This is a genomic window from Streptomyces sp. CB02414, from assembly GCF_001905385.1.
Classification (GTDB): Bacteria; Actinomycetota; Actinomycetes; order Streptomycetales; family Streptomycetaceae; genus Streptomyces.
The window spans coordinates 676137-901580 of sequence record NZ_LIPF01000002.1; the positions used below are offsets into that span (position 1 = coordinate 676137).

The window sequence follows — 225444 nt, forward strand, 5'->3', positions numbered from 1 at the left end:
GGATGATGACGTGCCCGGACTGCTCGCCGCCGAGGGCGTAGCCGTGCTCCTTCATCTCCTCCAGGACGTACCGGTCGCCGACGCCGGTCTGCGCGAACCGGATGCCCTCGCGCTCCATGGCCAGCTTGAAGCCCAGGTTGGACATGACGGTCGCGACGACAGTGTCGGACCGCAGCGCGTCCCGCTCCCGCATCGCCAGCGCGAGCACGGCGAGGATCTGGTCGCCGTCCACCTCCGCGCCGGTGTGGTCCACGGCCAGGCAGCGGTCGGCGTCGCCGTCGTGGGCGATGCCCAGGTCGGCGCCGTGCTCGACGACGGCGGCCTTGAGCAGGTCGAGGTGGGTGGAGCCGCAGCCGTCGTTGATGTTGAGGCCGTCCGGCACGGCACCGATGGTGACGACCTCGGCGCCGGCCCGTGCGAACGCCTCGGGCGAGACCCGGTGGGCGGCGCCGTGCGCCTCGTCGAGGACGATCTTCAGCCCGTCGAGGCGGTTGGGCAGGACGCCGACGAGGTGGGCGACGTACTGGTCGAGCCCCTGGTCGTAGTCCCGCACCCGGCCGACACCGGCGCCGGTCGGACGGTCCCAGGGGGCGCCGGTGCGGTGGTCGGCGTAGACGGACTCGATGCGGTCCTCCAGCTCGTCGGCGAGCTTGTGGCCGCCGCGGGCGAAGAACTTGATGCCGTTGTCGGGCATGGCGTTGTGGCTCGCGGACAGCATCACGCCGAGGTCGGCGCCGAGCGCACCGGTGAGGTGGGCGACCGCCGGCGTCGGCAGCACGCCGACGCGCAGCACGTCCACGCCGGCGCTGGCCAGGCCGGCGACCACGGCGGCCTCCAGGAACTCCCCGGAGGCGCGCGGATCCCGCCCGACCACGGCGGTCGGCCGGTGTCCGGCGAAGGTGCCCGCCTCGGCCAGTACGTGCGCCGCGGCGACGGAGAGACCGAGCGCCAGCTCTGCCGTCAGATCCGCGTTGGCGACGCCGCGCACGCCGTCCGTGCCGAAGAGTCGTCCCACTTGTCCTCCTGAGGAAACGTCACGGACGGGAGCGCTGCCGGTGCGGCCCACGCAGCGGGCTCCCGCCGTCCCGGGCGCACACCGCCCGGCATCCGATCACATGAACCTAAGAACGTCTTGTGCCGTTATACGCCCAACGGCCGGGATAAACGAACGCCCCGGCAGCACAGTGGCGTGCCGCCGGGGCGTTCGGAGTACAGCCGGTACCAGCCGGTACGACTTAGCGCTTGCTGTACTGCGGGGCCTTGCGGGCCTTCTTCAGACCGGCCTTCTTGCGCTCGACCGCACGGTCGTCACGCTTGAGGAAGCCGGCCTTCTTCAGCGGGCCGCGGTTGTTGTCGACGTCGGCCTCGTTCAGGGCGCGGGCGACACCGAGACGGAGCGCACCGGCCTGGCCGGAGACACCGCCACCGGCGATGCGGGCGACGACGTCGTAACGGTCGTCCAGCTCGAGCACCTTGAAGGGCTCGTTGACCTCCTGCTGGTGCACCTTGTTGGGGAAGTAGTCCTCAAGGGTGCGGCCGTTGATCTTCCACTTGCCGGTGCCCGGGACGATCCGGACACGGGCGATGGCGTTCTTGCGACGGCCCAGGCCGGCGGCCGGCTGGGGCTCGCCGAAGGCGGAGGCCATGGACTCCGAGGTGTACTCGCCCTCGACGGGGACCTCGGACTCGGTGGTGTAGCTGTCGATGTCGATCTCTTCGAGCGGCTGCTCGGCAGTGGTCTCGGCCACGATGCTCCTCAGATTCTCTTCAGTCTTAGGGGGTGGCCGGACTTACTGCGCGACCTGGGTGATCTCGAACGGCTGCGGCTGCTGCGCGCCGTGCGGGTGCTGGTCACCCTTGTAGACCTTCAGCTTCGAGAGCATCTGACGGCCCAGGGAGTTCTTGGGGAGCATGCCCTTGATGGCCTTCTCGACGGCCTTCTCCGGGTTCTTGTCCAGCAGCTCGTCGTAGCGCACCGAGCGGAGACCGCCCGGGTAGCCGGAGTGGCGGTACGCCATCTTCTGGGTCCGCTTGTTGCCGGAGAGGTGCACCTTGTCGGCGTTGATGATGATGACGAAGTCACCAGCGTCGACGTGCGGCGCGTAGATCGGCTTGTGCTTGCCGCGCAGGAGGGTGGCGGCAGTGGTGGCGAGACGGCCCAGGACGACGTCCTGAGCGTCGATGACGTGCCACTGGCGCGTCACATCGCCGGGCTTGGGGCTGTACGTACGCACGGTTCGTAGCCTTCGCTTCTTCAGTGAGTGGTCCTGACATGGTCACCGAAGACGATCACGACAGCCCTGACCGCACCGCGGTGACGCAAACCGCGTGCTGGTCGCTGGTCATCGGTCCCGGTGGACCGGTGTAAGGGCCCCTCACGTGAGAATGAGCAAGCCAATACACATACGATTGTGCAGAGTACCCGGGGTGGCACAGCCTGGTCAAAACGGAGCCGCGGCGGCCCGCGCGCTCGTCGGCCCGGTCCCGGCGCGCACCTCATCGACTCCGTCTGCGGACGCCCGCCCCGCGCTCGACTGCCGGGCTACCGTCACCGCCAGCACACACAGTGTGAACGCGTCCCGGAAGGCCCGCCGCTTCTCCGACTCCAGCCAGGGCCAGGTCACCCCCGGCACCTGCGGCACCAGGGAGATCCAGAACCAGACCACGCGGGCCGCCGAACCGGCGTACGGCAGTCCGGCGAGCAGCAGCGGCAGGACGACCAGGAGGTAGTGGTCGTAGGAGGGCCGGGAGACGAGGAACGCCGCCAGCATCAGGCCCGCGCCGGTCTCCGCGAGCCGCAGCGGCCCGGGGTCGGCGCGGCGCCAGCGGACGTACGCGCACAGCACCCCGGCTCCGGCCGCCGCCACCGCCAGCGCCTGGGCGAGCGCCTCCGGCACCCCGAGCCGGGGCAGCACGGCCGCCGGGGACGCCTCGTACAGCCGGACGAAGCCGTCGTCGCCGTGCAGGAGGAAGGGCAGGGTGCGGGTGAAGAAGCCGGCCGGGTCGGGCATCAGCAGCGCCGCGGCGCCGGAGGCGAGCGCGGGCAGCGCCACGGCCGTCGCCAGCGCCCGCCACCGCCCGGCGAACACGAGGAGCAGGACGACGGGCGCGAGCAGCGGCTTGAGCGCCACCGCCGCGCCGATCACCACTCCGGCCGCCGTCCACCGCCCCCGGCTCGCGAGCAGCAGGGCGAGCGGCAGGGCCACGGCCGCCGTAACCGTCCAGTTGCCGAGCCGCACCAGGTGCCCGAACGGCGCGAAGCCCGCCGCGAGCCCGGTGAGCCCCAGCACCGCGAGCCTGCTGCCGAGCGGCACCCGGTGCAGCCGCAGCGCGCACGCCCAGCCCGCCGCCAGCAGGGCGGTCACCGCGCACGGCACCAGCCACCGCAGTACCGCACCGGGCAGCATCGCCTGCGGTGCGGCGGCCAGGACCGCGCTCGGGAGGTAGAGGAAGTGCGGATCGTCGTACGGGGAGCCGCCGGCCAGCCAGGTGCGGGCGGCCCGCACGACGATCGCGTTGTCCATCCCCCCGTCCGAGGTCACCCGCGCCGCGTGCCCCGCGCACGCCGCCAGCACCGCCAGGAGCACCGCCCACAGCGGCCCGCCCGCCGGCCGCACCAACCACCCGGAGATGTCGCTTTTGCCCGTCCGCATGGACGGAACGCTAGGTCCTGCGGGGCCTCCACAGCCGCACCAGCACGCCGCACGGCCCGTCTAAGATGCCGCCCATGAGCTTTGGGCAGGGGGGACCTCAGTCGCAGTGGGATCCCTGGAAACCGCAATCGCAGCAGCCGTCCCAGCAGCCCTGGAACAGCGGCCAGGGCGACAACACCCCTGACTGGGCCGCCCTCGCCGAGGCCTCCGAGGCCCGCGCCAAGCGTCGCCGGCTGCTCTTCATCGGCGGCGGCGCCCTGGCCACCGTGGCGATCGCCAGTGCCGTCGCCGTGGCCGTCGTCTCGGCGAACGGCTCCGGGCAGGCGTCGGACGGCCCCTCCTCGCAGCTGCCCGCGACGGCGGACATACCCAGCGCCTCGGCCACCGACCCGTCGTTCGCGCCGACCAGCGCCCCGCCGCCGCTGGACCCCAAGGACTTCATCTCCAGCGTCAAGAAGGACAAGGCCCCCCTCAGCCCCGACGCGCTCTTCCCCGGCACCCAGCTCACCATGAGCGGGACGGTCTACAAGAAGGGCCCGACGGCGGACACCCGCACCTGCGGCTCCGCGGCCCAGAAGACGCTGCCGAAGGTCCTCACCGACAACGACTGCACCCGCATGATGCGGGTCACCTACACCCAGGGCGACGTGGCGGTCACGGTCGGCGTAGCCGTCTTCGACACCGAGGCGCAGGCCGTCAAGGCCAAGCAGCAGGCCGACAAGAAGAGCATCATCCGCTCCCTGTCCGGCGGCGGCGTGAAGTCCTTCTGCACCGGCGCCGTCTGCCGCTCCACCACCAACTCCTACGGCCGCTACGCCTACTTCACCGTCGCCGGCTTCACCGACGGCAAGGACGTGACGGAGAAGACCACCGAGGTGTTCAAGGCCGGCGACGACCTGGCCGAGTTCGCCTTCCGCCAGATCCGCCGCCGCGGCGAGGCCCAGGCGTCGGAGGCGGCCCAGGCGGGCTGACCTCCGCCCGGTCAGTCACTCCCCGCGAGCGTGTTCACGTGACTCGTGCCCGCGGCGGCGTAGTCGGCGGCGGCCTTCGCCGCGTCGTCAGGGGCGACGGCCTGGCCGGACATGACGTAGACCCAGTCGACCTTCATCTCCCAGGAACGCTCCCCCTTGAAGGGAAGGTCGATGAACCAGTTGCTGAAGTTGATGCTCATCGGCTCGCGCGGGAGGTACTTCTTCCCACTGGTGAACAGCGTTTCGCCGTCCACCGAGTACGTGACCTTGCCGTCGGCCGCGGTCATGGCCAGGGTGTGCCAGCCGCCGAGCTTCCGCTGGTGGGGCTCGGTGACCCGGTCGCCCAGGTCGCTGCTGCGCCAGCTGGTGGTGTCGAGGATCGGGCCGTAGCGGCCCCAGCCGCCGTTCGCCATGTACTCGAAGTCGAGTTCGCTGTACTTCTTCGACCTGTGGTCCGGCGAGATGGCGAAGACGGACTGGGAAGCATGATCACCGTCCTCACCGGTCACCGGCTCGTCGGTGAAGTACACGCGGGCGACGAATGTGCCTTCGCGGAACACCGGGCGCGCGGTGTGGAATTCGGACTGCACCGTGCCCTTCTCGGTGCCGTCGGTACGGGCCTCCAGCCGCAGCGCCTGGCCGCCCTCACCCTTCTCGCCGGCGGGAAACGTGACCCCCTTCGCCGACCACGAGTCCTCGACGCCCGGGCCGCCCGCGCCGTCGCGCACCTCCCAGCCGTTGGCGGCGAGTGCCGGGTCCTCGGGGCCCGTGTAGGCGAAGTCGTCGAAGAGGAGGCCGTCGGGCGGCCGCACCGCTTCGGCGGGGGCTCCCGCGTTCGCGCGCTTCCCCGACCCCGTGGTCTCCCCCTGCGGTCCCTCGCCCCACACCTGGGCCCCGGCCAGGTAGGCGGTGACCCGCTCGGACTCCTGGTACGACGTCTTCTCCGCGTCGAACGAGTAGTCGTCCGCCTGGTCCAGCTTCTTGTCGTCGACGCGGTACAGCTGGAGCCCTATCGCCTGGGTCGTCCCACCGGGCTTCAGGGTGCCGGCCTCTCCCGTGAAGCCGATCTCCAGATAGCGGTCGGCCTTCGGACCGGCCTTCTGCGCGGGGGCCGTGTGCAGGGTGACCTTGGAGCAGTCGAGGGACGTCTGCACGCAGTTGGCCGCGAACTGGGCGCCGTCGTCGGCGGTGTAGTGGTACCGGACGGTGACGTCGGCGAGGTCGACCGCCTTGTCCGACGTATTGACGACTTCCAGCCACGGCCTGGCGGCGTCCGTCACCGTCGAACCTTCGGTGCGATAACGGACGGTCAGGGCGGTGGACTCCTCGTCCGACGGCCACCATCGATAGGCGGCCGCACCGGCGGCGGCCAGAAGGACCACCACAAACATAATGATAAGGGCGCTTCGCCCTTTACCAGATGATTTACTGCGATGGGACACGGAATACCCCAGATTCGACGGCCGACTGTCGTGCGAATCTTAGGCACACGCTCACCTCACCCTCACAACCAACCCCATCCGGTCACTGGAGTGACCTTCATCACGCCGAAATAGCACAACCCCTGCCGTGATTGCCTGAATTGCTTGGGTTCACAAACCGATGAGGGATAACGGGGGACTAACGCCGTGTCCAATTTGCGTCGGATACCCCCACAAGTAGTGACCTGCTCAAGCACTCAGCAGTCGGACATGCTTGCGGTATCTTCACAAGCGCCTTCGCACTGCCCACACGGAGTGGGTGTGTCATCTCAAAAGAAAACAGGGTGGGGGGATCGCCTTGTCCGTCATCGACACGGGCCACGACCGGGCTGAGTCGCAGCCGGCGGCCCGGAGCCGTCACCGAAGAGGCCGCGGTGGGGACGTCCGCGCAGCCCCCACCACGACCACGATGGTCTACGAGACCGTCGTCCTCGTTCCCGCGAGGAACGAGGAGGTCGGCGTCTTCACCTCTCTCGAGTCCCTGTCCCAGCAGACCCGCCGGCCCGACCTGATCGTCGTGGTGGTCAACAACTCCACCGACCGCACCGAGGACTACGCGCTCCAGTTCGCCGAGGACGAGAGCACGCCGCCGACCGTCGTGCTGAACTTCCCGGACAACCCCCACAAGAAGGCGGGCGCCCTCAACTACGGTCTGAGCTGGCTCAGGCAGGCCGTCGGCGGCCGTCTCAACGGCCGCGTGGGCCACATCCTCGTCATGGACGCCGACACCGAACTGCACTCCCGGTTCATCGAGCGCGCCCGCAACGTCATCTCGTCCGATCCCGAGATCGGCGGTGTCAGCGCGGCCTGCTTCGGCCGTACCGACCTGTGGCGCAGCCCCTGGCAGCGGTTCCTGCTCGGCATGCAGATCATCGAGTACGGCCGGGCGGCCAACTCGCGCTTCCGCAAGGACGTCCACACCATGTCGGGCGCCGGCTCCTTCTACCGTGCCGAGGCACTGCAGGGCCTCATCGACTGGCGCGGCGAGGTGTTCTGGGAGGACCACCGCAACCTCGTCGAGGACTACGAGACCACGCTGGCCCTCAAGGAGTCCGGCTGGAAGGTCACGGCCAATCAGCTGTGCATCGCGTACACCGACCTCATGCCCACCCTGCGCGAGCTGATCCAGCAGCGCGAGCGGTGGAGCCGGGGCACCGTGGACGCACTGCGCCGCCGTGGCTGGACCAAGTTCACCTGGCACTCCATCATCACGATGGTCCTGGGCCTGTTCGGCTTCTCGTACATCTTCATCTGGGGCGCCCGGCAGCTCGTCGCCGCGGCCCAGTACAGCCTGAGCACCCACCCGCTGCTGTGGGCCCTGCTCGCCTTCTGGATCATCTATCCCGCGCTGCGGGTACGGACCCTGGGCTGGAAGGCGATGCTCGTCGAGGCCCTGCTCATCCCCGAGCTGGTCTACACCGTCGTACGGGCCTACTGGCTCGTGTCGTCCATCCTCAAGTCCTACGTGACGCGTGTGTCCGCCTGGAAGTAGAAGAATGAACACCCTCAGAGGCCTCGGAGCCTGCGCGGTCCTCGCCGGCATCGCCTACACCGTCACGAAGGTCACCCAGGTCGAGATCGTCGTCCTCGGCTTCACGTGCCTGGCCGTCACCCTCACCCTGCTGGGCTGGATACTCTCCGTCAAGCGGAGCCGGCACGACCGCCGGGCGGCCGGCGGCGGCAGGCGGGCACGCCGCTCCTGACCGCACGCCGCACACGTACGAACGCCGGGGGCGCCGCACAGATCCTGTGCGGCGCCCCCGGCGTCGTCGTGCGGACGGCCCCAAGGCCGCTCAGGTGTAGTGCGCCATCGCCTCCTGCACCGTCAGCACCTCGATGCCCCGCTTGTCGATCTCGCGCATCAGGCGTTCGAGGCCCTCGGTGCTCAGCTCCGTGTTCTGCGTGGGAACACCCTGGACGATCCGGTGCAGGCACAGGATGAGCCAGTCGCCGCCGCTCGCACAGCGGTCCAGCGCGCCACCCTTCTCGATCACGTCGGCGAGCGTCTCGCCGCCGATCTCCTTCCCGTCGTTGATCCCGGTCAGCGCCTTGAGCCGGTACGGCATCGCCGGGGCGAAGCTCTCGGTCGTCTCGGAGATGATGGAACGCGCGGTGGTGAAGTGCCGGGCGGCCAGCAGGTCGACGGGCACACCGTCGCGGGTCTTGCCGAACGCCCCGTGCGGATAGGCGAAGTGCTCACTGGTGAAACCCCGGCCGACCAGCCACTCGCGCAGCTTGCGGAAGTCGTCGTCGACCTCCTCCGCGGAGAGTTTCGGGTAGCTCGCCTCATGGGCCTTGAGCGAGTAGGCGTGTCCGGCCATCTCCCAGCCGGACGAGTCCTGCAGGGAACGCATCTGTCCGATGCTCATGAAGGGCTCGGTGTCGATCGCGTCGGCGATGTTGTAGAGCGTGCCGGGCATCTGGTACCGGTCCATGACCGGGCGGGCGAAATCGTGCACCGACCCGTGCGAGTCGTCGAAGGTGATCGAGACGACGCCCTTGGGGAAGACGTCCGTGGTGTCCGGCACCACCTCGACGGCCTGGAGGCGGTAGGTGACCGGCCCCTTCGCGTCGTCGTACACAGCGAACGACATGTCGGTGAAGCCGGACCGGTCCGACGGCTCACCGCGCGACGACAGCTCGTAGTCGCCGGCCGCCCCGGTGACGTCCGCCCACTGCAGGTGGACGGTGACCCACTCCCCCGACTGCACGTAGTTGGTGCCCTTGGCCGCGTGGTAGTGGAAGACCCAGCTGAAGTTGTCCGCCAGCTTCCCGCTGCCCAGGTAGAACTCCATCCGCTCCAGGTGGGCCACGTCCTCCACCTGGAAGACGAGACGGAGCATCTTCCCCTTGAGGCTCATCGGTTCCATGCCGGTACGGCGTACGAAGGACTGGACACCGTCGCCGCGCGTGGTGACCCGGCAGGACCGGTCACCTCGGGTGAAGACCTCGGCGTCGGAGTCGGAGGAGGCGGTGCCCTCACCGCCGGCCGACCACTCGTGCCCCTCCTGGAACTGCTCGCTCCAGGTCGCCCGCCGGTACTGCGGGCGGCGCCCGGTCGGGGCGTACGTCGGCGGGGTCAGGTTCTTGGCGCTCCCGCCCACACCGAGGTCGACGGCCCTGGTGCCGCTCTCCGCCGACGCGGGCAGGATCAGGTCCCTGCCCGCCACGCCCGCGGCCACGCCGCCGGCCGTCAGCAGACCTCCGAGCCCCAGCAGGCCGAGGGCCGAACGGCGGCCCACTTTCGCCCTGGAATCTCTGTCGGCGGTCGCCGAATGCTTTCTCGCTCTGCTCATAGTGCCCCCAGCTCGGATCGGACCCGGCCGCGCGCGACACACCGGACGGCCGCCCCCCAAGGGCGCGTCCGGTGTCCAGTAAAGAAGTCGTGGCGGCCCGACGGCCTCGCCGTCCCGTCGGCGGGATTCCGGCGGACGGCACGGACGAGACGACGTCGAACGGGAGTCTAGCGGGGCCCCTTGTGCATCATGCGTTCAGCAGCAGCCGTTCCCCGGCAGCGTCCGCCTGTTCCGCGCCTCGCGGTTGCGCGCCGCCAGCAGCTCGTCCGCCGGGTAGCCGACCTCCTCCAGGGTCAGCCCGTGGGGCCGCACCACGTGCACGGCGGAATCCCTCACGCCGGCCGCCAGCACCTTGGCCGGCCAGTCGGGCGTGCGGTGGCCGTCCCCGACGAAGAGCAGGGCGCCGATGAGCGAGCGCACCATGTTGTGGCAGAAGGCGTCGGCACGGACGGCGGCGGTGATGATCCCGTCGTCGCCCCGGACCAGGCTCAGCTCCTGGAGGGTCCGGATGGTCGTGGCCCCCTCCCGCTTCTTGCAGTAGGCGGCGAAGTCGTGCTCCCCCAGCAGCCCGCGGGCGGCCTCGTTCATGGCGTCCACGTCGAGCGGCCAGTCGTGCCACAGGACGTGCCCGCGCAGCAACGGGTCGACACCGCCGGGGTTGTCGGTGACGCGGTAGGCGTAGCGCCGCCAGACGGCGGAGAACCGGGCGTTGAAGCCGCTCGGCGCCTCCCGGAGCGCCCAGACCCGCACGTCCCTGGGCAGCCGCCCCGCGAGCCGCTTGAGCAGCTTCACGTGGTGCTCGGCCCACACCTCGTGCGGCAGATCGACGTGTGCGACCTGCCCCCGCGCGTGCACGCCCGCGTCGGTCCGCCCGGCCACGGTCAGGTCGTACGTCCGCCCGGACCGCGTGACCGTCCGCAGCGCCTCCTCGATCTCCCCCTGCACGGTCCGCCGCCCGCCGGCCTGCTTGGCCCACCCGGAGAACTCGGACCCGTCGTAGGAAAGATCCAGCCGCACCCGCACGAACCCGGGCTCTACTTCGTCACTCACCCAGAAATCCTCTCACCAACGAAAAAGCGGGCCCGCCCCTCGAAAGGAACGGACCCGCAACGCCCTGAAGGGGCGCGGGACTGTGCTCGACTAGCGGCTCCGCCGCGCGGGCGCGAGCAACCACGACGAAAGCCGCAGCCGCGACCACACAGCCCCCGGCAGAACGCTTACGCGTCCTTGGACTCCTCGGCGGGAGCCTCGTCGGCCTTGGTCGTGTCGACCTTGGCCACGGACCCCTCGGCGGAGCCCTCGGCGTCCTTGGCGGCGCGCTTGGTGGCTGCCTCGGCCTCGCCGGTCGCCTCCTGCGCCACGGTCAGCGCCTCGACCAGCTCGATGACGGCCATGGGCGCGTTGTCGCCACGGCGGTTACCGATCTTGGTGATCCGGGTGTAGCCACCGGGACGGTTCTCGTAGCGCGGGCCGATCTCGGTGAAGAGCGTGTGGACGACGCTCTTGTCCGTGATCACCTGGAGCACCTGACGGCGGTTGTGAAGGTCGCCCTTCTTCGCCTTGGTGACCAGACGCTCGGCGTACGGACGCAGCTTGCGCGCCTTCGCCTCGGTGGTGGTGATCCGGCCGTGCTCGAAGAGGCTCTTCGCGAGGTTCGCGAGGAGCAGCTTCTCGTGCGCGGCGCTGCCGCCCAGACGGGCACCCTTGGTGGGCTTCGGCATGGTGTTTCTCCTAGGTGTCTGCCCCGGCCGTATCAGGTACCGGAGTCAGTATCCGAGCAGGCGGTCGCCTGTCGGAGATCCGGGGCACCTTTTCAAGCGCCCCGGAGGATCCGCGGGAACTGCGCGACCAGCCACGACGGGCCGGCAGCCGAATCAGTACTGCTCGGTCTCCACGAAACCGGCGTCAGCATCGTCGTCGGCACCGAACGCGTCGGCCGCAGCGGTCGGGTCGAATCCGGGCGGGCTGTCCTTCAGGGCCAGGCCCATGCCGGCCAGCTTCGCCTTGACCTCGTCGATGGACTTCGCACCGAAGTTGCGGATGTCCAGCAGGTCGGCCTCGGAGCGAGCGACCAGCTCACCCACGGAGTGGATGCCCTCGCGCTTGAGGCAGTTGTACGACCGAACGGTGAGCTCCAGCTCCTCGATCGGCAGCGCCAGGTCGGCGGCGAGCGCGGCGTCCGTCGGGGACGGGCCCATGTCGATGCCCTCGGCGTCGATGTTCAGCTCGCGGGCGAGACCGAACAGCTCGACCAGCGTCTTACCGGCGGAGGCCATGGCGTCGCGCGGACGCATCGCCTGCTTGGTCTCGACGTCGACGATCAGCTTGTCGAAGTCGGTGCGCTGCTCGACACGCGTGGCCTCGACCTTGTACGTGACCTTGAGAACCGGCGAGTAGATCGAGTCGACCGGGATACGCCCGATCTCCTGACCGACCTGCTTGTTCTGCACGGCGGAGACGTAGCCGCGACCGCGCTCGACGGTCAGCTCCATCTCCAGCTTGCCCTTGCCGTTGAGCGTGGCGAGGACGAGGTCGGGGTTGTGCACCTCGACACCGGCCGGGGGCGCGATGTCGGCGGCGGTGACCAGACCCGGGCCCTGCTTGCGCAGGTACATCACGACCGGCTCGTCGTGCTCCGAGGAGACGACCAGCTGCTTGATGTTGAGGATCAGGTCGGTGACGTCCTCCTTGACGCCCGGCACGGTGGTGAACTCGTGCAGGACGCCGTCGATGCGGATGCTGGTGACAGCAGCGCCGGGGATCGACGACAGGAGGGTGCGGCGGAGGGAGTTGCCGAGGGTGTAGCCGAAGCCCGGCTCCAGCGGCTCGATGACGAACCGGGAGCGGAACTCGTCGACGACCTCTTCGGTCAACGAGGGACGCTGAGCGATCAGCATGTGGTGATCCTTCAGTCAGGGGCGCCCGCTATTTGACGCCCGACTAGTACTGCAAGGGTACGGGCGATACGACCCGAAAGAGCCGTACCGCCCGAAAACCCTGGTGAAGCAGGTGAAGCGAGATCAGACGCGACGACGCTTCGGCGGACGGCAGCCGTTGTGCGGGGTGGGCGTGACGTCCTGGATGGAACCGACCTCGAGGCCGGTCGCCTGCAGGGAGCGGATGGCGGTCTCACGACCGGAACCCGGGCCCTTGACGAAGACGTCGACCTTGCGCATGCCGTGCTCCTGCGCGCGGCGGGCAGCCGACTCGGCGGCCATCTGCGCGGCGAACGGCGTGGACTTCCGGGAGCCCTTGAAGCCGACGTGGCCGGCGGAGGCCCAGGAGATCACGTTGCCGGTCGGGTCCGTGATGGACACGATCGTGTTGTTGAACGTGCTCTTGATGTGCGCGTGGCCGTGAGCGACGTTCTTCTTTTCCTTGCGGCGCACCTTCTTGGTCGCGCCCTGACGTCCCTTGGGGGGCATGTCGTTCTCCTACGGGAGGTGGTCGGTCCTACAGCGAAGACCGCTGGACGGCGAGTCCGCTGCGGACTACTTCTTGCCCGGCTTCTTCTTGCCGGCGATGGCGCGACGCGGGCCCTTGCGGGTACGAGCGTTCGTGCTGGTGCGCTGACCGCGGACGGGCAGACCGCGACGGTGACGGAGACCCTGGTAGGTACCGATCTCGACCTTGCGGCGGATGTCGGCCTGGATCTCGCGACGGAGGTCACCCTCGGTCTTGATGTTGTTGTCGACGTACTCGCGGATCGCGACGAGCTGCTCCTCGGAGAGGTCCCGAACACGGGTGTTCGGGTCCACGCCGGTCGCGGCGAGCGTCTGCTGCGAGAGGGTCCGGCCGATGCCGAACACGTAGGTGAGGGCGATCTCCACGCGCTTTTCGCGCGGGATGTCAACACCGGAAACGCGTGCCATTCAATGGCTCCAGTTGATTGTCGGAGGTCTTCCACAGAACCGGATCCCGGCCGCCGGCACCTTCTCTGCGAAGGCTTGGTACGGCACGGGTCCCCGGCCTCCGAACCGGGGGTGTCAGGCGGTCTTCCGCCCGGGTCCTGCGTATGAACATGTTCAGCTCGCGTCGCGCGAAGTCATGCGAATCGCGGAGGGAACGGTCAGGCGTCAGCCCTGGCGCTGCTTGTGGCGCGGGTTGTCGCAGATGACCATGACCCGACCGTGACGGCGGATCACCCTGCACTTGTCGCAGATCTTCTTGACGCTCGGCTTGACCTTCATGGGTGTGAGGTTCTCCGGGTCAGTTGCCGGCGGACCCGCGCGCGGGGCGCACGGGACGTGGGCAAGATCTACTTGTACCGGTAGACGATCCGGCCACGCGTCAGGTCGTACGGAGACAGCTCCACCACGACCCGGTCGTCAGGGAGGATGCGGATGTAGTGCATGCGCATCTTGCCGCTGATGTGTGCCAGGACCTGGTGGCCGTTCTGGAGCTCCACCTTGAACATGGCGTTCGGAAGAGACTCGACGACAGTGCCTTCGATCTCGATGGCACCTTGCTTCTTGGCCACGCTTCGCCCTTCGAATCGACTACCTTGATCGACTCCCGTGCGTTGTAGCGTTCGCATGCGGACATGCGGGTGCACCAGAGCCGACGAGTCAGTCTACGTCAGCGAACCCGGAAAGGCGAAACGGGGAAGTCTGCCCCGGATACCTGATCGTTATGCGAGGGGGTCCGGAGCAGCGGCGACGCCCAGCTCCGCCAGCTTCGCCCGGCCCCCGTCGACCGCCGTCAGGACCAGCGGGCCCTGCTCCGTCAGGGCCACCGAGTGCTCCCAGTGGGAGGACCAGGTGCCGTCCGTAGTGATGACGGTCCAGTCGTCTTCGAGGACCTCGGTGCGCGGGGTGCCGAGGGAGATCATCGGCTCGATGGCCAGGCAGAAGCCGGGGACCAGCTTGGGGCCCTTGCCGCGCTTGCGGTCGACGTAGTTCAGCAGGTGCGGGTCCATGTGCATCTCGGTGCCGATGCCGTGGCCGCCGTAGTCCTCGATGATCCCGTACTTGCCGCCGCCGGGCTTCGGCTGGCGGCGGATGTACGTCTCGATGGCCCGGGAGACGTCGACCAGGCGGTTGCCCTGCTTCATCGCCGCGATGCCCGCCCACATCGACTCCTCCGTCACCCTGGAGAGCTCGACCAGCTCCGGGGAGTGGCCGGAGCCGACGAAGGCCGTGTAGGCGGCGTCGCCGTGCCAGCCGTCGATGATCGCGCCGCAGTCGATGGAGATGACGTCGCCGTCCTTGAGGACCACGTCGTCGGACGGGATGCCGTGGACGACGACCTCGTTCACGGAGGTGCAGATGGTCGCGGGGAAACCGCCGTAGCCCAGGAAGTTCGGCTTGGCGCCGTGGTCCGCGAGGACCTTGCGGGCGACCTGGTCCAGGTCCTTGGTCGTGGCGCCGGGCACGGCGGCCTCGCGCGTGGCCGCGTGGATGGCGGCGACGACCAGCCCCGCCTCACGCATCTTGGCGATCTGCTCGGGGCTCTTGATCTGCACCATGGGAACTGCGGCCTTTCTGGACCGGTGAGGGCGGGTACACGTCCCGGAGACGGGGTTCCCGGGGACGCTTCCAACGATACGGGGCGGGCGCCACCCACCCCACACAGCGCAGCCGCGGCCCCCGGGTGAGGGACCGCGGCTGCAGCCAGGCTGAGAAGACTACTGGTCGCGCTTGAGCGCCTCCAGCGCGCGGCCCGTGACCTCGTCCACCGGTCCCGTCGCCGCGATGGTGACGACCAGGCCCTGCGCCTTGTAGTAGTCGATGATCGGCTCGGTCTGCGTGTGGTAGACCTCCAGCCGCTTGCGGACCGTCTCCTCGGAGTCGTCGTCCCGCTGGTACAGCTCGCCGCCGCAGACGTCGCAGACGCCTTCCTGCTTCGGCGGCGTGTACGTCACGTGGAAGACGTGCGCCGAGTCGTTGCGGCAGACGCGCCGGCCGGCGATCCGCTTGACGACCTCGTCCTCGGGAGCCTCCAGGTCCAGCACCGCGTCGAGCTTCATGTCCTCGGTCTCGAGCAGCTCGTCCAGCGCCTCGGCCTGCGACACGTTGCGCGGGAAACCGTCCAGCAGGAAGCCGCCCTCGGCGTCGGGCTGCTCCATGCGGTCCTTCGCCATGGCGATGGTGACCTCGTCGGGTACGAGGTTGCCGGCGTCCATGTAGGACTTCGCGAGCTTGCCCAGCTCGGTCTGCCGACTGATGTTGGCGCGGAACAGGTCGCCCGTGGAGATGTGCGGGATGTGCAGCGTCTCGGCAAGGCGGGTGGCCTGCGTACCCTTCCCAGCACCCGGAGGCCCGACGAGGACGATTCGCATCAGCGGAGGAACCCTTCGTAATTGCGCTGCTGGAGCTGGCTCTCGATCTGCTTCACCGTCTCGAGGCCGACACCCACGATGATCAGGATGCTGGTCCCGCCGAACGGGAAGTTCTGGTTTGCCCCGAAACCGGCCAACGCCATTGTCGGTACGAGAGAGATCAGGCCCAGATACAGCGAACCCGGCCAGGTGATCCGGTTGAGTACGTAGCTCAGATACTCAGCGGTCGGTCGGCCAGCCCGGATGCCCGGGATGAACCCACCATACTTCTTCATGTTGTCCGCGACTTCCTCGGGGTTGAACGAGATGGCCACGTAGAAGAAGGCGAAGAAGACGATCAGGAGGAAGTACAGGACGATGTGCGGCGCGGCCTCGGGGTCGGCGAGGTTCTTCTGGATCCAGGTGGCCCAGCCCGCGGTCGAGCCGGAGAACTGGACGATCAACGCCGGGATGTAGAGCAGCGACGAGGCGAAGATGACGGGGATGATGCCCGCCTGGTTCACCTTGAGCGGGATGTACGTCGACGTACCGCCGTAGGAACGGCGGCCGATCATGCGCTTCGCGTACTGCACCGGGATGCGGCGCTGGGCCTGCTCGACGAAGACCACCAGGCCGACCATGACGAAGCCGACCAGCATGACGATGCCGAACTCGATCCAGCCGCCCGCCAGGTCGCCCTCCTGCTTGATGGCCCACAGGGCGGAGGGGAAGGTCGCGGCGATCGAGATGAACATCAGGATCGACATGCCGTTGCCGATGCCGCGGTCGGTGATCAGCTCACCGAGCCACATGACGACGGCCGTACCGGCGGTCATGGTGACGACCATGACGACGGTGGTGAAGATGGCCTGGTCGGGAACGATCTGGCCGGCGACGGTGCAGCCGGAGAACAGGGCGCCGCTGCGGGCGGTGGCGACGAGGCCGGTGCCCTGGAGGATGGCGAGGGCGATGGTCAGGTAGCGGGTGTACTGCGTGATCTTCGCCGTACCCGCCTGGCCCTCCTTCTTCAGGGCTTCCAGACGCGGGATCACCACGGTCAGCAGCTGCAGAATGATGCTCGCCGTGATGTACGGCATGATGCCGAGCGCGAAGACCGTGATCTGCAGCAGGGCGCCACCGCTGAACATGTTGACCAGGCCGAAGAGACCCTGGTTGCCGGACGCCTGGTCCACGCACTCCTGGACGTTCTTGTAGTCGACGCCTGGAATGGGGATGTGGGTACCGAGCCGGTACACCACGATGATGCCGAGCGTGAAGAGCAGCTTCTTGCGCAGGTCGGGCGTCTTGAACGCCCGGGCGAACGCGGTGAGCACGGTGCCTCCTGCGACCCCCGCGCTACTGCGTCAAGGGTGACGGTCTTGAGGTTCGACTGACGACAAAGTAAGTAACGGTCAACTGCCGCTCAGGGTGCCTCATGTGACGCACCCGTGAAAGAGGGCAGCGCAGGCCACCTTACCGGCGGGAGTACTTCCCTTGGAACGACCAACCGGGGATACCCCTTTTGTGGGGCATCCCCGGTTGGGATCGCTCATGTCATCGACACGCCTGAGTAGTTCAGACGAGCTCGGTGACGGTACCGCCGGCGGCGGTGATCTTCTCCTTGGCGGAGCCGGAGACGGCGTCGACCGTCACCTGCAGCGCCACGGAGATCTCGCCCTGGCCGAGGACCTTGACGAGGCTGTTCTTGCGAACGGCACCCTTGGCCACCAGGCCCTCGACGGTGACCTCGCCACCCTCGGGGTACAGCGCGGCCAGCTTGTCGAGGTTCACGACCTGGAACTCGGTCTTGAACGGGTTCTTGAAGCCCTTCAGCTTCGGAAGACGCATGTGGAGGGGCATCTGGCCACCCTCGAAGCGCTCCGGAACCTGGTAACGGGCCTTCGTACCCTTCGTACCACGACCGGCCGTCTTACCCTTCGACGCCTCACCACGACCGACACGGGTCTTGGCGGTCTTGGCGCCGGGGGCCGGACGGAGGTTGTGGATCTTGAGCGGGTTCTGCTCCGCCATGATCAGTCGACCTCCTCGACCGTCACGAGGTGGCGGACGGTGTGCACCATGCCGCGGAACTCGGGGCGGTCCTCCTTGACGACCTGCGTGTTGATCCCCTTGAGACCAAGGGAACGCAGGGTGTCACGGTGGTTCTGCTTGCTGCCGATGTAGGACTTGACCTGCGTAATCTTGAGCTGCGCCATGATTACGCACCCGCCCCGGCACGCGCACGGAGAAGAGCCGCGGGGGCGACGTCCTCGAGCGGCAGACCACGGCGGGCCGCGACCTCCTCGGGACGCTGCAGGCCCTTCAGGGCCTCCACGGTCGCGTGCACGATGTTGATCTGGTTGTCGGAGCCGAGCGACTTCGACAGGATGTCGTGGATGCCGGCGCACTCGAGCACGGCGCGCACCGGACCACCGGCGATAACACCGGTACCCGGGGACGCGGGCTTGAGCAGCACGACGCCGGCAGCCTTCTCACCCTGGATGGGGTGCGGGATGGTGCCCTGGATGCGGGGGACCTTGAAGAAGTGCTTCTTGGCCTCCTCAACGCCCTTGGCGATGGCGGCCGGCACCTCCTTGGCCTTGCCGTATCCGACACCCACGGTGCCGTCACCGTCGCCCACCACGACCAGCGCGGTGAAGCTGAAGCGACGACCACCCTTCACAACCTTGGCGACACGGTTGATCGCGACGACGCGCTCAACGTAAGCGGTCTTCTCGGCGGCAGCTGCGCCGCCGTCACGGCCCTTCCGGTCCCGCCGCTCGCCGCCACCGGCACCGCCACCGCGGCGCTGGGGTCCAGCCATTGGAATTACCTCTCTCTGTTTCCGCTAGCTACGGAACCGGCTCAGAACTTCAGACCGGCTTCGCGGGCGGCGTCCGCCAGAGCGGCGATGCGCCCGGCGTACTGGTTGCCACCGCGGTCGAACACGACGGCCTCGACACCCGCGGCCTTGGCGCGCTCGGCGACCAGGGCGCCGACCTGCTTGGCCTGCGCGGACTTGTCGGCCTCGCCGCCACGGATCGAGCTGTCCAGGGTGGACGCCGACGCAAGGGTGTGACCCTTGAGGTCGTCGATCACCTGGGCCACGATGTGGCGGTTCGAGCGAGTAACGACCAGACGGGGACGCTCCGCCGTACCCGAGAGATTCTTGCGAATCCGGATGTGACGGCGCTTGATCGCGGCGCGCTTGTAGGCGTCGCCCTTGAGGATCTTCTGCCCGTATGCCATGGCTTACTTACCCGCCTTTCCGACCTTGCGGCGGATGACTTCGCCCTCGTACTTGACGCCCTTGGCCTTGTACGGGTCGGGCTTGCGCAGCTTGCGGATGTTGGCCGCAACCTCGCCGACCTTCTGCTTGTCGATGCCCTCGACCGAGAAGCGGGTCGGGGACTCCACCTTGAAGGTGATGCCCTCGGGGGCCTCGACGGTGATCGGGTGGCTGTAGCCCAGGGAGAACTCCAGGTTCGAACCCTTGGCGACAACGCGGTAACCGACACCGCTGATCTCGAGCTTCTTCACGTAACCCTGGGTCACGCCGGTGATCATGTTCGCCACCAGCGTGCGGGACAGGCCGTGCAGGGCCTTGCTCTGACGCTCGTCGTTGGGGCGGGTGACGCTCAGCACGCCGTCCTCACCCTTGGCGATGTCGATCGGCGCCACGACGGTGTGGGTCAGCGTGCCCTTGGGGCCCTTGACCGCGACCGTACGGCCGTCGATGGTGACGTCCACGCCGGCGGGAACCGCGATGGGGAGCTTGCCGATGCGCGACATAGCTGTTTCCTCCGTTCCCTTCCGCTACCAGACGTAGGCGAGGACTTCCCCACCCACGCCCTTCTTGCCGGCCTGCTTGTCGGTGAGGAGCCCGTGCGACGTGGAGATGATCGCCACGCCGAGGCCGCCCAGCACCTTGGGCAGGTTGGTGGACTTCGCGTACACCCGGAGACCGGGCTTGGAGATCCGCTTGATGCCCGCGATGGAGCGCTCACGGTTCGGGCCGAACTTCAGCTCGAGGACGAGGTTCTTGCCAACCTCGGCGTCCTCGGTCTTCCAGCCCGTGATGAAGCCCTCCTGCTGGAGGATCTCCGCGATGTGAGACTTGATCTTGGACGCCGGCATCGTCACGGAGTCGTGGTACGCCGAGTTCGCGTTCCGCAGACGCGTAAGCATGTCTGCGATCGGATCAGTCATGGTCATGAATTGGCCTTCGGCCTCTCTCGCCGGGGTTTCCTGGTGCGCCATCCCTCTCCCCGATCCGAGACGGGACGGGTGCGGCGCGGTGGACCTACGGCGTAGTAAGTCGTACGGGCGCGGCAGACGCCCAACCCCACAAGCCTAAGGCATGGGGGCTGGGCCTTCTGCCGACCCAGATGCTTACCGAGAGTCTGAATAACCCGGGATTACCGGATTACCAGGAGCTCTTGGTCACGCCCGGCAGCTCGCCACGGTGAGCCATCTCACGAAGGCACACGCGGCACAGGCCGAACTTGCGGTAGACGGAGTGCGGGCGGCCGCAGCGCTGGCAGCGGGTGTAGCCACGCACACCGAACTTGGGCTTGCGAGCAGCCTTAGCGATCAGAGCCTTCTTCGCCATCTCGCTCACGCCTCCTTGAACGGGAAGCCGAGGTGACGAAGGAGCGCGCGGCCCTCAGCGTCGTTGGTCGCCGTGGTGACCACGGTGATGTCCATACCCCGGACGCGGTCGATCTTGTCCTGGTCGATCTCGTGGAACATGACCTGCTCCGTGAGACCGAAGGTGTAGTTGCCACGGCCGTCGAACTGCTTGGGGGACAGGCCGCGGAAGTCGCGGATGCGCGGCAGCGCGAGCGACAGGGTGCGGTCCAGGAACTCCCACATGCGGTCGCCACGGAGCGTGACGTGGGCACCGATCGGCTGACCCTCACGCAGCTTGAACTGCGCGATGGACTTGCGGGCCTTGGTGACGGCCGGCTTCTGACCGGTGATCGTGGTGAGGTCCTTGATGGCACCCTCGATCAGCTTGGAGTCGCGGGCGGCGTCGCCCACACCCATGTTGACCACGATCTTGACGAGGCCCGGAACCTGCATGACGTTCTCGTACGAGAACTCCTCACGCAGCTTGCCGGCGATCTCCTCGCGGTACTTCGTCTTCAGACGCGGAGTGGTGGTGGTCGTCATCAGATGTCCTCACCCGTCCGCTTGGCAACGCGGATCTTGTTGCCTTCGTCGTCGAAGCGGTAACCGACGCGGGTCACGACCTTGTTGCCGTCCTTCTCCACGACCAGCTGGACGTTGGAGACGTGGATCGGGGCCTCGGTGGTCACGATGCCGCCGGCCTGCGAACCGCGAGCGGTCGGCCCGGCCTTGGTGTGCTTCTTGACCCGGTTGACACCCTCGACCAGGACGCGGTCCTCGCGGGGGAAGGCCGCGATGACCTTGCCCTGCTTGCCCTTGTCCTTACCGGTGATGACCTGGACCAGGTCGCCCTTCTTGATCTTCATGCTCACAGCACCTCCGGCGCGAGGGAGATGATCTTCATGAACTTCTTCTCGCGCAGCTCACGGCCGACGGGGCCGAAGATACGGGTGCCGCGGGGGTCGCCGTCGTTCTTCAGAATGACGGCGGCGTTCTCGTCGAAGCGGATGTACGAGCCATCCGGACGGCGACGCTCCTTGACGGTGCGAACGATGACCGCCTTGATGACGTCACCCTTCTTCACGTTGCCACCGGGGATCGCGTCCTTGACGGTGGCGACGATGACGTCACCGATGCCCGCGTAGCGGCGACCGGAGCCACCGAGCACACGGATGCAAAGAATTTCCTTCGCACCAGTGTTGTCGGCGACGCGCAGTCGCGACTCCTGCTGGATCACGTCTATCTCCTGTTTGTCTGCCGGTTCCCGGCAGGGGCCTCAGTACGAGGACCCCTGCCGAGCCTGGCGGAACTGACCTGCGTGGGTTTGCCCCGCAGGAATACCTTGCTCAATGAATTCCCTTACGGGAATTACTTGGCCTTCTCGAGGATCTCGACGACGCGCCAGCGCTTCGTCGCGGACAGCGGCCGGGTCTCCATGAGGAGGACGCGGTCGCCGACACCGGCGGCGTTCTGCTCGTCGTGCGCCTTGAGCTTCTCCGTACGGCGGATGACCTTGCCGTACAGCGCGTGCTTGACGCGGTCCTCGACGGCGACGACGACGGTCTTGTCCATCTTGTCGCTGACGACCAGACCCTCGCGGGTCTTGCGGAAGCCGCGGGCGGCCTTCGTCTCTTCAGTCACGTTGCTCTCGCTCATCAGGCGTTCTCCACCGTCTCGATGCCGAGCTCACGCTCACGCATGAGGGTGTAGATCCGGGCGATGTCCTTGCGGACCGCCTTGAGACGGCCGTGGTTCTCGAGCTGACCCGTGGCCGCCTGGAAGCGGAGGTTGAACAGCTCTTCCTTGGCCTCGCGGAGCTTCGCGAGAAGCTCCTCGTTGCCCAGCTCGCGCAGCTCGGACGCCTTGGTACCGGCCGACATCACGCTTCACCTGCCTCGCGCTTGACGATCCGGCACTTCATCGGCAGCTTGTGGGCCGCACGAGTCAGCGCCTCACGGGCGATCTTCTCGTTGGGGTAGGACAGCTCGAACATGACCCGACCCGGGTGCACGTTCGCGATCCACCACTCCGGAGAACCCTTACCGGAACCCATGCGGGTCTCGGCCGGCTTCTTCGTGAGGGGGCGGTCCGGGTAGATGTTGATCCAGACCTTGCCGCCACGCTTGATGTGGCGGGTCATCGCGATACGGGCCGCCTCGATCTGGCGGTTGGTCACGTACGCCGGCGTGAGGGCCTGGATGCCGTACTCGCCGAACGCAACCTGCGTACCGCCCTTGGCCAGACCACGGCGCTTCGGGTGGTGCTGCTTGCGGTGCTTGACCCTACGGGGGATCAGCATGACGGTCAGGCCTCCGTTCCGGTGCTCTCAGCCGGAGCGGCAGCGGCGGGCGCCTCGGCCTTGGGGGCCTCGGCGGCCGGAGCCGACTGCTGCTGCGGCTTGCGCCCGCGACGCTCGCCACCGCGGCCACCACGGGCCGGGCGGTCGTTGCCACCACGGGCCGGGCGGTTGCCCGCACGGGCGGCGGCGTTCTCGGCGCGGACCTCGGCGATGTTCTTGACGTCGCCCTTGTAGATCCAGACCTTCACACCGATGCGGCCGAAGGTCGTCTTGGCCTCGAAGAAGCCGTAGTCCACGTTCGCGCGGAGCGTGTGCAGGGGCACACGGCCCTCGCGGTAGAACTCCGAGCGGGACATCTCGGCGCCACCGAGGCGGCCACCGCACTGGATCTTGATGCCCTTGGCGCCGGCCTTCATCGCCGACTGCATGCTCTTGCGCATGGCACGGCGGAAGGAGACGCGGGAGGAGAGCTGCTCGGCAACGGCCTGGGCAACCAGCTGAGCGTCCGTCTCGGGGTTCTTGACCTCGAGGATGTTCAGCTGGACCTGCTTGCCGGTGAGCTTCTCGAGGTCACCGCGGATGCGGTCGGCCTCGGCGCCGCGGCGGCCGATGACGATGCCCGGACGAGCGGTGTGGATGTCCACCCGCACGCGGTCACGGGTGCGCTCGATCTCGACCTTGGAGATGCCGGCGCGCTCCATGCCGGACGTCATCATCCGACGGATGGCGACGTCTTCCTTGACGTAGTCCTTGTACAGCTTGTCGGCGTACCAACGCGACTTGAAGTCGGTCGTGACACCGAGCCGGAACCCGTGCGGGTTTACCTTCTGGCCCATTACCGGGTTCCTTCCTTGCTGCTGACGACCACGGTGATGTGGCTGGTCCGCTTGCGGATCCGGTAGGCGCGGCCCTGGGCGCGCGGACGGAACCGCTTCAGGGTCGGGCCCTCGTCGACGTAGGCCTCGGAAATGAAGAGGCTGTCGGCGTCGGTGTGGTCGTAGTTGTGCGCGGCGTTGGCGATGGCGCTGTCCAGCACCTTGCCGACCGGCACGCTCGCGGCCTGCGGGGCGAAACGCAGGACCGCCTGAGCCTCCGTGGCATCCATGCCACGGATGAGGTCCACCACGCGGCGGGCCTTCATGGGCGTGACGCGGATGTACCGCGCCTGGGCCCTGGCTTCCATGGTTGTCCCTTCAGTGTTTGTCATGGTCATTCCACCCCGCTGTTAGCGGCGCTTCGACTTCCGGTCGTCCTTGACGTGACCCCGGAAGGTGCGCGTCGGCGAGAACTCGCCGAGCTTGTGGCCGACCATGGACTCGGTGACAAACACCGGGATGTGGGTCTTGCCGTTGTGCACCGCGATCGTGTGGCCGAGCATGGCCGGGACGATCATCGAGCGACGGGACCAGGTCTTGATGACGTTCTTGGTGCCCGCTTCGTTCTGGACGTCCACCTTCTTGATCAGGTGGTCGTCGACGAAGGGCCCCTTCTTCAAGCTACGAGGCATCTCAACCCGTCCTTAGCGCTTCTTGTTCGTCTTGCGGCGGCGGACGATGTACTTGTTCGACGCCTTCTTGGGCGAACGAGTACGGCCTTCCTTCTTGCCCCACGGGGACACGGGGTGACGACCACCGGAGGTCCGGCCCTCACCACCACCGTGCGGGTGGTCCACCGGGTTCATGACCACACCACGGACGGTCGGGCGAACGCCCAGCCACCGCTTGCGGCCCGCCTTGCCCCAGTTGATGTTCGACTGCTCGGCGTTGCCGACCTCGCCGACGGTGGCGCGGCAGCGCACGTCGACCAGGCGGATCTCTCCGGACGGCATGCGCAGGTGGGCCATCTGGCCCTCCTTCGCGAGCAGCTGCACGGAGGCACCGGCGGAGCGGGCGAACTTGGCACCGCCACCGGGACGGAGCTCGATCGCGTGGATCGTGGTACCGACCGGGATGTTGCGGAGGGCCAGGTTGTTGCCCGGCTTGATGTCGGCCCCGGGACCGTTCTCGACGCGGTCACCCTGCTGCAGGTTGCGCGGGGCGAGGATGTAGCGCTTCTCGCCGTCGGCGTAGTGCAGCAGCGCGATGCGCGCGGTGCGGTTGGGGTCGTACTCGATGTGCGCGACCTTCGCCGGCACGCCGTCCTTGTCGTGACGACGGAAGTCGATCACGCGGTAGGCGCGCTTGTGTCCGCCACCCTGGTGGCGAACGGTCACACGACCGGCGTTGTTACGGCCGCCCTTGCTGTGCAGCGGGCGGACCAGCGACTTCTCCGGCGTGGACCGCGTGACCTCGACGAAGTCGGCGACGGAGGAGCCACGGCGGCCCGGCGTCGTCGGCTTGTACTTGCGGATTCCCATTTCTCAGTCCTCGTCCGATATTCGGACGATCCGGACCTCCGTCAGGAGGTCGGACCGCCGAAGATGTCGATACGGTCGCCCTCGGCAAGGGTCACGATCGCGCGCTTGCTGTCGGCACGCTTGCCGAAGCCCGTGCGGGTCCGCTTGCGCTTGCCCTGGCGGTTGATCGTGTTGACCCCGGTGACCTTGACCGAGAAGACCGCCTGGACGGCCTCCTTGATCTCGGTCTTGTTGGAGCCCGGCGCGACGATGAACGTGTACTTGTTCTCGTCGAGGAGCGCGTAGCTCTTCTCGGACACGACCGGCTTCAGCAGCACGTCACGGGGGTCCGTGAACGACTTGCTGACCGGGGTGACGACGGTGTTCTTGCCTTCGGCGGCGTGCCGACGCGCCTTCTTGACGCGCGCTTCCTTGGCCTTCTTCGCGGCCTTGGAGGCGATGGCGGGGTGACGGATGGCCATCAGGCCTCGCTCCCTTCGGTGTCATTGGCCTTCGGGCCGGACACGAAGGACTCGAAGGCGGCCTGGGTGAAGACCACGTCGTCCGAGACGAGAACGTCGTACGTGTTCAGCTGGCCCGGCTCCAGGATGTGGATCTGGGGCAGGTTGCGGGCGGACAGCCACGCGGCCTCGTCGGCGCGGTCGACGACCAGGAGCAGGTTCTTGCGCTCCGAGATCTTGCCGAACAGCGTTCGGGCGGCCTTCGTCGACGGGCTCTCGCCCTCGACGACGCCGGAGACGACGTGGATGCGGTTGTGACGGGCCCGGTCGGTGAGGGCGTGACGCAGGGCGGCAGCCTTCATCTTCTTCGGGGTGCGCTGCGAGTAGTCGCGCGGCACGGGACCGTGCACGACGCCACCACCGGCGAACTGCGGCGCACGGGTCGAGCCCTGACGGGCGCGGCCGGTGCCCTTCTGGCGGTACGGCTTCTTGCCACCGCCGCGGACCTCGCCACGGGTCTTGGTCTTGTGCGTGCCCTGGCGGGCAGCGGCCAGCTGCGCGACGACGACCTGGTGGATCAGCGGGATGCTGACCTTCTCAACGTCGAAGATCTCCGCGGGGAGCTCGACGGTGCCGGCCTTGTCGCCCGCCGGCGAAAGGATGTCAACAGTGCTCATCGGTTACCTCAGGCCCCCTTGGCCGCGGTGCGGACCAGGACGAGGCCGCCGTTCGGACCGGGAACCGCGCCCTTGATGAGCAGCAGACCCTTCTCCGCGTCAACGGCGTGGACGGTCAGGTTCTGGGTGGTGACCCGCTCGTTGCCCATACGGCCGGCCATGCGGAGGCCCTTGAACACGCGGCCCGGGGTGGCGCAGCCACCGATGGAACCGGGCGAGCGGTGCTTGCGCTGGGTGCCGTGTCCGGCGCCGAGGCCCTTGAAGTTGTGACGCTTCATGACACCGGCGAAGCCCTTGCCCTTGCTCTTGCCGGTCACGTCGACCTTGATGCCGGCCTCGAAGACCTCGGCGGTGACTTCCTGGCCGAGCGTGTACTCGGCGGCGTCGGCCGTGCGGATCTCGACGAGGTGGCGGCGGGGGGTGACGTCGGCCTTGGCGAAGTGGCCCTTGAGGGGCTTGTTCACCTTGCGCGGGTCGATCTCGCCGAACGCGATCTGGACGGACTCGTAGCCGTCGACGTCGTTCGTGCGGACCTGGGTGACGACGTTGGGGCCGGCCTTGACGACGGTGACCGGAACAACACGGTTGTTCTCGTCCCACACCTGCGTCATGCCGAGCTTCTCGCCCAGGATGCCCTTGATCTGCTTGTTCATCTTCAGATCACCGGCCTCAGAGCTTGATCTCGATGTCGACACCGGCCGGGAGGTCGAGTCGCATCAGAGAGTCAACGGTCTTGGGGGTCGGGTCGAGGATGTCGATCAGGCGCTTGTGCGTGCGCATCTCGAAGTGCTCGCGCGAGTCCTTGTACTTGTGCGGCGACTTGATGACGCAGTACACGTTCTTCTCAGTGGGCAGCGGCACCGGGCCCGCGACCGACGCACCAGTGCGGGTCACCGTCTCGACGATCTTCTTCGCCGAGCTGTCGATGACCTCGTGGTCGTAGGCCTTGAGCCGGATGCGGATCTTCTGTCCCGCCATGGCTACTTCGTAGTCCTGTCTCTCGTAACGCTCTGGTACCCGGCGGTTCCTTGCAGTCCCGCTCCCCCTCCGACCCACGCGGTCGGGCGTGTCGCACTCCCGCTGACACAGATGTCCCTTGTTCGAACATCCCTGCTCTGGGAGGTGCGGGCCCTTCCGGTACCGCGGACCGGGGGCGAGAGGCCCACCGGGCGCCTGGCCGGTACCCCGCTGACACTTCCCGGAAGATTCCCGTACGTCCGCCCCTGATCAGGGACGACGAGTACTGTGGGACTCGCTTCCGGTCCTCCCGGCGGGAGGCGCGCAGCATCGGCACTCGACCGAGCAACCCCGTTAGTCTGCCATACGGGGCGGGATGCTGGCCAATCGGGCCGGAGAGAATACCCCGGGGGTGGCGGAGATCAAACCCGGGGCCTGCGGACGCGTCCTCCTCCTTCGGGCGACCTCACCGGGTTGCGGCACGCGGTGCGGTGGGAGCAGGGCAGACTGCCCCCACGATCACAGCACAGAAGGGCCCGGTCATGGTCAGGGTGCGGTTGGAGACCAGTCGTGAGCATGTCGCCGAGCTTGCTCGCCTGCGGGATCCGGTCGGCGCGGTCGAAGAGCTGGTGTGGAACGCCCTTGACGCAGACTGCGCACGCGTCGTCGTCACCCTGGAACGCAACGACCTCGGTGGTGTGGACCGCGTCCGGATCCAGGACGACGGCTACGGGATGTCCGCCAAGGACTGCGAGGAGTACTTCCGGCCCATCGGCTCGTCCTGGAAGAGGCGGGCGGAGGGCACGCCGGTCAGGAACCGCGCGCTGCACGGCAAGAACGGACGGGGTCGGGTACGCGCTTTCGCCCTGGGTGCCTACGTCCGCTGGACCAGCGTGAGCGAGACGGCGCTGGGGAGACGACAACTCGTCATCGAGGCCGACAGGCGTTCCATGGACGAGTTCGACATCGGTGAGGCCGAGCCGACGACCGAACCCCGGGGCACGCTGTGCGAGGCATTCGGCGGCGAGGAACTGGACGTGCTCGCTGACGAGCGCGCCAGGTCCTCACTCACCGCGGCTTTCGCCACCTACCTGGAGAAGTACCCGGACGTGCGTATCGATTACGACGGCCGTGATCTCGACCCGGCGGCAGAGCAGCTGCACGCCGGCGACTACGTCCTCGATGCGTCCTCCGGCGGAGGCGGCGAGCCCGCGAGGCTCAGGGTCGTCGAGTGGCGCAGACCGGTCCCCCGCGCACTCTTTCTGTGCGACGCCGAAGGCATGTCCCGTGCCCAGCTCAAGCCGGGGATCCAGGCTCCTGGCTTCGAGTTCACAGCTCACCTGAGCTGGGGCGGCTTCGAGGACGTCGACTCCGAGCAGCTCGCCTTCACCGACTGGGCGCCTGATGGCCCTCTGACCGAGATGCTCGCGGCAGCCCGTGAACAGTTGCGCACGCACTTCCGGGCCCGTGTCGACGAACGGCGACGCGAGCAGGTCGCCGAGTGGCGACGTGATGGCATCTACCCGTACGCCACCGACCCAGCCGACGAGAGGCAGCGGGCGGAGCGCGAGACCTTCGACGCCGTGGCCACCACTGTCTTCCGGCACCTGCCGAAATCCAAGGGCACGCGCAGAACAACCTTCGCACTCCTGCGATCCGTGCTCTCGCACGAACCCTCGGACGTGCTGCGGATCGCGGACGAGCTCTTCGCGCTCTCGAAGCAGGAGAGAGACGAGCTGATCCGGCTCCTGGAAAGGACCACCCTCTCGGCACTGATCAAGGCCTCGACCGCAGTGGCCGACCGCATCGACTTCCTCACTGCTCTGGAGCACCTCGTCTTCGCTCCCGAGACGAAGCCGCGGGTCAAGGAACGGGACGAACTCCACCGCATCCTGGAGGACCGCTGCTGGGTGTTCGGCGAGGAGTACGCACTGCACGTCAGTGATCGCAGCCTCCACGAGGTACTCGTCCAGCACTGCCGGCTGCTCGGCCGCGACGCTCCCGCACCAGGGCCCGTACTGCGCGAGGACGGGCGGCCCGGCCGGGTCGATCTCATGCTGTCCCGCGCCGCACGGCACCGGAAGGGAGAACGCCATCATCTGGTCGTCGAACTGAAACGCCCCGCCGTCGTTCTCGGCATGGCGGAGTTCAGCCAGATCAGCAGCTACGCGGAAGCGGTGATGTCCGACGACCGGTTCCGTGATCCGGCAGTGACCTGGGACTTCTGGCTCGTCGGCAACGCCATGGACAACGCCCTGCGGCAGCTGGCCCACCAGACGGACCGCGTCCCTGGATGCGCAGTCTCCGCCCCCCGCTTCCGGATCATGGTGAAGACGTGGGGAGAGATCATCGAGGACTGTCAGGAGCGCCTGCGCTTCCACAGCGAGCAGTTGGAATACCAGTCCTCCACGGAGCACGCCATGGACTACCTGGTCCGCAACCATGGCGACGCGGTGGCGGAGCTGGTGGGTGACGGGACGATTCCCGCTCCTCGGGACACCGGCGCCCACATCTCTCGAGTCGAGGCTCGAACGGACAATGGGATCACGCCACCATGACTGCCTGCGGAGCAGGCAACGTCACCCCCGAGGCGGAGAAGATGTCGGCGGCGAGCATGGCGTCACCGCGCGCCGCCATCCTGATTCGCAGCGCCTCGGCCGCCAGCCGGTACAGCCCAGGGTCGGCGTCAAAGCCGCCCTCCGCTCCGGGGGCGGACTCGGCCAGCCCCGCCTCGTCGTCCTGGTAGAGGATCCTCTCGTCCACGGTGCCGTCGGGCCGACGGTAGGTGACCTGCGCCGCCGTCAGCCCGTACATCCGCACCGCGACGATCGTGACGTCGCCGTCGGTAACGATGCCCGACACGGTCCGCCCCGCCGTCAGATCACCGAGGCGGAGCCGACCCCGCAAAGGCATCCCCGTTTTCCCCCGCATCCCTTGATCCCGTCCGTGAAGGTGCGGTGAAGGCACCTTCTCCCGATGCCCATGATGCCGTAAGGGAAGAACGGGGTCACGGAGAGCACGGAACCCGCATCGTCTCGATCAGTCGCGCATACCCACCGAGCCGAACGGCGCGACGAACGCGGCCCACGCTTCCGGCGTGAGCGCGAGCCGCGGGCCGGACGCTTTCTTGGAGTCGCGGACGTGGACCGTGGCGGGGGCGGGGGCGACTTCGATGCAGTCGCCGGGCTCGCCGCTGCTGCTGTAGCTGCTCTTGAACCAGTGGAGTTCAGCGGTGCTCATAGTCTCCCCAGTGCTTGCTCGACGAAGGCCTGCGACTCCCGCGGCGTGAGAGCCTGCGCCCGGATCATGCCATAGCGCAGTTCGAGGATCCGGAGGTCCTTGGGGCTTGAGACCGGACGGCCGCTGAACGCCCCGTCGGAACGTCCCATCGCCGTGCCGTCGGCGAACTTCAGCACCTCGATCATGCCTTGCGATCCGGCATGCTCCTGCCTGTCGGTCGGCATGACCTGAAGCGTTACGTTCCTCAACTGCGCCACTTCCAGGATGTGTTCCAGCTGTCGACGCAGCACCATTTTCCCACCGTAGGGGCGTCCGAGCGTCACCTGTTCCTGGACGAAGCTGAGCGTGGGTGGGGGCTCCCTCCTGAGAACGGCCTGCCGCGCTACGCGGGCAGCAGTCTCCCGCTCCACAACGTCGTCGGCGAGCGCCGGCTGCGTCATCTCGAACAGCGTGCGCGCGTACTCCTCCGTCTGCAACAGCCCGTGGATGTTGTGGTTGCTGTACAGCAGCATCTCCACCGACCGTTCCTCCAGTTCGGCCAGCTGCCGCACCTTCTTCGGATACCGCGCCTTGCGCATGTCCTCCATGAAGGCCCTCAGATGCCCCTGTGCCTTCAGTAACTGGTCCGCCCGGTCCAGGTACTCTGGCCGGGGAATCCGGGCCCCGCGTTCGATCTTGCGGACCATGTCCTCGCCGTACCCGAGGGACTCCGCCAGCTCGGACACGCTCACCCCGGCCGCCTCCCGGCAGACCCTGAGCAGGCGGCCCACCGCCTGGACCACTGGCTCGACCTCATCGCCCGGCTCGACGTCCCAGCCCGCCTCGTCGACACCCTTGTCCACGGCTCCTCCTCCGGCGCGTACGCGTACTCGTACTCGTACAACGCCCGGGACAGCCGAGACAGCCGAGACAAAAGCCGGGTCAGTGACGGTACGTGCAGGCGTTGTCACCCATCCACCGAAGCAGGCTCCGCCACGCTGAGTGACGTGAACCAAGAGATCAGTGAGCCTCCGCGCCGCCTCACCGGTCTCATCTGCAACTTCGGCCTCCAATTGTCACCGACACCTTGCGACGCCCGTCTCGCCCGGCTGCTGGCCACCGAGCAATTGCGCCTGTGGGGGCTGCCCACGCAACCCCGCGGAGCTCATCGTCGGGGAGCTCGCGGCCAACGCAGCCACCCATGGCCGCGTATCCGGCCGGGACTTCCGGCTGCTGATGTACGTCGTCGGCGACACGCTCCGCATCGAGGGTGACCGACACGCGTGGTGACCTGCTCCCGTGCCCGCAGCAGACCGCGGCCGACGCCGAGTCCGGCCGCGGCCTGCTGTTGGTGGACGCCCCGCCGACCGCTGGGGAGTCGTCCCCGGCCCGCCTCCGCGCAAAACCGTCTGGGCCGAGGTGGGGACCGGACCCGCCGGGAGACGACGCGCCAACCGGCGCCGTCTCACCTACGACCGGCGCCCCCGTAGAGCCCGCCAGGCGCTCTCAATGGCATCTTCGGTCCGTAGCCACCAGCCTTCCAGTTTGTTCCGCACCGTCATGTACACCCACCGCCGCTTGAACCATGGCGGCAAATCATGGAACGGCACGAATGCCAACGTGTCCCTGATCGGGTGCTCGGCGATACCGCCGGGGCCCTCGGCGCGCAGGGCCGCGAACAGCTCGGGGGTCAACTCACCGTTGCGCCTGGCCGCAGTGCCCGCGGCGGTGTAGGCGAACCCTCGCTGAGCGGGGTCGGACAAGCGCATCGCCCTGATGATGCGGGGAGACGCCTGTTGCAACGAGCAGTGGAAGGCCAGTCCGATCACGGCCGTGCCAAGGTGATCCGCTCCGCGTTCGAAGGCGGCGTCCACTTCGGCGGGCTCGTTGATGCCCAACAGGCCCTCGCCGCTCTCCCAGTCCCACTCGGAGGCCATTACCGCCCCTTCTTTCCGTCTTTCACTTGTCACACTTGGGCGGCGGAAGCACCCGTTGCTTCTTGATGTTGTCGATCATTTTTGCCTTCTTGAGCTTGGTGAGATCACCCTGCGTGACGCTCTTCGACGGATAAGAAGACTGAACGTGCCCGTGGTAGAGCTCCTTGACAATATTGCCTTCCTTGTCGGTGATCGCCCGGTGCCGGTCCAGCACAACGATCTCGTTGTTCACATGGTCCACGCCGAGGCGCCGGGTGACGTCAGGGTTGTTCGGGTCCATGTCGATGGACCGGTCCAGCGCGGCTTGGCCGTTGCTGGGTGCACGGCTGACCTCGCCCTTGGCCGATGAGCTGGAGCCTGCGCCGTGCTTGCTGTACTCCGAGTCGTCGTAGACCCGTTCCGGGCCGGCGTCGTCCTCCAGGCCGAGCGGGTCGCTCCAGCGAAGCGGGTTGTCGACGTACGCTTGGTGGTTCGGAGCGGGAGCCAGGCCGAGCGGGTCGGGTGACAGGTAGCTCGCGCTGTCCGGGTCGTAGTAGCGCGACAGGTTGTAGTGCAGGCCGGTTTCCGCGTCGCGGTATTGCCCGGGGAAGGACAGCGGACACAGGCCGCCGTCGTCGGTCAGAGGCCTCCCCCACAGGCTGGTGGCGGACCGCCAGGCGATTGCGCCGTCCTCACAGACCAGCTCGCTGGGGGTACCGGCCAGGTCGGTGACGATCGCGTAGAACTGCCTGTCGACGTCCCCCTGGCCGTCGGTGCGCCACCGCCTCCGCAATTGGGCAGCCACCCGGTGGGTGCCCGGTTCCCAGTCCCAGGTGTCGGTCTCCACCAGCCCGTTCCGGAGCGTCTGCTGTTCCGCGAGGTTGGTGGAATCCCAGGTGAAGAGAATTTCGTCGGCGACCGCCCCGTTCTCGTCCAGCCGCGCCTTGGCGGTGCGTCGCCCGAGGACGTCGTAACGATAGCGCCATACACCACTGTCCGGCGTCTCGGCCTCAATGAGCCGGTCCTCGGCGTCCCAGGTGTACGTCCAGATCCTGCGCAGCCCGGACAGCGTTCGCCGGATCACTCGGGCCACGCGCCCCTGGGCGTCGTGCTCGTATGTGCTACGGCCCGCCGCCGTGGCCTTCGTGCCGGAGTGCCGCAGTGTGCCCTGCGCGTCCTGTCCACCAGGAGCGGGGTGAGTGGCGGCAGTGAGGTTGCCCAGCTCGTCGTAGGCGTACGTCTCGGTCCAGGTACTGGCCGACACGTGGGTGACACGGCCGACGCGGTCGAGGCCGAACCTGCGGGTGCCTCCCAGCCGGTCGGTGATCGCGGTGACGTGGCCGTCCCCGCGGTAGGCGTACGAGCGGACCTGGCGCACGTCGGCACCCCCCTGCGTGCCGGCACTGATGGCCTGTTCGACGAGGCGGTGCCCGGCGTCCCAGGACTGTGTCAGCATCGCTGCCCCGGCCAGGCCGCGGGCGGTTTCCCGGCCGGCCGCGTCGTGGGTGAAGGTCAGCTCTCCGCCGTCGGTGACGAGCGACGTGGGCAGGCCCGCCGAGTCGTACGACCAGCGCGAAGTGGCGCCGGACGGCGTAGTGCGCCGTGTCCGTCGGCCCAGCAGGTCGTACTGGCTGGTGACCGTCCGACCGTCAACGGTCTCGGTGACGATCCTGCCCAGGGTGTCGTAGGTGTAGGCGACCCTACTGTTGGAATTCACGGCTTCGGTCAGGCGGCCGACGACGTCGTAGCTCAGGGAGGTGACGGCACCGTCGTCCGTCCGCGCCGTCAACACCCGCCCGGCGGTGTCGCGGGCGAGGTGAACCCTCTGCCCGGCGCCGTTGGTCCGTTCGATCTGGCGGCCGGTGGGATCGAGGACATAGCCGAGTGTGCGACCGTTGAAGTCCGTTTCGCCGATCAGACGGCCTGCCGTGTCGTACTGGTAACTCCATTCCTCGCCGAGCGGGTTGGTCACACCGACAATTCGCAGCTCCGCGTCATGTGTGAAGCGGTAACAGGTGCCGTCCGGGTCGGTCCGGGCACTCGGCAGGTCGAAAGCGCCGTACTCGAAGGCGGTGACGAAGCCACCAGCGTCGCGGTGCGAGGTGAGATTGCCCTCGGCGTCGTACGACCATGTCTCCCGACCGCCGTCGGCGCGCTCCCGCCACAGCAGCCGACCTTCCGGATCCCACCCCTGCCTCACGCTTCCGCCGACCGGGTCGTCGATCCGCACGACACGACCGAACGCGTTCCGGTGTGCGGTGACGAAGCTCCCGCGCGGGTCAACGGCGCGCACCTGGAGCCCGGCGTCATCCGTTTCGAAGCGGAACGTGTTGCCCAGCGCGTCGGTCTGCGCGACCCGGTGGCCACGGTCGTCGTAGGTATACGAACTCACCGCACCCAGCGGATCAGTGCTGGTGACGAGGTTGCCTCGATCGTCGTAGGCGCATTCCCAGCGCGCACCGTCCGCTTCCGTGATGGCGACGGGCAGCGCATCGTCGTACTCCAACTGAACGCTAGTCCCGTCCGGTCGGTCCATCCGGAGCGGCTGGCCGTGCGCGTCCAGCGTGAAACGGGTGGTGTTGCCCAACTCGTCGGTACGGGAGAGCAACCGTCCGAACCGGTCCCACTCCGTGTGTGTGTTGTGACCGAGGGGATCGCACACAGTGACCAGTTGGTACAGCTCGTTGTACCTGTACGTCGTCGTGGCGCCGAGCGCGTCCGTGTAGTGCGTCTCGCGGTTGTCGGTGTCGTACTCAATCGTGCAGGAAAGGCTCCCGTCAGCGCCTTCACCACGAACACAGCGGTCCAGGGAGTCGTAGGTGAAGCGGTACCAATAGCCATTTCGATCGGTCCACGACGTGATGCGAGCACGGTCGTCGTACGAGAGCCTCAGTGGCCGCCCGCTCGAGTCGTGGATTTCGGTGAGGTTTCCTTCAGGGCTGTAGCCGAAGTCCCGTAGAAGCGTGCCCTCGGGGCCGTCCTCCGTGTTGCGCAGCCGGAGGCGGGTGACACGTCCGTCGGATGTGTCAACGTGCACGTGTCGACCACCGGAGTCGCGCACCGCCACTGGGGTGCCGTCGGGGTCGCGAACGAAGTCGACGCGGTAGCCGTTGCGGTCGGTGATCGCGGCCAGGGGCAGTGTGAACACCTCGTCCTTCGCAGCCGACCGTGACTGAGGCGCGAAGTGACGAGTGATTCCCGTGATGGGATCGGCGATGCGAAGAGGGGCACCCGGTGTGCCGTCCCAGTCCAGTGACCAGCGCGGGCCCTCCATCGGCATGACGGAGGTGCCCGGTCGAGGCACCGGGTAGAAGAGCAGCATGCCGTCCTCGGTGGCGAAGACGGCGCCTTCGTCGTCCAGCTCCAGGCGTTCGTCCAGGGTGGAGGCCCAAGACGGACCGAAGCAGCGCCCCCACTGGTACGTGGACAGGTAAGTGCGGCGCAAGGCCAGAGGGAGCAGGCCGGGAAGTTCGACATCGGTGTGCTCCATGAGCATTTCACCGGAGACCATGTCGATCGGGTCGCCGTTCTTGCAACGGCCCTTGGATGGCTTCGCCTTGGCCGCGGCATCATCGGCTTCCCTGCGCAGCCCCTTACCAAGCCCCTTTGCCATGGCCTTAAGGCCACCCGCGCCCAGCGCCTTCGCCCCCCTTGCGAGACCACCTAGAGAGGTGAGCCCCTTCATACCGGGTATGCAGTCCAGCGCGGCGAACCCGACATCCCATAGTGACGCTTGGCCCTTGCTGTATTTGTTGAGCGTGTCGGCGAGGACGACGAGGGCCGCGACCAGGACGATCGCGCCCAGGATCGGGCCGCCGATGATCATCGCGACGATGCCGACGACCGCGACGACGACCTTGCAGACGGCGACGATCTCGTCCCAGTTGTCGGTGAACCAGTCGCCGACCTCCTCCCACCAGGACCGGTTCTGGATGCCGGCGTCCGACGCCTCGTCGATCTTCGTCTTGGCCTCGCGGGCCGCGTCCTCGCGCATCTTGCGCGCGTCCTCGGCCATCTTCTTCGCCGCGTCCAGCGCGCTCTGCGCGTCGTCCACGGCCGACTGGGCGTTGGTCTGGGCAGTCCTGGCGTGCTGGACGTCGCGGGTGGCGGCGCGGACCTTCGCCTCGTCGGGCTTGTCGGCGTCCGACTTGCTGCCGGTCGGGTCGTCCTTGTACTTGTCGGCCTCCTTCGACGCCCGCGTCACCCAGGACTCGGCCGAGGACAGCCTCGACTGGGCGGAGGTGAGGTCGTCCCGGGCCTCCCGCGCCTTGCGCAGCGCCTTGTCGGCGAGGGTCTGCGCCCGCTCCAGCTTCGGCCAGAAGTCGGCGAGGGCGTCGCCGCACATGCCGTAGGACTTCTCGAGTTTCTTCAGGTTCTTCGGTACGCCCGAGAACTCCTCCTTGAAGACGGCGGCCGACTTGCCCGCCCACTCCTCGAGCGCGCCCTCCCCCGCCATCCCCTTCACCAGACGCAACGCCTCGGACACGTCGTCGGCGAAGTCGTGCAGCGTCTTCGCGAGCGTGCGCACCCGCTGCGGATCACCGGGGGTCGGGTCCTTGTCCAGGTCCAGGACATGCCAGTCACTCGGCCTGTGGCCCGCCATCCCCGTTACCCCCGTCAGCTCACATGTCGCATCAGCAACCACCCGTACGCACATGTGAACTTACAAGGGGCGGCGGTTCGATGAAAGGCGCTCCCGTTCCTAGTTCGACTCACGGAGCACCGGTCTCAGCAGGCTCAGTCGTGCAGACCCGGGAGCGGCACCACACCGGGGAATGCCGTCACTGTGGCGCGGACGTCCATGTTTCCTCCCTGATCAGGTGCACGGGTGTTCATGTCCTCTCGGGCGGGCTCGGAGCCGGTCAGTGCCATACCTCGGGGATCAGGGCCGCCGCGACGTGATCGACTCCTACCATCCTCTAGGGATCGAAGTGTCGGATCTCGAAGTGGAAGTGCTCGGAGAGGGTGGGGCGGTCCGAGGGGAAGCCATCGAGGTCCGTCGACGCATAGGCACGGTCCGCGTCGTGGATGACGTCCACGATCCGGGCTCCGCCCGTGACCGCTCCGCACAGGTCACTCAAGCAGTCCGAGACACCGTGCAGTGCGGGTGTGGAGGACGCGGGTTCATCGGCTGCTCACCGTCTTCCAGGCGTCGATCACCGCGTAGGTCGAGCTCAGTCGCCACGCGTCCAGCTTGTTCCGCACCGTTGAGACGACGCTCCAGCACTTCAGCCACGTCGGCAGTCGTCGGAACGGTACGAAGGTCAGGGTGTCGTCGATGGCGTTGATCGCGGCGCTCCTGCGACCCAGGCCTTCCGCCCGCAGTGCGGCGTACAGCTCCGGCGTCAGTGAGCCGTTGAGGCGAGCCGCCGTCCCTGCCGCGGTGAAGGCGAACCCTCGCTGGGCGACATCCGGGAGTCGCGTCGCCCTGACGATCCGGGGCGACGCCTCCTCCAGCGAGCAGTTGAAGGCGAGCCCGATGGCAGCCGTGCCGAGGCTTATCTCTCCGCGCTCGAACGCGGCGTCCCATTCCTTCGGATCGTTCAGGGCCAGCAGGCGTTCTCCGGTCTGCCAATTCCAGTCGGGCGTCAAGGTCAACTCCCTGCTTCCAGCGCGTTCACTGCTTCATCTGCTCCAGGCAGTACGGACCGGGGCCCGATACCAGTCTTCTCCGTCGCTCGACAGGGCGCTGCGAACACAGGATTCGAGGGCTGGCGACACCAAGTACCGCTCGTCCGTCTCGTGGTCCCATACGAACACCCCTGCGCGATGAGGCCGGCAGGCGAAGGCGAACTGGTCTCCGCCGCCGCTGTCGCCGAAGAACAGGAGGGAATCGAAGGGCAGGTACAGCGACCGGAACTGATCGTCACCGCGGAAGGCGAGATTGTCGCTGAGGATCCGTTCCGCGGGCCAGACCACCTCGGTGCCGTACGTGTCCAGCAGCCCGTCGCTCTCCAGGAGGAACGCGGTGAGTTCGCCCGGGAGAGCGAGTCCCAGCAGTTGCTCGAGCCGTTGCAGGGCCTGGAGCTCCACAGGCTCGCGGGAGAGCGCCGACGGGAACTCCTCGATGATGTCGCGCCAGGTCGGTGTCATTCCGGCAGCGTCCAGAACGGTGAGTCCTTCGCCGGGGCCGGGTGGACCGGCGGGCGGGACTGGTGGTGGTGCTCGTCCGGGCCGTAATAGGCGGGCAGGGCCCAGAACTCCGGGTGCTCGTGGCACATGAGGTCCGGGTACGGATCGATTCGCGAGTTCGCGTACTGCCTGTTGATCCTGGCGACGGCCTCCGGGCGGGAGATGCCGCAGCTTTCGACGAGTACGTCCGCCATGTCCCGGAAGTACTCCAGCATGCCCTCGTCGAGGTCGAGTACGAACTCCTCGGTCATCGGAAAGCGCCCTGTTCCCCTCAGTTCAGCCCACGAACCGGAACGTGGACGTGATCGCGTCGAATATGTCGAAGAAGGAGTCGGCGAGGTCGAGGACCTGGCTGCTGCCCGCGACCAGGGCGACCTTGCCCTCCTGGCCGGGGACCGGGATGTACGTCTGCATCAGGACCGCGCGGACGGTGCGGTTCAGGGCGTCGCCGGGGACGGGGATGTCCTCGACGCCCTGGGTGCGGGCCGCCGGGCCCACGCCGGGGATGTCGACCGTCGTCACCTTGCGCCAGGAGTCGCCGGGCTTCCTCGCCTCCTTGACTGCGAGTTGGGCGGCGATGGCAGCCGGGTCGTTGGGGAGGGGGTCGCCGGAGGACGTGCGGCCGCCGACCAGGGAGACCGTGACCGAGCCCGTGATCGGGGTGTCGCCGCCGAAGCTCTCCGCCATGCAACCGCAGTACAGCGCGCCCGACTTCCACGCGTCGGACGCCGCCTTCTGAAGGAAGGTGACGTACGCGGAGCGGGAGGGAGCCAGTTCCGGGTACTGGCGGACGCGGTCGTCGACCATGCGGCGGATCGAGTCGTCCCGGGACTCCGGGCGTACGTCGAACTCCCACCAGGATTCCGGCACCTTGATGCGGAAGCCGCCGCGCTCGACGGTCAGCGCCTCCGTGTAGCGAGCCATGGTGTACCCGGCCTCCCCGTTCGTCAGTTCGTCAGTAGCTCGTCAGTCGATCCGATGTTTCGACATCGTCCCACCGATCGCCTCACCGGGTCGCCGGGCTACCCCCGCTTCGCCACCGTCAGCAGCACCGCCGCGTCCTCCAGCGCCTCCAGGCTGTGGCGGGCCGGCGGGATCAGGAGGAGGTCGCCGGTCCGGCCCTCCCAGGACGTGTCGCCGCTGGTGAGGCGGACACGGCCACGAAGGACCTGGACGGTGGCCTCGCCGGGGTTCTCGTGCTCGGCCAGCGACGTGCCCGCGATCAGGGCCAGCAGGGTCTGGCGCAGGACGTGCTCGTGGCCGCCGTGGACCGTGGTGGCGCTGCGGCCGTTGGACGCGAACGCGGCCTGTTCGAGGTGTTCGCGGGCGAGTGCGTCGAGGGAGAGTTTGCGCATGGCGCAAGTTTCGCCGGGCGCCCCGGACGGCCGACAGGGCCGTCCGGGGCAATACCGGTGACGTCCCTCAGATGACGCCCTGCGCCAGCATCGCGTCCGCCACGCGCTCGAAGCCCGCGATGTTCGCGCCGGTGACGTAGTCGCCGGGGGCGTCGTAGCGCTCGGCGGTCTCGTGGCAGGTGGTGTGGATGTCGTTCATGATGTGCGTCAGCTCCTCCTCGACGCGCGCCGCCGTCCAGGACGTACGGGCGTGGTTCTGCGCCATCTCCAGGGCGCTGACCGCGACGCCGCCCGCGTTGGCCGCCTTGCCGGGGCCGAAGGCGACGCCGGCCTTCTGGAGGAGGTGGACGGCCTCGGGGGTCGCCGGCATGTTGGCGCCCTCGGAGACCGCCTTGACGCCGTTGCGGATCAGGGTCTCGGCATCGGCCTCGTTCAGTTCGTTCTGCGTGGCCGACGGGAGGGCGATGTCCGCCGGGACGTCCCAGACGCGGCCGCCGGGCACGAAGCGGGCCGAGGCGCCCCGGCGCTCCGCGTACGCGTCGACGCGGCCGCGCTCGACCTCCTTGATCTGCTTCAGCAGGTCGAGGTCGATGCCCTTCTCGTCCACGACGTAGCCGGAGGAGTCCGAGCAGGTGACGGCGTTGGCGCCGAGGGCGGCCAGCTTCTCGATGGTGTAGATCGCCACGTTGCCGGAGCCCGAGACGACCGCGGTCTGGCCCTCCAGGTCCTCGCCGCGCTCCCGCATCATCGCCGCCGCGAAGAGCACGTTGCCGTAGCCCGTCGCCTCCGGGCGGATCAGCGAGCCGCCCCAGCCCTGGCCCTTGCCGGTGAGGACGCCGGCCTCCCAGCGGTTGGTGATGCGGCGGTACTGGCCGAAGAGGTAGCCGATCTCGCGGCCGCCGACGCCGATGTCACCGGCCGGAACGTCCGTGTGCTCGCCGATGTGCCGGTACAGCTCCGTCATGAACGACTGGCAGAACCGCATGACCTCCGCGTCGCTGCGGCCGTGCGGGTCGAAGTCGCTGCCGCCCTTGCCGCCGCCGATACCGAGGCCGGTCAGCGCGTTCTTGAAGATCTGCTCGAAGCCCAGGAACTTGATGACGCCCAGGTTCACGGAGGAGTGGAAGCGCAGGCCGCCCTTGTACGGGCCCAGCGCGCTGTTGAACTCGACGCGGAAGCCCCGGTTGACGTGAACGCGGCCCTGGTCGTCCTGCCACGGCACCCGGAAGATCACCTGGCGCTCCGGCTCGACGAGCCGCTCGATGAGGCCCGGCTCCGCGTACTCGGGGCGGGCCGCGATCACCGGCGCGAGCGTTTCCAGGACCTCGTGGGCGGCCTGGTGGAACTCGGGCTGGGCCGGGTTGCGGTGCTCGATCTCGGTGAGCAGGTGGTCGAGCGCGGTCCTGGTCTCGCTTCGCGTCGTCACAGGGGCCCTTTCTGGCACGGCTGACACCGGAGACCGGGCGAGCCCCGGGGGGAGTGGGGCCCTGGTTCGGTCGGTCCGGTGGTGGGCGCTCGGCGCCGTTGCCGCGCGCGGGACACTTCAGTGTTACGCCCATGTAAACGTCATGGCCAGCAGTCGGTGCCCCGCGCGACCACTATGTGAGACCGCGCTTTCGCATATCGGGGGTTTTCGTGATGTATGAGACGAAGGTCACCTCCAAGATCACCCGGGTGGTTGGGGGTGCTCCTCACGCGTCGCCGTTCAGCATCGCGGCCGTCAGGACGTTTCCGGCGACGCCCCATCCTCCGTCCGGGACCTCGTCGACGAGGACGACGGTGGTGGGGCGGGCGCGCTCCCCGTAGATCTCCGCGTAGAGGTCGGTGGTGCGTTCGACGATCTTCCGCTTGTCCTCCGGGGTGAGGGTGCCCTCGGGGACCTTGAAGTGGGCGAAGGGCATCTCAGATCATCCCCCCGTTGGCACGCAGGATCTGGCCGTTCACCCAGTGACCGGCGGGGCTGGAGAGGAACGCGACCACCTCGGCGATGTCCTCCGGGGTGCCCAGCCGCTCCAGGGGCGGCGTCCTCGCGAGCTGGTCGATCTGTTCCTCCGTCTTGCCGGTGAGGAACAGGTCCGTGGCCGTGGGGCCGGGGGCGACCGTGTTAACGGTGATGTCCCGTCCGCGCAGCTCACGGGCGAGGATCAGGGTCATCGCCTCCACCGCGCCCTTGCTCGCCGCGTACGCCCCGTAGGCCGGGAACTGCGTGCCGACGACGGACGTCGAGAACCCCACGAACGCGCCGCCCGCCCGCAGGCGCCGGGCCGCCTCCCGGGCGACCACGAAGGTGCCGCGGATGTTGGTGCGGTGCATGGCGTCCAGAGCGTCCAGGTCCAGGTCGGCGATGGGCGACAGGGTCATCCGGCCGGCCGAGTTCACGACGACGTCCACGCCGCCGTACTCCGCCTCCGCCCGGTCGAACAGCGCGGCGATCTCCTTCTCCTCCGCCACGTCCGCCGCCACGGCGATCGCCCGTCCGCCGGACCCGGTGATCGCCGCCACCGTCTCCTCGGCGGAGGCGGCGTCGCTGGCGTAGTTCACGACGACGGCCAGGCCGTCCTCGGCGAGCTTGCGCGAGACCGCCCGGCCGATGCCGCGCGATCCGCCGGTGACGATCGCTACGCGGGTGTCCGCCGCTGGGTTCTGATTCGTGTTCGTGGTCATGGGTTCACGATGCGCCCGCCCCGCTCGCGCAGCCAGGGGATGTCATCCCATGGGTCACCGTCCCCGCCCGGCGCAGAATGGAGCGCATGAGCGCTGTGAAGTACGCCGAGCTGGGAGCGTTCCTGCGGTCGCGGCGGGAGCGCATTCGGCCTTCCGACGTCGGGCTTCCGGCCGGGCCGCGGCGCCGGGTGCCGGGGCTGCGGCGCGAGGAGGTCGCCCACCTCGCCGGGGCGTCCGTGGACTACTACAACGAGCTGGAGCGCGGGGCCGGGTCGCAGCCGTCGGAGCAGATGATCGCCGCGCTGGCGCGTGCGCTGCGGCTCTCCGCAGACGAGCGGGACTATCTGTACCGGCTCGCGGACCGGCCGGTGCCCGTGCAGGGCGGCGCTGCCTCGCACGTGCACCCCGGCATGCTCGACCTGCTCGGGCGGATGCCCGCCACTCCGGCGCAGGTGATCACCGACCTGCACGTTACGCTCGTACAGAATCCGCTGGCGGTGGCGCTGCTCGGGGACCACTCCGGATTCCGGGGGCCCAGGGCCAGTTTCGTCCACCGGTGGTTCACCGAACCCGACGCCCGGCGCCTGTATCCGGAGGCCGACCACGAGGGCCAGTCCCGCTCCTTCGTCGCCGACCTGCGGGCCGCGGCGGCACGGAGGGACGCGAAGGACCCCGAGGTCGCATCGATGATCCGTACGCTGCTCGCCGTCTCCCCCGAGTTCGCCACGCTGTGGGCCGACCACGACGTGGCCTTCCGGCGGGAGGACCGCAAACGCCTCGTCCATCCCGCGCTCGGCGTGATCGAGGTCAACTGCCTCCATCTCTTCAGCGAGGACGGACGGCAACGACTGCTCTGGTTCACGCCGGCCGTGGGGACGGAGAGCGCGGGGTTGCTGGAGCTGTTGGCGGTGGTGGGGACGCAGGAGGTGGTCAGCCCTCCGAGGCGTACGGGAGGAAGTTCGCCCACGCGGTCGGGGTGAGGGCCAGGCGGGGGCCACCGCCTGGTACGTGCTTGGAGTCTCGGACGTGGATCGTGCCGGGGGTGGTCGCGATCTCGACGCAGGACTCGCCGTTGGTGCCGCCGCTGTAGGTGCTCTTGAACCAGACCAGTTCGGCCTCGCGGATCATGTTTCTCCCAGCAGTTTCTCGATGAAGGTCAGCGACTCCCTAGGGGGGAGTGCCTGCGCCCGGATGGTTCCGTACTGCAACTCCAGGACGCGGAGTTGCCTCGGTTCAGAGACGGGACGTCCGTTGAACAAGCCGTCGGCGCGCCCCACCGCTGTACCGTCCTGGAACTTCAACAACTCGATCCTGCCGTCGAGCCCTGGATGAGCGTCAACGTTGGTCGGCATGACTTGGAGCGTGACACTGGCCAACCTGCCAACCTCCAACAGACGTTCGAGCTGCCGTCGCCATCCCATTGTGCCCCCGATCTGCCGACGCAGGGGCGCCTCTTCCAACACGAAATGAATCGATGGAGCCGGATCGCGCTCGTACACCGATTGCCTGGCCAACCGGGCTGCCACCATGCGTTCGACATCGTCGGGTGAGTAGGGTGGCTGCGCAGCCTCGATCAGCACCCGTGCATGCTCCGGCGTCTGCAACAGCCCCGCGACGATGTTGCACTCGTACACCCCGATCTCGACGGCCTTCGCCTCCAGCTTCCCCAGCTCCCGCACCTTCTTCGGGTACCGGACCTTCTTCACGTCCTCCCAGGCCGCCGAGATCAGCCCGCCCGCGTCCAGCACCTCGTCGGCCCGGTCCAGGTACTCCTGCCGGGGAATCCGCTTCCCGCCCTCGATCTTGTAGACCATGTCCTCGCCGTACCCGACCGCCGCCCCGAACTCGGCGGCCCGCATCCCCGCCGCCTCGCGGCGCAGCTTCAGCTGCCGACCGACGGTCGTGATGACGGCGATTCCCCACTCGTCGTCCGGGTCGACCTCCCAACCTGGCTCGTCCGCCTCGCTCTTGAGCCGCCCCGTGTCCGTCTCGACCGTCATGCCGTGCCTCTCCGTCGTACCCGTATCGGATGCACCAGCGCCCTACCCGTACCGACCGCCGCGACAGCCCCGGACACACCGGACAACAACCGGACAGTCACCGTACGTACCCGCTGAGTCACTTCTCACCGTACGCACGCACCGCCACGCTGAGTGACGTGAACCAGAAATCCGCCGAACTCTCGACGTTCGTCCGCAACTTCAGCGTGCAGCTCTCCCCCACGCCGCGCGGCGCCCGCCTCGCCCGTCTGCTGGCGACGGAACAGCTCCGCGCCTGGGGCCTCCCGCTCGACCCGGCCCGCCAGCTCGTCGCCGAACTGGCGAGCAACGCGGCGGCCCACGGACGCGTCCCCGGCCGCGACTTCCGGCTCACGCTCTACGTCGTCGGCGCGACCCTCCGCATCGAGGTCACCGACACCCGGGGCGAAGAACTCCCCCGCCCGCAGACACCCGCCCTCGACGCCGAAACCGGCCGTGGCCTGCTGCTCGTCGAGGCGCTGGCGCACCGCTGGGGAGTGACCGAGGAGCGCTTCCCGCGCAAGACCGTGTGGGCGGAACTGCCCTGCACACCACCGGAACCCGCGTTCTGAGGTTTCGGTGCCGCCGGTGCCCTACCAAGGAAAGAACCCGGGGAGAAAGCACCCCACCAAGCCCCGCCTTTCCACCCGAGGCGCGTAATCACCCGGGCGGGTGAACATCACCGCCTGGGCTGGATTTCCGAACCCCCAACTCCCCTACGCTCAGCGCAAACGACCGCAGACATACAACGGCCCCCGCCGGGACTGCCATCCCAATACGAGGGCCTACCACCAAGGAAGCAAGGAAAAGGAAACCTTCCCGATGGGTACCCAGAACCCTAACGCGCCCTCCCACGCCCAGTCAGCCCCTGCCGACAACCCGACCCGTACGCGTCACCACGGCGGCGGCATCACCCACGACAACACCCGCCACACCACCCGCTTCGTGGTGATCGGCAACCACCTGGCCCAGCACAAGGAGCTGTCGCTGCTGGCGATCGGCCTGAGCTGCCACCTCCAGTCGCTGCCCACGGGTGCGGGCGCCGACATCAAGTCCCTCACCGCGCGCTTCCCCGAGGGCGCCACCCGCATCGCCGCCGCCCTGCGCGAGCTGGAGGCCCACGGCTACCTGCGCCGCGAGCGCGTACGCACGTCCACCGGCCGGATCGTCACCCGTACCGTCTCCTGCAACCAGCCGAGGGCCGCCCGCCGGACGGAGTCCTCCACGACCTGCCCGGACCGCCCCTCCCGCCCCCGCGAACCCCGCCCCCGCAAGGCGCTCCCCGCCGTACCGCAGCCCGACTGCAAGGTCCCCGCGCTCTTCCGGGCGGCCACCGATCTCCTCGCCGACCTGCGCCGACACGACTCCCGCCTGGTGCTCTCCGCCGCCGAGACCGCGCACCTGGCGCCCGGCGTCGCCGCCTGGCTGGAAAGGGACGTCCTCCCCGGCGCCGTACGCCGCGCCCTGACCGCCGACCTCCCGGACGAGCCCCTGCGCCGCCCGGCCGCCCTCCTGGCCCACCGCCTCACCGACCGGCTCCCGCCACCGGCGCCGTTCCGCGCGCCCTCTGCGACCGCGTCGCCGCCACCCCGCCACGAGCTGCGGAACTGCGACGGCTGCGACCGCGGCTTCCGCGCCACCGGAACAGAGGACCGCTGCCGCGACTGCCGGACGCCGGCTGCCCGAACCCACATCTGATCCCGACCCGCTCACCGAGTGAGCCGGGCCCGATCATGGCCGTATGACACACACCTCACGGCGCAACGTACTGGCAGCCCTCGCGGCCTCGGCCGCCACGATCCCGCTCGGCGGCACGGCCGCCGCCTCCCCCTCGCGCTCCACCCCGCCGACGGCCTCGCCGGTCGCTCCGCTCGCCGCGCAGGCCACGTCGGCCGCGGCCCGCTCCTCGGTGACGCTCCCGCCGCTGAACCCCGCGTACTTCAGCGGCCTCACGCTGGCGTCCTCGCTGACCGCCACCGTGCTGCCCGGCACCCCGGCCCGTACCGAGGTCACCTCCGGCGGCAGACGCGTCGCGCTGCTGACCCACGGGGCCCGCACCGTGCTGTTGCCGGGCCCGGAGCGGACGTTCACCGAGAACAAGAAGCCGTTCGTGGACGACTTCACGCGGACGCTGCCGGACACGTCGCTGCCCGCCGGCGACCGCGCGTACTGGGGCACCTCGCCGGGCGGGGGGAGCTGGTCCACCCTCGGGCCGGTGGACACCGACTACTCGGTGGTGCCGGGCACCGGGATCATCTCCCTCACCACCGACTACGCCAGCCGCCACGCCAGCCTCCGGGACGGCGAGATCACCGACGTGGACGTACGGTCCGTCGCGCGGTTCGACAAGGTGCCGGCCGGCGACGCCTGCTCTTACGCCCTCTCGTTCGGCTACCAGAACACGCACAACAACTACCGGGCCCGGCTGTCCTTCACCACCTCCGGCGCGGTGCAGCTCCGGGTGGAGAAGGAGGTCGACGACGCGGTCACCCAGCTCGCCCCCGCGGTGGCCCTCGCCTCCGGTGTCCCGGCGGGCACGGACTGGACGATACGGGTCCGCCGCGAGGGCACCCGGATCCGGGCCAAGGCGTGGCCCTCCGCGGGCACCGAGCCGTCCGCGTGGTCCTTCGACGTCACCGACGCCACCTTCGGCAAGGGCCGCGTCGGCCTGCGCGTGCTGGCCAACCGAGGTTGTACGAACCTGCCGGTCACCCTGAGCGTCAGCCGGTTCCAGGTGGACGCCGCGAACTGGGACCAGCCGCCGACCGTCACCCACTCCGACTGGGTGCGGGTGCTGCCCGAGCCCTTCGACGGCGTCTGGACACCGGAGCTGGAGGGTGTGGTCCGCGGCTGGTCCGGCTCCACGGTCCCGGACGTCCTGGCCCACGCCGCCATGTTCCTCGCCGGAGCGGCCCCCGTGACGGCCGGTGCCGGACCGGCCGAGGGCAAGCAGGTCATGGGGGAGGCGGGGTACGGCTACCTGGACCCGCACGGCTACCGCTACGAGGGCGCCGACTTCCACGAGTACATGAACACCGGCTGGACCTTCCCGGACGGCGCCCACACCGGCCCGTCCAGCAAGCAGAGCGGCAACCTCGACTGCTCCGGCTACACCCGCATGGTCTACGGCTACCACATGGGCGTACCGATGGCCGCGGGCCAGGACACCTCCGGCACCCGCCTTCCCCGCAGGTCCCGGGACATGGCCGACCACTCCCCCGGCGTGCGCGTCGCCCGCACCGACGGCACGAAGCCGCCCGCGGCCGAGCAGCTCCAGCCCGGTGACCTCGTCCTGTTCAACGCCGACTCGGGCGACGACAACGAGGTGGCCACCACCGACCACGTCGGCATCTACCTCGGCGCGGACACCGCCGGCGGGCGCCGCTTCCTGTCCAGCCGCAAGACGGTGAACGGGCCGACCATGTCCGACCTGGGCGGCAACTCGCTCCTCGACGGCTCCGGGACGTACGCGAGGACGCTGCACACGGTGCACCGGATCTGACGCGGCCCGCGCGCCCGGGGAAAACCGACCCGCACTGGTCTGTACCAGCCTCTTGCCCTCGGTGACGAGGCGTCGCAAGCTCCCCATATGGAGCTGGAGTTGCGGCATCTCAAGACGGTCCGGGCCATCGCCGACGCCGGCAGCCTCACCAGGGCGGCGACGGTGCTCGGGCTCGCGCAGCCCGCGTTGAGCGCACAACTGAAGCGGATCGAACGGGCCTTGGGCGGGGCGCTGTTCGAGCGGGGCCGGCACGGAGTGCGGGCGACCGCGCTGGGAGAACTGGTGCTGGAGCGGAGCCGGATCGTGCTGCCCGCGGTGACCGAGTTGCAGCAGGAGGCGGCGCGGTTCGCGCGGGCGCCGCGGACGGCACGGCACCTGCGGCTGGGCGGGACGCACGGGCCCTTGCTGGGGGCGCTGGTGGACCGGCTGGCGGACGTGGCGCCGGACGCCCGGATGACGACCTGCACGTCGTGGTCGGAGCGGGAGCTGGCCGAGCAACTGGCGGAGGGGCGACTGGACTTCGCGCTCGCGGGGACGTGCGGTTCCGCCGAGCCGCCCGGCGCGGCGGGGCTGGTGTGGCGGGAGGTAGCCGTCGACCCGGTGTTCGTGATGGTGCCCGAGAGGCATCCGCTCGCCTCGCGCGCCGAGGTGGACCTGACCGAGCTGGCAGGCGAGGAGTGGGCCTGCGTGCCCGGCGACGGCTGCTTCGGCGACTGCTTCACCGCGTCGTGCGCCCGCGCCGGGTTCACGCCGCGCCGCATGTACGAGACGGACACCGCCTCGCTGGTGCACCTGGTGAAGGTGGGGCGGGCGGTCGGCCTGTGCCGGGCGACCTTCCCGACGACACCCGGCATCGTCACCCGGCCGCTCACCGGGACGCCGCTGGCCTGGCGGCACCTGCTGGGCTGGCACGCGGTGACCGGACGGCAGGACACCGCCGCGACCGTGCTGGCGCAGGCCCGCATGGCGCACGCGGGGGTGGCGGCGAGCAGCGACAGCTACACCGAGTGGATGGCGGCGCACCGGGTGCCCTGAGGCCCCCGCCAGACCTTCCATAACGCCGGGGAGAGGGCCGACCGACGTCTTACGGCGGACGGTCGGCCCTCCCTACGGTTTCGGCACCTCCCCACCGAAACCGAGGAGATCCCCCATGCCCCACCGTCACCGACACACCAGAGCCGTGGGTGCCGCCGCCGTGGCAGCGGCCGCCCTGCTCGTGGCCGGGCTCAGCGGCTCCGCGAGCGCCGGGACGGCACCCGCCGACTCCGCCCCCACCGCGGCCGAGACCCTGCGCACCGACGCGGCGCCGCCCGCCCTGCTCCGGGCCATGGAGCGCGACCTCGGTCTCGACCGGCAGCAGGCCGAGCGCCGTCTCGCCAACGAGGCCGACGCGGGCGCCACCGTGGGCCGGCTCCGTGCCGCGCTCGGCGCCGACTTCGCGGGCGCGTGGGTGCGGGGCGCCGAGTCCGGCACGCTGACCGTGGCGACGACCGACGCGGCCGACGTCGCCGCGATCGAGGCGAAGGGCGCCGTGGCGAAGGTCGTGCGGCACTCGCTCGCCGACCTCGACGCGGCCAAGTCCCGCATCGACCGGGCCGCCGCCGAGCGGGGCGGCGACGCCCGCGACGCGGCCGTCCGGTACGTCGACGTACGGACGAACACGGTCACCGTGCAGGCCACGCGGCCGTCCGCCGCCCGTGCCCTCGTCGACGCGGCCGGGGTCGGCGCCGGCGCCGTACGCGTCGAGAAGGCGGCCGAGAAGCCGCGTCCGCTGTACGACCTGCGGGGCGGCGAGGCGTACTACATCAACAACAGCGGGCGCTGCTCGATCGGCTTCCCCGTGACCAAGGGCGGCCAGGAGGGCTTCGCCACGGCCGGTCACTGCGGACGGACCGGGGCGAGCACCACCGGGTACAACCGGGTGGCGCAGGGCACCTTCCAGGGTTCGATCTTCCCGGGCCGGGACATGGCGTGGGTGGCGGTCAACTCCAACTGGCGGGCGACCCCGTACGTCAGCGGCGCCGGCGGCCAGAACGTCCAGGTGACCGGGTCCACCCAGGCGCCGGTCGGGGCGTCGGTGTGCCGTTCCGGTTCCACCACCGGCTGGCACTGCGGCACCGTCCAGCAGCACAACACGAGCGTGACCTACCCCGAGGGCACCATCTCCGGCGTCACCCGCACGACGGTGTGCGCCGAGCCCGGCGACTCCGGCGGCTCGTACATCTCCGGCAGCCAGGCGCAGGGCGTCACCTCGGGCGGCTCCGGCGACTGCCGCACCGGCGGCACGACGTTCTTCCAGCCGATCAACCCGCTGCTCCAGAACTACGGGCTCACCCTGAAGACGACCGGTGACGACGGCGGCGAGGAGCCGCCGCCCGGTGAGGGCGGCACCTGGGCGGCCGGCAGCGTCTACCAGCCGGGCGACACGGTGACGTACGGCGGTGCCACCTACCGCTGCATCCAGGGGCACCAGGCCCACGCGGGCTGGGAGCCGCCGAACGTTCCGGCGCTGTGGCAGCGCGTGTGAACGGCTGGATGTACGGCTGAATGACCCACGGGGGACGGCCCCTGGGACGGCCCGCGGGGGGTACGGCCCACGGGGTGACGGGGACGGGCCCGGGCGCGCGAAGGGAGAGCGCCCGGGCCCGGTCGCGTCGGCGTACGGCCGACGGGGGTGGGTCAGGTGCGGGTGACCGTGCCGCACTCCTCCCCCTGCGTCTCTCTCATCTCCCCGCTGCGGTCGTACGGGTCGACGGACGGACCCGTCGCCCGCGTCCGGTCCTCGGGGAAGACGGGGTGCAGGTAGCCGTCGAACACCTCGCACGCGGTGTTGAACGTGTTGACCTTGTACTCCTCGATCGCGAGCTTGCCCGGCGTGGCGTACCAGCGGTCCGGGTCCAGCAGCAGCGTCGTGATCTCGCGGCGCACGATGGTGCGCTCGACGTGGTCGCCCCCGTCCGACCTCACCAGCGGGTACACGAAGGTGTAGTCGGCGTGCACCTTTATCTCGCCCGGCTTTCCCCCGGCCAGCGTCATGCGGCCGCGCACCTTGACCACGTCGCCCGCGAGCCGCACCTCGTCCGGATCGAACCGGCTGAACAGCCCCACGGGGTCGTACTCGCGCGACGGCTCGCGCAGCCCCCGCCGCTGGTCCGGCAGCAGGTCCTTCTGCGCCTCGGGGTCGAGCAGGTCCAGCGCCTTGTCGGGCCGTCCGCCCGCGATCACGTCCGGGTCGAGGTTGGCGGCGACCAGGAACTCCTTGGTGCGCCGCAGGGCCAGCTCCGCGTCGGCCTTGCTCATTCCGGCCACCGCCCTGGCCTCCGGCAGTTCGATGGCGTCGGCGCCGTCGGCCCAGCGCAGGGCGGGCGAGCCGCGGAACGGGTGCTCGCGCGTGGCCTGTTGCGACCCGGCGGGGTCCCCGGGCGCGCCGGTGGGCCGCGCCGTCTCGGCGGGCAGCGGCGCCGGAGAGGCGGCGGCCTCCGCCTCTCCGCCGGGGAGATGGTCCGTGACCAGCGAGGGCCTCAGGGCGATCACCGCGACCGCCGACAACGCCACCACGCCGACGACCGCGCCCCACCGGCGCCGACGGCCGCCGCCCTTCGGGCCGCCTTGCGGGGCACGCCAGGGCGCCGGCTCGTCCTGCTCACGCAGCCGCGCCGCCACCATCCGCGCCCGCGCCGACGGCTCCTTTGGCGCTGCGGCGCCACCGCCTTCGGCGGCGTCCCGCAGGAACGACTCCACCTGCTCGTCTGACAGGAAGGGCGGCTCGTCGGACGGGCCGGGACGTTCGGAGGACGGGACATCAGCCATGTACTACCTCACATCGAAACGTGTGCCGATGCCGATCGGACGAGAGTCGACGAGAGTCTCAGAGCGGGTACGGGGTGTAGAACGGCGGCGTGCGACCGGTCGCCCCGAATCCTGCGAAGCCCTCGAACGACTCGTCCGCCAGCAGCCGGTGGACGAACTCACTCATGGACATGTCGTAGCCGCGCGCGTGCTGGGCGTCGTCACGGGCCAGCACCGTCCAGGCGTCCGGCGACAGGGAGTCGTCCGCGAGCCAGAAGAACTCGTCGCCCCGTGCACTCGCCCCCCACTGGAGCAGCCCGGAACCCGCCCCCGGCTGGTACAGCCCCTGCGGCAGGTAGTACTCGGCCCCCGCCTCGTCCTCTGCGGCGATCTGCCGGTTCTCCTCGTGGATGTCGGCCACCTGCGAGTCCGTGCCGCCCCCGGAGGAGTAGACGGTGAGGTACTCCTGGAATTCTCCCCGGCCGAACGTCTCGCAGAACGCTTTGTAGTCGGCGGGCAGCTCGGTGCCGACGCGCCTCTCGATCACGGGCCAGTCGACGCTCACGCCGCGGTGATCGCGGCCGACCGCATCCGCCAGCCGGTTGACCCAATCCATTCGGCTGCTCCCCACTGTTGTCACGGCACGTTGTCGATCCGGGCGCTGCCGGCGCCCTTGAGATTACCGGCCCACTTCAGCGTCAGATAATCAGGCGCCTTGTTGTCCCCCGAATAGTGCGCGGTCACCTGGTAGAAGATGGTCTCCCCGGTCTGGACCCGCTTCTCGAGCGCGCTCTCGTACTTGCTCATCCTGGGTGTGTTGGCCCTGGCGTGGAGCGGGACCAGGTTGCGCAGGTCGTTGCCGTCGCCGCCCAGCTGCCGTGCCAGCAGGTGGCCGCGGTGCAGGCCGGCACTTCCCCGGTAGCCCTGGGGGATGTGGTTGTAGTCCACCGGGTACTGGGTCGGCGAGCCGATGATCCGTGTGTCCTTGCTGTCGAGGACCCACTCGGACTCCACACCGAGGTGGCCGTCCACCTTCTCGGTGGACACATAGTTGTAGTCGCCCTTGTTCAGACAGGCGACGACCCCCTGGGCGCGCCCCAGGCTGTCCAGCGGCAGGTAGTGCACCGCCGTGTTGCCCTTGCGGCAGTTCTCCCGCCGGACCGGGGAATCCGTCGCGGTGTCGAACTCGTAGTCGCTGCTCGGCGTGAGCCAGCGCGACTTGTCGTACTCGGCGGCGAAGCCGGGGGTGGTCGCCTCGTAGGGCGTGGGCGGAACGAGGTCCTTGACCGACGTGGTGAACGAGTCGTCGACGAACTTCTCGTGCTCCGGGTCCACCTCGGCCTTGCTCGGCGGCTTGGGCGCCTCCTTTCTCAGCGCATCGGCGATCATGTCCGCCCACGGGGGCGGGGGCGGGGGCGGCGGTGGCCCGGCGTCCACGCAGCCGTAGACACACGGACCGAGCCCGCCGCCGGGGCCGTATCCACCGCCGCCACCACCGCCGGAGCCGAGGTAACCGATGCGGTAGCCGCCGCCCGGACTGACCTGGGAGCCGCGGTACGGGCCCGTGGAGTAATTGTTGTACGGCCGGATCGGGGCGAAGTGGGTCCTGGGCTTGTTCGTCAGGCTCCGGTACAGGTCGTACGCGTCCCAGGCCCAGCCGATCGGTCCGAGGGCCCGCTTGCCGGCGAACCTGAGTACCTTGCCGGGGTGCCGAGCGATCCAGCGGACGCCGGACTTGGCTGCCCGGCCCGCGGAGTTGGCGTAGCGCTCGGCCTCGTCGATGCCCTTGCTGATCCAGTCCGTGTCGACGCACACGCCCAGGAAGCAGGTGTCGTGCCCGCTGGGATCGGTGTTCAGCAGCGGACTGCCGCCGGCGTAGGTGTACCGGTTGGCGTTGACGGACGGGGCGGGGCTCAGCGTCCAGGAGTCCCGGGAGGAGAAGCCGCCGGCCGCCGGGTCGTACCAGCGGGCGTGCATGTTGACCTGCCCGGTGCCCGGGTCGGTGTACTCGCCCTGGTAGCCCAGCGGGCCCGTGCTGCCCGCGGAACCCGTCACCTCGCCGAAGGGCGAGTAGCCCTTCGACCCGGCCACCGTGCCGGTCGCGGCGGTGAAGGCACCGACGATGTCGCCGTGCAGGTTGGACAGCAGGGCCGCCGCGTTCGTGCCGTCCGGGTGCGCCGTGGACAGGGCCTCGCCGGACGGGTCGCGGAAGACCGGTCCTGCGGCCGTGGCCACGGGGTCGTTGGACTGGTCGGCGTACGTCAGCGACGCGTCGCCCTGTCGTACCAGGCGGCCCAGCGCGTCGTACCGGTACGCCGTGCCGTCCGCCGACACCATCCGGCCCAGCGCGTCGAACTGCGCCGAGTGAGTGCCACTCGCGTCGCTGCTGCCGGTGCGGGAGCCGCGCGCCGCATACGTGTACGTGACATCTCCGGCCGCCAGCAGGCGGTTGCGCGCGTCGTACGTCGCCGTCACGCCGCCCGCGCCGGTGCGGTTGCCCGCCGCGTCCCACGTGTACGCCGTCTCGGTGCCGTCGGCGGCGGTCCAGCCGGTCAGGCGGCCCGCCCAGTCGTAGCCGTAGGACTGGGAGCCCGCGCCCACCGTGCCGGTGGTGGTCTCACCGGTGAGGCGCGAGGCCGCGTCGTAGTCGTAGGCGGCGGACGCCGTCGTCGTACCGCCCGGCGCCTTCAGGGTGTCGGAGGTGACGCGGTCCAACGGGTCGTAGGTGTACACACGCGTCGCGCCCGTGCCGCCGTAGGCCACCGACGTCAGGCGCGAGGCCGTGTCGTAGTTGTACGTCCGGGTCGTCTTCGTCAGCGGGTCGGAGACCGTCCCCAGGCGGCCTGCCGCGTCGTAGCCGAAGGTGCCGTCGCCCGCCGCGTCCGTGCGGCCGGTCAGGCGGCTCTCCTCGTCGTAGGTGAAGGTGGCCGTGCCGGACGGGCCGTCGGCGGAGAGCAGGTTGCCGCGGTCGTCGTAGGTGTAGGTGTTCGTGCCGCCGGGCGCGCTCGCCGAGATGAGGTTGCCCGTGGCGTCGTAGCCGTAGGTGTCCGGGCTCGTCGCCGCCTCGGCGCCCGAACCGGTGGACCGGGTGACGCGGCCCAGCGCGTCGAAGGTCCGCTCGACCGTCACACCGCCCGGCTGGAGCTCCTTCACCGGCAGCCCGACCGCGTCGTACACGGTCGTCCAGGTGCGGTCCGCCGCGTCCGGGTGGGCCTCGGTGGCGGGTTCCAGCACCGACTCCAGTCTGTTCCGGCTGGTGAAGCCGTACCAGGTGGTGTTGTTCCTGCCGTCCGTGAGGCGGGTGCGGTTGCCCGCCGCGTCGTAGCCGTACGTCGTGGTGATCGACGTGTCGGCGTCGACCGGCTCGACCAGCTCGGTCAGGCGGCCCGCGGCGTCGAACGTCTGGTGGACCGTGTGGCCGAGGGCGTCGGTGACGGCGACGGGGTTGCCGGCCGCGTCGTAGGCGGAGGTCGTGGTGCGCAGGACCGTGCCCGCGCCGTCCTCGTCGCGGACCTGCGTCACGCGGCCCGCCGGGTCGTACGTGGTGCTCGTGGTGCGTCCCTGCGGGGTCGTCGCGGAGGTGGGCAGGCCGGTGGGGCCGTAGCCGTACGCCGTGACGCCGCCCGCGGTGTCCGTGATGGTGAGCGGGTCGCCCGCCGCGTTGTAGGTGCCGGTGGTGGTCAGGCCGGTCGGGCTCTTCGTCGAGCGCAGGTTGCCCGCGTCGTCGTAGGTGTACGTCGTGGTGAACGCGCCTGGCGCCGGGCGGCGTTCGAGCACCGTCGAGGTGATCTGCCGGCCGAGGTCGTCGTAGGTGGCCTCGGTGCGGACGCCGGTCGGGCCGGTGGCGGACAGCTGCTCGCCCAGCAGGTCGTAGGTGAACGTCGACACCGGGGCGGGGGCGCCCTCCTCGGGGGCGGGCAGCGTCACCCGGGCGAGGTTGCCGAGCTGGTCGTAGGCATAGGACGTGACCCGGCCCAGGGGGTCGGTCTCGCTCACCAGGTTGCCCGCCGCGTCGTACGCGCGGGTCGCCGTGCCGGGCAGCGCGGACGTGGCCCGGGCCGGGGTGTAGTCGGGCAGGGTCGTGCTCGTGGCGCGGCCCGCGCGGTCGTACGCGGTGTGGGTGACGTGGCCGTTCGGGTCGCGGACGTCGGTGGTCTCGCCGAAGGCGTTGTAGCCGACGGTGGTGGCCGGGCGGACCGTCACCGCCTCGGTCTGCCGGGTCTCGGCGGTGACCGGGGCCTCGCGGGTGAGGACCGGGCGGCCGAGCACGTCGTAGGCGTGCTCGGTGGTGAACGCGGCGGGGTCGGCGCCGGTGGCGTTGCCGCGCGGGCCGGTGGTGGCGACCACCAGGCCGCGGTCGTCGACCTCGTAGGTGGTGACCAGGTCGGCGGTGCCGTTCTCCACGGTCTGCCGGGTCAGGTCGCCCGTGGTGTCGCGGTCGTAGGTGACCTTCTCGGTGCGGGCGCCGCCCGCGCCCGTGCGGGTGACGGTCCGGACGGCGCCGCCGGCGTCGTAGGTGTAGGCGGTGCGCCGCGCCAGGCCGCCCGGGTCGAGGACCTCGGCGGTGACGCGTCCGGCGGCGTCCACCTCGTAGGCGGTGGTGACCGCGCCGTCGCCGGTGGTCTCGCGGACCAGGTGGCCGGCGGCGTCGTAGGAGCGGTCGCTGAGGACCAGGTCGCGGGTGGTGCCGTCCGGGTCGTGGAAACCGGTGAGGATCTCCTGGGCGGGCAGGCCGTCGTCGTAGTAGGTGTGGCGGGTGGTGCGGCCCATCGCGTCGGTGTGCTCGGCCAGACGGCCGGCCTGGTCGTACGCGTAGGAGTCGAGCACCACGTCGCGGGGATCGGAGGGATCGCCGGGGTCGCCGGTGAAGTCGGTCAGCGTGACCGTGGCGAGGGAGCCCAGCGCCGTGTAGGTGTACCGGAAGGTCCGGTCGCCCGGCAGGGTGCGGCTGGTCTGCCGCCCCTGGATGTCGTAGGTGTAGGTCTCCTCCGCCCCCTCGGGGCCCGTGAGGACGGCGAGTCTGCCGTGCGTGTCGTAGGCGCGCTTCGTGGTGCGGGCGGTGTCGCCGCCGAGGAGGTCGGCGACGGACTCCGTCAGGACGCGGCCGTCGTCGTCGTAGGTGTAGGTGGTGCGGGCGCGGTGCTCGGTGCCGGTGACCCGGTTCGTGGTGACCGGGCCGGTGACCGTCAGCGGGCGGGACTCGCCGTCGTACGTGGTGGTCGTGGTGACGCCGTCCGGGTGCGCGTCGGAGACCGCCTTGGCGCCGGTCTCGCGGCCGAGGGCGTCGTAGGTGTACTCGGTGACGGCGCCGCGGGGGTCGGTAACCTTCGCCAGGTCGCCGGCCGCCGTGTACTGGCGCCGGGTGACCGCGCCCCGGGCGTCGGTGCTGGTGGCGAGCAGACCCGCCGGGACGGTGCCGCCGCCGACGGCGGTCTCGGTGCCATCGGTGAAGGTGAACGACTCAGTGCCGGCCGGGGTGGTGGTGGAGGTCCGGTCGCCGTGGGCGTCGTAGGCGTGGGTCGTCTTGTAGGTGTCGTCCGTCGCGCTCGCCGAGCGGGCGTCGCGGACGGCGGTGAGCTGGTCGTTGCGGGGGTCGAGCGGGTCGTCGGCGTTCAGGAAGTAGCTGTTGTACGAGGTGTGGCAGGTGCCGTCGTCACCGGTCTCGCGGCAGGTCGTCTGCGAGATCCGGTTGCCGCGTTCGTCGTTGCCGAACCGGGTTACCGAGCCGTCGGGGCCGGTGGTGGCCGCGAGGAAGCCGCCGGTGTCGTAGGCGAAGCGCGCGGTGTGGCCGAGCGCGTCCGTCTGGGCGATCAGGCGGTTGCCCTGCAGCGGGTCGTAGGTGTAGCCGGACTTCCCTTCGCCGGGGCCGGTGACGGTGACGGTGAGGGTGGTGGTCCCGGCGACGGCCGGCTGGTCGTCGGTGGCGGGGGCGCCCTCGGTGCCGGTGACGGCGAGGTCGGAGAGCCGGTAGGTGCCGCCGTGGGCGTCCGTGTACGAGGACACCCGGTCGTGGACCGTGTCGTAGGCGACTTCGGCGTGCACCCGGCCGTCGGGCCGGGTGACCTTGGTGAGCTGCTGGGCGACGTCGGCGGCGGCGTGGTGCTCGGCGACGGTGCGGGCGCCCAGGGGGCGGGAGTAGACCGCGGCCTCGTCGATGTCGCCCGTGAAGTGGCCGACGGTGCCGGTGGTGGCGGGCCAGTTCTTCCAGTAGCCGGCGCCGAGGTAGACGAAGCGCTGGTCGTACTGGGTGATCTCGCCGCTGAGGCTGGCGGTCTTCTTGCCGTCGAGGTAGAGGGTCTGGGTGTTGCCGGCCGCGGTGAGCGCCGCGTGGTGCCAGGCGCCGTCGTTGACGGGGGCGGCGGAGGTCAGGGGCGCGGAGGTGCCGTTCCAGAACTCGCCGCGCAGCTTGCCGTCCGTGCCGACGTAAAGCGCAGGGGTGTACTTGCCGGTGGTGGCTTCTTCCAGGGTGTGGTCCTGGTAGCTGAGGAGGACACCGCTGCCGGTGGTGCGGAACCACAACTCGGCGGTCAGGTACGGGGTGTCGGAGACCACCTGGTCCGGCAGTTGCACGTAGGACGTGCTGCCGTTGAAGGCGGCCGACGTGTCGGGGCTGCCCGCGAGCGCGCCGGCGCCGCCGAGCGTGACGTCGCGGTAGGTGGCGGCGTGCTCGTCGCGGTCGAGCGGCAGGTCGCTGGCCGCGTCGGTGGCGCCGTCCTTCTCGTCGAGGCGCCAGTAGGAGAACGGCCCGGCGTCGTGGACGACGGTGCGGTGGTGGGAACCGTCGCCGTAGCCGTAGGTGGTGCAGGCGCCGAGGGTGTCCTCGGGGCCGCAGACCAGCGTGAGCCGGTCGCCGTCGTACGTGTACTCCCAGGTCAGCGGGTCGGCGCCGGGGGTGGGCGGGTCGGTGCTGACGGTGGCGACGTGGCCGCCGGCCCAGGTCAGGTGCAGGGCTCGGCCGCCCGTGGCGGTGACGGTGGTGAGGTCGTCATTCGCGTCGTAGGTGAGGGACTGGGCGCGGCCCCGGTAGTCGGTGACCCCGGTGAGCCGGCCGCCGGCGTCGAAGACGTAGTCGGTCTGCTCCTTATCGGTGAGCCGCCAGCCGCCGCCGGTGGTGGCGGTGAGGGTGGAGAAGCTGCCGTACGGGGGCGCGTAGGTGCCGTCGGGATTCTTGCCGAAGCGGACCTGCCGGCCGGTGGGCAAGGTGGCGACCACGTTGCCGGTGCCGTCGTCGTCCGGCTCGATCCGCATGTCGTAGCGGGTGGACCAGCCGGCACCGAAGGCGTTGTCGGCGCGCGGGTCACGGCTGTTGTAGGTGCGGGTGACGGTCAGGCCGGGGCCGACCGTGGCGACGGTGGCGTCGGTGTCGGTCGTGGTGTAGTTGCCGATGCCGGGGTCGATCTCCCGGCCCGAGCCGCCGGGTCCCTGGCCGCCCAGGTGCGAGGTGACGGCGGGCTGCTCGACGGCGGTGGTGAAGGTGTAGAAGGGGCTGAGCGGGGTCGACAGGCCGTTCTCCCGTGCCTTGACCCGCCACAGGTACTGCTTGCCCCAGGTCAGCTTCCCGGCCGGGACGTTCCAGGTGCGCTTCCCGGTCCAGCCGGAGTTGACGCAGTCGGTGGGGGCCTTCTCAGTGCCGGCGCAGACCTCGAACCAGTGCTCGATGCCGGCCCCGGATGGGTAGTGGTCGACGCTCTCCGAGCCGGTGAACAGCGCGGGGGTGAGGCTGCCGACCTGACCGCCCGGGGTCGGGTACACGTTCGTGATGCGCGGGCCGACGTCCTGGGAGGTGACGGTCACCGTGGTCACGGGCACGCTCTCGCTGGAGAACCACTTCTGGTCCCGCAGCCGCTGCATATCGAAGTTGACCTTGTACTTGCCCGGCGGCAGCGGGGGTATCCGCGCGCTCAGCGTGGTGTCGTCGCCCGGAGTGAGGCGCTCGTTGAGGCGGGTGAACGCCGCCTGTCCCATCAGCGCGCCGGTGCTGTAGTTGCGCACGCGGGTGCCGAGGCGGACCTCGTTCCAGCCGAGCGGCTCCCAGGTGAAGTCGCCGAGATTTTTGACCTTGACGCTGACCTCGCCGCTCTGGCCGCCGGTCAGCGGGGCGGTCTGGGAGCCGACGGTGTACTGCGCTCCCCACGGGCTGTGGGTCACGGACAGGTACGGCTTGTTGGAGGAGTTGGCGCTGCCGAACCGCTTCCAGGGGCCGCTGGTGTCGAAGTCGGCCCACAGGGCGAGGCCCTGGTTGGCAATCGAGCCGTTGACCCAGCCCTCGATGAGGTCGGTGCCCTTCTTGCCGAGGTCGAGGACGCGCCACTTGGAGCCGCCGCAGTTCTCGCCGTAGGCGAAGGAGTCGGAGGCGATCAGGTGATTGAAGCTGGGCGGGCGGTTGTCCCAGGTGACCGTGGTGGAGCTCCACGAGCCGGTCACCCGGTGGACGGTCATCTTCTGGGCGCTGCAGCTGGAGGACCAGACGTTGTACAGGCCGAGGTCGGCGTCGAGGATGTACCGGTTCTTGAGCCTGCTGGTGACGTTGTCGAACTTGAGGTAGCTGATGGCGCGGCTGGTGCCGGCGTCGTAGCTGCCGACCTTGAGCTCGTCGTCGCCGGCGAAGTTGCTGTCCGGCCAGGAGTTCTGGACGAAGGAGTCGCCGTTGTCGTCGATGTCTTCGACGCTGGGGTCGACCTGGACGGGGTAGACGCGGTCCGGGGAATCCAGCCAGGCCTCGTCCAGCAGAACCTTCAGCGACCAGTGCCCGTCGCTCTCCACGAGCCGGTAGTCGACGTCGCCGGACAGGGCCGGGCCGCCGGTCTGCGCGTCGTGGCCCGAGTCCTCCATCCATCCCTTGGGGACGACGGCCTGGACCTGGCCGGCCGTGTCCTTCAGCAGCACGGCTCCATGGGCGTCGAGCGACGGGGTGAGGCCGTCGAGGTGCAGCGGGAACGTCCACTCGGCGGGCGCGTCGGGCGAGTTGAGGACGATCGTCTCCTTGACCGCACCGTGCTCGGCCTCCAGGACGAGGTCGGAGTCCGGGCGGACGTCCGCGTAGTGCGCGCTGTCGTCGCGTACGTCGGCCTCGGCACCGGACGCGCCCGACAGGCCGAAGCCGACCTCGTGCCGTCCCTCGTCCACGCGCAGCGTGGCCAGTTGGGGGTCGTCGCCCCGTCGCGCCAGGGTGAGCCCGGTGTCGTCGGCGGCGGCGGCGAGTCGGTCGCTGCCGGCCTTCGCCCTCTCCGGGGCGCCCTTGGCGTCGGCCGCCGGGACGAGGGAGGTGTCGATCGGCTGCCAGGTGCCGTCCGCGTCCTGGAAGTGCACCTGCTCGGTGTAGACGCGGGTGGTGCGGGTGCCGTCGGTGTTGCGGAACTCCTTGGAGTTGACGGTGCGTTCGCCGGGCAGCTCGACGCCGGCGGCGGGGTCGTAACCGGTGGGTGCCTGCGGGTCCGCGTCCGTGGTGCGGGGGGCCAGGGCGGGCGTGCTGATCTTCGGCTCGACGGGGGTGAACGCGGCGCCCGGGTCGTGCAGGGCCAGCGCGTCCTCGTCCACCGCCAGGTCGGCGAGGTCGGCCTCGCCTCGCCCGTTGGCGTCGGTGCGTCCCGCGTTTACCTCGTGCTTCCGACCGGCCGCGGTGCCGGTGCGCTGCTCGGGCGGCGCGCTGTCGGCCCAGGGCGCGGCCTGGGCGGAGTGCACGAACGGCGTCAGCCCGGGCGGCGGCAGCAGGGTGGCGCCCAGCGCCAGCAGCAGGCTGCCGGACGTCAGGACGACGGCACGCGTGGCGCGCCCGGAGCGGTGGCGGGGGCGGCTGGGCACGGAACTCCTTGGAACCACAAGGCCGATCGCCCGCACGTGGGGCGATCGGCCGGAAGCAGGGGGCCGGGTGCGCTCGTACCGGAAGAGGCGGGAGGCACCCGGGCGGCGTACACGCTAGATGATCAGGCGGCCACTGAACCATGACCATGACAACGGATTTATAACGACATCCCCCGACATGACCACCCTCCACAGGCCGGTCACAGGATCTCCAGAGGGGCCGCTACCCTCCCTGACCTGCGATAAACAAATTCAGCCAGGGCTCAGCAAGCCACCGGATCCGCCCTCCGACCGTGATCAAGTCGAGACGATCACCTGGATAACCTGCGGCGTCATCGTGTGGAGCGGGCATTCCCCCACAGCGGTCCACACCTCCGTCACGAGGCCCGGGCGGCACTTTTGCGCCAATCGGAACCTCCGTACGGCCGCAGTGAAGTGAAGGGCAGTCAGGCAGTCATGGCCGAAGAGAAAGCGTCCAAGCGCCGTCCCCGGGTCTGGTACGCGGCCGTCGCACTGCTGGTCTGCGCGGCCGGTGCGGGCGCGGCCGTCCTCACCGCCGGGTCGGGCGGCGCCGCGGCACCGTACGACCTCAACGGCGACGGCAAGCCCGACCTGGTCGTCGGTCTGCCCGGCAACTCGGTCGGCGGCCACCCACGGGCCGGTTCGGTCGTGATCGCGAACGGCACCTCCACCGGGCCCGCGAGCACCTCGGTCCGCATCGACCAGGACTCCCCCGGCGTGGGCGGCGCCTCCGAGGCCGACGACGGCTTCGGCCAGTCCGTCGCCAGTTGCGACTTCGACGCGGACGGCTACGCGGACCTGGCGGTGTCCTCACCCCTGGAGATGATGGGCACCACCGAGGGCGCCGGCATGCTCAGCGTGCACTACGGCGGCTCCGGGGGCATTTACAACGGGACCACCGAGACCTTCTCCGAGGACACCGCCGCCTACCCCGGAACGGTCGGCTGGGACGAGGTCTTCACCTACTCGCTCGCCGCCGGCGACGTGAACGGTGACGGCTACTGCGACCTGGCCGTCGGCCAGCCCCTCGACCTCGCTGGCGGCAAGTCCAACGCCGGCACCATCAAGCTCATGCACGGCACCGCCTCCGGCCTCAACGCCGCCGACACCGTCCAGCTCGACCAGAACACGGCCAACGTGCCCGGCGCCCCCGAGGCCGAGGACCGCTTCGGGGAACGGATGGCGGTGGGCGACGTCAACGGCGACGGCATCGGTGACCTCGTGGTGGCGACCATCGGCGAGCAGATCTCCGGAAGTTCGGACCGCGGCTCGCTGCACGTGCTGTCCGGCCCCATCGACGACGCCCCGGCCGACAGCGACTACGTCGACTCGGGCAACGTCACCGGCATCGGCGAGTTCGCGGGCAGCGCCCTGGCGGTGGGCCACTTCGACGACGACGCGTACGCGGACGTGGCCGTCGGCGTGTCCGACGAGCAGGCCGGCGACAAGGGCGCCGCAGGCCGCCTCGCCGTCCTCTACGGCGACGCGCACGGACTGTCCGCCAACAGCCGCGTGAAGCTCTTCGACCAGGACACCCCCGGGATCGCGGGCGCCCCCGAGACCGAGGACTACTTCGCCGGCTCCCTCGCCGCGGGCGACTTCGACGGGGACGGCGTGGACGACCTGGTGGTCGGCATGCGAAGTGAGGCCATCGGCTCGGCCAAGGGCTCGGGGGCGGCCCTGGTCCTCTTCGGCAACGCCACCGGGGGCATCACCACGAAGGGCGCGGTGTGGGTCGACCAGGACACGGCGGGTGTGCCCGGAGTCGTGTCCGAGGGCGACCATTTCGGCTGGACGGTCGGAGCCCTGGACACCGACGGCAACGGCCGGGTCGAGCCCCTGGTCGGCGCTCCCGGCAACAGCGCCGGCACGGTCACCGTGCTCAAGGTGAGGCCCGGCACGCTGGAGTCGGCCAAGGCCCTCGCCGAGGTCGACCTGGGGTGGGCGGCGGGCAGCGACGGTGACGCGTTCGGTGTCGCCCTGCCGCACTGACCTGCCTGCGGCGCGGCGTCACGCCCGCAGATACGCCAGCACCGCCAGCACCCTGCGATGCGTGTCGTCCGCCGGGGGCAGGTCGAGCTTGGTGAGGATGCTGCCGATGTGCTTGCCCACGGCCGCATCGGAGACGACGAGCCGGCGGGCGATCGCGCCGTTCGATTTGCCCTCGGCGATCAGTGCCAGGACCTCCCGCTCGCGCGGGCTGAGCCGCTCCAGGGGGTCCCGGCGGCGGCGGAGCAACTGGCGTACCACTTCCGGGTCGACGACCGTGCCGCCGTCCGCCACGCCGACCAGCGCGTCGACGAACTCCTCGACCTGGCCGACACGGTCCTTGAGCAGGTAGCCGACACCCGTGCCGTCGCCGGAGTCCAGCAACTCGGCGGCGTAGGACCGCTGTACGTACTGGCTGAGTACGAGCACGGGCAGACCGGGACGCCGCTCCCGCAGCTCCACCGCCGCGCGCAGGCCCTCGTCCTGGAAGCCGGGCGGCATGCGGACGTCCGTCACGACGGCGTCCGGAGCGTGTTCGCCGACGGCCGCGACCAGCGCCTCCGCGTCGCCCACGGACGCCACGACCTCGTGGCCGAAGCGGGCGAGCAGACCGGCCAGACCGTCCCGCAGCAGGACGCTGTCCTCGGCCAGTACTACGCGAAGCGTTCGGTCCACTCGCAAGGAATCTCCACGCGCAACAGGGTCGGTCCGCCCGGCGGGCTGGACAGCGAGATTCTGCCATCCAGGACCGACACCCGGTCGGCGAGCCCGGTCAGGCCGCTGCCCCCACGAGTCCGCGCACCGGTACCGGCCTCCGTACCTGCCTCGGCACCGCCCCGGCCGTCGTCGTGGATCTCCAGGTGCAGTCGGCCGTCGCGGTGCCCGCCGGTCACCCGGGCCCGGTCGGCGCCACTGTGCCTGGCCACGTTGGCGAGGGCCTCGCAAACCACGAAGTAGGCGGCGGCCTCGACGGCCTGGGGCAGCCGGCCGGGCAGTTCCAGGCGCACGTCCACGGGGACGGCGGAGCGGTCGGCGGCGTCGTCGACGGCCGCCGTCAGGCCGTGGTCGGCGAGGACCTTGGGGTGGATGCCGTGGATCAGCTCGCGCAGTTCCTCCAGGGCCCTGCCCGCCTCCCCGTGGGCCTTGGCCAGCTGGTCGGCGAGCGGGCCGGGCGGCGCGTCGAGGCGGGCCAGGCCCAGTGTCATCGTCAGGGCGACCAGGCGCTGTTGGGCGCCGTCGTGCAGGTCGCGTTCGATCCGGCGGCGTTCGGCCTCGAAGGCGTCCACCAACCGGACGCGGGAGCGGGTGAGTTCGACGACGCGTGCGTCCAGGTCCGCCTCGCGCGGGCCGCCCAGGAGTACGCGGGTGAGGGCGGCGCGTGCGCCCGCCGCCAGGGCCAGCGCGTACGCGCCCAGGATGAGCAGCAGCAGCCCGAGGACCGCCGCGCCGCACGCCGTCGGCCAGGTGGTGACCGTCCACAGCTTGAGCACCTTCGCCTCCTCGCCGTCGCCGACGGTGGCCATCAGGAGAGGGGTGGCGGCGGTGGCCAGCGGGAAGGTGAGGGCGGCGGTGACGAGGAGGGCGTCCAGCGGCCAGAGGACGGTGGCGAGCAGCAGGGCGTGGCCCAGGTCCCGCCAGGTCGCGGGCTCGCGCAGGCGGGTGGTGAGCCAGGGCCAGGGGCCGGTGGCGGCGGGCTGCCGCCGGGGCGGGCCGGGGGCGGGGGCGTCGTCGGCCAGGCGCAGCCGGAGCCTTTCCAGGCGGGCCACGGGCAGGCCCGCGAGGGCGGTGAGCACCAGCAGCGGGAGACCCACGACGACGACGGAGAGGACTCCCCCGACGGTCACCAGGACCACCAGCCCCACCAGGGTCACGGCGCCGGTCACCGCACCGGTCAGCAGGTGGGCGACGGCGCGCCAGGGCCAAGCCGACAACAGGAAGCCGGGGGCGGACATGGCCTGCCACACGTTTCGAGGGCGCATGCGGATCACCGTAGGACCGCGGTGCGCGGCGGGGCCATCGGCCCAGGAGGAGTGATCGGGGTATGGCCTGCCATACCCCCGCTCTCGCCCCTGCCGCACTGCGCCGGTGACGCCCCGCGCGGTTGGCTGGAGGCACCGAGAAACCGAACGACGGGTGGGGTACGAGTGACCGACGACGCGATCCAGTTGCGCTCCGTGAGCAGGCGGTACGGGTCCGGCGACAGCGCCGTGACGGCCCTCGACGAGGTCTCCCTCGACTTCCCGAGCGGCACCTTCACCGCCGTCATGGGCCCCTCCGGCTCGGGCAAGTCGACGCTGCTCCAGTGCGCCGCCGGCCTGGACCGGCCCACGTCGGGGTCGGTGGTCGTCGGCGGCACGGAGCTGACGGGGCTGAGCGAGCGGCGGCTGACACTGCTGCGCCGCGAGCGCATCGGCTTCGTCTTCCAGGCGTTCAACCTGCTGCCGTCCCTGACCGCCGCGCAGAACGTGGCGCTCCCCCTGCGCCTGGCCGGCCGCCGCCCCTCCCGGTCCCGGGTGCGCGAGGCGCTGGACCGGGTCGGCCTGGCCGACCGCGCCCGGCACCGGCCCACGGAGCTGTCGGGCGGCCAGCAGCAGCGGGTCGCACTGGCCCGCGCCCTGATCACCCGCCCCGAGGTGCTGTTCGCCGACGAGCCGACCGGCGCCCTGGACTCGCGGACCGGCCGCCAGGTACTGGCCCTGCTGCGCGGCATGGTCGACCGCGAGGGCCAGACGGTCGTCTTGGTCACGCACGATCCGGTGGCAGCGGCCTACGCCGATCGTGTGGTCTTCCTCGTGGACGGCCGGCCGGACGGCGAGCTGACCGGGGCGGGCGCCGACGCCATCGCCACCCGCATGACCCGGCTGGAGGCCGCCCCGTGCTGACCGTCGCCCTCCACACCCTGCGCTCCCGCTGGACCACCTTCACCGGCAGCTTCGTCGCCCTGAGTCTGGGCGTCGCGCTGCTCACGGTGACGGGACTGGCACTCGCCTCCTCGTCGGCCGCGCCGGACCGGGCGCCGGAACGGTTCGCCGCCGCGCCCGTCGTGGTCCAAGGGCAGGACACGCTGCGGGTGCCGACGCCGGTCGGCGACCGTACGGAGAAGCTCGCCCGGCCGCGTGCCGTGCCCGCCGGGACGGTCGCCGTGCTGCGGCGGCTCGGGCGGGTCGTCGAGGACCGGTCCTTCCCGGTGCGTGTCGCGGGCGGGCCCGGAGAACGGACCGAGGACTGGCCTGGTGACCTGGTGGGGCACCCGTGGTCCGTCGCCGCGTTCGCCCCGTACGAGATCGCCGCGGGCCGCGCGCCGCGCGCCGCCGGGGAGGTCGTCGTCAGCGGCGGCTGGGCCGCGCCCGGTGAACGGCTCCGTACGGACCGGGGCGTGGTCGAGGTCGTGGGCACCGTGCCCGACCGCGGCTTCGAGAACGCCGTCTTCTACACCGACGCCCAGGCCGCCCGGCTCTCCCCGGTCAGCCTCCAACTCGTGGTCGAGGCGGACCCGTCAGCGGTGCGGGAGGCGGTGCGCGGCGACGCGGGCGTGCGGGTGCTGACCGGGGACGACCGCCGGGACGCCGACGCCCGTCCCGAGCGGGACCGCGAGGCGCTGACCGCGATGAACGCCCTGTTCGGCACGGCCGGTGGCGTCACCGCGTTCGTGTCGGTGTTCGTCGTGGCGTCCACCTTCGCCTTCGCGGTGGCGCAGCGGCGGCGGGAGTTCGGGCTGCTGCGCACCGCCGGGGCCACGCCCGGGCAGGTGCGCCGGACGGTGCTGGCCGAGGGGCTGGCGGTGGGCGTCCTCGCGTCGGCGGCCGGCTGCGCGCTCGGGTCGTACGGCGCCCCGCACCTGGCCGCATGGGTGGTCGACGAGGGCCTGGCACCGGCCTGGTTCACCATCGGCGACCACACGTGGCCGTACCACGCGGCCTTCTGGACGGGGCTGCTCGTCGCGCTGGGCGGCGTGGTCGCGGCGTCCTGGCGGGCCGGCCGGACCGCCCCCGCGCAAGCACTGCGCGAGGCGTCCATGGAAGCCCGGGGCATGACCCGGGGGCGGTGGCTGTGCGGCGTGGCCCTGCTGCTGACCGCGCTGGTGACGCTCACCGTCGCCCTCGTCGACAATCCCGGAGAGCTCCTGCACCGCAAGACGTACGTGAGCCGCCCGATGCTGCTGATCAGCGCGGCGGCGCTGCTCGCCCCCGTCGTGGTGCGGCCTCTGACCCGGCTGCTGACCTGGCTGCCGGCCCGGCTCCCGGGGGCGGCGGGGATGCTGGTGCGGGAGAACGCCTCCGCCGGGGCGCGCCGTACGGCCGCCGTGGCGGCACCGGTACTGGTGACGGTCGCCCTCGCGGGTTCGCTCCTCGGCGCCACCGCGACACTGAACGAGGCCGGCGCCACCCAGGTGCGCGCCCGGACCGCCGCCGACTTCGTGGTCACGGCACCGGACGACACCGGCTTCGACGCGGCTACGGTGAACCGGCTGCGCGCGGTGCCGGGAGCGGCCGCCGTCTCCCCGGCCTCCCCGACCGCCGTGTACATCCTGGAGGAGGACGTGGCCCTCATCGGCTCCGAAGCGCGTGCCGTCGCCGACCCCGCCGCGCTGGCGGCCACCACCCGGCTGCCGCTGGCGGCGGGGAAGGTGACCGACCTGGACGACGGCTCGATCATCGTCAACGAGGAGTGGGAGCGGCATTCGGTCGGCGAGCGCGTACGGGTGTGGCTCGGCGACGGCACGGAGAGGACGCTGCGCATCGCCGCCGTGATGCCCACCGGTACCGGCGACAACGGGGTCTACGTCACCTCCGCCAACGCGCCGGGCGCGCCGGTCGACCGGGTGGACGTCACCGTGGCGGCCGGCTCGGACGCCGATGCGGTGGCCGAGGCGCTGCGCGGGGCGGTGGGACCGGCCGGCGGTCAGGTGTCGGACCGGGTCGCATGGCTGGCGTCCGCGCACCCCGAGACCGGCACCACGACCCGGGCGGGCCTCCTCCTGGTCCTCGGCATCGCCCTGCTCTACACCGGGATCTCGCTGGTCAACACCATGGTGATGGCCACCTCCGACCGGACGCGCGACCTGGCCGCACTGCGGCTGGCGGGTGCCACCAGGTGGCAGGTACTGCGGCTGACCGGCGCGGAGTCGCTGACGGTGGTGGCGGTCGGCGCGGTACTGGGACTGGTCGTGGCCGTCCTCAACCTCGCCGGGATGTGGGGCGCGCTGCGCCTGCTGTCCGTACACAGCACTCCCGACCTGCCGTGGACGGCGCTCGCTGGGGTGATCGGTACCTGCGCGGTACTGGCGGTGATCGCGTCGGTGCTGCCGGCGGCCCTGGCCCTGCGGCGCCGGGCGGTGCGACTGGCGGGAGCACGGGAGTGACCTCGCACTCCCGCACGACGGCTCACTCCCCTTCGGCTCCGAACACCTCCGACGCCGACGAGGCCGTGATCGCCCGGGTGAACCAGACGTCCAGCACACCCATGTCGGTACACCCGGCGATCCTCGCCCGCTCTCCCTCGGACACCACAACACCCCGCCGCTCCAACAACAGCAGAATGGCATCGGCCCGCCCCTCGGCCCGCCCCTCGGCCCTGAGATTCTGCGCGGTCTCCGACTGGAAGAAGGAAAGGTCGGCGGCCATGATCTGCCTCCAGAGTTCCGCGGCCGGCGTCTTGCCGAGGCCTTGTTCCGTGAGCTCGATGAAGATGCTTGCCGTGTTCTCGTCGTCGGCCGACAGGCCCTTCAGGGCCGACGCCAGCGCTTTCAGTATGGCATCGGCGTCCGGGTCCCGGCGGTGCAGCGCCGCGGACAGCACGGTCAGCGGGATGTCCCGCGCCGCCTCGTCGGGGCTGTCGATCACGGGCAGCTGGTCCGGCCCGAGGACCAGTGGCCGCACGGTGAGCGAGGGCCACTGCGGTGGGCCGATGTCGACCTCCCTGGACGCCCAGGCAGCCGTACGCCGGTCGGCGCAGACGACCAGCAGGACCGGGGGCAGCCGGTACTTGGCGTGCAGGTGCGACAAGTAGTACGCCCAGCTCGCGGGCTTGTCGCGGTCCTGCTTTCCCTGCGACTCGACGGCGAGCAGGAAGCTGCCGTTGTCGCCGGTCTCCATGCGCAGCAGCGTGTCGACGCGCCGTTCCACCGGGCGGTTCTCGGTGAGGTCGGTGGTGAGCGGTACCGCGGAGACCGGTTCGGCGAAGGAGACGCCGAGCGCCTTGACGGCACGGGCGAAGAGCGCCGGATCCTCCTGGAAGATCCGGTGCAGCGCCTCGTGGGATGAACTGACCATGCGGCGAATGTAGAAGAGCACCGGACATTGCCAGGTACATATGCCGATCGTTACCGCGGACGAGTGACAACTGGGCCGCCACCATTGACGCGCGCAGGCCTCCGGCAACGACGAAGGGGCCCGCACGACCGAAGTCGTGCGGGCCCCTCCTCAGGCATCAGCCCATGTCAGGTCAGTTGACCGACAAGCAAGCGGAGCTTACTTGTTGATCTTGGTGACCTGGCCGGCGCCGACCGTCCGGCCACCCTCGCGGATGGCGAACTTCAGGCCCTCTTCCATGGCGACGGGCTGGATGAGCTCCACCTTCATCTCGGTGTTGTCACCCGGCATGACCATCTCGGTGCCCTCGGGGAGGGTCACGACGCCGGTCACGTCCGTCGTACGGAAGTAGAACTGCGGACGGTAGTTGTTGAAGAACGGCGTGTGGCGGCCACCCTCGTCCTTGGACAGGATGTAGGCCTGGGCCTCGAACTCGGTGTGCGGGGTGACCGAGCCCGGCTTGATGATGACCTGGCCGCGCTCGACGTCCTCGCGCTTGATGCCGCGGAGCAGCAGACCGACGTTCTCACCGGCCTGGCCCTCGTCGAGCAGCTTGCGGAACATCTCGATGCCGGTGACCGTGGTGGTGGTCTTCTCGGTCTTGATGCCGATGATGTCGACGGTCTCGTTGACCTTGAGGACACCACGCTCGATGCGGCCGGTGACGACCGTACCGCGACCGGTGATGGTGAAGACGTCCTCGATCGGCATCAGGAACGGCTTGTCGACGTCGCGCTCGGGCTCCGGGATGGCCTCGTCCACGGCCTTCATGAGCTCGAGGACCGAGTTGCCCCACTCCTTGTCGCCCTCGAGGGCCTTCAGAGCGGAGACCTTGACGACGGGAACGTCGTCGCCCGGGAACTCGTACTCGGAGAGGAGCTCACGGACCTCGAGCTCGACGAGCTCCAGGATCTCCTCGTCGTCCACCATGTCGGCCTTGTTCAGGGCGACGACGATGTACGGAACGCCGACCTGGCGGGCCAGGAGCACGTGCTCCTTGGTCTGCGGCATCGGGCCGTCGGTGGCGGCGACCACGAGGATGGCGCCGTCCATCTGCGCGGCACCCGTGATCATGTTCTTGATGTAGTCCGCGTGACCGGGGCAGTCGACGTGGGCGTAGTGACGCGTCTCGGTCTGGTACTCGACGTGCGCGATGGAGATGGTGATACCGCGCTGGCGCTCCTCGGGCGCCTTGTCGATCATGTCGAAGGCCGAGGCCTCGTTCAGGTCCGGGTACGCGTCGTGCAGCACCTTGGTAATGGCGGCCGTGAGGGTCGTCTTACCGTGGTCGATGTGACCGATGGTGCCGATGTTGACGTGCGGCTTAGTCCGCTCGAACTTCGCCTTCGCCACTGGGGTCCTCCTGTGGAGTGGTTCTGTACGCCTTACTCATCGGCGCCAGGTGATCTTTGCTGGAAAGCCCGGGTGCCGGGGGCATTCCGCCGGTTCACGGCGGAATGCCCCATGCAGGCTCCGGGGTCAAGCCTAAAGCGTGTTTACGGGGTCCGTTAAACGGAGTAGTCCGTTACTCGCCCTTGGCCTTCGCGATGATCTCCTCGGCGACGTTCCGGGGAACCTCGGCGTAGGAGTCGAACTGCATCGAGTAGCTTGCGCGACCCGACGTCTTGCTGCGGAGGTCGCCGACGTAGCCGAACATCTCCGACAGGGGCACGAGGCCCTTGACGACGCGGGCGCCCGCACGCTCCTCCATGGCCTGGATCTGGCCACGGCGGGAGTTGATGTCGCCGATGACCTCACCCATGTAGTCCTCGGGCGTGGTGACCTCGACGGCCATCATCGGCTCCAGGAGCACGGGCGAAGCCTTGCGCGCGGCCTCCTTGAAGGCCTGCGAACCGGCGATCTTGAAGGCGAGCTCGGAGGAGTCGACCTCGTGGTAGCCACCGTCGATGAGCGTGACGCGGACGCCCGTCATCTCGTAGCCGGCCAGGATGCCGAACTGCATGGCCTCCTGCGCACCGGCGTCCACCGAAGGGATGTACTCCTTCGGGATGCGGCCACCGGTGACCTTGTTCACGAACTCGTACGAGGCGTCGCCGCCCTCGATCGGCTCGATCGCGATCTGCACCTTGGCGAACTGACCGGTACCACCGGTCTGCTTCTTGTGGGTGTAGTCCACGCGCTCGACGGTCTTGCGGATCGTCTCACGGTACGCGACCTGCGGCTTGCCGACGTTGGCCTCGACCTTGAACTCGCGCTTCATCCGGTCGACCAGCACCTCGAGGTGAAGCTCGCCCATACCGCCGATGACGGTCTGGCCGGTCTCCTCGTTGGTGTGCACCTGGAAGGAGGGGTCCTCCTCCGCGAGACGCTGGATGGCGACACCCAGCTTCTCCTGGTCGCCCTTGGACTTGGGCTCGATCGCGACCTCGATGACCGGCGCCGGGAAGTCCATGGACTCCAGGATGACCGGGTTCTTGTCGTCGGACAGCGTCTCACCGGTGGTGGTCTGCTTCAGGCCCATGACGGCGACGATGTCGCCGGCGCCCACCGACTCGATCTCCTCACGCTTGTTCGCGTGCATGCGGTAGATCTTGCCGATGCGCTCCTTCTTGCCCTTGACGGAGTTCAGCACGGCGGTGCCGGACACCAGGCGGCCCGAGTAGACCCGGACGAAGGTGAGCTTGCCGAGGTGCGGGTCGCTCATGATCTTGAACGCGAGCGCGGCCAGCGGCTCGTCCTCGGACGGCTTGCGCTTGACGACGACCTCGGGGTCCTTGACGTCCTGGCCCTCGATGGCCTCGACGTCGAGCGGGGTCGGCAGGTAGCGCACGACCGCGTCGAGCAGGGGCTGGACGCCCTTGTTCTTGAACGCGGTGCCGCAGAACACCGGGGTGACGGTGGTCTCGTCGGACTTGCCGGACGCGATGGTGATACGACGGATCGCGGCGTACAGCTGCTCCTCGGTGGGTTCCTGGCCCTCCAGGAACAGCTCCATGATCTCTTCGTCGTTCTCCGCGACGGCCTCGACCAGCTTGCCGCGCCACTCCTCGGCGGCCTCGGTGTGCGTGGCCGGGATGTCGACGGTCTCGTACATCTCGCCCTTGGCCGCGTCGGCGGACCACACGAGCGCCTTCATGCGGACGAGGTCCACGACGCCCTGGAAGTCGGCCTCGGCACCGATCGGGAGCTGCATGACGAGCGGCTGGGCGCCCAGGCGGTCCGAGATCATCTCCACGCAGCGGTGGAACTCGGCGCCGGTACGGTCCAGCTTGTTGACGAAGCAGATGCGCGGCACGCCGTAACGGTCGGCCTGACGCCACACCGTCTCGGACTGCGGCTCGACACCGGCGACACCGTCGAACACGGTCACGGCACCGTCGAGCACACGCAGGGAACGCTCCACCTCGACGGTGAAGTCGACGTGCCCCGGGGTGTCGATGATGTTGATCGTGTAGTCGTTGTCCTCGAGCGGCCAGTGGCAGGTGGTCGCAGCAGACGTGATCGTGATGCCACGCTCCTGCTCCTGCTCCATCCAGTCCATCGTGGCGGCGCCGTCGTGGACCTCACCGATCTTGTACGACACACCCGTGTAGAACAGGATCCGCTCGGTGGTGGTCGTCTTGCCCGCGTCGATGTGGGCCATGATCCCGATGTTGCGGACCTTGGCCAGGTCAAGTGAAGTGGTAGCCATAAGGCTTCAGTCTTCTCTCGGTCTCGATGTGGGTAGCGACTACCAGCGGTAGTGCGCGAAGGCCTTGTTGGACTCGGCCATCTTGTGCGTGTCCTCGCGCTTCTTCACAGCGGCACCGAGGCCGTTGGAGGCGTCGAGGAGCTCGTTGAGCAGACGCTCGGTCATGGTCTTCTCGCGACGGGCGCGGGAGTAACCGACCAGCCAGCGCAGCGCGAGGGTGTTGGCGCGACCGGGCTTGACCTCGATCGGCACCTGGTACGTCGCACCACCGACACGGCGGGACTTGACCTCGAGGGTCGGCTTGATGTTCTCGAGAGCGCGCTTGAGCGTGATGACCGGGTCGTTGCCGGTCTTCTCGCGCAGGCCCTCCATGGCGCCGTAGACGATGCGCTCGGCGGTGGAGCGCTTGCCGTTCAGCAGCACCTTGTTGATCAGGGAGGTCACCAGAGGAGAACCGTAGACCGGGTCGATGATGACCGGGCGCTTCGGGGCGGGGCCCTTACGAGGCATTCTTACTTCTCCTTCTTGGCGCCGTAGCGGCTGCGGGCCTGCTTGCGGTTCTTGACACCCTGGGTGTCGAGCGAACCGCGGATGATCTTGTAGCGAACACCAGGCAGGTCCTTCACACGGCCGCCGCGCACGAGCACGATGGAGTGCTCCTGCAGGTTGTGCCCCTCACCCGGAATGTAAGCGGTGACCTCGATCCCGCTGGTCAGACGCACACGCGCGACCTTACGCAGGGCCGAGTTCGGCTTCTTCGGGGTGGTCGTGAACACACGCGTGCAGACGCCGCGACGCTGAGGGGAACCCTCGAGTGCGGGCGTCTTGTTCTTCTCGACCTTGTCCTGCCGGCCCTTACGGACCAGCTGCTGGATCGTAGGCACTACTTCTCCGGTTTCTGTGTGCCGAATGGTAAAGCTAACCTGGAACATCGCCGACCCACGCGGTCGGGTGTGTCGAAGCCGCGAGCTCCGGCCGCAGGGCGGAAGAAGACGCGATTTACGGTGGCCACGCACGCCCCGGTGCGGTCGTAGGCACGCACGAGGGCCAGGGCACACCCCAGGCACAAGGTCTGAGCGTACCTATCGCATTTGCTGCGGTCAAAACAAATGCCTCAGGGGCGCGAGTGGACGGGCCGGAACCAGACCCTTCCCGGGTCGGCGCGGACGGCTCATCCGTATGATCATCCGGCCCCGGCGGTACTGACCATCGAGAGGACGTGCGGAGCATGCGCAGGACGATGTCCGTGGTGAGCACCACACTGGCGGCGCTGGTACTGGCCGGCTGCGGCGGAGGCGGCTCCCCGGACGCGACGGACGCGAACAAGGGTTCCGCCTCGCCGTCCCGCGGAACGTCCCCCGACCCGGAGGGTCCCTCGGAGCTGCTGACCGTCCCCTCCGCCTACGACCCGAAGCGGGGTTGGCAGCACACTCTGGACTGGATGCCGGAGGACTACGCCGCGCAGCCCCTGACAGCCGTCGGCACCCGCACCGACACGGTCGCCTATGTGGACACCACCGAGGACGGGTACGTCGTTCAGGTGCGGGACGCCTCCACAGGTGCGGTCCGCTTCACGAGTCGGCCCTGGGATCCCCCCGCCCCCACGGAGGCCGACGGCCTGATGAGTGGCCCGGTGCTGCTGCCCTCCGTGGCCACGGCTGTCCAGGACGGTCGTGAGTACGTCGTGCTGTGGGCCCACGGCGAGACCGGCGGGGACGCCCTCAACAAGGGCAAGCAGTCCGTCCGCCTCCAGGTGTTTCCGGCCGACGCCTCGGGCAGCGCGGTGGCTCCGGCCCGCGAGATCGACATCCCGGTCGAACTGTCGGCATTCGGCGAAGACCGCCTCCGGGTGGCCGACTTCGGCACAGGTCTGGAGGTCCACTGGGAGTCGGAGAACACCGACAGGAACGCCGTCGCGGTGGACGTCACCAGCGGTACGCTCGACCGCTGCGCGGACGCCTGCGCCGAGGGCATCGGCCGTATCGGGACCGACGAGGGCTGGGTCGTCTCCGACCGCTCCCAGGGCGCCGTGTCGATGCCCGGCGTCTGGGACATCCGTGACGCGGCCCCGCCCGGCGCCACGTACCCGGACGACACGGCGAGCAACGAGTTCGTGGGCGTCGCCGGCGGTCGTCTCCTCACCCGGTGGCAGGCCGAGTCCGGCAGTGTCGTGCAGCCCCTGACCGCCCTGCACGACGCGACCACGGGCAAGCTGGAGACCAGCGTCGTCTGCGACCGCCCGGACGGCGAGAAGGCCGTCGCCTCCCCCGACGGCCGCTTCGTCGCCGCCGGCACCGTCGCCTTCGACCTCCAGCGGCGCAGCGGCCACTGCCTCGACGCGGGTGCGGAACGCAAGGCCAGCGTGTACATCTGGTCGATCGCCGACGGCGGCACCGCCTACGGCACGCTCGACGACACGCGCACGGACAACGAGCAGACCGCCGAGGTCGACCTTTCCACCGGCACCCCCCGGCTCCTCCCCGAAGGCACCCTCGTTCCCGACCTGACCCTGAAGACCACCGGCGTCTTCCTGACCCCGAGCCCCACCTACGGCCTGCTGATCTCGGTGCTCCACACCCGGTGACACCGCTCACGCCGAAGGGCGGCCACCCCGTGGGGTGACCGCCCTTCATGCGATCAAGCGACTGCTCGCTTACTGGTTGTACGGACCGTAGTCGTAGTCCTCCAGCGGAACGGCCTGGCCGGAGCCCGTGCCGAACGGCGAGTAGTCGATGTCGTCGTAGCCGACGGCCGAGTACATCGCGGCCTTGGCCTCCTCGGTCGGCTCGACCCGGATGTTGCGGTAGCGGGACAGGCCCGTACCGGCCGGGATGAGCTTACCGATGATGACGTTCTCCTTGAGGCCGATGAGGCTGTCGGACTTGGCGTTGATCGCCGCGTCCGTCAGGACTCGGGTCGTCTCCTGGAAGGAGGCGGCCGACAGCCAGGATTCCGTCGCCAGCGAGGCCTTGGTGATACCCATCAGCTGCGGACGACCGGAGGCCGGGTGACCGCCCTCCTGGACCACACGACGGTTCTCGGTCTCGAACTTCGAGCGCTCCACCAGCTCGCCGGGCAGCAGCTCGGCGTCGCCGGACTCGATGATCGTCACGCGGCGCAGCATCTGCCGGATGATGATCTCGATGTGCTTGTCGTGGATCGACACGCCCTGCGAGTTGTAGACCTTCTGGACCTCGCCGACCAGGTGGACCTGGACGGCACGCTGACCCAGGATGCGCAGCACGTCGTGCGGGTTGGTGGCACCCACGGTGAGCTTCTGGCCCACCTCGACGTGGTCGCCCTCGCCCACCAGCAGACGGGCACGCTTCGAGATCGGGAACGCCGTCTCGTCGCTGCCGTCGTCCGGGGTGACGACGATCTTCTTGGTCTTCTCGGTCTCCTCGATCCGGACACGGCCGGAGGCCTCGGAGATCGGGGCGACACCCTTCGGGGTACGGGCCTCGAAGAGCTCGACGACACGCGGCAGACCCTGGGTGATGTCGTCACCGGCCACACCACCGGTGTGGAAGGTACGCATCGTCAGCTGGGTACCGGGCTCACCGATGGACTGGGCGGCGATGATGCCGACCGCCTCACCGATGTCGACCAGCTTGCCGGTGGCCAGCGAGCGGCCGTAGCACATGGCGCAGGTGCCGACCTGGGACTCGCAGGTCAGGATCGAGCGGGTCTTGACCTCCTCGACACCGTGGCGCACGAGCTGGTCGATGAGCACGTCACCGAGGTCGACGTTGGCCGGCGCGATCACCTTGCCGTCGATGACGACGTCCTCGGCGAGCATGCGGGCGTAGACGCTGGTCTCGACGTCCTCGGTCTTGCGCAGCGTGCCGTCCGCGTCGCGCGAGGCGATCGGCAGCTTGAGGCCGCGCTCGGTGCCGCAGTCCTCCTCGCGAATGATGACGTCCTGGGAGACGTCGACCAGACGACGCGTGAGGTAACCCGAGTCGGCGGTACGCAGAGCGGTGTCCGCCAGACCCTTACGGGCACCGTGCGTGGAGATGAAGTACTCCAGCACGGACAGGCCCTCACGGAAGGAGGCCTTGATCGGACGCGGGATCGTCTCGTTCTTCGCGTTCGACACCAGACCACGCATACCGGCGATCTGACGCATCTGCATCATGTTGCCTCGTGCGCCCGAGTTCACCATCATGAAGATCGGGTTGGTCTTCGGGAAGTTGTCGTTCATCGCCTCGGCGACCTCGTTGGTCGCCTTGGTCCAGATCGCGATGAGCTCCTGCGTGCGCTCGTCCTTGGTGATCAGACCGCGCTCGTACTGCTTCTGGACCTTCTCGTCCTGCGCCTCGTAGCCGCGGACGATCTCCTTCTTCGCCTCGGGAACGACGACGTCGGAGATGGCCACGGTCACGCCGGAACGGGTGGCCCAGAAGAAGCCGGCCGCCTTCAGGTTGTCGAGCGTCGCCGCCACGATGACCTTCGGGTAGCGCTCGGCGAGGTCGTTGACGATCTCGGAGAGCTGCTTCTTGCCCACCTCGTAGTCGACGAAGGGGTAGTCCTCGGGCAGCAGCTCGTTGAAGAGCGCGCGGCCCAGCGTGGTCTTCAGGGTGAAGGTGTCACCCTGCTGCCACTCCGGCTCACCCTCCTCGCGGGCCGGGGGCTCCCAGCCGCGGGGCGGGATGGTGCCCACCGGGAAGCGGATGTCGACCTTCGACTGGAGCGACAGGTCGCCCGCGTCGAACGCCATGATCGCCTCGGCGGCGGACCCGAAGGCACGGCCCTCGCCCTTGAGGTCGCGGCCCTCGCCGTCGGTGGTGAGGAAGAACAGACCGAGGACCATGTCCTGGGTCGGCATCGTCACCGGACGGCCGTCGGCCGGCTTGAGGATGTTGTTCGAGGACAGCATCAGGATGCGGGCCTCGGCCTGCGCCTCCGCGGAGAGCGGCAGGTGGACGGCCATCTGGTCACCGTCGAAGTCCGCGTTGAACGCGGTGCAGACGAGCGGGTGGATCTGGATGGCCTTGCCCTCGACCAGCTGCGGCTCGAAGGCCTGGATGCCGAGGCGGTGCAGCGTGGGCGCGCGGTTCAGCAGAACCGGGTGCTCCGCGATGACCTCTTCGAGCACGTCGTACACGACCGTGCGGCCGCGCTCGACCATGCGCTTGGCGCTCTTGATGTTCTGCGCGTGGTTCAGGTCGACCAGGCGCTTCATCACGAACGGCTTGAAGAGCTCCAGCGCCATGGCCTTGGGCAGACCGCACTGGTGCAGCTTCAGCTGCGGGCCGACGACGATGACGGAACGCGCCGAGTAGTCGACTCGCTTGCCGAGCAGGTTCTGACGGAAGCGGCCCTGCTTGCCCTTGAGCATGTCGCTCAGGGACTTCAGCGGGCGGTTGCCCGGACCGGTCACCGGGCGACCACGACGACCGTTGTCGAAGAGGGCGTCCACGGCCTCCTGGAGCATGCGCTTCTCGTTGTTCACGATGATCTCGGGCGCGCCGAGGTCGAGAAGCCGCTTCAGGCGGTTGTTGCGGTTGATGACACGGCGGTACAGGTCGTTCAGGTCGGAGGTCGCGAAGCGGCCACCGTCCAGCTGCACCATCGGACGCAGGTCCGGCGGGATGACCGGCACGCAGTCCAGCACCATGCCCTTGGGGCTGTTGCTGGTCTGCAGGAACGCGGAGACGACCTTGAGGCGCTTGAGCGCACGGGTCTTCTTCTGGCCCTTGCCGGTGCGGATGATCTCGCGGAGGCGCTCGGCCTCCTCGTCGAGGTCGAAGGACTCCAGGCGCTTCTGCAGGGCAGCCGCACCCATGGAGCCGTCGAAGTAGGTGCCGAAGCGGTCGCGCAGCTCGCGGTAGAGCAGCTCGTCGCCCTCCAGGTCCTGGACCTTGAGGTTCTTGAACCGGTTCCACACCTCGTCGAGGCGGTCGATCTCGCGCTGCGCACGGTCGCGCAGCTGCTTCATCTCACGCTCGGCACCCTCGCGCACCTTGCGGCGCACGTCGGCCTTGGCGCCCTCGGCCTCCAGCTCGGCCAGGTCGGTCTCGAGCTTCTTGGCGCGGGCCTCCAGGTCGGAGTCGCGGCGCTGCTCGATCTGCTGGCGCTCGACGGAGACGTGGGCCTCCAGCGAGGGCAGATCGCGCGTGCGGCGCTCCTCGTCCACGAAGGTGATCATGTACGCGGCGAAGTAGATGACCTTCTCGAGGTCCTTCGGCGCCAGGTCCAGCAGGTAGCCCAGGCGCGACGGGACGCCCTTGAAGTACCAGATGTGGGTGACGGGGGCGGCCAGCTCGATGTGGCCCATCCGCTCACGGCGCACCTTGGCGCGCGTGACCTCGACGCCGCAGCGCTCACAGATGATGCCCTTGAAGCGGACGCGCTTGTACTTGCCGCAGTAGCACTCCCAGTCCCGGGTCGGACCGAAGATCTTCTCGCAGAAGAGTCCGTCCTTCTCGGGCTTGAGGGTGCGGTAGTTGATGGTCTCGGGCTTCTTGACCTCGCCGTGGCTCCACTGACGGATGTCGTCAGCGGTGGCCAGACCGATCCGGAGCTCGTCGAAGAAGTTGACGTCGAGCACTATGCGTCAATCCCTCTCAGGGTTGTAAGTCTGTGGTCTGAAACGGGGGTCGCGGGATCGGCGGGGCCTCCGGGTGGGAGGCCCCGCCTGACTCCCGTCAGACCTCTTCGACGCTGCTCGGCTCGCGCCGCGACAGGTCGATGCCGAGCTCCTCCGCAGCGCGGAAGACGTCCTCGTCGGTGTCACGCATCTCGATGGACATGCCGTCCGAGGACAGCACCTCCACGTTGAGGCACAGGGACTGCATCTCCTTGATGAGCACCTTGAAGGACTCGGGGATGCCGGGCTCAGGGATGTTCTCGCCCTTGACGATGGCCTCGTAGACCTTCACGCGGCCGGTCACGTCGTCGGACTTGATGGTCAGCAGCTCCTGGAGGGCGTACGCGGCGCCGTAAGCCTCCAGCGCCCACACCTCCATCTCACCGAAGCGCTGGCCACCGAACTGGGCCTTACCACCCAGCGGCTGCTGGGTGATCATCGAGTACGGGCCGGTCGACCGGGCGTGCAGCTTGTCGTCGACCAGGTGGTGGAGCTTGAGGATGTACATGTACCCGACCGAGATCGGGTCCGGGAACGGCTCACCGCTGCGGCCGTCGAACAGCCGCGCCTTGCCGGACGGGAGCACCATGCGCTCGCCGTCGCGGTTCGGGATGGTGTGCTGGAGCAGGCCGGCCAGCTCGTCCTCGCGCGCACCGTCGAAGACCGGGGTGGCGACGTTGGTGCCGGGCTCGACCTTGTCGGCGCCGATCGCCTGGAGGCGCTGCGCCCACTCCTCCGCGAGGCCGGAGACGTCCCAGCCGCGGCTGGCGAGCCAGCCGAGGTGGATCTCCAGGACCTGTCCCGGGTTCATTCGGGACGGGACACCCAGCGGGTTCAGGATGATGTCGACGGGCGTGCCGTCCTCCAGGAACGGCATGTCCTCGATCGGGTTGATCTTGGAGATGACGCCCTTGTTGCCATGGCGGCCGGCGAGCTTGTCACCGTCGGTGATCTTGCGCTTCTGCGCGACGTAGACGCGGACCAGCTGGTTCACGCCGGGCGGCAGCTCGTCGCCCTCCTCGCGGTCGAAGACGCGGACGCCGATGACCTTGCCGATCTCACCGTGCGGCACCTTCAGGGAGGTGTCACGGACCTCGCGCGCCTTCTCACCGAAGATCGCGCGGAGCAGGCGCTCCTCCGGGGTCAGCTCGGTCTCACCCTTGGGCGTGACCTTGCCGACGAGGATGTCGCCGGCGACGACCTCGGCACCGATGCGGATGATGCCGCGCTCGTCGAGGTCGGCGAGGACCTCCTCGGAGACGTTCGGGATGTCCCGGGTGATCTCCTCGGGGCCGAGCTTGGTGTCACGGGCGTCGACCTCGTGCTCCTCGATGTGGATCGAGGAGAGGACGTCGTCCTGCACGAGGCGCTGCGACAGGATGATCGCGTCCTCGTAGTTGTGACCCTCCCACGGCATGAACGCGACCAGCAGGTTCTTGCCGAGCGCCATCTCGCCGTTCTCGGTGGCCGGACCGTCGGCCAGGACCTGGCCCTCGATGACCCGGTCGCCCTCGGCGACGATGACCTTCTGGTTGACCGAGGTGCCCTGGTTGGACCGGGAGAACTTGGCCAGGCGGTACGTGATGTACGTGCCGTCGTCGTTGGTGGTGGTGATGTAGTCCGCGGAGACCTCCTGGACCACACCCGCCTTCTCGGCCTTGACCACGTCGCCGGCGTCGGCGGCGGAGCGGTACTCCATGCCGGTGCCGACCAGCGGGGACTCGCTCTTGATGAGCGGCACCGCCTGACGCATCATGTTCGCGCCCATGAGGGCACGGTTGGCGTCGTCGTGCTCGAGGAACGGGATCATGGCGGTCGCGACCGACACCATCTGGCGCGGCGAGACGTCCATGTAGTCGACGTCGTCGCCGGGGACGTAGTCGACCTCGCCGCCACGGCGGCGGACCAGGACGCGGGCCTCGGAGAAGCGCATGTCGTCGTTGAGCGTGGCGTTGGCCTGCGCGATGACGAAGCGGTCCTCCTCGTCGGCGGTCAGGTAGTCCACGTCGTCCGTGACCTGGCCGTCGACGACCTTGCGGTAAGGCGTCTCGATGAAGCCGAAGGGGTTGATCCGGCCGTACGAGGCGAGCGAGCCGATCAGACCGATGTTCGGGCCTTCGGGCGTCTCGATCGGGCACATACGGCCGTAGTGCGACGGGTGCACGTCGCGGACCTCGAAGCCCGCCCGCTCACGGGAGAGACCACCCGGGCCGAGGGCGTTCAGACGACGCTTGTGCGTCAGCCCCGACAGCGGGTTGTTCTGGTCCATGAACTGGGACAGCTGGCTGGTGCCGAAGAACTCCTTGATGGAGGCGACGACCGGCCGGATGTTGATCAGGGTCTGCGGCGTGATCGCCTCGACGTCCTGGGTGGTCATGCGCTCGCGCACGACGCGCTCCATACGGGCGAGACCCGTACGGACCTGGTTCTGGATCAGCTCGCCGACGTTACGGATACGGCGGTTGCCGAAGTGGTCGATGTCGTCGGTCTCGACGACGATCTCCCGGCCCGACTCGCCGATCGTCTCGGTCTCACCGGCGTGCAGCTTCACCAGGTACTTGATGGTGGCGATGACGTCGTCGGTGGTGAGCACGCCGGCGTCCAGCGGCTCGTCCGCGCCGAGCTTCTTGTTGACCTTGTAGCGGCCGACCTTGGCGAGGTCGTAGCGCTTCGGGTTGAAGTACAGGTTCTCCAGAAGCGTCTGCGCGGCCTCACGCGTGGGGGGCTCGCCCGGACGCAGCTTGCGGTAGATGTCGAGCAGCGCGTCGTCCTGGCCCTGGGTGTGGTCCTTCTCCAGGGTGGCGCGCATGGACTCGTACTCGCCGAACTCCTCGAGGATCTGCTCGGTGGTCCAGCCGAGGGCCTTGAGGAGGACGGTCACGGACTGCTTGCGCTTGCGGTCGATGCGCACACCGACCATGTCGCGCTTGTCGATCTCCATCTCCAGCCAGGCACCCCGGGACGGGATGATCTTGGCGGAGAAGATGTCCTTGTCGGACGTCTTGTCGATGGAGGAGTCGAAGTAGACACCCGGCGAACGGACCAGCTGCGACACGACGACACGCTCGGTGCCGTTGATGACGAAGGTGCCCTTGTTGGTCATGAGCGGGAAGTCGCCCATGAAGACCGTCTGGGACTTGATCTCGCCGGTCTCGTTGTTGGTGAACTCGGCGGTGACGAAGAGCGGGGCCGCGTACGTGAAGTCACGGTCCTTGCACTCGTCGATGCTGTTCTTGGGGGGCTCGAAGCGGTGGTCGCGGAACGTCAGCGACATCGACCCGGAGAAGTCCTCGATCGGCGAGATCTCCTCGAAGATCTCCTCCAGACCGGACTTGGTGGGGACGTCCTGACCGGACTCCAGAGCCGACTCGACGCGAGCCTTCCAGGCGTCGTTGCCGAGGAGCCAGTCGAAGCTCTCGGTTTGCAGCGCGAGAAGGTTCGGAACCTCGAGGGGCTCCTTGATCTTTGCAAAGGAGATGCGCAGCGGGGCGGTGCTGGCAGCGTTGTTCGTATTCGCGGTCGAGGCATTGCGCGAGGCGGCCAAGAGGGGGTCCTTCCGAGGGCTCGGACTCACTACGCGCGTACCGGCCCCTCTTCCGTGCACGGAGACAGGGGGTGCCTGATGTGGCTAAAGAGCCAGGTCGGGCATGCTCTGATCGTCAGTGCTCGGGCGAGGGCAGACCCCTGGTGACGGGCAGGGGGCAGCTAACAGGCAGCGCAAAGGGTCAGTGTAGCCACTTGGCACACTGATGTCCAGTGCGGTCCTCGGGAACCGTGTTCACTCCTCGTTGTTCTCACCACCTGTGCGGCAAGGCCTCGCCCTCAACGCACCCAGATACTGCCCTCTTCGCCGTCGATCCATGCCTCGGATTCGGATCCTTTGACGACGCCCTGAGAATTGCGCGCTGCGTGCGGTTCGTCAAGGCCCCCCTTGGCCCGAACCGGTTGCCTCCAGCGGCTCTCAGGGCCCCGGAGACGGCACGACGAAGATCACCATACTCTTCGCCGTCACACGTGCAAGGCAGCCGCCGCCCAACCCCCGGTACGCCGAAGAGCGACCACCCGGATGGATGATCGCTCTTCGGTGCTACGGCGTTACAGACCCTGACGGATCCGTGGTGCCGGTGCGGTCTTACTTGACCTCGACGGAGGCGCCGGCGCCCTTGAGGGACTCGGCGGCCTTGTCAGCGGCCTCCTTGTTGACCTTCTCGAGGACCGGCTTCGGGGTGCCGTCGACGAGGTCCTTGGCCTCCTTCAGACCCAGGGAGGTCAGCTCGCGCACGACCTTGATGACCTGGATCTTCTTGTCGCCGGCGCCGGTGAGGATGACGTCGAACTCGTCCTTCTCCTCCGGGGCGTCGGCAGCGGCACCGGCACCGGCACCACCGGCGACGACGACCGGCGCGGCAGCGGCGGCGGTGACGTCGAACTTCTCCTCGAAGGCCTTCACGAACTCGGAGAGCTCGATGAGGGTCATCTCCTCGAACTGGGCGAGCAGGTCGTCCTGGCTGAGCTTCGCCATGATGGCGGTCCTTCCACTAATTCGGCAGGTGCCGGATGTACGGGGTGAGGCGGGCGTACGTCGGGCCCGCTGCGACCCGTGCCGCTAGGCGGCGTGGGTCAGAAAGCGAGCCGAATTACTCGGCACCGCCCTGCTCGTCCTGCTTGGCACGGAGCGCGTCCACGGTGCGGACGAGCTTCGACGGCAGCGCCTGGAAGACAGAGGCAGCCTGGGACTGCTTGCCCTTCATGGCACCGGCCAGCTTGGAGAGCAGAACCTCGCGGGACTCGAGGTCCGCAAGCTTCTTGATCTCGTCGGCGGACAGCGCCTTGCCGTCAAGGACACCGCCCTTGATGACGAGGTTCGGGTTGTCCTTGGCGAAGTCGCGCAGACCCTTCGCCGACTCCACCGGGTCACCGGTGACGAAGGCGACGGCCGTCGGACCAGCGAAGAGCTGGTCGTCGAGCGTGATCCCGGCCTCGTTGGCCGCAATCTTGGTCAGCGTGTTCTTCACCACGGCGTACTGGGCGTTCTCACCGAGCGACCGGCGCAGCGTCTTGAGCTGCGCCACGGTGAGACCGCGGTACTCGGTCAGCACGGCGGCGTTGGAGCTGCGGAACTTGTCCGTCAGCTCGGCAACCGCGGCAGCCTTTTCGGGCGTCGCCATAGAGCCTCGGCCTCCTTCCGGGTGATTCGGACCGCGCGGACCCGAAGGAGGACTGGGGAAAACGAAACGCCCCGGCGCAGGCGCACGGGGCGTGACTCGACCGGTCGGCACACGCGCGGGGCGCGTACTCCGGGAGTTCATCCACAGTCACCTGCGCGGGTCGTCCGCAGTTCAGCGGATCCTTCGGCCACCGTGACTCTCGCGAGCACACGGCAACGACCAGCGGTCTTTGGCTTCGTGGAAGAGCGTACGTGAACGGGGCAGTGTCAAGCAAATCCACCCGTACGGCGACTCAGCCCTGCCGGGTCTCAGCCCTGCTGGGCCTCCTTCATCATCTCCGCCAGGTCGACCGTGTCCTTGGCCGGCGGGGCGGTGACCTTCACGGGCTCGTTGATGCCGAGGAAGGTGATGGTCATGTCCAGCGGGCCCTTGTCGGCGTCGCCGCGCATCCGGAACTGCTTGGTCTGGTCGTCGCCGTCGACCCACATGTCCATCGTGAGCTTGTCGATGCCCATCTTCTCGTACTGCTCGATGCTCTTCTGCCGCTTCTCCTGGGTGGCCTTGTCCTCGTCCGCGAGGGACTTCTCCAGGTCGGCGAGGGTGACGGTGCCCTTGTAGTGGGTGGTCTCGACGCCGTCCACGGTCTCGGTGCCGACCTTCTCCACGTCCTTGGCGCCGGTGAGGAAGGTGGACTCGGTCGCCGGGTTCTTGTCGGCCTGGGAGGCTCCGCCCATCTGGTTCAGCTCGTCGCCGGCCCCCATCGCGGCCAGGTCGAACTTCATCCAGCTCTTGCCGTCCATCTCCTTGGCCGCCGCGGCTCCGCCGCCGATGTACATGGCCTTGTCGACGATCCGGATCTCCGCCTTGGCGTCGGCGCCCTGGTCGAGCGCCGTCATCTTCATGCTCATCGCGAGCGTGGGCTCGATCTGCATCTGGGCCTCGGCCTCGACCCGGCCCTCCTCGGGGGCCTTTCCGGTCATGCGGTAGCTGAAGGAGTCGATCTCCTCCGTCTTCTTCGCCGCCTCGGCCACGGCCGCCGCCGGCGTCATCTCCGGGGACTCACCGGCCTCGTCCTCCTTGGAGCAGCCCACCGCACCGGCGGCGAGCAGCAGCGCGGCCAGTCCGGCACCGACGGGCATGCGTACGGAAGTCTTCATGCTTTCCCCCCACGGGAATCAGTGAGCACGGGGGACAGACGGCTTCTCCACAGCACGGAGATCGCTTCCCCACAGCCGCCTCTCAGACAGCTGCCGCTCAACAGCGAGGACGTGAGCTTATCCGGAATGGTTCGAACGATCTTGTGATTTGCGACCGGTCCTGTGCCATCTGTGGCTCAACCGTTGTCCTGTGCCGACCGCAGCAGCTCCGTGAAGTCCGCGGTGTCGGAGGCCGGCGGGCGCTCGGCGGCCACCTCGACGCCGTAGTCGCTGTAGTACGCGGTCTGGGTCAGCTCCCCCGTCTCCGTCCGTCCCCGCTCGACCTTCTTGACCAGCAGGTCCCGGTCGTCCACCCAGATGTCGACGGTCTGACCGGCCTGCCCGGCCGTGCCGCCCACGGTGCCGGTCCAGTGCGTGGTGCGCCGGCCGCGGGTCGTCTCCTGACCCACCCTGCGTACGTCGTCGGAGGCCAGGAGCCGCTTCACCGTCCGGTCGGGCGTGGTGCGGCGCATCCCGTCCGCGACACCGGCCGCGCCGCCCGAGAGGTCCTCCAGGTCGGCGTAGCCGTACTTGATCCAGTGCCGGCCGCCCACCCGGTCGGCGAACTCGTCGCCCATCCGGGCGTAGTAGGCGTCGGGCAGGTACCGGGCCTCCATGGCGGTGGTGCCCAGCCGGCGCATGGTCTCGGCGGTCGTACCGCCCGTGTAGGTGATCTTCAGGGTGCCGGTGAGACCGCCGTCCCAGCCGAGGGCGCCCGTGGCCTCCAGGGAGAGCTCACCGCCCATGACGGTCGTGGACTCGACCCGCGCGGAGCCCGCCCGCGCGGTGGCCCGCTCCACCGACCGCAGGGGCGCGGTCGACGGGTCGGCGGACGCCGTGGAGCCGGCGGGCCCGTCGGAGGAGGTGCAGGCCGTGACGCACCCCAGCGCCACCGTCACCGCGACCGACGCGACCGCACGGCGTGGCCTGGTGCTGCTCGTGCCCCTCATCCGCCCCACCCCCTGCCCCGCACGTTAACGCAGGGCTGCGACACCCGTACGGAAAACGGAACGGGCCCCGCACCTCGGAAGGTGCGGGGCCCGTGAACCGGTGGGGCGAGCCGTGGGCTCAGACCGCGGCCGGGTCCTCCTCGACGAGGAGGTTGCGGGTGCGGTTGGAGTCCAGCGGAATGCCGGGGCCCATCGTGGTGCTGAGGGCGGCCTTCTTGATGTACCGGCCCTTGGCGGCCGACGGCTTCAGACGGAGGACTTCCTCCAGCGCCGCGGCGTAGTTCTCCACCAGCTTGGTGTCGTCGAACGACGTCTTGCCGATGATGAAGTGCAGGTTCGAGTGCTTGTCGACGCGGAACTCGATCTTGCCGCCCTTGATGTCGTTGACAGCCTTGGCGACGTCCGGGGTCACGGTGCCGGTCTTCGGGTTCGGCATGAGACCACGGGGACCGAGCACGCGGCCGAGGCGGCCGACCTTGCCCATGAGGTCCGGGGTGGCGACGACGGCGTCGAAGTCCAGACGGCCCTTCGACACCTCGTCGATCAGCTCGTCGGCGCCGACGATGTCGGCGCCCGCGGCACGCGCGGCCTCGGCACGGTCACCGGTCGCGAAGACCAGGACCCGGGCGGTCTTACCGGTGCCGTGCGGGAGGTTCACGGTGCCACGGACCATCTGGTCGGCCTTGCGCGGGTCGACACCCAGGCGGAAGGCGACCTCGACGGTGCCGTCGAACTTGGTCGTGGAGGTCTCCTTGGCGAGACGGACGGCCTCGAGCGGGGCGTAGAGCTTCTCCCGGTCGATCTTGGCGTCCGCAGCGCGGAGAGACTTGCTGCGCTTGCTCACTACTGCTCCTGTTGGCTTCTTAGGAGTCGTGGTACGGGCCGAGCAGGCCCCGCCACTTCTGCTTGCTTACGGGGGTGGAGGTCAGCCCTCGACCGTGACGCCCATGGAACGCGCGGTACCGGCGATGATCTTCTCCGCCTGGTCCAGGTCGTTGGCGTTGAGGTCGGGCATCTTCGTGGTGGCGATCTCACGGACCTGCTCGCGCGTGATCTTCGCGACCTTGGTCTTGTGCGGCTCGCCGGAGCCCTTCTCCACGCCCGCGGCCTTGAGGATCATCTTGGCGGCCGGCGGCGTCTTGGTGATGAAGGTGAAGGAGCGGTCCTCGTAGACCGTGATCTCCACCGGGATGACCCAGCCACGCTGCGACTCGGTCGCGGCGTTGTAGGCCTTGCAGAACTCCATGATGTTCACGCCGTGCTGACCCAGCGCGGGGCCGACCGGCGGAGCCGGGTTGGCGGCACCGGCCTGGATCTGGAGCTTGATGAGCCCCGTGACCTTCTTCTTCTTGGGAGGCATAGCTCTCCGGGTCCTTTCGATTCGGGTCCTGCCCGCGTCTCGGGGACCACCCGGACGCAGGCATACCGCACAACGATAACGGGTATGGATGTGCGGCTGAAAACCGAGCAGGTCAGACGGGCAGCGAGGGCCCGTCCGACCTGTTCGGAAGCTGTACGTCCAGAAGAAGCTAGTTCTTCTGGATCTGGTCGAAGCTCAGCTCGACCGGGGTCTCGCGGCCGAAGATCTCGACGAGGCCCTTGACCTTCTTCGAGTCGGCGTTGATCTCGTTGATCGTGGCCTGCAGCGTGGCGAACGGGCCGTCGGTGACGGTGACCGAGTCGCCGACCTCGAAGTCCAGGACCTGGACCTCGACCTTGCGCTGCGGGGCCGGCTTGCCCTCGGCCTCGGCGGCCTCGCGGGCGGCCTTCTCCTCGGCCTCCGGGGCGAGCATCTTGACGATCTCGTCCAGCGTCAGCGGGTACGGGTCGTAGGCGTTGCCGACGAAGCCGGTGACGCCGGGGGTGTTGCGGACGACACCCCAGGACTCGTTGGTCAGGTCCATGCGGACGAGGACGTAGCCGGGCAGCTTGTTCTGCCGGATCGTCTTGCGGTCGCCGTTCTTGATCTGGACGACCTCTTCCTGCGGCACCTCGGCCTGGAAGATGTAGTCCTCGACGTTGAGGGAGACGGCGCGCTGCTCGAGGTTGGTCTTCACGCGGTTCTCGTAACCGGCGTAGGTGTGGATGACGTACCACTCGCCGGGGAGGACGCGCAGCTCACGGCGGAGCGCCTCGATCGGGTCGAGCTCCGGCTCCTCGGGCGCGGCCTCGGCCTCGGCGGTCTCGTCCGCGTCCGTCTCGGCTTCGCCGTCGTCCGCGGTGCCCGCCTCGACGGCCTCGTCCTGGGCCTCGGCGGTCTCGTCCGCGTCCGCGGCGGCGTCGTCGGCAGCCTCGGTCTCGGCGGAGACCTGGGTGTCCTCGTTGTCGGCGCCCTCGACGGTGCCGAGCTCGTCCTCGACGGACTCGACCGGCTCGATGGCGTCGTTCACGTTCGGGTCAGACACTGTGGCTGCTTCTTCCTGGATACATAGGGGTGGAACACGCGAAAGGGGCGCCGGGTACCTCGGCGCCCTTCGCTCTCGACTCAGCCGAAGACGTACTTGGCGGCGTGAGAGAAGCCATAGTCAATCAGAGTCACCAGGCCGATCATGATGACCACGAAGATGATCACCACGGTGGTGTACGTCGACAGCTGACTGCGAGTCGGCCAGACAACCTTGCGCAGCTCCGCGACAATCTGGCGGTAGAAGAGCGCCAGCCGCTTCAGCGGGCCCTTCTTGGCGCGTTTGCCGCCCTTGCGGGACTTCTTCTTGGAGTCCGGAGCCTCGTCTTCGGCATCAGGCATGTCGATGGAGCCCACGGCGTCCGTCACTCGTCCTCACCTGATTCCGGGTCGTGGCCGTGCCGCGCCCGGTCTGAGCCGCACGGCGGTGCATTGCTGTACGTACATGCGCACACATCCTGGCGAAGGTGTGTGTAGCAGGGCCGGAGGGACTTGAACCCCCAACCGCTGGTTTTGGAGACCAGTGCTCTACCAATTGAGCTACGACCCTTTGTGTGTCCCCAACGTACCGCATCCGCCCGGATGCTCGGTGTGCACCGGATGAGTGCGGGCCGCTGAAGGCCAACGAGGTGAGAGTGTACGTGCTCAACGCCCGGGCGTCGAACAGAAAGGACGTCCGGACTGATGTTCAGGGCTCCGCCCGGTCCGGTATCAGGTCCCGGTCCGGTTCTGCTCAGTCCGTGAAACCCCTGTGCCCGGGAAGTTTCCGGTCTGGAACGATGGGGCCATGAGCGCTGCAACTCCTCCCACCGAGCGCCGGGTCTCCGCCCGAGTCGGCGCGATCTCCGAGTCCGCCACCCTCGCCGTGGACGCCAAGGCCAAGGCCCTCAAGGCCGCCGGGCGACCGGTGATCGGCTTCGGCGCCGGTGAGCCCGACTTCCCGACGCCGGACTACATCGTCGAGGCCGCGATCGAGGCCTGCAAGAACCCGAAGTTCCACCGCTACACGCCGGCCGGCGGCCTGCCCGAGCTGAAGGCCGCGATCGCCGCGAAGACGCTGCGCGACTCCGGCTACGAGGTCGACCCGTCGCAGATCCTGGTCACCAACGGCGGCAAGCAGGCCATCTACGAGGCGTTCGCCGCGATCCTCGACCCGGGCGACGAGGTCATCGTCCCGGCGCCGTACTGGACGACGTACCCCGAGTCGATCCGGCTGGCCGGCGGTGTCCCGGTCGAGGTCGTCGCCGACGAGACGACCGGCTACCGGGTGAGCGTGGAGCAGCTGGAGGCCGCGCGCACCGAGAAGACGAAGGTCGTCCTGTTCGTGTCGCCGTCGAACCCGACGGGCGCGGTGTACAGCGAGGCGGAGACCGAGGCGATCGGCAAGTGGGCCGTCGAGCACGGGCTGTGGGTGCTGACGGACGAGATCTACGAGCACCTCGTCTACGGCGACGCCTCCTCGGTGTCCATGCCGGCGGTCCTGCCCGAGCTGCGCGACAAGTGCATCGTGGTCAACGGTGTCGCCAAGACGTACGCGATGACCGGCTGGCGCGTCGGGTGGGTCATCGGCCCGAAGGACGTGGTCAAGGCCGCGACGAACCTCCAGTCGCACGCCACGTCCAACGTGTCCAACGTCGCCCAGGCGGCGGCGCTGGCCGCGGTCTCCGGCGACCTGAACGCCGTGGCGAAGATGCGGGAGGCCTTCGACCGGCGCCGCCGGACCATCGTGCGGATGCTGAACGAGATCGACGGCGTGCTGTGCCCGGAGCCGGAGGGGGCGTTCTACGCCTACCCGTCGGTGAAGGGGCTGCTCGGCAAGGAGATCCGCGGCAAGCGTCCGCAGGACACGGTGGAGCTGGCCGCGCTGATCCTGGAGGAGGCCGAGGTCGCCGTGGTGCCGGGTGAGGCGTTCGGTACGCCCGGGTACCTGCGGCTGTCGTACGCGCTCGGGGACGAGGACCTCGTGGAGGGCGTGAGCCGGATCCAGAAGCTGCTGGCGGAGGCGCGGGACTGATCCCCGCCCACCGCGAGAGGGCACCCCGTGACGTCACGGGGTGCCCTGTTTGTTTGTGCGAGCAAGACCACGTACGGGGAAAGTGCTGTCGGGCCGGGCGTGTCGTGCGGCAGGATCACGGAATGGAGCGTGTACGTGATCTCTCTGAACTGCCGAAGGCCCATCTGCACCTGCACTTCACCGGGTCGATGCGGCCCACGACCCTGCTGGAACTGGCCGACAAGCACGGTGTGCGGCTGCCCGAGACGCTCACCGAGGCGCTGGGCCGCGGCGAGTCGCCGAAGCTGCGGGCGACGGACGAGCGGGGGTGGTTCCGCTTCCAGCGGCTGTACGACGCGGCGCGGTCGTGTCTGCAGGAACCGGAGGACATCCAGCGGCTGGTGCGGGAGGCCGCGGAGGAGGATCTGCGGGACGGGTCGCGGTGGCTGGAGATCCAGGTGGACCCGACGTCGTACGCGCCGCGGCTGGGTGGGCTGATCCCGGCGCTGGAGATCATCCTGGACGCGGTCGAGACGACCGTGCGGGACACCGGGATCGGGATGCGGGTGCTGGTGGCGGCCAATCGGATGAAGCATCCGCTGGACGCGCGGACGCTGGCGCGGCTGGCGGTGCGGTACGCGGACCGGGGGATCGTCGGGTTCGGGCTGTCGAATGACGAGCGGCGGGGGATGGCGCGGGACTTCGACCGGGCGTTCGCGATCGCGCGGGACGGGGGGCTGCTGAGCGCGCCGCACGGGGGTGAACTGACCGGGCCGGCGTCGGTGCGGGACTGTCTGGACGACCTGGAGGCGGACCGGGTCGGGCACGGGGTGCGGGCGGCGGAGGATCCGCGGCTGCTGAAGCGGCTCGCCGACCGGCAGGTGACGTGCGAGGTGTGTCCGGCGTCGAACGTCGCGCTGGGCGTGTACGAGAAGCCCGAGGACGTGCCGCTGCGGACGCTGTTCGAGGCGGGGGTGCCGATGGCGCTGGGCGCGGACGATCCGCTGCTGTTCGGGGCGCGACTGGCGGCGCAGTACGAGATCGCGCGCGAGCACCACGGGTTCACGGACGCGGAACTGGCGGAACTGGCGCGGCAGTCGGTGCGGGGGTCGGCTGCGCCGGAGGAGGTGAAGGGGCAGCTGCTGGCTGGGGTGGACGAGTGGCTTGCGGGGTAGGGGCGGCGGGGGTGCCTGCGGCGCCGCTGCGGGTTCGGTGGGGGTGCGGGTAGCGCGGTGCGTGGTGTGGGTCGGGGCCGCGCCGGGGGGTGTCCGTCCTCGGAACGGCGCGGAATCGGTCGGCTACGGGGCTGAACGGCGCGGCCGCGCCAACCGCTGCGGGCGGACACCCCCCGACACGTCCCCTTCCCGCCGTACGCGGCCAACCGTCCACGCGGGCGCGCCGCCTCCGCGTGGGGCCTCGTCATCGCGCCCGGCTGCGGGCGCCGGGCCGCCACGCCGCCGAGCTGCGGGCAGTCGTGCCTCCCCCAGTGCCTGAACGGCCTGGGAGGTACCCCCAGGGCGGCACGGGTGGGTGCAGCGGCACCCCGGCAGCGCCGGGCCGCGCGACCCACCCCCGACGCCCACACCCACGCCGGGTGACCAGGAACGCCGGGTGCCCTCACCCACCCGCCCCGCCGATCCCCGCCAACACCGTCCGCACCAGCCGCCGCGCAAACGCGTCAGCCGCCGGCATCCCGCCCTCCCCCACCGCGTCGTACGCGAACGCCCGCTGCGCACAAGCGCCCAGCAACAGCGACGCCGCCGCGAACGTGTCCGCGTCCCCCCGGACCCGCCCCGCGGCCTGCTCGGCGCGCAGGTAGGCGTCCAGGCCCTCGATGGGCAGGTGCGGGCCGGTGCCCAGCTCCCGCATCGCCTCGTCGTGCCGTCGCTTCAGTTCCGTCTGGGCGTACAGCGACGCGGCGATCGGGAAGCTCTGTTCGTAGAAGAGCGCCGCGCGGTGGGCGATCTCCGTGAGGTTCTCCTCGAGCGAGCCCCGCTCCGGCTCGGCGGCCAGGCTGTGCAGCAGGGGCGCGAGCCGGGGCAGCCGCTCGGAGAGGACGCGGATGAACAGCTCCTCCTTGCTGGCGAAGTGCTTGTACAGCGCCGCCTCCGAGCAGTCCGCCCCCTTGGCGATCTCCTTGGTGGTGGTACGGGCGAGCCCGACGGTGAGCATCAGTTCGTGTGCGGCGTCCAGGAGGCGTTCCCGGGCCGGCTTGGTGGGCGGCATGGCTGCTCCAGTCGGGGCTTGACCGTGGGTGAGTACTTACTCACCATAGGAGAGACCTGGGTGAGTGAGTACTCACCCACCGGATCGTCGGATGGGGCACGCCATGAAACTCACCGTCTTCGGCGCCACCGGAGGCATCGGCCAGGAGGTCGTACGCCAGGCGCTCGGCGCGGGGCACCACGTCACCGCCGTCGTCCGGGACCCCGCGCGGCTGTCCGTGAGCGGGGAGCGCCTGGAGGTGTTCCGCGCTGATCTGAGCGACCCGGCCTCGGTGCGTCCGGCGGTGGCCGGGCGGGACGCCGTGCTGTCCGGGCTCGGCGCCCGCAGCCGGAAGGACGCGGGCGTCGCGACCCGGCTGACCCGTACGGTGCTCGGCGCGATGCGGGCGGAGGACGTGCACCGGGTGCTGGTGGTCAGCGCCGCCCCGGTGGGTCCGCCGCCGCAGGGCGACGGCCCCCTGGACCGGACGGTGCGCGGCATCGTCTCCGCCGTGCTGAAGGACGTGTACGCCGACCTGCGCGCCATGGAGGAGGAGCTGGCGGGCAGCGGCACGGACTGGACGGTCGTCCGGCCGCCGCGGCTGCAGGACAAGCCGCTCACCGGCCGGTACCGGACGGTGGTCGGCGGTTTCCCGGCCAAGGGGCGTTTCGTCGGCCGGGCCGACGTCGCCCACGCGATGCTGGCGTTGACCGAGGACGCGGCGACCGTGAAGCAGGGTGTGGGTGTGGCCTACTGAGCCCTAAAGGCTGACGCCGACCGTCACCGGTTCGTTGACCAGCGTGACGCCGAAGGCCTCCCGGACGCCGGCGACGACCTCGCGGGCCAGGGCGAGCAGGTCCTCCGTGGTCGCCTCGCCGCGGTTGGTGAGGGCCAGGGTGTGCTTGGTGGAGATGCGGGCGGGGCCGGCGCCGTAGCCCTTGGTGAAGCCCGCCTTGTCGATCAGCCAGGCGGCGGAGGTCTTGATCCGGCCCTCGCCCGCGGGGAAGGCGGGGGGTTCCACGGTGTCACCGAGGCGTTCGGCCACGCGGGAGCGGAAGGCGGTGAACTCGTCGTCCGTGAGGATCGGGTTGGTGAAGAACGAGCCGGCCGACCAGGTGTCGTGGTCCTCGGGGTCGAGAACCATGCCCTTGCCCGCGCGGAGCTTCAGCACGGTGTCGCGGGCGGCGGTCAGCGGTACCCGGTCGCCGGCCTCGACGCCCAGGGCGCGGGCGGTCTCGGCGTAGCGGAGGGGCGCGGAGAGCCCGTCGGCGTCCTCCAGCTCGAAACGGACGCGCAGGACGACGTACCGCTCGGGCTCCGCCTTGAAGCGGCTGTGGCGGTAGGAGAAGGCGCAGTCGGCGTTGGTGAGGGTGACCGTCTCGCGGTTCCTGCGGTCGTAGGCGGTGACCTCGGTGATCGTCGAGGAGACCTCCTGGCCGTACGCGCCGACGTTCTGGATGGGGGTGGCGCCCGCCGAGCCGGGGATGCCGGCCAGGCACTCGACGCCGGCGAGTCCGGCCTCGACGGTGCGGGCCACGGCGTCGGTCCAGATCTCGCCGGCCGCCACGGTGAGCGTCGTGCCGTCGAGGGTGAGGCCGCGCGTGGCGATGTGCAGGGCGGTGCCGTCGAAGCCCTTGTCGCCGATGACCAGGTTGGACCCGCCGCCGATGAGCAGCAGGGGCGTGCCGGTGTCGTCGGCCTCGCGGACGGCGGCGATGACGTCGGCGTCGGTGGCGGCCGTGATCAGGCGGGTCGCGGGGCCGCCCAGCCGGAAGGTGGTCAGCGGGGCGAGGGGGGCGTCGTGGAGTTCCTGCACGCGGTCAAGAGTACGAGACGGCGGTGACAGGGCCGGGCAGCGGGAAACGCCCCTGCCGGTCGGCCGGGGCGTTCCTCGGTTCGGGTCGGGCGCTCCAGTGCTCCGCCGGTCAGCGGGTGGCGGCTTCGGTGGGCGGGAGGGGTGCCGGGTCGGTGAGCGACTGGGCCTGGCGGCGGTCCGTGGGTGCCGCGCCGTTCCCGCGGCGGGCCGGGATCAGCAGGGCCGCGACGCCCGCGAGGGCGACGACCGCGGCGCCCACCGCGATCGCGGGTCGCAGCCCGTCGACGAAGGACTGCGCGGACCCGTAGCCGCCCTGGGCCGCGAAGATCGAGGACATCACCGCGATACCGAGCGCGCCGCCCACCTCGCGCAGGGCGTTGTTGGCGCCCGAGGCGATGCCCTGTTCCCTCGGGACGACGCTGGACATCACCAGGGCGGAGGCCGGGGCGAAGAAGAGGGCCATGCCGATGCCGCTGAGGATCAGGCCGGGCAGCTGGGCGGCGTACGTGACGTCGGCGGTGACCACGGAGGCGAGGTAGCCGAGTCCGGCCGCCTGGAGGAAGAGGCCGGCCGCGACGACCGGGCGGCCGCCGATCCGGTCAGAGAGGATTCCCGCGAGCGGCGCGACCAGCATCGGCATGCCGGTCCAGGGCAGCATGCGCAGGCCCGCCTCGGTGGGCGTGTAGCCGAGCACGTTCTGCATGTACTGGCTGAGCAGGAAGATCGAGCCGAACATCCCCAGGAACATCAGCAGACTCGCCGCGTTGACGCCGGCGAAGGCGCGGGAGCGGAACAGCCGCATCGGGAGCATGGGGTTCCTCGCCCGGGTGCTGTAGAGGACGAAGGCGACGAGGAGTGCGGCGCCCGCGAACAGGCTGGTCAGCACCACCGGGCCGGTCCAGCCGTCGACGGGCCCGCGGACCAGGCCGTAGACGATGCCGAAGAGTCCGCCGCTGGCGAGCAGCGTGCCGGGGAGGTCGAGCGGGGCGCCGGTGCCGTAGGACTCGGCGAGGCGGAGGCGGGCGAGCGGCAGGAGCGCCAGGCCCAGCGGGACGTTCAGCCAGAAGATCCACTGCCAGGAGATGTGCTCGGTCAGGCTGCCGCCGACCAGCGGACCCGAGGCGACGGCGAGGCCGTTGACGGCGCCCCAGATGCCGTACGCCATCCCGCGTCGTTCGGCGGGCACGGCGGCCGTCAGCAGGGTCAGGGTGAGCGGCATCATGATGGCCGCGCCGACGCCCTGCACCGCGCGGGCGGCGATCAGCGAGTCGATGCCGGGGGCCATGGCCGCGGCGGCGGAGGCCGCGGTGAAGACGGTGATGCCGACGAGGAAGAGCCTGCGGCGGCCGAAGCGGTCGCCGAGGGCCGCGCCGAACATCAGGAGGACGGCGAAGGTGAGCGTGTAGGCGCTCACGGTCCATTCGAGGTCGTGCAGCGCGCCGCCCAGGTCCTCGCGGATGGCGGGCAGGGCGGTGGTGACGACGAGGTTGTCCAGGGCCGCCATGAAACCGGCGACGCTGGTGATGACGAGGGCCCAGGCCGTTCCCCCGCGGCGGGCGCTCCCTTGTGTGCCGTGCTGTGACATCTCTCCCCCAGAGGGTGTGCACTGCTTGCGTCGGACGCATGTTGATTAGTAATTGATGACTAACTTTTGTGGTCATGCGGAAGGGCAAGTGAAGGTCCGGCCACGCGGGCGCCGTGAAGCTACGCCTCGCCCTGACCGGACTTGGCCCTCGCCGAGATGTAGAAGCCCTCCCAGATCCGGTGCTCCGGCGGGAAGCCCATGCCGACCAGGGCGTTGACGAGCATGCCGTACGCCATGAAGGTCGTCGTCTCGTCCACGTCGCCACCGAGCGGCACGTGGACGGCGTCGAAGAGGTCCATCCAGTACTTGCGGACGATCTCGCCGAACTCGAGGTCCCCGGTGGCCTCGGCCGCTGCCACCGCCACGTACGTCTGCAACTGCATCTGGAGCTTTTCGGGCTGCTCGGCGATCAGCTGCGTGTAGGCGTTCGCCATGGCGTGCAGCGCCTCCTCGCCGTGGAGACCCTCGGAGGCGCCCATGAAGACACTGCGCGCGTCCTGGAAACACCGCTCGACCGCCGCCAGGAAGATCGCCTTCTTGCCCGGAAAGAGCCGGAAGAGGTACGGCTGGGAGACCCCCACCCGCTTGGCGATGGCCTCGGTGGACGTGCCGTAGTAGCCGCCCCGGGCGAACTCGCTCATCGCCGCGCGGATGACGCTCTCGCGCCTCTCTTCTGCGCTCATCCTGACCATGACGAGTAAGTTAGTACTCAATCACTAACTAGTCAACCGCTGACGGGACTGCGGGCACACGTAAGGGGCGCACCTCCATTGAGGACGCCCCTTACGTGTGCCGGACATGCCTGCCGGCGTCAGGCCAGTCGTACGACCGCGCGCGACATGCCCAGCACCTTCTGACCGGCGCTGGTCGCCGTCAGGTCGACGCGGACGGTGTGGTCGTCGAGCTTGGCGGCAACCTTGCCGCTGACCTCGATGACGGCCCCCTTGTCGTCGTTCGGTACGACGACGGGCTTGGTGAAGCGGACGCCGTACTCGACGACCGAGCCCGGGTCACCGGTCCAGTCGGTGACCACGCGGATCGCCTCGGCCATGGTGAACATGCCGTGCGCGATGACGTCCGGGAGGCCGACCTCCTTGGCGAACTTCTCGTTCCAGTGGATGGGGTTGAAGTCGCCGGAGGCGCCCGCGTACCGGACGAGCGTGGCGCGGTCCACCGGGAAGCTCTGAGCGGGCAGCTCGGTGCCGACCTCGACGTCGGAGTAGGAGATCTTCGCCGTCATCGAATGCTCACGCCCCCTCGGCCGCGCGGGCCACCAGCTTGATCCACGTGGTCACGACGTGCTCGCCGGCCTCGTCGTGGACCTCGCCGCGGATGTCCAGGATGTCGTTGCCCGCCATCGACTTGATCGCCTCGATGGACGAGGTGACGCTCAGCCGGTCACCGGCGCGGACCGGGCGGGAGTAGGCGAACTTCTGGTCGCCGTGCACCACCCGGCTGTAGTCCAGACCGAGCCGCGGGTCCTCGATGACCTGCGCGGCCGCACGGAACGTGACGGAGAACACGAAGGTCGGCGGCGCGATCACGTCCGGATGGCCGAGCGCCTTCGCCGCCTCGGCGTCCGTGTACGCCGGGTTCGCGTCCCCCACCGCCTCCGCGAACTCACGGATCTTCTCCCGGCCCACCTCGTAGGGCTCGGTGGGCGGATAGGTCCGCCCCAAGAAGGACTGGTCGAGCGCCATGGGCTCGGTACCTCCTGCTGGTCTCTGTCTGCCTGCTGCTGTCTGCCTGCGGATGCCGAAACGACGTGAGGCCGCCCCCGAGCTTCGGGGACGGCCTCACGTACGAGCCTGATTTATCGCGTTTCGCGGTGCGCGGTGTGCGCGTTGCAACGCGGGCAGTGCTTCTTCATCTCCAGTCGGTCCGGGTTGTTACGCCGGTTCTTCTTGGTGATGTAGTTCCGCTCCTTGCACTCCACGCAGGCCAGCGTGATCTTCGGGCGGACGTCGGTGGCAGCCACGTGAGTGCACTCCTTGACGAACGGATTGATGGTATTAACGCAAGAAAGAGTAGCCGATTGAAGGACCGACCCCGCAATCGGCTACTAGGAGTAGCGGTGACCGGACTTGAACCGGTGACACAGCGATTATGAGCCGCTTGCTCTACCGACTGAGCTACACCGCTGTGATGCGATCGGGCCCCGCCTCGCGGCGGGAACCTCTCACACCAGAGCCCCAAAACGGAATCGAACCGTTGACCTTCTCCTTACCATGGAGACGCTCTGCCGACTGAGCTATTGGGGCGAGCGATGAAGACATTACACGGTCGCCCGCCGTTCGCCCAAATCCGTTTCGCCGCCCCTGCCCCGGCCCGTCCCGACCAACGCGAAGCGGCGGACCGCGCCGGTACGACTATTGCGCTCCTCCGCGCCACGAGCTGATCACCGTCCTAGGCTCGACTCACTCTGCGTGATCTTGCGTCCCCCACTGCGCAGCCCCGAGCCCAGAGGAGCGCGATGCCCGACAGCCAGCCGCAGCCGTCCCCCTCGCCCTCCCCCTCCGGTGCCGCCGGTCCCGGTTCGCTCCTGCTGGCCGGGGCACGCCTGACCGACGGCCGGACCGTGGACGTACGGCTGCACGGCGGTCGCATCGAGGCGGTCGGCACGGCCGGCAGCCTGTCCCCGGCCCGCGCCTGCGGCCCCGGCCTCCGCGTGGACCTCGGCGGTTACCTGCTCCTGCCCGCCCCCGCCGACCCCCACGTGCACGGCGACACCGCGCTGACGGCCGAGGCTCCGGGTCCCGTCTCCTGCGACCCCCTGGACGTCCAGCGGCGGGCCACCGAGGCCGCCCTGCTCCAGCTGGGGCACGGGGCGACCGCGCTGCGGGCGCACGTACGCGTGGGCGACGTTCCGGGACTCGGCGCGCTGACCGGCGTACTGCGGGCCCGGCGCTCGCTGCGCGGGCTGACCGACCTGACCGCGGTGGCGATGCCGAGGGTGCTGACTGGGGCGGCCGGCGCCGACGGGCTGGCGCTGCTGCGGGACGCGGTCAAGATGGGCGCGGACGCGGTGGGCGGCTGCCCGGACCTGGACCCCGATCCGACGGGGTACGTGGAGGCGGTCCTCGAGGTCGCCGCCGAGCACGGCTGCCCGGTCGACCTGCACACGGACGCCGCCGACCCCGCACGGCTGGCCCGGCTGGCGGCGATGGCGGGCGGACTGCGCCCCGGGGTGACCCTGGGCCCCTGCGAGGGCCTCGCCCGGCTCCCCTCCGACGTGGCCGCCCGGGCGGCGGACCGCCTCGCCGCGGCCGGGGTGACCGTGGTGTGCCTGCCGCAGGGCGCCTGCGGTGCCGTGGAGGGCCGCGACGGCACGGCACCGGTACGGCTGCTGCGGGCGGCCGGGGTGCGGGTCACCGCCGGGAGCGGCGCCCTGCGGGACGTGTCGAACCCGGTCGGGCGCGGCGACCCCCTGGAGGCGGCCTACCTGCTGGCCTCGCGCCACGGGATGCGCCCCGAGGACGCCTACGACGCGGTGAGCGCGGCCGCGCGGACGGCCCTGGGCCTGCCCGAGGTACGGGTGGAGGCGGGCTTCCCGGCCGAACTCCTCGCGGTGCGAGGGGACCGGCTGGCCGGGGCGCTGTCCCTGGCGTACAGCCGGATCGTGGTACACCGGGGGCGCGTGGTGGCGCGGACGAGCGCGGTCCGCGAGTACGGCGACTCGGCGACCGCGACCGACCTGGGGCTGCCGCGGCAGGGGCGCGGGGGGACCGGGAGGGGCTGATGAGCTGAGGAGTTGAGGTGTTGAGGGGGGAGGCGGCGCTGCACGAGCGCGCCGGGTGTCCCGGGAACAGCTGTCGGCGGTGTGCCGGGCGGCCGGTGGGACATGGTGCAAGTCGTACGGCGCGGGCGGCCGTCGCGGCGTACGGTCGAAGACATGCGCATTGTCATCGCTGGTGGTCATGGTCAGATCGCGCTGCGGCTGGAGCGGTTGCTCGCCGCGCGCGGCGACGAGGTGGCGGGCATCATCCGCAAGGCCGAACAGGCCGACGATCTGCGTGCGGTCGGCGCCGAACCGGTCGTCCTGGACCTGGAGTCGGCCTCGGCCGAGGAGGTCACGGAGCGGCTGCGGGGCGCGGACGCCGCGGTCTTCGCCGCCGGCGCGGGCCCCGGGAGCGGGGCGACCCGCAAGGACACGGTGGACAAGGCGGCGGCGGTCCTCTTCGCAGACGCGGCGGTCCGAGCGGGAGTACGGCGCTTCGTGGTCGTGTCCTCCATGGGCGCCGACCCGGAGCACCAGGGCGACGAGATCTTCGACGTCTACCTGCGTGCCAAGGGTGAGGCCGACGCGCATGTGCGTTCCCTGGACGCGCTGGACTGGACGATCCTGCGGCCCGGCATGCTGACGGACGACGCCGGCACCGGTCTGGTGCGCCTGGAAGCACACACCGGCCGAGGTCCCGTGCCGCGCGACGACGTGGCCGCCGTGCTGGCGGAGCTGGTCGACACGCCGGCCACGGCGGGCCTGACCCTGGAGCTGATCGCGGGTTCGGCGCCGGTGTCGGTGGCGGTCAAAGCGGTGGCCGGGAACTGAGGAAGCGGAGCCGGCGTGGACGGGTGACGCGGGGTCCGCGCGCATCGGTCAGAACAGGGGCAGTTGCCCGGGGAAGTCGGGGACGGCGTACCCGTCCAAGGACGGCTGTACCGCTCCCAGTTGCGCCGGCCGGCGCGACCCGGGGCAGGAGACGAGCTCGCCGCTCTCCCTCGCGCCGGGCGGGTCGTGACGCGCGTACCGCCCCGCGACCACGGCGATCTCGCGACGGCACTCGGGGCAGATTCTGCGGCGGGAGGACGGGACCATGACCCCAGTCTGCCCCCAACGCGCGAGCGGGCGTTGCGCGCGCGGACGGCCGCCATGCCGGTGGTGCGGCGAGATCGCGCACCGGCTTCCTGCCCATCGGTCCTGGCGCTGGCTCAGCCCTTCTTCACGAGCCTCAACCGACCGCCCGGGGGGGGCATCCCGCCGTCGGCTTCGTGCGCAGCAGTTGCGGCCCGGCGGAGAGGGACCGCGACGCCGGTTCGGCCGCGCCGCCGCCTTCTCGTGCCCGCTCAGGGCCCGTCGCCGCCGCCGGAGCGTCCGTATGATCTTCGCCACGCCGCCGTGTCCGCCTGGTTCGGCTTCGGAGCGCAACCGCAGAAGGCAGCCGCGCGCGCCGGCCACAGGCGTGGCCGTGCGGCGGCCGGCAACCCGAAAGCTGTCCACGCCTGTCCCTCACTGCCCCACACCTGCCCCACACGCGCCCCATACGCGTCATAACGGTCAGGTCGGGCCCGTGAACGCCGAAAGGGTCTGTGATCAGCATTGCTGCTGTTCACAGACCCTTTCGGTCTTGTGGCGGCGCCAGGATTCGAACCTGGGAAGGCTGAGCCGGCAGATTTACAGTCTGCTCCCTTTGGCCGCTCGGGCACACCGCCGGGGTTCGCTGCCCGTCGAACCGCCTTTCGGCGGCGCTCCGTGGCAACGACGTAAACGATACCTGATGTGGAGGGGTGCTTCGCCACCCGATTGATCGCCGCCCGGGGGACGGCGGGTGGCTAGGCTTGTCCGGATGCGGCCGGGGGACCTCTGCGGAGCTCGGCGGCCGTAGCCGCATGCCGGTACGGAGCCGATACGCGGCCCGACACGCACCCAGATACAAGGAGCCACAGGACATGGCCGACTCCAGTTTCGACATCGTCTCGAAGGTCGAGCGGCAGGAGGTCGACAACGCCCTCAACCAGGCCGCCAAGGAAATCTCGCAGCGCTACGACTTCAAGGGCGTGGGCGCCTCGATCTCGTGGTCCGGGGAGAAGATCCTCATGGAGGCCAACTCGGAGGACCGGGTGAAGGCCATCCTCGACGTCTTCCAGTCCAAGCTGATCAAGCGGGGCATCTCGCTGAAGGCTCTGGACGCGGGCGAGCCCCAGCTCTCCGGCAAGGAGTACAAGATCTTCGCGTCGATCGAGGAGGGCATCTCCCAGGACAACGCGAAGAAGGTGGCCAAGCTCATCCGGGACGAGGGCCCCAAGGGCGTGAAGGCCCAGGTGCAGGGTGAAGAGCTGCGGGTCTCCTCCAAGAGCCGGGACGATCTGCAGACCGTGATCGCCCTGCTGAAGAACCAGGACTTCGACTTCGCGCTGCAGTTCGTCAACTACCGGTGATCCGCTGAACGGTCGTATCGGAAGGGGCGGGTGCCGACGGCGTGCCCGCCCTTTCGTCTGCCCGCCCGCTCGGCAGGCGTCAGTCGCGTGAGTTGCCGAACAGGAGCCGGTAGGCGATCAGCAGCACCAGGGAACCGCCGATCGCGGCCGCCCACGTGGCTCCGTCGTAGAAGTCCTTGCTGACCGGGTGATCCAGCCAGCGGGCGGATATCCAGCCGCCGGTGAACGCGCCCGCGATGCCGATGAGGGTGGTGCCGACGAGCCCTCCCGGGTCGCGGCCCGGCAGCAGGAACTTGGCGATGGCCCCGGCCAGCAGTCCCAGGATGATCCAGCTGATGACGGTCATGCCCAGACCCTGCCCTTTCTCTCCGCGGCCAAGCGGTTTCGGTGATCGTCGGTCATGGGTTCATCATGCGGGCCGCGGCCGGCAGGCGTGCAGGCCTGTGGACAACTCCGCGCCTGTGGAGCACCGCGGGCTCCTACCAGCCGGTCCGCTGAGTGCCGGCGGTGGCCGTGAACGGCTGGTCCGTGCGGACGATCTCGCGACCCATGGGGAGCAGCGAGACCGGGATCAGCTTGAAGTTGGCGATGCCGAGCGGGATGCCGATGATCGTGACGCACAGCGCGATGCCGGTGACGATGTGGCCGATGGCGAGCCACCAGCCGGCGAGGATCAGCCACAGGACGTTGCCGATGCAGGAGGGGGCTCCGGCGTCCCGTCGCTCGACCGCCGCGTACCCGAAGGGCCACAGGGCGTAGACGCCGATGCGGAACGCGGCTATGCCGAACGGGATGCCGATGATCGTGATGCAGAGCAGCGCGCCCGCGACGACGTAGCCGAGGAACAGCCAGAAGCCGCTGAGCACGAGCCAAATGACGTTGAGGATGGTCTTCACTGCTGACGACCTGCCATCTTTTCGAGTCGGGCGATTCGCTCCGCCATCGGCGGATGGGTGGAGAACATCTTCGAGAGGCCCTGTCCCGGACGGAAGGGGTTCGCGATCATCATGTGGCTCGCCGTCTCGATCCGGGGCTCCGGGGGCAGTGGGAGCTGCTTGGTGCCGTGCTCCAGCTTGCGCAGGGCTCCGGCGAGGGCGATCGGGTCTCCGGTGAGCTGGGCGCCGGACGCGTCCGCCTCGTACTCCCGGGAACGGCTGATCGCCAGCTGGATGACGGTGGCGGCGAGCGGACCGAGCAGCATGATGAGGAGCATGCCCAGCAAACCGGGCCCGTCATCGTCGTTGGACCGGCCGATCGGGATGAGCCAGGCGAAGTTGACCAGGAACATGATCACCGAGGCGAGGGCTCCGGCGACGGACGAGATCAGGATGTCGCGGTTGTAGACGTGGCTGAGCTCGTGGCCGATGACGCCGCGCAGCTCGCGCTCGTCGAGCAGGCGCAGGATGCCCTCGGTGCAGCACACGGCCGCGTTGCGGGGGTTGCGGCCGGTCGCGAAGGCGTTCGGCGCCTCCGTCGGTGAGATGTACAGGCGGGGCATGGGCTGGCGGGCCTGGGTGGAGAGCTCCCGCACCATGCGGTACAGCGCCGGGGCCTCGAACTCGCTGACCGGGCGGGCACGCATCGCACGCAGGGCGAGCTTGTCGCTGTTCCAGTACGCGTACGCGTTCGTGCCGAGCGCGACGAGGACGGCGACGACGAGCCCCGCTCGGCCGAAGAAGCTGCCGATGACGATGATGAGCGCGGACAGTCCCCCGAGGAGTACTGCGGTCCTGAGCCCGTTGTGCCGGCGGTGCACGGTACGCCCTCCAAGTGGTGCAGCAGGGGAACCCTTTGCTTGCTGGTGTCGCTCGCTGTGGTTGCTTCCTGGTCTCCGAAGCCACCGGTGCCGTGGCATCACGTCCAGTGGACCCTTCCGTACTGGTCAACGCCAGGCGAGGGCGACCAGTTCCCCGGCGCCCGCGGGGGCGCGCGTGGTCCGTACGGGTGACGGCGTGGTGCGCGGCACGCGCGCGTGGAGGCCGGGTGCCCGTACGCGCGGGTGGCAGGCGTGGTGCCGCTCGCGTGCGCTACGGCGCCTCCCGCCGGGTCGGGGCGGGAGGCGGTCGTTGTTCAGAAGAGGCCGGTGTCGGCGAAGCGCAGGATCAGCTGGGGGGCACCTGAGAGGGCGACGGCGAGGACCGCGGTCACGGTGATCGCGGCCGTGAGGGGTGCCGGAACGCGGTGCCCGGCAGTCACCGCCTCGGGAGCCCGGAACAGCAGGGCCGTCCATTGGAGGTAGTAGAACAGCGCGATGGCGACGTTGACCGCCATGACGACGGCCAGCCAGCCGAGCCCGGCGTCCACGGCCGCGGAGAACACCGTGACCTTGGCGAAGAGGCCGATGACGCCGGGCGGCAGTCCGGCCAGGCAGAGCAGGAAGAAGGCCAGGAGCAGGGCGGTGAGCGGGTTGGAGGCGTACAGGCCGCGGTAGTCGGCGACGCGGTTCAGGGACCTCGTACGGCCCACGAGGGCGGCCACCGCGAAGGCGCCGAGGTTCACCGCGGCGTACATGAGGGCGTAGGCGACGGTGGAGCCGATCGAGCGTTCCGGGTCGTCGGAGTACGCGGCGGCGGCGATCGGCACGAGGAGGTAGCCGGCCTGCCCGACGGACGACCAGGCGAGCAGACGTACCGCGCTGTACGCGCGCGTGGACTGCTGGCGCAGGGCGCCGACGTTGCCGACGGTCATGGTGAGCGCGGCCAGGACCGCGAGGGCGGGGCCCCAGACGTCGGCGTAGGACGGGAGGGCGATGACCGTGACGAGGATCAGGCCGGAGAAGCCGACCGCCTTGCCGATCACGGACAGGTAGGCGGCGATCGGCAGAGGCGCGCCCACATAGGTGTCGGGCACCCAGAAGTGGAAGGGCACGGCGGCCGTCTTGAAGGCGAAGCCGACGAGGGTGAGGACGACGCCGGTCTGGGCGAGCGTGGTGAGCTGTCCGTCCACGTCCTGGACGCGTTCGGCCACCTGGGTGAGGTAGAGGGTGCCGGTGGAGGCGTACACGAAGCTGATGCCCATGAGGCTGACCGCGGTCGCGGTGACCGAGGACAGGAAGAACTTCAGGGCCGCCTCGGAGGACCGGCGGTCCCCCTGGCGCAGGCCCACGAGGGCGAAGGCGGGCAGGGAGGCGACCTCCAGGGCGACGATCAGCGTGGCGAGGTCGCGGGAGGCGGGCAGGAGCGCGGCGCCGGCCGCGGAGGAGAGCAGCAGGAACCAGTACTCGCCCTCGGGGAGTCCGCGGTCGGCGTCCTTCACGGCGGTGACCGAGAGCAGGGCGGTCACCAGGGCGCCGCCGAGGACCAGGAACTGGATGGCGAGGGTGAAGGTGTCCGCGGTGTAGCTGCACACGTCGGCGTCGCCGGTCAGGCAGAACGTCGAGCGGTCGTCGTTCACCAGGGGCAGCAGCATGAGCGCGGCGGCGGCGAGTCCGGCGACCGAGATCCAGCCGAGGAGGGACTTGCGGGCGTCCTTGACGAACAGGTCGGTGACGAGGACGGCGAGTCCGACGACCGCCGTGATGGTGGGCGGCGCGATGGCGAGCCAGTCGACGGACTGGACGAGGTTCTGGGCCAGTGGCTGCGACAGGGCCTCGGTGAGCGGCTGGGCCGGGGAGCTCATCGGGTGCCTCCTGAGAGGAGCTGCTGCACGGCCGGGTCGGTCAGCCCGAGGAGGGTCCTGGGCCACAGTCCGGCGACGACGGTGAGGGCGACGAGCGGCGTCCAGGCGGCGAACTCGTAGGTGCGTACGTCGGTGAGCTTCGGGGCCTCGCGCGGTACGGCGCCCATGCAGACGCGGCGGACCACGATCAGCATGTACGCGGCGGTCAGCAGCGTGCCGAACGCGGCGATCGCCATGAAGGTCAGGAAGGCGGGGCGGCTGAGGTCCTCGTGGGGGTCGAAGGCGCCGAACAGGGCCAGCATCTCGCCCCAGAAGCCGGCCAGGCCCGGCAGGCCGAGCGAGGCGACGGCGGCGAAGGCGAGGAGGCCGCCGAGGCGGGGCGCCTTGCCGTACAGGGCGGCTCCGGTCTCCTCGGCCAGGGTGTCGAGGTCGGTGGTGCCGGTGCGGTCCTTGAAGGCGCCGACGACGAAGAAGAGCAGGCCGGTGATGAGGCCGTGGGCGATGTTGGCGAACAGGGCGCCGTTGACGCCGGTCGGGGTCATGGTGGCGATGCCGAGCAGGACGAAGCCCATGTGGCCGACGGAGGAGTAGGCGATGAGGCGCTTGAGGTCGCCCTTCGCGCCCCGCTTGGCGAGGGCCAGGCAGGCGAGGGAGCCGTAGATGATGCCGACGACGGCGAAGGCGGCGAGGTAGGGCGCGAAGGTGTGGAAGCCCTCCGGCGCGACGGGGAGGAGGATGCGCACGAACCCGTACGTGCCCATCTTCAGCAGGACGCCGGCCAGCAGGACCGATCCGACGGTCGGGGCGGCGGTGTGGGCGTCGGGCAGCCAGCTGTGCAGGGGCCACATCGGGGTCTTGACCGCGAGGCCGATCCCGATCGCCAGAACGGCGATGACCTGCACGGACGTGGTCAGCGACCGGCCGTTGTCAGTGGCGAGTGCCACCATGTCGAATGTGCCCGCGCCGAGTCCGACCAGGAGCAGGCCGAGCAGCATGACGACGGAGCCGAGGAGGGTGTAGAGGATGAACTTCCAGGCCGCCCCGGCCCGTCCCTCGCCGCCCCAGCGGGCGATGAGGAAGTACATCGGGATCAGGACCATCTCGAAGGCGAGGAAGAACAGGATCAGGTCGAGTACGGCGAAGGTCGCGAGGGTGCCGGACTCGAGGACGAGCAGCAGCGCGACGAACGCCTTCGGGGACGGGCCCGACGGCATGTTGAAGTACGAGTAGAGCGCGCAGAGGAAGGTCAGCAGCGCGGTCAGGACCAGCAGGGGGAGGGAGATGCCGTCGATGCCGAGGTGGATGCGCACGTCGAGTGCGGGGATCCAGCTGATGTCGGTGCTGGCCTGCATCTTCGACGGGTGGTCGTGGTCGAAGCCGAGCACGAGGACGATCGCGGCGACGAGGACGGCACCGGTGACGGTGACGCCGTGCCGCAGGACGGCCTGGTCGGGTGACTTCCCCTTCAGCCCGGGAGGGGCGGGCAGGAGAGCGGCGGCGGCACCGATGAGCGGGCCGACGACGATCAATGCGAGAAGGAACTGCATCACGGACTCGTTGATATCGATCACGCCTGCTCACGCTCCCGTGGCGACGAGGACGGCGGCGACCGCGAGGACGACGGTGCCGGCGAGCAGCGCGCTCACATAGGTCTGCACATTGCCGGTCTGGGCCCGGCGTACGGCGGTTCCCAGGACACGTGGCAGGGCGCCCGCCCCGCGTACGTAGGTGTCGACGACCTCCCGGTCGAGGAACCGCACGAGACTCGCGCCGGCCTGGACGGGGCGGACGAAGAGGGTCGTGTACACCGCGTCCAGGTGGAAGCCGACGGCTGCGTGCCGGTGCAGCGGGCCCAGCAGGAGCCGTCCGGGGTCGGACGGGTCGGGGGCGTAGGCGATGTCTCCGTAGGCCGGCTTGTGGCTGGCGATGGCCTCGGCTTCCACGAGCGCGGCGTCGCCCTCCGGGTGGGCCGCGACCGCGCCGAGCGGAGGGCGGGCCGCAAGAGCCGTGGTGTGGCGCCAGGCCGCGTAGGTGACGATGCCGCCGACCAGGGCCACGCCCGTGCCGAGCACGGAGGTGGTGAGGGTCGGGGTGAGGTCGTGGCCGTCGAACCAGTTGGGCAGGAGACGGAAGGCGAGCCCGCCGAGGGCGAGTGACGGGATCGCGAGGACCCAGAGCACGGCGTTCATGGCCACGGGCTGCCGGCCGTGGTCGGGGGCTTCGGCGCCCTGTCCGCGGAAGGCCAGGAGCCACAGGCGCATCGCGTACGCGGCGGTGAGCAGGGCCGTGACCAGGCCGGCGAGGAGGACGGTCCAGCCCGCGGCGCCGGGCGCGTGCTCGGTGTGGCCGGTGGCGGTGTGCTCGGCGACGACGAGGACGGCCTCCTTGGAGAAGAAGCCGCTGAAGGGCGGGATCGCGGCCAGGGCGAGCAGCGCCACGGTCATCGTCCAGTAGGCGTCCGGGACGCGGTCGCGCAGGCCCCGCATGCGGGACATGGCGGCCAGTGAGTTGGTGCCGGCGGCGTGGATGATCACGCCGGCGGCGAGGAACAGCAGCGCCTTGAAGGCGCCGTGGGTGAGGAGGTGGAAGACGGCGGCACCGCGGTCGCCGACGGCGAGGGCGCCGGTCATGTAGCCGAGCTGTCCGATGGTCGAGTAGGCGAGGACGCGCTTGATGTCGTCCTGGGCGAGCGCGGCGAGCGCCGAGCCGACCATCGTGACGGCGGCCATGACGGCGAGGACGACCATCGCGGCGTGCGAGGCCTGGAAGAGCGGAAGGAGCCGGGCGACGAAGTAGACACCGGCGGCGACCATCGTCGCGGCGTGGATGAGCGCGGAGACGGGCGTCGGGCCCGCCATCGCGTCCGGAAGCCAGGTGTGCAGCGGGAACTGCGCCGACTTGCCCGCCACACCGGCCAGGAGCAGCAGCGCGATCAGCGTCGGGTGGTCGAGCGAGCCGCTCGCGACCGCGCCGAGGATCTTGGTGATGCGGAAGGAGCCGGCCTCGGTGGCCAGCGCCAGCAGGCCGATCAGGAAGGGGACGTCGCCGAGCTTGGTCACCAGGAAGGCCTTGAGGGAGGCGGCGCGGGCCTCCGGGGTCTCCCAGTAGTGGCCGACCAGGAAGTACGAGCAGATGCCCATGATCTCCCAGCCGACCAGCAGCACCATCAGGTCGCCGGAGTAGACGACGAGGAACATGGCGGAGGTGAAAAGGGAGACGAGAGCGGCGTACGAGGGGTAGCGCGGGTCGTCGCGCAGGTAGCCCGTCGAGTAGATCTGCACGCAGGTGGCGACGCAGCCGACCAGGACGGCGACGAGGGCGGCGAAGCCGTCGATGTGCAGGGCGAGTTCGACGGGGACGGAACCGGTGGGGGTCAGCTCCGTGACGGCGTCGACGGCACGGCCGCCGCCTTGGCGGGCCGCGACGACCACGGCGAGGACGAGGGCCGCCAGCGTCGGCAGGACGGCGAGCGGACGGACGAAGCCCGGCGCCGAGCGGCCCAGGAGGAGACCGGCGGCTGCCCCGAGGAAGGGGAGGGCGGGGACGAGTGCGGCGAGGGTGGTCGTGGTCACGCGGTGGCCTCAGCCTTCTCGGTGCCCGGCCCGGTCGCGGCTCCACCGGTGCCGGGGCCCGCGCTGTCGGAGTCCTTGCCATCGGGGCCGTCGCCGTCGGGACCGTAGCCGTCGGGTCCTTCGGCGGTGTCGCGGAGCTTGTCGATGTCCGACGTGCCGCGGTTGCGGTGGACGGCGAGCACGATCGCCAGGCCGATGCCGATCTCGGCGGCCGCGATGGCGATGGTGAACAGGGTCAGGGCCTGGCCGGAGTGCAGGGTCTCCTCGGCTGCCTTGCTGAGCCAGACGTCGAAGGCGACCAGGTTGAGGTTGACGGCGTTGAGCATCAGCTCGACCGACATCAGGACCAGGATCGCGTTGCGACGGGCGAGGACGCCGTACAGGCCCGTGCAGAAGAGGAGGACGGAGAGGACGGCGGGATAGGCGAGGTGCATCAGCGGTCACCGCCCTTGTCGGCGCTGTTCGGGGCGGCCGGGCGGCCTGCTTCGGTCGCACGGTCCGTCTTCGCCCTGCGGGACAGGACGATGGCGCCGACGAGGGCGGCGAGGAGGAGGACCGAGAGGGCTTCGAAGGGGAGGACCCAGTTCTGGAACAGACTCGCCCCGGTGACGGCCGTGGAGCCGGCCGCCGGGCCGTCCAGGTCGATCCAGGTGGTGCGGAAGGCGTCGACGACGACCCAGACCAGGGCAGCGGCGGCGGCCACGGCCACCGTGAGGGCGGCCCAGCGGTTGCCGGAGTCGGCGTCCGGGGAACGGCCGATGGGGGCCCTGGTGAGCATCAGGCCGAACAGGATGAGGACGACGACGGCACCGACGTAGATGAGGACCTGCACCCAGGCGATGAACTCGGCGGTGAGGAGCAGGTACTCGACGGCGAGACCCCCGAGGGCCACCACCAGCCACAGGGCGGCGTGGACCAGCTGCCGGGTGGTGACGGTGACGACGGCGGCGCCGAAGGTGACCAGGCCGACGAGGAGGAAGGCGATCTCGACACCGGTCGGGGAGAGGAAGCCTTGCGATTCGGCGGCCACGCTCGTGGAGTCCGCGGCGAGGTGACCGACGGCTGCTGCGAAGGTCATTCCCGGCCCTCCTGTTCCGGGCCGGTTGCCTCCGGGCCGGTTGCCTCCTGCTGGGCGGCCAGCTTGTCGGCGGTCTTGCGGGCGGCGGCGAGTTCCTTCGGTTCCTCCGCGCCGGGGTCGAGGGCGGGCGGGGCCGGCACCGTCCACATCCACTCGCGGAGCTTGTCGCGCTCGTGGGTGAGGTCGCGGATGTCGGTCTCGGAGTACTCGAACTCCGGGGACCAGAACAGGGCGTCGAAAGGACAGACCTCGATGCAGATACCGCAGTACATGCACAGCGAGAAGTCGATGGCGAAGCGGTCGAGGACGTTGCGGCTGCGGTCGCGCCCGCCGGGGGTCGGCGCCGGGACCGTCTCCTTGTGGGAGTCGATGTAGATGCACCAGTCCGGGCACTCGCGGGCGCACAGCATGCAGACCGTGCAGTTCTCCTCGAACAGGCCGATCACGCCGCGCGTGCGGGGCGGGAGGTCGGGCTGGACGTCCGGGTACTGCTCGGTGACGGTCTTCTTCGTCATCGTGCGGAGGGTGACGGCCAGGCCCTTGGCCAGACCCGAGCCGGGGATGGGGGGCATGGTTACTGGATCACCACCTTGACGATGCCGGTGAGGGCGATCTGGGCGAGGGACAGAGGGACGAGGAGAGTCCAGGAGAGCTTCTGGAGCTGGTCCTCACGCAGGCGCGGGTAGGTCACGCGCAGCCAGATCACCACGAAGGCGAGGACGGCGGTCTTCAGCAGCGTCCACACCCAGCCGAGACCGTCGGCGCCCCAGGGTCCGTGCCAGCCGCCCAGGAACAGGACGGTCGTCAGGCCGCACAGGACGACGATCCCGGCGTACTCGGCGAGGAGGAACAGCGCGAAGCGCAGGCCGGTGTACTCGGTGTAGGCACCGAAGATGATCTCCGAGTCGGCGACCGGCATGTCGAACGGGGGGCGCTGCAGCTCGGCCAGCCCGGCGACGAAGAAGACGATCCCGCCCACGATCTGCCAGGGCAGCCACCACCACTCGAAGGCGTCGACGATGCCGACGAGCGAGACGGTGCCCGCCGCCATGGCCACCGAGGCCGCGGTCAGCAGCATCGGGAGCTCGTAGGCGAGGAGTTGGGCGGCGGTGCGCAGACCGCCGAGGAGGGAGAACTTGTTGGCGGAGGCCCAGCCCGCCATGAGGGAGCCGAGGACGCCCACGCCCATGACGGCGAGGACGAAGAAAATGCCCGCGTCGACGACCTGACCGACCGCGCCCTCTCCCGGGCCGACCGGGATGGCCAGGAGGACCAGGAGGTACGGCAGGAGGGCCACGGCGGGGGCGAGTTGGAAGATGCGGCGGTCCGCGTCGGCCGGGACCACGTCCTCCTTCTGCGCGAACTTCACGCCGTCGGCGACGAGCTGCGCCCAGCCGTGGAATCCGCCGGCGTACATCGGGCCGAGACGGCCCTGCATGTGGGCCATGACCTTGTGCTCGGTCTGGCCGACGATCAGGGGGAGGGCGAGGAAGACGACGAAGACGATCAGGAGGCGCAGGGTGACGTCGAGCGCGTCGTTCACTGCGGGCCTCCTGGGGGGTTCGGGCGGTTCGGGTCCAAGGACTTTTTCCGGGCCGGGTTCTCGTTCTCCTCCGAGGTGCTCGGCTCGTCCGAGGTGCTCGGCTCGTCCGAGGTGCTCGGCTCGTCCGGGGTCGCGTCCGGCTGCCGTTCCGTGCCGGCGTCCGGCTCGGACCGGGGCCCGGGTTCGGGCTCGGCGTCGTCGAAGGCGGGGCGGGCGTGGTGCCACGGGGCGTCCGCGCTGCGCGGCGTGGCGGGGGCCGGCGGCTCCGGGGCCGTTGCCTCGGGCACCGGGGACGTGCCCGCGTCATCGCCGGCGGCAGGGCCGGGCGCCTGCGTGACCGGGTCCGTCCGCGACGGACGGGTGTCGGAGGCGGGGCGCTGCGACACGGAGCCCTCACCGGCGGTGCGCGCGCGTCGTGGCCGGGCGGTCGGCCCGGAAGCCGCTTGCCCGGTCCCCGCGCTCGTGTCCGTCTCCGTGGCGGGCCCGGCTTCCGGCGCGCCCGTCCGCTGGGACGCGGAACCCCCGCTCGCGCTGCGCGCACGCCGGGGCGCGGGGGCACCCTGACTGGCGGAGCCCTCCGCCGCCGTACGGGACCGGCGGACCGGACGGTCCCCCTCAGCGCGGGCCGGGCGTTCCCCCGCCGCGCGTCCCGCTCCCCGTGCCGGGCGGGCCGGAGCGGGAGGCAGCTGGCCCTTGAGCGGGCCCCACTCGTTGGGGTCGGGGACGCCGGGCGGCAGCATCTGCCGGCGACGCGGACCGCCGTGGTCGGACTCGCCGGGCTCCTTGGCCCCCGGCCAGGCCTTGGCGACGCGGGCGGCGAGGACGAAGTCCTTCCGCAACGGGTGGCCCTCGAAGCCCTCCGGCAGGAGCAGGTGGTCCAGCGCGGGGTGGTCCTCGAAGGCGACGCCGAACATCTCGTGGGTCTCGCGTTCGTGCCAGGCCGCGCCCGCGTAGACCGCGACGGCGCTGGGCAGCACCGGGGTCTCGTGCGGGACCGTCGTGCGCAGCAGCAGCCGGCGCACGGGTCCCAGCGCCACGACGTGCGCCGCGACGCGGAAGCCCGTGCCCGGCTCGTCGACCGCGCTCAGCCAGTCGAAGTAGGTGCAGCCCAGCCGGTCCCGCGCGGTCTCGAGGGCGGAGATCCAGGACGCCGGCGGCACGTCCACGGTCAGGACGTCGTACGACTCGTCGGCCTCGGCCTGCGGACCGAAGAGTTCCGCGGTATCGGCGGGGAGCCAGCCGACGGCGGTCATCGGCCCTCCCCCGGGTCCGCGGCCGGGTCCACAGCCGTGCCCGCGTCGCGGTCCGCGGTGGCGTCCGGCGCCGGCGGCCGTACCAGGCCGCTCCGCAGCGCCGCCGTCGACGGCCGGTGCGATGTGGCGTACCGCTCCCCCAGCGACTCCCGCGCGATCTTCTCCTGCAGTTTGAGGATGCCCTGGAGGAGGGCCTCGGGGCGGGGCGGGCACCCGGGGACGTAGACGTCGACGGGGATGATCTGGTCGACGCCCTTCGTCACGGAGTAGGAGTCCCAGTAGGGGCCGCCGCAGTTGGAACAGGCGCCGAAGGAGATGACGTACTTCGGCTCGGGCATCTGCTCGTACAGACGCTTGACGGCCGGCGCCATCTTGTCGGTCACCGTGCCGGACACCACCATCAGGTCGGCCTGGCGGGGGCCCGGCGCGAAGGGGATGACGCCGAGCCGGATGAAGTCGTGGCGGGCCATCGACGCGGCGATGAACTCGATGGCGCAGCAGGCGAGGCCGAAGTTGAAGACCCACAGGGAGTACCGGCGGCCCCAGTTCAGGACGACCTTCATCGGCTCGGGGGCGAGGCGGGCGAGCGCGCCGAGCCGCTTGGGCTCGGGGAGCAGCACGGGTTCGGCGGGGTTCCCGACAGGATTCTCGGCAGGGTTCACGTCCATGACAGGACGCCCTTCTTGTATGCGTAGAGCAGGCCCACGGCGAGGAAGCCGAGGAAGATGAACATCTCCACGAGGGTCGTCGCTCCGTAATCAGGATCGGCGAAGACCGTCGCCCAGGGGAAGAGGAAGATCGAGTCGACCGCGAAGATGACGTAGAGGAACGCGTAGACGTAGTAGCGGACCTGGGTGTGGGCCCAGCCCTCGCCGACAGGGTCGACGCCGCACTCGTACGTCAGCAGCTTCTCGGGCGTCGGGACCACGGGCCGCAGCAGGCGCCCGGCTCCGAAGGCGACGGCGACGAAGAGCACGCCGACGACGGCGAGCAGTCCGACGACCGAGTAGGACTGGAAGTAATCGGCCGCAAGGCCGACGGTCGGTTCCGGCACGTCCGTCCCTCGCTCCCCGCGCTCCCTGTCCCGAACGCTGCTGATCGACGATCTGTACGCACGGGAGTCTAGGGCCTGATAAAGAGACGGTAAGCAGCCCGTCACACCTTGGGACAGGGAGGCGGGCTCCGGAAGGTGGGGCCCGTGGGGGGTGGGCTGCGGAAGGTGGGCCCACGGGGGGTGGGGTTTTCCTCAGTGCGCCCTGGCGGTACACCTCATGGCGCGGCGTCGCGCGGCACGGCACGCTGACTCGTATGACCGAACGCCTCTCGACACCGACGCCTCGCGGGAACACCGGCGCCGCGCCCGGCGACCGCCCGCCGCCGGCCCGATTCGCCTACGACCGGCACACCTGGATGGAGATCGCCCACCTGCTGGCGAACTTCCCGGCGTCGCTGCTCGGATTCGTGTACGTGGTGACGATGCTGTTCACCGGCGTCGGGCTGACGGTCACGGTGATCGGGTTCCCGTTGCTGGCCGCCGGGCTGATGGGTGCGCGGCAGTTGGGCAAACTGGAGCGGGCCAGGGCCCGGGCACTGCTCGGGGTGCGGGTGGACGAGCCGAGCCGGCTTCCGTTGCGCGGCGGGGGCGGGTTCTTCCCCCAGCTGTGGATGGCGCTGAAGGACCCGGTGGGCTGGCGCACCGTCCTGTACGACTTCATACGGCTCCCCTGGGGCATCCTGACCTTCGTCGTCACGCTGACGTCGCTGTTCGTGCTGTGGCCGGTGCTGCCGTTCATCGCGCGGGGCCTGGCCAACGCGGACCGGGCGATGGTGCGGGCGCTGCTCTCCCCCTCCGACGAGCTGGAGCGGCGGATCGCCGAGCTGGAGTCGGACCGGGGCATCGTGGTCGACACGGCCGCGGCCGACCTGCGGCGCATCGAGCGCGACCTGCACGACGGGGCCCAGGCCCGCCTGGTCAACCTGGCCATGGGGCTGGGTCTGGCGAAGGAGAAGCTGCTGGAGGACCCCGACGCGGCGGCGGCCATGGTCGACGAGGCGCACGGCGAGGTGAAGCTGGCCCTGCAGGAGCTGCGGGACCTGGCCCGCGGCATCCACCCCGCGGTCCTGACCGACCGCGGCCTGGACGCGGCACTCTCCTCGGTCGCCTCCCGCTGCACCGTGCCGGTCAAGGTGACCGTCGACCTCGTGGAGCGCCCGGCCGCGGCCATCGAGGGCATCGCCTACTTCACCGTCTCGGAGCTGCTGCAGAACGTCAGCAAGCACAGCCGGGCGAAGACCGCCGCCGTGGAGGTGTGGCGGTCCTCCGACCGGCTGCTCATACAGGTGAGCGACGACGGCCGCGGGGGTGCCCGGCTCGACGGCGGTACGGGGATGAAGGGGCTGGCCGACCGGCTGAGCGCCGTCGACGGTCTCTTCGTCGTCGATTCGCCGGAGGGCGGCCCGACGACGGTGACCGCCGAGCTGCCGTGGCGCGACCGCACCGGCGACGACGCCACCGCGCGCGCTTCCGGCGCTTCCCGCGCTTCCGGCGCTTCCCGCGGGCACTGAGGGAGCGCGCCACACGGGCCGGCTCACGCCGAGGGGTGGGGAAAACCCCCCTCTCGAGACGCCGACGGGCTCCATGGCCCGTGGGCGGGCGGTCGATCAGGGTGGAGTTACGACAGCACAGCCATAGGACGAGGAGAAGGACGGCACCGATGGCCACGGATTACGGACACAGTTACGGGTTCGGGAGCGGGTCCGGCCTTCCCGAGGACACCGCCGCGCGACGCCACCGGTTGCCGGCGGGGCTGCGCGCGCCGTTCGAGGCGCGCAGCTGGCGCGAGTTCGGTTATGTGCTGCTGAGCCTGCCGATCGGCATCCTGCTCTTCACCTACGCCGTCACGATGATGTCCCTGGGGGCGGGGCTGCTGGTGACGTTCCTGGGCGTGCCGGTGCTGGCGGCGGCGCTGGCCGGCTGCCGGGGCTTCGGTGCGATGGAGCGGGCACGGGCCCGGGTCCTGCTGGGTCTGCGGGTGTCCGACCCGGAGCCGCTGCGGATGAAGAAGCAGGGCGCGATGGGCTGGATGGGTGCCGTCCTGAAGAGCGGCGTGTCCTGGCGGAGCCTGCTCTACGCGGTGCTGCAGTTCCCGTGGTCGGTGTTCTCCTTCGTCGTCGCCGTGAACGTCTGGGCGTTCGGGTGGGCGATGCTCACGTACCCGCTGTGGTTCTGGGTGTTCCCGATGTACGCCGGCCAGGACGGGCTCCAGCTCTACGGTGACGAGACGCACCGGGTCTACCTGGACAACCCGTTCGAGATCACCATGACCGCGCTGGTCGGTCTGCTGTTCACGCTGGCGACGCCGTGGATCGTCCGGGCGCTGACGACGGTGGACCGGGTGATGGTGCACGGGCTGCTCGGGCCGTCGCGGCTGGCCACCCGGGTGGTGGAGCTGGAGTCGGACCGCGGGGCCGTGGTCGACACCGCCGCGGCCGACCTGCGGCGCATCGAGCGCGACCTGCACGACGGGGCCCAGGCCCGCCTGGTCAACCTGGCCATGGATCTCGGACTGGCCAAGGAGAAGCTGAGGGAGGACCCGCGGGCGGCGGCGGTCATGGTGGACGAGGCCCACGGCGAGGTGAAGACGGCGCTCCAGGAGCTGCGGGACCTGGCCCGCGGCATCCACCCCGCGGTCCTGACCGACCGCGGCCTGGACGCGGCACTCTCCTCGGTCGCCTCCCGCTGCACCGTCCCGGTGCAGGTGGAGGTCGACCTGACCGAGCGGCCGGCGTCGGCGATCGAGGGCATCGCCTACTTCACCGTCTCGGAGCTGCTGCAGAACGTGAGCAAGCACGCGCGGGCCACGGCGGCCTTCGTGGAGGTCTGGCGCGTGGAGAACCGGCTGATGCTCCAGGTCGTGGACAACGGTGCGGGCGGAGCCGAGGTGTCGGCCGGTTCGGGGCTGGCAGGCCTGGCGGAACGGCTCGACGCCGTGGACGGAATCCTCGTGGTGGACTCGCCGGAGGGCGGCCCGACGCGGGTGACCGCGGAACTGCCGTGGCGGAGCGAGCCGGCGGCCGGCCGCTGAGCCGCCCGGTTCCCGCCTCCTCCGCCCGGCACCGCGCGTGCTGGACGGAGGAGGCGGGGCGTGCAGGTACCGGACCCGTCCCGGCGTAGCCGGCCCCTGCCGGGCCAGACCATGCCGTGCCATGCCGGACCGGGCCGAAGCCCGATCGGCGTGGCAGCCGCACCCCGGCCGGCGTGCCCGATCAGGACCCCGACCGGCGTCACCGAGCCGGACCCGGCCAAGGTGGCCGATAGTCGGTCGCCGAGCAGCCGGACCCGGCCGGAACCCCCCTGCTTCGCGTCCTCTTCCCGTTGCCCGAGCGCATTCGGTCTCCGTTGCTGGAATGCTGGTCCTGTCACACGGACGGGTTCGTGGACGCGGCGTGGGCCGCGCGGGCCGTGCGGTGGACGGGCTGTGGGGGGCCGAGGATCGTGGAGGACAGGGTGCGGGTGGTCATCGCCGAGGATTCAGTGCTGCTCCGAGAGGGGCTGACCCGGTTGCTGACCGACCGGGGGCACGAGGTCGTGGCCGGTGTCGGCGACGGTGACGCATTGATCAAGACCATCACCGAGCTGGACGCGCAGGGCGAGCTGCCGGACGTCGTGGTGGCGGACGTACGGATGCCGCCGACGCACACCGACGAGGGCGTGCGCGCCTCGGTGCAGCTGCGCAAGGCGCATCCCGGTCTCGGCGTACTGGTGCTGTCCCAGTACGTGGAGGAGCAGTACGCGACGGAGCTGCTGGCCGGTTCCAGCCGGGGCGTCGGGTACCTCCTCAAGGACCGGGTGGCCGAGGTGCGGGAGTTCGTGGACGCGGTGGTGCGGGTGGCCGGGGGCGGTACGGCCCTGGACCCCGAGGTGGTCGCCCAGTTGCTCGGGCGCAGCCGCAAGCAGGACGTGCTCGCGGGGCTCACCCCGCGGGAGCGGGAGGTCCTGGGCCTCATGGCCGAGGGCCGGACGAACTCGGCGATCGCCAGACAGCTGGTGGTGAGCGACGGGGCCGTGGAGAAGCACGTCAGCAACATCTTCCAGAAGCTGGGGCTGTCCCCCAGCGACGGTGATCACCGTCGGGTGCTCGCCGTCCTCACCTATCTCAATTCCTGACACGGCAGCCCACACCCCGGAATGACCGGCCGCTCATCCGAACGAATGAGAAACCGGAGCACGAGCCGGGGGCGTCTTCACGGGCGCCGGGGGGCGCGGAAACCGTGGGACTGCGAGGCGGCCGACCATCTCGAGGTCGTGTCCATCATGCGAATGTCCACCGGAAGCCAACCCCTGCGGACGTAGTGTTGATCCTGGGATGGTCGGTGGGAGACCACTCCCCGGACAGCCGCCTCGAGGGAGGTCCAGTCAGTGACCAGCCAGGTCAGCAGCCCAGCGGAGCAGGCCGACGGAACCGTCGTGGGAGAGCAGCGCAAACCGGCCGGAGCGAAAGACGTCCGCCGGCTGAACCGGGTGATCATCCGGTTCGCGGGGGACTCGGGCGACGGGATGCAGCTCACCGGCGACCGTTTCACCTCGGAGACCGCGTCGTTCGGCAACGACCTGTCGACGCTGCCGAACTTCCCGGCCGAGATCCGGGCACCCGCCGGCACCCTGCCGGGTGTCTCGTCCTTCCAGTTGCACTTCGCCGACCACGACATCCTCACCCCCGGCGACGCCCCGAACGTGCTGGTGGCAATGAACCCGGCGGCGCTGAAGGCGAACATCGGCGACATGCCGCGCGGTGCGGAGATCATCGTCAACACCGACGAGTTCACCAAGCGGGCGATGCAGAAGGTCGGCTACGACGACTCCCCCTTGGAAGACGGTTCCCTCGACGGCTACCACCTGCATCCGGTGCCGCTGACGACGCTGACGGTGGAGGCGCTCAAGGAGTTCGACCTCTCCCGCAAGGAGGCCGAGCGGAGCAAGAACATGTTCGCGCTCGGGCTGCTGAGCTGGATGTACCACCGGCCCACGGAGGGCACGGAGAAGTTCCTGAAGACGAAGTTCGCGAAGAAGCCGGACATCGCCGCCGCGAACATCGCCGCGTACCGGGCGGGCTGGAACTTCGGTGAGACCACGGAGGACTTCGCGGTCTCCTACGAGGTGGCTCCGGCGTCGAAGGCGTTCCCGCCCGGCACCTACCGCAACATCTCCGGGAACCTGGCCCTGGCCTACGGTCTGGTCGCCGCCTCCCGCCAGGCGGACCTGCCGCTGTTCCTGGGCTCGTACCCGATCACCCCGGCCTCCGACATCCTGCACGAACTCTCGAAGCACAAGAACTTCGGTGTGCGCACCTTCCAGGCCGAGGACGAGATCGCCGGGATCGGCGCGGCGCTGGGCGCGGCGTTCGGCGGGTCGCTGGCGGTGACGACGACGTCGGGGCCTGGGGTGGCGCTCAAGAGCGAGACGATCGGGCTCGCGGTGTCGCTGGAGCTGCCGCTGCTGGTCGTGGACATCCAGCGCGGCGGGCCGTCGACGGGTCTGCCGACCAAGACCGAGCAGGCGGACCTGTTGCAGGCGATGTACGGCCGCAACGGCGAGGCACCGGTCCCGGTCGTCGCGCCGCGCACTCCGGCGGACTGTTTCGACGCGGCTCTGGAGGCGGCGCGGATCGCCCTGGCCTACCGCACGCCGGTGTTCCTGCTCTCCGACGGCTACCTGGCCAACGGCAGTGAACCCTGGCGCATCCCGGAGACCGGTGAACTGCCGGACCTGACGGTGCAGTTCGCGCAGGGCCCCAACCACACCCTGGACGACGGTACCGAGGTGTTCTGGCCGTACAAGCGTGACCCGCACACCCTGGCCCGCCCCTGGGCGGTGCCGGGCACCCCCGGGCTGGAGCACCGGATCGGCGGGATCGAGAAGCAGGACGGCACCGGCAACATCTCCTACGACCCGGCCAACCACGACTTCATGGTCCGCACCCGCCAGGCCAAGATCGACGGCATCGACGTCGACGACCTGGAGGTCGACGACCCGGACGGGGCACGGACCCTGGTGCTCGGCTGGGGCTCGACGTACGGACCGATCACCGCCGCCGTGCGCCGGCTGCGGACGGCCGGAGAAGCGGTCGCCCAGGCCCACCTGCGCCACCTCAACCCCTTCCCGCACAACCTCGGCGACGTACTCAAGAGGTACGACAAGGTGGTGGTCCCCGAGATGAACCTCGGGCAGCTCGCCACCCTGGTCCGGGCGAAGTACCTGGTCGACGTGGAGTCGTACAACCAGGTCAACGGCATGCCGTTCAAGGCGGAACAGCTCGCCACCGTCCTGAAGGAGGCCATCGATGGCTGACGCCAACGCACTGCTCCAGCTCGTCCCCAGGGCCGAGGGCAAGCAGTCCATGAAGGACTTCAAGTCCGATCAGGAAGTGCGCTGGTGCCCCGGCTGCGGTGACTACGCGATCCTGGCCGCCGTGCAGGGCTTCATGCCGCAGCTGGGCCTGGCGAAGGAGAACATCGTCTTCGTCTCCGGCATCGGCTGCTCCTCCCGCTTCCCGTACTACATGAACACCTACGGGATGCACTCCATCCACGGCCGCGCCCCCGCCATCGCCACCGGCCTCGCCGCCTCCCGCCGCGACCTGTCCGTCTGGGTCGTCACCGGCGACGGCGACGCCCTCTCCATCGGCGGCAACCACCTCATCCACGCCCTACGCCGCAACGTCAACCTCAAGATCCTCCTGTTCAACAACCGGATCTACGGCCTGACCAAGGGCCAGTACTCCCCCACCTCCGAGGTCGGCAAGATCACCAAGTCGACGCCGATGGGCTCCCTGGACGCCCCCTTCAACCCCGTCTCCCTCGCTCTGGGCGCCGAAGCCTCCTTCGTCGCCCGCACCGTCGACTCCGACCGCAAGCACCTCACCGAGGTCCTGCGCCAGGCCGCCGACCACCCCGGCACCGCCCTCATCGAGATCTACCAGAACTGCAACATCTTCAACGACGGCGCCTTCGACGCCCTCAAGGACAAACAGCAGGCCGAGGAAGCCGTCATCCGCCTCGAACACGGACAGCCCATCCGCTTCGGCACCGACAACGCCAAGGGCGTCGTCCGGGACCCGGCCACCGGCGACCTCCAGGTCGTCGCCGTCACGCCGGACAACGAAGCGGACGTCCTGGTCCACGACGCCCATGCCACGTCACCGACCACCGCCTTCGCCCTGTCCCGGCTCGCCGACCCCGACACCCTCCACCACACCCCGATCGGGGTTCTGCGCTCGGTCGAACGGCCCGTCTACGACACCCTCATGTCCGACCAGCTCGACACCGCCATCGAGCAGAACGGCAAGGGCGACCTCACCGCACTGCTCGCCGGCGGCGACACCTGGACCGTCGTCGGCTGACAGACCGCCGCGCACAGCACACGAGGGCCCGGACGAACAGCGTCCGGGCCCTTCGCTTACCCAGAGGTAGGTACCTTACTTCAAAGTGGGCACTATCTTTTAGATAGCGCACCTCCTAGGGTTAGTGGCAACACACCCCCACCAGGAGCACTGAAGCCATGAGCATCGTCGTCACCGGAGCCACTGGACACCTCGGCCGCCACGTCGTGCGGCAACTGCTGGAGAAGGTCCCGGCCGACCAGGTCACCGCCGTCGTCCGGGACCGCGACAAGGCCGCCGACCTCGCCGCCCGCGGCATCCGGCTCGCGATCGCCGACTACAACTCCCCCGAGACCTTCGACGGCCTCTTCGCTTCCGGCGACCGGGTCCTGCTGATCTCCGGCAACGAGTTCGACAAGGGCCGCGTGGGGCAGCACACGGTCGTGATCGACGCGGCGAAGAAGGCCGGCGTCGCCCTGCTCGCCTACACCAGCGCCCCCAGCAGCCTCACGGCCGCGCTCGCCGACGACCACCGCGCCACCGAGGAGGTGCTGGTCGGCTCGGGCGTGCCGTACGCGCTGCTGCGCAACGGCTGGTACCACGAGAACTACACCGAGCAGCTCGCCCCGGTCCTGGAGCACGGCGCCGTCGTGCAGGCGGCCGGGGAGGGCCGGGTCTCCTCCGCCTCCCGCGCCGACTACGCGGCCGCCGCCGTCGCCGTACTGACCGGCGAGGGCCACGAGAACACCGCGTACGAGCTGGGCGGCGACGAGGCGTGGAGCTTCGCCGAGTACGCCGCCGAGCTGAGCCGGCAGGCGGGCAAGGAGATCGTCTACAACCCCGTCTCCGCCGAGGCCTACACCGGCATCCTGACCGGCGCCGGGGTGCCCGGACCGCTCGCGGACGTCTTCGCGGGTGTGGACGCCGCCATCGCCAAGGGCGAACTGGTCGTCTCCACCGGCGACCTGTCCCGGCTGGCCGGCCGCCCGACGACGCCGCTCGCGGAGGCCGTCGCCGCCGCGCTCAAGGACTGACTCCGGGCCCCCCTCCACACACACCCGCCCGCCTGTCATGACCGTATTGCGATACGGGCATGACAGGCGGGTGGGTGCGGCGCTACCTTCGTTCTGGCATGCCTCCCCGTCCCCGGCATGCCGTGTGCGAGAAGGAGGTGCCCGTGGCCGGGTCGTCCAGGAGTGAGCAGCGAATAGGCCTGCTGAACGGCTTCGCGGCGTACGGGATGTGGGGCCTGGTCCCCTTGTTCTGGCCGCTGCTCAAGCCCGCGGGCGCCGGGGAGATCCTCGCCCACCGGATGGTGTGGTCCCTCGCCTTCGTCGCCGTGGCCCTGGTCGTCGTACGACGCTGGGCGTGGGCAGGGGAGCTGCTGCGGCAGCCGCGCAGGCTCGGTCTGGTCGCCGTGGCCGCCGCGGTCATCACCGTGAACTGGGGCGTCTACATCTGGGCCGTGAACAGCGGCCACGTGGTCGAGGCCTCGCTCGGGTACTTCATCAACCCGCTGGTCACCATCGCGATGGGCGTGCTGCTGCTCAAGGAGCGGCTGCGGCCCGCGCAGTGGGCGGCGGTCGGGACCGGCTTCGCCGCCGTGCTCGTCCTCACCGTCGGCTACGGCCAGCCACCGTGGATCTCCCTCTGCCTCGCCTTCTCCTTCGCCACGTACGGCCTGGTGAAGAAGAAGGTCAACCTCGGCGGCGTCGAGTCGCTGGCCGCCGAGACGGCGATCCAGTTCCTGCCGGCGCTCGGCTACGTGCTGTGGCTGGGTGCGCAGGGCGAGTCGACCTTCACCACCGAAGGCTTCGGCCACTCGGCTCTGCTGGCCGCCACCGGCCTGGTGACCGCCATCCCCCTGGTCTGCTTCGGCGCGGCGGCGATCCGCGTGCCGCTGTCCACGCTGGGGCTGCTGCAGTACCTGGCCCCGGTCTTCCAGTTCCTGCTCGGCGTCCTGTACTTCGGTGAGGCCATGCCGCCCGAGCGCTGGGCCGGCTTCGCACTGGTCTGGCTGGCGCTCTCCCTGCTGACCTGGGACGCCCTGCGCACGGCCCACCGCAACGCCCGGGCCCTCCGGGCCCAGCTGGACCGGGCGGGGGGCGGCGTTCCGCCGGCCAAGGACGGCACCGGCCGGGAGAAGGGGATCGTGGCCTCCGGGGTCCCGGCCCAGGACCCGGCCGGCAACGAACAGGCCGACGCCCCCGCGGGAAAGCCGTAGCGCCCCTCCCTCACGGCTCCTGCTTCCTTCAGCGCGTCCGAGGTGCCCGCCGGGCGCGGTGGGCCCTGGCCTTCTCGCGGTTGCCGCAGTGTTCCATCGCGCACCAGCGGCGGCGGCCCGGGCGTGAGGTGTCGACGAAGAGCAGCTTGCAGTTGTGCGCGCCGCACTCGCGGACACGGTCGGCGTAGGGGCCCGTGAACAGCTCGACCGCGTCGCGCGCGACCGTCGACAGCAGACGCGCCCCCGTGGCCCCGGGGGCCCAGCCGCGGGTGCCGTCCGCCTCGATGCGGGCGGCGAGCGGCGGCTCGGCGGCCGCGGCGTTGACCGCGTCCAGGTGCTCGGGCCGCAGTGGGCGTCCGTGGGCGCGGTCCGCGGCGAGCAGGAAGAGGGCATCGCGCAGTGCCCGGGCCCGCCGGACATCGGCTCGCTCCACCACCAGGTCGAGCCCGCCCGGCAGCCGGCTGCGGTCGGCCCAGGCGGCCAGGTCCTCGGGGCGGTGCAGCACCTCCCAGCGCGCGTAGTCGCCCGGCCCGCCCGTCGTCAGCAACTCCAGGCACAGCGCACCCGGGTCGAAGCGGTACGGCTTGCCCTCGTGCGACACCAGCGTCAGTCCGGGGGACGTGTCCGGCGATTCCATTGCCCGCTCACTCACGTAACCACTATAACTGGTTACATGACTTCGACCCCGGGGCCCGCCCCCTTGCACTTCAAGGTCGTCATCGACGCCGCCGCGCCGCACGAGCAGGCGGACTTCTGGGCCGCCGCCCTGCACTACGAGGTGGAGGACAACAGCGCGCTCATCGAGAAGCTGCTGGGTTTCGGGGCCGTACCGCCCGAGCTGACCACCGAGTCGCACGGCCGCCGCGCCTGGCGGGACCTGGCCGCCGTACGGCACCCCGACGACCCCCATCAGGAGGAGAGCGGCGCCGGACTGGGACGGCGCCTGCTGTTCCAGCGGGTCCCGGAGGCCAAGTCCGGGAAGAACCGCGTCCACCTCGACGTGCACGCGGCCGAGGGACGGCGCGAGGAGGAGGTGGCCCGGCTGGAGGCGCTGGGGGCGAGCGTGCTGCGGCACGTGAAGGAGCCGGGCGGGGAGTGGGTGTTGATGGCGGACCCCGAGGGGAACGAATTCTGCGTGCACTAGGGGGCGGAGGGGGAACGGGGACAAGACGGCCGCGCGGCGCGGGTGACCGGTCAGGTCTCCGATATGCGCAACATCATGGCCGGTTAACGGTCTTGACGAGCGGTCAGTCCCGGCCCCACCATCCAGGCACCCCATTCACAGCGGAGTCCGCCCCCAGGGACTCCCCAGGAATTCGGAGCCCCCCACATGAAGCTCCCCCTTTCCGGACGTGCGCTGACGGCCGGCGCCGTCGCCGTCGCCACACTGACGGCCGGCGGATCGGTGGCCGGCGCGGCGCCCGCCGCCGTTCCCGCCCCCGCGGCAGCCGCCGCGCCCGACATACCGGTGACCAACGTCAAGGCACACCTGGCGCAGCTCCAGTCGATAGCCAGGGCGAACGGCGGCAACCGCGCCCACGGCCGCCCCGGCTACCAGGCGTCGCTCAACTACGTGAAGGCCGAACTGGACGCAGCCGGGTTCACCACCACCGTCCAGCGGTTCTCCGCCTCCGGCCGCACCGGGTACAACCTGATAGCCGACTGGCCCGGCGGCGACGCGAATCAGGTTGTCATGGCCGGGTCACACCTGGACAGCGTCTCCTCCGGTCCCGGAATCAACGACAACGGCTCGGGATCGGCGGCCGTCCTCGAAACCGCGCTCGCCGTGGCCCGGTCCGGCCACCAGCCCGCCAAGCACCTGCGTTTCGCCTGGTGGGGCGCCGAGGAGCTGGGACTGGTCGGCTCCCGGTACTACGTCAACAGCCTCGGTTCGTCGGGCCGCGCGAAGATCAGCGGTTACCTGAACTTCGACATGATCGGCTCGCCGAACCCCGGCTACTTCGTCTACGACGACGATCCCACGATCGAGAAGACCTTCAAGGACTACTTCGCCGGCCTCGGCGTCCCCACGGAGATCGAGACCGAAGGCGACGGCCGCTCCGACCACGCGCCCTTCAAGAACGCGGGGGTTCCGGTCGGCGGCCTCTTCAGCGGCGCCGGCTACCGGAAGACGTCCGCGCAGGCGGCCAAGTGGGGCGGCACCGTGGGCCAGCCGTTCGACCGGTGCTACCACTCGTCGTGCGACACGACGGCCAACATCGACGACACGGCCCTGGACCGCAACAGCGACGCCATCGCGTACGCGATGTGGGAGCTGTCGCAGTAGCACCGCCTCTCAGGTCCGGCCGGATCACGGGTCCGGCCGGATCGCGGGCCGGTCTCAGCCGGCCTGGGCGCGGGCGGCGCGTTCGGTGAGGCGGCCCATGCGGGTACGGGCCGACTCCAGCTCCTCGGCGTCCTCGGCGGCCGGGCCGTCCTCGGCGGCCAGTTCGCCCCACAGGCCCACCAGGTCGTGGCCGAGCTCCAGCCCGCGTGCCGGGTCGCGTACGGCGCGCCAGGCGGTGGCCGCGCTCTGGACGTTGCCGTAGGCGGCCTCCGCGTCGCCCGCGCGGCGGTGTATCCGGGCAAGGTCCAGGGAGAGCCGGAAGGCACGGTCGGGGTCACCGGACAAGTAGGCGATGTAGGCGGTGAGTTCGCGGAGCCGGAGCACCTCGGCGTGCTCCGGTCCCAGCGTCCCGGAGGCGTCCGCCACGGCCTGTTCCGCGAGCCGCGCCGCCTCCTCCGTACGTCCTTCCTTGACGGCCTCGTTGATACGCGCGGTCGGCTCCGCGAGGAGCGCGGGGGCGGTGGCGTCCCCGGGGGCGGTGAGCGGCCCGTCCCCGAGCACGGCCTCGGCGACGGCGTCGAAGCCTCGGGTGGGGGTGGGGGTGGGCTTGGGGGCCGGGTCCGCGTCGGGCACGACGAGGAACGGCCCGCCGGCCGCTCGCGCTCCCTCGCGCCCGTACGCTTCCTCTCCCCCGCCCACGCCTTCGTCCTCGAAGCCACCGTTCGCCACGCCACCGTCCATCCGGGGCGGCGGCCCGAAGGCGCCCGTCGGCGGCGCCACCGTCCCGGGCGCCGCGGCCGTCTCCGCACCGCCCGCCGGCTCCGGCAGGGCCCGCAGCGTGAAGGTCGGCGAGGAGTCGCCGGCCGGCGTGGGCCGCGGCTCGGGCACCGGTGCCAGACGGAACGTCGGGGCGCTGTCCCCTGCCGGTGCCACCGAGCGCAGGACGTGCGTGGGCCGGTCCGGCCGTACGGCACCTCGTTCGTCACTCGTCGGCGCCGGTTCCCCGGCGAGGTGGCTGGAGCCGTCCGGGTCGACCCGGAGCGGGACGGAGCATCCGATGCGCTCGTCGTGGATCGTGGCGAGGACGGGTCGGCCGGCGGCGACGGCGAGGCGGTGGAGGCGGTTCAGGACGGCGTTCTGGATCTCCTCGCCGGGGGCGGCGACGACAGGTGAGCCGTCGACCGAAGCGCTGCGCGCGCCGGAAGCGGCCGACGCGACCGCCGGCACACGGACGTCGATCGGCGCCACCGCAGGGCCGGGCGAACGCTCGGCGTCCTCGTGCTCCCGTTGCCTGTCACGGCCGAGTCGAGACATCGTTCCCCCACTCATCGGCGGCTTCCGTCGGCGGCTTGGTGCCCGTACCGTCCAGAGCCTGTCATGCCTGTCGTACACCTACCGTCGAGTCTCGCCGCTCGCTCCCGGTTCTCGCGTCACCGGGGTGTCACAGGCTCGTTCCAGGTGCGAGAGAGCCGTCTGGCACAGCCGAGCCCGCCGACCGCGGCTCAGGCCGTGATGTCCTTCGTCGTGAACCGCGCCCAGGCCGCCGAGCCGAAGACCGCCGCGTACAGGGCCTGGAGGCCGAGGTTCCGGGTCAGATCGTCCCAGTAGACCGGTTCGCGCATCAGGTCGGCGAAGGACAGCCAGTAGTGCGAGAAGAAATACGGCTGGAGCGCGTCGAGCTGCGGGATCTGGTCGAGGATCTGGACGGTGATCACCAGCCCGACCGTGGTCGCCATCGCCGCGATGCCGCTGCCGGTCAGGGTCGAGACGAACAAGCCGAGGGCCGCGACGCCGACGAGTGAGGCGGCGACGACCAGGGCGATCAGCAGGGCCCGTCCCAGGCCCTCGGCGTACGTGATCCGGGTGCCGGAGATGGTGATCAGGTCGCCGACCGGGAAGAGCAGCGCGCCGACCGCGAGCGCAGAGACCGCGACCGTCAGGGTCGCGGCGAGGCAGAAGGCGATCACCGTGGCGTACTTGGTGAGCAGCAGACGGGTGCGGCCCGCGGGGGCGACCAGGAGATAGCGGAGGGTGCCCGCGCTCGACTCGCCGGCGATCGCGTCGCCCGCGACGACGCCCACGGCCATCGGCAGGAAGAACGGGAGGGTCGCGGCGAGCGCGGTGAAGACCAGGAACAGTCCGTTGTTGCTGATCTGCGAGATGAAGGCCGGGCCTCCCCCGCCACCTCCGCCGCCCCCGCCTCCGCCGAAGGACGAGCCGTCGCTCGTCTCGATCTTCACGGCGATGCCCACCAGTACCGGGACGGCGGCCAGCACGCCCAGCAGGGCGAGGGTGCGCCAGCGACGGAAGGTGACCGAGAGTTCGCTGCGGAGCAGCCCGAAGGTCCACAGCGGGTTCGGGGTGCGCGTCGGCCGCCGTAGCGTCTCAGCTTGCGACATCGAAGCCCTCCCCGGTCAGCGCCACGAACGCGTCCTCCAGCGACGCCCGTTCCACGCCGAAGCCGCGGACCCGGACGCCGGCCGTGACCAGGGCGGCGTTCAGGTCGGCGAGGTCGCGGTCGGGTGGTTCCGCCGTCACCCGGCCCTCGGCGACGGTCACGTCACCGGCTCCCTGCTCCTTCAGCACCCGGGCCGCCTCCCCCGTGTCCGGCGTGGTCACCACCAGCCGGCCGCGAGCCCCGGCCGACAGGTCGGCGACCGGGCCCTGGGTGATCAGCCGTCCCCGCGCCATCACGGCGGCGTGCGTGCAGACCTGCTCGATCTCGTCCAGCAGGTGGGAGGAGAGGAAGACCGTGGTGCCGTCGGAGGCGAGTTCGCGCACCAGTGTGCGGATCTCGCGCATGCCCTGCGGGTCGAGTCCGTTGGTGGGCTCGTCCAGGACCAGCAGGCGGCGCGGCTGGAGCAGCGCCGCGGCGAGCCCGAGGCGCTGCTTCATGCCGAGCGAGTACGCCCTCGCCTTCTTGCCGGCGGCCGCCGCGAGGCCCACCCGGTCCAGCGCGGCGGCGACGCGTTCGCGCCGGGTGCGGGGGTCGGCGGTCGGGTCGGCGGAGTCGTAGCGCAGCAGATTGTCGCGGCCGGAGAGGAAGCCGTACAGGGCCGGGCCCTCGATGAGGGCGCCGACCTGGGGCAGTACGGCGCGGGCGTCGCGCGGCACCGGTCTGCCGAGGACGGCGGCGGTGCCCGAGGTGGGCTCGATCAGGCCCATCAGCATGCGGATGGTGGTGGTCTTGCCGGAGCCGTTGGGGCCGAGGAAGCCGAAGACGCTGCCCGCCGGGACGGTCAGGTCGAGACCGTCCACGGCGAGCTGTCCGCCGCGGTAGCGCTTGGTGAGGGCGCGGGTGGCGATGACGGCGTCGTCCCCGCTCCCGCGCTCCGGGTGCTCCGGCTCCGTGGCGGACGGCTCGGCCATCGGCTCCCTCTCCTCGTCGTTCCCGCTCCGGTCCGGCGTCTACCGGGCCGCGTCGGCCGCCTTCACCAGCGCGTCCTTGGTGACGGCGCCGGCGTAGACCTTGCCGTCGTCCGTGATCAGGGCGTTGACCAGGCGGGTCTTGAAGACCGTGCCGGAGCCGAAGTCGCCCTTGACCTGGTCACCGAAGGAGCCGAGGAAGCCGCCGAGGGCACCGGCGTCGCCGCCCGCGGAGGCGGTGGGCAGGCCCTGGCCGCCGGTGTCGAAGGTGGCGATGGAGTTCCAGCCCTCGCCGATGACCTCCAGGCCGTCCAGCTCCCCGGCCACGTCGGCGCCGGCCGCCTCGCGCCCGTGCTCCGGCGCCCCGGCCGTCTCGTCGGCCTCGGTGACCTTCGCACCCTTGGGCGGGGTGAAGTCGAAGGTCGACGCGTCCGGCTTCGCGAAGCTGACCTGGGTGAAGCCGACGTCCACGACGGCGGCGCCGCCGCTCGCCGGAGTGAGCGTGAACTTCAGCGGCATACCGGTCTTCGCGTCCACCGCGATGCTGACGGCGCCGACCGTGGAGCCCTCCTGCTTGGGCTCGATCACCAGTCGGTACGCGTCCCGGCCGGCCACCTGCGCGGTGCCATCGACGGTGACTGAGGTGGTGTCGTCGACCGCCTTGAGCGCCTGGTCGGCGAAGTCCTTCGGCGTGGCCGGGACGTCCTGCTCCGGCTTCTGCTGCCTCTTCTGCTTCTCCGGCTGCCCGGCCGCCTCGGACGTGGTCGAGTGGTAGACCTCGTTGGACGCGCTGTCGTAGCCCCAGACGTCCTTGCCGTCGTGGATCAGGCTGTACTCGGCGGCGTTCTCCAGCAGGGAGAGCTTCTGCCGGTCGGGGCCGTCCGCCGCAACCCGCAGCGTGTGGGTGCCGGACACCAGCTCGGTGAGCTTGGCCGACGGGTCGGCGGCGGAGCCGCCGTCCTCACCGGCCGCACCCGGCGCACCGGACATACCGGACATCAAGCCGCTTTCCAGGCCGCCGAGGTTCGGCAGGCCCAGATCCGTGGTGATCTTCACCGTGCCGGACAACTGCTCGACGTCCGACTTGGCGATCTTCTCTATGAGTTGTTCCGCCGTGACCTTCGGGAGGTCCGGGTCCCCGGAGTCGGCGATCGCGGGGACGAGCCCGATCGTCGCGGCCGCCACTCCCATCACCGCGACCGGTACGACGTAGCGCGCGGCCTTGCGCCGTCCGGCGCGCGAGTCCTCGCCCTCCCCGGCGGTCCTGTTGTCGTCGGAATCGATCGGTGCCATCTGTGCCCTACCTCCGTCGTCGGCGGCGGCTGTCTCGCGACCTCGCACTCGTCGTCTCACCCGTGAGCCGCCATTCTCACCCGAATCGGTGAGGATTGGTGTGTTCCGTGGTGTCCATCTGACCAAATCGGCCGGGGAGAAGCGTCAGACCGCGGGCTCAACTCCGCGTACTCCTGCGGGATGACACGGACGGGCGGCAGCTCCCCCGGCCCGTAGGGGGCGGGGTACGCCCACCACGCGAGGCAGGTCACCGCACCGCGCGTTCAGCCGGCCCGGTGCACCACGGCGTCGCACAGCTCCACCAGCGCGGACTTCGCCTCGCACTCCCGCAGCGGGGCCAGCGCCGCCCGGGCTTCCCTGGCGTACCGGACGGTGTCCTTGCGCGCCTGTTCCAGCGCGGGGTGGGCGCGCAGCAGGCGCAGCGCCTCGGCGTGCCGGGCGTCGTCGCTCAGGTCGGAGTCGAGCAGCTCGGACAGGGCGATGTCCTCGGCGAGCCCCAGCCGCTCCGCGCGCTCGCGCAGCCGCAGCACCGGCAGGGTCGGGATGCCCTCGCGCAGGTCGGTGCCGGGCGTCTTGCCGGACTCGTGGGAGTCGGAGGCGATGTCCAGGACGTCGTCCGCGAGCTGGAAGGCGACGCCGAGCCGCTCGCCGTACTGGGTGAGCACGTCGACGACGGTCTCGTCGGCGCCGGACATCATCGCGCCGAACCGGCAGGAGACCGCCACCAGCGACCCCGTCTTGCCGCCCAGTACGTCCAGGTAGTGGTCGACCGGGTCACGTCCGTCCTGCGGCCCGGCCGTCTCGAGGATCTGGCCGGTGACCAGCCGCTCGAACGCCAGGGCCTGCACACGGACCGCCTCGGGGCCGAGGTCGGCGAGGATCTGGGAGGCGCGGGCGAAGAGGAAGTCGCCGGTGAGGACGGCGACCGAGTTGTCCCAGCGGGTGTTCGCGCTGGGCACCCCGCGGCGCACGGCGGCCTCGTCCATCACGTCGTCGTGGTACAGGGTGGCGAGGTGGGTCAGCTCGACGACGACGGCCGAGGGCACGATGCCGGGGGCGTAGGGATCACCGAACTGGGCCGAGAGCATCACCAGCAGTGGCCGGAACCGTTTGCCGCCGGCCCGCACCAGGTGCTGGGCGGCCTCCGTGATGAAGGGCACCTCGCTTTTGGTTGCCTCAAGCAACCCTTCCTCGACCGCGACCAATCCGGCCTGGACATCGGCTTCCAGAGCCTGGTCCCGCACGCTCAGCCCGAACGGCCCGACGACGGTCACGAGGGGTCTCCTGTCTGCTGGTGTCTACTGGCGATTACCTGGTTTGTCGATAGGTCGCTGCCACCACTCAAGTCAGCGTATCCGGTCACGTTTCGATCACCGCTAGCGCCCACCGTTACAGGCCGGTCGGTATCGGATCATGCGCGGTATGTTTTTGATCAGGCGATATGAGCAGATATCGATCGACATCCTCGAGGCCGGAAGCCGCCACCGAAGATCACATCACCCCTCCCAACGGCCCGCACTCCGAGTACGTCACCCACTCGGCCCTCCTCTGTCGATACGAACGCATGCCCGCACGACGCGCTCGTGAACACCGGACGGCACGGCGGTCGAGCGCGGAGACCGCCCGGCGGCACCCCGGACCGGCCGTCCAGCCGTCCATCCATCCCGAAGTCCGCCCGCCCCCGAAGCCCTCACGACCTGCGGGCGATTGGCTCATACTTGAACTGAATGCCCGATTTGCCGCTCTTGTTGAGGCCGGTGAGTTGGCTCACTTCAGGCCACCCAGAGGCAACCCGGCCGCCGACTGCGCCCTCCCTTTGCCCCGCAAGCGAGTTGAAGCTTGGCGGCCGCAAAGGATCAAGCACCCCAAATGCCCCAGACCAAGGTCAACAGGCGTGTTGGGTGATTCCTGCACTTGTTCCGGACATGTGCTCTCGCATACGTTCCCGGCCTGTCGGGCGGACGCCGAATCCTGCCACCGCCCGGACGCAGTCATCCGCCAACACACTCGCCGGCAGGAGCGGGGGACCCAGGTAAGTCGCCGCACCGGTCACCACCGGAGCGGCTCGGGGTGAAGCCGTGCCCGTCAGGGCCCGGCCGGGCACCTCCCCGCCCGAACCCGACAGCTCACCTCGCAGGCGTAAGGAGAGGGACTCAGCATGTCTGCCAACGGTCAGAACCGTCACGCCCGCGCCGGCCGTCTCGCCCGGAAGCTGGCTGTGGCCGGCACCGGCGCCGCGGTGCTCGCCCTGCCGCTCATCGGTGCCACCAGCGCCTCCGCGGCCACCCCGGCCGCCGCGCCGGCCGCCGCCACCGCCACGACGACGTACTCGAACACTCTCGACGGCTGGATCCGTGAGTCGCTCGACGTCATGGCGCAGCACGGCATCCCCGGCACCTACGAGGGCATCCACCGCAACATCATGCGGGAGTCGTCCGGCAACCCGCTCGCCATCAACAACTGGGACATCAACGCCATCAACGGCACCCCGTCCAAGGGCCTGCTCCAGGTGATCGACCCGACCTTCCAGGCGTACCACGTCGAGGGCACCTCCTGGGACCCGTACGACCCGGTCGCCAACATCACCGCCGCCTGCAACTACGCGGCCGACCGCTACGGCTCGATCGACAACGTCTTCGGCGCGTACTGAGCCCTACCCGGGCGCGGACCGAGCCGCATCAAGAGGTACTGAAGATCCGTTCGAGGACGACGGCCACGCCGTCGTCCTCGTTCGTCGTGGTGACCTCGTCGGCGACCGCCTTGAGTTCGGGGTGGGCGCCGGCCATGGCGACGCCGTGGGCCGCCCAGTGGAACATGGGGATGTCGTTGGGCATGTCCCCGAAGGCGATCGTCCGCCGCCGGCCCACCCCCAGGCGCTCGGCGGCCAGCGCGAGGCCGGTCGCCTTGGTGATGCCGCACGGCTGGAGCTCCACCGTCCCCGGCCCCGACATGGTGACCGTGGCGAGCGAGCCGACCACCGCGCGCGCCGTCGCCGCCAACTCGTCGTCGGACAGGTCGGGGTGGCGCAGCAGCACCTTGCTGATCGGCTTGGCCCACAGTTCGTCACGCCGGCCGACGCGCACCGCGGGCAGCGTCGGGTGGGGCATCAGGTACCCGGGTTCGATGAGGGTGAGGCCGTCGACGCCGTCCTGGTCGACCGCGGCGTACACCTGCCCGACCTCCGCCTCGATCTTGCCGAGCGCGGTTTCGGCCAGTTCCCGGTCCAGGGTGACCGACCAGAGCATCCGGTGCGCGCCCGCGTCGTAGACCTGCGCGCCCTGTCCGCACACCGCGAGCCCCGTGCAGCCGAGACGGTCCAGGAGGGAGCGCACCCGGGGCGCCGGCCGCCCCGTCACCACCAGGTGCCGCGCACCGGCGCCGGCCGCCCGGGCCAGCGCGGCCAGCGACCGGTCGGAGACGGTGTCGTCGCCGCGGAGCAGCGTGCCGTCGAGGTCGGTGGCGACGAGTGAATATGCGGTGCGGTCCATGATCAGAGAATACGGACGCGGCACGTGCCCGACTCACCCGCGACCGCTTCCGGACCGCTTCCGAACGAGGACGCAGCGAGTACGTCCGAGAACGCACGACGACGCCCGATCGTGTCCGAAACCTGGCACATCATCGGCTAAAGCCGGTTAAAGGCCTGTGCACCGGTTGGCAACAAGATGGTCCGCTACCTACCGGCCGGGCGGCCCCGGAGGTACCTTCCTTGTGTCCAGGGGGGACTTGATCGGGGGGTCGGGTTGAACAGCGGACGTGTGCGTGTGCTCAGGCCGGAGGAGCTGGGCGAGGGGGAACGGGAACGCTGGCGCGAGCTGCGCGCCAAGTCGACGGTGCCACGCAACCCGTTCATGGAACCGGAATTCACCGACGTCGTGGGCCGGGTGCGGCCGCGGGCGCGGGTGGCGGTGGTGTACGACGGCGGAGAGGCGGCGGGTTTCCTGCCGCACGAGCGCGGGCCCCTGGGACAAGGCCGCGCGATCGGGCTCGGGGTGTCGGACTGCCAGGGCGCGGTGCTGCGCCAGGACCTCGCCCCGGACACCCGCCGACTGCTGCGGGCCTGCTCCCTGTCCAGCTTCGCCTTCGACAACCTGGAGGCGGACCAGGGTCTGTTCGTGCCGCTCGCCGCCGAGGAGCACGCCACGTACGTCATCGACGTGGAGCAGGGGTACGCGGCGTACGAGAGCGCGCTGCGCGCGCGGTCGCCGAAGTTCCTCAAGACCACCCTCGCCAAGGAGCGCCGGCTCGGCCGCCAGGCCGGGGACGTGCGCTTCGTCTTCGACGAGCGCGACCCGGCCGCACTGCGCACCCTCATGGGCTGGAAGTCGGCGCAGTACCGCAGGACGGGACGCCGGGACCGGTTCGCCCAGGAGTGGATCACCCGGCTCGTCGGGCGGCTGGCCGGGATCCGGGCGCCGGAGTGCACGGGCACACTGTCCGTGCTCTACGCCGGCGGACGGCCGGTCGCCGCCCACTTCGGGCTGCGCTCGGCGACGGTCCTGGCGTGCTGGTTCCCTGCGTACGACCCGGAGTTCGCCAAGTACTCGCCGGGGTTGATCCTGCACCTGCGGATGGCCGAGGCCGCCGCCGCCGAGGGCATCGGCATGCTCGACATGGGGCGGGGCCCGGCGGAGTACAAGGACTCGCTGAAGACCGGCGAACTGCCCGTGTACGAGGGCGCGGCGACGCGTCCGGGAGCGGGCGCCGCGCTGCACTGGCTCGGCCGCGAACCGGTCCGCCGCGCGCACGGCTTCGTGCGCGAGCGGCCGCGGCTGGCGTCGCTGGCGGTGCGGACGCTGCGGGGCGCGGCACGGCTGCGCCGGTCGTGACGGGGGCCGGTCGTGACGGGGGCCGGTCGTGACGAGGGCCGGTCGTGACGGTGGGCAACACGAAGAGCAGCGACGAGGGCAACCACGAGGGGGTGGGCGCATGGCCGGTGGGCGGCGTGCGCGGCAGGGGACACGGCAGGAGACACGGCGGGAGATCGAGCAGTTCCTGAGCATCGGGCCGGTGCAGGTCGCCGAGCTGGATCTGCCGGCGGCTCGGGAGGCGGCGGGGGCGGGGGGCGACCCTGGCGACGAGGGTGTTGAGCTGAGACCGGGGCCGGGCAGCGCACCGGTCACGTCCGGTTCGGTGTTCGTACTGGTCAGACGTGCGGGGCAGCCCGTCGGCACCCTCCTCGGGCAGGTGCCCGACGGCGCGGATCCGGTGGCGGTGCTGACCGGGCTCGCCCGGGAGCTGCCCCCACAGGCTGCGCCGGCGCCGTTGCCCGTGCCGCCGTCCGCCAGCGTCGTGGTCGCCACCCGGGAACGCGCCGGCCAACTGGCCCGCGCCCTGGACTCGCTGCTCGCCCAGGACCACCCGGACTCCGAGATCGTCGTCGTCGACAACGCGCCCGTGACCGAGGAGACCCGGGAGCTGGTCGAGCGGAAGTACGGCGAGCGGGTGCGGTACGTGTGCGAACCGGTGCCCGGACTCGCCATCGCCCACAACCGGGGCCTGGCGGCCGTACGCGGCCAGGTGGTCGCCTTCACCGACGACGACGTGGTCGCCGACCCGCGCTGGCTCACCGAACTGACCGCGCCCTTCGCCGCCGACCCGGGACTGGGCTGCGCCACGGGGCTGATCCTGCCCGCGCGGCTGCGCACCCCCGCCCAGGTGCTGCTGGAGAGCCACGGCGGCTTCGCGAAGGGGTTCACCCCGCGCACGTACGACCCGGCGCACCCGCCCGCCGGCGAGCCGCTGTTCCCGTTCACCGCGGGCCGCTTCGGCTCCGGCGCCAACATGGCCTTCCGCACGGCGGTGCTGCGCTCGGTGGGAGGCTTCGACCCGGCGACCGGCGCGGGCACACGGGCGCGGGGCGGCGACGACCTCTACGGGTTCGTGCGCGTCCTCACCGAGGGGCGGCGGCTGCGGTACACGCCGAGCGCGCTGGTCTGGCACCACCACCGGGAGACCTGGCGGGACCTGGAGACGCAGGCGTACGGCTACGGCGCCGGCCTCACCGCCTACCTCACGGCGGTCCTGGTGAACCGGCCCGCGCTGCTGCCGGCCTTCCTCGCGCGGGTGCCGGGCGGGCTGGCGCACGCGCGGGGGCTGACGGCCGTGCGGGCGTCCGGTGCGGGGGGCGATTCCGGTGCGGGTGCGGGCGTGCCGGGTGGGCACGACTCCCGTACGCATCCCTGGCCGCGGCGGCTGTCCCGGCTGCAGCGCCGGGGCATGCTGTACGGCCCCGTCGGCTATCTGCGCGCCCGCCGGGCGCTGCGCACGGTCGGGCTGGAGGCGAGATGAACGAGGGGGCTCCCGCGCACATACCCGTCTTCCTGTACCACGCGGTGATGGACGACCCGCCCTCGTGGATCGCCGAGTTCACCGTCCGTCCCAAGGAGTTCGCGGCGCACCTCGCCGCCATCGCCGACAGCGGCCGGACGCCCATCACCATCGGCGTGCTCGCCGACCACCTCGCCGGGCGGGCGCCGCTGCCGCCCCGGCCGGTGCTGCTCACCTTCGACGACGGCTTCGCCGACCTGCCCGGCCCCACGGCCGAGGCGCTGGCCGGGCGCGGGATGCCCGCCACCGCGTATCTGACCACCGGCGCCATCGCCCCGGGTGGCCGCAGCCTGCTGCCGCCCGCACCGATGATGACGCTGGACGCGGTGGCGGAGCTGGAACGTTCCGGCATGGAGATCGGCAGCCACACCGTCACCCATGCCCAGCTCGACACCCTGTCCGCCAGGGACCTGGCGTACGAACTGCGCCGGTCCAAGGCGGTGCTGGAGGACGCCCTCGGGCATCCGGTGCGCCACCTCGCCTATCCGCACGGCTACAACAGCGCGAAGGTGCGGTCGCTGTCGGCCCGCGCCGGGTACGAGACGGCCACCGCGGTGCGGCACGCGCTCAGTTCGGACCGCGACGAGCGGTACCGCATCGCGCGGCTCATCGTGCGGCAGAGCCACACGGTCGCCGACGTGGCGGGGTGGCTGGCGGGAGGGGGCGCCCGGATCGCTCCCTACCGCGACGGTCCGAAGACGGTGGCGTGGCGCTGGTACCGGCGGGGGCGGGCCATGGTCCGGGGGCCCGAGTTCGCCGGGTGACGACCGCGCGGGTTCGCCGACGACCCACCCGTCATTCGAGCGGCTGGTTCAGGTGGGGGTCGGCGGCCACCTTGCGCAGGCTGCCCCACGCCTGCTCGTTGGCTATGGCCAGATTGCAGTGCGGTCCCGGGTCGCGGTAGTTCCACTGGAGGGCCGCCTTGACGCCCTCCAGGTCCTTGAGCACGCCGGGCACCTGCGCGTACCAGTCCGCCTGCCGGTCCGGGCGCTTCGGATCGGACGCGCTGCCGAACTCCGACAGCATCAGGGGCTTGTCGTCGGAGATGTTGGCGCGGATCCAGTCGTGGCTGGCGTACTGGGTCTGGGCGAAGCTGAGCCAGTCCGTCTCGTGGCAGAGGTAGTAGTTGTACTGGTTGTAGCCGATCCAGTCGACGTACTCGTCCCCCGGGTACATCTTCTCGAAGAGGTCGGCGTGGTTCAGGTAGCCCGTGATGATCCAGGTCCACACGACGTTGTCGACGCCCAGCTCGCGGAAACGGTCGTGGATGTGCCGGTAGGCCCGGACGTATTCGGCCGGGGTGCCGTTGTCGGGAGTGCGGGTGTCCATCTCCAGGTCGAAGGAGAGGAACACCTTCTTCCCCGTCCGCTCCCCGTACTCCTTGATCCGCCGCGCCTGGACGTCGATGACGGAGTCGTCCAGGTCACCGGCGGCTATCTGCTTCCAGGTGGGCTGCTGCCGCTTAGTGCCGCCCCACCACTTGCTCTCCCAGGACAGCAGCAGCATGCGGTCCTCTCCGACCTGCTGCTCCTGCTCGGTGAGGAGCTGGCCCTCCAGGCGGGTCTCCGTGACGGCGGACATGTCGTGGTACGTGTACACGATGTCGAGCCGGCGGCCGACCTGCTCCTCGTAGGCGTACACCTTCTCGGCCAGGTCGGGCTTGTCGTGCGGCACGAAGGCGCCGAACCAGGCTCCGCAGGGCGGTTCGAGAAGCTCGGTAGGGCGGCACTTCGGGTCGTCGGCCGGGTCGGCCGGGCCGGAGGCGTCGCGCAGGGCGAGCACCGCGACCAGGACCGCGCAGGTGGCCGTGACGGAGGTGATCAGCAGCCGTCGCCGGCCCCGGGCCCGGTGTTCCTCCGGGGTCCTGGGCCGGCGGTGCTGTCCGGTCGTCGTCGAGTCCCCGCGTGTACGGCGAGCGGGACGGGCGAACCTCACAGAGTGGAACCCTTCCGTGTCCTCGGCGGCGCCTCCGGCGCCGTCCTGGGCGTCGGGGAGGCCCGCAGGCGCGGGCAGAACGCGGCCAGCGTGGTCAGCAGGGTGAGCGTCAGCAGGACGCGGTCCCCGCTGAAGGCCTGCGCGGCTATCAGCACCGTGGCGACGAGCATCGCGGCGCCGACACTGAGCAGGACGGCCAGCATCAGCCGTTCGAGCAGGTCGGAGTGGCGTTCGAAGCGGGCGTCATGCCGTTCGACGGGGCCCTCCGCGCGGCGGGTGCGCAGCGCCGGGCCGCAGAGCCCGACCAGGGCCGCGCCCGGGCCGACGGCCAGGAAGACGGCGACCGCCGCGCCGCGCAGCGGCGAGCCGCCGGGTAGGGCGAGTGCGGCGAGCGCCAGCCAGCCGCCGAACGGGGGCAGCATGCGGATCACGAGGTCCTGCGGTGTCATGGCGTCCTGCTGTGTCATGGCGTCCTGCTGTGTCATGGCGTTCTGCTGTTTCATCGTCCGGCCCGCCTCTCGTCAGCTCGCCGGTTTCAGGACGTAGAGCACGCCGGCGTCGTTCTCGCCGACCAGTTCGAACGCGGGCGACGACGCCACGGACTCCCGGATGCGGTCCAACTGGGCCTTGTCCAGCTGGCCGTTCATTTCCGAGTTGGCCACCTGCCCCTGCGTGAGCAGGAAGTAGGCGCGGGCCGGGGCTTCCACGGCGGCCATGTCGCGGGCCAGGACGGTGGCCGGGTCGCGCACGATCTCGTCGACGTGGCGCCGGTCGTCGTCGAGGAACCAGTAGTGGTCGACTCTCCAGTACTGCTCGTAGGCGAGCGGGTAGTTCCGGTTGGCGGCGACGACCAGGGAGTCGTCGGGGGCCTGGCCGAAGAGCTGATCGACGAGGGCGACCTCCCGGGGCGGGAAGTAGTTGACGCGATCCTTGCCGGAGTAGCTCGGCACGAACGCCAGCGTCCCGGCGAGCAGCACGAGCAACGGCACCCACACGCCGTATCGCAGCGAGGGCAGCGCGGGCAGCGGGACCCGGCGCCGCCGGGCGGTGGTGGGCTTCGGCGAGCGCCCCGCCGTCTCCAGCGCCGCAGCGTCGGCGGCCAGGGTACGGACCTTGGGCAGCAGCGCGGCGGCGGCGAAGAAGGCGGCGCCGGGCAGCGTGAACATCAGCACCCGGAAGATCATTTCGCTGCCGTAGCTGCTCGCCACGAACATCGGCAGCGGCGCCGCCGCGACCAGCAGCAGCGGCAGCGCCCGGTGCCGCAGCACCCGTTGGCGCAGGACGCCGGCCAGCGCGAGCAGCAGTACCGATCCCGACAGCAGCCGGGCCGCCCAGGAGGTCGCCACCGCGCCGGTGCCGGTGGGTGTGGTTCCGTATCCGGTCTCGACGTTGGCGCCGACGTCACCGATGGAGCGGATCATGTCCGGCATGGCGGTGGACAGGAAGGGCAGTGCGGCCGTGAGGCACCAGGCCAGGAAGATCACCACCGTGGTGACGACCGGGACCCAGTCACGGTACCGGCGGGTGAGGGCCAGGGCGGCGAGCGTCACGACGAGCATGCCGGGCGTCAGCTGGTGCGAGACGACGATGGCCGTGACCAGCACGCTGAGCAGCACGGTCCACACCGCCTGACCCTGCCGGCCGCGCCGACCGCCGGAGCGGCCGTAGCGGCGCAGTACGACCGCGATGACGCCCAGGTGCAGGGCGAAGGCGACGGACTGCGGGGAGAAGTAGTCCTGGCCGACCCAGTTGCCGACGCAGAACAGCCACACGGCGGTCCAGATCAGCCGCCGGTCCTCGGTGAAGGTCCGGTAGATCAGCAGCAGCGGGAGCAGCAGCAGGACGCTGGAGACCAACGGCCACCAGGCCATGTACATCGCGGCGTTGTCCACGCCCAGCAGGCGCACCAGCGCGGCCTGGGCGGCGAAGAAGCCGGGCCACTGGTCGTAGACGGCCATGTCGCCGAGCTGATCCGCGCCCTGGAGGCTGCCGGCGGTGAGCAGGTGGTCGATGACGGCGTCGTGCTTCCACGCCCACGCGTACAGCGGGGTTGGGTAGAGAAGGGCCTGGGTGGCCCGTTCCATGACCAGCAGGCCCAGGACGTACGCGAACGACCAGGCGCCCGGGCGGCGCGGATCGCGGACCGTGAACCAGAAGCCGCCGGTCAGGACGGCGAGCCCGGCCCAGAAGGCGGGGTGCAGGGCGCTGACGAGACCGAAGTCGTCCAGGGCGGACACGTCGGTGTGCCGTAGCGCGTAGCCCCACAGGGCGAGCGCGGCGAGCAGCGGCAGGGCCGGCCAGGTGGCGGCCGCGCGGGCCGGCCAGGCGGCGGGGGCGAGTTCGGACAGATCCGTCACGGGCGGCTCGGTGGCGGAGCCGGAGGGCTCCGGGGTAGGGGGTCGGTGGGCGGCGCGTGCGGGCCCCTGGGGGACGGGCTCCCGACCCGGCCGGGCGGACGCCTCCTGCGAGGTCCGGGTGGCCGTCTCCTGCGAGGCGCGGGGGGACTCCGTCGCCTCTCGCGCGCGGACATGCCCGCGCCCGTGCTCCTGCTCCTCCTCGTGTTCGTGCTCGGGATCGTGTTGGTGCTCGGGATCGTGTTCGTGCTCGGACACGGCGGCGGTCGTCCCGGCCGTCCCAGTCGTCTCCGGCTTCTCCAGGGGCGTCGTCGCGGAGTCCCTGTTCGGCGCGTCCGGGTTTTCCTGCCCGGGCACGGGCTCTGGTACGGATCTCTCCCGTGGAGTTGCTGGCGGACGCACGACGGTTCCCCCCTGGCGATTCGGCTCTGCGCTTGATCAGTCCCTGGACGTGTCGTTCGGTCTGGTGTGGTGCGCGGGCTGTGTCATGTCCGTCGTCAGGGCGGGGCGGCGGAGCGACAGGAGCACGACGGCGAGGACGAGCAGCAGCAGCAGCGGCGGCGCGAGCGGCGCGAGCTCGGCGCGCCAGACCCAGCCCCCCACCGCGGCGAGATACAGAACCCCCCAGCGCCCCTGCCACGGCAGCCGGCCACCCGCCTTCGCGAGGAGCAGCCACAGCGGTACGAGACACAGCAACTGCAGGACGAGCGGCGCCCAGCGGAGCAGCGGGGCGGGCCCGTCGAGCCCCGCCGCTTCCGCCAGAAAACCGGCCGTCTCGGTATAGAACGTCCCACCGACCGCCTCCGGTTCCCGGCCGAGGGCCACGGGTGCCGCGTGCAGGGTGAGGACGGCGGCACCCAGCGCGGCGCCGGGCAGCCGCGGGTCGGTCGCCACGCACAACGTCACCGAGGCCACGAACACCACGAGCAGCACCGCTCCGGCGACGAGCGCAGACAGGGGCAGTTCCCGCAGCAGCTCCCGGCCCGTGAGTTCGGCCTCGGTCACGCCGGCGCCCAGCCACGGAAGTTCGCGCGACGCGACCAGGAGGACGACGGTGGCGATGCCGAGCAACAGCCACAGGGCAGGACGCAGGAGCCGCTCGGGGACGGCCCCGATCCCGTCGCCGCCCGCCGCCCCGTCGTCGGGGAAGTCGTCGCCGAAGTCCGCGGCGGACGCGCCAGCCTCGGCGCGTGAAGGGGCGGGATGCTCAGCGCCGACCGCGGGCGCGTACTCACCTTCAGGCTTTATCTCCGCGTCCGGACGGGACCCCGGCTCGGTCTCGGGCGCGGGCCCGGAGTCGGTCTCGGGCGCGGGCCCGGAGTCGGTCTCGGGCGCGGGCCGGGGGTCGGCGTCCGGCTCGGTCCCGGGCTCCGCGCCGGCGTCCCGTGGCCGCCGGACGATCACCGCGAGGGTGTCCGCCTCCAAGGCCTCCCGTTCGTACCCGGGACGCCCTATGAACAGGGCGACCGTGTCCTCCCGCACCGCGTCGTCGGTCTGCCCGTGCTCGTACGCCGCCCGCCGCGCCCAGTTGGTGCCGTACCCCGCGGTGGCGTTCAGCCGGGCCCAGCGAGTGCCGTACGCCGCACCGGGGCCCGGCTCGCCGCCGGTTCGCGTCGCGGTGCCGGCGGGGAGCGCGTCCGGCCCCCCGCTCCCTCCGGGGCGACGCCCGCCCCCGTCGCCGCCTCGCAGGACGGCACGCAGTCCGGGCACACAGCCGATGGCGACCACGGTCATGCCGCCCAGCACCGCCCAGCCGGCGCCCGCGATCCCGGCCGGTGTGAACAGCATCGCCGCGCTGCCCAGCACCAGGACGCACATGGTGCCCTGCACGGCGGCCAGTGCGCCGGTGCGGCCCTGGACGCGCAGTACGCCGATGTACAACTCGACCACGATGCGCGGCAGGGCCCCGATGGCGAGCAGCCGCAGCACCGTGGAGCCGTGTTCGGCGTAGCCGTCGTCGAAGGGCGTGAGGATCTGTGGGGCGAAGGCGACCAGGAAGAGGACGACCGGCACCAGCAGCAGCGTCATGCGGCGCAGCGCTCCGCGGACGCCGTCGGCGAGGCGGCGCGGGTCGTGCGAGGCGTGCGCGGTGAGGGAGGAGGCCATGTTGATGGCCATGAACTCCATGGTGCCGCCGACGGTGTAGGCCACGTAGAAGTAGCCGTTCTCCGCGGCGCTGAAGTTGACCGCGACCATCACCGGCAGCAGGTTGATCATCGCCAGGCTGAACAGCGCGCCCAGCGAGTCCCCGGCCAGGAACCGTCCCATCTCGCGGACCTTGGGCGGCTCCACGTCGTGGTCGGCGGCGGCCTGGCGCGGGATGAGCCTGCGGAAGATCAGCCAGCCGAGCGGCAGGGTGGAGAAAGCGATGGCCACGGCCCAGGACACGAAGATGCCGAGCACCGGCAACGCGGTGGCGAAGACGGCGAGCAGGATCAGCTTCCCGACCGAGAACACGGCGTTCCCGGCGGGCACCCACTCCGCCTTGCGCAGCCCGGTCAGCACACCGTCCTGGAGGGTGAGCAGGGCCCACGCCACGCAGGCCGCGACGAACAGGGCCCCCGCCTCCGCGGTGCCCAGCGGGGCGTAGGACGCGCCCCACAGGTCGAGGGTGAGCAGGAAGACGACCGCGGCGAGGGCGACGACCACCGAGCTGGCCGCGTACGCCCGCCACACCAGGGGCCCGGTCGCACGGCCGGCCCGTGGCACGAATCGGACGACGGCGCCGATCATCGTGGTCGCCGTGATGCTGGCGAGCAGCCGCATCGCGGCGATGGCGGCGGAGCCCTGCCCGACCGCCTCCTCCGAGTAGTAGCGGGCGGCCACGAGCCAGAAGCCGAGGCCGAGCACGGCGGAGACGCCGGTGCTGAGCATGAGGAAGTAGGCGTTCTTGAAGAGCGAGTCGCCGCCGCGTCCGCGCCCGGCCGGCGTCGGGCCGCCGCCCGCGGATGCCGCGGCCGTCTCGTGGACCTGCGTCTCAGCCACCGGACGGAACCAGCCCTTCCGGCGCCTCGGCGGGCCCCACCCCGGACTCCTCCAGCGCCGCGACCACCGAACGGGCCCGCAGCGGGTCCACCGGCAGCGCGTGCCGCGCGAACCAGCGCGCGCCCTCGGGCGACGGGGACGGGTCGGTGAAGGCCGCGCCCGCGTAGTCGTCCAGCGGCGGGTCGTAGAGGTAGCCGACGACGATGCCGCGCCGGGCCAGCGCACGTACCGCCGCGTCCCGGTCCGCCACGAGCAGCGGCACCCGGAACAACGGCTGGACGGGAGCCCGCGCTTGTCCGCCCGCGGGCTGTCCCCAGCGGGTCGACAACAGCAGTTCCGTACCCGCCCGGCAGTCCGCGAGGACGTCGTCCAGCCGGTCGAGCCTGCGCCCGATGCGCCCGAGCCGGAACCGGCCGGCCCGCAACCGGTAGTCGTGCATGTCGACGCGGACCCAGGAGTCGTGGGCGTCCAGGTCGGGAGCCGAGGCGACCGCGCGGGTCAGCTCCTCCGGACGCAGCGGCATCCGGATCTCCTCGCGCTCCATCAGGCCCAGCATCCGCATCGTGGCCCAGGCGGCTCGCCGCAACCGCAGTCCGCGCACGACGGTCTCCGCGTACGGCCGTACGGCGTAGGCGAGTTCGGCCGTCGTGCGGCGCGGCAGCAGCAGATCGTCGCAGGCCTTCTCCAGCGCCTCCCGCAATCCCGGGTCGGCGAACGCGAGGATGCCTCCGGCCTTGGCGCCGACGTGCTTGGACAGGCTGAAAACGGAGGCGTCGCCCCAGGAGCCGACCGGCCGGCCACCCACCTCGCTGCCGATGGCGTGCGCGGCGTCCTCGAACAGCGGGATGCCGAGCGCGTCGCAACGGGCCCGCAGACCGGGGGCCGGGTCCGGGTTCCCGTACAGGTTCGTCGTCAGTACGGCGGACAGGGAACCCCACACGTCCTCGGGCACGGCATCGATGTCGATGGACGCGTCCGACGGCTTCAACGGGGCCTGCACCGGCCGGAGTCCGGCTGCGAGCACCACGAAGAAGATGACGTCGTCGTTGACCGGTGACATCAGCACCCGGCCGCCCGGCGGGCACCAGTGACGCAGTGCCGCGTACAGCCCGAAACGGCACGACGGTACGTACACGCATTCCCGGCCGAGTCGGCCGCGCATGGTCCCTTCCAGCCGCTTCTTCGGCTGCGAACCATCCCGCACCGAACCCGGACCGGCCTCCCCAATGGCCATCCGCCCCCCTGGTGTGCCATTGAAGGCCCCCTCCCCGAGGCCTTCCAGCACCCGCCCAGAGTCGCCCTGTTCGCACCGCTCCGTCAAGATTGCGTACCGGCCTGTGGACAACTTCCCGCACTCAAACGGAAGCGGAGCGCAACATTTCCCCGCGTCCACGCGGGCGCGCGCCGACTGCCGAGGCACCGCCCCAACAACCACTCTCCCCGTCTCCCGCACCGGCCGCCGGACCACTCCCCGCACGTCAGCACACCTGCGCGCACTCTGCTCGCCACGCACCGCCACCTCCCGATGCACTGCCCAACACCGGTATGACACCCGTAACGTGTGGCCCGGCCCACGAACCACGTGGCACACCCGGCGCGCACGGCGCACATGGCGAGCACGAAAGCGAGGCAGCACCCGATGCCCCCCTTCGATGTCCCCGAGGGCGACCCCTTCGGCCCGCACAACCTCCCGTACGGCGTGTTCTCGATCCCCGGCACGCAGGACCGGACGGTGGGCGTCCGGCTCGGCGACCACGTCCTCGACGCCGGCGCAGCGGCCCACGCGCTCGGCTCGCCGTACGCCTCCCTGCTCGCGCGGCCCACCCTCAACCCGCTGCTGGCGGCCGGCCGCACCGCCTGGTCCGACGTGCGGCGCGCCCTGACCGCCTGGGTGACGGTCCCCGCCCACCGCGAGACCCTGGAGCCTCTCTTCCACCCCCTCTCGTCGGTGACCCTCCACCTGCCCTTCGAGGTCGCGGACTACGTCGACTTCTACGCCTCCGAGAACCACGCCCGGAACGTCGGCCAGATCTTCCGTCCCGACGCCGCCGACTCCCTCACCCCCAACTGGAAACACCTCCCCATCGGCTACCACGGCCGCTCCGGCACGGTCGTCGTGTCCGGCACGGACGTCGTACGCCCGTGCGGACAGCGCAAGGCCCCGGCCGACGCCGCACCCGTCTTCGGCCCGTCCGTACGCCTGGACATCGAGGCCGAGGTCGGCTTCGTGGTGGGTGTGCCGTCCGAGCCGGGCGACCCGGTGCCGCTCGGCGACTTCCGCGAGCACGTCTTCGGGCTGTGCCTCCTCAACGACTGGTCCGCGCGGGACGTCCAGGCCTGGGAGTACGTCCCCCTCGGCCCCTTCCTCGGCAAGTCGTTCGCCACGTCGGTGTCGGCCTGGATCACGCCGCTGGACGCCCTGGAGGAGGCACGGGTGGCGCCGCCGGAGCGCACTCACGAGCTGCTGCCCTACCTCGACGACACCGACCCGGAACTGGACGAGCCCGGAGGCTACGACCTGCGGATCACCGTCACGATCAACGACCATGTCGTTTCCGAACCCCCGTTCTCCACCATGTACTGGACAGCCGCCCAGCAACTGGCCCACATGACCGTCAACGGCGCCTCCCTGCGCACCGGCGACCTCTACGGCTCCGGCACGGTGAGCGGTCCCACGGAGCGGGAACGCGGCTCCTTGCTGGAACTGACCTGGAACGGCCGCGACCCGCTGGAACTCCCCGACGGCAAGCGGACGTTCCTGGAGGACGGGGACGTGGTGACCCTGTCGGCCTGGGCACCTGGCCCGGACGGCGTCCGGGTGGGTCTGGGCGAGGTGACCGGCCGGATCGCCGCACCGCGCACCGGCCGGTAGCCCACGCGCCACCCACGGACGGCAGCCCCGCGAGCGCCCCGCACCCGCGCGGGCACCGCCCCCGTCGCACCGGCCCGGTATGCGCGCGGACGGCAGTTCCGCCGCAGGCTCCCGCACTCGCGGCGGACGGCAGCCCGTCGCAAGGCCCGGTGTTCGCGCGTGCGCTGCCCCCGTCGCGAACTCCGGCACTCCCGCAGACGGCAGGCCGCCGAAGCCCCGGCATCCGCGCGGGCGGCAGCCTCACCGCGCGTCGGCCCGATGGTCGCGCTGGCGGCGCCGCGATGCGGTGCGATGCGGTGTGACGCGATGCGCCGGATCGGTTGCCCGCCGGGGACTGACTCACACCGCCCGTCACCGTCATACTGGCGTCGGGCGGTGTGCGCGGCACGGCGTGTCCGCACCCGTGACAGCAGCCTCCCACCGGGCCACCGGGGCCCGCCGAAGCCCCGGCACCGCCCACCACCACCGCACCACAGCCAGAGCCGCCCTTCCGACCAGGATCCGGAGCCCGTGGCATGACCCTCTGCCTGCTCCTGCTGTTCGTCGTCGCCGTGACCGCCGCGGTACCGGTACCGCGCGCGCTGACCCGGTCCGCGTGGCCCGAACGCGACCCGGTCGTCGCCCTGTGGGTGTGGCAGTGCCTGGTCGCCACCGTCCTGCTGTGCTGCCTGACGGCACTCGTGCTCGGGGCCGCCGCGATCTTCGGGACGGTCCGCGCCCAGCTCTTCGCGCCGGCGCCGCCCGCGGTGACCGCCGCTTACAACCTCTCCGCCGGCCCGCCCTGGGCCGCCGCCCTCACCCTGCTGCTGGCCGGCGGCGCCGCATGGACGACCGCCATGCTCGCCCGCGAACTCGTCGAGGCCCGCCGACGCCGTGCCCAGTCCCGCGCCCACCTGCGCGAGCGCGCCCCCGATCTGCCCGCCGGGCTCCCCGCCGCCCGCGGCCCTCTGCTGGTCCTGGAGGACGAGTACCCGGACGCCTGGTGGATGCCGGGCAGCCCGCCCCAGCTGATCGTCACCACCGGCGCCCTGCAGCGTCTCACCGACCACCAGCTCGACGCCGTCCTCACCCACGAGCGCGGCCACGCCCGCGCCCGCCACGACTGGCTGCTGCACCTGTCCACCGCACTGGCCACCGGCTTCCCCCGAGTCCCCCTCTTCGCCCACTTCTGCGACCAGACCCACCGCCTGGTCGAACTGGCCGCCGACGACACCGCCTCACGCCGCTGCGGCCACCTGACCACGGCCCTGGCTTTGATCGAGCTGAACCAGCACCGGGGCGTCCTGTCCTGCGCCTCCAGCCACCGCCTCCTCGGCGAGCGGGTGGACCGCCTCCTCGAACCGCCGCCTCGCCTGACGCCTCGTCACCGGGCCCTGACCACGGCGACGGCCGCTCTCGTGCCCCTCGTCCCCCTGCTGATCACCTTCGCTCCCGGGCTGACGGCGCTGGCGTAGGGCCCGTCTCAACGGGAGCGACGGGCGACCAGCGGCCGGTCGCCGCCGTCCGCCCCTATATCCAGTCGTCCGGCTCCGGCTCGGGCTCCATCTCCGGCCAGTCGTCCGCACCCGGGTCGGAGCCGGAACCGGCCGACGGACGGCCCGGGGCGGGATCCGCCGCGACGGCAGGCCCTTCCTGCGCCGCCAGCACGGCCAGCACGCCCTCCCCGTACGTCGCCAGCTTCTTCTCACCCACCCCGCTGATGCCTCCGAGCTGCCCGACCGAGGTGGGCCAGGCGGTGGCGATCTCCCGGAGCGTGGCGTCGTGGAAGATGACGTACGCCGGGACGCCCTGCTCCCGCGCCTGCTCCGCGCGCCAGGCGCGCAGCGCCTCGAAGGCGGAAACCAGTTCCGGTGGCAGTTCGGCGGCGGCGGCCTTGGCCTTGCGGTCGCCTCGTCCGCCGCCCGACGCCCGTGCCGCAGCCGGCTTCTTGGGCTCCTTGCGCAGCGGCACCTCCCGCTCCCGGCGCAGGACCTCCCCACTGGCCTCGGTCAGCACCAGCGTGCCGTACTCGCCCTCGACGGCGAGCAGGCCCTGGGCCAGCAGCTGCCGGGCGACACCGCGCCACTCGCCCTCGGTCAGCTCCTCGCCGATGCCGAACACGGAGAGCTGGTCGTGGTCGAACTGGATCACCTTGGCCGTGCGCTTGCCCAGCAGGATGTCGATGATCTGCCCCGCGCCGAACTTCTGCCCGCGCTCCCGCTTCAGCCGTACCACCGTCGACAGCACCTTCTGCGCCGCGACCGTGCCGTCCCAGGTCTCCGGCGGGGTGAGGCAGGTGTCGCAGTTGCCGCAGCCGGCCGGGGCGGGCTCCTGCCCGAAGTAGGCGAGGAGCTGGCCGCGGCGGCACTGGGCGGTCTCGCACAGCGCGAGCATCGCGTCCAGGTGGGACTGCGCCCGGCGCCGGAACGCCTCGTCGCCCTCACCGGACTGGATCAGCTTGCGCTGCTGTATGACGTCGTTGAGTCCGTACGCCATCCAGGCCGTGGAAGGCAGGCCGTCCCGCCCCGCGCGGCCGGTCTCCTGGTAGTAGCCCTCGACCGACTTCGGGAGGTCGAGGTGGGCGACGAACCGTACGTCCGGCTTGTCGATGCCCATGCCGAAGGCGATGGTCGCGACGACCACCAGGCCCTCCTCCCGCAGGAACCTCGACTGGTGCGCCGCGCGGGTGCCCGCGTCCAGACCCGCGTGGTACGGGACCGCCTCGACGCCGTTGCGGGAGAGGAACTCGGCGGTCTTCTCGACGGAGTTGCGCGAGAGGCAGTAGACGATGCCCGCGTCGCCCGGGTGCTCCTCGCGCAGGAAGCTCAGGAGCTGCTTCTTGGGGTCGGACTTCGGCACGATCCGGTACTGGATGTTGGGCCGGTCGAAACTGGCCACGAAGTGCCGCGCCGTCGGCATGTTCAGCCGCTCGGTGATCTCGCGGTGCGTGGCGTGCGTGGCCGTCGCCGTGAGCGCGAGCCGGGGCACGTCCGGCCAGCGCTCACCGAGCAGGGACAGGGCCAGGTAGTCGGGCCGGAAGTCGTGGCCCCACTGCGAGACGCAGTGGGCCTCGTCGATCGCGAAGAGGGAGATCTTGCCCCGGGAGAGCAGGTCGAGGGTGCCCTCCAGCCGCAGCCGCTCGGGCGCCAGGTACAGCAGGTCCAGCTCGCCGGCGAGGAACTCTGCCTCCACCACGCGCCGCTCGTCGAAGTCCTGCGTGGAGTTCATGAACCCGGCCCGCACACCGAGCGCCCTCAGCGCGTCCACCTGGTCCTGCATCAGCGCGATCAGCGGCGAGACCACGATGCCCGTGCCGGGCCGGACCAGGGACGGAATCTGGTAGCACAGGGACTTTCCGCCGCCGGTCGGCATGAGCACGACGGCGTCGCCGCCCGCGATCACGTGGTCGACGACCGCTTCCTGCTCGCCGCGGAAGGCCTCGTACCCGAAGACCCGGTGCAGCGCGGCCAGCGCCTCACCGCCCACGCCGGTCATCTGTGCTGTCTCTGCCATCTCGCCGATCACACCCGTCCCACCCATCGCCTGGTCCCCCGTACGTCCTGCCTTGCCTGTCCGGGCCTTCTGGGTCCGTCCTGTCCATCTGGTCCGCCCTGTCCCGACCACTGCCTCAACGATAGGGGTCCGCGCCGACAGCGCCGGAGTTATCCACAGGCTTCGTCCATCGCCGAGCGTCACGACTGGATACCCTTGCGTGACAACCGACACTCCTATCGCTGGGACGCACAGAGTGGCATCCGAGGTCTCACCCACAAAGTGGCCGGCCCCTCCTCCCGAGGGCTGGACCGCTGACGATCTGGACCGCCTCCCCAGCCTTCCGGCGCATACGCAGCTGATCGATGCCGGACTTGTCTTCCCCTGCCCTCAGACGACCTTCCACGAACGGGCAACGTCCTTCTTCGGCCGGCAGCTCTCGGCAGCCGCAACACAAGGGCTCGACGTCCTGTGCAGGTTCACCATCGACGTGGACCGGCAGAACAGGCCGGAGCCGGACGTGCTGGTGCTGCGGGAAGAAGCGCTGACAAGTCCCGACCAGACGCGCGTCCCGGCGTCAGCTGTCGTACTGACCGTGGAGGTCGTCTCGCCGGACTCCGTCTCCCGCGACCGCGAGACCAAGCCCCTGAAGTACGCCCGGGCGGGCATCGCCCACTACTGGCGGGTGGAGAACGAGAAGGGTCTCGCCGTCGTCTACGCCTTCGAGCTGGAGCCCGCCACCGGGGCGTACGTCGCCGTCGGCATCTTCCGTGAGCGCATGAAGCTGAGCGCGCCCTTCCCGCTGGACCTGGACCTGACGGCCATCAAAGCGCGCCGCGGCGGCGAGTGACCCACTGCGCACACGGCGGCGGCCCGGCTGCCCTCCTGCGGGATGCCGGGCCGCCGCCGTGTCCGAACCGGCGAGCGCCGTGTCAGCGCACGAACACCCCCGCCTGTCCCGCCAGGTCCAGGAAGTACTGCGGCGCCACGCCGAGCACCACCGTCACCGCGACCCCGACACCGATCGCCGTCATCGTCAGCGGTGACGGCACCGCGACCGTCGGGCCCTCCGGGCGCGGTTCGCTGAAGAACATCAGCACGATCACGCGGATGTAGAAGAACGCCGCGATCGCCGACGAGATCACGCCGATCACGACCAGCGGGGCCGCGCCGCCCTCCGCCGCCGCCTTGAAGACGGCGAACTTGCCGGAGAACCCGGAGGTCAGCGGGATGCCCGCGAAGGCCAGCAGGAACACCGCGAACACGGCCGCCACCAGCGGTGACCTGCGCCCGAGCCCGGCCCACTTCGACAGGTGCGTCGCCTCGCCCCCCGCGTCGCGCACCAGCGTCACCACCGCGAAGGCGCCGATCGTGACGAAGGAGTACGCGGCCAGGTAGAAGAGGACGGACGAGATGCCCTCCGGCGTGGTCGCGATGACACCGGCGAGGATGAAGCCCGCGTGCGCGATCGACGAGTACGCCAGCAGCCGCTTGATGTCGGTCTGCGTGATCGCGACGATCGCGCCCGCCAGCATGGTGACGATCGCCACGGCCCACATCACCGGCCGCCAGTCCCAGCGCAGGCCGGGCAGGACGACGTACAGGATGCGGAGCAGGGCGCCGAAGGCGGCCACCTTGGTCGCCGCCGCCATGAAGCCGGTGACCGGCGTCGGCGCGCCCTGGTACACGTCCGGCGTCCACATGTGGAACGGCACCGCGCCCACCTTGAACAGCAGGCCCATGACGATCAGCGCGGACCCGACGAGCAGCAGCGCGTCGTTACCCATGGTGTCGGCGAGCGCCGGAGTGACGTTCTGCACGGTGCCGTCGACGACCGAGGCGATCGTGCCGTACGACATGGAGCCCGCGTAGCCGTAGAGCAGCGCGATGCCGAACAGGGTGAAGGCCGAGGCGAACGCGCCGAGCAGGAAGTACTTGACCGCCGCTTCCTGCGACATGAGCCGCTTGCGGCGGGCCAGCGCGCACAGCAGGTACAGCGGGAGGGAGAAGACCTCCAGGGCCACGAAGAGCAGCAGGAGGTCGTTGGCCGCCGGGAAGATCAGCATGCCGGCGACGGCGAAGAGGAGGAGCGGGAAGACCTCCGTCGTGGTGAAGCCGGCCTTGACCGCCTTCTGCTCGCTCTCGCTGCCCGGCACGGCCGCGGCCTGCGCGGCGAAGGAGTCGACCCGGTTGCCGTGCGCCTCCGGGTCGAGCCGCCGCTCGGCGAAGGTGAACAGGCCGACCAGCGCCACCAGCAGGATCGTGCCCTGCAGGAACAGGGCCGGACCGTCGACGGCGATGGCTCCCATCGCCGCGATGCCCGCCTTGGTCGTGCCGTATCCGCCCGCCGCGAGCGCGACGACCGCGGCGAAGGCGGCGACGAGCGCGACGACGGACAGGAACATCTGCACGTGGTAGCGGGCCCTGCGCGGCACGAAGGCCTCGATCAGGATGCCGATGATCGCCGCGCCGAGGATGATCAGGGTGGGCGACAGCTGCCCGTACTCGATCTTCGGCGCGTCGATCTTGCCGATCGGGTCGGCCGCCGTCGCCGCCGTTGTCCACAGGCTGTGGACGGCTGTTGCGCTCACTTGGCCGCCTCCACCTCAGGCTGGGGGTCCTTCTTCTGTACGTCGGACATGGTCTGCTCCACCGCCGGGTTGACGATGTCCGTAAGGGGCTTCGGGAAGACGCCCAGGAAGATCAGCAGCGCCACCAGCGGTGCCACGACCACCAGCTCCCGCACCCGCAGGTCGGGCATCGCCGACACCTCCGGCTTCACCGGGCCCGTCATCGTCCGCTGGTAGAGGACGAGGGTGTAGAGCGCGGCGAGCACGATGCCGAAGGTGGCGATGATGCCGATCACCGGATAGCGCGTGAAGGTGCCGACCAGGACCAGGAACTCGCTGATGAACGGCGCCAGCCCCGGCAGGGACAGGGTCGCCAGTCCGCCGATCAGGAAGGTACCGGCGAGCACCGGGGCGACCTTCTGCACTCCTCCGTAGTCGGCGATGAGCCGCGAGCCGCGCCGCGAGATCAGGAAACCGGCGATCAGCATCAGGACGGCGGTGGAGATGCCGTGGTTGACCATGTAGAGCGTCGCGCCGGACTGGCCCTGGCTGGTCATCGCGAAGATGCCCATGATGATGAAGCCGAAGTGCGAGATCGACGCGTAGGCGATCAGCCGCTTGATGTCGCGCTGTCCGACCGCGAGCAACGCCCCGTAGATGATGCTGATGACGGCCAGGACGAGGATCACCGGCGTCGCCCACTTGCTGGCCTCCGGGAAGAGCTGGAGGCAGAAGCGGAGCATCGCGAAGGTGCCCACCTTGTCGACGACCGCCGTGATGAGCACGGCGACCGGCGCGGTCGACTCCTGCATGGCGTTGGGCAGCCAGGTGTGCAGTGGCCACAGCGGCGCCTTCACCGCGAACGCGAAGAAGAAGCCGAGGAAGAGCCAGCGCTCGGTGCTGGTCGCCATCTCGAGCTCGCCGTTGGCCCTCGCCTGGGCGATCTCGGTGAGGGAGAAGTTCCCCGCGACCACGTAGAGGCCGATCACCGCGGCCAGCATGATCAGACCGCCGGCCAGGTTGTAGAGGAGGAACTTCACCGCCGCGTACGACCGCTGGGTCGCCGCCGTCTTCTCACCGTGCTGGTGGGCACGGTCCCCGAAGCCGCCGATGAGGAAGTACATCGGGATGAGCATGGCTTCGAAGAAGATGTAGAAGAGGAAGACGTCGGTGGCCTCGAAGGAGAGGATCACCATCGCCTCGACCAGCAGGATCAGGGCGAAGAAGCCCTGGGTCGGCCGCCAGCGGCTGCTGCCGGTCTCCAACGGGTCGGCGTCGTGCCAGCCCGCCAGGATGATGAACGGGATCAGCAGGGCGGTCAGGGCGATCAGCGCCACCGCGATGCCGTCCACGCCCAGTTCGTACCGGACTCCGAAGTCCGCGATCCAGGAGTGCGACTCGGTGAGCTGGTAGCGGTCGCCGCCGGGGTCGAAGCGGACCAGTACCGCGATCGCCAGGGCCAGGGTCGCCAGCGAGAACAGCAGCGCCAGCCATTTGGCCGCGGTGCGTTTCGCGGCCGGCACCGCGGCGGTGGCGATGGCCCCGACGGCCGGGAGGGCCGCCGTGACTGTCAGCAGGGGAAAGGACATCGGTATCAGACCGCCCTCATCAGCAGGGTCGCGGCGACGAGGACCGCCGCACCGCCGAACATCGAGACCGCGTAACTGCGCGCGAACCCGTTCTGCAGCTTGCGCATCCGCCCGGACAGGCCGCCGACCGAGGCCGCCGTGCCGTTGACCACGCCGTCGACCAGGGTGTGGTCAACGTAGACCAGGGAGCGCGTCAGGTGCTCTCCGCCGCGGACCAGTACGACGTGGTTGAAGTCGTCCTGGAGCAGGTCACGCCGGGCGGCCCGGGTGAGCAGCGATCCGCGCGGAGCGACGGCCGGGACCGGACGGCGGCCGTACTGCGCCCAGGCGACCGCGACGCCGATGACCATCACGGCGACCGTCGAGACGGTGACGGTCAGGGCGCTGATCGGCGCATGGCCGTGGTCGTGCCCGGTGATGGGCTCGAGCCAGTGCACGAAACGGTCGCCGATGCTGAAGAACGCGCCGCCGAACACCGAGCCGACGGCCAGCACGATCATCGGGATCGTCATGCTCTTCGGGGACTCGTGCGGGTGCGGCGGGGTGTACTCACCGCGCGTCTCGGCGGCGGGCTCCACGTCCGGCTGGGCCGGCGACGGCGTCGGGGCGTTGCGCCAGCGCTCCTCGCCGAAGAAGGTCATCAGCATCACGCGCGTCATGTAGTACGCCGTGATGGCGGCGCCCAGCAGGGCGCAGGCGCCGAGGATCCAGCCCTCGGTGCCGCCCTTGGCGAACGCCGACTCGATGATCTTGTCCTTGGAGAAGAAGCCGGACAAGCCCGGGAAACCGATGATGGCGAGGTAGCCGAGGCCGAAGGTGATGAAGGTGACCGGCATGTACTTGCGCAGTCCGCCGTAGCGGCGCATGTCGACCTCGTCGTTCATGCCGTGCATGACCGAACCGGCGCCGAGGAACAGTCCGGCCTTGAAGAAGCCGTGCGTCACCAGGTGCATGATCGCGAACACGTAGCCGATCGGGCCGAGACCGGCCGCCAGGACCATGTAGCCGATCTGCGACATGGTCGAGCCGGCCAGTGCCTTCTTGATGTCGTCCTTGGCGCAACCGACGATCGCACCGAACAGCAGCGTGACCGCGCCGACGATGGTGACGACGAGCTGTGCGTCGGGCGCGCCGTTGAAGATGGCTCCCGAGCGGACGATCAGGTACACGCCCGCCGTCACCATGGTCGCGGCATGGATGAGGGCCGAGACCGGGGTCGGGCCCTCCATCGCGTCCCCGAGCCAGGACTGCAGCGGCACCTGGGCGGACTTGCCGCAGGCGGCGAGCAGCAGCATCAGGGCGATCGCGGTGAGCTTGCCCTCGTCGGCCGAGCCCGCGAGCCCGGCCTCCCCGTGACCGCCGAGCACCGGCCCGAAGGCGAAGGTGCCGAACCACAGGAACATCAGCATGATCGCGATGGACAGGCCCATGTCGCCGACGCGGTTGACCAGGAAGGCCTTCTTCGCGGCGGTGGCGGCGCTGGGCTTGTGCTGCCAGAAGCCGATCAGCAGGTAGGAGGCGAGACCGACACCCTCCCAGCCGACGTACAGCAGCAGGTAGTTGTCGGCGAGCACGAGGATCAGCATCGCCGCGAGGAACAGGTTCAGATAACCGAAGAAGCGGCGGCGGCGCTCATCGTGCTCCATGTACCCGATCGAGTACAGGTGGATGAGCGAACCGACGCCGGTGATCAGCAGCACGAACGTCATGGACAGCTGGTCGAGCCGGAAGGCGACGTCGGCCTGGAAGCCCTCCACCGGGATCCAGCTGAACAGGTGCTGCGTCAGGGTGCGGTCCTCGGCGCCGGCGCCGAGCATGTCGGCGAAGAGGACGACGCCGATCACGAAGGAGGCGGCGGCCAGCACCGTGCCGATCCAATGGCCGACGGCGTCCAGGCGGCGTCCGCCGCACAGCAGGACCGCCGCTCCGAGCAAGGGCGCCGCCACCAGCAGCGCAATCAAATTCTCCACGATTCAGCGACCCCTCACAGCTTCATCAGGCTGGCGTCGTCGACCGAGGCCGAGTGGCGGGAACGGAACAGGGACACGATGATCGCGAGCCCGACCACGACCTCCGCGGCGGCGACAACCATCGTGAAGAAGGCGATGACCTGGCCGTCGAGATTGCCGTGCATGCGGGAGAAGGCGACGAACGCGAGGTTGCACGCGTTGAGCATCAGCTCGACGCACATGAAGACCACGATCGCGTTGCGCCTGATCAGCACGCCGGTGGCGCCGATCGTGAACAACAGGGCCGCGAGATAGAGGTAGTTCACCGGGTTCACTTCGACGCCTCCTCGGACCGCTTGAAGTTGGCCGGCTCGACCGCCGTGCGCTCCAGGCGCTCCTCGGCACGCTGTTCCAGGGCCTTGAGGTCGTTGAGCGCGTCCGTCGACACGTCGCGGACCTGTCCCCGGTCGCGGAGCGTCTTGCTGACGGTGAGCTCGGAGGGGGTGCCGTCGGGCAGCAGGCCCGCGATGTCGACCGCGTTGTGCCGGGCGTAGACGCCGGGTGCGGGCAGCGGCGGCAGGTACTTGCCCTCGCGGACGCGCTTCTCGGCCAGCTCCCGCTGGGTCGCGGCCCGTTCGGTGCGCTCGCGGTGGGTGAGCACCATGGCGCCGACGGCGGCCGTGATGAGCAGGGCGCCGGTGATCTCGAAGGCGAAGACGTACTTGGTGAAGATGAGGGACGCGAGTCCCTCCACGTTGCCGTTCGCGTTCGCCTGGCCGAGGCCGGTGAACTCGCTGACCGAGGCGTTGCCGATGCCGCCGATCAGCAGGATGCCGAAGCCGAGCCCGGAAAGCAGAGCCAGCCAGCGCTGGCCCTTGATGGTCTCCTTCAGGGAGTCCGCCGCGGTGACGCCGACGAGCATCACCACGAACAGGAACAGCATCATGATCGCGCCGGTGTAGACGATGATCTGCACCACGCCGAGGAAATAGGCACCGTTGGCGAGGTAGAACACCGCCAGGATGATCATGGTTCCGGCGAGGCAGAGCGCGCTGTGCACTGCCTTCTTCATGAAGACGGTGCACAGGGCGCCGATCACCGCGACGGTGCCGAGGATCCAGAACTGGACGGCCTCTCCGGTCGAGGTGCCGGCGGAGAGAGTCGCCGCCGCGGCGAGTTGCCCGGTCATCGGCGGATCACCTCCTCCGACGCCGGCTCGGTCCCGCCGAAGGTCGAGTCGCCCTCCTGGACGACCTCTCCCTTGGAGTGCGCGACCTGCTGGACGGTGCCGGGCGCGGCCTCGGTCACCAGGCCCCGGTAGTAGTCCTGCTCGTCCGTGCCCGGGTAGATGGCGTGGGGCGAGTCGACCATGCCCTCCTCCAGGCCGGCCAGGAGCTGGTCCTTGGTGAAGATGAGGTTGGCGCGACTGGAGTCGGCCAGCTCGAAATCGTTGGTCATCGTCAGCGCGCGCGTGGGGCACGCCTCGATGCACAGGCCGCACAGGATGCAGCGAGCGTAGTTGATCTGGTAGACGCGCCCGTACCGCTCGCCCGGCGAGTAGCGCTCCTCGTCGGTGTTGTCCGCGCCCTCCACGTAGATCGCGTCGGCGGGACACGCCCAGGCGCACAGCTCGCAGCCGACGCACTTCTCCAGTCCGTCCGGATGGCGGTTGAGCTGGTGCCGTCCGTGGAAGCGCGGAGCGGTGGTCTTCTGCTGCTCCGGGTACTGCTCGGTCAGCCGCTTCTTGAACATGGCCTTGAAGGTCACACCGAAGCCGGCCACGGGGTTCAGGAAACCGGGGTCGGTCTCCTTGGGTTCCTCAGCCATCGGACGCCTCCTTTCCATCCGTAGATCCGCCCGCAGATCCACCCGTAGATCCGTCACTGTGAGTATCGGGCCCACCACTGACAATCAGCTCTCGCTCCCGGCGCGAACGGCGCCTGGGCACCGGCGGCAGCTCCTGCCCGGGCAACGGCGGTACGGGGAACCCGCCCGCCATCGGGTCGAAGGCGGCCGGTTCCTCGGGCGGGGCCTCGGCCCGCTTGCCCTTCTCGCGGTACATGTCGACGACGAAGGACAGCACCAGCAGGACCAGGACGCCGCCGCCGACGTAGAGGGCGATGTCGGTGAACTCGTAGTTCTCGTTGCGCAGGGCCCGCACGGTCGCCACGAGCATCAGCCAGACCAGGGAGACCGGGATGAGGACCTTCCAGCCGAGCTTCATCAGCTGGTCGTAGCGGACGCGCGGGAGCGTGCCGCGCAGCCAGATGAAGAAGAACAGCAGCAGCTGCACCTTGACGACGAACCAGAGCAGCGGCCACCAGCCGTGGTTGGCGCCCTCCCAGAAGGTGCTGACCGGCCATGGTGCCCGCCAGCCTCCGAGGAAGAGTGTGGTGGCGACCGCAGAGACCGTCACCATGTTCACGTACTCGGCGAGCATGAACATCGCGAACTTGATCGACGAGTACTCGGTGTTGAAGCCGCCCACCAGGTCGCCCTCGGACTCCGGCATGTCGAAGGGGGCGCGGTTGGTCTCGCCGACCATGGTGACGATGTAGAGGATGAAGGAGACCGGCAGCAGCACGATGTACCAGCGGTCGCTCTGCTGGGCGACGATCTCCGACGTCGACATCGACCCGGAGTAGAGGAAGACCGAGGCGAACGCGGCGCCCATCGCGATCTCGTAGGAGATCATCTGCGCGCAGGAGCGCAGGCCGCCGAGGAGCGGGTACGTCGATCCGGAGCTCCAGCCGGCGAGCACGATGCCGTAGATGCCGACCGAGGCGACCGCCAGGATGAACAGCATGGCGATCGGCAGGTCGGTGAGCTGCATCGCGGTGCGGTGGCCGAAGATCGAGACCTCGTTGCCGGCGGGCCCGAAGGGGATCACCGCGATCGCCATGAAGGCCGGAATGGCCGCGACGATCGGCGCGAGGATGTACACGGCCTTGTCGGCGCGCTTGACGACGACGTCTTCCTTGAGCATCAGCTTGATGCCGTCGGCGAGCGACTGGAGCATGCCCCAGGGGCCGTGCCGGTTGGGGCCGATGCGCAGCTGCATCCAGGCGACGACCTTGCGCTCCCACACGATGGAGAACAGCACGGTCACCATCAGGAAGGCGAAGCAGAAGACCGCCTTGACGACGACCAGCCACCACGGGTCGGTGCCGAACATCGAGAGGTCTTCAGCGGCGAGGTACGGGCTCATGCCTCCACCTCCTTGGGGGCCTCGCCCGCGAGCGTGGCCGGACCGATGCGGACGAGGGTCCCGGGCAGCACCCCGGCGTCGGAGGCGACGCCGTTGCCGGCCGAGTTCAGCGGGAGCCAGACCACCCGGTCGGGCATCTCGGTGATCTGGAGCGGGAATTCGACGGCACCGGCGGGTCCGGTGACGGCCAGGAGGTCGCCGTCCTTGACGCCGGCCTCGGCGGCGGTGGCGGCGGACACCCGCGCGCGTGCGGCGTGCCGGGTGCCGGCCAGCGCCTCGTCGCCCTGCTGCAGCAGCCCCCGGTCGAGCAGCAGCCGGTGCCCGGCCAGTACCGCCTCACCGGCGGCCGGCCGGGGCAGCGCGCCCGCGGTGTACAGCGGTTCGCCGGCCCGCGGCCCGTCCCAGGCGCCGAGCCGGTCGATCTCCGCGCGGGTGGTGCGCAGGTCCGGCAGACCCAGGTGCACGTCCATGGCGTCGGCCAGCATCTGCAGGACGCGGGCGTCGGTGGGGGCGAGGCGGCGGGTCATCTGGTCGGGCTTGAGCGCGGCCTCGAAGAAACGCACCCGGCCCTCCCAGTCGAGGAAGGTCCCGGCCTTCTCGGCGACCGCGGCGACCGGCAGGACGACGTCGGCCTTCTCGGTGACCTCGCTGGGCCGCAGCTCCAGGGAGACCACGAACCCGGCCTCCGCGAGTGCGGCACGCGCGCGTGCCGGATCGGGCAGGTCCGCGACCTCCACTCCCGCCACGAGCAGCGCCTGGAGCTCACCCCGGGCGGCGGCCTCGACGATCTCACCGGTGTCGCGGCCGTAGCGGTGCGGGAGGTCGGCCAGTCCCCAGACCGCGGCGACCTCCTCACGCGCGCGCGGGTCGGTCGCCGGGCGACCGCCCGGCAGCAGCGAGGGCAGCGCCCCCGCCTCGATGGCGCCGCGCTCCCCGGCCCGGCGCGGGATCCACACCAGCCGCGCGCCGGTCGCGGAAGCGGTCCGTACGGCGGCGGTGAGGCCCCCGGCCACGGACGCCAGCCGCTCGCCCACGACGATCACGGCGCCCTCGGCGCGCAGTGCCTCGGCGGCCTGGGTGCCACCGTCCTCCAGGCCGACGCCGCTCGCGAGGGCGTCCAGCCACTCGGTCTCGGTGCCGGGAGCGGCCGGCAGCAGGGTGCCGCCGGCCTTCTCCAGGCCGCGCGTGGCGTGCGTGGCCAGCGAGAAGACCTTCTGCCCGTGCTTGCGCCAGGCCTTGCGCAGCCGCAGGAAGACGCCGGGTGCCTCCTCCTCGGACTCGAACCCGACCAGCAGGACGGCGGGCGCCTTCTGCAGCGCGGTGTACGTGACTCCCGTGCCGTCGAGGTCTCGGCCGCGTCCGGCGACCCTGGAGGCCAGGAAGTCGGCCTCCTCGGTGCTGTGCACGCGCGCGCGGAAGTCGATGTCGTTGGTGTCGAGCGCCACGCGTGCGAACTTGCTGTACGCGTAGGCGTCCTCCACGGTGAGCCGCCCGCCGGCCAGGACACCGGTCCGGCCCTTCGACGCGAGCAGTCCCTGCGCGGCGATCTGCAGGGCCTCCGGCCAGGAGGCCGGCTCCAGCTCGCCCTCGGCGCCTCGCACCAGCGGCGTCGTCAGCCGGTCCCGCTGCTGCGCGTACCGGAAGCCGAAGCGGCCCTTGTCGCAGATCCACTCCTCGTTGACCTCGGGCTCGTTGGCCGCCAGGCGCCGCATGACCTTGCCGCGCCGGTGGTCGGTGCGGGTCGCGCAGCCGCCGGAGCAGTGCTCGCACACCGACGGCGAGGAGATCAGGTCGAAGGGGCGGGAGCGGAACCGGTACGCCGCCGAGGTGAGCGCGCCGACCGGGCAGATCTGGATGGTGTTGCCGGAGAAGTACGACTCGAAGGGGTCGCCCTCACCGGTGCCGACCTGCTGGAGCGCGCCCCGCTCGATCAGCTCGATCATCGGGTCGCCCGCGACCTGGTTGGAGAACCGGGTGCAACGGGCGCACAGCACGCACCGCTCACGGTCGAGCAGCACCTGCGTGGAGATCGGCACGGGCTTCTCGTACGTCCGCTTCTTTCCCTCGAAGCGGGAGTCCGCCTGGCCGTGCGACATCGCCTGGTTCTGCAGCGGGCACTCGCCGCCCTTGTCGCAGACCGGGCAGTCCAGCGGGTGGTTGATGAGCAGCAGCTCCATCACACCGTGCTGGGCCTTCTCCGCGACGGGCGAGGTCAGGTGGGTCTTCACCACCATGCCGTCGGTGCAGGTGATGGTGCAGGAGGCCATGGGCTTGCGCTGGCCCTCGACCTCGACGATGCACTGGCGGCAGGCGCCGGCCGGGTCGAGGAGGGGGTGGTCGCAGAACCGGGGGATCTCGATGCCGAGCTGTTCGGCGGCCCGGATGACCAGGGTGCCCTTGGGCACGCTGATCTCGGCGCCGTCGATCGTCAGCGTTACGAGGTCCTCCGGCGGGACCGCCGCCTCTCCCCCACCCGAGGGAGCATTGGTGGTCACGGTCATGCGTTCACCTCCGTGCGGTCGGCCCAGGCCGTCGACTTGGCCGGGTCGAAGGGACAGCCGCGGCCCGTGATGTGCTGCTCGTACTCCTCGCGGAAGTACTTGAGTGAGGAGAAGATCGGCGAGGCGGCACCGTCGCCGAGGGCGCAGAAGGACTTGCCGTTGATGTTGTCGGCGATGTCGTTCAGCTTGTCGAGGTCGGACATCACGCCCTTGCCCGCCTCGATGTCGCGCAGCAGCTGCACGAGCCAGTACGTGCCCTCGCGGCACGGCGTGCACTTGCCGCAGGACTCGTGGGCGTAGAACTCGGTCCAGCGGGTGACGGCCCGCACGACGCAGGTCGTCTCGTCGAAGCACTGGAGCGCCTTGGTGCCGAGCATGGAACCGGCGGCGCCGACTCCCTCGTAGTCGAGGGGGACGTCGAGGTGCTCGTCGGTGAACATCGGCGTCGAGGAGCCGCCCGGCGTCCAGAACTTGAGGCGGTGGCCCGGGCGCATGCCGCCGCTCATGTCGAGGAGCTGGCGCAGCGTGATGCCGAGCGGGGCCTCGTACTGGCCGGGGCCCGCGACGTGGCCGCTGAGGGAGTAGAGCGTGAAGCCCGGGGACTTCTCGCTGCCCATCGACCTGAACCAGTCCTTGCCCTTGTTCAGGATCGCGGGAACTGAAGCGATGGATTCGACGTTATTCACCACAGTCGGGCAGGCATAGAGGCCGGCCACAGCAGGGAAGGGGGGACGGAGCCGCGGTTGACCCCGGCGGCCTTCGAGCGAGTCGAGCAGTGCGGTCTCCTCACCGCAGATGTACGCGCCAGCGCCCGCGTGCACGGTGAGTTCGAGGTCGAGTCCGCTGCCCAGGATGTTCTCGCCGAGGAAGCCGGCCGCGTAGGCCTCGCGCACGGCCTCGTGCAACCGCCGCAGCACTGGGACGACTTCACCACGCAGATAGATGAAGGCATGCGAAGACCTGATGGCGTAACACGCGATGACGATGCCCTCGATGAGGCTGTGCGGGTTCGCGAAGAGGAGCGGGATGTCCTTGCAGGTCCCCGGCTCCGACTCGTCGGCGTTGACAACTAGATAGTGAGGCTTGCCATCTCCCTGGGGAATGAACTGCCATTTCATCCCCGTCGGGAACCCCGCGCCGCCGCGTCCGCGCAGACCCGAGTCCTTGACGTACGCGATCAGGTCGTCCGGCGACATCGCCAGCGCCTTGCGGAGCCCCTCGTACCCCTCGTGCCTCCGGTAGACGTCCAGAGTCCAGGACTCGTCCTCGTCCCAGAAGGCCGACAGCACGGGTGCGAGCAGCTTCTCCGGACTGGTGCCCTTGATCTCGGCTGCCACGGTCATCACTCCCCCTCCTCGGCGGTAGGCCCTGCCGGGTGGGAAGGGTCGGATGCCGATGTGTCCTGCGGCGCGTCGTGCGAGCTCAGGTGTTCCGTCGGGGACGGGTCGTGCACGGCCCGGTCCTGCGGTGCGTCGTGCGGTCCGCCGTCCCGCGGGTGCACCACGCGTGCGGCGGACGCCTCGCCCTTGGCCAGCTTGAGCCCGGCCAGGGAGGCGGGACCCGCGCTGCCGCCGGCCGCGACGGCGCCGTCCCGCTCGTCGGGGAAGCCCGCCAGGATCCGGGCGGTCTCCTTGAAGGTGCACAGCGGCGCACCGCGCGTGGGCGTCACCGGCCGTCCCGCGCGCAGGTCGTCCACGAGGCGCCTGACGCTCGCCGGGGTCTGGTTGTCGAAGAACTCCCAGTTGACCATCACGACCGGCGCGAAGTCGCAGGCCGCATTGCACTCGATGTGCTCCAGGGTGACCTTGCCGTCCTCGGTGGTCTCGCCGTTGCCGACGCCCAGGTGTTCCTGGAGGGACTCGAAGATGGCGTCGCCGCCCATCACCGCGCACAGCGTGTTGGTGCAGACGCCGACCTGGTAGTCGCCGCTCGGCCCGCGCCGGTACATGGTGTAGAAGGTGGCGACCGCGGTGACCTCGGCCGTGGTGAGGTCCAGCATGTCCGCGCAGAACTGCATACCGGTGCGCGTGACGTGCCCCTCCTCGGACTGCACGAGGTGCAGCAGGGGCAGGAGGGCGGACCGGGAGTCCGGGTAGCGGGCGATGATCTCACGCGCGTCGGTCTCCAGCCGGGCCCGGACGTCGTCCGGGTAGGCGGGCGCGGGCAGTTCCGGCATGCCCAGGCTGACGCCCCGCTCCGAAGAAGAGGTGGTCACCGGTCGACGCCTCCCATCACGGGGTCGATGGACGCCACGGCCACGATGACGTCGGCGACCTGGCCGCCCTCGCACATCGCCGCCATGGCCTGCAGGTTGGTGAAGGACGGGTCGCGGAAGTGGACCCGGTAGGGGCGGGTGCCGCCGTCGGACACGACGTGCACCCCGAGCTCGCCCTTGGGCGACTCGACCGCCGTGTACGCCTGTCCCGGCGGCACGCGGAAGCCCTCGGTGACCAGCTTGAAGTGGTGGATCAGGGCCTCCATGGAGGTGCCCATGATCTTCTTGATGTGGTCGAGGGAGTTGCCCAGTCCGTCCGGTCCCAGGGCGAGCTGGGCGGGCCAGGCGATCTTCTTGTCGGCGACCATGACCGGGCCGGGCTGGAGCCGGTCCAGGCACTGCTCGACGATGCGCAGCGACTGGCGCATCTCCTCCAGCCGGATCAGGAAGCGGCCGTAGGAGTCGCAGGTGTCGGCGGTCGGGACGTCGAAGTCGTACGTCTCGTAGCCGCAGTACGGCTGGGTCTTGCGCAGGTCGTGCGGCAGGCCGGTGGAGCGCAGGACCGGGCCGGTGGCGCCCAGGGCCATGCAGCCGGCCAGGTCCAGGTAGCCGACGTCCTGCATGCGGGCCTTGAAGATGGGGTTCCCGGTGAAGAGCTTGTCGTACTCCGGGAGGTTCTTCTTCAGCTTCTTCACCAGCTCGCGGACCTGGTCGACCGCGCCGGGCGGCAGGTCCTGGGCGAGTCCGCCCGGGCGGATGTACGCGTGGTTCATCCGCAGGCCGGTGATCAGCTCGTAGACGTCGAGAATCAGTTCACGATCGCGGAAGCCGTAGATCATGACGGTGGTGGCGCCGAGCTCCATGCCACCGGTGGCGACGCACACCAGGTGGGAGGAGAGCCGGTTCAGCTCCATGAGCAGGACCCGGATGATCGTGGCCCGGTCCGGGATCTGGTCCTCGATGCCGAGGAGCTTCTCGACGCCCAGGCAGTACGCCGTCTCGTTGAAGAACGGCGTCAGGTAGTCCATGCGCGTCACGAAGGTGGTGCCCTGGGTCCACGTCCGGTACTCGAGGTTCTTCTCGATGCCGGTGTGCAGGTAGCCGATGCCGCAGCGGGCCTCGGTGACCGTCTCGCCGTCGATCTCCAGGATCAGGCGGAGCACACCGTGGGTGGAGGGGTGCTGCGGCCCCATGTTGACGACGATGCGCTCGTCGTCGGCGCGGGCCGCGGCCTGGACGACCTCGTCCCAGTCGCCGCCGGTGACCGTGTAGACCGTGCCCTCGGTGGTCTCGCGAGGGGAGGCGTGCGAAGTGCTCATGAGTACGACCTCCGCTGGTCCGGAGCCGGGATCTGGGCGCCCTTGTACTCGACGGGGATGCCGCCGAGGGGGTAGTCCTTGCGCTGCGGAAAGCCCTGCCAGTCGTCCGGCATCATGATCCGCGTCAGCGCCGGGTGGCCGTCGAAGACGATGCCGAAGAAGTCGTACGTCTCGCGCTCGTGCCAGTCGTTCGTCGGATAGACCGAGAAGAGCGACGGGATGTGCGGGTCGCCGTCGGGCGCGCTGACCTCCAGCCGGATCAGCCGGTTGTGGGTGATCGAGCGCAGGTGGTAGACGGCGTGCAGCTCGCGGCCCTTGTCGTTCGGGTAGTGGACGCCGCTGACGCCGGTGCACAGTTCGAAGCGCAGGGCCGGGTCGTCGCGCAGGGTGCGGGCGACGCGGACCAGGTGCTCGCGCTCGATGTGGAAGGTCAGCTCGTCGCGGTCCACGACCGTCTTCTCGATGGCGTTGTCGGGCAGGAGTCCCTGCTCCTCCAGCGCGCCCTCGAGTTCGTCGGCGACCTCGTCGAACCAGCCGCCGTAGGGCCGGCTCGCCGGTCCGGGGAGCCGGACGGAGCGGACCAGGCCGCCGTAACCGGAGGTGTCGCCGCCGCCCGCGGCGCCGAACATGCCGCGCTGGACGCGGATCTCCTCGCCGCCCTGGCCGCGCTGACCGGGGAGGTTCTCGGCGGACAGGTCCTTCTCGGGGTTCACACCGTTCGCGTCACCCGGGGTGTTGTTCTTGTCATCCGCGGTGTTGTTCGCGTCGCTCACCGCAGCAGCCCCTTCATCTCGATCGTGGGCAGGGCCTTGAGCGCCGCCTCCTCCGCCTCGCGGGCCGCCTCCTCGGCGTTCACGCCGAGCTTGGAGGTCTGGATCTTCTGGTGGAGCTTGAGGATGGCGTCCATCAGCATCTCGGGCCGCGGCGGGCAGCCCGGGAGGTAGATGTCGACCGGGACGATGTGGTCGACGCCCTGGACGATCGCGTAGTTGTTGAACATGCCGCCCGAGGAGGCGCAGACCCCCATGGAGATCACCCATTTCGGGTTCGGCATCTGGTCGTAGACCTGCCGCAGCACCGGCGCCATCTTCTGGCTCACGCGGCCCGCGACGATCATCAGGTCCGCCTGCCGCGGCGATCCGCGGAAGACCTCCATGCCGAAGCGCGCCAGGTCGTAGCGGCCGGCGCCGGTGGTCATCATCTCGATGGCACAGCAGGCGAGGCCGAACGTGGCGGGGAAGACGGACGACTTGCGCACCCAGCCCGCGGCCTGCTCGACGGTGGTCAGCAGGAAGCCGCTCGGCAGTTTTTCTTCGAGTCCCATGTCAAAGGCCCCTCAGTCCCATTCCAGGCCGCCGCGCCGCCATACGTACGCGTACGCGACGAAGACGGTGAGCACGAAGAGCAGCATCTCCACGAGCCCGAAAATCCCCAGAGCGTCGAAGGTGACGGCCCAGGGGTAGAGGAAGACGATCTCGATATCGAAGATGATGAAGAGCATCGCCGTCAGGTAGTACTTGATGGGGAAGCGCCCGCCGCCGGCCGGCGTGGGGGTCGGCTCGATTCCGCACTCGTAGGCCTCGAGCTTCGCCCGGTTGTACCGCTTCGGACCGATCAGCGTGGCCATCACCACGGAGAAGATCGCAAAGCCTGCCCCGAGGGCTCCCAGTACGAGGATGGGCGCATACGCGTTCACCGCTCCTCGCTCCTCTCAGTCGGCACTGACTGCTGGCGGTTGCATCGGACTCACAGCCGCCCCAACAGCCCCACGAGCCCCGCTCGTCCCGGCGAAGATCGCGAACATGTGAAGCAGGTCACAAGCCCAACTGCCTCGCATCTTATGCCCGACCCTCTGTGATCTGCGACACGGGGTATTGCACAAGCTTTGTGATCTCCACCACCTGACGAAGGATCATGAAGTCGGATGAGCGGTGATCTTCACACAAGAAGCGTTCAGGTGATCACCAGAGGTGACAATTTCGATCGTCGCCGCTGGCCAGAGGGGGCGCGCAGCGGACGTCTCAATATCAAGATGGTTCCCTTGCATGCAAACTGGCGCTGGACACGATCACTTGATAGAGGGCGCGTTCACACATCAGAGGGAGGGGCGGGGTGCGATGTGGACACGTGCACGCGTTCACGAGCGCTCGGCGGCGACTACGGGAGCCGGCCACGCGTGGCGGACGCGGCCGACGGGGTAACCGTTCCGTGACCTGCGACACATTCATGAGAGGCGTCTGAGAACCGGGCTTGGCCAACTGCCTCAACAAGTGGTAAGCGCGGGGCAATTCGGACGTAACGATCAAAGTCCGTGATCACAGGGTGGTTACGGGCCGCCCGCAATGTCCATTAGGGCGTCAATAAGGAGCGACACGCCCGGGATTCGGGGCCCGATTGAACAACTGTGGCGCAGCACACGTTTCTTGAAGGTATGGAGGAGCTCCTGATACCGGTTGTCCCTATGTCCCACACCGCTCACATACGCAGCCACCGGAAGCCCCGCCGCAGCGCGTCGACCATCGCGATGCGGGCCGGAGTTGCCGGTGGCGTCCTCAGCACCCTGGCAGTGGCCGGTGCGTCGAGTTCGGCCAGCGCGGCCGAGCCGGTGACGCAGACCATGGAACTGCCCACCCTGACGGCCGACCTGGCCGCTCAGGTCGCCCAGTCCGCGGACGTCACGCAGCAGGCGGCCGCGAGCTACGAGCTGCAGGCCGAGCGTGACGCGGCCACCGCCAAGGCCGCCAAGCAGGCCAAGGCAGACCTCGCCGAGGCCAAGAAGAAGGCCGAGGAGGAGAAGAAGAAGGCCGAGGAGGCCGCACGCAAGGCGGCCGCCGAGCGCGCCTCGCGCACCGCCGAGCGCGCCACCCTGAGCGCCTCCGCGGACACCGGGTCGTCCTCCGACAGCTCGGGCAGCAGCATCGGCAGCAGCTCCTCGTCGGCCACCGGTTCGGCCGCCGCGGTCATCTCCTTCGTCCAGGCCCAGGTCGGCGACGCCTACGTCTCCGGCGGCACCGGCCCCAACTCGTGGGACTGCTCCGGTCTGGTGCAGGCCGCCTTCAAGCAGGTCGGCGTCGACCTGCCGCGCGTCTCCCAGGCCCAGTCGACCGCCGGCACACAGGTCGGGCTGGGCAACCTCCAGCCGGGCGACATCCTGTACTGGGGTGGCGCGGGCAGCGCGTACCACGTGGGCGTCTACGTCGGCGACGGCATGTTCGTCGGCGCGCAGAACCCGTCCACCGGCGTGGCCCTGAAGCCGCTGTCGTACGACCCGCCGAGCGGCGCGGTGCGGGTGCTGTAACTCCCGGACACGTCCGGGCACGGGGCCGCAGCCGCTCGAGGGCTGCGGCCCCGCGGTCGCTCCTGGCATGCTCGGTACGGGCCGGACCTCCACCGGCCCGTCCACGAGCCGAAGGAGAGACCATGCCCAGCGTCTTCGTACAGGGGCGGCCCGCCACCGCCTATCCCCCGCTCGCACCCGAGGCCCGGTGCGGGTCGGTGCGACGGGTCACCGAGGTCGGCGAAGAGGTGCTGCACAAGCCCTGCCGCGACGTCACCGAGTTCGGACCCGACCTCGCCGCGCTCATCGACGACATGTTCCGCACGATGTACGTGGCCGACGGCTGCGGGCTGGCGGCGAATCAGGTGGGGGTCGACCTGCGCCTGTTCGTGTACGACTGCCCCGACGACGAAGGTGTCCGGCATGTCGGGCACATTGTGAACCCGGTGCTGGATCCCCTCGACCCGGCCGGGCGCCGTCTGCTGGACGAGGGCGAGGGGTGCCTGTCGGTGCCGGGCGCCGTGATGGCCGTGCCACGCCCCGACCGGGCCGTCGTGCGGGGCCTCGACAAGGACGGCGAGCCGCTCGTCGTCGAGGGCAACGGCTACTTCGCGCGCTGCCTCGCCCACGAGACCGACCACGTGAACGGTCAGGTGTACCTGGACCGGCTCTCCGCGCGGGACCGCAAGCGGGCGCTGCGGCAGTCGGCCGACCGGCGCGACGAGGTGTTCGCGCGTCGGGCGGCCAACGCCAGGACGCTGGAAAAGGCCGAGGCCGGGAGCTGATCAGGCCTTCGGCGCGACCTTGCTCAGTCCGTTGATGATGCGGTCCATCGCGTCGCCGCCCGTCGGGTCCGTCAGGTTGGCGAGCATCTTCAGGGTGAACTTCATCAGCAGCGGGTGGGTGAGGCCGCGCTGGGCCGCGATCTGCATGACCTTCGGGTTGCCGATGAGCTTCACGAAGGCGCGGCCCAGCGTGTAGTAGCCGCCGTAGGTGTCCTTCAGGACGCGCGGGTAGCGCTGGAGGGCGATCTCCCGCTGGGCCGGCGTGGCCCGCGCGTGGGCCTGGGTGATGACGTCGGCGGCGATCTGGCCGGACTCCATGGCGTAGGCGATGCCCTCGCCGTTGAAGGGGTTCACCAGGCCGCCGGCGTCGCCGACGAGCAGCAGGCCCTTGGTGTAGTGCGGCTGGCGGTTGAAGGCCATGGGCAGGGCGGCGCCGCGGATCGGGCCGGTCATGTTGTCGGGGGTGTAGCCCCAGTCCTCCGGCATGGAGGCGCACCAGGCCTTCAGCACCTCGCGCCAGTCCAGCTCCTTGAAGGAGTCCGAGGTGTTCAGCACCCCGAGCCCGACGTTCGAGGTGCCGTCGCCCATGCCGAAGACCCAGCCGTAGCCCGGCAGCAGCCGGTCCTGGGCGCCGCGGCGGTCCCACAGTTCCAGCCAGGACTCCAGGTAGTCGTCGTCGTGGCGGGGCGAGGTGAAGTACGTGCGGACCGCGACGCCCATCGGACGGTCCTCGCGGCGGTGCAGGCCCATCGCCAGGGACAGCCTTGTGGAGTTGCCGTCGGCGGCGACGACCAGCGGCGCGCGGAAGGTGACCTCGCGCTTGTCCTCGCCCAGCTTGGCGTGCACGCCAGTGATGCGGCCGGTGCGGTCGTCGATCACGGGGGCGCCGACGTTGCAGCGCTCGTACAGGCGGGCGCCGGCCTTCTGGGCCTGCCGGGCGAGCTGCTCGTCGAAGTCGTCGCGCTTGCGGACGAGTCCGTAGTCGGGGAAGGAGGCCAGATCCGGCCAGTCCAGCTGGAGGCGGGAGCCGCCGCCGATGATGCGCAGCCCCTTGTTGCGCAGCCAGCCGGCCTCTTCGGAGATGTCGATGCCCATGGCCACGAGCTGCTTGACCGCGCGGGGTGTCAGGCCGTCGCCGCAGACCTTCTCCCTGGGGAAGGCGGTCTTCTCCAGCAGCAGGACGTCGAGCCCCGCCTTGGCCAGGTGGTACGCGGTCGTGGAGCCGGCCGGCCCCGCGCCCACGACGATCACGTCGGCGGTGTTCTCGGAGAGTGGCTCAGTCTCGACGGTCACGGCGGGATCTCCCCAAGTTCGAAATCTGCGTGCCGACCGGCACTGGTCATGGGCAGTCTATTCAGCGACACCCATGTCCCGGCTGAAGGGCTGCCCAGTGAACCGAGCTCTGCCCGTTGTACGGTTGCGCGTTCCCACCGACGAGGACGCGGTCGCCTGGCACCGGATATTCGACGATCCGGACGTCATGGAGTTCCACGGCGGGAGGGCCGCGGAGCTGTCCGTCTACGAGGAGCTCACCGCCCGCCAGCGCCGGCACGACGCGGAGCACGGCTTCTGCCTGTGGACCATGGTGGACGAGGCGGGCACGGTCATCGGCTTCACCGGCGCCCAGCCGTGGCCGCAGGACTGGGGCCCCAAGGGCGAGATCGAGATCGGCTGGCGCCTGGGACGGGCCCACTGGGGGAAGGGGTACGTCACGGCGGCGGCCCGGCAGACACTGGAGCGTGTGCGCGCCGCGGGCGTCGCGGAGGTGGTCGCGATGGTCGACGCCCGCAACGCCCGGTCCATCGCAGTGACGGAGCGGCTGGGCATGCGCCTCGCCGAGGTCTTCACCACCCCGGCCTCGCGACGGCAAGGGCACTGCTACCGGCTCCCACTGCACAGTCGGTGACTCACTGCAACCAACTGTCACAGTAAGCCACTTGCCGCTTCCGGGCGGTACGCGGCGGCGCTACGCTGCCGGGTACCGCTGGGGGGTGACGTCCGTGCGCCTGGCACCCAAGAAGGACGTACGCGTACCGCGCCTGGTCGGCCTGATGGCCGTGGACGCGCGGGAGGAGGCCCACGCTCGGGGCCTGTCCCTGCACGCGCCGGACCGGCCCGACCTGCACCTCGCCGTCGTCGACCACGTCGTACGCCAGTACCCGCTGCCCGGCGCGCAGGTGCCGCGGGACTCGCAGGTGTACGTGTGGTTCGACTTCGGGGAGGGCGAGGGCGGCGGAGGCATCCGCGAGCCGCGCGTGCCGGGGCCGCCGTGGGGCGGGCTGCGGAGGGAGCTGACCGAGCCGGGTCACAGCAGGCCGGACGCGGCCGGACCGGACGCGGGCGGACCACCGTGCTGCGCGGTCCTCAGCCCGCCTTGAACCGTTGCGCGGTCCTCAGCCCGCCTTGAACCCCCGGTGCAGCGCCACCACGCCGCCCGTCAGGTTCCGCCACGCCACCTTCGACCAGCCAGCCTTGCCCAGCCGCTCGGCGAGCGCCGGCTGGTCGGGCCAGGCGCGGATGGACTCGGCGAGGTAGACGTACGCGTCGGGGTTGGACGACACCGCGCGGGCCACCGGCGGCAGGGCGCGCATCAGGTACTCGGTGTAGACGGTGCGGAAGGGCGTCCAGGTGGGGTGCGAGAACTCGCAGATGACGACCCGGCCGCCGGGCCGCGTCACCCGGTACATCTCGCGCAGCGCCGCGTCGGTGTCCTGGACGTTGCGCAGCCCGAAGGAGATGGTGACGGCGTCGAAGGTGTCGTCCCGGAACGGCAGCCGGGTCGCGTCGCCCGCGGTGAACGGCAGCCAGGAGTGCCGTTCCTTGCCGACCTGGAGCATGCCGAGGGAGAAGTCGCAGGGGACGACATAGGCGCCGGTGCGGGCGAAGGGCAGGGATGAGGTCGCCGTGCCCGCCGCGAGGTCCAGGACCTTCTGCGCGGGGCGGGCGTCGACGGCCCGGGCGACCGCCTTGCGCCACGCCCGGTCCTGGCCGAGCGAGAGCACGGCGTTCGTCAGGTCGTACCGTTCCGCGACGTGGTCGAACATCGAGGCGACTTCGTGCGGCTGCTTGTTCAGGGAAGCGCGGGTCACGGGCCCATTGTTGCAGCACGTGTCCCACCCGGCGCGGACGGGCTCACGGCGGCCCTCGGTCCCGGGACCGAGGCCCCTGAGACGCCCGGCTCAGCGCCCCCGGTACACCAGGCGCCCGCCCACGACGGTGGCCACGCACGTGGACGCGCCCTCCCGCACGAGCGCGGTCCGGTCGGGTACGTCGAACACCGCGAACCGGGCGGGTTTCCCGGGCGCGAGCCCAGGAAGCAGCACGAGCGGAACCGGCGAGAGGGACGCGGGCCCGGGCAGACCAGCCGGCCGCCCCGCCAGGGCGAGACCCGCTCCGCGCACCGCGTCCAGGGCCGCGCGGCCGCGCAGCTCACCGGCGACGGCGACCGTGCCGTGCGCCAGCATGCGCTGCACCCCGCGGCGCGCGCTGGCGCCCCGCGCGGACGCGTTCGCACCGAGGAGTGCGAGCGCGCGCTCCCCGAAGATCGGCTCGGTGCCCAGCCGGTCCGCTTCGCGCGGGTCGGGGTGGTACGCCTGCTCCAGCAGTTCCGGGCCGTACGGGTTGAGCAGCCCGGGCGTCAGGATGCCGGGCCACCGGCGCACCCGCGCCCGCGGGTGGTCGGCGGCCAGTGCCTCGTACGGGCCGACGGCGGCGAGCTGCGCGCCGTCGACCACGACGGCCGCCTCGGGCGAGGCCTCGGACACGTGGATCGTGAGCACGGCGGCCTCAGTTGGGGGCGAGCAGCTTCAGCTCGGGGTGGGCCGTGCCGCCCGCGATGGCCGTGGAGGAGATGTGGGAGACGACGCGCTCGTCGACGGGGTCGTCCGCCGGGTCGTCGTGCACGACGAGGTGCTCGTACGTGGTCGACCGCTGCGCCGGGACGCGCCCCGCCTTGCGGATCAGGTCGATGATCTCCAGCCGGTTGGACCGGTGCTTGGCGCCCGCGGAGGAGACGACGTTCTCCTCCAGCATGATCGAGCCGAGGTCGTCGGCGCCGTAGTGCAGGGAGAGCTGGCCGACCTCCTTGCCGGTGGTCAGCCAGGAGCCCTGGATGTGGGCGACGTTGTCGAGGAAGACCCGGGCGATGGCGATCATCCGCAGGTACTCGAAGAGCGTGGCCTGCGTGCGGCCCTTCAGGTGGTTGTTCTCGGGCTGGTAGGTGTACGGGATGAAGGCGCGGAAGCCGCCGGTGCGGTCCTGCACGTCCCGGATCATCCGCAGGTGCTCGATGCGCTCGGCGTTGGTCTCGCCGGTGCCCATGAGCATCGTGGACGTCGACTCGACGCCCAGCCGGTGCGCGACCTCCATGATCTCCAGCCAGCGCTCGCCGGACTCCTTGAGCGGCGCGATCGCCTTGCGCGGCCGCTCGGGCAGCAGCTCCGCCCCGGCCCCGGCGAAGGAGTCGAGTCCGGCCGCGTGGATGCGCTGGATCGCCTCCTCGACCGACACCTTCGAGATCCGCGCCATGTGCTCGACCTCGCTCGCCCCCAGGCTGTGGATGACGAGCTCGGGGAACTCCTTCTTGATGGCGGCGAAGTGCTTCTCGTAGTACTCGACGCCGTAGTCCGGGTGGTGGCCGCCCTGGAACATGATCTGCGTGCCGCCCAGCTCGACCGTCTCCGCGCAGCGGCGCAGGATGTCGTCGAGGTCGCGGGTCCAGCCCTTCTTGGTGTCCTTCGGAGCCGCGTAGAAGGCGCAGAACTTGCACGCCGTGACGCACACGTTCGTGTAGTTGATGTTGCGCTCGATGATGTACGTCGCGATGTGCTCGCTGCCGGCGTACTTGCGCCTGCGTACGGCGTCGGCGGCGGCGCCCAGCGCGTGCAGCGGGGCGTCCCGGTAGAGGTCGAGCGCCTCTTCGGGGGTGATCCGCCCACCGGCGGCGGCGCGGTCGAGGATGGGCTGAAGGTCGGCCTTCTCGGTCACCGGCGTCCCTTTCGCAAGGTTCGTAAGGGTTGTGGACGGACCTGACCAGCGTACGCCAGGCCTTTTACGGGTCGGTGTTCAGGCCGCGTAGGCCCCGGCCAGGACACCCAGGAAGGCGCCCGCGATCAGGAACGGCCCGAACGGGATCGCCGTCTTGCGCCCCGCCCGCCGGGCGACGACCAGGGCACCGCCGTACAGCGCGCCGAGCAGGAACCCGGCGAAGGTGCCGAGCATCAGGGTCGGCCAGCCGTACCAGCCGAGCACGGCCCCGGCGCCGAGGGCGAGCTTGACGTCGCCGAAGCCCATCCCGGCCGGGTTGATGAGGAAGAGCACGCCGTAGCCGCCGCCGAGGGCGAGGGCGCCCAGCAGGGCGGTGGTCCACTCCCCCGCGTGCTCGGGCACGAGCGCGGTGAGCCCGAGGAGGACGAGTGCGGCGCCGGCGAGCGGCAGGGTGAGGGGGTCGGGCAGACGCCGTACCCGCAGGTCGACGGCGGCCAGCAGTACGCCGACCGGGGCGAGCAGCAGCCAGACCGCCACCTCCGGGCGGGTGCCGGTGGCGGCGGCGAGGGCGGCGCAGACGAGGGCGGTGACGGTGGCGAGGGCGGCGGTGCCGGGGCCGTAGGACGCATTGCCGGTGCCGCCGGCGCTGCCGGAGTTGTCGGTGCCGCCGGTGCCGCCGGTCGCGCACTGCCCGCACCGGGCCCGTCCGAGCCAGCCCGGCACGGGGTGCTCCCGCGGGCACCGTTCGCGCCACGCCTCACCCGAGGGGGCGGAGAAGCGGTAGGCGGCCCGCGGCAGCAGCGCCCCCGTCACCAGGCCCCAGAGCGCGGCGACGAGGACGATCAGGAGGTCGAGGCTCATCCCGCCGCCGCGACGCCGTCGCGCCAGGTCGGCAGCAGTTCGTCCAGCAGCGCCTCGGTGCGCGGCGGCAGCCCGCGGGCGCCGCTGCGGTCGACGAGGTCGGCGGCCAGGGCGTGCAGCCGGTCGGTGTCGTCGGTGGCGTGCGTGGCGCGCAGCAGTTCGTGCCACAGGCGCTCGTCTGCGGGGGCGGTGCGCAGGGCCGCGTTCAGTGCCTCGATGGCCTTCTCCGCGCGGTTCTTCTCCAGGTGGAACTCGGAGAGCGCCAGTCCGGTGTCGGCGACGAGCAGCGGGAGCTGGGCGTCGACGATCTCGTGGGTGAGCCAGCGGTAGCGGCCCTCGGGCCGGTCGGCGAGCAGCGGCCCGCGCACCAGCACCAGCGCGTCGGTGAGCAGCCGTCCGCGCACCTGGCGGCTGCCGACGCCGCGGCCCTGCGTGGCCTCGTAGTAGAGGGAGCGCAGGACGTCGAGGTCGGACACGACGGACTTGGCGAGGGTGAGCCGTCCGGTGGCGTCGGTGCCGAGCCGCGGGGTGCCGTCGGCGTCGGTGCCGAGCCAGGCCCGCAGCCGCTCCAGCAGCGCGTCGCGCACGTCCGCCGTCACGCCGCGCGGCCACAGCGCGGAGGACAGCACGCGCGGGTGGACGCCCTCGCGGTGCAGCAGGAGCATCGCCAGCGCCTCGTGCAGCAGGGCGCTGCGGTCGCCGTCGGGCGCGTCCAGGCCGATGATCTCGTACGACCCGACGAGGCGGGCGTACACCGCGGGCCGCCCCTGCTCGCTGATGTCGACGAGGAAGGGCGGGCGGTTGGCCCGGCCACCGTTCCCTCCGGACCCGCCGGACCCGCCAGGCCCGTGCTCGGGGTCGGCGTCGGTGAACAGCTCGACGACGGCCCGCTGCTGGGCGGCCGGCAGCATCTGCGCTTCCAGCTCCAGCCCGAGGAGCGGCGCGAGCAGCTTGCCCTCGCCGGTGATCTGCATCTCCCAGGCGGCGCCCGGGAGGTCGGTGCCCTCGGTGCCGACGAGGTAGCCGATGCCGAGGCGACTGGCGTCGGCGGCGAGTTCGGCGAGCCGGAGGGCGTCCTCCTCGGAGGGCTGGGCGGCGAGCAGGACGAGGTGCGGGGCCCAACGCGTGTGCCGGGCGGGCCCGGTACGGCCGGTGAGGACGGAGTCGTGCCCGGCGGCACCGAGCGCGCCGCGCCGTTGCCGGGTCTCGGCGGACATGGTCTCGAAGAGGTCCTCGAACCCGTCGAGGTGCCGGATGCGGTTGGGCGCGAGCGGCGTGAGGTCGTCCCCGAAGCCGACGAGCGTGATGGTCATGCGGTCGGACCAGCCGTTGGTGGCCAGTTCGGCCGCGACCGACGCGAACACGGCGGTCCGGTCGGCCTCGCTGCCGCCGAGCGAGACGATGCCGGGCACCGACTCCAGGTTCAGCAGCAGCCGGGAGTCGTCCATGGTGCCGAGACTGACGAGCCCGGGGTAGGGCGCGGCGGTGTCGGCGTCCTCGTACCCCTCGGCGTCGGCGCGGGCCAGCATCCAGAAGGTCTGGTCCTGCCCGAGCTGCCAGGGCGTCGGCGGCTTCCCGGCGGGCTGGGCGAGTTGCAGGTGCAGGTCGCCGTTGCCGCCCATCCACGCCGCGTACACGACGGGCAGCGGGCGCGACTCGGCGGCGAGTGCGGCGGCGAGCCCGCGCAGTGCCATGTCCAGCAGGCGTACGCCCTCGGGGTCCGCGCCGACGAGCAGCGCGTCCTGCACGTCCTGGGCGTCGCCGGTGGGCGTGGGCGGCTCCATGCCGCGTCGCCCGGCGACACTGCCGAGCGCCGACTGCCACAGCGCCTGCCGGCGCCGGCGGCCGAGAGCGCCGAGGAGACCGGCGGCGAGGAGGGGGGCGGCGAGGAGGGCTTCGGGGAGGCCGAAGGAGTGGTCCGCCGCTGCCGGGGTGGCGGCGTGCTCCTGCCCGGCGCTGGGGGCGGGCGTCGCGGGAGTGGCGGGTGCGGGCCGCTGCTCGGGGAGGGAGACCTGGGCGTTGTCGCCGCCTTGAGCGCCGGATCCACCGGCGCCCTGGGCTCCGGAACCGACTCCGCCGCCGCCCTGCGCGTGGTCGCCGGTCTGGGCGTAGTCGCTGATTTGCTGCTGCACCTGCTCGGAGACGTTCGGCGCCTCGTCGGGCATCTCGACGAGCTCGCCGCCGCGGGCGTCGCCGGGCATCTCCATGATCCACCCGGGCCGGATGAGGCTGGCCTCGGACAGTTTGGACCCGTCCGGCTGCACGCGGTCCTTGTTGAGCTCGAAGATCTCCTTGTACCGGCGTCCGTCACCGAGGTGCCGGTCTGCGATCTCCCAGAGGGAGTCGTGGTGACGTCCCTCGGGCGGCTGGATCCGGTAGTACTTCGTGTCGCCGTGCGCGGCGGAGGCACCGTCGGCGCTGGCCGCGGCCTGACCGGCCTGCTCGGCGAGGGCGCTCGCGGTGCCGGCGGCCTGCTCCTGCTGCTGGGCGAAGATCCCCGGCGTCTGCTGGGCCGCCGCCACGGAGGGCTTCTGGTTCCCCTCGATGCTCTGCCCGAGCTGCGACAGCCCGGGCGTGAGGCTGGCCGCGGTGGCGCCGACCAGCAGCAGCGCGGCGACGAGCTGCCGGGCGAGCAGCTGACTGGGCCCGGACCCGGGCACCCGCCCCGGCACCCCGACGCCGGACAGCGCGGCCTTGACCTCGACGAGCACGCAGGCGGTGAACTGCGCCCAGGCGAACCAGACGACGACGGTCAGGATGTTCAGGAAGGTATGGACGGTGATCTCACGCTGCAGCCAGTCGAGGCTGGGCACCCCGTCCGGCAGCGGCCACCCGATCTGCGTGGCCAGCGCGAGGGGCACCCCGACGACCAGCACGAGCAGCACGACGAACGCGAGGAACGCCTTGACGAAGTCCCCGAACGACCGCCGCCGCACCCGCACCGGCTGCGGCGTACGGTTCCTCGGTGCCGCCGAGGGAGCCGTCGAGCTTGCGGAGCTTGAGGTGCGGCGTCGCGGCATGGGCGGTGTCCTGGGTCGTGGGCCGTGTGAGGCGGAAGCGGCGGGAGCGTCCGGTATGAGGGATGTGCTGAGCCTACAGAGATCTTATGGACTCCCGTCGGCACCGTCGAAGGCCCGCGTACAAGCACCCGCGCAACACCCGCCCGCTTAATCCCCTTTACCCCGTAACGCCGTCAACCCCTTCACCGCCCCCACACAATCCACAAAAACCGCCCAGGGCCCCTGCACCGCCCCCTGATAGCTTCGTTCCCTGTCGCAACGCCGTAACCCGGGGGGAACAACCGTGGCCCGCAGCGCCTTCTCGATCACCGCCGCCACCTTCACCGCGACGGCGGCACTGCTCCTGACCGCGTGCGGCGGGGGCGACTCGTCGTCGGAGGACATCAAGGGGGCGGACACGGGGGCGGGCAGCTCCTCGCCGTCTGCTTCGGCTTCGGGCGCGTCCGACGTGAAGCGGCCGGATGTGAGCCTGCCCGACGACCTGAAGCTGGTCTTCGACTTCGAGAAGCCGTCGGACGCGGACCAGGCGGCGGCACTTGAGGACGCCGCCAACTACATCAGAGCGCTCAATCACGGCATCACCGAGCAGGACGCGAAGGACCCGGCGTACGGCTTCTACTCGGCGGCGGGAGCCGCTCGGTACGCCGAGTCCCAGATCGAGGAGTACGTGGCCGGCGGCTGGACCCTCACGGGTGAGGACCGCTACTACCAGGCGGAGACCAACCCGGTCGGCGACGGCGAGAAGGCGAGGACGATCCTCGTCACGTTCTGCGAGGACCAGTCCAAGGCGTACGGCAAGGAAGTGAAGACCGGGGAGGTGCACCGCACCGAGGAGAGCCTGGCCAGTTATCAGAGGTTCAGCATCCTCATGGCGCCCCAGGAGGACTCCCCTGTCTGGCGGGCTCAGCAGATCACCGTCGAGGGGAAGGCCGAGGAATGCCGAGGCTGATCGCCCCCCGACGCTTGAAGTTGGTCTTCGCACTGTCCGCGAGCGCCGTGCTGTGGACAGCCGGCGTGGCCCACGCCGACAAACCCGTGGGCGGCAGCACCCAACCGTCGGGCGACAGCGACCAATCGCAGGGCAACAGCGACGGCAGCACCCTGCTCGCCTCGGTCTCCCAGTCGAGGATCCGGGTCACGCACCCCGACGGCCGGACCGAGAGCGGATCGATGGAGGACCTGACCTCGGTCGACCCCAACTGGGAGCCGCCCGCTTGCTGGTACGAGCCGGTGTTCAACCCAGAGGAACTCAAGTCCGCGGTCGCGAACCTAAAGAAGGAGGGCGGCCTGGGCGCCGTCAACGCCCACGAGTGGTGGACCTCGGGAATCTTCGTGGACCACTACGAGGAGGGCGAGCCGCAGGACAACTTCGACGTCAACTCGTCCAAGAACACCACTGCAGAGGGCTACAAGGACTACAACACCGGCAAGGACGGCATGTTCTGGCGCAGCGTGGTCCGCAAGGGCCACGAGCACGATCCCAAGGCCTGGGACTGTGGCCGCATCATGTTCTGGCAGGACGCAGGAACGATCCCGGACGACGAGCACGCTCCGACGCCCGAAACGCTCGCCGCCTACGCGTACGACCAGATCGACGTACCGAAAACCGAGGTCGAGCTGAAGCCCGCCGCCAAGTCCACCGTGAACCTCCCCACCTGGGTCTGGCTCGACAAGGGCACCTTCAAGGAGGTCAAGGTCCGCGCCGAGCTCCCGAACACGGGCCTGTGGGCGGAGACCACCGCCAAACCGGTCGCCCTCCACCTGGAACCCGGCACGGACGACGCGGAGACCTTCCCGCCTCCGGCGACTGCGAGATCAACGCCGACGGCTCCATCGGCACGCCGTACGCGAAGGGCAAGGCCGACGAGACCCCGCCCTGTGGCATCCGCTACCTCCGTGCCTCGAACGGCGAGCCGTACCAGCTGAAGGCGTCGGTCACCTGGGAGATCTCCTGGGAAGGGTCCGGCGGAACCGCGGGCGACCTCCCGGACGGCACCTTCGAGACGACGCAGGACATGGAGGTCCAGGAGATCCAGTCCATCAACCGCTGAACAGTTCCTCGGCCCGCTCCGCGGTCACCGCACGCTGGGCCCAGACTTCGAGCTGGTCCAGATCCGAGCAGGCAAGCACCCGCTCCCGCACGGCATCGGGCACCGGGATGTCCCGCCACTCCAGGATGCGCAAGGTCATCTCGGCCCGATCCGCTACACGCCCCGCCTCACGCCCCTCCACCCGGCCTTCCTCACGCACCTTCTCGGCCACCGGATTGCTGAAGAAGTAGCGGATCTCCGACATCAGGCCCCTCCAGATCTCCCTCCTCACGGCGATCAACGCGCTACGCCGCGACAAGGTCACACCACACGTACTTCCCCCGGTTCCCGCCCCTGACCAGCGGCTGCCACCCCCACACGTCGGCGCACGCCCGCACCAGCGCGAGCCCCCGCCCCTGAGAACACGGTGTCGCACAGGCCGACGGACTGGCACGTACTCGACCTGGAGAAAGACCCGACCCCGGGCGATCCGCAACGCATACGCAAACTCGCCGGCACCTTGCACGACTTCGCCGACGACGTCGCGGAAGCCCTCCGCGACCTCAAGGGAATAGCCAAGGAGGACGAGATCCTCTCGTGGGCGGGCAAGACGGCGGACGTGTTCGCCGAGGAGTTCGAGGACGCCCCGAAGAAGCTCCGGAAGCTGAGGAAGTCGTACGACCTCGCGGGTGACGCGCTGGCGACCTTCTGGCCAGACCTCCAGGACGCCCAGGAGAAGGCGGACAAGGCGCTGCGGGACGGCCGCAAGGCCCGCGCCGAACTCAGCACCGCACAGACGGCACTGTCGGGAGCCGACGACTGGGTCCGCACCGCGACCGAGAAGGTGGACTCCTACGACCCCGCCAAGAACGGCGGCAAGGACGTCCCCAAGCCCGACGAGGCCGACGTACGCCGCGCCACCCGCGACGCCCAGCACGCGAAGGCCCGCCAGGCCGCGGCCGAGCGGAACGTCGAGAGCGCGAAGGACGCCCTGGACGCAGCCAAGAAGCTCGCCGCCCAGGCCAAGGGCCTGCGCGAGGACGCCGCGCGCCGCACGGTGACCAAGCTCCAGGAGGCGTCGGACGCCGGTATCCCGAACCGGCACTGGTGGGAGGAGATCGGCGACTGGGTCTCCGACCACTGGGACGAGATCGTCACCGTCTGCAAGTGGGTCGTGGCCATCCTCGGGATCATCGTGATGATCGTCGGTGGTCCTCTGGGGTGGCTGGTGTTCGCGGCGGCTCTCGTGGTGATGGCCGACACGATAAGAAAAGTCATCAAAGGCGAGGCCGGCTGGGGAGATCTCCTATGGGCGGCACTGGACTGCATACCCGCGACCAAGGGCATCACGAGCCTGGCGAAGCTCGGAAAGCTGTGGAAGGCGGGCGGGCTGAAGGCGCTCGGCACCGGGTTCATGGGCGGCATCGGCGGCGGCCTGAAGAACCTCGCCGGCGGGCTGCGCGGCTTCGGAGCGGGGACTCGGAACATATTTCGAGGTCTCGACGGATCATGGCTGAGCAAGGCGACATCGAGAGGTTCCGGGGGCCCTCTCCCCTCGATCGACCAGATCAAGCAAGCCCTGGTCCAGCTGAGCCCGCAGCTCTCGAAGAAGGTCTACACGTCCGACCAGGGCCACTACTACGCGACTCGGGTCTTCCAGGGCGGAAGAACCGATGAGACGGTACTGGCCGGCCACGGCTTCCTGGAAGAAGGCGCGGGCACCATTCAGGTACCGGAGGGTACGTCCATGTCGTTCTACGTCGAACACGGCGACCGGCTCGGCGGACTGGACGGTCTCACCGTCGAGGCCGGAGTTTATCCGGGAGAGGCACTGCAAGTGGCTCGGTCCGGAGACGTCATTCCCAATTACACGCTGGCCGCCCCGGCAGGCAGCGGAGGCGGCTCCTTCAGCGTATTCGAGAACTCGGCCACCGTTGCTGAACGGACCAGGCTGGACGAGCTGCTCCAGCCCGGTATGGGGAACGTACACTGGGCGGCGTGCCGTGAGATCTTCTGAAGGAGACGGGCGAATGCAGTGGGACCACGAGGAAGGCGCCTGGGCGGAAACAGGCGTGCAGTTGGTCGTCCGCAAGGCCGACCTCGACCCTTCCCTCCTCGCAGAGGTGATCCGGACGTCCCCGACCTCGTTGTCCGTACCGGACGCGGACAGCCGACAGGCCGGTCAGCCCCAGGAAGGCGTCTGGTCGCTGGCCGTGCACAAAAGGTACCCGGGAGGGGTGAACGAGCAATTCCTGGAACTGCTCGCCCAAATCGAACCGTACTCCTCAGGAATCAATCACCTGGCCGTACAGGGATATGAGATCACGATCAGTGTCACGGGTTTCGTAGGAAACGGCAGCAGCTTTGTGCTGACTCCTGATGTGGTCTCCCGAATGGCCGCTCTGAACGTGCCGCTCACCGTTTCTCCGAGCACAAGTGACCGATAGCGAGAATGATGACGATCTCGGCCCCCTCGTGGGACAGCCCGACAGCGGCCCTGCTCATCTCCGGTAAGGACCTGGCCCCGCAGGACGTCACCCGAGCGCTCGGTATCACTGCGTCACTCACCCGTGAGCCAACGGCGGCTTCCCGCTTCCGTCCCGGCGAGGGAATCTGGGCGCTCCAGGTCACCGCCCGACCCGATCAGGGTCTCGACAGTGCGCTGGACGAGTTGACCGACCTCGTCTCCGGCAAGCTGCGGAGCATCCAGTCGCTCAGGGAGTCCGGGCTGACGGTGCAGATCGACCTGAACGGTCACGTGGACGGACGCGCCCGCGTCCCTGTCTCACCGCGCAGTCTGCAGCGCGTGGCGGCGCTGGCCCTGCCGCTGTCCTTCACCACCGGCGCGGCCCCGTCCGAACGCTCCGAGGAGGCGTGGGACTGGCTGCCCGAGGCAGACGGTTCTCACCGTACTCCCGAGCCGGACCCCGACGAGGAAACGAACCCCACAGCGGCGCCGGCGCCCGTCGGTGTGTCGCTGGCGGTCCCCGACTCGTGGTGGGAGTTCGACATCCGTCCGGAAGGCCGGGAGGCGACCATCCGTGGCCTCGTCGACGAGCGCGTCCGCGAGTTCTCCGACCTCGCCCCCTACCGCGCCGAACTGACCGCCATGCTCCGCAAGATGGCGAAGGACGCCCACGACTCCGGTGCGATCTACTTGGGCTGCATGGCCGAGAACTTCGACGGTGTCCCGCTCTCCGCGACCGTCACCGTTTCGGTCCTCGGTGCCAAGAACAAGCAGGGCGTCGCTCTGTCCACCGACCCCCGTGCCATCGCCGAAAGCCTGCGTACGATCACCCCTCGTCGTGAAGGGGACGCCTGGCGAACGGTCACGACCGTGAACCTGCCGGAGGTGGGCATGGCGGCGCGGACCTACGGCGTCGAGGACGTGCCCGTGGCCCAGGGTGACAGTCGTACGCTGCGCATGGTGCTGACCCAGACGTACATTCCCGTGCCGGGAACCACCGACCAGGTCGTTCTCGTCTCCGGGGCCAGCCCGGTACTGGATCTCGCCGAGGCGTTCCACGACATCTTCGACGCGGTGACCAGCACCTTCCGTTTCGTCTGACAGTTGGGGGCTTCGGGCCATGGGCAAGGGCAAGAGCGACCTCGCGCTGCCGCTGAGCGAGCTGGAAGGCTACGGGCGCCAGCTGCGGTCGCTGAAGACACGGCTGAACCACACCAAGAAGCTCTTCGAGTCGTACAAGGACGACATCGGCGACGGCAGCGTGAATGACGCCCTCGGCGACTTCGAGTCGAACTGGGAGGACGGCCGCGAGGACATCACCCAGCAGCTCGACGCGCTCGCCGACATGTCGGACGCCGTGGTCCGGGAGTTCAAGAAGCTCGACGACGACCTCACCAAGAAGGTCGAGGGCGCCGTGAAGACGGAGGACCAGCGGGGAGGGAAGAGCGGCAAGGGCGGTGGCGAGAAGTAGGCTCGTCGGGGGCGGGCACGCTGTCGGCGACGTCCGGCTCGACCTGCGCGACGAGGTCTTCCACGGGACGCGCACCAGCAACGGCTTCGTCACGCTGGCCGCCCACCTGGCTTCTCAGTGGCGCAGGCAGGGGCTTTCGCCGCGAGAGGTCCGTTCAGTACATCGGCTGACGACCTGTACCGACGTGAGGAGCCCCCAGTGACCATGGGCGAGCGGACGGTCCGGCCTGTCGGCTTCTTCGCCGAATTCCAGCCTGGTTGGGGCTTTCCGGCCGCGGGCTCCATCACGGACGCGGTGAGGGACTCCGCGGTGGCCGACGAGAGCCGAGTCGTCTCGTACCTTCGGGGAGGTGCCTGGATCTGGGCGGAGATGGGGGCGGAACGCGACGTGCTGAACGCCGAGGGCCCGACGCTGGTCAGCGCCGGGTCGCTCTACACGGACGGGGCCTGGGTCTGGCGGGAGGACCTGTCGTATTACTTGGCCACGTATCACCTGGCGCTGCCCGACGACTTCGTCGCGCGGGTCCGGGAGCTGGGCTATTCGCCTCCGGTGGTCCCGGAGAGCCGGCTCATCGAGATCGCTACGCGAGATCTCGGGATATCCATGGACCAGGCATAGTCGCTCAGCTCGATGCCCTGAGCCTCAGCGGTTCACCGACTGGATCTCCTGCACCGTCACGTCCTGCGTCGCGCCGAACGTGCCGTCCGGGAGGTCGCCGCCCTCGCCCGTGGTGCTGGTCCACGAGATCTTCCAGGTGACGGTCGCCTGCAAGGCGTACGCACCGTCGGAGCCGGAAGCGCGGAGGTACGTGACGCCGCAGGGCGGGGTGTCGTTGGCCTTGCCGTCCGCGTACGGCTCTCCGATGCTGCCGTCAGCGTTGATCTCGCAGTCGCCCGAGGCGGGGTAGGTGCGGGCGTCGCTCGTGCCCGGGTCGATGTGCAGGGAGACGGGCTCGGCGGTGGTGGTGGCGGACAGGCCTGTGCCGGGGAGGCTGGCGGTGACCGAGATCTTCTTGAACCTGGACTTGTCCAGCCATATCCAGGTCGGGAGGTTCACCTTCGTGGCTCCGGCCGGCTTCATTTCGATCTCCGTGCCGGGGACCGGGAGTTCGTCGTAGGCGTACTCGGCGAGGACTTGGGGTGTCAGGGCGAGGGGCTCGTCGGGTGTTGCGCCGTTGTCCACCCAGAACGGGGGCTTGTCGCAGGCGCTGGCCTCGGGATCATCCTTGCGATTGGGATTGACCGCGGCTGCCCAGAACATTCCCTCACCCTGCTTGTCGAGGTTGTAGTCCTTGTACGGGTGGCCGTTCTTGTACCGCTGGTCCAGCAGGTCGCCGACGAGTTCCCCGACGCCGCCGATGAGCGGCAGTCCGTCCAGGCCACGCCACAACTTGACGGTCTCCTGGATCCCCTTGGGGGAGAAGGCAGGCTCGTACCAGCAAGCGGGGGGCGTCCAGTTCGTGTCGGCGGACGAGAGTGTGCCGGTCTCGGTGGTGCTACTGCTGCCGTTGACCGTTGTCTGCACCTTGGTCTGGACGTACATGGTGCGGCCGCTGCGGCCGCCGTCGGCGTCCTTGCTCTCACCGCTCGTGGTGGTGCGGTCGGCCCAGGCCAGGGGCGCGGCCTGCAGGGTGAGCAGCAGTGCAACGGTCGTGCTCAGAGTTGTCGACCTTGCGATGCGGTTCACGGCTGGCAGACCTCGCTTCCGCGCTCGGAGGTGCTCTTGGTCGTCTGCCAGACCCCCTTGTCATTCTTCCTCAGGCGGTCGTTGTAGAGGACATACGAGTCCTTGCTCGCCTCGGTCACGTTGACTTTGCCGGTCTTGACGTCCTTGGTGTAGCCCTTGGACTCGTCCGCGCAGTAGACCAGCCCGGCCGAGCCGTCCTTGCTGAAAGTCACTTTGCGGTCGAAGTAGCGGACCGTTCCCGTGACCGTGACACCGTCCTTGACGAAACCGCTGATCCACTCCACGGAGCCGAGGTATGCCGCGTCCTTGCTGTAGAAGGCCACGGCCTCGGACTTGGGGTTCTGCTTACCGATCGCTTCGTCGATGGCACGGAGGTACTCCGCGTTGTCCTTCAGTACGGCGTCCGCCTTGGCGTCCCCTGTCGTCTCCGGCGCGAAGACCAGGCTGTCGCCCTCCGGCAGGCTCACCTCGGGTCGGTCGATGCCGTCCTCGCTCGTCGACGGGGACGGCGACGCGGACGTCGAAGCCCCCGTGTCCGCTCCCGCGATCTGGTCCTTGCCGGAGTCCTCGGAGTCCGTGCCTCCGCAACCGGTCAGCAGCAGGGCAACCGTCGCCGTCAGGGCGGCGGCAGCGGTGATGGTGGTCGGGCGTGTGCGCATGGGAGTCGTACCTCCGTTGGTGGGGGGATGGAAGCGAGGGGCGGGAGGGTGGCGGCGTTGGGTCAGCCCACCTCGTTCTCCGCCACCGCCTGCCCGTGGACGACCACGTCACCGCTGTAGAACATCCCCGTGAAGACCGGGGAGTAGGTGAGCTGCACCTCGACCTGCACCTGCTCCGCGTCGGCCACCACGCAGTGCGTCCCGGCGATGTCCGCGCCGGTCATGTTCATCTCGGCGGCGAAAGCCTTGACCCTCGCGTCGCAGTTCTCGTAGTTGATGGGGGCGGGGCCGCCCACGTCGTCGTAGAGGGCCTCGCGGTCGATGTCCTGGGCGGCGTAGCGGGCGGCCTGCTCGGCGATGTCCGCGGCGCGTTCCCGCTTGGAGATGGACATGCCGCCGTCGATGACGAAGGCCGAGAGGGCGAGGAAGACCAGGGCGAAGATGATGACCGCGCCGGCGCCCGAGCCGCGGTCGTCCAGGCGGGCGAGCCGGTCGGCGACCCGATCGGCGACCCGGGGCGCGATCCTGCCGCGTACGAGGGATCTCACGCCGTCCTCCGGTACGGGTCCAGCGGGGAGCTGAAGGTCGCCGAGAGCGTGGTGGGGATGTCGAGACCGATCATCGCCAGGCCCCGTACCTCGCAGCTGACCTCCACCGTGAAGAGGGTGTCGGGCTCGAAGCCCGCACTCTTCTGAACGACCGAGACCGGGCCGGAGCACACGCCCCCGAGGTTGGCCTCGGCGGCCTTCTTCGCCTCGGCGATCGCCGTGCCGTGGTCCTTCTGGATCGAGCCCGCGCGTGCCGCGTCCCGGGCCGCGCCGTCGAGGGCGCCGCGGCCGTCGACCAGCTGGCCGAAACCCACCAGGACGAGGATGAAGAGGATCATCACCGGGGCGAGGATGACCACCTCGATGGTGGACAGCCCGTCGTCGTCCGCCGACACCCGACGGTCGTCTTCGAGCGCCGTTACGAGAGCCCGCAGGGACACGCTCATCTAGTTCACCCCGTCCTCGACGAAGCGCTCCACCGGGCCCATCGACTCCGCGTGCACCGTCAGGTCCAGTCCCGGGAACACCGTCGGGATACGGGCCGTGATCTCCACACCGACCGTGTCCTGTTCCGGCTGGAGCATCTTCACGTCCGGTGCGATGACCAGCTGGGGACCCAGCTGGCTGATGTAGCTGTCCACCACGTCCCGCGCCTCGCCGCGCCAGGCTCCGGGCTGGGCATCGGCCGTGGCACGGGCCTTGCGCGCGCCCGCCTGGGCCGCCGCCTGTGCCACGTGGTCGGCGAAGAAGTACAGCCCGAACTGCACCGTCGCGAAGATCATGAAGAACAGGACCGGTGTGAGGAACACGAACTCGATCGCGGTCATGCCGGAATCGCCGCGGGTGGCCGCCTCTTCACGTGCGGTCTCCACTCTGCGGCGCAACCGTCTCAGCATGCTGCCCGGCACCCCCGGCATCCCCGTCGTTCCCGTTCGTGCGGTCAGCAGGTGCCTTCCGCGTTGGCGCCCCGGATGCAGTCGCCGACCTTGTTGGCCCCGTCGTCCAGCGCCTGCGTGATGATCGCGGCCACGACACCGACGATCGCCACGACGACCGCGGAGATGATGACCCACTCGACCGCGGAGGCGCCGCGGTCCAGTTCGCCGGAGCGGGCGCGCTCCACGCGGGCCTGGAAGAAGGTGATCAGGAAGTCCACGGGCACGATGCCCGTGGTGCCGGTGCGGAAGTTCCGTCCGTTCATGGTGGGTTCTGTCCTCTCGTATCAGTTTCTGGAAGCGAAGCCGCTCCGGAGCCTCAGAACTCTCTGGAGCACGTGCAGCCCCTGTAAGCCTCTTGGATCTCTTGGACCTCTTGAGCCTCCGGAGCTGATAAGCCGCGTCACACCTGAAACACCCGCATCGCCGCCGGATAGATCAGGAACACCAGGAACCCGGCGCACAGCAGGAGCTGGGCCACGAGCATCGACTGGGACTTCTCGCCCGCGCTGCCCTCGATCTCGGCGAGTTCGCGGTGCCGCATGGTCTCGGCGCGGGAGGCGAGGGACTCCCGGACCTTGGCGCCGTCGTCGGCCACCAGGGCGAGGGAGGCGGCGAGGTCCTTGAGCTCCTCGACGCCCAGGTCCTCGCCGAGCTGGCCGAGCGCCTGCCACTGGCTGATGCCCGTGATGCGGGCGTCGGCCAGGGCGTTGCGGATGCGGTGGGTGGCCCAGCCGTCCGACACCTCCGCCGCCGCCATCAGGGCCTCGGGCAGGCCGCGGCCGCCGGCCAGGCTCATGGAGACCAGGTCCAGGTACGCGCCGATCACGCGCCGCAGGTCACGGCGCTTATCGGCGGCATCCCGGCGTACCTCCAGGTCGGGGAGGAAGAAGAAGAGCGCGGCGCAGAGCAGGGCCAGCCAGACCGGGATGATCGGGCTGTCGCCGAACCCGAGCTGCCACACGATCGCGAACAGGAACGGGCCGAAGAACAAGCCGCCCACGGCCAGCAGCGTCTTCGTCGCCAGGAACTTCTCCCAGCTGCGGTCCAGCACCGCCAGGTCGGCGCGCAGCGAGCGCAGCTCCCAGCCCTGCTGCATGTACAGCTCGGCGACGCGGGCGCCGACCTGGGCGCGAAGCGTGCCGAGGCGGCCGTTGTCCTTCGCCGTGCGCGACGACGACTCGTACGCCGTCCCGCGCGCCCGCATCGCGTCGATCCGGGCGACCTGCTGGACCGGGCTCCGCCTGCTCGGCATCAGGGCGCGGACCAGGGCGTAGACGCCCAGGCCGATGACCGCGCCGACCAGGACCGGCATCGTCAGGTTCATCGTCGTACCCCCTCGTCCCCAGACGCCTGCGACGGCTGGGACGGTTGCGGCAGGCGCTGCGCGGTCTGGACCGCCGGCTGGCCGGGGTGGCCCGGCTGGCCCGGCGTACGGGGGCGCACGAACTGGACGTCCGAGCCGTCCCGGACCAGGAAGCGCTCCGGCGTCTCGATGGTCGACAGCTTCCGCATCCACCAGAAGCCCAGCGCGAACAGCCCGCACACGCAGGCAAGGACGAGCTGGCCTACCGGTGAGCCGTACGGCTCGACGAAGTCCCGGTTGAAGATGGACAGACCGAGGACGAACAGCACCGACACCGCTACGACGATCTGCACCGAGCGGCGGGTCGAGGCGCGCTGGGCCATCACCCGCTGGCGCATGTCGACCTCCTCGCGCGCCGACTTGGCGAGCGCGCCGAGGACCTGGCGCAGACCCGGGCCGCGCAGCCGCGCGTTGAGGATCAGCGCGGCGACGATGATGTCGGCGGAGGCGTCGTCGATCTCGTCGGCCAGGTGCTGGAGCGCGTCGGGCAGCGGGGTGCGCGAGCGCAGCCGGTCGACCAGGGCGTCCAGGTGGGGGCGGAGTACGGGCGCGGCGGCTCGGGCGGAGGCCGGTATGGCCTGCTCCAGTCCGACCGCGCCGGCGATGGTGTCGCGCAGGGATTCCGTCCAGGAGGCGAGGGCCTCCACCCGCTTCATGGCGGCGCGTTCCTCGGCGGCGCCGCCGAAGAGGCGGTCCCAGAAGAAGACGAGGATGCCGGCGGCGATGCCCAGTACCGCCCAGCGGGTGACGAGCAGGACGGCGAGGCCGACGATGGCCGCGAGGGAGCCGCGCTGGCCCGCCCAGCGGATCAGTTCGTTGGCCCGCTCGGTGGCCTGGCGCTTCTCGTGCTCGGGCTTGGCGGGCAGACCGCGTACGGCGACCATGAGCAGCGCGATGCCGCCGCCGACGGCGACGCCGCAGCCGAGCGCGTACAGGACGGTGGTGGAGAACAGGCCGCCCATGGAGCCGAGGGAGTCGAGCGCAGCGAGTGTGAGGCCGGGGTCGTTGGTGGTCATGTGCGTCACCCCCACGTTCCGTTGGGCCGGTAGCCGTAGGCGATGAGTTCCTCCAGGCAGGCTATGGGGGCGTGCGGGACGACCCGGCCGTCGGGCGCCTCGGCGAAGACCTCGCTGGAGAGCACGCGTCCGTCGACGCCGTTCACCTCGCGGACGGAGGTGACCATGCGCTGGAGGCGTCCGCCGCTGTGGAAGTTGTTGCGCCGCTGGATGAAGACGACGAAGTTGACGGCGCCCGCCACCAGCATCTGGCTGGCCTCGATCGGCAGCCGTTCGGCGGCCTGGAGGGCGTACGTCGAGATGCGGTTGAAGACCTCGTGCGAGCTGTTGGCGTGGATCGTGGAGAGCGAGCCGTCGTTGCCCTGCGACATGGCGTTGAGCATGGTCACGATCTCGTCGCCGAGGACCTCACCGACGATGACGCGGGAAGGGTTCATACGGAGGGACCGGCGGACCAGTTCCGCCATGCTGATGGTGCCCTGGCCCTCGGAGTTGGGCAGCCGTTCCTCGAAGGCGACGACGTTGGGGTGCAGGTCGGGGAAGGTGTCGAGGCCCAGCTCCAGAGCGCGCTCGACGGTGATCAGGCGCTCGTTGGGCGGGATCTCGTTGGCGAGGGCGCGCAGCAGCGTCGTCTTTCCGGCGTTGGTCGCGCCCGCGATCATGACGTTCTTGCGGGCCCGGACCGCGCAGGCCAGGAAGTGGCCCAGCTCCGGGGTGAGGGTGCCGTTGCCGACCAGGTCGGAGATGAAGACCTTGCCCATGCGGGCGCGGCGGATGGAGAGCGCGGGGCGGCGGGCGACGTCCATGACCGCCGACAGACGCGAACCGTCCGGCAGACGCAGGTCCAGCTGCGGGTTGGCGGAGTCGAAGGGGCGGGAGGAGAGGCCGGAGTAGGCGCCGAGGATCTGGATCAGCTCGATGAGCTCCTCGTCGGTCTCGGCGACCGGCTCCCCGCGCTCCTCACGCCCGTCGGAGTAGCCGACGAAGACCTGGTCGCAGCCGTTGATGTCGATGTTCTCGACCTCGGGGTCGTCCAGCAGCGGCTGGAGCCGCCCGACGCCGAACAGCGCGGCGTGCACGGCGGCGGCGTACGCCTCCTCCGTCTCCGCGTCCAGCGGCGTACGCCCGGCGTTGATCTCGGCGCGGGCGTACTCCTCCAGGATCTGCGCGATGACGGCGCGCGCGTACTGCCGCTCGTCCTCGGTGGACATCGGCGTGACGCCGCTGACCTGGTCCTGGCGACGCTGCTCGGCGATGCGGTCGCCGGCGTCCTGCCGGAACCGCTTGACCAACGAGTGGTCGACTGCGGTCATCGGCCGGCTCCAGCGTGACCGGCCATGCCGGCAGGACCGGAGGGACCGGTGGAACCAGCAGGACCGGTGGGTCCGGTCGGCATGGACCAGGCGGCGCCGAACTGCTGGTAAAGGTCCGAGGTGACCTTGCGGGCGGAGCGGATGAGCAGCGACTTCTCCAGCCGGCCGCGCCTGCGTCCGGCCAGCTGGTCGGCGCCGGCCGGGTCGTCGGCGATGGTGCCGACCACGCGGGCGCCGGTCTGGGCGGCCACCAGCATGTCGTTGACCTGGCCCGACAGCTTGGCGGCGTTGTTGGTGTCGGCGACGAGGACGACGCCGATCAGCGGCATGCCGAGGCTCGCGGCGCCGCGCGGGCCGCCGTGCAGCTTGTTGTTGAGGGCGGCGGCGCGGTCACGGACGCGGGCGATGGCCTCCGGCTCGGTACGGGAGAGCAGGAGGACGAGCGAAGCGTGCGGGAACAGCTCGGTGGCCGGGGAGTCGCCGCTGATGCGGCCGCAGTCGGCGATGACGTCGGCGGGCGCGTTCGGGGAGTCGGCGAGGGAGGCGAAGGCCCGGCCCAGGGTGGGCCACAGGCCCGCGAGACCGGCGGCCTGCTCGGAGATGCCGAGGCCGACGAGGACCTCCAGGCCACCGCTGAGCGGCTGTACGTGGTCCCAGAGCTGGTCGGGCACGAGGCCGCGGCGCGCGGTCGCGGCGATCGACAGCATGCCGGTGTTGGGGTTGAGCGGCCCACCGTGCGCTGCGGCGGACCGGTACACCAGGTCGCCGCCCGCCGGGTCGGTCTCGGCGAGCAGGACGCGGCGCGGCCAGACCGCCGCGAGGGCGACGGCCGCGGTGGTGACGCCGGGGGAACCCTTGTCGGCGGCGAGGGCGATGAGGGCCATGGGTGGTTGGGTCGCCTTCTACTTGCCGGGGACGCGCACGAGGGCCACCTCGCCGGCGGAGGACGCCGAGGCGAGGGCGGCCGCGTCGGCTTCGTCGACGAGAAGGGTGATGGACTTGCTGCCCGTACTCACGGTGGCGTCGCCGTCTCCCTTGACGTTCTCCACCGAGGCGGTCGCGATCAGGGCGTTGCCGGAGGAGGACGACGAGGAGTCCTGATCGGAGTCGGAGCTGTCGGCACCGCGGGAGCCGACCCGGTACGCGGCGACCGTGTCACCGCCCTTGATGTCCGCGTAGTACTGGCCCTCCTTGAGAGCCACGCCGACGGACGCCTTCCCGGCGGGCATCTTGGGCTCCTTGGCGAACATCTCGCCGACCGGGAGGGAGCCACCGGGAATCATGGTCACCGCTTGGTAGGTCTGGATGGTCTTGAGCTGTGATTCCTTGATGTAGTGGATGCCCGGGTCGTCCGCGACCATCACGATCGTGGAATTCTGATCGGTGATCTTCCCGCCCGGCGGAATGTCCTTCGTCACCTTGACGACCTCGACCCGTTCCCCGACCCGCAGCACCAGCATCGTGGCCCCCAGCGCGCCCAGCAGGATCAGCAGCACCGCCAGCGCGGCCAGCGCGGGTTTGCGCTCGCGAGGAGGGCTGGGAAGCCGGTCACCGACCGACGGCTGAGCCGGAGCCGCGGAACGTCCCGCGCCCGCCCCCGTACGCTCCTGGATCTTCACGCAACCGCTCCCCGTACACCCAAGAAATTGTCTGCCGCGCACTCGCTTGAGCAGCAGTCACCACTCAAGTGCGCGCAATCATCAGTAAATTCGGACACTCCGCGCGTCCCGCCCGACCGGTGGCGTCCAGGGACAACCCCTGACGCACCCGCCCGACCTGGGCGAATAGCCAGCAGCGAGGCGAGTGTCAAGCCATCGCACCGTATCAGCCGCACATAAGCCCCTCAAGGCGCGCCGGCCCCCTCGGGCCTCACGCCTCACACCGTTACCGTTCAGCAACTTCGCGCCGCCGCCGCCCCTTTGAGTACCGCCCGAGAGCCACCCGTTCCAACTGTGCGCGTGCGAATAGGCTCCCGCTACAGCGAGACACCGTCCGCATGCCGTTCGTCACGGTGCGGCCATGATGCCTGCACGAATCACTCACGAAGGCGCGGAGGCCCCGTGCCATGATCTTCGCTCGGACTGATGAAGGGCCGGCACGGCACACAGGGGGAAAGACGATGGACCTGCTACCGGTGAACGGGGCAGCGCTGGCCGCCGACGCCAGAGCCCTGGCCGCGGTCCGGGCCATCAGCACGCGTCACGGCTTCGACTACACCGACGACGCGGCGGTGACCGAGCTCCTTACCGAGCGACGTCAGGCGTTGACTGCGGAGCAGCGACGGCCGGCGGCAACGCTGGGGGTTCTCGCGCTGACGGCCGGCCTGCTCCTGCCGTGCGCCGTCCCGATGGTCCCAGCGCTGACCGATCACCTTTTCTCCGCGCTCGGCGCCGCCGGGTGCCTCTTCGTCGTCGGCGTGGCCATGGTCGTACACGTGCGAGTCCGCTGGAAGCGCGCGCTGACGGACGGACCGCTCGCCGGCTACCGCGAGGTCCTCGGCGTGGCCCGCGCACACGGCATTCCGCTGACGCACGTACCGGCGTGGCTGGAGGGCCGGTCGTCGACCGGGGGCGGCAAGGGCGCGGCGCCGATTCCGACGTACGCGGCGGTCGAGGCACCGTCGGGTGCGGGTCCGTTCCGCGGGGCGGACGCCCCCGTCACCGCACCGGTCGCCGTGCCGCCGAAGCCCGAAGCCGTCAGCGCGTACGAGACGATGGCCGACGTCGGCGGCTGGCACGACGAGACGGGCTGCCTGCTGTTCCTGGCCGGCGCGTGCGGGGCGATGTGGGCCGCGACGTCGGACGAACCCGGCGCCTACGGCGCCCTGCTCCTCGTCCCCCTCGCCGTGTACATCTGGCTCGTCGGCCGTCGGCAGGGCCGGGAGAAGGAACGGTTGCGGGAGGCGGCGCTGGCCTATGTCCGGGAGGTCGCGGCGGCGCAGGCAGCCGGGGCCAAAGTGCCCGAACTTCCGCCCAAGCTACGCGAACTGACCGAAACACAACACGACTGACCGGACCGAACTCCCCCCACCCCCCACCAAGGAGTCCCCATGAAGCGCGCCGCCCCGGCCGCACTCGCCGCCCTGTCCGCCCTCTCCCTCGCAGCGCTCACCGCCTGCGGCGGGGACTCCGGCTCGGACACGGACTCGTCGGAGAAGCCGGCAGCGACCGCACAACAGGAGAAGCAGCAGACGCCGGAGGAGCGGCTGAAGCAGCTGGTGATCACCAAGGCAGACGTCTCCGGCATGACCGTGTCCGACGCGGACGTGGCGAGCTCCGACAACAGCGAGTTCGCCTTCGCCAAGTCCCCGCAGGAGGTAACGGTCGAGAAGCCCGTCTGCGCCCCACTCGCCTACGCCATGAACCAGCTACCCCTCGGCGAGCCGCAGGCCGACCTCACGCGCTCCCTCAGTTCCGACGCCACCAAACCCTTCACGTACGTGATGCTCATGGCGTACGAGTCCGGCAAGGCCGAGGCCGCCCTGACCGGCCTGTCCAAGGCCATGGACGCCTGCACCGGCGGCTTCACCGCCAAGGCCAACGGCAACACGAGCGCGTACGACTCCGTGACCGCCGAGAAGCCCGTGGCGGAGGCCGGTGACGAGTCGCTCGCCTTCCGGTCGACGCTGACGTTCCGGGGCGCCACCCACACCGTGCACACCCAGGCCGTACGCAGCGGTGACGTCGTCGCCGTGTACTTCTCGGTCGACGGCATGGCCATGGTCAACGCGAGGCCGAGCGACGCGAAGCTGTCCGCGGCGGTCGTGAAGGCGCAGAACGCCAAGCTGGGCTGAGGGAGGGCGGTTTCGCGGCAGTGAAGAAGCCGTCAGTAGAGTGCCGCGGGCGAGAAATCCACAACCGGGGACGGGGACACGGGGCAGTGCGAGCGGTGACCACACTCACGACGGCTGAACGGCCACCGGCCGCCGGTACCGGAGCCGGCCTGGTCCGCCTGCTCCTCACTCTCTGCGGCCTCACCGCCCTGCTCCTCACCGCAGCGACCCTGATGGCCGCCCCGGCCCGCGCCGCCGACGCCCCCGCGGCGAACCAGCCGCCCAACCAGGCCGCCTACCTGGCCGACCGCCTCCGCGAGAACCCGGTCCACGTCACCGACCAGCTCCCACGCGTGATCCCGCGCTCCATGGCACCCGACTTCGCCCGGCTCGCCAAGCGCACCGACGTACCGACATACGTGCTCGTCCTGCCGTCCCAGAGCGGCTTCGGCGAGGACCTGCTGGGCGCGGTGCACGACGAGCTCGGGCGGGACGGGCTCTACGCGCTCCTCGACGACTCGGGCGTGAGGAAGGCGGCGGCCTACGGCGTGAACGCCCCCGCTGAGGCCGCCCGCAGGGTCGCCGCTTACGAACTCCCCTACGACGCGGGCCCGCTGCGCAACTTCGAACGCTTCGTGGACGTCGTCGCGCAGGGCCCGGAGAAGGCGGAGGCGCGGGCGGCCGCGGCCGGCAAGAAGCTCCGGGACGGCTACGAGCCCGAGGAGATGTACATCGGCCCGGCCGACCGCAAGAACCAGTCCTTCGTCACGGGCATCGCACTCACCGGCGTACCGCTGACGATCCTGCTGCTGGCGCCGTGTGTACGGCGGGCCCATCGCCGCTTCCCACGAGCGACCCCGCCCCGCCCCGCCGCGGGCCGCCCCGTCTGGCGGCGTCTGCTCACCCCGGGCCTCGCCCTCGCCGCCGCGGCAGCGATCGCCCTCACCGCTCCGCTCGTCTTCGACCAGACGAAAAGAAGTGCTGCTCCGCTGCCCAGCGCCGCCGACATGACGGCACGCGTCGAACGGGTCGCAGACGGCCTGGCCCGCGACCCGGTGTACGTAGACCCGGAGAGCCCACAGGCTCTGGACGCCACTCAGCTCTCCCGGCTGCACGACCGCATCGAACAGTTCGGGCGCTCAGAGGGCGGTGGCCCGGTGTACGTCACCGTCGTGCCGCACCTGCCGGAGGACGAGTCAGCCGGTGACGAGGAGCTGTTCGCGGCCGCGGTGCGGGCAGAACTGAGCAAGGCGGACCAGGTCGGCGAGGCGGACGGCGTGTACGTCGTCGCCGACCCGCTGGACGGCTACATCGACGTCTTCAACCACGGCCTGCGCCTGGAGAGTCTCCGCCTCCTCTACGACATCCCCGAGTTCATCTCCTACGGAGACGACCGGTCGGACGAGGCAGACGACCACCTCCTGGGCGAGCGCCTCGACGCGCTGATGACGTACCTCGACAAGTCACCGCGCACCGACGAGCCGACCACCTCCGGCGACCCTGCGCGCCCCCTCAGCCCCGAGGCAGAGAACGCCCTCCCGCCGCTCTTCGCCACCGACTTCTGGCCGGGCCTGTTCGTCGGCGTCGTGGCGGCGCTGCTGCTGCTCGGGCTGGTGGCGGGCGTCCTCGGAATCGTCGCGGCGGTGCTGCGCCGACGTATTCCGGCAGTGCTGCGGACGCAGGCGCTGACTCTGGCGGCACCGAGCAAGCCGTCCGAGGCGTACCTGCGCCGTACGGCTTGTACGGAACTCTCGGCGGCGGGACAGGCCATCACCGAGACCGACGCCGGGTGGGAGGCTCTCGCCCTCGCCTGGGAACGTTTCGACGCCGCGATGTTCCTCGTCGACGGCGACATTGAAGGCATGAGCTCACCTGGTGCACCGGGTACCGACCCGGCGACCCTCCTGGCCGTCATTGTCCTCGCCCGCGGAGCCCGCAACGCCCTCGACGGCGACACCAACGATCGTTGCTGCGCCGTCAACCCGCTCCACGGCCCCCCGGCCGGCCGCCGCCACGTCCGCGTCTTGGCGCAAGGCAACCGCAGGCGCAGGCTGTCGCTGTGCCCGCTCTGCCTGGACGCGGCCAACGCCACACCGTACGAACTGCGCGAACGCAGGCTGACCCTGCCGGGCCCGTCCGGCACGCGCGTGCCGTACGACGAGCCGGCGGGCAGTCCCCTGTCCGTGCTCGGCGACGGGATCAACCGCCTGGCGGACCGAGTGCGGGAGACCTCACCCGCCCAGTGAGCCAGGGGCCGCTCCCCGCATCGCGTCTGACGCCGATCGGAGGACACACGATGGACACACGAGACACCGGCACCGGTTACCGCCCAGCGGCAGCGCGGCGACTCTTGCCCTTCCCCTTCTTGCGCAGCCTCCGCAGGCGCTCCCGCTCCCGCGCACGGCGCTTTTCGATGACGGCACGGCGCCAACGGTAGAAGAGCCAGCCCACTCCACCCGCGACGGCGATATACGCGAGCACTGCCGACCCTGCCCCGGGGATATAGGCACACCCCGGCTCGTACGACCGGCAGTTCTTGCCCGGCAGCCCACTGATCAGGAAGGAGACCGGCGCCAACACAGCCGCGACGCAGGCCACTCGGGTAACGACGCACACCACACGCGCCAGGCCACTGGGCCGGGCCTGGCCGCCGAACCGGCCCGGCACAACACCGGTCCACCCGAAAAGACTCAGCACTCCCAGTGCGGCACCGACTGCCCAGGAGCCACCGGACACGTCGTACACAGCCGGCGCGATGTGACGCGAGAACCACCGCATGCTCCCAATGGCGAGGACCAGCACCGGCACGCCCACAACCAGGTACAGGACCAGCCCGGTCATGTCCCGCTTCCGGGTCGGGACGTCCTCTTCGGCCTTCTCCTCGTCCGACACCTGCTCGCTCCCCGCCGTACTCACGATCCCACCTGCTCTGCCGAACCCCGCCCCAGGTGCCCATCACGACGGCCATCACGATGAGGGTCCCGAGGAACCCTCCGTACGAGCTGCTGCCCGGGTCGTCCGTCGGGCCGGCGACGCCTTCCGGGTCGTACCGCACACTAACCCTTGGGGGAAGACACCCCGCTCGATCAGCTCGCTCATGAGGGACACGGCGGCTGACCTCCTACCCCGCGTATGACGGGCCCGGCCAGGGCGAGCAGGGCTCTCGACAGCCGGCCGGGCTACTGCTCGGCGTCGCCCTGCTCAGGCACCGGCGACTCATTGGCGCCCTCGGGATACGCGACGAAGGTGCCTTTGGCGGGGAGCGTGACGACGAGCCCTCGCTCTCGGAGTTCCCGGACTGCCCGCCTGGCGGTGAGGTACGCGACTTCGTACTCCTCGCCGAGATCGCGTTCACCGGGCAGCCGCGCCCCCGGCCTCAGGTCACCCGACGCGATACGGGCAGCGATGTGGTCCGCCACCTGCATGTAGACGTACGCGATCTTGTTGGGGTCGATCGGCGAACCGCCTGAGTCTGCAGCCATACCAACCACCGTAAAACAGCCCTGAGCTGCAGCGATATGCGCGATGCAGCGTACTGCTATGCACTGACATGCGTAGCACTGTAGGCTGCAGGAAACCCCGGCGACGGAGGCAAGCCGCCCCGGGGCATGGCCGACGCTGCAAAGGAGCGCCAACATGCTGGACCTTACCGTCCGCTTCCTCGCGTGGATGCTGAGCATCTGCACACCAGGCCCTCAGGGCCGCCACCGCCTGGTCGAGGAGCCGCCCTTGCGATTCATCCCCGCACCGCCACCCCGCTTCACCGAACCCCTCGACGGCAACGCCTCCCGCCTCGTACGTGCCTACGTCCCGGTGCCGCCCAACCTCCGACACCCAGCCACTTTCGGCATCGGCGTCGGCGTCACTGTGGGCCAGAAGTACATCCCCAACCCCGACAACGCATACGTACAGGCGGCCACCCGATGACCCGCCCCGCCCGGCGCATGTGCGCCCGCTGTCAGCGCACCACGGACGAACCGGTTCTGGTCCACGAAGTCCACGCCGCCACGGGCCCCGGCTTCAACGTCTACGCATGCCCGGAGTGCGCCCCGCACTATCCGCCGATGCCGGACGACCTCGAGATCCTCGACGCCGCCGCCCGCCGCCGCTCCCACCTGACGATCCGCGTCTGCGACGCCAACACGGACGGGCCCGCGACCGACTCCACCCCGTGATCGAAGTCCACGCCGACGCCCCCACCGGGCCAACCCCCTGTTCACGGGCACATCCACCCTGCACGTGCGCAGGGCGCCGACCGACCCTGTAGCGAGAGCGGAACACTCACAACACCGGCCACGGCTCCGGACGCAGCACATCCTGCGCCCGGAGCCGCGCCCCGCCTTGGCACAATCAGGACACAGTTGCAACGCCATATCGCCCCCGGACACCCGAAATGATCCGTTTCTCGGGGTAGTTCGCTCTGGCGAAACGAGCAACCTCATCGATAACGTCTGTGCTCTTGACTGAACCTTTGTCTCACGGGGAGTCCACTGTGAAGCGCCACTCTTTGCCCGTTGCTGCCGCGCTGGCGGCATCAGCAGCACTGCTGCTGACCGCGTGCGGCGACGGGAAGGACAAGTCCGATACGAACGACGCGATCGCGGGGGCGGAGACAGGCGGGGCGAAGCCGTCGGCCTCGTCTGAGGCGGAGGGGGCAGTTGACCGTCCCGAGATCGCGCTTCCGGACGATCTCACGGACACGTTCCAGGGGTGGAGGGCCGCGGACAACACTCAGGACGCGGTCCTCAAGGATGTCGCCCAACGCATCGACGCCACCAACTACGCTATTACCCAAGGGAACCCCGAGCTCTCGGCGCTGCGCTTTTACTACACCGGTGCCGCCCTCGGTGAAGCGCAGGACTGGGTTCAGTCCATCGTCGGCGACGGTTACACGATCACGGGCGAGAACCGCTACTACAACGCCAAGGTCGACGTCTTCGACTCGGCCTCCGCAGGCGTCGTCTACTGCGAGGATCAAGGCAAGGCCTACGCCAAAGACCGGAAGTCAGAGAAGGTCTTCAAGACCGAGGTGACCGACAAGTCGTACGTCCTCTACACCGCGCGCCTGGAGAAGAACGCACAAGGCGTCTGGCAGACGACGAAGCTCACGTCGCAGAGGGGGCACGAGTCATGCACTCCGTGACCATGCGCCGCCGAATCATAGTGACCGGCCTGCTCGCCGGAGCTCTCGCTCTCGCCGTGCCCGGCACGGCATCCGCAGACTGGCCGCCCAGCAAGGGCACCCAGGGCGACACCCAACAGAGCGGAAGCTCCAGCGGCGGCACCCTCATCTCAAGGGTGACGTACTCGGGTTCTGCACGCCCCAGCGGCGGTGGCAACGCCGTGCAGCCCGTGTCCGACTGGACTCCGCCCGCCTGCTGGTACGAACCGCGTTCCGTCCCCGAGTTCAGTCGGCACGTCGAGACGATGTACGAGGAGACCGTCAACACACCGGGCCAGCACAGCTACGCCAAAACTGCGGTCGGCCAGTTCCGGGACATGTACAAGGACGGCGAGTACAAGGACTACAACAAGGAAAAGGCGGACGAAGGAGCTTGGTGGGTCGCCGTCCAGAACCCCGATCGCCTGGACGATCCCGCCAGCATGGAATGCGACAAGCTCCCCTTCTGGGTGGAGAACAACGAGGATCCTGGCGTGGAGCAGGCGGTTACACCCGAGATGCTCGCCGAAGCCGCCTACAGCGCCATCCAGTTGCCCGAGACCCGCGTCACGCTCGCTCCGGAGAACGCAGCCAAGGTCAACCTTCCCACCTGGGCCTGGCTGGACAAATCCGAGTTCAAGGAGACGTCGGTCACGGCCTCCCTCAACGTCGCCGGCCTCAATATCCAGGCCACCACCACGGCCAAGCCCGTGTCACTCAAGCTGGAGCCGGGTACGCCGGACGCGGAGACGTACCCCAGGTCGGGTGCGTGCACGTTCGACGAGGACGGGTCGGTCGGGGAGCCGTACGCCAAGGGCAAGGCCGAGCGGACACCGCCCTGCGGCATCAAGTACCTCCGCTCCTCCGGAGACGGCACCTTCGACCTCCAGGCCACCATCACCTGGGACATCGCCTGGACCGGAACCGGCGGCACGGGCGGCGACCTGCCGGACGGGACCTTCGGCAACAACCAGGCGGTCACCGTGCAGGAGGTTCAGGCGGTCAATCGGTGAGCAGACGGCTCTGAAGGTGGATTCCACAGACTCAGCAGCTCAGGCGTCGATGGCAGACCACGGAAGAACGGGAGGAGCAGACGGTGTCTTTTCTGCGATTTGCAAGCGATGAAGTGATGGGCATGGCCGGGGCCCTCGAGACCAGTGGCGGCCAGATGAAGTCCGCCTCGAAGGAGATGAAACACGCCGACTCAAAACAGATGGGCCACAGCGGCCTCGAATCGGCCTGTGACGATTTCGCCGACTCCTGGGACTACGGCTTCGGCCAGCTGTCGAAAGTGACGAAAGGCGTGTCGAAGTTCGCCAAGAAGGCGTCGGAGGAATTCACCAAGCTAGATCAGAAACTCTATGACGAGATGAAGAAGAAGCAGGCGGAGTCCGGTAAGTAGTCTAAATATGGCGGTCTGCCGAGCTCAGCGGTTCTGCTGCGCCACGTCGAACGTAAACGTGCGGCCTATCTGCGCCAGCCGTCCACAGTAGGAATCGAGCAGGAATACCGAGGGCGTGGAGATGGTCACGTAGACGCAGTAGTCCCGCGGCGCGGGGACGATCAGCTGGAGCGATGCCACGGGCAGAGTGGGTCGAAGCGCCCCGACGGGACTGTCGGCGTCCAGGACCCCGCTCTCCGTCATGAAGCGTGCCGGCAGCGTGAGCAGGCGGAGTGACGCTGACATCACGCCTGGCCCGCAGGGCAGTTTGGCTGCCAATAGCATGTCCTGACGCCCCTGTGCGCCTTTGCCCAGGTCGAAGTCCAATTCTTGCGGTTCACTCTCGCCGGCGAAAAATTTCTCGTACTTCGCCCGGTAAATGCCTTCAGCCGTCAGGAGCCGGTCGTAGTGCCCGCTCGGGCGCACAGTGACCGCGAGCAGCCCCATGGACAGTCGCTCCTCGCCCGAGACATTTTCGGTCCCCAGACACATCGCCGTCAGATCGACGGTGTCATCGCCTCCTGCGGAGAAACCGGGGAGGGCAGCACGCATTTGTTGCGTCGCGGAGTCCAACTGCTGCTCGTCGGCGTCCGGTACCAGCCGTGCAAGCGCCTCACGCCAGCCGTCGGCGGCTCCCGGATCGGGAAGTCGGACGAACTCGTCGGGAACGGTGCACTGGAAGGCATAGGGAACCGCGCGACGAGCGGCCGCGTCGATCGGCGTCTGTGTCATGCGGCAGTCCCGAAGTTGGAGGGCTGCAAGCCCTTGGTGAAGCTTTCGCCAGCCGATGTGAGTGTGGTGGCGGTGTCGAACCGGGGCCCCAGCGGACCGGGCGCCATCGTATTCGGCTCGTTGTCCGGCGCCTCGTACGCGGCGAATCCGGCTCCCGGGCCGACCACCGGTATGTCGGAGATGTTCCAGTCGCCGTCCAGCCACCGGCCGTCATTGGTGTTGGAACCGATGGCGAAACCCGCACCGGTCACCGTGCCGACGACATCGAGCGCCTTGCCCGTGGCGACGTGCACCCAACCCTGCCCCGCTCTGGCGAATCCGCGCAGCGAGCCGGCCATGCCACTGGGGATCTTCGCGATGTTCCCCCAGGCCCCCGGCCCGATCCTGCCCAGGGTGGCCATGAGGCCCTGGGAAGCCCTCAGAGACCGGCCGGACTGAACGAGTGCCCGCCCGGCCTGCGCCAGCTTCGCACCGGCGAGGGAAGCGCCACCGGCGACGACTCCAAGCGCGTCCCAGGCCAGAGTCTCCCAGGTGACACCCTCCGCCCCACCGATCATCGCGGCGCTGTGGGCGGCGAGAGCACCGACACCGACGATGAACCCGATGAGCCCCAGCGCTCCCACGCCGGTACCGAGCATGAGGGCGACCAGGCAGACCACACCGATCACCATGGCGATGTCGGCGAGGATGTCCCCGACCAGCTTCCAGAAGTTGGGGTCGCTGAGGACGTTCCAGGCATCGGCCAGGAACTCGGTGAAACCGTCCACGAGGTCGTCGAACCAGCCGGGCTCGGGCGGTGCGTCGTCCGCCGCCTCCTTGACCGTGCGTGCCGTCGCGTCCGCCGCCGAGATGTACTCCACGTTCAGGGCGCTAGCCCTTGCCCGCACGGCTTCCAACTCGTCATTCGCCGCGTCGTACGCCCTCTCCTTGCCCTTCTTGTCCTTCTCGTACTCTTCCTTTTCTTTGTCCGTCATCTGTGACGTGTCGTCGGAGGCACCGTCGAGGTCACCCTTGGCACTGCTCACCTTGCGTGCGGCCGCCGCCGCCTCTTCCTCCAGCTTGCGCGCCCGTGTCTGGAACCCGTCGAGACTCGTCTCCCAGTTGGACAGCGCACGGTGAGCAGACCCGACCGAGTCGAGGGCCCGCTTGAGATAGGGCGGGATCTTGTCGACGGACTCCGTGAACACCTCGGCGGCCTTTCCGGCCCAGATGCCGTCGGACGTGCCGATTTTGCCGAGTTGGGTCTGCGCCGTACCACTCTCCCGGTTGACACGGCCGATCGCGGACACCATCAGGCGCACCGTCTCCAGATCGCCCGGAGCCGGATCGAACCCGAGGTTGGGGTATTTCGACGAACCCACTGCCATCCCCCTACATGTCGCGCCCCCGCCGCTAGGGGCTTGGCTGGCCTAGTGATAGGAAGCTATCCGTGAGGCGAGTGGTTCCCCCGCCGCCGATGAACACGGTAACCGTGTCCTGACACCTTCCGACGACCCGGCCCCGGCCCCACTCCAGGAGGTTCGATGTTCCTGCAGCCTCAGCTGAAAGCACTGCTGCGGGACAGTGCGCAAGTTGTCGAACGGCACGACGCCCGCAACCTGCAGCGGTCATGGCGCAAGTTCGCGGCCTTCGCCTATGTCGCCGAGCAGTACGGGTACCGCTATGAAGGACTGTCGTCGATTTCGCCCAAGGGAAGCCCGAACCCGTACTTCTCCTTCCGACGTCTGCCGGACGCACCGGAACGGTCCGCCTGGGTCGCCCAGCACTTCCCCACCGCGCTACAGGGAGGGCAGCTGCCCGGCATGCGGGCCGGCGGGACTCGCCTGCGTCCACTGGCCGAGGCGCAGCGTGACGTCGAGCTCCTGCACGCCCGCATCATGGTTGACTACAGCCGGACCCATGGGCGACGAGGTCTGACTGCCCTGCTGGTCATTCCCGTGGTCATGCTCATTCCGCTCTCCCAGACCGGCTTCACGCAGCAGGCGCTTCTCGTGTGCGCGGCGATCTGGCTGTTCTTCGCAGCGCTGTTCGCGACCGGCCTGTACATCGCACGGCACAGGTACGCGAAGTACAGGCGCGTCCTTCAGGAGTCAGGCGTCGACTGGCCGCCGAACCCGTCTCCCTCATCGCCGTAGGAGCCGACCATGAGGTTGGCCAGGGCGGTTCACGGCCTCCGTAGCCAGCACCTCGGCCTCGGCCTTGGTCCCGTCGCGCAGCGTGAGATCAACCCAGCCGGGCTGGAACTCAAAGGTGCACTCGAAGGCCTCATCCAGCGGAGCGGGATCGCCCGGGCAAAGCATCAGATCCACCGGAGAGAATGGGCAATGGCCTCGCACAGATTCCCCATGGGGCCGGCCGTGCCACTGAGCGGTACCGCGAAGGCCAGGTGGAGGTACCCCACATCGCCGGGCATCCGTACGTGGTAGTCCAGACTCGATTCCCTGCGGAGCCGCACCGCCTGGCCGGCAGGCAGGCCGACGACTTCCACCTCGGCTTCGGGTCCTGTCCGCTCGGCCACCGCCGCGGCGAACTCCTCCGGTGTCGGCGCCATGCCTCGGGGCATGGGTGGCCACGAGATCAGCAGTGAGGCCGGAGTGGTGGTCCCTCCGGGCACTTCCGTCCGCAGGAAGAACTCGAGCGCACCACGGGAAAGGCCGTGCTCGGCGGTGTTGCGAAGGGTGGTCCAGATGCTGCGGGAAGTCTCCGCCGAGGTACGGACTTCCGCGAATTCCTTGTCCACGAAGGTCTTCAACTGGCCACGCCAGCGCTCTTTCGTGAGATCGACGCGGAACCAGTCGCGGGGGACGAGGAGGCGGTAGTCCGACGGCGGCAATTCGGGCTCGGGCACCGTCATGCTGCCGCCGACGAGGTGATGACCGGTGAACCGTCTGCGTGGAACAGCCGGATGCTGCTGATGGTGTTGCCGAACATCGTGGAAAAGACGTCCCAGCCTGCCATGGTCGAGGTCGACATCTCCATCATGAACGTGGTGCCGTTGGGCAGCGGTACGAAGACGCGTATGAACCACGTCGGGAACGTGAGGTCTTCGCCCGTCTCGGTGAGCTCACCAAGTAGCTTGTCGTGCCGCGCACCGATGTACGAGACGGCAGATCCGCAGGGGGTATCAATCCGGGACACCTCAGCATCGCCCAGACCGCGCAGGCTCTGGGCAATCGCCTTCACCGCGCCCGCTACGTCGGCTGCATCCGGACTGTCCACCAGGCCGGCGAACACCGTCGCGGTGCAGGGCGAGTCGTCGACTGCGGTGACGCAGATACTGGCGTACTCCGCTCCGCTGGCCAGCAGGTCGTCGACGCCCAGCGCGCAAGTGACCGCGAGCGCCGTCTGAGCCTCGTCCCCTGCGCCCGGCAGCGCTTTCTCCACAAGCTCGCCCAGCAGTCGCACGGCCTCGTCGTCGTCCGTCTCGTGGATCGGTATGTCGTGGAAGATCTCCGGCATCACCCAGCGCACGTGGATGTCGTCGGCGTGCAGTGCGACCGGAGCGGGGTGGGTCGGTATCAACTCGGCGAGTTCGGGCTGGCTGGTCACGGGGACTGTTCCTTCTCGGGCACGGGACGTTCGGGCGCTTCGGGAAAGAACTTCCGCGAGGTGGCGTACATGCCGTAATAGGGGTACAGGCGCGGGATGTCGGCACCGCCCTTGCGGGCGACACCGACGATCTTGCGATACAGGCGGGCTCGGCAACGCACATTACGGGCGACGGGGTCTTGGAGGCTGCGTCGCCGCACGAGGTATCCGCCGAGGATCACGGCGCTCAAGATGACGGCGTCCACCGCGATGAACGTAATCTGGAACTGGCGTGTTTTCTGGGAGGCGACCAGATCCCAGAAGGGCCACGCCCCCACGCCGAAGACGAACAGCGGGACAGCGAGCAGGCAGCCGATGAAACCGCCCTTCTCCGTGTCCTCACGCCGCTGGAACAGCATCCAGTGGACGGCCCTGTCGTCGAGGAAGTCGAAGCGCACCTCCCGGCCGTAGCGTTCCGCCGCGGCCCTGGCCTCCGGAACGGAAGCCACGACGGACGCGGGGACCATGCTGTGCTCGGTGCCTTGGTCGTCGATGAACTTCCCGGGATCCAGGGAATGGTAATCGCTCACGGGTCGTCTCCTTATGCAGCGGGCGCCAGAGCCGTGTGGAACGACGCCGACGGCGGCTTCGGACTCGGCTGTGGTCCGCCGCCGGGTGCGCTGCCCTCACTCGGCGAGTCGCCGACCTCGTCGAACCGGTTCTTCAGCCGCATCAGGCTCTGCACCCCGAGGTTCACCGCGGAGCCGCCCTTGATGTAGCGCGTGACGAGTTCCGGTTCGAATCCCCCCGCCGGCAGCTTGATCTTGGTGATTCCCTTACTGGTGAGGAACTTCGAGGCCCACACAACGCCCTTGTTGAAGTTCTTCACGGCGAAACCGTTGGTGAAGCCGGACCAGATGGCCTTCTTCGCGGCGAGCAGGCGTGCCCCCTTGGCCGCCGCTGTGAGTCCCCTGAGCGCACCCAGACCGGGGATAATACCCAGGATGTCCAGGCCTATCTTGAGCAGGTCGAGCTTTCCACCTCGCGCGAACACGTCGTAGAGGCGCCCCGACAGAGCGGTGGCGCTCATGGCTCCCGCAGCAAGGACGAGGACCACGGCGAGTGTGCCGCCCGACAGGACGATCGCCGCGACCAGAGCCGCGACGGCCAGCGCCGTCGCGGCAGCGGAGAACCAGTCCGCATGATCGGCGATCCAGTTCATGATGCCGCCCGGATCCCTGACACTGTCATGGTGGATCACGTTCTTGATCTTCCGGGCGGCGTCGTGTGCTGCTTCGTCACGGATGACCTTCGCCTGCGTGATCTTCTTCTGACCTTCGAGCATCAGTTGCGCGGCATCGTCGCTCTTCTTCTGCTGCTTGCTGTGCTGCACTGCGTCGTCACCCGTCAGCAACTTGCCCTTGAGCGAGTCGAGGACCTCCTTGGCGGCCTTGTAGTCGACCTCGGCGGCCCGATACTCCTGAAGTCCCTTGTCCGCCAGCAGCTGCGCCCGGTGCAGCTCGCTGGCGTACTCGGACGACTCCCCGTCGCCCTCCCGGACCTTCGTGCCGATCGCGATCGCGGCCTCGTCATAGCGGTCGTAGGCGTCCTTCAGACGGCCGCTGGTGTCACCCGCGATCTCGTGAAAGGCGCGGCCCGCATCGCTGTCCCAGCCGTCGACGGAGGCCAGCGCCTTGATGTTGCGCGCCTGCTTGTCGATCTCGTCGGCCATACCGCGCAGCTCCTTGCCGAGCCGCGCCACCTCGTACGGGTCACCTGGAACCGGGTCGGAGTCGTACATCGGTGACCAGTCCTTCGGACGGGCTGTCACTGCTGCTTCTCCTTCTTCCCGCTCTTCTTGGCGCCCCTGAGCGCGTTCGCCAGTTCATGGTCGATCTCCTCGTACGACTTGGCTGCGTTGCCCGTGTACTTGGCGAGGTTCTCGATGTCCTCCATGAGCTTTTTGCGATTCTTCTTCCATGTGTCCGAGAAATCGCCGAAGACGTCGCGCAGTTTCTCGCTGCCCAGCGCGTCGCCGTACTCGTCGGCGGGGTTGCCGTTGTCCTTGAACTCGCGATGCATGCGGTACAGGGACTTCGAGCATTCCTTGATCAGGTCAAGGTCGTACCGAGTTCTGTCTGCCACCCGTTCAGACTTTCTTCCTCAGAAACCACCCCGCCCGGGCGCGGCCTGACACGGTACGTGCCGCCTCGCGCCCGGACAACGTGGTGACGCCGACTTCAGCCCTTGGCGCTCTTCGCCAACTGCTCGTCCAGGTCCTCGTACGCCTTCTTCGCGTTCGTGAGGAACTTGGACAGGCCCTCCAGGCCCTTCACGGTCTTGGCCGCGCCCTTGGTGAAGTCCTTGATGGACTCGTCGTAGGCGCCGGAGGCCTTCTGCGTGGTGAAGCCGTTGGCGACGAGTTCCTCGACGCCCTTCTCGATGGCCTTCAACATGTCTTCCATGTCGCCCATCGCCTTGATGAGGTCGTTGGCCTTCTTCTCCATCTCGGCATAAGTAAGGTCTGCGTCCTTGGCCATGACGGCTCTCCCTCCCGTTGCGGTCGCCGCAGGGCCTTCCCCCGTGGCTTGCCCGACGCGGGCCGTCCGGTCGTGTGCCGACGGTCCGCACGAGCAAAGATCTTACGGGTGGGGCTGTTGGGATGACAGGGATGCCCGGCGAGGGAAGCATGAACCGGTGCCCATCCGGGACGGGCCCGTGACAGCGGTGACAGTGCGCATCCCGTTGCACAGGGGAAAGGTGCGGCAGCTAAGGTCGCTGCACTGTGTTCAGCGTTCCGGGGGCGGCCTCAGCCCAGCGAGGAGGACGAACGTGCGCCTGAGTCTGACCGTCGTCGACCCGATCGGCGGGGCCAGCGCCGATGTGGTGCTCGACGCCGATCCGGAGTCGTCGGTCGGCGACATCACTCGGGAGCTGGCACGCCATGTCGGTGTTGCCGATGGTGCGCAGGTCATTCCTATCGGCGGGCGTCCCGGCCCCGGCGGCGCACCGCAGGCCTTCGTCGACGGCTACGCCCTCGATCCCGACGCCAACATCGTCGGCTCACCGCTGCGCGAGGGCGCTGTCGTCAGCCTGCACGATCCGGCCGGCTGCGTTGCCGGTGAGCCGACCGGTGTCGTGGAGTTCCGCGTGGCCGGCGGTCCCGCCGCCGGTGTCGTGCACCGGCTGGGCGTCGGCCGGTACGACATCGGCAGCGGGCCTGCCGCGCACATCCGTATCGAGGATCCCGAACTCGCCGCGCGTGCTGCCACCTTGTCCATCGCCATGGATGGCTCTTGCGACGTCACCCTGCACGGCATCGAGAAGAAGAACACCGGGGTCCAGGAGGAGGCGCAGGAGAAGAGGAGGAAGAGGCGGAAGGGAGAGGAGAAGCAGGAGGAGAAGGAGCGCGACCCCAACCACCCCCGGCTCGACGGCGACGACTTCGACGGCGGCACCTGGCCCCTCGGCTCCCAACTCGCCCTCCGCAACACGCTTCTCGAGATCGACGCCTACTCCCCTCCCAACGCCGCCCTGAAGTGGTCGGAGGACGGGGCCGGGCTCGACTACAACCGGCCTCCGCGGCTGCGCCCGGCGGAGCGCGAGACGCACTTTCGGCTGCCTACTCCGCCCAGGGACTACGAAGCCCGGCCACTGCCCTGGCTGATGGCGCTGTTCCCGCTGGTCGGCGCCGTCGTGTCCGTCATGATCTTCGGGCGCTGGTACTACATGATCATGGCGCTGCTGAGCCCGGTCATGCTCTTCGGCAACTACTTCATGGACAAGAAGCACGGGCGCAAGTCCCATGCGCAGCAGGTCAAGGAGTACAAGGAGACCAAGGAGCGGATCGAGAAGGACGCCCAGGACGCGCTGCGGCTGGAGCGGCTCGAGCGGCGCAGTACCGTTCCCGATCCCGCCTCCGTGCTCGCCTTCGGCACCGGGCCTCGTACCCGGTTGTGGGAGCGGCGGCGCACGGATGCCGACCATCTGCTTCTTCGGGTCGGGACCGGCCGCGTACCGTCCGAAGTCGTGCTCGATGATCCTGAGCAGGACGACCACAAGCGTCAGGTCACCTGGGACATCGAGGACTCGCCCGTCGCGCTGCCGCTGCAGGAACTGGGCGTCATCGGTGTCGCGGGGCCCGGTGACTCGGCCCAGGCACTGGCGAGGTGGGCCGTGGCGCAGACGGCGGTGCTGCACAGCCCGATGGACGTCCAGTTCTACGTGCTCACCGAGAACCAGGCGCAGCCGCGCTGGGACTGGGTCCGCTGGCTCCCGCACGCCCGCCCGGTGAACGGCCAGGACGTCAACGTGATGGTGGGGACGGACTCCGAGACCGTGAGCGCCCGGGTCGGTGAGCTGACGCAGTTGCTCGACGCCCGGCAGAAGGCCCTCAAGGAGAACAACCGCAGTGGTGCCGGTCCCGCCTTCTCCGACCCGGACATCGTCGTCGTGTGGGACGGGTCGCGTCGGCTGAGGTCGCTGCCGGGTGTCGTGCGGCTGCTGCGGGAAGGGCCGGCGGTCGCCATGTACGCGATCTGCCTGGACGAGGAGGAGCGTTTCCTGCCCGGCGAGTGCCAGGCCTTCGTCGTCGCCGAGCCGCTGCGCCGCCACGATGACGCCGTCACCGCTCAGCCCGGCGGCTCCACTCAGGCCGCCGCCGGGGGTTTCCCCTCCTTCCAGGCCTGGCACCAAGGTGCCCAGCAGGCGCAGCAGGCCGCCGAGCGGGCTCCCGAGCTGCGGCTGCGCGTCGAGCAGACCGGCGCACGGCGCAGGTCCGGTGTACGGCCCGACTTCGTCTCCCCTGCCTGGTGTGCCCGGCTGTCGCGGGCGATGTCGCCCCTGCGCGACATCAGTGGCGAGACCGAGGACTCCGCGCTCCCGTCCTCGAGCCGGCTCCTCGACGTGCTCCAGCTGGAGCCCCCGACGCACGACGGCGTCGCCGCGCGCTGGCGCATGGGCGGTCAGTCCACCATGGCGGTCATCGGTGAGTCGTACGACGGCCCGTTCGGCATCGACATACGGCGCGACGGCCCGCACGGACTCATCGCCGGTACGACCGGTTCGGGCAAGTCGGAGCTGCTCCAGACCATCGTGGCCGCGCTCGCCGTCGCCAACACGCCCGAGAACATGACGTTCGTCCTCGTCGACTACAAGGGCGGGTCCGCCTTCAAGGACTGCGTCAAGCTCCCGCACACCGTCGGCATGGTCACCGACCTCGACGCGCACCTCGTCGAACGCGCCCTGGAATCGCTGGGCGCGGAGCTGAAGCGGCGCGAGCACATCCTGGCCGCCGCCGACGCCAAGGACATCGAGGACTACCAGGACCTGGTGCGCCGGGACCCGTCCCACGCGTCCGTGCCCCGGCTGCTCATCGTCATCGACGAGTTCGCGTCCATGGTCCGGGACCTGCCCGACTTCGTGACGGGTCTCGTCAACATCGCCCAGCGAGGCCGCTCCCTCGGCATTCACCTCCTGCTGGCCACACAGCGGCCGAGTGGTGTCGTGTCGCCCGAGATCCGCGCCAACACCAACCTCCGGATCGCCCTGCGCGTGACCGACGCCGGTGAGTCGACCGACGTCATCGACGCTCCCGACGCCGGTCACATCGCCAAGAGCACGCCGGGTCGCGCGTATGTCCGTCTCGGCCACGCCTCCCTGATCCCCTTCCAGTCCGGCCGCGTCGGCGGCCGCCGCCCGGGTGCCGCCGATCCCGCGGCGCTCGCCCCGTGGGCCGGGCAGCTCTCGTGGGAGGAACTGGGACGGGCGGGGCTCACCAAGCCCAAGTCCGAGGCGCGGGAGGACGACGAGATCACCGATCTGAAGGTCCTGGTGGACGCCGTCCGGGAGGCCAACACCGCCCTCGGCATTCCGGCCCAGCACTCTCCGTGGCTGCCCGCCCTGGACGAGTCGCTGCTGCTCGACGACATCCCGGAGGTGCGCGGTCAGGGGGCGCTGCCGGCGGCTCCGTACGGCATCGCGGACCTGCCGGCCGAACAGGCCCGCCGCCCGGTGGTCGTCGACTTCGCCACCTTCGGGCATCTGCTCGTCGCCGGTGGCCCGCGCAGCGGTCGCTCACAGGTGCTGCGTACCATCGCGGGCTCCCTGGCCCGCACCGTGTCGAGCGCCGACGTCCATCTGTACGGCATCGACTGCGGCAATGGCGCCCTGAACGCGCTGACCCGGCTTCCGCACTGCGGCGCGGTCGTCAGCCGCAATCAGCAGGAGCGGGTCATCCGGTTCTTCAACCGGCTCACCGGCGAACTCACCCGGCGACAGGATCTGCTGGCCGAGGACGGCTACGCCGACATCGGGGAGCAGCGGGCCGCCGCGGCCGAGGACGAGCGGCTGCCCCACATCGTGGTCTTCCTCGACCGCTGGGAGGGCTGGCTGCCCACGCTCGGCGAGTACAACCACGGGGACCTCACCGACCAGGTGATGGTGCTGATGCGCGAGGGCGCGAGCATCGGCCTGCACTTGGTGATCACCGGTGACCGCCAGCTGCTGACGGGGCGGATCTCCTCCCTCACCGAGGACAAGTACGGTCTGCGCCTCGCGGACCGCGGCGACTTCTCGTTGCTCGACATCAACGCGCGCAAGCTCCCCGAGGAGATCCCGCCCGGCCGCGGCTACGCGAGCGGGACGGCGACCGAGACGCAGTTCGCCCTGCTGGCCGAGGACACCACCGGTCAGGGCCAGGCTGCCGCGCTCGTCGCGATCGGCGAGGCGGCGACCGCCCGGGACGCCGGGCTGCCGCGCTCCCGCCGCCCGTTCCGCGTCGACGTCCTGCCGAGCCGGATCTCCTTCGCCGACGCCTGGGCCATGCGCGACCCGGTGGCGAGCGCCTCGCCGCTGTGGGCGCTGGTGGGTGTCGGCGGTGACGAGCTCACCGCCTTCGGCCCCGACCTCGCGCAGGGTGTACCGGCGTTCGTGATCGGCGGGCCCGCGAAGTCCGGGCGCAGCACGGTGCTGCTGAGCGTCGCGCGCTCCTGCCTCGCCCAGGGCGTACGGCTGATCCTGGCGGCGCCTCGCCCGTCGCCGCTGCGGGAACTGGAGGGGACGGACGGCGTCCTGAAGGTCTTCACCGGCCGGGACATCGACGAGGACGAGATGGAGGAGCTGATCGAGTCGGCCAGTCCCGGGCAGCCGATCGTCGTCCTGGTCGACGACGCGGAGGTGCACGACGACTGCGACGCCGAGGACATCTTCAAGCGCATCGTCGAACGCGGTGTGGAGGAGGGCCTGGCCGTCGTCATCGCCGGTGACGAGGAGGAGATCTGCGACGGCTTCTCCGGTTGGCAGGTCGACATGAAGAAGGCCCGCCGCGGCATCCTGCTGTCCCCGCAGGACAGCTCCGCGGGCGAGTTGATCGGCATCCGCACGAACCGGAGCATGGTCGGCGGCCAGATCACTCCGGGCAAGGGCATGCTGCACCTCGGCAGCGGGGAGCATCTGACGGTGACCACGCCGATGTGACGGGCGCCCGCCGCCCGGCCGCCCGTCGTCCTGGCTACGCCCTCGCTACACCGCCGGCAGCGCGTAGATCTCGTGGCCGTGCGTCGCCAGCAGCCGGTTGCCGGCGAGGGTGATCTGCCACGGCTCGCCCACCGTCTTGCTGTCGGTGTACGTCCAGCGGAGCTTGCCCGTTTTCGTCTCCAGGGCGACGATGCCGCCGTCGACGGAGCCGGTGGCGCCGTACAGGGTCGAGCCCGCGCGGAGGAACGACTCCGGGCCGTCGACGTCCAGTTCGTCGCAGAGCCAGGTGCGCTTGCCGGTCTTAACGTTCACCGCCCACACGCCGTCGTCGTGGTCGCTGACGTAGAGCACGCCGTCGAAGACCGTCGGGTTGTCGAAGCCTCGGCGGCCGGCCGGGTCGAGCGTCCAGACGGTGCGGCCCTTCTCCACGTCGACGGCCTTGAGTTCGTCGCCCGGCAGGAAGACGAGACCGTTCGCGACCGTGGGCTGCCAGGACCACTCGTCGCCGATCTTCTTGGTCCACACCTGGCCGCCGGTGGCGGTGTCCCGGACGGTGAGGTTGAGGTTCGAGTCGGCGTAGACCAGGTACTTGCCGGACGCGGTGCCCTGGACGTCGTAGTCCTTCGTGCCCCAGTCCCGGTACTTGACCCACGCGGACTTCCCCGTGGTGTGGCTGACGGCCGCGACGGCCGTGCGGTACTCGGTGGCGCTCTTCGACTGGCCGTGGTCGGTCGCCGTGACGTAGACGTGCTTGCCGTCGATGGCGATCGTGTCCTCGACGGACAGTTGCTTGCCGAGGCGGCTGCGCCAGGCCTCCTCGCCGGTCTTGACGTCGTAGGCGACCAGGGCACCCTCGTAGTCGCCGTCGGCGAGGAACACCTTGTCGCCGTGGAAGAGGAGCCGGGCTCCGGGCCGGCAGATGCCCGCCTTGGTCCAGCGGGCCTTGCCGGTCCTGACGTCGTAGGCCACGAGCGGGTCGCCGCTGACCAGGAGCAGTCCGGCCTGGGTGAGGAGCGGTACACGCGGGCTGGTGCTGTCCTCCTTCGCCGACTTGTGCCACAGCGGCTGCGGGGCCACTCCGGCGGGCGGGGTCGTGAAGGTCTCGTCCGCGGGCTCGGCCGAACCGCCCTTGCCGGAAGCGTCCGTCGCGTCGTCGGAGGCGCCGTCCCCGGAGGCGAACAGCCACCCGCCGCCGACTCCGGCCACCGCGACGGCCGCCGCGGCGCCGAACGCCAGGCCGAGCGCCCGCCGCCGGGAGCGGTCCGGCCCCGGCGCCCCGCCCGCGCCGACCCGCACCGTGCCGGGAAGGGGGGCGCCGTAGCCGGGCGAGGGTGCCGGCGTTCCCCCGGGCGGCGTGCCGTATCCGGCCGGTGGCGTACCGCCGGGCGGTGTCCCGAGCGGCGCCGCGCCGGCCGGCGGGGTCCCGGCCGGCATCGCCGGCGCCGGACCGAACGCGGACGCCGCCTGCGCCGGCGAGGTGTGCGGGGGTGCGTCGGGTGCCTCCAGGTCCAGGATCCCCGCGGCGTGGGTCGCGATCGTCGAGGCGACGGCCGAAGGCAGCCAGTCGTGCAGGGCGGCGTCGATGCCCTGCCCGGCCAGCGCGGTCACGATCTCCGTGGGCGCCGGACGCTGCGCCGGGTCCTTCATGAGGCAGGCGCGGATCAGCCCCAGCAGGGACGGGGGTACGCCCGTCAGGTCGGCCTCGCCGTGCACGATCTGGTAGAGCAACGAGGCGTGCGAGGCCGTGCCGTCACCGAAGACGCCGCGCCCGGTCGCGGCGAAAGCGAGCACGGAACCCAGCGAGAACACGTCGCCCGCCGTGCCGACGTCCTTGCCCGTCGCCTGCTCCGGCGACATGTAACCGGGAGAGCCGACCACCACGCCGGTCTGGGTCATCCGGCTGCCGTCCACGGCGCGCGCGATGCCGAAGTCGATGAGGCGCGGTCCGTCGGCCGCCAGCAGGACGTTGGACGGCTTGAGGTCGCGGTGGATCAGACCCGCCGCGTGGATGTCCTGGAGGGCGGCGCCGAGTCCGGCGGCCAGCGCGCGGACCGTGCGCTCCGGCAGCGCTCCGTGGGCCGCGACCACGTCCGTCAGGTCGGGACCGAGGACGTACGACGTCGCCAGCCACGGCAGGGGCGCGTCCGGGTCGGCGTCCACGACGGGCGCGGTGAACCGGCCGGACACCGCCCTTGCGATCTCGACCTCGTGCCGGAAGCGGGCCCGGAAGTCACCGTCCGCCGCGAGGTCGGGGCGGACCACCTTCACGGCGACCGTACGGCCGCCGGGGGACCGGGCGAGGTAGACGCGTCCCATGCCACCGGCGCCCAGTCTGCGCAGGAGGCGGTAGGGGCCCAACTCCCGTGGATCGTCCGCTTGCAGTGTGTCCATGGTCGGCCTTCCCCGTCGTCAAGCGTGGGCGAACGCCGCGCCTCGCACAGGGACGTTCGCTGTCGCAGACACAGTAGTAAGAGGGGTGGCTGAGGTGGTTGCAGGGGGACGGCGGCCCATCGGCCCTCCCGCACACCTGACGCGGCGGCTACCGCACCCTCGACAACCGCGCCTTCGGCCGCCCCGAGTCCTCGCTGTCCGACTCGTACCGGAGGTCGTCGCCGACCGGTGTGAGGCGGACGGTGTGGAGGGCCTGGTTGCAGACGTTCCGGTTGCCCTCGGCTCCCACGGCGTCGGCGACGATCTGCTTGTCGGTGACCTTCTTCAGGGTCAGTACGTCGTCGCAGGTGCCGCCGAAGAGGTCGGTGTGGCGCAGGGTGCCCAGTTTCTCGCCGACCGCGGCCTCGCGGACGGTCAGCCGGAAGGTGCCGAGCGGCAGGTTGCCGTCGACGGCGACGGCCTGGCCCTCCCAGGTGCCGACGTAGCGGTCGGGGACGGGGGCGCGCGCTGAGCCGTCGCCCTTGTCCGCTCCGGGGTCGGACGGTGCGGTCGCCGACGGGGTGGGGGTGCCGCCGTCCGCGGAGTCGTTGCTCCCGCCGCCCGGCAGCAGATCGAGGACGAAGACCGACCCGACCGTCACCGCCGCCATCGCGCCGGCCACCGCGAGCGCCACCGTGCAGCTGAGCCGGCGGCCCCGGCGGCCCTCACCCGCCTGTGCGGAGGTGGCCGCGACGGAGACGGAGAGCCTGCCGGGCGGGCGGTCGCGGTCGCCCTCGCGCGGGGCCGGTACGCCGGTGCCGGGCGCCGTCGGCGTGGGCATCACCGGCGGGGGCCCGAAGACGCCGGGGGCCGCACCGCCCCCCGAGTCCCCCGAGTCCCCCGCTTCCCCCGCCCCCACCGACGGCCTGCTGAACCCCACCGGCCCCGACACCGCCCCCGACGACCTCTCCGCCGCCTCCAGGTTCAGCAGCTGTACGGCGCTCCGGCTGACCCGCTCCACCAGCGGTCCCGGGAGCCAGCCGCCGGAGACCAGGCGGGCCGCGCCCTCGGGGGCGAGGTGCCGGGCCACGTCGCCGGGGGCCGGGCGGGCGGAGGGGTCCTTGGCGAGGCACGCGGCCACCACGTCCCGCACCTCACCGTCCAGGGTGCCGAGCCGCGGCTCCTCGTGGACGACCTTGTAGAGGAGCGCGGCCGAGGAGTCACCGGGGAAGGGCGGCTCGCCCGTCGCCGCGTACGCCAGTACCGCGCCCAGGGAGAAGACGTCCGCCGCGCCCGTGACGCCCTTGCCGAGGATCTGCTCGGGGGACATGTAGCCGGGGGAGCCGATCGAGACGCCGGTGGAGGTGAGGGACGCGGTGCCCTCCGTGGCGCGGGCGATGCCGAAGTCGATCAGGAGGGGGCCGTCGAGGGTGAGCAGGACGTTGGACGGCTTCACGTCACGGTGGACGAGGCCCAGGTCGTGCACGGCCGCCAGCGCCTCGCCCAGGCCCGCGCCGAGCGCCCGTACCGAGTGGTCCGGCAGCGGGCCGCCGTCCGTGACGGCCGCGGTGAGGGACGGGCCGGCCGCGTACGCGGTGGCGACCCACGGGACGCGGGCGTCCGGGTCCGCGTCGAGCACGGGCGCCGTCCACGCGCCGCCGACCCGGCGTGCCGCGTCCACCTCGCGCCGGAATCGGGCGCGGAACTCCTCGTCGAGCGCGAAGTGCGGGTGCACGATCTTCACGGCGACCGTGCGGCCGCCCGCGCTGCGGCCCAGGTAGACCCGGCCCATGCCGCCGGAACCCAGCCGGCCGAGCAGCCGGTAGGGGCCCACGACCGTGGGCTCGTCGACGTCGAGCGGCTGCATGGCGTCCACCCCTCCCCCGTACGCCAGTGTCTGGGAGCAGGGTAGTGCGCCGCCCGTGCCGGGCCCCGGTGGAAACAGGGCTGTGTCAGGGCTGGAGCAGTTCCACCTGCACGTCCGCCGGGAAGCCGGTCGTCGGGCCCACCCGGCGGGCGAACTCGGTGACCGCCTCCAGCTGCGGGCCGCCGAAGCGGAAGTCGAGGGTGGTGAAGTACTTCGCGAGGGTCTTCTCGTCGAAGGCCTCCCAGCGGGCCGCCTGCTCGGCGACCTTGTCGACCTCCTCCAGGGAGAGGTTGCGGGAGGCGAGGAAGGCCTCGTGCACCTTGCGGGTGATCACCGGCTCGCGCTGGGCGTAGTCCTTGCGCGCCGCCCAGACCGCGAAGACGAACGGCAGGCCCGTCCACTCCTTCCACAGCGCGCCCAGGTCGTGCACGGCGAGGCCGTAGCGCGGGCCGTCGATCATGTTCGCGCGCAGCGCCGCGTCGCCGATGAGGACGGCCGCGTCTGCCTCCTGCATCATCAGGCTCAGGTCGGGCGGGCAGGTGTAGTAGTCGGGCGTGACCCCGAAGCGCTCGGCGAGCAGGAGCTGGGCGAGGCGGACGGAGGTGCGCGAGGTGGAGCCGAGGGCGACGCGGGCGCCGTCCAGCTTCTCCAGCGGCACCTGCGAGACGATCACGCACGACATGACCGGGCCGTCGCAGCCGACGGCGATGTCGGGGAAGGCGACGAGGTCGTCGGCGTTCTTGAGGAATTCGACCAGGGTGACGGGGCCGATGTCGAGATCGCCCTGGACGATCTGCTCGCTGAGCTTCTCCGGGGTGTCCTTCGTGAGCTCGAAGTCGAGGAGCGTTCCCGTTCTCGCGAGCCCCCAGTACAGGGGCAGGCAGTTCAGGAACTGGATGTGGCCGACGCGCGGCCGGGTGCGAGAATTGTCCACATCGCGAGGCTAGCCCTCCCCCCGTTTCCGCCGGTCGCCGACCCCCGGCGTCAGCCGAACGGACGGGTGGTTCAAACATTCGGGTGAAGTGATCTTGGCCTCTGTTGCGCCGGGGGGCCTGCGTGCTAGGCTCACAGCAAGTTGCAGTTTGGTTTCCCTTGCAGTACAGAGCCTGCGGAGCATGTGACCGCGGGCTCTCGTCGTTCTCAGACGTATGCAGTTGTGCGGCATTCACAGTCTTCACACTTGCTGGTTCTGGAGCAGGGCAACCCTTTGGGCCCAAGGAGGGCTTATGGCTACCGGAACCGTGAAGTGGTTCAACGCCGAAAAGGGCTTTGGTTTCATCGCCCAGGAAGGCGGCGGCCCCGACGTCTTCGTCCACTACTCCGCGATCAACGCGACCGGATTCCGGTCCCTCGAGGAGAACCAGCAGGTGTCCTTCGACGTCACGCAGGGTCCGAAGGGCCCGCAGGCGGAGAATGTCACTCCTGTCTGATCGACAGCAGTACCCAAGGAGCCCCGCGCCGGTTTCGGCGACGGGGCTCCTGCCCTTTCCGGGGGTCCGGCGGGCTCCTTCCCGGATTCTCGGTGAATTCCGAAGACGGTCAGTCGCTGTCGGTGGCAGGCCCTAGGGTCCCGCCATGACCCACGACACCGGCTTCCTGGACACCACCCGCACCTTCTACGACACCATCGCCGAGGACTACGCCGGCCTGCACCGTTCCACGGGCGCCGGCACCCCGCTGGACCGGGCGCTGATGGGCGCCTTCGCCGAGCTGGTGGGGCCGGAGGGGGAGGTGGCCGACCTGGGCTGCGGGCCCGGCCGGGTCACCGCGCACCTCGCCTCGCTCGGCCTGCGCGTCTTCGGGCTGGACCTCTCCGCCGCGATGCTGGAGATCGCGCGCCGCGAGCACCCGGGACTGCGGTTCGAGGAGGGCTCCATGCTGGAGCTGGACCTGCCCGACGGGGCCCTCGCGGGGGCCGTCTCCTGGTACTCGTCGATCCACACGCCGTGGGACCGGCTGCCGGACCTCTTCGGGGAGGTGCGGCGCGTGCTGGCGCCGGGCGGGCACTTCCTCCTCGCCTTCCAGGTCGGTGACGAGCCGCTGCACGTCGACCGTCCCTTCGGCCGCCCGGTCGCCCTGCACTTCGAACGGCGGCGGCCCGAGGCGATGGCCCGGCTGCTGGAGGAGGCCGGGTTCACCGTGCTGTCGCGGACGGTGCGCGTGCAGGAGGAGGACACCTCCGCGAAGGTCCCGCAGGCCTGCCTGATCGCCCGCCGCTGAAGCTCCCTCCCGGCCTCTCCCGGCCCTACTTCTCGTACAGCTCCTCGACCGCCTCCGCGAAGTCCCGCATGATCACGTCGCGGCGCAGCTTCATCGAGGGGGTCAGGTGGCCCTCCCATTCCGTGAAGTCCCTCGGCAGGACGGCGAAGCGGCGGATGGACTCCGGGCGGGAGACGAGTTTGTTGGCCTCGTCGACGGCGCGCTGGAGGACCGCGTGCACCTCCTCGTCGTCGACGAGCAGCTCCGGCGGCACAGGGTGCTTGCCGTTCATGCGGCGCCAGTGGTCGAGGCCCTGGACGTCGAGGGTGAAGAGGGCGGAGACGTAGGGGCGGCGGTCGCCCAGCACGATGCACTGGGAGATCAGGGGGTGGGAGCGCAGCCAGTTCTCCAGCGGGGCCGGGGCCACGCTCTTGCCGCCCGCGGTGATCAGGAGCTCCTTCTTGCGGCCGGTGATCGTCAGGTAGCCCTCGTCGTCCAGGCTGCCGATGTCGCCGGTGGCGAACCAGCCGTCGGGAGCGGCCGGGACGACGCCGCCCGCCTGCGGGTCCCAGTAGCCGTGCAGGACCTGCTCGCCGGCGACCAGGATCTCGCCGTCGGCGGCTATCCGGACGCGGGTGCCGGGCAGCGGCCAGCCGACCGTGCCGAGGCGCGGCTTGAGCGGCGGGGTCACCGTCGCCGCGGCCGTGGTCTCGGTGAGGCCGTAGCCCTCGAAGATCTCGATGCCGGCCCCGGCGTAGAAAGCGGCCAGGCGGCGGCCGAGCGGGGAGCCGCCGCAGATGGCGTACTTGACGCGGCCGCCCATCGCGTTGCGAATCTTGCGGTAGACGAGCGGGTCGTAGAAGGAGCGGGCGGTCTTCAGGCCGCGGCCGGGGCCGCCGCCCTCGCCGGTCTGGCGGGCCTCCATGGCCTCGCCGTAGCGCACGGCCACCGAGACGGCGCGGTCGAAGGCGGCGGCCCGGCCGCCGGACTCGGCCTTGGCGCGGGCGCTGTTGAAGACCTTCTCCAGCATGTACGGGATGGTGAGGAGGCAGGTCGGGCGGAAGGCGGCCAGATCCGGGAGCAGGTCCTCGGGCTTCAGGCTCGGGGCGTGGCCCAGGCGGACGCGGGCGCGGACGCAGGCCACGGCGACCATGCGGCCGAAGACGTGGGACATCGGGAGGAAGAGCAGGATCGAGGGCTCCTCGCCCGTCTTCGCCTTGAAGACGGGGTAGAGCAGCTCGATGGCGTTGTCGACCTCGGCGAAGAAGTTGCCGTGGGTGAGCGCACAGCCCTTGGGGCGGCCGGTGGTGCCCGAGGTGTAGATGAGGGTGGCGAGGGTGGACGGACCGAGCATGCCGCGCCGTACGTCGATCTCCGCGTCCGGCACCCGCTCCCCCAGCTCCGCCAGCCGCTCCACGTGCCCCTTGTCCATGACCCACAGGTGTTTGAGGTCGGGGATGCGGTCCAGCTCGGGGCCGAGGGCCGCGGCCTGCGCGGTGGTCTCGGTGACCAGGGTGACCGCGCCGGAGTCCTGGAGGATCCAGCGGGTCTGGAAGAGGGACGAGGTCGGGTAGACGGGGACGGTGACCAGACCGGCCGCCCAGGCGGCGAAGTCCAGCAGCGTCCACTCGTACGTCGTCCGGGCCATGATCGCGATGCGGTCGCCCGGCGTCAGGCCCTCGGCGATCATGCCCTTGGCCACCGCCAGCACCTGCGCGGCGAACTGTGCCGCCGTCACCTCGGACCAGTCCCCTTCGGGCGACCTGCGGCTGAGGACCACCTGGTCCGGGACGGCCGCCGCGTTGTCGAAGGGCAGGTCGGCGAGGGAGCCGCGCCGCACCGGCGGGGCGAAGGGGGGTACGTACGCCTCCCGCACGGCCCCGTCCAGCCGCCGCGTCTCGGGCGCCACCAGGGTGGGGCCGGGCGAGTCGGCGTAGGCGGCGGACGCGGCGAAGGAGGGAAGCGGGGTGGACACGGGCGGCTCCTGGAACGTGCAGCGGCGACACTGCGAACGTGCAGCGGCGACACTGCTCTGCTGGCGACCGCGCGGTCGGCGGTGCTCTGCTGCATGACGTACGTGCCTCGCGCGCCGAGGCGTTCATCGCCGGGTCCGCGGACGTGGGTCACCGGCGGTCAGGTGGGGATCGTACGGTTCCCTCGTGGGGAGTTGGTGCGGGTTCCGGGACGGTCCCGCGCCGGGGGTGTGCAGTCTTGGGGGTTACCTGCCAGTAAGTCACGTTCTTTCCAGTATGGCCGTCACGCCCTGGCCGCCCGCCGCGCAGACCGAGATCAGTCCGCGTCCCGGCCCCCCGCGCTCGGCGAGCAGCCCGGCCAGCGTCGCCACGATGCGGGCGCCGGTCGCGGCGAAGGGATGGCCGGTGGCCAGGGAGGACCCGGCCGTGTTCAGGCGGGCGCGGTCCACCGGGGCCAGGCCCCGCTTCTCCCAGGCGGCGAGCGTGGCCAGCACCTGGGAGGCGAAGGCCTCGTGGATCTCGACCAGGTCGAAGTCCTCGATCCCGAGCCCGGCCCGCTCCAGCATCCGCGGGACCGCGTACGCCGGGGCCATCAGCAGCCCGTCCTCGCCGCCCGCGACATCGCCGCCGGCGAAGTCCACGGCCGCCGTCTCGTACGCCGTGAGGTACGCCAGCGGCTCCAGCCCCCGCGCCTCGGCCCACTCCTCGCTCGCCAGCAGCACCGTCGCCGCACCGTCCGTCAGGGGCGTCGAGTTGCCCGCCGTCATGGTGGGGCCGGGGGTGTCCAGGCCGAACACGGGCTTCAGCGCCGCCAGTTTGCCGGCGGTGGAGCCGGGGCGCAGGTTCTGGTCGCGGGCCAGTCCCCGGAAGGGGACCACCAGGTCCTGGAAGAAGCCCCGTTCGTACGCCGCCGCCAGCCGCTGGTGACTGGTGGCGGCCAGCTCGTCCTGGGCCTCGCGGGTGATGCCCCAGGCGCGGGCGGTCACGGCCGCGTGCTCGCCCATCGACAGGCCGGTGCGGGGTTCGGCGTTCCGCGGGATGTCGGGGACCAGGTGGGCCAGGCGGATCTTCGCCAGCGCCCTGGCCCGGCCGCCGGGGGACTTCGCCCGGCGGGCCTCCAGGAGGATGCGGCGCAGGCGG

212 protein-coding genes, 4 tRNA genes, 4 pseudogenes and 1 riboswitch (2 of these 221 running past the window's edge) are annotated in these 225444 nt (G+C 70.2%); of the genes and pseudogenes, 60 read left to right on the plus strand and 160 right to left on the minus strand.

The features are described 5' to 3' along the window. The 4 genes from glmM to AMK11_RS09230 form a co-directional block, all read right to left on the minus strand. Positions 1-1015, minus strand: partial view of a phosphoglucosamine mutase gene (gene glmM, locus AMK11_RS09215; protein ID WP_073725047.1) — the 5' portion only. It extends 344 nt beyond the left edge of the window; only the first 1015 of its 1359 coding nucleotides appear in the window; it begins with the start codon at positions 1013-1015; its stop codon lies off the left edge, out of view. Positions 1016-1235: 220 nt separating this feature from the next. Continuing rightward, positions 1236-1748 carry a 30S ribosomal protein S9 gene (gene rpsI / locus AMK11_RS09220; protein WP_073725049.1) on the minus strand — a complete coding sequence of 171 codons (513 nt, stop codon included), beginning with the start codon at positions 1746-1748 and terminating at the stop codon, positions 1236-1238. 42 nt (positions 1749-1790) lie between these two features. Then, positions 1791-2234 (minus strand): 50S ribosomal protein L13, encoded by a 444-nt coding sequence (rplM, locus tag AMK11_RS09225; RefSeq protein ID WP_043380986.1) that lies wholly within the window; start codon positions 2232-2234, stop codon positions 1791-1793. Between the two features lie 207 nt (positions 2235-2441). After that, complete coding sequence (locus AMK11_RS09230) at positions 2442-3653, minus strand: glycosyltransferase family 87 protein (protein ID WP_073725051.1); 1212 nt, start codon at positions 3651-3653, stop codon at positions 2442-2444. A 74-nt stretch (positions 3654-3727) separates the two neighbouring features. On the opposite strand from AMK11_RS09230, the gene AMK11_RS09235 reads away from it, so the two are divergent. Next, positions 3728-4624 (plus strand): hypothetical protein, encoded by an 897-nt coding sequence (locus tag AMK11_RS09235; RefSeq protein WP_073725053.1) that lies wholly within the window; start codon positions 3728-3730, stop codon positions 4622-4624. A gap of 11 nt (positions 4625-4635) precedes the next feature. Here the strand turns inward: AMK11_RS09235 and AMK11_RS09240 are convergent, their stop codons facing one another. Further along, complete coding sequence (locus AMK11_RS09240) at positions 4636-6009, minus strand: cellulose binding domain-containing protein (protein WP_383584948.1); 1374 nt, start codon at positions 6007-6009, stop codon at positions 4636-4638. 505 nt (positions 6010-6514) lie between these two features. Between AMK11_RS09240 and AMK11_RS09245 the strand changes: the two genes are divergently transcribed. Continuing rightward, positions 6515-7597, plus strand: coding sequence for a glycosyltransferase family 2 protein (locus AMK11_RS09245; RefSeq protein ID WP_073725057.1), 1083 nt, complete (start codon positions 6515-6517; stop codon positions 7595-7597). Between the two features lie 4 nt (positions 7598-7601). Continuing rightward, positions 7602-7808 (plus strand): hypothetical protein, encoded by a 207-nt coding sequence (locus tag AMK11_RS09250; protein ID WP_073725059.1) that lies wholly within the window; start codon positions 7602-7604, stop codon positions 7806-7808. A 90-nt stretch (positions 7809-7898) separates the two neighbouring features. Here the strand turns inward: AMK11_RS09250 and AMK11_RS09255 are convergent, their stop codons facing one another. From AMK11_RS09255 to rpsJ, 32 genes are all read right to left on the minus strand, one after another. Next, entirely contained in the window at positions 7899-9347 is a 1449-nt protein-coding gene (locus tag AMK11_RS09255; protein ID WP_241846924.1) for a polysaccharide deacetylase family protein, read from the minus strand. Positions 9348-9596: 249 nt separating this feature from the next. Then, positions 9597-10451 (minus strand): tRNA pseudouridine(38-40) synthase TruA, encoded by an 855-nt coding sequence (gene truA / locus AMK11_RS09260; protein WP_073725063.1) that lies wholly within the window; start codon positions 10449-10451, stop codon positions 9597-9599. A gap of 167 nt (positions 10452-10618) precedes the next feature. Next, on the minus strand, positions 10619-11122 hold the full coding sequence (rplQ, locus tag AMK11_RS09265; RefSeq protein ID WP_073725065.1) for a 50S ribosomal protein L17: 504 nt from the start codon (positions 11120-11122) through the stop codon (positions 10619-10621). Between the two features lie 153 nt (positions 11123-11275). Continuing rightward, positions 11276-12298, minus strand: coding sequence for a DNA-directed RNA polymerase subunit alpha (locus AMK11_RS09270; RefSeq protein WP_003966937.1), 1023 nt, complete (start codon positions 12296-12298; stop codon positions 11276-11278). A 123-nt stretch (positions 12299-12421) separates the two neighbouring features. Continuing rightward, positions 12422-12826: a 30S ribosomal protein S11 gene (gene rpsK, locus AMK11_RS09275; RefSeq protein ID WP_007443997.1), complete on the minus strand. Its 405-nt coding sequence runs from the start codon at positions 12824-12826 to the stop codon at positions 12422-12424. Between the two features lie 66 nt (positions 12827-12892). Further along, positions 12893-13273 carry a 30S ribosomal protein S13 gene (gene rpsM / locus AMK11_RS09280; RefSeq protein ID WP_004984507.1) on the minus strand — a complete coding sequence of 127 codons (381 nt, stop codon included), beginning with the start codon at positions 13271-13273 and terminating at the stop codon, positions 12893-12895. Positions 13274-13477: 204 nt separating this feature from the next. Then, positions 13478-13591, minus strand: coding sequence for a 50S ribosomal protein L36 (gene rpmJ / locus AMK11_RS09285; RefSeq protein WP_003974245.1), 114 nt, complete (start codon positions 13589-13591; stop codon positions 13478-13480). 68 nt (positions 13592-13659) lie between these two features. Beyond that, positions 13660-13881: a translation initiation factor IF-1 gene (gene infA / locus AMK11_RS09290; protein WP_003948620.1), complete on the minus strand. Its 222-nt coding sequence runs from the start codon at positions 13879-13881 to the stop codon at positions 13660-13662. Positions 13882-14031: 150 nt separating this feature from the next. Then, positions 14032-14868: a type I methionyl aminopeptidase gene (map, locus tag AMK11_RS09295; RefSeq protein ID WP_073725067.1), complete on the minus strand. Its 837-nt coding sequence runs from the start codon at positions 14866-14868 to the stop codon at positions 14032-14034. A 159-nt stretch (positions 14869-15027) separates the two neighbouring features. Continuing rightward, positions 15028-15681 carry an adenylate kinase gene (locus tag AMK11_RS09300; protein ID WP_073725069.1) on the minus strand — a complete coding sequence of 218 codons (654 nt, stop codon included), beginning with the start codon at positions 15679-15681 and terminating at the stop codon, positions 15028-15030. Beyond that, positions 15681-16994: a preprotein translocase subunit SecY gene (gene secY / locus AMK11_RS09305; protein ID WP_073725071.1), complete on the minus strand. Its 1314-nt coding sequence runs from the start codon at positions 16992-16994 to the stop codon at positions 15681-15683. The genes AMK11_RS09300 and secY overlap by 1 nt, the downstream gene beginning before the upstream one ends. A gap of 241 nt (positions 16995-17235) precedes the next feature. Then, positions 17236-17691, minus strand: coding sequence for a 50S ribosomal protein L15 (gene rplO, locus AMK11_RS09310; RefSeq protein WP_023547373.1), 456 nt, complete (start codon positions 17689-17691; stop codon positions 17236-17238). A 2-nt stretch (positions 17692-17693) separates the two neighbouring features. Next, the gene (gene rpmD, locus AMK11_RS09315; RefSeq protein ID WP_003974250.1) at positions 17694-17876 is read right to left on the minus strand and encodes a 50S ribosomal protein L30; all 183 of its coding nucleotides are present in this window, start codon (positions 17874-17876) and stop codon (positions 17694-17696) included. A gap of 2 nt (positions 17877-17878) precedes the next feature. Further along, complete coding sequence (rpsE, locus tag AMK11_RS09320; protein ID WP_073725073.1) at positions 17879-18484, minus strand: 30S ribosomal protein S5; 606 nt, start codon at positions 18482-18484, stop codon at positions 17879-17881. Positions 18485-18525: 41 nt separating this feature from the next. Further along, entirely contained in the window at positions 18526-18909 is a 384-nt protein-coding gene (gene rplR, locus AMK11_RS09325; RefSeq protein WP_043381015.1) for a 50S ribosomal protein L18, read from the minus strand. 3 nt (positions 18910-18912) lie between these two features. Beyond that, a complete protein-coding gene (gene rplF, locus AMK11_RS09330) occupies positions 18913-19452 on the minus strand; it encodes a 50S ribosomal protein L6 (RefSeq protein WP_073725075.1) in 540 nt (179 codons plus the stop codon). A gap of 24 nt (positions 19453-19476) precedes the next feature. After that, entirely contained in the window at positions 19477-19875 is a 399-nt protein-coding gene (gene rpsH, locus AMK11_RS09335; RefSeq protein ID WP_026248232.1) for a 30S ribosomal protein S8, read from the minus strand. A gap of 211 nt (positions 19876-20086) precedes the next feature. Continuing rightward, positions 20087-20272 (minus strand): type Z 30S ribosomal protein S14, encoded by a 186-nt coding sequence (locus AMK11_RS09345; protein ID WP_003948630.1) that lies wholly within the window; start codon positions 20270-20272, stop codon positions 20087-20089. Between the two features lie 5 nt (positions 20273-20277). Then, positions 20278-20835, minus strand: coding sequence for a 50S ribosomal protein L5 (gene rplE / locus AMK11_RS09350; RefSeq protein ID WP_073725077.1), 558 nt, complete (start codon positions 20833-20835; stop codon positions 20278-20280). Beyond that, positions 20835-21158 carry a 50S ribosomal protein L24 gene (gene rplX, locus AMK11_RS09355; protein WP_003992365.1) on the minus strand — a complete coding sequence of 108 codons (324 nt, stop codon included), beginning with the start codon at positions 21156-21158 and terminating at the stop codon, positions 20835-20837. Before rplX ends, rplE begins: the two co-directional genes overlap by 1 nt. Positions 21159-21160: 2 nt before the next feature. Continuing rightward, positions 21161-21529 carry a 50S ribosomal protein L14 gene (rplN, locus tag AMK11_RS09360; RefSeq protein ID WP_003992364.1) on the minus strand — a complete coding sequence of 123 codons (369 nt, stop codon included), beginning with the start codon at positions 21527-21529 and terminating at the stop codon, positions 21161-21163. Between the two features lie 131 nt (positions 21530-21660). Next, the gene (gene rpsQ / locus AMK11_RS09365) at positions 21661-21948 is read right to left on the minus strand and encodes a 30S ribosomal protein S17 (protein WP_019329634.1); all 288 of its coding nucleotides are present in this window, start codon (positions 21946-21948) and stop codon (positions 21661-21663) included. Next, on the minus strand, positions 21948-22172 hold the full coding sequence (gene rpmC, locus AMK11_RS09370; RefSeq protein ID WP_007494763.1) for a 50S ribosomal protein L29: 225 nt from the start codon (positions 22170-22172) through the stop codon (positions 21948-21950). Before rpmC ends, rpsQ begins: the two co-directional genes overlap by 1 nt. Then, positions 22172-22591 carry a 50S ribosomal protein L16 gene (gene rplP, locus AMK11_RS09375; RefSeq protein WP_019329635.1) on the minus strand — a complete coding sequence of 140 codons (420 nt, stop codon included), beginning with the start codon at positions 22589-22591 and terminating at the stop codon, positions 22172-22174. Before rplP ends, rpmC begins: the two co-directional genes overlap by 1 nt. Before the next feature lie 5 nt (positions 22592-22596). Next, on the minus strand, positions 22597-23427 hold the full coding sequence (gene rpsC / locus AMK11_RS09380; protein ID WP_019329636.1) for a 30S ribosomal protein S3: 831 nt from the start codon (positions 23425-23427) through the stop codon (positions 22597-22599). Further along, the gene (gene rplV / locus AMK11_RS09385; RefSeq protein WP_003974262.1) at positions 23427-23774 is read right to left on the minus strand and encodes a 50S ribosomal protein L22; all 348 of its coding nucleotides are present in this window, start codon (positions 23772-23774) and stop codon (positions 23427-23429) included. The genes rpsC and rplV overlap by 1 nt, the downstream gene beginning before the upstream one ends. A 42-nt stretch (positions 23775-23816) precedes the next feature. Continuing rightward, positions 23817-24098, minus strand: a complete 282-nt coding sequence (rpsS, locus tag AMK11_RS09390) for a 30S ribosomal protein S19 (RefSeq protein ID WP_003948639.1) — start codon at positions 24096-24098, stop codon at positions 23817-23819. Between the two features lie 12 nt (positions 24099-24110). Continuing rightward, positions 24111-24947: a 50S ribosomal protein L2 gene (gene rplB, locus AMK11_RS09395; protein ID WP_019329639.1), complete on the minus strand. Its 837-nt coding sequence runs from the start codon at positions 24945-24947 to the stop codon at positions 24111-24113. Between the two features lie 41 nt (positions 24948-24988). Next, complete coding sequence (gene rplW, locus AMK11_RS09400) at positions 24989-25408, minus strand: 50S ribosomal protein L23 (protein WP_073725079.1); 420 nt, start codon at positions 25406-25408, stop codon at positions 24989-24991. Next, the gene (gene rplD, locus AMK11_RS09405; protein ID WP_073725081.1) at positions 25408-26064 is read right to left on the minus strand and encodes a 50S ribosomal protein L4; all 657 of its coding nucleotides are present in this window, start codon (positions 26062-26064) and stop codon (positions 25408-25410) included. The genes rplW and rplD overlap by 1 nt, the downstream gene beginning before the upstream one ends. Before the next feature lie 8 nt (positions 26065-26072). Continuing rightward, complete coding sequence (gene rplC / locus AMK11_RS09410) at positions 26073-26717, minus strand: 50S ribosomal protein L3 (protein ID WP_073725083.1); 645 nt, start codon at positions 26715-26717, stop codon at positions 26073-26075. A gap of 16 nt (positions 26718-26733) precedes the next feature. After that, positions 26734-27042 carry a 30S ribosomal protein S10 gene (gene rpsJ, locus AMK11_RS09415; RefSeq protein WP_003948644.1) on the minus strand — a complete coding sequence of 103 codons (309 nt, stop codon included), beginning with the start codon at positions 27040-27042 and terminating at the stop codon, positions 26734-26736. Between the two features lie 521 nt (positions 27043-27563). Here rpsJ and AMK11_RS09420 point away from each other — a divergent pair. Continuing rightward, positions 27564-29579, plus strand: a complete 2016-nt coding sequence (locus tag AMK11_RS09420; RefSeq protein WP_073725085.1) for an ATP-binding protein — start codon at positions 27564-27566, stop codon at positions 29577-29579. On the opposite strand, the gene AMK11_RS09425 is transcribed toward AMK11_RS09420, so the two are convergent. The 3 genes from AMK11_RS09425 to AMK11_RS09435 all read right to left on the minus strand — a co-directional run bounded on the left by AMK11_RS09425 (position 29566) and on the right by AMK11_RS09435 (position 31103). Further along, complete coding sequence (locus tag AMK11_RS09425) at positions 29566-29883, minus strand: hypothetical protein (protein ID WP_143194566.1); 318 nt, start codon at positions 29881-29883, stop codon at positions 29566-29568. The two genes, AMK11_RS09420 and AMK11_RS09425, sit on opposite strands and share 14 nt — an antisense overlap. A gap of 177 nt (positions 29884-30060) precedes the next feature. Further along, entirely contained in the window at positions 30061-30261 is a 201-nt protein-coding gene (locus AMK11_RS09430) for a DUF397 domain-containing protein (RefSeq protein WP_073725089.1), read from the minus strand. Next, positions 30258-31103: a helix-turn-helix domain-containing protein gene (locus AMK11_RS09435; protein ID WP_073725091.1), complete on the minus strand. Its 846-nt coding sequence runs from the start codon at positions 31101-31103 to the stop codon at positions 30258-30260. The genes AMK11_RS09430 and AMK11_RS09435 overlap by 4 nt, the downstream gene beginning before the upstream one ends. Positions 31104-31247: 144 nt before the next feature. On the opposite strand from AMK11_RS09435, the pseudogene AMK11_RS38395 reads away from it, so the two are divergent. After that, positions 31248-31674, plus strand: a pseudogene (locus AMK11_RS38395) (ATP-binding protein); the annotation flags it as partial. A gap of 35 nt (positions 31675-31709) precedes the next feature. Here AMK11_RS38395 and AMK11_RS09445 read toward each other — a convergent pair. The 11 genes from AMK11_RS09445 to AMK11_RS09490 all read right to left on the minus strand — a co-directional run bounded on the left by AMK11_RS09445 (position 31710) and on the right by AMK11_RS09490 (position 42307). After that, positions 31710-32177 carry a hypothetical protein gene (locus tag AMK11_RS09445; protein WP_073725093.1) on the minus strand — a complete coding sequence of 156 codons (468 nt, stop codon included), beginning with the start codon at positions 32175-32177 and terminating at the stop codon, positions 31710-31712. Positions 32178-32199: 22 nt separating this feature from the next. After that, entirely contained in the window at positions 32200-36759 is a 4560-nt protein-coding gene (locus AMK11_RS09450; RefSeq protein WP_073725095.1) for a DUF6531 domain-containing protein, read from the minus strand. A 316-nt stretch (positions 36760-37075) separates the two neighbouring features. Beyond that, a complete protein-coding gene (locus tag AMK11_RS37920) occupies positions 37076-37237 on the minus strand; it encodes a hypothetical protein (RefSeq protein WP_158070968.1) in 162 nt (53 codons plus the stop codon). 43 nt (positions 37238-37280) lie between these two features. Further along, positions 37281-37748, minus strand: coding sequence for a hypothetical protein (locus tag AMK11_RS09455; RefSeq protein ID WP_073725097.1), 468 nt, complete (start codon positions 37746-37748; stop codon positions 37281-37283). A gap of 33 nt (positions 37749-37781) precedes the next feature. After that, entirely contained in the window at positions 37782-38249 is a 468-nt protein-coding gene (locus AMK11_RS09460) for an SMI1/KNR4 family protein (RefSeq protein ID WP_073725099.1), read from the minus strand. Then, positions 38246-38539 (minus strand): hypothetical protein, encoded by a 294-nt coding sequence (locus tag AMK11_RS09465; protein ID WP_073725101.1) that lies wholly within the window; start codon positions 38537-38539, stop codon positions 38246-38248. Before AMK11_RS09465 ends, AMK11_RS09460 begins: the two co-directional genes overlap by 4 nt. A 25-nt stretch (positions 38540-38564) precedes the next feature. After that, a complete protein-coding gene (locus tag AMK11_RS09470; protein WP_073725103.1) occupies positions 38565-39212 on the minus strand; it encodes a hypothetical protein in 648 nt (215 codons plus the stop codon). Positions 39213-39310: 98 nt separating this feature from the next. Continuing rightward, positions 39311-39643: a cupin domain-containing protein gene (locus AMK11_RS09475; protein WP_073725105.1), complete on the minus strand. Its 333-nt coding sequence runs from the start codon at positions 39641-39643 to the stop codon at positions 39311-39313. 67 nt (positions 39644-39710) lie between these two features. Then, entirely contained in the window at positions 39711-41069 is a 1359-nt protein-coding gene (gene gdhA / locus AMK11_RS09480) for an NADP-specific glutamate dehydrogenase (protein ID WP_073725107.1), read from the minus strand. Positions 41070-41334: 265 nt separating this feature from the next. Further along, the gene (locus tag AMK11_RS09485; RefSeq protein ID WP_073725109.1) at positions 41335-41544 is read right to left on the minus strand and encodes a 4-oxalocrotonate tautomerase family protein; all 210 of its coding nucleotides are present in this window, start codon (positions 41542-41544) and stop codon (positions 41335-41337) included. A 1-nt stretch (position 41545) separates the two neighbouring features. Then, positions 41546-42307, minus strand: a complete 762-nt coding sequence (locus AMK11_RS09490; protein ID WP_073725111.1) for an SDR family oxidoreductase — start codon at positions 42305-42307, stop codon at positions 41546-41548. Positions 42308-42384: 77 nt separating this feature from the next. Here AMK11_RS09490 and AMK11_RS09495 point away from each other — a divergent pair, with 77 nt between their 5' ends. After that, positions 42385-43287 carry a helix-turn-helix transcriptional regulator gene (locus tag AMK11_RS09495; protein WP_198941324.1) on the plus strand — a complete coding sequence of 301 codons (903 nt, stop codon included), beginning with the start codon at positions 42385-42387 and terminating at the stop codon, positions 43285-43287. Here AMK11_RS09495 and AMK11_RS09500 read toward each other — a convergent pair. Together AMK11_RS09500 and AMK11_RS09505 are read right to left on the minus strand one after the other, a co-directional pair. Beyond that, a complete protein-coding gene (locus tag AMK11_RS09500) occupies positions 43238-43435 on the minus strand; it encodes a DUF397 domain-containing protein (RefSeq protein ID WP_073725115.1) in 198 nt (65 codons plus the stop codon). The genes AMK11_RS09495 and AMK11_RS09500 overlap by 50 nt on opposite strands. Then, complete coding sequence (locus AMK11_RS09505; RefSeq protein ID WP_073725117.1) at positions 43432-44307, minus strand: helix-turn-helix domain-containing protein; 876 nt, start codon at positions 44305-44307, stop codon at positions 43432-43434. The genes AMK11_RS09500 and AMK11_RS09505 overlap by 4 nt, the downstream gene beginning before the upstream one ends. Before the next feature lie 158 nt (positions 44308-44465). Here AMK11_RS09505 and AMK11_RS09510 point away from each other — a divergent pair, with 158 nt between their 5' ends. From AMK11_RS09510 to AMK11_RS09530, 5 genes are all read left to right on the plus strand, one after another. Beyond that, positions 44466-44897, plus strand: a complete 432-nt coding sequence (locus AMK11_RS09510) for an ATP-binding protein (RefSeq protein ID WP_073725119.1) — start codon at positions 44466-44468, stop codon at positions 44895-44897. 250 nt (positions 44898-45147) lie between these two features. After that, positions 45148-46023: a helix-turn-helix domain-containing protein gene (locus tag AMK11_RS09515; RefSeq protein ID WP_073725121.1), complete on the plus strand. Its 876-nt coding sequence runs from the start codon at positions 45148-45150 to the stop codon at positions 46021-46023. Between the two features lie 43 nt (positions 46024-46066). Further along, the gene (locus AMK11_RS09520; protein ID WP_073725123.1) at positions 46067-47827 is read left to right on the plus strand and encodes an NlpC/P60 family protein; all 1761 of its coding nucleotides are present in this window, start codon (positions 46067-46069) and stop codon (positions 47825-47827) included. Positions 47828-47914: 87 nt separating this feature from the next. Then, complete coding sequence (locus AMK11_RS09525) at positions 47915-48862, plus strand: LysR family transcriptional regulator (protein WP_073725125.1); 948 nt, start codon at positions 47915-47917, stop codon at positions 48860-48862. Positions 48863-48977: 115 nt separating this feature from the next. Beyond that, a complete protein-coding gene (locus AMK11_RS09530; RefSeq protein ID WP_079187330.1) occupies positions 48978-50354 on the plus strand; it encodes a carbohydrate-binding protein in 1377 nt (458 codons plus the stop codon). A gap of 152 nt (positions 50355-50506) precedes the next feature. On the opposite strand, the gene AMK11_RS09535 is transcribed toward AMK11_RS09530, so the two are convergent. From AMK11_RS09535 to AMK11_RS38955, 3 genes are read right to left on the minus strand one after another with little or no spacing between them, the layout of a single operon-like run. Further along, positions 50507-51637, minus strand: a complete 1131-nt coding sequence (locus AMK11_RS09535; protein WP_073725127.1) for a hypothetical protein — start codon at positions 51635-51637, stop codon at positions 50507-50509. A 58-nt stretch (positions 51638-51695) separates the two neighbouring features. Beyond that, complete coding sequence (locus AMK11_RS09540) at positions 51696-52232, minus strand: SMI1/KNR4 family protein (protein ID WP_073725129.1); 537 nt, start codon at positions 52230-52232, stop codon at positions 51696-51698. 20 nt (positions 52233-52252) lie between these two features. Further along, complete coding sequence (locus tag AMK11_RS38955; RefSeq protein ID WP_073725131.1) at positions 52253-61417, minus strand: DNRLRE domain-containing protein; 9165 nt, start codon at positions 61415-61417, stop codon at positions 52253-52255. 456 nt (positions 61418-61873) lie between these two features. Between AMK11_RS38955 and AMK11_RS09550 the strand changes: the two genes are divergently transcribed. Beyond that, positions 61874-63430: an FG-GAP and VCBS repeat-containing protein gene (locus tag AMK11_RS09550; protein WP_073725133.1), complete on the plus strand. Its 1557-nt coding sequence runs from the start codon at positions 61874-61876 to the stop codon at positions 63428-63430. Between the two features lie 18 nt (positions 63431-63448). On the opposite strand, the gene AMK11_RS09555 is transcribed toward AMK11_RS09550, so the two are convergent. Both AMK11_RS09555 and AMK11_RS09560 read right to left on the minus strand, forming a co-directional pair. Beyond that, on the minus strand, positions 63449-64108 hold the full coding sequence (locus AMK11_RS09555) for a response regulator transcription factor (RefSeq protein WP_198941325.1): 660 nt from the start codon (positions 64106-64108) through the stop codon (positions 63449-63451). Next, positions 64081-65406: a sensor histidine kinase gene (locus AMK11_RS09560; protein WP_073725137.1), complete on the minus strand. Its 1326-nt coding sequence runs from the start codon at positions 65404-65406 to the stop codon at positions 64081-64083. The genes AMK11_RS09555 and AMK11_RS09560 overlap by 28 nt, the downstream gene beginning before the upstream one ends. Positions 65407-65571: 165 nt before the next feature. Here AMK11_RS09560 and AMK11_RS09565 point away from each other — a divergent pair, with 165 nt between their 5' ends. Both AMK11_RS09565 and AMK11_RS09570 read left to right on the plus strand, forming a co-directional pair. Continuing rightward, the gene (locus AMK11_RS09565) at positions 65572-66309 is read left to right on the plus strand and encodes an ABC transporter ATP-binding protein (RefSeq protein ID WP_073725139.1); all 738 of its coding nucleotides are present in this window, start codon (positions 65572-65574) and stop codon (positions 66307-66309) included. Then, complete coding sequence (locus AMK11_RS09570; protein ID WP_073725142.1) at positions 66303-68789, plus strand: FtsX-like permease family protein; 2487 nt, start codon at positions 66303-66305, stop codon at positions 68787-68789. Before AMK11_RS09565 ends, AMK11_RS09570 begins: the two co-directional genes overlap by 7 nt. A 22-nt stretch (positions 68790-68811) precedes the next feature. Here the strand turns inward: AMK11_RS09570 and AMK11_RS09575 are convergent, their stop codons facing one another. The 5 genes from AMK11_RS09575 to rpsL all read right to left on the minus strand — a co-directional run bounded on the left by AMK11_RS09575 (position 68812) and on the right by rpsL (position 74274). Next, positions 68812-69699 carry a hypothetical protein gene (locus AMK11_RS09575; protein WP_073725712.1) on the minus strand — a complete coding sequence of 296 codons (888 nt, stop codon included), beginning with the start codon at positions 69697-69699 and terminating at the stop codon, positions 68812-68814. 198 nt (positions 69700-69897) lie between these two features. Continuing rightward, entirely contained in the window at positions 69898-71091 is a 1194-nt protein-coding gene (gene tuf / locus AMK11_RS09580) for an elongation factor Tu (RefSeq protein WP_073725144.1), read from the minus strand. A gap of 172 nt (positions 71092-71263) precedes the next feature. Further along, complete coding sequence (gene fusA, locus AMK11_RS09585) at positions 71264-73390, minus strand: elongation factor G (protein ID WP_073725146.1); 2127 nt, start codon at positions 73388-73390, stop codon at positions 71264-71266. Between the two features lie 39 nt (positions 73391-73429). Beyond that, complete coding sequence (gene rpsG / locus AMK11_RS09590; RefSeq protein ID WP_003974303.1) at positions 73430-73900, minus strand: 30S ribosomal protein S7; 471 nt, start codon at positions 73898-73900, stop codon at positions 73430-73432. A gap of 2 nt (positions 73901-73902) precedes the next feature. Beyond that, a complete protein-coding gene (rpsL, locus tag AMK11_RS09595) occupies positions 73903-74274 on the minus strand; it encodes a 30S ribosomal protein S12 (RefSeq protein WP_003948652.1) in 372 nt (123 codons plus the stop codon). Between the two features lie 365 nt (positions 74275-74639). Here rpsL and AMK11_RS09600 point away from each other — a divergent pair, with 365 nt between their 5' ends. After that, on the plus strand, positions 74640-75974 hold the full coding sequence (locus tag AMK11_RS09600) for a hypothetical protein (protein WP_143194567.1): 1335 nt from the start codon (positions 74640-74642) through the stop codon (positions 75972-75974). Between the two features lie 69 nt (positions 75975-76043). On the opposite strand, the gene AMK11_RS09605 is transcribed toward AMK11_RS09600, so the two are convergent. From AMK11_RS09605 to AMK11_RS09660, 11 genes are all read right to left on the minus strand, one after another. Further along, positions 76044-79943 carry a DNA-directed RNA polymerase subunit beta' gene (locus AMK11_RS09605; RefSeq protein WP_073725150.1) on the minus strand — a complete coding sequence of 1300 codons (3900 nt, stop codon included), beginning with the start codon at positions 79941-79943 and terminating at the stop codon, positions 76044-76046. 97 nt (positions 79944-80040) lie between these two features. Next, entirely contained in the window at positions 80041-83526 is a 3486-nt protein-coding gene (rpoB, locus tag AMK11_RS09610) for a DNA-directed RNA polymerase subunit beta (protein ID WP_073725152.1), read from the minus strand. Between the two features lie 588 nt (positions 83527-84114). Further along, complete coding sequence (gene rplL / locus AMK11_RS09620; RefSeq protein ID WP_073725154.1) at positions 84115-84504, minus strand: 50S ribosomal protein L7/L12; 390 nt, start codon at positions 84502-84504, stop codon at positions 84115-84117. 115 nt (positions 84505-84619) lie between these two features. Continuing rightward, positions 84620-85150 carry a 50S ribosomal protein L10 gene (rplJ, locus tag AMK11_RS09625; protein WP_073725156.1) on the minus strand — a complete coding sequence of 177 codons (531 nt, stop codon included), beginning with the start codon at positions 85148-85150 and terminating at the stop codon, positions 84620-84622. Positions 85151-85458: 308 nt separating this feature from the next. Continuing rightward, positions 85459-86307 (minus strand): LppX_LprAFG lipoprotein, encoded by an 849-nt coding sequence (locus AMK11_RS09630; protein WP_073725158.1) that lies wholly within the window; start codon positions 86305-86307, stop codon positions 85459-85461. A 176-nt stretch (positions 86308-86483) separates the two neighbouring features. After that, a complete protein-coding gene (locus AMK11_RS09635) occupies positions 86484-87296 on the minus strand; it encodes a hypothetical protein (RefSeq protein ID WP_073725160.1) in 813 nt (270 codons plus the stop codon). A gap of 118 nt (positions 87297-87414) precedes the next feature. Then, on the minus strand, positions 87415-88140 hold the full coding sequence (rplA, locus tag AMK11_RS09640) for a 50S ribosomal protein L1 (protein WP_073725162.1): 726 nt from the start codon (positions 88138-88140) through the stop codon (positions 87415-87417). Positions 88141-88221: 81 nt separating this feature from the next. Further along, a complete protein-coding gene (gene rplK, locus AMK11_RS09645; protein WP_073725164.1) occupies positions 88222-88656 on the minus strand; it encodes a 50S ribosomal protein L11 in 435 nt (144 codons plus the stop codon). Positions 88657-88825: 169 nt separating this feature from the next. Beyond that, positions 88826-89701, minus strand: a complete 876-nt coding sequence (gene nusG, locus AMK11_RS09650) for a transcription termination/antitermination protein NusG (RefSeq protein ID WP_073725166.1) — start codon at positions 89699-89701, stop codon at positions 88826-88828. Between the two features lie 80 nt (positions 89702-89781). After that, positions 89782-90069, minus strand: a complete 288-nt coding sequence (secE, locus tag AMK11_RS09655; RefSeq protein WP_073725168.1) for a preprotein translocase subunit SecE — start codon at positions 90067-90069, stop codon at positions 89782-89784. 108 nt (positions 90070-90177) lie between these two features. After that, a tRNA-Trp gene (locus AMK11_RS09660) sits at positions 90178-90250 on the minus strand. Positions 90251-90487: 237 nt separating this feature from the next. Here AMK11_RS09660 and AMK11_RS09665 point away from each other — a divergent pair. Beyond that, a complete protein-coding gene (locus AMK11_RS09665) occupies positions 90488-91714 on the plus strand; it encodes a pyridoxal phosphate-dependent aminotransferase (protein ID WP_073725170.1) in 1227 nt (408 codons plus the stop codon). A gap of 122 nt (positions 91715-91836) precedes the next feature. Then, positions 91837-92868 carry an adenosine deaminase gene (locus AMK11_RS09670; RefSeq protein ID WP_073725172.1) on the plus strand — a complete coding sequence of 344 codons (1032 nt, stop codon included), beginning with the start codon at positions 91837-91839 and terminating at the stop codon, positions 92866-92868. 442 nt (positions 92869-93310) lie between these two features. On the opposite strand, the gene AMK11_RS09675 is transcribed toward AMK11_RS09670, so the two are convergent. Continuing rightward, on the minus strand, positions 93311-93919 hold the full coding sequence (locus AMK11_RS09675) for a TetR/AcrR family transcriptional regulator (protein ID WP_073725174.1): 609 nt from the start codon (positions 93917-93919) through the stop codon (positions 93311-93313). Between the two features lie 103 nt (positions 93920-94022). Between AMK11_RS09675 and AMK11_RS09680 the strand changes: the two genes are divergently transcribed. After that, positions 94023-94655, plus strand: a complete 633-nt coding sequence (locus tag AMK11_RS09680; protein WP_073725713.1) for an NAD(P)-dependent oxidoreductase — start codon at positions 94023-94025, stop codon at positions 94653-94655. Between the two features lie 3 nt (positions 94656-94658). On the opposite strand, the gene AMK11_RS09685 is transcribed toward AMK11_RS09680, so the two are convergent. The 8 genes from AMK11_RS09685 to AMK11_RS09720 all read right to left on the minus strand — a co-directional run bounded on the left by AMK11_RS09685 (position 94659) and on the right by AMK11_RS09720 (position 99560). Next, positions 94659-95714 carry a UDP-N-acetylmuramate dehydrogenase gene (locus tag AMK11_RS09685; RefSeq protein WP_073725176.1) on the minus strand — a complete coding sequence of 352 codons (1056 nt, stop codon included), beginning with the start codon at positions 95712-95714 and terminating at the stop codon, positions 94659-94661. 109 nt (positions 95715-95823) lie between these two features. Further along, the gene (locus AMK11_RS09690) at positions 95824-97299 is read right to left on the minus strand and encodes a DHA2 family efflux MFS transporter permease subunit (protein WP_073725178.1); all 1476 of its coding nucleotides are present in this window, start codon (positions 97297-97299) and stop codon (positions 95824-95826) included. 119 nt (positions 97300-97418) lie between these two features. Continuing rightward, positions 97419-97991 (minus strand): TetR/AcrR family transcriptional regulator, encoded by a 573-nt coding sequence (locus tag AMK11_RS09695; RefSeq protein WP_073725180.1) that lies wholly within the window; start codon positions 97989-97991, stop codon positions 97419-97421. A gap of 119 nt (positions 97992-98110) precedes the next feature. Further along, positions 98111-98539, minus strand: a complete 429-nt coding sequence (locus AMK11_RS09700; protein ID WP_073725182.1) for a MaoC family dehydratase — start codon at positions 98537-98539, stop codon at positions 98111-98113. Positions 98540-98546: 7 nt separating this feature from the next. Beyond that, the gene (locus AMK11_RS09705) at positions 98547-98999 is read right to left on the minus strand and encodes a MaoC family dehydratase N-terminal domain-containing protein (RefSeq protein ID WP_073725184.1); all 453 of its coding nucleotides are present in this window, start codon (positions 98997-98999) and stop codon (positions 98547-98549) included. A 113-nt stretch (positions 99000-99112) separates the two neighbouring features. Then, positions 99113-99277 (minus strand): 50S ribosomal protein L33, encoded by a 165-nt coding sequence (rpmG, locus tag AMK11_RS09710; protein ID WP_003948671.1) that lies wholly within the window; start codon positions 99275-99277, stop codon positions 99113-99115. Between the two features lie 91 nt (positions 99278-99368). Then, positions 99369-99441 (minus strand) — tRNA-Met (locus AMK11_RS09715). Positions 99442-99487: 46 nt separating this feature from the next. Then, positions 99488-99560, minus strand: a tRNA-Thr gene (locus AMK11_RS09720). A gap of 212 nt (positions 99561-99772) precedes the next feature. Here AMK11_RS09720 and AMK11_RS09725 point away from each other — a divergent pair. Together AMK11_RS09725 and AMK11_RS09730 are read left to right on the plus strand one after the other, a co-directional pair. Further along, positions 99773-101038 carry an amidohydrolase family protein gene (locus AMK11_RS09725; protein WP_073725186.1) on the plus strand — a complete coding sequence of 422 codons (1266 nt, stop codon included), beginning with the start codon at positions 99773-99775 and terminating at the stop codon, positions 101036-101038. A gap of 153 nt (positions 101039-101191) precedes the next feature. Next, positions 101192-101848: an NAD(P)H-binding protein gene (locus tag AMK11_RS09730; protein ID WP_073725188.1), complete on the plus strand. Its 657-nt coding sequence runs from the start codon at positions 101192-101194 to the stop codon at positions 101846-101848. Positions 101849-101896: 48 nt separating this feature from the next. On the opposite strand, the gene AMK11_RS09735 is transcribed toward AMK11_RS09730, so the two are convergent. Together AMK11_RS09735 and AMK11_RS09740 are read right to left on the minus strand one after the other, a co-directional pair. Further along, a complete protein-coding gene (locus AMK11_RS09735; protein WP_073725190.1) occupies positions 101897-102115 on the minus strand; it encodes a hypothetical protein in 219 nt (72 codons plus the stop codon). Positions 102116-102647: 532 nt separating this feature from the next. Continuing rightward, a tRNA-Tyr gene (locus AMK11_RS09740) sits at positions 102648-102729 on the minus strand. A gap of 237 nt (positions 102730-102966) precedes the next feature. Here AMK11_RS09740 and AMK11_RS09745 point away from each other — a divergent pair. Continuing rightward, positions 102967-103455 (plus strand): YajQ family cyclic di-GMP-binding protein, encoded by a 489-nt coding sequence (locus tag AMK11_RS09745; protein ID WP_073725192.1) that lies wholly within the window; start codon positions 102967-102969, stop codon positions 103453-103455. Between the two features lie 79 nt (positions 103456-103534). On the opposite strand, the gene AMK11_RS09750 is transcribed toward AMK11_RS09745, so the two are convergent. The 13 genes from AMK11_RS09750 to AMK11_RS09810 all read right to left on the minus strand — a co-directional run bounded on the left by AMK11_RS09750 (position 103535) and on the right by AMK11_RS09810 (position 115573). Then, positions 103535-103801 (minus strand): GlsB/YeaQ/YmgE family stress response membrane protein, encoded by a 267-nt coding sequence (locus tag AMK11_RS09750; RefSeq protein ID WP_073725194.1) that lies wholly within the window; start codon positions 103799-103801, stop codon positions 103535-103537. Positions 103802-103934: 133 nt separating this feature from the next. Next, complete coding sequence (locus AMK11_RS09755; protein WP_073725196.1) at positions 103935-104351, minus strand: YccF domain-containing protein; 417 nt, start codon at positions 104349-104351, stop codon at positions 103935-103937. After that, positions 104348-105211 (minus strand): zinc metalloprotease HtpX, encoded by an 864-nt coding sequence (htpX, locus tag AMK11_RS09760; protein ID WP_073725198.1) that lies wholly within the window; start codon positions 105209-105211, stop codon positions 104348-104350. The genes AMK11_RS09755 and htpX overlap by 4 nt, the downstream gene beginning before the upstream one ends. Before the next feature lie 314 nt (positions 105212-105525). After that, positions 105526-107073: an NADH-quinone oxidoreductase subunit N gene (locus tag AMK11_RS09765; protein WP_073725200.1), complete on the minus strand. Its 1548-nt coding sequence runs from the start codon at positions 107071-107073 to the stop codon at positions 105526-105528. Continuing rightward, on the minus strand, positions 107070-108644 hold the full coding sequence (locus tag AMK11_RS09770) for a complex I subunit 4 family protein (protein ID WP_073725202.1): 1575 nt from the start codon (positions 108642-108644) through the stop codon (positions 107070-107072). Before AMK11_RS09770 ends, AMK11_RS09765 begins: the two co-directional genes overlap by 4 nt. A 6-nt stretch (positions 108645-108650) precedes the next feature. After that, positions 108651-110645, minus strand: a complete 1995-nt coding sequence (locus AMK11_RS09775; RefSeq protein ID WP_073725204.1) for an NADH-quinone oxidoreductase subunit 5 family protein — start codon at positions 110643-110645, stop codon at positions 108651-108653. Then, positions 110642-111079: an NADH-quinone oxidoreductase subunit NuoK gene (nuoK, locus tag AMK11_RS09780; RefSeq protein ID WP_073725206.1), complete on the minus strand. Its 438-nt coding sequence runs from the start codon at positions 111077-111079 to the stop codon at positions 110642-110644. The genes AMK11_RS09775 and nuoK (AMK11_RS09780) overlap by 4 nt, the downstream gene beginning before the upstream one ends. After that, positions 111079-111723: an NADH-quinone oxidoreductase subunit J family protein gene (locus AMK11_RS09785; RefSeq protein WP_073725208.1), complete on the minus strand. Its 645-nt coding sequence runs from the start codon at positions 111721-111723 to the stop codon at positions 111079-111081. The genes nuoK (AMK11_RS09780) and AMK11_RS09785 overlap by 1 nt, the downstream gene beginning before the upstream one ends. Further along, the gene (locus AMK11_RS09790; protein ID WP_073725210.1) at positions 111720-112295 is read right to left on the minus strand and encodes a NuoI/complex I 23 kDa subunit family protein; all 576 of its coding nucleotides are present in this window, start codon (positions 112293-112295) and stop codon (positions 111720-111722) included. Before AMK11_RS09790 ends, AMK11_RS09785 begins: the two co-directional genes overlap by 4 nt. 2 nt (positions 112296-112297) lie before the next feature. Beyond that, positions 112298-113266 carry a complex I subunit 1/NuoH family protein gene (locus AMK11_RS09795; protein ID WP_073725212.1) on the minus strand — a complete coding sequence of 323 codons (969 nt, stop codon included), beginning with the start codon at positions 113264-113266 and terminating at the stop codon, positions 112298-112300. Then, positions 113263-114519 (minus strand): NADH-quinone oxidoreductase subunit C, encoded by a 1257-nt coding sequence (locus AMK11_RS09800; protein ID WP_073725214.1) that lies wholly within the window; start codon positions 114517-114519, stop codon positions 113263-113265. The genes AMK11_RS09795 and AMK11_RS09800 overlap by 4 nt, the downstream gene beginning before the upstream one ends. Continuing rightward, complete coding sequence (locus AMK11_RS09805; RefSeq protein ID WP_073725216.1) at positions 114516-115187, minus strand: NADH-quinone oxidoreductase subunit B; 672 nt, start codon at positions 115185-115187, stop codon at positions 114516-114518. Before AMK11_RS09805 ends, AMK11_RS09800 begins: the two co-directional genes overlap by 4 nt. Next, complete coding sequence (locus tag AMK11_RS09810; RefSeq protein ID WP_073725218.1) at positions 115178-115573, minus strand: NADH-quinone oxidoreductase subunit A; 396 nt, start codon at positions 115571-115573, stop codon at positions 115178-115180. The genes AMK11_RS09805 and AMK11_RS09810 overlap by 10 nt, the downstream gene beginning before the upstream one ends. Positions 115574-115827: 254 nt before the next feature. Here AMK11_RS09810 and AMK11_RS09815 point away from each other — a divergent pair, with 254 nt between their 5' ends. From AMK11_RS09815 to rarD, 7 genes are all read left to right on the plus strand, one after another. After that, the gene (locus tag AMK11_RS09815; RefSeq protein ID WP_073725220.1) at positions 115828-117084 is read left to right on the plus strand and encodes a sensor histidine kinase; all 1257 of its coding nucleotides are present in this window, start codon (positions 115828-115830) and stop codon (positions 117082-117084) included. A 149-nt stretch (positions 117085-117233) separates the two neighbouring features. Next, positions 117234-118604 carry a sensor histidine kinase gene (locus tag AMK11_RS09820; protein ID WP_073725222.1) on the plus strand — a complete coding sequence of 457 codons (1371 nt, stop codon included), beginning with the start codon at positions 117234-117236 and terminating at the stop codon, positions 118602-118604. 410 nt (positions 118605-119014) lie between these two features. After that, entirely contained in the window at positions 119015-119686 is a 672-nt protein-coding gene (locus AMK11_RS09825) for a response regulator transcription factor (protein WP_073725224.1), read from the plus strand. 252 nt (positions 119687-119938) lie between these two features. Further along, the gene (locus tag AMK11_RS09830; RefSeq protein WP_073725226.1) at positions 119939-121867 is read left to right on the plus strand and encodes a 2-oxoacid:acceptor oxidoreductase subunit alpha; all 1929 of its coding nucleotides are present in this window, start codon (positions 119939-119941) and stop codon (positions 121865-121867) included. Next, on the plus strand, positions 121860-122918 hold the full coding sequence (locus AMK11_RS09835; protein WP_073725228.1) for a 2-oxoacid:ferredoxin oxidoreductase subunit beta: 1059 nt from the start codon (positions 121860-121862) through the stop codon (positions 122916-122918). The genes AMK11_RS09830 and AMK11_RS09835 overlap by 8 nt, the downstream gene beginning before the upstream one ends. 158 nt (positions 122919-123076) lie before the next feature. Continuing rightward, positions 123077-123931 carry an SDR family oxidoreductase gene (locus tag AMK11_RS09840; protein WP_073725230.1) on the plus strand — a complete coding sequence of 285 codons (855 nt, stop codon included), beginning with the start codon at positions 123077-123079 and terminating at the stop codon, positions 123929-123931. Positions 123932-124074: 143 nt separating this feature from the next. Beyond that, positions 124075-125121: an EamA family transporter RarD gene (rarD, locus tag AMK11_RS09845; protein WP_073725232.1), complete on the plus strand. Its 1047-nt coding sequence runs from the start codon at positions 124075-124077 to the stop codon at positions 125119-125121. Positions 125122-125149: 28 nt separating this feature from the next. On the opposite strand, the gene AMK11_RS09850 is transcribed toward rarD, so the two are convergent. Beyond that, positions 125150-125758, minus strand: coding sequence for a CGNR zinc finger domain-containing protein (locus tag AMK11_RS09850; protein WP_198941335.1), 609 nt, complete (start codon positions 125756-125758; stop codon positions 125150-125152). 36 nt (positions 125759-125794) lie between these two features. Between AMK11_RS09850 and AMK11_RS09855 the strand changes: the two genes are divergently transcribed. Together AMK11_RS09855 and AMK11_RS09860 are read left to right on the plus strand one after the other, a co-directional pair. Next, entirely contained in the window at positions 125795-126265 is a 471-nt protein-coding gene (locus tag AMK11_RS09855; RefSeq protein ID WP_073725234.1) for a VOC family protein, read from the plus strand. 186 nt (positions 126266-126451) lie between these two features. Beyond that, a complete protein-coding gene (locus AMK11_RS09860; protein ID WP_073725236.1) occupies positions 126452-127408 on the plus strand; it encodes a M28 family metallopeptidase in 957 nt (318 codons plus the stop codon). 54 nt (positions 127409-127462) lie between these two features. Here AMK11_RS09860 and AMK11_RS09865 read toward each other — a convergent pair whose 3' ends face one another. The 5 genes from AMK11_RS09865 to AMK11_RS09885 all read right to left on the minus strand — a co-directional run bounded on the left by AMK11_RS09865 (position 127463) and on the right by AMK11_RS09885 (position 133341). Continuing rightward, the gene (locus AMK11_RS09865; protein ID WP_073725238.1) at positions 127463-128722 is read right to left on the minus strand and encodes a hypothetical protein; all 1260 of its coding nucleotides are present in this window, start codon (positions 128720-128722) and stop codon (positions 127463-127465) included. Between the two features lie 188 nt (positions 128723-128910). Beyond that, positions 128911-129807: an ABC transporter permease gene (locus AMK11_RS09870; protein ID WP_073725240.1), complete on the minus strand. Its 897-nt coding sequence runs from the start codon at positions 129805-129807 to the stop codon at positions 128911-128913. Next, on the minus strand, positions 129794-130777 hold the full coding sequence (locus AMK11_RS09875) for an ABC transporter ATP-binding protein (protein WP_073725242.1): 984 nt from the start codon (positions 130775-130777) through the stop codon (positions 129794-129796). Before AMK11_RS09875 ends, AMK11_RS09870 begins: the two co-directional genes overlap by 14 nt. A gap of 39 nt (positions 130778-130816) precedes the next feature. Next, positions 130817-132067 (minus strand): LolA family protein, encoded by a 1251-nt coding sequence (locus tag AMK11_RS09880; protein WP_073725244.1) that lies wholly within the window; start codon positions 132065-132067, stop codon positions 130817-130819. Positions 132068-132330: 263 nt separating this feature from the next. Further along, on the minus strand, positions 132331-133341 hold the full coding sequence (locus tag AMK11_RS09885) for a polyprenyl synthetase family protein (protein ID WP_073725246.1): 1011 nt from the start codon (positions 133339-133341) through the stop codon (positions 132331-132333). Positions 133342-134053: 712 nt separating this feature from the next. Continuing rightward, a riboswitch (cyclic di-AMP (ydaO/yuaA leader) is annotated at positions 134054-134221 on the plus strand. 4 nt (positions 134222-134225) lie between these two features. On the opposite strand from AMK11_RS09885, the gene AMK11_RS09890 reads away from it, so the two are divergent. Beyond that, positions 134226-134717 carry a transglycosylase SLT domain-containing protein gene (locus AMK11_RS09890; protein ID WP_073725248.1) on the plus strand — a complete coding sequence of 164 codons (492 nt, stop codon included), beginning with the start codon at positions 134226-134228 and terminating at the stop codon, positions 134715-134717. A gap of 28 nt (positions 134718-134745) precedes the next feature. Here the strand turns inward: AMK11_RS09890 and AMK11_RS09895 are convergent, their stop codons facing one another. Then, positions 134746-135555 (minus strand): HAD family hydrolase, encoded by an 810-nt coding sequence (locus tag AMK11_RS09895; RefSeq protein WP_073725250.1) that lies wholly within the window; start codon positions 135553-135555, stop codon positions 134746-134748. Between the two features lie 276 nt (positions 135556-135831). On the opposite strand from AMK11_RS09895, the gene AMK11_RS09900 reads away from it, so the two are divergent. The 3 genes from AMK11_RS09900 (at position 135832) to AMK11_RS09910 (ending at position 139161) form a co-directional block, all read left to right on the plus strand. After that, positions 135832-136896, plus strand: a complete 1065-nt coding sequence (locus AMK11_RS09900; RefSeq protein WP_198941336.1) for a GNAT family N-acetyltransferase — start codon at positions 135832-135834, stop codon at positions 136894-136896. 100 nt (positions 136897-136996) lie between these two features. Beyond that, on the plus strand, positions 136997-138358 hold the full coding sequence (locus AMK11_RS09905; RefSeq protein WP_073725286.1) for a glycosyltransferase: 1362 nt from the start codon (positions 136997-136999) through the stop codon (positions 138356-138358). Further along, positions 138355-139161: a polysaccharide deacetylase family protein gene (locus AMK11_RS09910; protein ID WP_073725288.1), complete on the plus strand. Its 807-nt coding sequence runs from the start codon at positions 138355-138357 to the stop codon at positions 139159-139161. The genes AMK11_RS09905 and AMK11_RS09910 overlap by 4 nt, the downstream gene beginning before the upstream one ends. Before the next feature lie 31 nt (positions 139162-139192). On the opposite strand, the gene AMK11_RS09915 is transcribed toward AMK11_RS09910, so the two are convergent. The 5 genes from AMK11_RS09915 to AMK11_RS09935 form a co-directional block, all read right to left on the minus strand. Then, the gene (locus AMK11_RS09915; protein ID WP_079187332.1) at positions 139193-140332 is read right to left on the minus strand and encodes a glycosyl hydrolase; all 1140 of its coding nucleotides are present in this window, start codon (positions 140330-140332) and stop codon (positions 139193-139195) included. Beyond that, positions 140329-140835, minus strand: coding sequence for a hypothetical protein (locus tag AMK11_RS09920; protein WP_241846925.1), 507 nt, complete (start codon positions 140833-140835; stop codon positions 140329-140331). Before AMK11_RS09920 ends, AMK11_RS09915 begins: the two co-directional genes overlap by 4 nt. Before the next feature lie 18 nt (positions 140836-140853). Beyond that, positions 140854-142689: a glycosyltransferase gene (locus AMK11_RS09925; protein ID WP_073725721.1), complete on the minus strand. Its 1836-nt coding sequence runs from the start codon at positions 142687-142689 to the stop codon at positions 140854-140856. A gap of 435 nt (positions 142690-143124) precedes the next feature. Further along, positions 143125-145671: a lipopolysaccharide biosynthesis protein gene (locus AMK11_RS09930; protein ID WP_073725290.1), complete on the minus strand. Its 2547-nt coding sequence runs from the start codon at positions 145669-145671 to the stop codon at positions 143125-143127. Continuing rightward, positions 145664-146833 carry a DegT/DnrJ/EryC1/StrS family aminotransferase gene (locus AMK11_RS09935; protein ID WP_073725292.1) on the minus strand — a complete coding sequence of 390 codons (1170 nt, stop codon included), beginning with the start codon at positions 146831-146833 and terminating at the stop codon, positions 145664-145666. The genes AMK11_RS09930 and AMK11_RS09935 overlap by 8 nt, the downstream gene beginning before the upstream one ends. Before the next feature lie 477 nt (positions 146834-147310). Here AMK11_RS09935 and fahA point away from each other — a divergent pair, with 477 nt between their 5' ends. Beyond that, a complete protein-coding gene (gene fahA, locus AMK11_RS09940) occupies positions 147311-148543 on the plus strand; it encodes a fumarylacetoacetase (RefSeq protein WP_073725294.1) in 1233 nt (410 codons plus the stop codon). A 515-nt stretch (positions 148544-149058) separates the two neighbouring features. Beyond that, on the plus strand, positions 149059-149997 hold the full coding sequence (locus AMK11_RS09945) for a M56 family metallopeptidase (RefSeq protein WP_073725296.1): 939 nt from the start codon (positions 149059-149061) through the stop codon (positions 149995-149997). 55 nt (positions 149998-150052) lie between these two features. On the opposite strand, the gene recQ is transcribed toward AMK11_RS09945, so the two are convergent. Further along, on the minus strand, positions 150053-152062 hold the full coding sequence (gene recQ, locus AMK11_RS09950; RefSeq protein WP_073725298.1) for a DNA helicase RecQ: 2010 nt from the start codon (positions 152060-152062) through the stop codon (positions 150053-150055). 190 nt (positions 152063-152252) lie between these two features. Here recQ and AMK11_RS09955 point away from each other — a divergent pair, with 190 nt between their 5' ends. Then, complete coding sequence (locus AMK11_RS09955) at positions 152253-152864, plus strand: Uma2 family endonuclease (protein WP_383582671.1); 612 nt, start codon at positions 152253-152255, stop codon at positions 152862-152864. A gap of 82 nt (positions 152865-152946) precedes the next feature. Here the strand turns inward: AMK11_RS09955 and nuoN are convergent, their stop codons facing one another. The 15 genes from nuoN to AMK11_RS38415 form a co-directional block, all read right to left on the minus strand. Beyond that, positions 152947-154605 (minus strand): NADH-quinone oxidoreductase subunit NuoN, encoded by a 1659-nt coding sequence (nuoN, locus tag AMK11_RS09960; protein WP_073725302.1) that lies wholly within the window; start codon positions 154603-154605, stop codon positions 152947-152949. Next, positions 154602-156173: an NADH-quinone oxidoreductase subunit M gene (locus AMK11_RS09965; protein WP_073725304.1), complete on the minus strand. Its 1572-nt coding sequence runs from the start codon at positions 156171-156173 to the stop codon at positions 154602-154604. Before AMK11_RS09965 ends, nuoN begins: the two co-directional genes overlap by 4 nt. Before the next feature lie 5 nt (positions 156174-156178). Next, a complete protein-coding gene (gene nuoL / locus AMK11_RS09970; RefSeq protein WP_073725306.1) occupies positions 156179-158143 on the minus strand; it encodes an NADH-quinone oxidoreductase subunit L in 1965 nt (654 codons plus the stop codon). A 14-nt stretch (positions 158144-158157) separates the two neighbouring features. Further along, positions 158158-158457, minus strand: a complete 300-nt coding sequence (gene nuoK, locus AMK11_RS09975) for an NADH-quinone oxidoreductase subunit NuoK (RefSeq protein WP_037929353.1) — start codon at positions 158455-158457, stop codon at positions 158158-158160. Further along, positions 158454-159311 (minus strand): NADH-quinone oxidoreductase subunit J, encoded by an 858-nt coding sequence (locus AMK11_RS09980; RefSeq protein WP_073725308.1) that lies wholly within the window; start codon positions 159309-159311, stop codon positions 158454-158456. The genes nuoK (AMK11_RS09975) and AMK11_RS09980 overlap by 4 nt, the downstream gene beginning before the upstream one ends. Then, positions 159308-159949, minus strand: coding sequence for an NADH-quinone oxidoreductase subunit NuoI (nuoI, locus tag AMK11_RS09985; protein WP_073725310.1), 642 nt, complete (start codon positions 159947-159949; stop codon positions 159308-159310). The genes AMK11_RS09980 and nuoI overlap by 4 nt, the downstream gene beginning before the upstream one ends. After that, on the minus strand, positions 159942-161330 hold the full coding sequence (gene nuoH, locus AMK11_RS09990; protein ID WP_073725312.1) for an NADH-quinone oxidoreductase subunit NuoH: 1389 nt from the start codon (positions 161328-161330) through the stop codon (positions 159942-159944). The genes nuoI and nuoH overlap by 8 nt, the downstream gene beginning before the upstream one ends. After that, a complete protein-coding gene (locus AMK11_RS09995; RefSeq protein ID WP_073725314.1) occupies positions 161327-163831 on the minus strand; it encodes an NADH-quinone oxidoreductase subunit G in 2505 nt (834 codons plus the stop codon). The genes nuoH and AMK11_RS09995 overlap by 4 nt, the downstream gene beginning before the upstream one ends. Beyond that, complete coding sequence (gene nuoF, locus AMK11_RS10000) at positions 163828-165177, minus strand: NADH-quinone oxidoreductase subunit NuoF (RefSeq protein ID WP_198941326.1); 1350 nt, start codon at positions 165175-165177, stop codon at positions 163828-163830. The genes AMK11_RS09995 and nuoF overlap by 4 nt, the downstream gene beginning before the upstream one ends. Then, positions 165174-166046, minus strand: coding sequence for an NADH-quinone oxidoreductase subunit NuoE (gene nuoE / locus AMK11_RS10005; RefSeq protein ID WP_073725318.1), 873 nt, complete (start codon positions 166044-166046; stop codon positions 165174-165176). The genes nuoF and nuoE overlap by 4 nt, the downstream gene beginning before the upstream one ends. Then, positions 166043-167365: an NADH-quinone oxidoreductase subunit D gene (locus AMK11_RS10010; RefSeq protein ID WP_073725320.1), complete on the minus strand. Its 1323-nt coding sequence runs from the start codon at positions 167363-167365 to the stop codon at positions 166043-166045. Before AMK11_RS10010 ends, nuoE begins: the two co-directional genes overlap by 4 nt. Beyond that, a complete protein-coding gene (locus tag AMK11_RS10015; RefSeq protein ID WP_073725322.1) occupies positions 167362-168138 on the minus strand; it encodes an NADH-quinone oxidoreductase subunit C in 777 nt (258 codons plus the stop codon). The genes AMK11_RS10010 and AMK11_RS10015 overlap by 4 nt, the downstream gene beginning before the upstream one ends. Beyond that, positions 168135-168689, minus strand: coding sequence for a NuoB/complex I 20 kDa subunit family protein (locus tag AMK11_RS10020; RefSeq protein WP_010041554.1), 555 nt, complete (start codon positions 168687-168689; stop codon positions 168135-168137). The genes AMK11_RS10015 and AMK11_RS10020 overlap by 4 nt, the downstream gene beginning before the upstream one ends. Before the next feature lie 12 nt (positions 168690-168701). After that, positions 168702-169061, minus strand: coding sequence for an NADH-quinone oxidoreductase subunit A (locus tag AMK11_RS10025; protein WP_003974383.1), 360 nt, complete (start codon positions 169059-169061; stop codon positions 168702-168704). Between the two features lie 779 nt (positions 169062-169840). Next, a complete protein-coding gene (locus AMK11_RS38415) occupies positions 169841-169984 on the minus strand; it encodes a hypothetical protein (protein WP_241846944.1) in 144 nt (47 codons plus the stop codon). Between AMK11_RS38415 and AMK11_RS10030 the strand changes: the two genes are divergently transcribed. Both AMK11_RS10030 and def read left to right on the plus strand, forming a co-directional pair. Further along, on the plus strand, positions 169932-170663 hold the full coding sequence (locus AMK11_RS10030; protein WP_241846941.1) for a C40 family peptidase: 732 nt from the start codon (positions 169932-169934) through the stop codon (positions 170661-170663). The two genes, AMK11_RS38415 and AMK11_RS10030, sit on opposite strands and share 53 nt — an antisense overlap. 122 nt (positions 170664-170785) lie before the next feature. Continuing rightward, positions 170786-171427, plus strand: coding sequence for a peptide deformylase (gene def / locus AMK11_RS10035; protein ID WP_073725326.1), 642 nt, complete (start codon positions 170786-170788; stop codon positions 171425-171427). Here def and AMK11_RS10040 read toward each other — a convergent pair whose 3' ends face one another. Further along, the gene (locus tag AMK11_RS10040) at positions 171428-172720 is read right to left on the minus strand and encodes a geranylgeranyl reductase family protein (RefSeq protein WP_073725328.1); all 1293 of its coding nucleotides are present in this window, start codon (positions 172718-172720) and stop codon (positions 171428-171430) included. A 73-nt stretch (positions 172721-172793) separates the two neighbouring features. On the opposite strand from AMK11_RS10040, the gene AMK11_RS10045 reads away from it, so the two are divergent. Together AMK11_RS10045 and AMK11_RS10050 are read left to right on the plus strand one after the other, a co-directional pair. Beyond that, entirely contained in the window at positions 172794-173333 is a 540-nt protein-coding gene (locus AMK11_RS10045; protein WP_198941327.1) for a GNAT family N-acetyltransferase, read from the plus strand. A gap of 85 nt (positions 173334-173418) precedes the next feature. Then, positions 173419-173805 carry a PASTA domain-containing protein gene (locus AMK11_RS10050; protein WP_383582774.1) on the plus strand — a complete coding sequence of 129 codons (387 nt, stop codon included), beginning with the start codon at positions 173419-173421 and terminating at the stop codon, positions 173803-173805. Between the two features lie 15 nt (positions 173806-173820). Here AMK11_RS10050 and AMK11_RS10055 read toward each other — a convergent pair whose 3' ends face one another. The 5 genes from AMK11_RS10055 to AMK11_RS10075 form a co-directional block, all read right to left on the minus strand. Then, the gene (locus tag AMK11_RS10055) at positions 173821-174516 is read right to left on the minus strand and encodes a demethylmenaquinone methyltransferase (protein ID WP_073725332.1); all 696 of its coding nucleotides are present in this window, start codon (positions 174514-174516) and stop codon (positions 173821-173823) included. A 90-nt stretch (positions 174517-174606) separates the two neighbouring features. Continuing rightward, a complete protein-coding gene (locus AMK11_RS10060; RefSeq protein ID WP_073725334.1) occupies positions 174607-175206 on the minus strand; it encodes a hypothetical protein in 600 nt (199 codons plus the stop codon). 7 nt (positions 175207-175213) lie between these two features. Then, positions 175214-176413, minus strand: a complete 1200-nt coding sequence (gene mqnC / locus AMK11_RS10065; protein WP_073725336.1) for a cyclic dehypoxanthinyl futalosine synthase — start codon at positions 176411-176413, stop codon at positions 175214-175216. A gap of 78 nt (positions 176414-176491) precedes the next feature. Beyond that, positions 176492-177274 (minus strand): prepilin peptidase, encoded by a 783-nt coding sequence (locus tag AMK11_RS10070; RefSeq protein ID WP_073725338.1) that lies wholly within the window; start codon positions 177272-177274, stop codon positions 176492-176494. Next, positions 177271-180294 (minus strand): BTAD domain-containing putative transcriptional regulator, encoded by a 3024-nt coding sequence (locus tag AMK11_RS10075; RefSeq protein WP_073725340.1) that lies wholly within the window; start codon positions 180292-180294, stop codon positions 177271-177273. The genes AMK11_RS10070 and AMK11_RS10075 overlap by 4 nt, the downstream gene beginning before the upstream one ends. A gap of 283 nt (positions 180295-180577) precedes the next feature. On the opposite strand from AMK11_RS10075, the gene AMK11_RS10080 reads away from it, so the two are divergent. Next, on the plus strand, positions 180578-181243 hold the full coding sequence (locus AMK11_RS10080) for a hypothetical protein (RefSeq protein WP_073725342.1): 666 nt from the start codon (positions 180578-180580) through the stop codon (positions 181241-181243). Then, positions 181231-182345, plus strand: a pseudogene (locus AMK11_RS10085) (hypothetical protein). The gene AMK11_RS10080 and the pseudogene AMK11_RS10085 overlap by 13 nt, the downstream one beginning before the upstream one ends. Here the strand turns inward: AMK11_RS10085 and AMK11_RS10090 are convergent. Further along, a pseudogene (locus AMK11_RS10090) lies at positions 182335-182610 on the minus strand (hypothetical protein); the annotation flags it as partial. The pseudogenes AMK11_RS10085 and AMK11_RS10090 overlap by 11 nt on opposite strands. 19 nt (positions 182611-182629) lie before the next feature. Further along, positions 182630-182743: pseudogene (locus AMK11_RS38420) on the minus strand (ATP-binding protein); the annotation flags it as partial. 8 nt (positions 182744-182751) lie between these two features. Here AMK11_RS38420 and AMK11_RS38425 point away from each other — a divergent pair. The 5 genes from AMK11_RS38425 to AMK11_RS38430 all read left to right on the plus strand — a co-directional run bounded on the left by AMK11_RS38425 (position 182752) and on the right by AMK11_RS38430 (position 186880). After that, positions 182752-184341, plus strand: coding sequence for a WXG100 family type VII secretion target (locus AMK11_RS38425; protein ID WP_241846926.1), 1590 nt, complete (start codon positions 182752-182754; stop codon positions 184339-184341). A gap of 13 nt (positions 184342-184354) precedes the next feature. Beyond that, entirely contained in the window at positions 184355-184771 is a 417-nt protein-coding gene (locus tag AMK11_RS10105; RefSeq protein ID WP_073725344.1) for a DUF4279 domain-containing protein, read from the plus strand. Between the two features lie 662 nt (positions 184772-185433). After that, complete coding sequence (locus AMK11_RS10110; RefSeq protein ID WP_241846942.1) at positions 185434-185892, plus strand: hypothetical protein; 459 nt, start codon at positions 185434-185436, stop codon at positions 185890-185892. 19 nt (positions 185893-185911) lie between these two features. Beyond that, positions 185912-186262 (plus strand): hypothetical protein, encoded by a 351-nt coding sequence (locus AMK11_RS10115; protein ID WP_073725346.1) that lies wholly within the window; start codon positions 185912-185914, stop codon positions 186260-186262. A 204-nt stretch (positions 186263-186466) separates the two neighbouring features. Further along, positions 186467-186880: a hypothetical protein gene (locus tag AMK11_RS38430; protein ID WP_073725729.1), complete on the plus strand. Its 414-nt coding sequence runs from the start codon at positions 186467-186469 to the stop codon at positions 186878-186880. 24 nt (positions 186881-186904) lie between these two features. On the opposite strand, the gene AMK11_RS10130 is transcribed toward AMK11_RS38430, so the two are convergent. From AMK11_RS10130 to AMK11_RS10180, 11 genes are all read right to left on the minus strand, one after another. Next, the gene (locus AMK11_RS10130; protein WP_241846927.1) at positions 186905-187948 is read right to left on the minus strand and encodes a hypothetical protein; all 1044 of its coding nucleotides are present in this window, start codon (positions 187946-187948) and stop codon (positions 186905-186907) included. After that, entirely contained in the window at positions 187945-188607 is a 663-nt protein-coding gene (locus AMK11_RS10135; RefSeq protein WP_073725352.1) for a hypothetical protein, read from the minus strand. The genes AMK11_RS10130 and AMK11_RS10135 overlap by 4 nt, the downstream gene beginning before the upstream one ends. Before the next feature lie 62 nt (positions 188608-188669). Further along, positions 188670-189155 (minus strand): pilus assembly protein TadG-related protein, encoded by a 486-nt coding sequence (locus AMK11_RS10140; RefSeq protein ID WP_073725354.1) that lies wholly within the window; start codon positions 189153-189155, stop codon positions 188670-188672. Continuing rightward, a complete protein-coding gene (locus AMK11_RS10145) occupies positions 189152-189601 on the minus strand; it encodes a TadE/TadG family type IV pilus assembly protein (RefSeq protein WP_073725356.1) in 450 nt (149 codons plus the stop codon). Before AMK11_RS10145 ends, AMK11_RS10140 begins: the two co-directional genes overlap by 4 nt. Continuing rightward, positions 189602-190051, minus strand: coding sequence for a TadE family protein (locus tag AMK11_RS10150; protein WP_073725731.1), 450 nt, complete (start codon positions 190049-190051; stop codon positions 189602-189604). Between the two features lie 44 nt (positions 190052-190095). Then, entirely contained in the window at positions 190096-190356 is a 261-nt protein-coding gene (locus AMK11_RS38125; RefSeq protein ID WP_073725358.1) for a hypothetical protein, read from the minus strand. A 137-nt stretch (positions 190357-190493) separates the two neighbouring features. Then, the gene (locus AMK11_RS10160) at positions 190494-191417 is read right to left on the minus strand and encodes a type II secretion system F family protein (RefSeq protein WP_073725360.1); all 924 of its coding nucleotides are present in this window, start codon (positions 191415-191417) and stop codon (positions 190494-190496) included. Next, complete coding sequence (locus AMK11_RS10165) at positions 191414-192472, minus strand: type II secretion system F family protein (protein WP_073725733.1); 1059 nt, start codon at positions 192470-192472, stop codon at positions 191414-191416. Before AMK11_RS10165 ends, AMK11_RS10160 begins: the two co-directional genes overlap by 4 nt. A gap of 5 nt (positions 192473-192477) precedes the next feature. Continuing rightward, positions 192478-193785 (minus strand): CpaF family protein, encoded by a 1308-nt coding sequence (locus AMK11_RS10170; RefSeq protein ID WP_073725362.1) that lies wholly within the window; start codon positions 193783-193785, stop codon positions 192478-192480. Then, a complete protein-coding gene (locus tag AMK11_RS10175) occupies positions 193782-194669 on the minus strand; it encodes a hypothetical protein (protein WP_073725364.1) in 888 nt (295 codons plus the stop codon). Before AMK11_RS10175 ends, AMK11_RS10170 begins: the two co-directional genes overlap by 4 nt. Before the next feature lie 18 nt (positions 194670-194687). Further along, the gene (locus tag AMK11_RS10180; RefSeq protein ID WP_073725365.1) at positions 194688-195404 is read right to left on the minus strand and encodes a hypothetical protein; all 717 of its coding nucleotides are present in this window, start codon (positions 195402-195404) and stop codon (positions 194688-194690) included. 500 nt (positions 195405-195904) lie between these two features. Here AMK11_RS10180 and AMK11_RS10185 point away from each other — a divergent pair, with 500 nt between their 5' ends. From AMK11_RS10185 to AMK11_RS10195, 3 genes are all read left to right on the plus strand, one after another. Then, entirely contained in the window at positions 195905-196795 is an 891-nt protein-coding gene (locus tag AMK11_RS10185; RefSeq protein WP_073725367.1) for a hypothetical protein, read from the plus strand. A 39-nt stretch (positions 196796-196834) separates the two neighbouring features. Further along, positions 196835-197578, plus strand: coding sequence for a hypothetical protein (locus AMK11_RS10190; protein WP_073725369.1), 744 nt, complete (start codon positions 196835-196837; stop codon positions 197576-197578). 95 nt (positions 197579-197673) lie between these two features. Further along, entirely contained in the window at positions 197674-199803 is a 2130-nt protein-coding gene (locus AMK11_RS10195) for a hypothetical protein (RefSeq protein ID WP_073725371.1), read from the plus strand. A 76-nt stretch (positions 199804-199879) separates the two neighbouring features. Here the strand turns inward: AMK11_RS10195 and AMK11_RS10200 are convergent, their stop codons facing one another. Together AMK11_RS10200 and AMK11_RS10205 are read right to left on the minus strand one after the other, a co-directional pair. Further along, positions 199880-200449, minus strand: coding sequence for a hypothetical protein (locus AMK11_RS10200; protein WP_241846928.1), 570 nt, complete (start codon positions 200447-200449; stop codon positions 199880-199882). A gap of 287 nt (positions 200450-200736) precedes the next feature. Beyond that, positions 200737-201039, minus strand: a complete 303-nt coding sequence (locus AMK11_RS10205) for a winged helix-turn-helix domain-containing protein (RefSeq protein WP_073725373.1) — start codon at positions 201037-201039, stop codon at positions 200737-200739. A gap of 154 nt (positions 201040-201193) precedes the next feature. Between AMK11_RS10205 and AMK11_RS10210 the strand changes: the two genes are divergently transcribed. The 5 genes from AMK11_RS10210 (at position 201194) to AMK11_RS10230 (ending at position 204120) form a co-directional block, all read left to right on the plus strand. Next, positions 201194-201484 (plus strand): hypothetical protein, encoded by a 291-nt coding sequence (locus AMK11_RS10210; protein ID WP_073725375.1) that lies wholly within the window; start codon positions 201194-201196, stop codon positions 201482-201484. Continuing rightward, the gene (locus AMK11_RS10215) at positions 201481-201732 is read left to right on the plus strand and encodes a hypothetical protein (RefSeq protein ID WP_143194568.1); all 252 of its coding nucleotides are present in this window, start codon (positions 201481-201483) and stop codon (positions 201730-201732) included. The genes AMK11_RS10210 and AMK11_RS10215 overlap by 4 nt, the downstream gene beginning before the upstream one ends. 317 nt (positions 201733-202049) lie before the next feature. Next, positions 202050-202700, plus strand: coding sequence for a hypothetical protein (locus AMK11_RS10220; RefSeq protein ID WP_073725379.1), 651 nt, complete (start codon positions 202050-202052; stop codon positions 202698-202700). Between the two features lie 2 nt (positions 202701-202702). Beyond that, the gene (locus AMK11_RS10225; RefSeq protein ID WP_241846929.1) at positions 202703-203731 is read left to right on the plus strand and encodes a hypothetical protein; all 1029 of its coding nucleotides are present in this window, start codon (positions 202703-202705) and stop codon (positions 203729-203731) included. Positions 203732-203814: 83 nt separating this feature from the next. Beyond that, positions 203815-204120, plus strand: a complete 306-nt coding sequence (locus tag AMK11_RS10230) for a hypothetical protein (RefSeq protein ID WP_073725381.1) — start codon at positions 203815-203817, stop codon at positions 204118-204120. Between the two features lie 24 nt (positions 204121-204144). Here AMK11_RS10230 and AMK11_RS10235 read toward each other — a convergent pair whose 3' ends face one another. Continuing rightward, positions 204145-204891, minus strand: a complete 747-nt coding sequence (locus AMK11_RS10235) for a hypothetical protein (RefSeq protein ID WP_073725383.1) — start codon at positions 204889-204891, stop codon at positions 204145-204147. Then, positions 204888-206252, minus strand: a complete 1365-nt coding sequence (locus tag AMK11_RS10240) for a putative T7SS-secreted protein (RefSeq protein ID WP_073725385.1) — start codon at positions 206250-206252, stop codon at positions 204888-204890. Before AMK11_RS10240 ends, AMK11_RS10235 begins: the two co-directional genes overlap by 4 nt. A 162-nt stretch (positions 206253-206414) precedes the next feature. On the opposite strand from AMK11_RS10240, the gene AMK11_RS10245 reads away from it, so the two are divergent. Beyond that, on the plus strand, positions 206415-207026 hold the full coding sequence (locus AMK11_RS10245; protein WP_073725387.1) for a hypothetical protein: 612 nt from the start codon (positions 206415-206417) through the stop codon (positions 207024-207026). 164 nt (positions 207027-207190) lie between these two features. On the opposite strand, the gene AMK11_RS10250 is transcribed toward AMK11_RS10245, so the two are convergent. From AMK11_RS10250 to AMK11_RS10275, 6 genes are all read right to left on the minus strand, one after another. Continuing rightward, complete coding sequence (locus AMK11_RS10250; RefSeq protein ID WP_073725389.1) at positions 207191-207745, minus strand: hypothetical protein; 555 nt, start codon at positions 207743-207745, stop codon at positions 207191-207193. Continuing rightward, positions 207742-208440, minus strand: a complete 699-nt coding sequence (locus AMK11_RS10255; RefSeq protein WP_079187334.1) for a hypothetical protein — start codon at positions 208438-208440, stop codon at positions 207742-207744. Before AMK11_RS10255 ends, AMK11_RS10250 begins: the two co-directional genes overlap by 4 nt. Beyond that, complete coding sequence (locus AMK11_RS10260; RefSeq protein WP_079187335.1) at positions 208437-209009, minus strand: hypothetical protein; 573 nt, start codon at positions 209007-209009, stop codon at positions 208437-208439. Before AMK11_RS10260 ends, AMK11_RS10255 begins: the two co-directional genes overlap by 4 nt. A gap of 11 nt (positions 209010-209020) precedes the next feature. Beyond that, positions 209021-210220: a putative T7SS-secreted protein gene (locus AMK11_RS10265; RefSeq protein ID WP_241846930.1), complete on the minus strand. Its 1200-nt coding sequence runs from the start codon at positions 210218-210220 to the stop codon at positions 209021-209023. A gap of 26 nt (positions 210221-210246) precedes the next feature. Beyond that, on the minus strand, positions 210247-210564 hold the full coding sequence (locus tag AMK11_RS10270) for a hypothetical protein (RefSeq protein ID WP_073725393.1): 318 nt from the start codon (positions 210562-210564) through the stop codon (positions 210247-210249). 95 nt (positions 210565-210659) lie between these two features. Next, positions 210660-210959 (minus strand): WXG100 family type VII secretion target, encoded by a 300-nt coding sequence (locus AMK11_RS10275; protein ID WP_073725395.1) that lies wholly within the window; start codon positions 210957-210959, stop codon positions 210660-210662. A gap of 292 nt (positions 210960-211251) precedes the next feature. Here AMK11_RS10275 and AMK11_RS10280 point away from each other — a divergent pair, with 292 nt between their 5' ends. Beyond that, a complete protein-coding gene (locus AMK11_RS10280) occupies positions 211252-215895 on the plus strand; it encodes an FtsK/SpoIIIE domain-containing protein (RefSeq protein ID WP_073725398.1) in 4644 nt (1547 codons plus the stop codon). 45 nt (positions 215896-215940) lie between these two features. Here AMK11_RS10280 and AMK11_RS10285 read toward each other — a convergent pair whose 3' ends face one another. From AMK11_RS10285 to AMK11_RS10295, 3 genes are all read right to left on the minus strand, one after another. Then, positions 215941-218286: a protein kinase domain-containing protein gene (locus AMK11_RS10285; protein WP_073725400.1), complete on the minus strand. Its 2346-nt coding sequence runs from the start codon at positions 218284-218286 to the stop codon at positions 215941-215943. A 148-nt stretch (positions 218287-218434) separates the two neighbouring features. Next, the gene (locus AMK11_RS10290) at positions 218435-220132 is read right to left on the minus strand and encodes a serine/threonine-protein kinase (RefSeq protein WP_073725743.1); all 1698 of its coding nucleotides are present in this window, start codon (positions 220130-220132) and stop codon (positions 218435-218437) included. 85 nt (positions 220133-220217) lie between these two features. Beyond that, positions 220218-221066, minus strand: coding sequence for a menaquinone biosynthetic enzyme MqnA/MqnD family protein (locus AMK11_RS10295; RefSeq protein WP_073725402.1), 849 nt, complete (start codon positions 221064-221066; stop codon positions 220218-220220). Between the two features lie 292 nt (positions 221067-221358). On the opposite strand from AMK11_RS10295, the gene AMK11_RS10300 reads away from it, so the two are divergent. Both AMK11_RS10300 and AMK11_RS10305 read left to right on the plus strand, forming a co-directional pair. Then, a complete protein-coding gene (locus AMK11_RS10300) occupies positions 221359-221562 on the plus strand; it encodes a cold-shock protein (RefSeq protein ID WP_004984723.1) in 204 nt (67 codons plus the stop codon). Between the two features lie 145 nt (positions 221563-221707). Beyond that, complete coding sequence (locus tag AMK11_RS10305; protein WP_073725404.1) at positions 221708-222352, plus strand: class I SAM-dependent methyltransferase; 645 nt, start codon at positions 221708-221710, stop codon at positions 222350-222352. A 25-nt stretch (positions 222353-222377) separates the two neighbouring features. Here the strand turns inward: AMK11_RS10305 and AMK11_RS10310 are convergent, their stop codons facing one another. Together AMK11_RS10310 and AMK11_RS10315 are read right to left on the minus strand one after the other, a co-directional pair. Beyond that, a complete protein-coding gene (locus AMK11_RS10310) occupies positions 222378-224306 on the minus strand; it encodes an AMP-dependent synthetase/ligase (RefSeq protein ID WP_073725406.1) in 1929 nt (642 codons plus the stop codon). A 258-nt stretch (positions 224307-224564) separates the two neighbouring features. After that, on the minus strand, positions 224565-225444 hold the 3' portion of the coding sequence (locus tag AMK11_RS10315) for an acetyl-CoA C-acetyltransferase (RefSeq protein ID WP_073725408.1). 413 nt of this gene lie beyond the right edge of the window; 880 of the gene's 1293 nt are visible here — the last part of the coding sequence; its start codon lies off the right edge, out of view — the gene reads right to left on this strand; it ends in the stop codon at positions 224565-224567.

What these genes read in the sequence shown, in the direction of transcription:
- rplQ (WP_073725065.1), bottom strand. Translation starts at nt 11,122, where the DNA reads ATGCCGAAGCCCACCAAGGGTGCCCGTCTGGGCGGCAGCGCCGCGCAC.
- AMK11_RS09855 (WP_073725234.1), top strand. Translation starts at nt 125,795, where the DNA reads ATGACTTCGACCCCGGGGCCCGCCCCCTTGCACTTCAAGGTCGTCATC.
- AMK11_RS09745 (WP_073725192.1), top strand. Translation starts at nt 102,967, where the DNA reads ATGGCCGACTCCAGTTTCGACATCGTCTCGAAGGTCGAGCGGCAGGAG.
- rplD (WP_073725081.1), bottom strand. Translation starts at nt 26,064, where the DNA reads ATGAGCACTGTTGACATCCTTTCGCCGGCGGGCGACAAGGCCGGCACC.
- AMK11_RS10225 (WP_241846929.1), top strand. Translation starts at nt 202,703, where the DNA reads ATGCGCCGCCGAATCATAGTGACCGGCCTGCTCGCCGGAGCTCTCGCT.
- AMK11_RS38125 (WP_073725358.1), bottom strand. Translation starts at nt 190,356, where the DNA reads ATGAACGGACGGAACTTCCGCACCGGCACCACGGGCATCGTGCCCGTG.
- AMK11_RS09450 (WP_073725095.1), bottom strand. Translation starts at nt 36,759, where the DNA reads ATGGCGGGCCACAGGCCGAGTGACTGGCATGTCCTGGACCTGGACAAG.
- rpsS (WP_003948639.1), bottom strand. Translation starts at nt 24,098, where the DNA reads ATGCCTCGTAGCTTGAAGAAGGGGCCCTTCGTCGACGACCACCTGATC.
- AMK11_RS09490 (WP_073725111.1), bottom strand. Translation starts at nt 42,307, where the DNA reads ATGACCACGAACACGAATCAGAACCCAGCGGCGGACACCCGCGTAGCG.
- AMK11_RS09735 (WP_073725190.1), bottom strand. Translation starts at nt 102,115, where the DNA reads ATGGTCCCGTCCTCCCGCCGCAGAATCTGCCCCGAGTGCCGTCGCGAG.
- rplX (WP_003992365.1), bottom strand. Translation starts at nt 21,158, where the DNA reads ATGAAGATCAAGAAGGGCGACCTGGTCCAGGTCATCACCGGTAAGGAC.
- AMK11_RS09850 (WP_198941335.1), bottom strand. Translation starts at nt 125,758, where the DNA reads ATGGAATCGCCGGACACGTCCCCCGGACTGACGCTGGTGTCGCACGAG.
- rpsM (WP_004984507.1), bottom strand. Translation starts at nt 13,273, where the DNA reads ATGGCACGCGTTTCCGGTGTTGACATCCCGCGCGAAAAGCGCGTGGAG.
- AMK11_RS10215 (WP_143194568.1), top strand. Translation starts at nt 201,481, where the DNA reads ATGACCCGCCCCGCCCGGCGCATGTGCGCCCGCTGTCAGCGCACCACG.
- AMK11_RS09505 (WP_073725117.1), bottom strand. Translation starts at nt 44,307, where the DNA reads ATGACGGTCGAGACGGACACGGGGCGGCTCAAGAGCGAGGCGGACGAG.
- AMK11_RS10075 (WP_073725340.1), bottom strand. Translation starts at nt 180,294, where the DNA reads ATGCCGCGACGCCGCACCTCAAGCTCCGCAAGCTCGACGGCTCCCTCG.
- AMK11_RS09815 (WP_073725220.1), top strand. Translation starts at nt 115,828, where the DNA reads ATGACCGAACGCCTCTCGACACCGACGCCTCGCGGGAACACCGGCGCC.
- AMK11_RS09475 (WP_073725105.1), bottom strand. Translation starts at nt 39,643, where the DNA reads ATGCGCAAACTCTCCCTCGACGCACTCGCCCGCGAACACCTCGAACAG.
- AMK11_RS09250 (WP_073725059.1), top strand. Translation starts at nt 7,602, where the DNA reads ATGAACACCCTCAGAGGCCTCGGAGCCTGCGCGGTCCTCGCCGGCATC.
- AMK11_RS09995 (WP_073725314.1), bottom strand. Translation starts at nt 163,831, where the DNA reads ATGACCGTGACCACCAATGCTCCCTCGGGTGGGGGAGAGGCGGCGGTC.
- AMK11_RS09765 (WP_073725200.1), bottom strand. Translation starts at nt 107,073, where the DNA reads ATGAGCTCCCCGGCCCAGCCGCTCACCGAGGCCCTGTCGCAGCCACTG.
- AMK11_RS09465 (WP_073725101.1), bottom strand. Translation starts at nt 38,539, where the DNA reads ATGACCGAGGAGTTCGTACTCGACCTCGACGAGGGCATGCTGGAGTAC.
- AMK11_RS10290 (WP_073725743.1), bottom strand. Translation starts at nt 220,132, where the DNA reads ATGCAGCCGCTCGACGTCGACGAGCCCACGGTCGTGGGCCCCTACCGG.
- AMK11_RS09705 (WP_073725184.1), bottom strand. Translation starts at nt 98,999, where the DNA reads ATGGCGCTCGACCAGTCCTTCTTGGGGCGGACCTATCCGCCCACCGAG.
- rpsG (WP_003974303.1), bottom strand. Translation starts at nt 73,900, where the DNA reads ATGCCTCGTAAGGGCCCCGCCCCGAAGCGCCCGGTCATCATCGACCCG.
- AMK11_RS09890 (WP_073725248.1), top strand. Translation starts at nt 134,226, where the DNA reads ATGTCTGCCAACGGTCAGAACCGTCACGCCCGCGCCGGCCGTCTCGCC.
- AMK11_RS10010 (WP_073725320.1), bottom strand. Translation starts at nt 167,365, where the DNA reads ATGAGCACTTCGCACGCCTCCCCTCGCGAGACCACCGAGGGCACGGTC.
- AMK11_RS09805 (WP_073725216.1), bottom strand. Translation starts at nt 115,187, where the DNA reads ATGGACGTGAACCCTGCCGAGAATCCTGTCGGGAACCCCGCCGAACCC.
- AMK11_RS10210 (WP_073725375.1), top strand. Translation starts at nt 201,194, where the DNA reads ATGCTGGACCTTACCGTCCGCTTCCTCGCGTGGATGCTGAGCATCTGC.
- AMK11_RS09800 (WP_073725214.1), bottom strand. Translation starts at nt 114,519, where the DNA reads ATGACCGCCGTCGGCTGGCTCCCCGCCGATACCGCGGAACTCTTCGGT.
- AMK11_RS09870 (WP_073725240.1), bottom strand. Translation starts at nt 129,807, where the DNA reads ATGTCGCAAGCTGAGACGCTACGGCGGCCGACGCGCACCCCGAACCCG.
- AMK11_RS09445 (WP_073725093.1), bottom strand. Translation starts at nt 32,177, where the DNA reads ATGGCCTCCGAGTGGGACTGGGAGAGCGGCGAGGGCCTGTTGGGCATC.
- AMK11_RS09575 (WP_073725712.1), bottom strand. Translation starts at nt 69,699, where the DNA reads ATGGTCAGTTCATCCCACGAGGCGCTGCACCGGATCTTCCAGGAGGAT.
- AMK11_RS09230 (WP_073725051.1), bottom strand. Translation starts at nt 3,653, where the DNA reads ATGCGGACGGGCAAAAGCGACATCTCCGGGTGGTTGGTGCGGCCGGCG.
- rplJ (WP_073725156.1), bottom strand. Translation starts at nt 85,150, where the DNA reads ATGGCGACGCCCGAAAAGGCTGCCGCGGTTGCCGAGCTGACGGACAAG.
- AMK11_RS10205 (WP_073725373.1), bottom strand. Translation starts at nt 201,039, where the DNA reads ATGGCTGCAGACTCAGGCGGTTCGCCGATCGACCCCAACAAGATCGCG.
- AMK11_RS09840 (WP_073725230.1), top strand. Translation starts at nt 123,077, where the DNA reads ATGAGCATCGTCGTCACCGGAGCCACTGGACACCTCGGCCGCCACGTC.
- nuoH (WP_073725312.1), bottom strand. Translation starts at nt 161,330, where the DNA reads ATGAGCCCGTACCTCGCCGCTGAAGACCTCTCGATGTTCGGCACCGAC.
- AMK11_RS10175 (WP_073725364.1), bottom strand. Translation starts at nt 194,669, where the DNA reads ATGGCCCTCATCGCCCTCGCCGCCGACAAGGGTTCCCCCGGCGTCACC.
- rplB (WP_019329639.1), bottom strand. Translation starts at nt 24,947, where the DNA reads ATGGGAATCCGCAAGTACAAGCCGACGACGCCGGGCCGCCGTGGCTCC.
- AMK11_RS38430 (WP_073725729.1), top strand. Translation starts at nt 186,467, where the DNA reads ATGGGCGAGCGGACGGTCCGGCCTGTCGGCTTCTTCGCCGAATTCCAG.
- AMK11_RS09895 (WP_073725250.1), bottom strand. Translation starts at nt 135,555, where the DNA reads ATGGACCGCACCGCATATTCACTCGTCGCCACCGACCTCGACGGCACG.
- AMK11_RS10020 (WP_010041554.1), bottom strand. Translation starts at nt 168,689, where the DNA reads ATGGGACTCGAAGAAAAACTGCCGAGCGGCTTCCTGCTGACCACCGTC.
- AMK11_RS10160 (WP_073725360.1), bottom strand. Translation starts at nt 191,417, where the DNA reads ATGAACCTGACGATGCCGGTCCTGGTCGGCGCGGTCATCGGCCTGGGC.
- AMK11_RS09535 (WP_073725127.1), bottom strand. Translation starts at nt 51,637, where the DNA reads ATGGCTGATGTCCCGTCCTCCGAACGTCCCGGCCCGTCCGACGAGCCG.
- AMK11_RS10110 (WP_241846942.1), top strand. Translation starts at nt 185,434, where the DNA reads ATGCTCCGCAAGATGGCGAAGGACGCCCACGACTCCGGTGCGATCTAC.
- AMK11_RS09750 (WP_073725194.1), bottom strand. Translation starts at nt 103,801, where the DNA reads ATGACCGTCATCAGCTGGATCATCCTGGGACTGCTGGCCGGGGCCATC.
- rpsC (WP_019329636.1), bottom strand. Translation starts at nt 23,427, where the DNA reads ATGGGCCAGAAGGTAAACCCGCACGGGTTCCGGCTCGGTGTCACGACC.
- AMK11_RS09700 (WP_073725182.1), bottom strand. Translation starts at nt 98,539, where the DNA reads ATGACGGCGAAGATCTCCTACTCCGACGTCGAGGTCGGCACCGAGCTG.
- AMK11_RS09560 (WP_073725137.1), bottom strand. Translation starts at nt 65,406, where the DNA reads ATGCGCCCTCGAAACGTGTGGCAGGCCATGTCCGCCCCCGGCTTCCTG.
- map (WP_073725067.1), bottom strand. Translation starts at nt 14,868, where the DNA reads ATGGTGCAGATCAAGAGCCCCGAGCAGATCGCCAAGATGCGTGAGGCG.
- fahA (WP_073725294.1), top strand. Translation starts at nt 147,311, where the DNA reads ATGCCCCCCTTCGATGTCCCCGAGGGCGACCCCTTCGGCCCGCACAAC.
- AMK11_RS09420 (WP_073725085.1), top strand. Translation starts at nt 27,564, where the DNA reads ATGGTCAGGGTGCGGTTGGAGACCAGTCGTGAGCATGTCGCCGAGCTT.
- AMK11_RS09935 (WP_073725292.1), bottom strand. Translation starts at nt 146,833, where the DNA reads ATGCGCGGCCGACTCGGCCGGGAATGCGTGTACGTACCGTCGTGCCGT.
- rplE (WP_073725077.1), bottom strand. Translation starts at nt 20,835, where the DNA reads ATGACGACCACCACCACTCCGCGTCTGAAGACGAAGTACCGCGAGGAG.
- def (WP_073725326.1), top strand. Translation starts at nt 170,786, where the DNA reads ATGCCCAGCGTCTTCGTACAGGGGCGGCCCGCCACCGCCTATCCCCCG.
- AMK11_RS09860 (WP_073725236.1), top strand. Translation starts at nt 126,452, where the DNA reads ATGAAGCTCCCCCTTTCCGGACGTGCGCTGACGGCCGGCGCCGTCGCC.
- AMK11_RS10185 (WP_073725367.1), top strand. Translation starts at nt 195,905, where the DNA reads ATGGACCTGCTACCGGTGAACGGGGCAGCGCTGGCCGCCGACGCCAGA.
- AMK11_RS09520 (WP_073725123.1), top strand. Translation starts at nt 46,067, where the DNA reads ATGACACACACCTCACGGCGCAACGTACTGGCAGCCCTCGCGGCCTCG.
- AMK11_RS38415 (WP_241846944.1), bottom strand. Translation starts at nt 169,984, where the DNA reads ATGGTCTGCGTCACCGGCTCGGCCGCGCTGGCCGAACTCGACGCACCG.
- rplC (WP_073725083.1), bottom strand. Translation starts at nt 26,717, where the DNA reads ATGAACAAGCAGATCAAGGGCATCCTGGGCGAGAAGCTCGGCATGACG.
- AMK11_RS09530 (WP_079187330.1), top strand. Translation starts at nt 48,978, where the DNA reads ATGCCCCACCGTCACCGACACACCAGAGCCGTGGGTGCCGCCGCCGTG.
- AMK11_RS09245 (WP_073725057.1), top strand. Translation starts at nt 6,515, where the DNA reads ATGGTCTACGAGACCGTCGTCCTCGTTCCCGCGAGGAACGAGGAGGTC.
- AMK11_RS09905 (WP_073725286.1), top strand. Translation starts at nt 136,997, where the DNA reads ATGGCCGGTGGGCGGCGTGCGCGGCAGGGGACACGGCAGGAGACACGG.
- AMK11_RS09785 (WP_073725208.1), bottom strand. Translation starts at nt 111,723, where the DNA reads ATGACCTTCGCAGCAGCCGTCGGTCACCTCGCCGCGGACTCCACGAGC.
- AMK11_RS10170 (WP_073725362.1), bottom strand. Translation starts at nt 193,785, where the DNA reads ATGACCGCAGTCGACCACTCGTTGGTCAAGCGGTTCCGGCAGGACGCC.
- AMK11_RS09515 (WP_073725121.1), top strand. Translation starts at nt 45,148, where the DNA reads ATGGGTACCCAGAACCCTAACGCGCCCTCCCACGCCCAGTCAGCCCCT.
- AMK11_RS09680 (WP_073725713.1), top strand. Translation starts at nt 94,023, where the DNA reads ATGAAACTCACCGTCTTCGGCGCCACCGGAGGCATCGGCCAGGAGGTC.
- AMK11_RS09635 (WP_073725160.1), bottom strand. Translation starts at nt 87,296, where the DNA reads ATGAGGGGCACGAGCAGCACCAGGCCACGCCGTGCGGTCGCGTCGGTC.
- AMK11_RS09300 (WP_073725069.1), bottom strand. Translation starts at nt 15,681, where the DNA reads ATGCGAATCGTCCTCGTCGGGCCTCCGGGTGCTGGGAAGGGTACGCAG.
- AMK11_RS09980 (WP_073725308.1), bottom strand. Translation starts at nt 159,311, where the DNA reads ATGACCGGGCAACTCGCCGCGGCGGCGACTCTCTCCGCCGGCACCTCG.
- AMK11_RS09790 (WP_073725210.1), bottom strand. Translation starts at nt 112,295, where the DNA reads ATGCCCCCCATCCCCGGCTCGGGTCTGGCCAAGGGCCTGGCCGTCACC.
- rplV (WP_003974262.1), bottom strand. Translation starts at nt 23,774, where the DNA reads ATGGAAGCCAGGGCCCAGGCGCGGTACATCCGCGTCACGCCCATGAAG.
- AMK11_RS10235 (WP_073725383.1), bottom strand. Translation starts at nt 204,891, where the DNA reads ATGACACAGACGCCGATCGACGCGGCCGCTCGTCGCGCGGTTCCCTAT.
- rplL (WP_073725154.1), bottom strand. Translation starts at nt 84,504, where the DNA reads ATGGCGAAGCTCAGCCAGGACGACCTGCTCGCCCAGTTCGAGGAGATG.
- AMK11_RS10115 (WP_073725346.1), top strand. Translation starts at nt 185,912, where the DNA reads ATGGGCAAGGGCAAGAGCGACCTCGCGCTGCCGCTGAGCGAGCTGGAA.
- AMK11_RS09270 (WP_003966937.1), bottom strand. Translation starts at nt 12,298, where the DNA reads ATGCTGATCGCTCAGCGTCCCTCGTTGACCGAAGAGGTCGTCGACGAG.
- rpsE (WP_073725073.1), bottom strand. Translation starts at nt 18,484, where the DNA reads ATGGCTGGACCCCAGCGCCGCGGTGGCGGTGCCGGTGGCGGCGAGCGG.
- AMK11_RS09690 (WP_073725178.1), bottom strand. Translation starts at nt 97,299, where the DNA reads ATGTCACAGCACGGCACACAAGGGAGCGCCCGCCGCGGGGGAACGGCC.
- AMK11_RS10275 (WP_073725395.1), bottom strand. Translation starts at nt 210,959, where the DNA reads ATGGCCAAGGACGCAGACCTTACTTATGCCGAGATGGAGAAGAAGGCC.
- nuoI (WP_073725310.1), bottom strand. Translation starts at nt 159,949, where the DNA reads ATGGCTGAGGAACCCAAGGAGACCGACCCCGGTTTCCTGAACCCCGTG.
- nuoK (WP_073725206.1), bottom strand. Translation starts at nt 111,079, where the DNA reads ATGCACCTCGCCTATCCCGCCGTCCTCTCCGTCCTCCTCTTCTGCACG.
- recQ (WP_073725298.1), bottom strand. Translation starts at nt 152,062, where the DNA reads ATGGGTGGGACGGGTGTGATCGGCGAGATGGCAGAGACAGCACAGATG.
- AMK11_RS10070 (WP_073725338.1), bottom strand. Translation starts at nt 177,274, where the DNA reads ATGAGCCTCGACCTCCTGATCGTCCTCGTCGCCGCGCTCTGGGGCCTG.
- AMK11_RS09965 (WP_073725304.1), bottom strand. Translation starts at nt 156,173, where the DNA reads ATGTCCTTTCCCCTGCTGACAGTCACGGCGGCCCTCCCGGCCGTCGGG.
- AMK11_RS09460 (WP_073725099.1), bottom strand. Translation starts at nt 38,249, where the DNA reads ATGACACCGACCTGGCGCGACATCATCGAGGAGTTCCCGTCGGCGCTC.
- AMK11_RS10105 (WP_073725344.1), top strand. Translation starts at nt 184,355, where the DNA reads ATGCAGTGGGACCACGAGGAAGGCGCCTGGGCGGAAACAGGCGTGCAG.
- AMK11_RS10305 (WP_073725404.1), top strand. Translation starts at nt 221,708, where the DNA reads ATGACCCACGACACCGGCTTCCTGGACACCACCCGCACCTTCTACGAC.
- AMK11_RS09725 (WP_073725186.1), top strand. Translation starts at nt 99,773, where the DNA reads ATGCCCGACAGCCAGCCGCAGCCGTCCCCCTCGCCCTCCCCCTCCGGT.
- AMK11_RS09835 (WP_073725228.1), top strand. Translation starts at nt 121,860, where the DNA reads ATGGCTGACGCCAACGCACTGCTCCAGCTCGTCCCCAGGGCCGAGGGC.
- AMK11_RS09730 (WP_073725188.1), top strand. Translation starts at nt 101,192, where the DNA reads ATGCGCATTGTCATCGCTGGTGGTCATGGTCAGATCGCGCTGCGGCTG.
- AMK11_RS09495 (WP_198941324.1), top strand. Translation starts at nt 42,385, where the DNA reads ATGGAGCGCATGAGCGCTGTGAAGTACGCCGAGCTGGGAGCGTTCCTG.
- rpsQ (WP_019329634.1), bottom strand. Translation starts at nt 21,948, where the DNA reads ATGAGCGAGAGCAACGTGACTGAAGAGACGAAGGCCGCCCGCGGCTTC.
- AMK11_RS10165 (WP_073725733.1), bottom strand. Translation starts at nt 192,472, where the DNA reads ATGACCACCAACGACCCCGGCCTCACACTCGCTGCGCTCGACTCCCTC.
- AMK11_RS10145 (WP_073725356.1), bottom strand. Translation starts at nt 189,601, where the DNA reads ATGAGCGTGTCCCTGCGGGCTCTCGTAACGGCGCTCGAAGACGACCGT.
- AMK11_RS10300 (WP_004984723.1), top strand. Translation starts at nt 221,359, where the DNA reads ATGGCTACCGGAACCGTGAAGTGGTTCAACGCCGAAAAGGGCTTTGGT.
- AMK11_RS09550 (WP_073725133.1), top strand. Translation starts at nt 61,874, where the DNA reads ATGGCCGAAGAGAAAGCGTCCAAGCGCCGTCCCCGGGTCTGGTACGCG.
- AMK11_RS10045 (WP_198941327.1), top strand. Translation starts at nt 172,794, where the DNA reads ATGTCCCGGCTGAAGGGCTGCCCAGTGAACCGAGCTCTGCCCGTTGTA.
- rpmD (WP_003974250.1), bottom strand. Translation starts at nt 17,876, where the DNA reads ATGGCGCAGCTCAAGATTACGCAGGTCAAGTCCTACATCGGCAGCAAG.
- AMK11_RS09875 (WP_073725242.1), bottom strand. Translation starts at nt 130,777, where the DNA reads ATGGCCGAGCCGTCCGCCACGGAGCCGGAGCACCCGGAGCGCGGGAGC.
- rplO (WP_023547373.1), bottom strand. Translation starts at nt 17,691, where the DNA reads ATGGCGGAGCAGAACCCGCTCAAGATCCACAACCTCCGTCCGGCCCCC.
- rpsH (WP_026248232.1), bottom strand. Translation starts at nt 19,875, where the DNA reads ATGACCATGACTGATCCGATCGCAGACATGCTTACGCGTCTGCGGAAC.
- AMK11_RS09880 (WP_073725244.1), bottom strand. Translation starts at nt 132,067, where the DNA reads ATGGCACCGATCGATTCCGACGACAACAGGACCGCCGGGGAGGGCGAG.
- fusA (WP_073725146.1), bottom strand. Translation starts at nt 73,390, where the DNA reads ATGGCTACCACTTCACTTGACCTGGCCAAGGTCCGCAACATCGGGATC.
- AMK11_RS09540 (WP_073725129.1), bottom strand. Translation starts at nt 52,232, where the DNA reads ATGGATTGGGTCAACCGGCTGGCGGATGCGGTCGGCCGCGATCACCGC.
- AMK11_RS09665 (WP_073725170.1), top strand. Translation starts at nt 90,488, where the DNA reads ATGAGCGCTGCAACTCCTCCCACCGAGCGCCGGGTCTCCGCCCGAGTC.
- rpsK (WP_007443997.1), bottom strand. Translation starts at nt 12,826, where the DNA reads ATGCCCCCCAAGGGACGTCAGGGCGCGACCAAGAAGGTGCGCCGCAAG.
- rplP (WP_019329635.1), bottom strand. Translation starts at nt 22,591, where the DNA reads ATGCTGATCCCCCGTAGGGTCAAGCACCGCAAGCAGCACCACCCGAAG.
- rpmJ (WP_003974245.1), bottom strand. Translation starts at nt 13,591, where the DNA reads ATGAAGGTCAAGCCGAGCGTCAAGAAGATCTGCGACAAGTGCAGGGTG.
- AMK11_RS10265 (WP_241846930.1), bottom strand. Translation starts at nt 210,220, where the DNA reads ATGTACGACTCCGACCCGGTTCCAGGTGACCCGTACGAGGTGGCGCGG.
- rplR (WP_043381015.1), bottom strand. Translation starts at nt 18,909, where the DNA reads ATGGCATACGGGCAGAAGATCCTCAAGGGCGACGCCTACAAGCGCGCC.
- AMK11_RS09675 (WP_073725174.1), bottom strand. Translation starts at nt 93,919, where the DNA reads ATGCCGCCCACCAAGCCGGCCCGGGAACGCCTCCTGGACGCCGCACAC.
- AMK11_RS09920 (WP_241846925.1), bottom strand. Translation starts at nt 140,835, where the DNA reads ATGAAACAGCAGAACGCCATGACACAGCAGGACGCCATGACACAGCAG.
- AMK11_RS09695 (WP_073725180.1), bottom strand. Translation starts at nt 97,991, where the DNA reads ATGGTCAGGATGAGCGCAGAAGAGAGGCGCGAGAGCGTCATCCGCGCG.
- AMK11_RS09820 (WP_073725222.1), top strand. Translation starts at nt 117,234, where the DNA reads ATGGCCACGGATTACGGACACAGTTACGGGTTCGGGAGCGGGTCCGGC.
- AMK11_RS09670 (WP_073725172.1), top strand. Translation starts at nt 91,837, where the DNA reads ATGGAGCGTGTACGTGATCTCTCTGAACTGCCGAAGGCCCATCTGCAC.
- AMK11_RS09470 (WP_073725103.1), bottom strand. Translation starts at nt 39,212, where the DNA reads ATGGCTCGCTACACGGAGGCGCTGACCGTCGAGCGCGGCGGCTTCCGC.
- AMK11_RS10245 (WP_073725387.1), top strand. Translation starts at nt 206,415, where the DNA reads ATGTTCCTGCAGCCTCAGCTGAAAGCACTGCTGCGGGACAGTGCGCAA.
- AMK11_RS09865 (WP_073725238.1), bottom strand. Translation starts at nt 128,722, where the DNA reads ATGTCTCGACTCGGCCGTGACAGGCAACGGGAGCACGAGGACGCCGAG.
- AMK11_RS09500 (WP_073725115.1), bottom strand. Translation starts at nt 43,435, where the DNA reads ATGATCCGCGAGGCCGAACTGGTCTGGTTCAAGAGCACCTACAGCGGC.
- AMK11_RS09485 (WP_073725109.1), bottom strand. Translation starts at nt 41,544, where the DNA reads ATGCCCTTCGCCCACTTCAAGGTCCCCGAGGGCACCCTCACCCCGGAG.
- AMK11_RS10135 (WP_073725352.1), bottom strand. Translation starts at nt 188,607, where the DNA reads ATGCGCACACGCCCGACCACCATCACCGCTGCCGCCGCCCTGACGGCG.
- rplW (WP_073725079.1), bottom strand. Translation starts at nt 25,408, where the DNA reads ATGGCCATCCGTCACCCCGCCATCGCCTCCAAGGCCGCGAAGAAGGCC.
- AMK11_RS10285 (WP_073725400.1), bottom strand. Translation starts at nt 218,286, where the DNA reads ATGGACACACTGCAAGCGGACGATCCACGGGAGTTGGGCCCCTACCGC.
- AMK11_RS09345 (WP_003948630.1), bottom strand. Translation starts at nt 20,272, where the DNA reads ATGGCGAAGAAGGCTCTGATCGCTAAGGCTGCTCGCAAGCCCAAGTTC.
- AMK11_RS09910 (WP_073725288.1), top strand. Translation starts at nt 138,355, where the DNA reads ATGAACGAGGGGGCTCCCGCGCACATACCCGTCTTCCTGTACCACGCG.
- rplK (WP_073725164.1), bottom strand. Translation starts at nt 88,656, where the DNA reads ATGCCTCCCAAGAAGAAGAAGGTCACGGGGCTCATCAAGCTCCAGATC.
- rpmC (WP_007494763.1), bottom strand. Translation starts at nt 22,172, where the DNA reads ATGTCGGCCGGTACCAAGGCGTCCGAGCTGCGCGAGCTGGGCAACGAG.
- rpsJ (WP_003948644.1), bottom strand. Translation starts at nt 27,042, where the DNA reads ATGGCGGGACAGAAGATCCGCATCCGGCTCAAGGCCTACGACCACGAG.
- AMK11_RS10250 (WP_073725389.1), bottom strand. Translation starts at nt 207,745, where the DNA reads ATGACGGTGCCCGAGCCCGAATTGCCGCCGTCGGACTACCGCCTCCTC.
- rplF (WP_073725075.1), bottom strand. Translation starts at nt 19,452, where the DNA reads ATGTCGCGCATCGGCAAGCTCCCCATCGCGGTTCCCGCCGGCGTGGAC.
- AMK11_RS09945 (WP_073725296.1), top strand. Translation starts at nt 149,059, where the DNA reads ATGACCCTCTGCCTGCTCCTGCTGTTCGTCGTCGCCGTGACCGCCGCG.
- AMK11_RS10150 (WP_073725731.1), bottom strand. Translation starts at nt 190,051, where the DNA reads ATGCTGAGACGGTTGCGCCGCAGAGTGGAGACCGCACGTGAAGAGGCG.
- AMK11_RS09235 (WP_073725053.1), top strand. Translation starts at nt 3,728, where the DNA reads ATGAGCTTTGGGCAGGGGGGACCTCAGTCGCAGTGGGATCCCTGGAAA.
- AMK11_RS09525 (WP_073725125.1), top strand. Translation starts at nt 47,915, where the DNA reads ATGGAGCTGGAGTTGCGGCATCTCAAGACGGTCCGGGCCATCGCCGAC.
- AMK11_RS09430 (WP_073725089.1), bottom strand. Translation starts at nt 30,261, where the DNA reads ATGAGCACCGCTGAACTCCACTGGTTCAAGAGCAGCTACAGCAGCAGC.
- AMK11_RS10190 (WP_073725369.1), top strand. Translation starts at nt 196,835, where the DNA reads ATGAAGCGCGCCGCCCCGGCCGCACTCGCCGCCCTGTCCGCCCTCTCC.
- AMK11_RS09630 (WP_073725158.1), bottom strand. Translation starts at nt 86,307, where the DNA reads ATGAAGACTTCCGTACGCATGCCCGTCGGTGCCGGACTGGCCGCGCTG.